Here is a 197,485-nt window from a genome sequence, read left to right on the forward strand (position 1 = left end):
TCAATCACCGGCGTCTTCTGGAGACCATAGGAAACATCCCTCCGGCTGAAGCGGAGGAACGATACTACGCCACGCAGGATCAACCGGCGGTGGCAGCATAACTTAAACCAAACAGCCTCCGGCAAACCCGGGGCGGTTCAGTCTTTTGTTGGAGATGCGAGCAAGTGTCATTCCTTGAGCGTCAGAAAACGCTCTTCACTTGCTTTCAGATGCTGTCGCATCGCAGATCTGGATCTCTCCGCGTCTTGATCCTGGATTGCATCGACGATGTCCCGGTGCTCTTTTTCAAGAGCAGTCAGTTTATCGAGCCTGCGCGATTGCTCGCCGCCATAGAGGGAGCGGGGGGCGTCCAGTGTCACCTGACGCGAGATGTAGTCCAGGAATTCGAGATAAAAACGGTTGTTGGTTGCCTCGGCAATACGATGATGCAGGTCAAAATCCTTGGCTGCTGAATCGTCGTCGTGTTTCAGGGCGCCGCAAAAGTCCTGAAAGGCTTCCTCAATACGTTCGTACTGCGCCGGAGACCTGCGAAGCGCAGCAAGGCCGGCGGCTTCAATTTCGACACCCTTTCGCAACTCAAGAAGCTCCAAGATGTCTGATCTCTTCTTCAGGCTGTCTGGTAAAAAGGGGATCTTTGCGTCGTGGATCGGCGGTGGGCAGACAAAGGCGCCGACGCCGTGGCGTATGTCAATCAGCCCCTCAGCACGCAATTGCGCAAGTGCTTCTCGGATGACTGTACGACTGACGTTAAACGATGCGACGAGGTCCTTTTCCCTGGGTAGCTTTTCACCTACCACAAACTCGCCGGATCTTATCTTTTCCCCAAGGTCTAACTGTATTTTTTCGGTTAGAGACATTTTTCTTTCAGGAGCTAACTCGCCTCTGCTCTGTGGGGGCTCCGCTGCAACGGTATCCTTCATTTGCATTGCTTGTCCTCCCAAGGCTGCGTCCCGAATTTTTATGTATTGTGGTCAGCATAGGCTCTGAGCGGATGGGATGGAAGCGTTTAAGTTTGATATTCAGATAGAGATATTATCTCTTGATATAATCGATTAAGTGAGATTATATCTCTCCAGCGCTTTGGAGGGCGCTAGATCCATTTTGGGAGGAATTTATGAAATCAATGGCATCTCTTGCCGGCTTGGCCCGCGTCAGCACGCTGGCTGTCGCCCTGGCTGTTCCGTTCGCCGCAGTATCCGCTGCGCAGGCTGTGGAATGGCGTGGTTGGAACATTCATGTCGATGACTATCCTGTATCGCACGGGATGGAATTGTTCATGAAGGAAGTCACCGAAAAGACGGACGGCCGTATCACTGGCAAAGTCTATCACTCAGGTGTTCTTGGATCTCAGCCGGATGCAATCGAGCAGGTTCGCTTGGGCATCATCAATTTTGGCGTCTTTAGTCTTGGGCCGATGGGGCAGGCTGTTCCAGAAGCGAACGTTGTCTCGCTGCCGTTCATCTTCAAGAGCGTTGATCAAATGTATCGCCTGATGGATGGCGAGGCAGGTGCAGCGATTGATGCAGGGCTTCAGAAAAAAGGCATTGTTGCACTTGGCTGGTACGATGCCGGTGCTCGCTCCTTCTACAATTCCAAGCAGCCGATCAATACGCCTGCTGATGTCGAGGGACTTAAGGTTCGCGTCATGAACAACGATCTGTTCGTTGGCATGATTGAATCCCTTGGCGGTAATGCAACGCCAATGGCGTTTGCCGAGGTTTACCAGTCGCTCAAGACAGGTGTTGTCGATGGTGCGGAAAACAACCCGCCGTCCTATGAATCCACGAACCACTATGAAGTGGCCCAGTACTATTCGATTTCAGAGCATTTGATCATTCCCGAGTGCCTTTGCATGAGCAAGGTCACATTTGATGCTCTGTCAGCCGAGGATCAGGCCATCGTGCGTGAGGCCGGAAAGGCAAGTACTGAACTCGAGCGTAAGCTTTGGGGCGAGCGCGAGAAGAAGAGCATGGAAACGGTTCTTGCTGGCGGCACGCAGGTCAACGAGATCGCTGACAAGGCTCCTTTCCAGAATGCAATGTCTCCGGTCTATGACAGCTTCCTGAAAGACAATCCGGAGCTGACTGATTTGGTAAATTTGATCCGCAACGCGGACTAATTCTCCCATCAACCAAATCGGCCGAGGTGACCTGTGGCGTTTGTTCGCGCCACGGGTCGTTTTCAAACACCCAGGGTGGGAAACGTGTCTGAAGAAACCCAATCCGTTGGTGCGCTGACCCGCACCTTGAATGTTCTTAGCAAGATTTGTCTTTTTGCCAGCTCATTCTCGCTCGTTCTGCTTGTTGTCATTTTTGGCTGGCTCGTCTTCGGACGATATGTCCTCAATGTTACGCCGACTTGGGTTGAGCAGCTTTCGTTGCTTCTCGTTGGGTATATCACCTTTGTTGGTAGTGCCACGGGGGTGCGTGAAAACAGTCACCTTGGTGTTACTCTTTTTCGAGAGATGCTTGGCAGTCCCTACTGCGAAATTGCAAGCGCTCTGGCGGACCTCATACTCGCCGCTTTCGGCGTCGTCATGATGGTGGCCTGTCTTGAACTCATGCAGTTCGGATGGTCGACGGATCTTCCGATGCTCAACATTCCCGAGAGCTTCCGTACATTGCCAGCCTTCTTGTGCGGCGCGTTCAGTTGTCTCTTTGCCGGAACACGTGGCGTTCTGCAGATCATCCAATTGTTTCATACCGCTGACGCCAGCGACGAACGGAGCCTTTAAGTCATGGGTCTCGCAATTTTGCTGGGAGCGTTCGGCGGCTGTCTGCTGCTTGGCGTGCCTGTTGCCTTCGCGATGGGGATTGCCGCGGCCTCCGCCTTCTTTTACGAGGGCTTTCCGCTTCTGATTACCTTTCAGAGAACCATTTCGGGCATCTCTGTTTTCTCGCTTCTGGCGATTCCCTTCTTCGTTTTCGCCGGCGAGATCATGCTTCACGGTGGTATCGCCGCGCGGTTGGTCCGGTTCGCTTCGGCCTTGGTCGGTCATGTTCGTGGCGGACTTGCTTCGGTGAACATCTTCTCGAGCATGCTTTTTGGCGGCATCTCTGGATCTGCAGTGGCTGATATTTCCGCTCTCGGCTCTCTCCTCATTCCGGTGATGAAGGAGAAAGGCTATAGTGGAGACTACGCGGTCAACGTGACGGTGACGTCTTCGATCGCGGGTATCGTTATTCCGCCAAGCCATAACATGATCATTTTCGCGGTTGCTGCTGGCGGTGGCATTTCGATCTCCAAGTTGTTCCTTGCCGGCGTCGTTCCTGGCATGTTGATGTGCATATGCCTTGCAATCGCAGCCTATGCTGTTGCGATCAAACGCAATTATCCTGCCGAGCCATTCCCCGGATGGCGTGCTGCACTGGTCGCGGCAGGAGCTGCAATCCCTGGTCTGATTACTGCAGTGATCATTGTGGGGGGCGTGTTGTCAGGTGTCTTTACGGTCACGGAATCTGGCGCATTCGGGGCGATTTATGCCCTGGCCCTGACCGTCTTTGCCTATCGTTCCTTGTCCTGGACGTCCTTTGTGACCGCAGTGACCTCGGCGGTGCGGACGACATCTATGGTCATGATCCTGATCGGCTTTGCAAGCGCCTTCGCCTATCTGCTTGCGCTCTATCAGGTGCCGACACTCTTGACCAACTTGCTGGTCACGATCTCGGACAATCCGATTATCATTCTTCTCATGATCAACGTCATGCTGTTGATGCTTGGGATGATCATGGATATGGCCGCCCTGATCCTTATCTGTACGCCCATCTTCTTACCGATTGCGCGCGAAATCGGGATGGACCCAATCCAGTTCGGTATCATGCTGCTTGTGAATCTCGGCCTCGGGCTTTGTACACCGCCGGTTGGAACGTGCCTTTTCGTGGGCTGTGCTGTGGGCAAGGTCAAGATCGAGCAGGCCTTGAGGACCATATGGCCCTTCTACTTGGCTTTGTTAGTTGCCCTGATCTTGGTCACTTATGTTCCCGCGATTTCGTTGACACTGCCAGCGATGTTCGATTGAGGCACGAGGAGAGACCACACAATGGTAGCCAACATAGAGAAACTGGACGCCGCCGTTCTCGAAGTCTTCAAGAACGCATCGACCCCTAGTATCGCAACACTGCTCTACAAGCGCGGGCTCAGGACGAATTTTGTTCAAGGGGTGTCACGGCTCGGCGGTGACCGGCCAAACATGGTGGGGCAAGCTTTTACCCTGCGCTACATTCCGGCACGGGAAGATCTCAATCAACTTGAGGTCTTCAAGGATCCGGAACACCCCCAGCGCGTCGCGGTTGAGACCGTGCCGGAGGGACATGTCCTGGTCATGGACTGCCGGTGTGATGCGTCAGCTGCCTCTGCTGGCGGTATCCTTGCCAAGCGCCTGGAATACCGTGGCTGTGCTGGTATTGTGACGGATGGTGGTCTGCGTGACACACGTGAGATCAGCACGCTGAAGCTTTCGGCTTACTGCGCTGCCTCGTCTGCGCCGACCAATCTTACCAAGCACCATGCCATCGACCTGAATGTACCGATCGGCTGTGGCTCAGCGCCCGTGTTTCCCGGGGACCTGGTCGTCGGCGATGCAGACGGTGTGATCATCATTCCGCTTCATATGGCGTCAGAAATAGCTGCAGAGATCCAGGATATGGAGGCTTTTGAAGCATTCGTACTGGACGAAGTTGCCAAAGGTGCAAGCATTATCGGGCTTTATCCGCCAAGTGCTGAAACCCGCGCACGCTTTGAGGCTAGTGCCAAGAAGTGATGGGTTTGGCGTCGTGCCGCCCTAGCGCCAGAGCCTGCGGCATGGCTTCATAATTCCAGGACGCTTACCGCGGATAACCGGGAGCCGCGATTACGGGTCTCTTCGCGATCAAATTTTATTGCAGCGCGTGTGAAATCGAGTGCCTGAATGTCGGTTTGAAGACTATTGCCAGCTTTGGTGATGAGTATCTTGGCCGCCAATTTTAGAGCAATTCGGAGTTTGAAAGATCTTCGAATGAGAGCTCTGCACAGGCTCTTTGAAGACGTGGAACAGCGCAATGACCAAGTACTGTCTGATCGTAAAATGCAAATCGACGCGGGGCATTGTTGGAGCCATCGGTAGCTACCTGGCGCAGCATGGATGCAACATTACCGACAGCGCTCAGTATGACGATACTGAATCAGACATGTTCTTCATGCGGATGAGCTTTGTCTCTGAAGAAGGGGCAGCGCTCGAGAGCCTTCGCGAGGGCTTTCTGGAAACGGCGGCGGCGTTCGCAATGGATTTTGATTTCCATGATGAGAGCCGGAAGATGAAAGTTGTCATTATGGTGTCGCGCTTCGGCCATTGCCTGAATGATCTGCTTTATCGCTGGCGGATCGGTGCATTGCCGATCGACATCGTTGCGGTCATTTCAAATCACTTGGAATATCAGAAAGTTGTCGTCAATCACGACCTGCCGTTCCACTACATCAAGGTCACAAAAGACAACAAGCCCGAGGCAGAAGCGGCCCAGATGCAGATTATCGAGGAGACCGGTGCCGAATTGATTGTCCTGGCGCGCTACATGCAAGTCCTGTCGGACGCCATGTGCCAGAAGATGTCCGGGCGGATCATCAATATACATCACTCTTTCCTGCCATCATTCAAGGGCGCTAACCCTTATAAGCAGGCCTATGAAAGAGGTGTGAAGTTGATCGGCGCGACGTCGCACTATGTGACTGCGGACCTTGATGAAGGGCCGATTATTGAGCAGGACATTATCCGTGTGACGCACGCCCAGTCGCAGAATGACTACGTTAGTCTCGGGCGCGACGTCGAGAGCCAGGTGCTCGCACGGGCTGTGCATGCTCATATTCATAAACGAGCATTTTTGAATGGCAACAAGACGGTTGTCTTCCCCGCCTCGCCCGGTTCGTTCGCCTCCGAGCGCATGGGCTAGGTCAGGCGGTCTGGTCGCCGCAACTCAGGCGCTCTTAGCGCTTAACGAGGTTCTCTGCGGCAATTGTCTTTGACACTTGCTGGAGGCCGTTGCGGAGATACTAGTCGTCTTTAGCTGAGCGATACAGCCTTTGTGGATAGACCGATTGTTATTGTCAGTGACCCCTCATTGATGAGCCAGCGTCGCAGCGAATATGTTCTTGCGCCGGACGCGTGCATTGGATCGGCGTCTGCGATCGCACGCGCTTCTGTCAGCGAAGCGGCCCGGTAGATGATCAGGCCTGCTCCCTCCACCATATCTCCTGCCGCGTTCGAAACCGGTCCTGCCAAAACCAACGTTCCCTTGCTTTCAAGCTCGCGTTGATACGCGAGGTGCTTCTCGAGGTTTTCAGGAACGGAGGCCGGGCCGCCGACAGGAACGGATTCTACAACAAATAGCTCCAGCGCAAGCGCACCTCGTTTCCTTGCGTCGTCTTTGTATGCGTCCCATGCGGGCATGTTGCTGACCTCAGATGGTTGCGTGAAAATAATATCGATATTATTTGACACGTGATTGAAAAATCGTCAATTAATGAGCAGTCAAATTTTGAGGAAATGGGCAAGGAGCCGAGATGAAACTGATCGTTGGCAATACAGGTGAGGGCAACGCGGTGTTTCTCGTTGAAGGGGAGCTTGCGACGAATCTCACAGAAGCTTTTCCGGAGGTCGGTTCCGACCTGATGGGGTTGATCGGGTCGCCTGACCTGGCGTCGCAGATCGCGAAGGCTGCTCCTGAAAAGGAAAAGTTCCCTGTTTCTTCGATTGAGCCGGCGCTGCCAGTCGAGCGACCAAGCAAGATCATCTGCCTTGGGCTGAACTATGTTGATCACATCAAGGAAGGCGGCTACGACGTGCCGGATTATCCGGCCCTGTTCATGCGTTCTCTCAATTCGCTGATGCCGGCGGGGCAGCCCATGGTTCGCCCAACCTGCTCTGAACGTCTCGACTATGAAGTTGAGCTGATGCTCGTCGTCGGCAAGGGTGGTCGGCACATCAAAGAGCAGGATGCTCTGTCACACGTGTTTGGGTACACGGTTTTTAACGACGGTTCGGTTCGCGATTATCAGCGCAAGACCCACCAGTGGACACCGGGCAAGAACTTTGATCAGACCGGGGCAGTCGGACCCTTTGTCGTGACGCCGGATGAACTGCCGGAAGGCGCGGTTGGTCTGAAGATCGAGAGTCGCGTTGGCGACGAAATCCTCCAAAGCGCAAATACCTCCGACATGATGTGGTCTGTTGCCCGAACCATCGCGACCATCTCGGAATATACGACACTCGAGGCAGGCGACCTGATTGCCATGGGAACGCCTCCTGGTGTCGGTCATGCCAAGACGCCTCCGCGGTGGCTGCGGCCAGGAGAGGTGGTCGAGGCAGAGGTCGAGGGAATTGGCATCTGTGCCAGCCCCATTGTCGATGAAGCCGACTTTGCCAGCAAGGCTGCAGCCGAATGAGTGCGTTGACTGGAGAAGCGCTGGAGTTGGCCCGCGCACATGCCCAGGCGGTCGTACGCGATTTGCGCGCAACGAAAACGCGGCTTGATGATCCCTCGATCGATCTGATCTTGAGAGAGGCGCGTTCACACTATGCGTGGCAAGACCGGGATGTGCCAGAAGCGCTTCTTCGCACGCTCTACGAGATCACGGCGACAGGGCCGACCAGCATGAACTGTTGCCCGGCTCGCTTTATCTTCGTGCGAAGCGATGCGGGCAAGGATCGCTTGGCCAAGTCACTGAAAGCCAAGAACATCGACAAGATGAAGGCCGCGCCCGTGACGGCCATCATTGCCTACGATCCGGAGTTTTGGCGCGAATTGCCCTATTTGTTTCCGCATGAAGACAGAAGGCCGCATTTCGAGGGCAAGCCGGAGCATTCCGAAGCAACCGCCTTTCGAAATTCAACTCTACAGGGCGCATACTTCATGATCGCAGCAAGAGCGCTTGGGCTCGATGTTGGAGCTATGTCCGGCTTTTCAAATGCGATTGTTGATGAGGAGTTCTTTGCTGAAAACGGCTGGAAATCGAATTTCCTCTGCAATCTCGGATACGCGGACGAGACTGCTTTGTTTCAGAAGCTGCCAAGGTTCACCTTCGAAAAGGTTTGCAGCTTTCTTTAAGGCCGGTGACGTCGATAGGGGTACACGAGACCTTTCGGTTTCTTGCGAATAGGAGAGGGCCTGGTTCTCAAACGGAGCTTTTTTGTGATCTTGTGTCGCCCATCGTTGGTTCGTCGGGATTGGCGTGTTCAAGTCAGCAGAGGCGGAAAACCGTGGCTTGATCTAGGTGGGTTGACGCTCATCGCTTAAAGTGAGTTCGATAGACTTGGGGTTGCTCTTGAGGAGGAGATCAACGTCCCGATCAAGTCTATCAGCCTGAAAGCGTCCAGGAGCGGGCCGCTTTCAATTGATGACCTGCGACGAGGTTCTGAAAGTGTCGCCAGGTTCTGCCCATTGTTGAGGTCGTTTCAGGAGGTGGGACGACATTGAGCATCGAGTGGGCGGCGAGTTGACGTGCATGCAGGGTGAAGCCTGCAAATCTGGGAGGAAGAGAAATGAAACATTTGTTCAAGCTGACTGCGGTCGGTCTGGCCATGTCTTGCGCGACGGCCATGCCGACATTTGCGCAAGAGACCATTCGTGCGGTCGTAATCGACGGCTACCCGGCGCGCGCGCTTTGGGTGAAAGAATTTTCTGAGTTTTTTATCCCTGAAGTTGACAAGCGACTTGCCGAGACCGGCAACTACAAGATGGACTGGCAGGAAAGTTACGGCGGCGCCATCGTGAAGCCTAAGGGGGTTCTGGAGGGGATCCAGCTTGGTCTCGGCGATATTGGTATCGTCACAACGATTTTCCATTCTTCGAAGCTACCAAGTCAGGCATTGGCTGCTGTGACTCCATTCGTTGCGCCTGACGCGCGCGTGGTCGCGAAGGCCGTCGATGAGATCGCGCAGGAATTCCCTGCCATGCAGAGTGAATTCGACAAGCAGAATCAGGTTTACCTGGCGACGGGCGTCGTTCTTGACAGCTATCAGGTCTTCAGCAGCGAGCCGATTTCGTCCCCGAAGGATCTGGACGGCACGAAGGTTGCCGGTGCCGGTATGAACCTTCGTTACCTAGAAGGTTTGAACAATGCCGCTGGTGTGCGCGGTGGTCTGACCGATTTCTACAACATGGTACAGACCGGGCTCGTCGGTTCCGCGATGCTTTGGCCGGAAGCAGCTGCAACCTTCAAAATCGCCGAGGTCGCGCCTTACATGCTGAAGGTTGATTTTGGCGCGGTGAACTCCAAGACGGTCACTGTCAACAAGGACTATTGGAACAAGCTCCCCGATGAAGTCAAAACCGTTCTGCGAGAAGTCGCCGTCGAGTATCGCGATCATATCGCCGAGATTTCCATGGATCGCGCGCGTGAAGCGCTCCTGAAATATATGGATGCCGGCGGCAGCATTGTTGAGGTCGACGATCTCGCTCGGGCGGAGTGGGCCGAAGCGATGCCAGACATCGCTGCAGAATGGGCTGCTGACCTGGACAGCAAGGGCCAGGACGGCTCCGGGATGCTGAAAGCCTATTTGGCCAAGCTTGAAGCCGGAGGATATTCCGGTGTGCGAGACTGGTCAGCCGGTCTTTCGAAGTAGTCTCCAATCAGAGCTCGAAGAGGCAATTTGTATGACGGGTGTCGTCTTTACCGCCCTTTCGAGCCTGTCGCTTGCGGCGAACCGCATTGCGACGGTAGCCAACGTCATTGGGACGCTCGTCGTTCTGGGATTGGTTGCCGTCGTGAATTTCGATGTCGTGGCGCGGGGGGCGTTCAATATGCCCTTTCGCGGCGCTATCGAAGTGGTTCAGTTCTCCATGGTTCTGATTGTCTTCTTTCAGCTTCCAGATGTGGTCCGCTCCAACAGGCTCACTCGTTCCGATGGTTTTTTGATCTTGATAGGCCTCACAAGGCCAAGGCTGGCCAGCGTGATGCGCCGGCTTATAGATCTCTTGTCCTGTGTGATTATGGTCCTGATCACCGTCGCCTTGTGGCCGGAGTTCGTGGAGATGTGGCACACGGATGACTACTTCGGCATTCCTGGTGTTTTCACTGCTCCGTGGTGGCCAATCAAGCTCACGATCGTCTGTAGCGCTGCTCTATGCGCAGTGCTTTTTGCAATCAAATCCTTGGGCATCGAGCCGGATGCGTCCGCCATCTCGAACAAAAGTGCGAAAGGGCGCGGGGAATGAGTCCTGTTGAAATCGGAACGGTTTCCGTTCTTGCAATCGTCGCCCTGATCTATCTAGGCGTTTATATACCTGTCGCTTTGACCGTCGTTTCTTTTGTGTCGATCTGGCTCATGCGTGACAACTTCGATCTCGCGATGAACCTTCTAAAGATCGCTGTCGGGGACAGCGTGATGGAATACACCTTCGCGACTGTTCCTCTCTTTACTTTCATGGGCCTGATCGTCTCCAAAGCTGGTTTGGGCAATGACATCTATGAAGTAATGAGCAGCGGCTTCCGACGTGTCAAAGGTGGTATCGGAATGGCGACCGTCGGCGCCAACGCCGTTTTTGCAGCCGTCACAGGATCATCCATTGCGTCGGCCTCGGTGTTTGCCAAGGTTTCCGTACCTCAGATGCTGCACTATGGTTACAATCCAAGGTTTGCTGTTGGTGTCGTGGCCGGATCTTCCGTACTTGGTATGATCATCCCGCCATCTGCGATGCTGATTATCTATTCGTTTGTTGCCGAGCAGTCGGTCGGCGAGATGTTCCTCGCCGGTGTCGTGCCTGGTTTGATGCTGGCGGTGGCATATGTCGCAAGCATCTGGACCATGGGGAAATTCTGGCCAAGCTTTGTCGGTGGTCGTCCTGCAGATGGTTATGAATGGCTTTCCTGGTCGGAAATCGCTTCGAAGACCCTTCCGACTCTGTCGTTGATCATGATCGTACTCGGCGGGATTTATACGGGCTGGATGACGCCCGTTGAGGCAGGGGCAGCCGGGTCACTGGCCGGTCTCTTGATCGCCATGTTGCGAGGCCGCATGAGCCTGAAAGGATTCTGGGAGGCTCTTGTTGAAACCGGGCATATCTCTGCAGCGATCCTTTTTCTGATCACGGCTGCGTCGATCTACAGCCGCATGCTCGGGCTGGCCGGTCTTCCGAACGAGCTTTCGGACATGCTTGTCGGCAACGATTATGGCTTTGTGACGATTATGATCGTCTACATCCTGTTGATGCTGGTGCTAGGGACCTTGCTCGACACCGCTTCTATCATCCTGATCGTCGTGCCGCTGTTCCTGCCGTTGATTGAGCCGATGGGGCTATCTCTCGTCTGGTTCGGCATCATCACTGTCGTTGGCGCCGAAATCGGTCTTCTCACGCCGCCTCTCGGCATCTCCTGTTTCGTCATCAAGGCGACGCTGAATGACAGCCGGATCTCACTCAAGGATGTCTTCATGGGTGCGCTGCCTTTCGCAGCCGTCATGCTGATTGTCCTGATTTTGCTGATCCGCTTTCCAGCGCTTAGCCTCGCCATTTTGAACTAAGGACACTTCCATGCGCAACGTCACCAAAGACAACATTACGGATGTCTTCATGGGGTACTTCGGGCCGGATACGGACCCACGCCTTCGCACGATCCTAGAAAGCCTGGTGCGTCATCTTCATGCTTTTGCCAAGGAAACCAACCTGACTCATGCCGAATGGCAAAAAGGTATCGAGTTTCTGGAATGGGCTGGCGACATTTCCGACAAGGAAAGACATGAGTTCGTTCTTCTGTCGGATGTTCTCGGCCTGTCCTCCCTGGTCGACATGATCAACACCGTTCCAGGCGGCACCTCTTCCAGTGTTTTGGGCCCATTCCATATTTCGGGCACCCCACCGCTCGCAATCGGCGGCGATCTCAAGGGAGACTTTGAAGGAACTGTCCTCATTTCAGAGGGGGTCGTGCGCGATCAGGATGGAAACCCGATTGAGGGAGCTGAAGTCGATATATGGCAAACTGCTCCGAACGGCCTCTATTCCAGTCAGGATCCCGAGCAGGACACGTACTCATTCCACGGAATACAAACGACAGGGCCCGATGGACGCTATGCTTTCACAAGCGTGAAGCCCGTCAGTTATACCGTCCCGAGCGATGGGCCGGTCGGAGGGATCCTGAATGCGACCGGACGTCACCCGTGGCGCCCGTCTCATCTCCACTTCATTGTCAAGGCGAAGGGCTTCCGGCCTCTGGTTACCGAAGTTTTCCCGGATGATGACCCCTATCTGGACGAGGACACTGTTTTCGGTGTTCGCGAGGATCTGGTGATGAGCTACGTCGATATGCCGGCAGGCACATTTCCGGCAGGCTTCGAGCTTAGCGGGAAGGTCGATGAGGCGTATCACACGGTCAACTTTGACCTGGTATTGACGCCAGAACAGACTTGAGTTGGCAGTGATGCGAGTGGCTGGATCCGTCGGTCAGAGATCGACGGGTTCCATGCGGCTGAAGACGCCGTTAAGAAAAGCACCGGTTTGGCGATAGTGATTGAGCAGCCGTTCAGCAGCGAGGTCGACATCCCGATCGACTGCCGCGGCGAGGATCGCCTGGTGCTCGGCAGCGATATCTCTTGACTGATAGTTGACGGTTTGACCCGCGATGTATCGATAGCGGATGTTGAGATCGTAGAGCTGACTGCAATAGCGGATCAGGATCGGTGAGCCGCAATTGTCCAGCAGTGTCATGTGAAACGTCTTGTGAAGCGCTTCGAATGCCTCGACGTCCTCGCGCCGCTGCCTGACCATCCTGTGGTGGCTCAGAACAAGTCGCTCCTCCCACTCGTTGGTCGCTCTGGCGATACTCTGTCTGAGTGCTCTGTCTTCCAGTGCGCAGCGAAGTCCCAGAATCTCCTCGAAGTTTTCCCGGCTGGTTTGGGCCGCGCGAAAACCACGATGGTCGATGCGCTCGACGAGCTGATCAGATGTCAGCAAACTGAGTGCTTCTCGAACCGGTGACGCGCCGGTCCCGAGCTTAGCAGTTAAGGTTCCGATCTTCAGCTTTTCTCCAGCCGAGATTTCGCCGACTACGATCATGCGCTGAATTGCAAGATAGGCCTTCTGCGTTGCAGATGCTGTCTGTGGGTCAAGCTCTGACGTTTGAATGTTCTTGTTCATTGCTGAAAGATGAGCCTTGGACGAAAAAATCGAGGATTCATATGTATCACGCCATCGGCGCATCATTGTTTGCTTCTGATCGTTTCCGCTGAAAATGAACAGAAAAGGCGAAAACTAACCTCCGGTCAGAGTTATAGAGCCGATCTTGTCCGTGACAAGCGATATCGGTCGAATTGCCTGCAGTTGGAAATATAGTATAAATATAAAAATAATTGCAAATAATCGATAAAAATGTTTCAAGCTCTGTAGGACGGTTTGACTGACCGGGCCCGAACGAGGGAGGAACTCGATGAAGAAAATCAAAACCCTGTTATGCACAGTAGCCGCGCTTGTCTCCGCATCCGCGACCGGTGCGCTTGGCGCGAATATCGATGGCCCAAAGGTCTTCTGGAAACTTTCCATGTGGGGAAATCCCCGCGCGCTCTCCGCCGGGATGGAGGAGCTGTCGGAGCTGGCAGCAAAGGAGACCGACGGAAATTTTCAGATCAAGATTTTTTATGGCGGTCAGCTTGCACAGGCACGTGAGAATCTTGACGGTCTGACGGTCAACGCCTTTGAGGGGGCGGCGATCTGTAATTTCTATCATCCCGGCCGTAATCCGGCGTGGATGGTTTTCTCACTTCCGTTCTTGCCGCTTGGAGATCCTAAGGTCGATCGGTATGTCCGCAGCAAGCTGTTCGAGCACCCTGCAATCGTAGCCGACATGGAACGCTGGAACGCCATTCCATATGTCTCCGGATTGCTGCCTCAGTATGAAGTGCTTGGCAAGGGCGAGGCTCCCAACGATCTGTCTGACTGGGAGGGACTGCGCGTGCGCGCTGGCGGCGGCCTTGGGTCCGCTATGGAAAAGCTCGGCGCTGTGAAGCAGACTTTGCCCGCTGGTGAAACCGCCATTGCATTTCAGCGTGGTGCTCTTGATGCAGCTGCCTTCCCATATACCTACGCGCACGTTGCCTTCAAAATTCATGAAGAAGCTGACTGGTTTACGTCGAACCTGGCGCCTGGCACTTCCGAGTGCGGCTGGGTTTTCAACAAGACTGCCTATGAAGCCTTGCCGCCGCAGTATCAGGAATTTCTGATGAACAATCGCGATTTGGTCATGCAGGTCGAACAGGACGCCTACGCAGTCCAGGACCAGAAGAACCTTCCGTTGTTCGAAGAAAGCCTGACAAAAGTGACCTACAGCGATGAGCAGCTTGCAGAGTTCCGCGAGCGCGCGGGCAAGCCTGTGTGGGATGAATGGATCAGCGCAAACAAGGGCAAGTTTGACGCTCAGGGGCTCTTTGACGCTGTCTGGCAATATGCCGAAGAAGCCAAAACCGCACAGTAACGACGATGCCAGATGCGAACCGGTCTGTCAGGAGGTAGGGCAGTCCGGTTCGCCGATTGGAAATTACCAAAATGATCAAATCCCAGGAAAACGCCGGGTGTCTCGGTGCGGCAGATCGTTTGCTCGCACCTGTCGAGGATGCCGCGAACCTTCTGGCTGCCTGCGCCATTTTCTTGTTGATGGTGCTCGGGGTTGCGCAGATCGTCAGTAGAACAGTCTTTAACGCGCCAATCGAGGGCTACATCGATTTGGTCGAGCTCTCAATGGCTGGCATGGCGTTTCTAGGAGCAGCCTATTGCCAACGCATTGGTGCTCACATCCGTATGGAGCTGCTGGTAGGCCGACTGCACGGCCGGGGCCTATGGGCCGCCGAGATTTTCGGCACGGTCGTGGGTTTGGTGATCATCGGCGTGCTGATTTGGTACGGAGGGGAGCATTTCTGGCGTTCCTACACGCTGGGCGATTCAACGATCGATGCCGAGCTCCCTGTCTGGCCGTCTAAGCTGCTTGTTCCTGTGGCATTTTCTATCTGGTTCCTGCGTCTTTCGGTGCAGCTTTTGGGCAGTATGAGAATGTTCCTGGACCCTCAGCGCGACCCTGTCGGGGTGATTTTCGTCAAGGGCGCGGCTGAGCAAGCCGAAGATGAGATGCACGATGCCATGGGCGGTGACATTGCCGAAGACAAAGCGCCCCAATCAGGAGACGGTAAATGATCCTCGGTATCGGGTTCGCAAATCCGCTTCTGGTCGGCATCATCGCACTGACGCTGTTGCTCGTCCTGGTGATCTTCGGCGTTCGGGTTGTCTTTGCCGCAGCGGTCGTCGGGTTGCTGGGGCTGATTGAGCTTCTTGGCTGGAGCGGTGCGGCCGGCATTGTCGGGACTGTGCCGCATTCCAAGTCGTCGACTTATGCCCTTAGCGTCTTGCCCATGTTCATCTTCATCGGATTTCTGGCATTTCATGCCGGAATGACGGGGCAATTGTTTACTGCTGCGCGCAAGTGGCTGGGTTGGCTTCCCGGTGGTCTCGCTGTGGCGACTGTATTCGCAACCGCCGGATTTGCTGCCGTCTCCGGAGCGTCAACAGCGACGTCTGCTGTCTTTGCGCGGGTCGCAATTCCAGAGATGCTGCGCTACGGCTACGACAAGAAACTTGCGGCGGGCGTTGTTGCGGCCGGCGGCACGCTGGCCACTTTGATCCCGCCCTCTGCGATCATCGTGATCTATGCGATCATCGTTGAGGAATCTGTCGGGCGCCTGTTGCTCGCAGGGTTCCTGCCTGGTCTGGTTTCCGCACTTATATATGCGGCCATTATCGTTTTTTGGGCGATGCTTCGCCCCGAACAGGCACCGGCGGTCGAACCATCAACCTGGAAAGAACGGTTTGCGTCTTTGCCCGGCGTCTCGCCAGTTTTTCTGGTGGTTTTGATCATCATCACCGCAATTTACGGGGGATGGGCGACACCAACGGAGGCTGGCGCTCTCGGAGCGGCCGTTGTTTTCGTGCTCGCCCTGCTGCGCGGTGCCGGTCTCAAGACGATCAAAAGCTCACTGATGGAAAGCGCAAAACTGACTGCCATGATCTTTGCGCTCATTTGGGGCGTTCTGATTTTCGTGCGCTTTCTTGGTTTCTCAGGTGTTCCGGAAGCCTTTACTGCATGGGTGGTCGGTCTCGACATGCCGCCGATGGTGATCATGATATGCATCCTCTTGGCCTACGCGATCCTCGGGATGTTTATGGATGCGATCGGTATGCTTTTGCTGACCCTGCCAGTTGTTTATCCGGCTGTGATTGCGCTCGGCTTTGATTCAATCTGGTTCGGTATCATCGTGGTGAAGATGGCTGAAGTCTGTTTGATTACGCCACCAATCGGTTTGAATTGTTTCGTGGTGAATGCTGTTCAACCGAGTATTTCCCTGCCTCAGGTGTTTCGCGGCATTGCCTTGTTCTTTATTGCCGACGTGCTGACCATTATCGCGCTGCTGGCATTCCCGGAAATCGTGACAATCCTGCCAGATTTGTTGAGCAATTGAGGAAATCGAGATGCATCTTCAAACCAGCCTGCCGCTTGCTTCTGCCGACGTGATTATTGATGAAGCACTGCGGCTCGGTCGCGTTGAGCAGCTTTTGCCGCTCACTGTGGTGGTTCTCGACGCAGGCGCAAAACTGGTGGCTGCCAAGAGCGAGGATGGCTCAGGTGTGCTGCGGTATGACATTGCTTTCGGCAAGGCCTGGGGGGCGCTGGGGATGGGAATTTCCAGCCGCCTTATCCGTGACAGACTGTCGGCGCGGCCGACTTTTCAAGCGGCGCTCGCGACAGCCTCTGACGGTCGCCTCATTCCTGTTCCGGGTGGTGTTCTCATCCGCGATGCCGACAAGGTTACAATCGGCGCGGTAGGGATCAGCGGTGATACGTCCGACAAGGATGAGTATTGTGCGATCGAGGCGATAAAGCTCGCCGGGCTGTTCTCAGAGCCGGCAGAGCCTGCCGAGGACTGGAGATCATCTTCGCTGTCGGACCACTATCCATCCTGAAGCGAGATTACCTCGTCGATGATGCGGTTTGTCGTCTGCAAACGTGGACGAAGGCGATCCTCGGCATCCAGTATGTTGATCGTCGGGCGTCCTTTGAATTCAGTCGGCAGTATCATCGCGCGAACGAAAAGCGTTTCGGGAATAGTGGTGTCCGCCGTCGCTTTGACTGGCGATTGGGCTGCTTCAAACCAGCTGTCGCCAATTTCCATGAGCTGTTCATGGTCGTCAGACTGAAGTGTTAGGCGACCCTTGGCGAGATAGCGGATTCCGGGCCCGGGATGGATGTGACGCCATGCGCAGGCACCCTCGGGAAAGCTGACGGTGTCCAAGCGTAAAAGATGCGCGGCGCTCTCCAGATCAACCACTTCGGACAATAGTATTTCACCCCCCAAGCTTTCGCCTGACATTTCTTCCGCCAGGCGAAAGCAAATCCATTGAGCAGGGCCGTTGTTGGTTTCGATCTGCGTGGGATGTTCCAGGTGCACGCCGTCGCCGGTTTTGAAAGGTGTACCTGAAATGCTCAAGGAACCTTCCAATACGTAGATTGCATGATGTCCATCTCTGATTTCCAGGACTTCTGCTTTGTTGGAGACGTGTCGAGTGAGCGACAAGCTGTAGCGTGGCATGTCTGATCCAGTTTGGTTTGCGTTTTCAGATACGTGGTCGATCGGGGAGGCATACGAAATTCTTATATGTCGATTTAATTACTCCTTTAAGTCAAAATATCGATAAAAATTCTTGAATGAGAAGTGATCTCGATTATCCTTGTTGAAAATTCGGGAGGAATGACATGTTGAGCTTGATGAAGAAGACCGCATTTGCGGCGGGCCTGCTGTTGGCGGCAACAGGAGCTGAAGCGGAAGAGCTTCGCATTGGTACGGCGAGCCTTGGAGGAGCCTTCTATCCAATGGGGCAGAGCATCGCGAACCTGGTCAACAAATACGCTGGCGATGACATTTCCATGGTTCCGGTCGTAACAGGAGGGTCGGTACAGAACCCGCGTCTCCTGGGCGCCGGTGAAGTTGAGATTGCCATCACGAACAACAACCTGGCCGTGCTCGCGATCAACGGGAAGGGACCCTACAAGTCCGGCGCAATTGATCTCGGCGCAGTCGCCGCCTTGCACCCCAGTGTGCTGCATATGATCGTTCTTGAAGACTCTGACATCAAGACCATCGAAGATCTAAAGGGCAAACGCGTCGCCGTTGGGCCTGCCGGTGGTGGTACACTCGGATTTCTCAATTTCCTTCTTCCGCTGCACGACATGCAGCTGGAGGACATGACCCCTAGTTTTCTCTCCTACTCTGATGGCTTCAGTCAGCTGAGTGACGGCAATGTCGATGCTGCCTTCGCGCTTTCCGGATACCCGGCCGGTGCGGTGATGCAGGCATCTGCGGGCAATAAACTGCGCTTTATCTCGTTCTCGGACGGGATGCTGGACAAGGCGCTTGCGAAAAACCGCGCCTACAAGAGCGTTGAGATTCCCGCGGACGTTTATGGCACCGCAGAGCCGGGAACTGTGATCGGCGTCAACAACATGCTGATCGCGCCGAATTCTCTGAGTGCCGATGTCGTCGAAAAGATCGTTGCATCCGTGTTCGATCATCTCGACGAGTTTCAGGCTGAAAACGCCAATGCCAAGCAAATTGATCCGGCTGCATCTCTGAGTCTTGCGATCCCATTGCATGCAGGCGCAGCGAGATACTTCGAAAAGTAAGCTTTCTGGCTATCGCGATTACGGCGCGCCGCAACTAGCGGCGCGCTTGTCTGACAGGTCGGAAGGCTCGAGAAATTGAATATCAGAAGTATTGTCGCCAGGGGCTCCAGCAAGCCCGCTCTTATCTCATTTGCCGCGTTTGGGCTCGGAGCCTTTCACCTTGCTGTGGTTTCCGGGATTTTCTCCCTGTCGACGATGCCAATGCGGTTGATACATGTCGCCTTGGCTTTTTCTCTTCTTTTCGTACTAAAACCAGCGTCTGCACGTCTTGCGGGCAGTCGATTGAATGGGCTCCTGACCTGGGGGCTGGTGCTTGCCGTCGTGGGGGCGAGCCTTTGGTTGATTGCGCGCTGGAAGGCCATCGCATTCAGCGGTGGATTGACCGAACCAGCAGATTTTTATGCTGGAGCTGTCATCCTGGTTCTCGTGTTTGAGGCGGCCCGTCGCGGAGTGGGCCTCGTTCTCGCGCTCATTACACTTACCTTCTTCTGCTATCCCTTTATCAGTCCTTTCCTGCCCGGCATCCTGAACGGAAGGGGATATGGGCTCGAGCGAATGGTCATCTTCCTGACGACAGACACACAGGGCGTCTACGGCATTCCGGTCGGAGTGGCCGCAACCTACATTATTGTCTTCACGATCTTTGGCGCGATGCTGTCACGTTTTGGTGCCGGTGACTTTTTCTTTGAGGTTTCGATCAGATTGACCCGAGGGATGCGTGCGGCAAGCGCGAAGTCCGCAGTGCTTTTCTCAACGCTCATCGGCATGGTATCGGGCTCGGCTGCAGGAAACGTTGCAGTTACGGGAACCGTTACGATCCCGATCATGAAACGCGAAGGCTATGCACCACACCAGGCGGCCGCCATTGAAGCAGTCGCCTCTACCGGTGGGCAGTTGATGCCACCAGTGATGGGGGCCGCAGCTTTCATTATGGCGGAAATCGTTGGCGTGCCCTACACATCGGTCATGCTGATTGCGCTGTTACCAGCGTTGCTGTTCTTTGGATCGGCGTTCTTCGTTGTGCATCTGCAGGCAGTGAAGTCAGATATCAAGCCGGTCAAGCATGATCAGACGGATGGCCGCTCGCTTTGGCAGGTTCTCGTTGATGGTGCGCCTTTTATCGGGGCCTTCAGTGTTCTTCTGGTGTTGATGCTTGTTGGCTTTTCGCCGTTTAAGGCTTCGCTCTGGGCGATGTTTGTTCTGCTTCTGCTTGATGTCGTGAGACATCGCCGCCTGGACGGCGCATTCTTCAAGAAGGTTGCCGGGAGCATCTCCGATGGTTCGCTCAATGTCGTGACCATCTCGGCAGCGTGTGCTGCGGCCGGAGTTATCTCAGGCACACTCGGTATTACCGGATTGGGCTCGAAGATCGCGCTGCTGATTGATGTAGCGTCCAATGGACAGCTTATTCTCGCACTCTTCTTCACCATGGTGACATCCATTGTGCTCGGGATGGGACTCCCCACAACTGCGGCCTATCTGATCCTTGCGACAGTCGTTGCTCCGGCGCTGGTCAAGTTCGGTGTGCCGGTCCTGACCGCCCATTTCTTCGTCTTCTACTATGGCTGTATCTCGACGATCACGCCGCCGGTCGCGCTGGCGTCTTATGTCGCGGGAGGTATTGCGGGTGCTGACATCAACAGGGTCGGGTGGACCGCGGCGGCTTATGCTACGACCAGCTTTATCTTGCCTTTTGCATTTGTGTTTGGCCCCAGCCTGCTCATGCAGGGCGACGTCGTGGCTAACGTAGTGGCGGTTGCGAGCGGCTTTGCCGGTATTGCATCGATTGCCGTCGGGGTCGTCGGCTGCCTCCATCGGCCACTGCATTGGCTCAGTCGGGCTGTTGCCCTGATTGCAGGCCTCTGCTTGCTCCTCCAATTCTGGCAGACCGTAGTTATTGGCGCCGCTCTGCTTGCGGGATTGCTCTTCACACAGAAGGCAAGCCGGAAGATCCCTGCCTAAATTCATGACTAGAAGGACAGATATGGCTCGTAAATTCAGACGCGTCGTGACGGGTCACGATGACAATGGCGTTGCAATTGTAGAGAGTGATCAGATTGCGACGCATCTCCTTCAAAGACCAAGTCGGCCGGGTGTGACACTGACCAATTTTTGGCTGACACATGGAACGCCTGCAGAATACGATGGTGCAGTGGAAACCTGCGAGGGAGACTTCATTCTACATCCGCCAAAGAATGGCAGTGTTTTTCGCGTTGTTGAATTCATGCCTGAGGATCCAGAGGTTATGGCAACTCTGGACGGCAAGGCGGCGTTTGCGGAAATGGGAGCGGGCGCCAACATCGTTGAGGGCGCACGCCATCCCTTCATGCATCGCACGGATAGCGTTGACTATGCGGTGGTCATGAGCGGAGAAATCTACATGCTCATGGATGAAGATGAAGTGCTTTTGAAAGCTGGCGACGTGGTGGTCCAGCGCGGTACAAATCACGCTTGGTCCAATCGGGGCACTGAACCTTGCTCAATAGCTTTTGTGCTTATTGACGGGGTTACCAAGACAGACGCTGCTCCTGAAAACCAAAAGGGAATTCCGCCGCGCTAAAGGTTGCAACCGTCCCACAGAAGTCCACGGATACGACAAAAAGGCCACGCCATAGAGTTCCATGGCGTGGCCTTTTTGGTGTCATGATCAAGAAAGAGCACGGCCAACCAGGTGGCCGTGCCAAGTTTGCCGCATCAGTTAGACAACGACGACTTCGATTTCTCCGACACCCTCTACCTTGCCAACCATTACATCACCTTTCTGGATGGCGCCGACGCCGGCTGGGGTGCCAGACATGATGAGATCGCCACCGGCAATTTCATAGTATTCAGACAGGTAGTTGACCATCTCAGGCACCTTCCAGATCATCTGGTTGAGATCGCCCTTCTGCCGTTCAACGCCATTGACCAGCAGAGACACCGCTCCCTGATCAAGGTATCCGGTCTTGGACACGGGAACGATTGGCCCCATTGGCGCAGAGTGCTCAAATGCCTTGCCGATTTCCCAGGGACGTCCCATTTTCTTCATCTGGCCTTGCAGGTCCCGTCGTGTCATGTCGAGGCCGACCGCGTATCCGAAGACATGATCCTGGGCGCTTTCAATCGGGATGTTGCGTCCTCCGCTTTTCAGCGCGACAACCATCTCCAGTTCATAGTGAACGTCACTCGTATGCGGCGGATAGGGGAATTTGCCGTCCTGAATGATATTGTTCGGGTTTTTCTGGAAGAAAAAGGGTGGTTCCCGGTCCGGATCATGCCCCATCTCGATTGCGTGATCCGCATAGTTGCGACCGATGCAGTAAATGCGGCGAACCGGGAACGTGTCATCTGTCCCTTCGATTGCAGCAGCTACTTGTTGAGGCAGGTCAATCACATAACCCATTTTGTGTTTCCTTTTTGTCTGTAGATATGATGGCAAATCAGGGAGCGCGGCTGGCGGCGTAGTAATCAACCTTGCGCTCCAGGTATCCCAGCCCTTCGGCAAGGGTGAATGCGGCAAAGAAGAGAACCAGAAGAAGCGCCCAGAAGTGCTCCATGAGGAAGTTGGCTGAGTAGAGTTCGAACAGGCGACCGAAGCCGACAACAGATACCAGCAGTTGTCCGATGATGACGCCTTTGACTGCTCGAATGAAGCCGATGCGAACGCCTGCAAGAATCTCCGGAAGAGCAGCCCAGATATAGATCTTGAAGAACGCCTGGAATGACGACGCACCAAAAGAGTGAGCCATTTCGACAAGTGAGCTGGAGATCTGCTTCACGCCGGCGCGGGTGTCCAAAACGATGATCCAGATCGCAAACAGGGCGGTCGTGATGATGACAGTCTGTTCGCCAATGCCGAAGAGCACCATCAAGACCGGCACCAACGCCGTCAGGGGAGCGCTCAGGAACATGTTGACCCAAGGCAGAAGCAAACGGTCAATCAGAACGCTCTTTCCCATCAAGACACCAACAGGAATGCCGATGGCGACGGCGAACCCGGTTCCGACCAGAAATGCCCTCGCTGTCACGCCGAATGCGCTCAGAAACGAGGTGGTCGGAACGATTTCGATCATCTTGGCGAGAATTGCGCTCAAGGGAGGCAGCAGGATCGTCATGTCGAGTTGCCCGACGATTTCCCACAGCACGGCCCAAATCAACAATGAGCTCATCATGGGAAGTTTGTAGCCGAATAGTTTCATTGCTCTGCTTCCTATTCAACGTACGACCGCAGGGAGGACCAGATGCGTTCGACCGTGTCCAGATAGACCGGGTCCCGGCGCAGGGCATCAGGCGAGATACTGCGATCGATGTCCGGCTTGATGATCTCCGAGACGCGGCTTGGACGGGCAAGAAGCAATGCAATCTGGTCTGAAACGTAGACGGCCTCCTCGATTGAGTGGGTCACGAAGATGAAGGTCTTCTTTTCGTTTTCGACCAGCGCAAGGAGGTCTTCCTGAAATTTACGGCGTGTTTGCTCGTCAACAGCCGAAAACGGCTCATCAAGCAAGAGAACATCTGCGTTCACCGAGAGCGCGCGGGCAAGACCGACGCGTTGGCGCATGCCGCCGGACAGTTCGTGCGGATACTGTTTCTCAAAGCCGGAGAGGCCAACCGCAGCAATGTATTTCTCCGCAACAGCCTCTCGTTCGGATTTTGCGACACCGCGAAGTTCCAGACCAAAAGCCACGTTCCGTATGACGGACGCCCATGGCATCAGGGCAAAATCCTGGAAAACGAAGGCGCGGTCCGGCCCCGGTCCATCAACCGGTTTGCCATTTACGAGAATTTCGCCGGAGGTCTGGTCAAGCAAACCGCCGATGATTTTCAACAACGTGGTCTTGCCGCAACCGGAGGGGCCAAGAAGTGACGTCAGCTGACCTCGCGGGAAGTCCAGCGTCATGTCATTCAGAGCATGAATAGCACCGCCGTAGATCTTGGAGACGTTGCGGACGGAGACCGCAATATCACTTTGGGGCGCATCCTGGGTGGTTTTGAGGGCTGTGTTGCCTTGGCTGGTCATGCGCTTACTCTTTTGTCTGGCCTGAACAGTGTCAGTTCGATTTTTTCAATGACGTCTAGGAAAACGACCGCAAGTACGATGATCGAGAATATTGCTGCGTACATTTTTGCGTACTCGGCGATTGCCTGATTGTAGGTGATGACATCACCAATGCCCGTCGGGGTGATGAGCAATTCTGACAGGATGGCGCCGATGAATCCGGCGGATACGCCAAGTCTCAGTCCAGCAAAGATCACGGGCGCTGCAGAGGGCAGAATGATCTTAAAGATGATTTCCATGGGAGATCCGAGGAAAGAACGCCCCATCTCCTTGATCGAGGTTGGCGTGTGGCGCACGGCGTTGGCCGAATTCAGCACAATGACAGGCATCGCCATGATGCAGACGACCATAACCTTGGACGTGAGGCCAATGCCGTAGGCCAGAACAAGAAGGGGTATCAAGGCTGCAAGTGGAGCAGATTGCATCACAACGAAGATCGGCGACGCGAACCATTCAACCTTGAAACTCAAACCGATGGCGACACCAATGGTGATGCCGAGGACCGCGGAGATGGCGACGCCAAGAATGAGTGGCTTCAGGGTTTCCGGATATGCCCGTAACAGAGAGCCGTCGATGGTGATTTCCCAAAGGCCCTGCATGGTTTCGAGGAAGGTTGGAAAGGCAGGACTGACAGGAATTCTTCCGGCATATTCCCAGGCGCAGAAGACAATAATGATCGATAAGACCTTGAGCGCGGGAGCGCTGGTCAGATGCTTATCCATTGGATGTATCTTTCAGGGTGCGAAATTCAGGTAAGGGGTCGGCGCCCGTCAAGGCGCCGACTGTTCTGGAGGTTTTCCGTCTTACTGTTTTGCCAGCGCTGCGTTCAGCGGCCCAAGATTCCAGAAATCCTCGACCTTCAAAGTGGCCGGGTCTCCGGCGAGCTGCCCTGCTTCACCGTAGAACTCAAAGTCAGCTCGGGCAGCATCCGCGCCACCACCGTTGGGGTCGTAAAGACCGCCGTCGACTGCTTCCTGGTAATAGGCGTCAACCTCGGAAAGGAGTTCTTCAGGCAGATCGGACAGCAGGTTGAAGCGTTTGCGTTCCCTGTCGACGATCGTTGGGTCTTCATTGACTTCCTGCCAGGTTTTCAGGAGAGCCTCCACGAGAATGGCAACGCTTTCCTGATTGTCGTCAATCCAGTTTTGGTTCGCGAAAAGAATCTCGTCGCTTGCGCGGCCGTCAAGACCAGGCAATGTATGGAATCTGCCTTCGGATTTGGACATCAGGATGTTCTTGTTCGAGATGTCTACGATCGATGCGTTGACCTGCCCCTTGAGCATTGCGACGATACGGTTTTCGGAACCTGGAACATAAGAGCGCTGGCCGAAGGTGATACCTTCCCGCTTTGCAATGATGTTGGCAATCGCGTCTGTGCCGCCGCCACGTGAATGCAGCGTGATCGGCTCACCGTCCATGTCTTGCCAGGTCTTGTATTTGACTTCCGCAACCGGGAAGAAAACCAGCTTTGAAAGCTGGAAGAAATTCCGGATCGGTGCCTTTGATTTCTGGATCACGGAGTAGGGGGAGCCGATCCCGAGATCCATCTGACCGCTGATGATTGCCTGGATTGCCAAGCCTTCCTTGCCGAATGTCGTCAGCTCGTAATCGAGGCCATTTTCCTTTGCGCGCTCGAGGGCAACGAGCAGCGAAAGTGTTTCTACCGATGCAACGTCACCAAGTGCGATGCGGACCTTTTCGGCGCTAGATGAAACAGTTGAGAACGCCAGAGCGGACACCGTGATCGCGGCAGCTCCAACTATGTTTTTTATTGAAAATCCCATGTTTTCCTCCCAGTAGCAGTTCGATACCAAGATCGAACCAATTGCTCAAACTCGGCTTATTTTGTGTTTATTTTTTAATTCAAAGCCTTTTATCGATATTATTCAATAGCGTTTTTGGCAGAGCATGCTTCATATCCTCATTGTGTTTTAGTGGGTGGCTGACGTCTGTATCCGTAAATCATTGTTGTAAAATAGATATTTTTTGCTGCTGCCATGTATGATTTCAGCAGTTCAAGGGCATGTTTTTTTGAATGGGGACTGCCTCAACAGAAAGGTTGAGAATTTAAAATAATCGATATATTGGTTTTACCAATCTTGAAATTGGTTTGAAGTGGAGGAGAGATGAACGCAGAGAATGGAGCGTTGGTGCAGTTAAAGGCCTATATCGGGCAAAGCAGTGCTGTGCCGGGGGATCGAATCCCCGCTGAACGTGTGTTGTGCAAGGAACTTGGCATCTCTCGAGGGGAGTTGAGGCGCGCGATTGCTGTCCTGGAAGCGGAGGGGCGGGTGTGGCGTCATGTCGGGCGAGGAACATTCGTCTCCGACGGCATGGGAATGGTCGAAGAGCCTTCGGTTTCTGAAATTGCAAAAAAGACAACGCTCAGGGATGTTATGAAAGCGCGGCTAGTACTTGAGCCGATGCTCGCAGGTCTGGCGGCAGAAGACGCGAACCTTGAGCAGATGGAAGCCATGAGCGCGAACATTCAGCAGTCCCGCAAAGCTGAGACCTGGCGTGAATATGAAGCGTCAGATAACCGGTTTCACCGGCTTCTGGCGCAAGCAACCCAGAATGTTCCGCTGTTGGCGATGTTCGACCAGCTCAATTCGTTGAGGCGAACCGTCGTCTGGGGGCGGCTGAGACAACGCGCAGGCCATCCTCCGGTAGATCATCACAGTTTTACGGAGCATGAGGCCATTGTCGACGCCATCCGTGATCGTAATGCAGCCAAGGCTCGCGCCGAGATGCATGCCCACCTTACCTCGGTTTCAAACAGGCTCTTCGAGGCATAGTTTCAGCCCCGAGGGCGCCTTGCTGGTCTAGGCTACTAGAACAGATAATCGAGGACTGACAGGTCACTGATTGATCCCAGTGCCACGTAGCTGGCTTCGAGTTGGACTTCATAGCTGGAGGCTTGGACAATCAGTTCGGCAACATCCGCAGTATTGAGTTCGCTGGCGAGCTCCTCGGCCTCCGCGATGTATTCCCCTTCGGATGAGATGAAGCTCTCCAAACTGGATGCTGTCGTTGACGTGATGCTCTGAAGGGCTATCACGCCATCTTGCGCCTCTACGAGAAGGTCTGAAAGTGCTTCGACATCATCTGTGGTCAGAGGATCTGCGCTTGCCGCATAAGACAGCGCTCTCATGGTCATTTCAATCGCTTCTGTATCTGCCGTAATGCCATAGTCGATTGATCGTTCAGAGCTCAGGCGCACGGTTTGAACATAAGTGTCGCCCGTGTAGTAGCTGCTATCCGTGGTGGTCAGATCGATAGCCTCATAGGCCGTGAGATCGACAGGCGACTCCTGGGTGTTGCTTCCAGCAAAGAGGTATCGTCCAGCAAGCTGCGTGTTGAGCAACGATGAAACATCTTCCAGATATGCTTCCGCAGTGATCTGGAAGGCAGCAAGGTCCTCGTCGGTGAGGACTGCTGTTACATCCGCGCGCATGGAGGTAAGAATGTCGCTTATGCCACCGAGCGCCGAATAAGTCATTTCAACACGAGAGAGAGCATCTTCTGCAACAGAAAGAGAAGCTTCGGACCTGGAAATGGACACTTCAAGATCCACAAGCGTAGCGGCGTCCGTTCCAAGGCCTGCATAGTCGGAGGAAATGATGCCGCTGGCCTGCTGTTCCTGATTGCTTGCAAGCTTGGCCTGCGTCTCCATTGCGCTTTGCAAAATCGTGGATGACAGGCTGAATGTGGCAACACGCATGACCATCGGTCTTTCTCCTATTGAACCGCAGTCAGCAGGTCATCGAACATTTCCTGAACAACACTGAGAAGCGTCGAGGCGATTGAATAGAGTTGTTCGAGCTCGGAGAGACGCGTCAGTTCTTCATCGACGTTGACGCCGTAGGTCGATGAAATCGTATCGGAAATAGTGCTGAGTTCTGTTTCAGCCAATTCAAGCCGTGTCTCTGCGGTGGTGGTTGCACTGACGAGGTTTGAAAGGATGCTGTTGGCGTAATCCGTAAATGACATTTCTTCTGCGGACAGTTCTCCGGCAGCATCAAAACTCACGCTCGCTTGCAGGATATCGAGTAGCTCATATGCGACTTCGGACGGTAACGTGTCGCCAAGCAACAGGCTTGGGTCGGTTTGAACTGTATCGCTAACTGCAATGTCGGAGGCGCTCGTGCCGGTAAGAAGCCCTGCGCTTATGGCGTTTAATTCATCGATGAAAGTGGTGGCCAGTTCGTCCAGCATATCTTGATAGGCTGGCAGTGTTTCGTCGCGAAGTTCGATCAGGGCGCCCAGATTGCCCGTGTCGAGATCGCTGGTGATGTCGGTGCCATTTGCGGAAATGCTCATGGTTCCGTCTGCTGCTGTTTCGGCGGTCAGAAGATGTGCATTGCTGTCGACGAGAACCTGACCATCGCTTGTGTATACTTTGACGGTCCCATCGTCGGCTTTGAAGGTTGCGATTTCCAGCTGCTCGGAGAGCGAAACAAGGCAGGCGTTCAACTCATCTTCGAGGTCGGCCGTACTGTCGCCGCGAGCCGCCGCAGCTTCGATTTGCTCGTTTAAGGCATCGATTGTTTCTATAGCCTCGTTGGTGGCCGTGATGCCATCAGCAATCTGCTCGTCGGCCTGATCTATTGTTTGCTGAACATCTGTTGCAAGGCTGTTGAGCTGGTAAGTAATATCCTCAAGTGCTGAAACGGCGGCGCTGGCCAGGCTCTCGCTTTCGGGAGTTCCGGCAAGCTCTGTCAATGCACTTTCGAAGGTGGCAATGGTATTGGCGATCGAGCTCCCATCGCCATCTTCTCCAGTTGTTGACCCAAAAGACTGCTGCAGTCCATCAAGGTAATCGGCGGTGACAGTCGTGTTGGCTGCGTTGGTTGTGGCTGTGAGCAGGTCGTCCAGTAGATATTGGCTAACACTTGAAGCTATGCCGGTAACCGCAACGCCAGAGCCATAGCTAGAAGTGGTTTGAGCCTCTGCCGATGCGGTCTTTGCCGTATATCCGTCGGTATCTGCGTTGGCGATGTTGGAGGAAGCGACCGACAACTGCACCTGCGCTGCAGTGAGCGCGCTGGCGGCAATATAGGAGGAGGTTGTCAGACTGGTCATCAACTGGGCTCCAGTTCGCGCTCAAGCTTGTTTCGTTACGCCTCGTATCGTCGGCCGATCGAGAGTGGATGCGGTGTGGCCTGACTGTATTGGCCGTTGACGCCATACTTTGCAGTCGACTGTTGCTTGTCCTGGATAGCCCGCATGATGGTTTTTACTCTTCTGCGGTTCGCGGTGAGGGCGCGCACCAGGTTTTGATTGTTGTGCGCGAGTGCCGCCGTCAGTTTTTCGTTTCTCAGCTGAAGTTCAGTAAATTTCCCGGGTGACGCGAGCAGGAAGATGTTGCTCTGTGCTTTGAATTTCTTCAGGAACACCTCAAGTTCAGAAGCCAGTTTTTGTTTTCTCTCGAGGAGATCTTCAATGGAGGTTGGACGGCCGCTTGTCAGCCTGCGGTTCTCTTCTTCGGTGACCGCAATAAGATCATCTGAAACGCAGATCGCATGATCGACGATCGCTTCCACCTTTGCGATGTCTTTCGGGGACAACACTACGTTCGGCTGTTTCTCTGATCGCGTCGTCATGTTCATCGTCCCTGTTTTTTCAAAGTGTCGACCGTGCGGCTGTAAGCGCCGATGACTTGTGTTGCAGTGGTGGAGCGGGACATCTTTTCTCCCGCTGCCTGCTGTTGTTGGCGCATGCGGCGCATCAGGTCTTGGAGGTCGCGTTTGCAAACCAGCAGCCTCAATTTTTGCGCCGGAGAACGCGGCGCAGCTTCAAGACGAAGGATTTCAGCCTTCAATCGCCGGTGTTCTTCCTTGCAAGCTTTGAGCTCTTCGGTCATCGCCGTCATCGGACAGCATCGAGGAGTGTGTCGAACATGTCGCTGGCTGTAGACATGATTTGCGATGCAGCGGAATAAGCCTGCTGAGCCGACATCATGTTTGAGAATTCTTCTCCGGTGTCTACGGTGCTGGCCTCCAGCCAGCCACCCTGTATGGTGCCAGCGCCCCCTTCGCCAGCCTCATGCAAGGTCGCGTTTCCCGAACTGGATGAGCGCGAATAGATGCCCTCGCTGTCTTCCTCGAGACCGTCCGGATTTCCAAATGTCGCAATTGGAATCTGGTAAATTGAGCGCTCTTCGCCGTTATCGAAGAAAGCAATGACTGAGCCATCGTCGGAGATCTCGATTGAACTCAGATTGCCGTAGGCTAAACCGTCTTGGTCGATGGACTGCACATCAATTGACGGATCACCATCATCGGAGGCGTATTGTGTGAGGCCGGTTGTGCTATCTGCGTCGCCAAGCCCAAGCGTTATCGAGCTGTCTGCGGCACCTGTAGTCCAATCTTCGATTGTCAACTCGGCCGGGTCCGGGTTTGTTGAGGCCAAGGTGCCATCGGCATTAAACGTTACTTCTACCGCTGAAGAGGTGACCGTTCCGATCGTCTCACCTGTAGAGGAGAGGGTGGGGTCCGAGTAAGCAATCTCCCAGGTGTTTTCTGCAGTCTTGCTATAGGTTGCAGTAACCGTGCTTGTAGTGCCCAGGGAGTCGTAGACCTCAAAGCTCGTGTCAAAGCTGTCACCAATCTCTGCATCTGCAGGAAGGTTGGCCTGAAATTCCACACTCGATGTGGCGTCGACAGAGCTTTGGACGGAATCGAGGTCAATCGCTTCCAGCGAGTTCTCGCTAGTGCCGCCGGTGACTTCCCCATCGGCGTCGGTTGTCCAGCCCAGGAGGTAGTAGCCGCCGTTGGTCAGATAACCGTCGCTGTCGACAGTGAACTCACCATCTCGGGTGTAGTAGGTCGATGTCGCGTCTGTTCCATCGGAGACGATGAAGAAGCCATCGCCTTCAATTGCGAGGTGGGTCGCATCTGTCGACTGGACCAAGAGGCCTTGCTGATCGACGTTGGAGACCATCGTTGCGGCGACGCCGCCACTCGAATTCGTTCCGCTTCCTGCAACAAGACTGGAAAAACTCGTCGACGATGCCTTGTAAGCTGTCGTTTGCGAGTTCGCCAGGTTATCCGAAATGACCGAGAGGGCGGTGCTCTGCGCGGACAGTGCGGAGATGGAAGCGTTGAGGGCTCCTTGCAAGCTCATGCCGGCCCCCTACTGCGTTGCAACGACGGCGAGAACGTCGTCGAGTAGGACAGAAGAGTCGCCAATGCCGAGAACTGCATTGTCGCCGGTCGTATCGACAGCCGTTACTTCGGCGACAATGGTGGTATAGCCAGAGATGTCGTTGCCATCTTCATCCAACGCCTCCACTTCGATCGTGTACAGGCCGCCGTCCTCTAGCTGTTCGCCGTCGGATGTCACACCATCCCAGGTTATCGAGTGGGAGCCGGCGTCTGTTTCACCCGTTTCACTGAAGACTGTGTTTCCGTCTTCATCGACGATGTTGACGGTGACGCTTTCGGCTTCGCTCTCAAGGGTGTAGGACCACTCGGCTTCTCCGTCTTGAAGTGATGTTGTGTTGCCAACAGCTTCAACAGTTTGCCCGAGGTAGCCAAGGCCCTGAGAGTTCATAAGGCTGGCCAGCGTATCGGTGATCGAAGAAAGCTGTTCAGAGATCTCCGATTGAGTCTCATAGCTGGCGTAGTCGACCATCTGACTGATGTATTCGCTTGTATCGGTCGGGTCGGTCGGATTTTGATTTTGAAGCTGCTCTACCATCAACGTCAGAAATTCATCGCTATCGATAGAGGTTCTGTCGTCGTCGGACGTCGTTGATGTCGTCGATGTTGATGTAGTGCTTGTTACGTCCGAGTAGTAATTTACGGTTGATATAGTCATATCGCCGCCCTCGCTCGATTAATACCTTTCGAGGGCAAGTGTGATTTGTTGAAATCGACGATTTACCCCGCATAGTATTGAAACGGGCGCAATAGTCATTTCAGGCGCAGTTTTTCGAATAATTTACTTGGGAATATTTTGCCTAGGGTGATTTAAACTTGATGGGAATAAATTGCCTATCTGTATTTTCGTAAATTTGGTGAAACTTCAGGCTCTGTGACGATCGTCGCACGATGCCTTGAGCGCGTATCGCATTTTGCGAAGATGGTGAGTAAAAAGCGCGAGTGAACGAACGTCTGGGCAGCGTCAGAAACAGACGGCAAGGAATTTCGATTCCTTACGGTTCTGTCCAGTCACCTTCAAGTGGTTACGTTAGGATATTTCGCGTGCTTTTTTGAGAATTTTCGCCGCAAGGCCTTCGGGGGCAAAACGGGGCTGATGGGAAGTAAGCAGTGCCTTCAAGGCTTGCTCCTCTTCCAGCCGATTTTTCGCAGCACTGCACATTTTCAGCAGCTCTCTAGCAGGCTCTTGTTCAGCAGAAGGCCACGCATTCAGGTCTGAGCCGTGTTTATCCAACAGCGCATCAAACGTCTCTATTCTCATTTGATGCTTCACTGTTGCCATAACCAAACCAGACAGAACCCGTGCATGACCAAAACGGTACATGCACGGATGTTGATTGTCTATGGCTTAGACGCATTCAGCAACAATTCGTTCGGCCTGTATATCCTCAAGAAGATTTTTCTCATTTCGGGCTGATAGCGTGGTCATATCGGCCCAGGCGTTGCGCAACTCGAGCAAGCCTGTTGCAATCGTGCAGAAACGGTCGCTCGCATCGTGCTTTGAAGCGGCGCTGTTCAGGGCGAAAATGTTGCGCGTGTACATATCGATCAGTTGCTTCGCGAGAGTTCTATCAACATCAAGATCTACGTTCTGGCGAAGTCCGCGCAGGATGCCAGTCGCGCGGGCGACTCGCAGATGGGCCTGCTCAAATTCTTTCTGCCGTAAATTTTCGGCGGCCAGAACGATTGCGTTCAAGACCTCGTCGAGCAGCAAGGTCATTGCCGCCGGGGGGGCGACGGTAGTCGCTGCAGTTCGGTAGGCCGCAATGGCTCGGTTCATGGCGTAGCTCATCACTTAATCTCCTGAACTGAGAAGAGCTTCAAGGTATTCAAGGTCGGACTCTGCCTCCTCGATCGCTGACTGGTAGGCCGCGTACAGTTCGGTCAGATAGTCTCTATAGTCGTCAGCATCGCTGATAATGCTGTCGTATTCTTCTTCGTAATCGGTGTTCTGATCGCTTAAGGTCGTGATGATTTCCGCCAGCGCGCCGTCGTCTTCGTCCGCGTACTGATTGACCACGTTGAAAAGGTTCTCGGCCAGACCTGAAGAGAAGCTCATATCAACTGTTTGGTTTTCGGTCCCGGTAAACACGAAACTGATGCCATCATAGATGCTGCCGTCGACCCCGACGATACGCGTGCCGCTGACTTCGAATAGCCCTTCGACTCCATCGACGTACACGTTTGAAACATTGCCATCCGTATCGACTTCGATTTCGAGCGAAAGCTCGTCGGGCATGGAAGTGTTGCGCGCGAGGAGTGCTAGATCGCTGGAGCTTGTCTCCATATCGAACAGCAAGAGACTTTCCATCGCATCAAGGTTATTTAGAAGCGCATCCGACAAGGTGTCGTCATCGACTTCCAAATAGTTGCTGCTGTCATAGGACAGGCCGAGCAGCGACATACCCTCACCATCGATCATCGTCGCCAGGCTGGAGGCGATGCTGGTATTGGCGAGGCGCATGGTGCTGTCACCGAACAGCACTGCGTCGTCGGATGCGCCGCCGGCAGATGATACTTCTTGCTGTGTCAGTGCCCACTCGCGGTAGGCATTATAGGTGTCAACGAGTGTGTAAATGGCATCTTGAATGGTGGTCAGCGATTGTGCGACTTCAACCGAGATATAGTCGTCGTCGCTGGTCTCCTGGTAGATCGAGAAAGTGAGACCATCAATAACATCATCAATTACGTTGCTGTCGCGTGCGACCTCTATGCCGTCGACAGTGATGATGGCATCCTGTGACGACTGTAGCTCGCTGGTAAAAGCTCCTGAACTGTCAGTCACGCCGAGGGACTGACCGATATCATCACCCGAAACCGAGGATATTACGATGTCCTGTCCGGTCTCTGTTGCGCTGAGAACAAGCTGGAATTCGGTATCCGAGACCTGGATCACAGATGCGGAGACACCACTCACATCAGATACAAGGTTTATTTCTTCGGCGATCTCATCGAGGGACATATCCTCGGTGATCGTAATCTCACTTGCGGTTTCATCTTCATCATACTCTGCTCCGTCCAGCTCGAGTGTGAAGGTGCCTGACAGTCCGACCTCTGCCGTGCTGTCGGCGTAAACGTCACCGGCCACTTTCTGACTGGTAGCAAGTTGAGAGATCTCTAGCTGGTATGTCGCAACGTCGACACCATCATCGGCGGTCACCACGACAGCGGATTCTGCCGTCACATCGCCGTAGCCGGTCAGATAAGCTTCGCGTACAGAAAAGACATCATCCGACTCCGTGAGGGTGTCGCCGGTTCCGCGAATTGTATCAAGTGCATCCTCCATATCCTGGAGGAGGGATTGCATCTCTTCATAAGCTGCAATCTCGGCTTCATTCTCTTCTATCTTGGTCTCGATAGTGTCTGCCGGAAGCTCCTTTTGCAGCACTGCGGCTTCGATCAATGCATCCCAGTCAATGTCGGAACTCGCGTTCGCCGTGGCGGTGTAGACGGTTTCAGTCGTGGTCACAGCAGTCGATGTTGTGTCGGTAACACTCATCACGAAGGTCCGGTTCTAGCGAGATTACAATGGCACCGGGCCGCCCATGACACCGCCGGAGCGAGGCATCAAGTGGGGTGTTCTAGGCGGCCCGGTAGCTGGGTGTTAGCGGATCAGGGAGAGCAGGTTCTCTGGCATTTCGTTTGCCTGCGTGGCCGCTGCAACCGCGGCCTGAACCTTCACACTTGCTGCAGACAAGGTTGCTTGTTCTTTTGCAATATCGACATCGGCGATGGCGGATTGTGCGGCATCCAAGTTTTCGATGCTGGTGTCGATCTGTGCAGACCGGAAATCAAACCGCGACATGGTCGCGCCCATTTCAGCTCGTGCGTTAGAGACTTCATCGATGGCCATGTCGAGCACCGAAAGAGCTTCGGCAGCTCCGTCCGCCGTTGAGATATCCATGTCAGAAATGCCGAGGGCTTCGGCGGTCAGTTCTGGCAGAGACAAATTGATTGTATCTGCAGAGGATGAGCCGACCACAACTGCAGCGCCTGTGGTGTCGACTTCTGTAGATGTGCCGGTCGTCGTACCTTCGGTCAGGCCAAGGGTGGCCAGGTTCAAGGTGCCTTCCACGTCTTCCAGTGTGATCGACGCGTCATCGCCCATGTCGAGCGAGGTCAGGGTCAGTGTACCGGACTCATTGGACGCGGTAATCGTATACTCACCCTCATTCTGTAGACCATCGTTGATCAGCGTTACCATTTCGTCCACGGTCATCGCCGTGTCGTCGGTGGTTAGCTCGATTTCGATATCGTTGATACTGATGGTGCCGCTTGTATCTGCGGTTACAGTGGCATCAGCAGAGGCGCCTGTTACGACTGCTGCGGTGTCAATTGTATCATCCGAGAAATCGCTGGATCCATCCAGCAAGCTTTGGCCATTGTAGCGCGTGCTTTCAGCGATACCGTCAATTTCCTCGAGAAGCTGTTCGAATTCAGCCTGGATGTAGGCGCGCTCCGTGTCTGTCACAGTGCCCGACGCCGATTGCGACGACAGCGTCTTCATACGTTCAAGGATATCACTGACGTTTGCTGCGCCACCGTCTGCTGTCTGCAGAACCGATATGCCGTGCGAGGCGTTGGTTGACGCCTGTTCGAGTGTTGCGACATCGGATGAAATCTTGGTCGCAATGGCCAGGCCGGCTGCATCATCGGAGGCTTTGGTGATGTTTGAGCCACTTGCAAGTTTCGCAAGGGATTCAGATTGGTCGGCGGCATTCGAATTCAGGTAGCGGACCGCTGTGTTGGCCGCGGTATTGGTCGAAATAACAGGCATCGTCTTCTCCTCATGTCACAGGATCCACGCTCGTCTGCGGCGCGGTCAGCACGATTGGTCGCGCTCTGACTGTTGAACGGAGGAGAAGTTCGAATTCAGGCGGTTTTTAATTTTGGTTGATTTAAGTAGAGTTAACTATTTGTAAATGCAGCCAAGATATCGGCGCCCTGATTTTTGAGTAATTGTCTTAATTTTTGGCGCCCGCGTTTCAGTAGGGACTCCACGGCCGACACTGTTGTGTCCATGATTTCTGCAATCTCACCATTGCTCATGTTCTCATTGTAGGAGAACACAATCGCAATGCGTTGCTGGTCGGGAAGTCTCATCATGGCGCTTTCCAGCAACTCGGTTACTTCCTGTCTTTCCAGGTCCTGCGTCTGGTTACAGCTGGTGTCTTCCAATTCAGGTAGTTCGTCTACAGTCTCGGTGCGTGGTTTGCGGAGGAGGTCAATACAGCGGTTGCTGACAACCCTGAACAGCCAGGTGGAGAATTTGGCCAGTCCGCTTTGCCACATCTGCCGACGTGTCCAGACTTGCAGGAAAGCATCTTGAACAACGTCTTCTGCATCCTGTCCGTTTTGAAGGATGCGATAGGCGACTGCATAACCTCTGTCGACGTGACGCTCGACCAAAGTCTGGAAGGCGTCCTCTCTATCTGAGGCAATGAGCGCCAGAAGCTCATCGTCAGATAGAAGCTTTAAATCCATCTCGGAGTGCGTCGTGATTGGATTTGCATGCATCCCTTGATCAGTCCCCATCTCGGTCCCTGAAGAGTCAATTCTTGATGTCGCAACGCCCATATTCATGTTCCAAAATCGGGTAAGCTGCCTCACGGTAGCCATGGTTACGAATCTATAACGTAGTAATAAGGGGATTCGGGCGGGGAAAAGTTAAGTTATGTAAGTTTTTACTAGGTATGTATTTCTTATTTACTAGGAAATATATACCTATTAATGGGAATAATTTTCCTAGTTATAATTTTGTTAAGTATAAATTATTTTGATAAAGGAATATCCAAATTTTTATTTCATTAATTTTCGCATTCCTTGTGATTGCGCAAGCCGAATTTGGGCGAAATCTAGTGAGTGTGCCGTATTTTAGCCGTCTTTGTTAAAGGCTGCATGATCCTATCAGTTCTGACGAGGTATTCGGTGTGGCCGATGTGAATTTGCGCATGGCCAAGTCAGGCCGAAAGTGCTTTAGCATGCCTTAAATTGTACGCAGTCGGCCTTGCCGTTGTGACAAGGTAGGCTGCGAACGCCACGGAAAGTAGGGTCAACCGAATGACGGCCTGATTGCCGAAGCTGTCGATGCGAGCAGCGGCTGGTTAAGCTGCATGTGAATCGACAGCCTCATTTTGTTTCGACGATCCGGGCGTGATTGGCAGTTTCACAATGAACGTGCTCCCCTTGCCGCTTTGCGATCGTACGCTGAGCTTTCCGCGATGTTTGATTTCTACGATTGATTTACAAATAGCCAGGCCCTGGCCTGTTCCTTTGCCAGGCGGCTTGGTGGTGTAGAACATGTCAAAGATTCGGTGCAGAGAGCTCTCGGGGATGCCAGGACCGTTGTCGGCCACAGAAATCGTGCAGTACTTCGTGTCCTTTTCAATGGCTACAAGGATCTCGCCTTTGCCACCAGCGTAGTCCTGCTTCTGAGAATGCTCCGCTATCGCATCAGCAGCATTGACGATCAAGTTAATGACGACCTGAGAGACGTCTCCCGGATAGCAAGCGACGATCGTTTCAGTTTCTGCCGGCTCAAAGACGAGGTCCGCGCCGTGCCGCCATTGCGATCGCGAAACCGTCACCGCGTTCTCAATGAGGTTGTTGAGGTCGGTCTCAGTTGTTTCGGTGTCGTCGGGATGTGCAAATTCCTTGATCGAACGGACGATCTTGCCGATGGAGTCAACGCCTTGTGCGGCCTCGGAAAGTGCTGCCGGAATTTCTTCTTTTAGGAAAGACCAGTCTATTTCTTCAAGCTGTTCAGATTGCGCAGGTGCTGCAGCGTTATCCAGGGTCGAGACAAAGCCATTTAGGTCCTCGAACGCCTCCCGCAGGAACTTCAGATTGTCGCCGATAAACTGCGTCGGCGTGTTGATTTCATGGGCTACGCCGCTTGCAAGTGTGCCCAGAGACTCCAGCTTGTGAGTTTCCATGAGCTCTAGCTCCAGGCGGCGATTTTTTTCATTCGCATCGAACAACTCAGTCACATCCGTGTCGACCATGACAAATCCGCCAGCTGCAATTGGTCGCTGAGTGTGCAGCAGGATGCGCTCACCCATCCATTTGCTTTGCCAGGTCTGGATCTGGTTCGCATTCAGGCGCTTCAAGCGGTCGTAAACTGCCTGAGTTTGTTCGTCTGATTTTGTTTCAGATCGCCACGTATAGGCCGATAGCAATATGTCATTGAACAGGGCTCCCGGAGCGCAGTCTTCCTTGTCTAGCTTGTAAAGATCACGAGCAGCTCGGTTGACGAAGCGCAGTTCGCCATTCTCTCCAACTATGAATATCGCTTGAGATACGCTGTTGATGGCGTTGTGCAGAAGTGTTTCCGCGAATTTACGCCCCGCTTCAGCTTCGTTCTTCTCGGTCTTCACGACCTTTGCATACTCCTCGAGCGCGGAGGACATCTGATTGAAGGACCGAGCGGTGCTGGCGAGCTCATCGTTGCCGACGACCGGCATGTGGAAGCCGAATTCACCCTTGGCGACGCGAGCGGCGCCGTCTCTCAGGTGGTTCAACTGTCTCGTCAGGATTGTGCCGAGAATATAGCCGAAGATGGCCACCAGTAGCACTTCCACGCCCGCTATGATCCACATTCTGCGAGATCCGGCCGCCACTACATCGTTTAGGAGGGAGGCGGATAATCCGATTTGGACCGTTCCAAACTGGGCGCCGGCAACATTGATCGGTGCGGTGACATTGAAATTGCCATCGCTTAGGTCCTGATCGTCGGTGGTGTCCTTCACCGACGACAGCCGTGCAGGAATGGTGCCGCCTTCCGCCAGAACCAAGTCGTTCGAGTTGCTGATCTGAACGAACAACAAGCCCTCGTTGGACAGTGCCTGTTCGACGAGCGAGTCGAGTGTCGCAAGATCCAGTGCGACAACCGCATCACTTGTCATTGTGGCAAGCAGTTTGGCCGACGTTTCGGCGCGTGTGCGCAATTCTCGCTCGTTCGATGACCTTAGGTCATGCAGGCTGGTCAGTACAAGGATAGCCAGAAGGATGATTTCGATCAGCGCGATGCCGAGGATAGTCTTCAATTTGAATGACATGTCTCTTCTCCCGCGGATGCAATTTCGGTCTGGTTTGCGGTAAGCTGCAATGCTCTGACGTCGTCCCAGTTCTCGTTGGAGGCGGCGACAAAGCCGGTCATCCCTAGGGGCTTGAGCAAGGATGCATCTTCTAATTCCATCATTGCCGCGATGACTCTACGTCGAACCTCCTCGGGCAGCGACGGAGAAGTGGTGAACGCATGTGGCGTGTAAGCGTCCGTCTGGTAAATAATCTTCAGCTGTGATTTCAGGTCGTCAGGGAGATTGTTGAAAGTCCTCATGACGCCGCCGCCAGCGGGGAATAGACCCAAAGCCACGGCGCGGTAGACAGAGTCGTGTGACTTTACGTAGACCGGATCGAAATCGATGTTCTGCGCAGTCAGTTCTGCCCGCGGGATCACGCTGGCGCCAAAGGCTGCAGGTGAAGGAAACGCGATGGCTTTTTGGTTGAGTTGCGCGAGATCTCCGGGCTGAGCGTCGGCTCGGGCGACGAGTATTCCCTTTAGCTTTTTATCAGCCTGATGCGCAAAGGCTTCATAGCCGGCGGTTTCGTGTACGACCGTGTAATGGTACGGGTTCATGTATGCGAAATCGTACGCTTTGCCTGCAAGGCATGTTTCAAACGTTGGTATGTCCTTGGCTGTCGTGAATTTTAACTTGTATCCGGTTTCTTTCTCAAGTTGGGCCAAGATCGGTACCCAGACCTGTGCAAGCCTGCTCGCAGATTGCTGGGGCACGATTCCAAAAGAGTAGACTTTCTCAGCCATTGCTGCCTGGCACAATGCACATAGAAAGATGACGCTGCTCAGAAGGAAGAGTTTTCCTTGCGCCTGCTGCCGGTCAACTGCGATGGTGGCGTTTCTGGTGTGTCGTTTGGTCATGGGCTGTTCCTTCCGTTTTGTGCACAATGCGGAGTTTCAGCGTTGGGAACGATCCCCATTTAGGGATCAATTCGCGACATCGGCTCTCGGATGGTTTTTTAAGATACGGCAGCGCCAAGCTCACCTTGTGAAGGTGCAAGCTTGTAGTCCCGCCATATGTCGATACGCATTTCCGGCTCCCTTAGGCAGTCTACGGAAGCAAGCCTTTTGATAGTGACCGAACTTAGTGGACTACCGGCGGCCAAAAGAAGGCGGCCATCCGGGTCGCGAATGTCCTCCGCGAGCGTATCTCCAGAGAGCAGTTGCAGAATGGAAACCGATTTCCGTTCTGCTTCGGCGCCACCCGCAAAAACCTGATCTCCGCCAAGGGACTGGCGCATAGCCTCCAGAATTCGGGGATCGTACCTGGGCGCGTTACGCTCCAACTCAGTCATGCAGCTTTCAAATGACTGAGAATTCCCGGTCGTGATTTCAGCGAGGTCAATCAGTGCACAGAGAACGCGTGCGGGTTCCGGCAAACTTTCGCCTTGTACATCGTCAAGAGGGAACCCGCTGCCATCATAGCCCTTCCTGCAATAATAAATGGCCTCGGCAATGCCTTCCATGCGCGGTATGTTCATCACAAGGTCCCGGGCCTGGGCGGCAGCTTCGTTAATGCTCCGCAGCTCATCCGGATTTAGCTCGCCGCCGCTGAAATAGCGTTCCGCAAGCTCGTCCGGCAGTGTCAGATAGCCAAGGGTGCAAAGCATCGCGGAAATGCCCTGCTCCAGCGAGGGCTTGGACTCGAGCGCCCTGTGAACCTTGCGGACCCAGCGCTGTATCAGGGATGATCTGAGATGAGCGCGAGGTTTGGATACCGCGATGATGTCGACGAGCATTTTGATGCTTCCGGACAGGGTCTGCTCAAGGAGCTCTCGCTCCGCAACGATTGTCCGGTGGTGGGTTATTCCCTCTTCAATTGTCTTCAGAAGGCTCTCTGAATCGCAGGGCTTTGTGATGAAACGAAAAATTCGTCCATCGTTCACCGCGTTCATCGCTGTCTTCTGGTCGTTATTGCCCGTCAACATTATCCGTGTGATGGAAGGCGCTTTTCGCGAGATCACACCGAGTAACTTGATGCCGTCCATGCCCGGCATGTTCTGATCGCTGACGACGACTGCAAACGGTTCAGAGGTCTGAAGTTTCTCCAGCGCCTCCTTGGGGCCGTTTGCTGTTGTGACTTCCACTGACTTTCGCAAGACTCGATTTGCCGCCTGAAGGACATGCATCTCGTCATCAACCAGCAGAACCCGTCGGTTCTCACTCATGCCGCTGCCTCCTCGTTTAGCAGCTGATCGTTTTGTTCAATCACTGCGTTCGCAATCAATTTCGGCCAGTGCTCAAAGGGCGCTGATGCGTTGGACTTCGCGAGAGACAAGAGTGATTTCGGCAAGATTTCCGGAAGGCCGAACAAAACTGTCAAAAATGCAGCGCGCTTCGCGACCTGACTAAGGGTTCCCGAGGTGTCGACCGCGCCGCACCGAAGCCCCAAGCCCAACACATAGGCTGCGGATAGGACATTCTGACTGTCAGTTTGCGCGGTACATTCATTTTTCGAGGCGCGCGCAAGCCAATAGGCTTCTTGCTGGACTTTGTCGTCCTCAACCTGGACCCTGCTGTCCTGCCCGAGGCGGCCAGCTTTGAGAAGTTCTCGAAAGCGATCAGCGCCTATGGTAGAAATGGCTTTTCTGATGTCGCACGTGTGAGAGGCTTGTTTGAAGTAAGCCGAATTGCAGATCTGAAGGGAACGCAGCGACAAGCTTGGATCCTGCTGAACGATGTTCGCTATTTCATCAATTCTGACTTCATCAGCGTCCAAGACTCCTTGAAGGGTATTGAAAATGCTTGCGGGGGTGCCGAGTCTATCCAGCATGGACATTTCAAAGACGCCGTTTTCGATTTGATCGTGCAACTGCGCATCTACGACATCCCGAATGACCGATATCGTCGCCTCGGGCGAAGATGGCTTCGCGAGAAAGCGATGGCTACGACCGACAATCCGATAAATCTCTTCGAGTTTTGCCTCGCCGGAAAGGACAATCCGAATGATTTCAGGGTGATTTTCTGAAATCCACTCGAGTAATTGAGAACCGTCGACTTCCGGCATTCTCATGTCGGTAACAATGATGTCTACATTTTCCCGAGTGATGACCTTCACAGCGTCCACGCCACCATAGGCAAAGTGGATATGCCATTCATCCTTGTAATGCCGAAGATGCCGGCGGACGGCCCGCAAGATGTTGGGCTCATCATCTACAAAGAGTACGCTTACTTTACGGGACATCGCTTTGCTCTCGCTTGGACGATTGATTGCCACAAATTATCATCCGGTAGGCGGGCGCCGTATCCCCATTTGGGGATCAGATTCAGGATGCTTCAGCGTTATTGGATGCTCGTGGAGAGCCTAACCACATGCAGGTCAGGCTGTTCTCGACTGGCATCGCACGAAGGTTGCCGGTGTCGTCAAAACCAGCTGCACCAAGTCAACCTGACGCCGAACGCCCATCTTTTGAAAGATGCGCTTGAGATAAGTTCGTGCCGTCTCCAGGGTAACCTTGCAGTTGATTGCCGCATCCTCAACCGTTCCTCCGCTTGCTATGGTTTGTGCAAGCGTTGCCTCGACGCGTGTCAGTCCGAAAAGTTCGACAAGACTGTCAAGAGAAGGCGGAGAGAAACGCCCCGGAACAGTGAACATGACCACAGCGCGTTGCTGGCCGACTGGCATTATAACAGCAGTCAGAGGCTCCAGATCTTCCGGGTCGGAAAGGGTGACAAATTTCGGCGGTGTGTTTATCTCGTCTGTGGCCTTTTTGACCGCCATCCTGAAGTCGCTGGCGCGTGCTGTGGTGACCGAGATGCTACCTTGACGATCGATCACGATACCTTTGTGTGTTCTGAGCACGTCTTCTGCGCTATCGTTGCAGTATGCAACTTTTCCGGCCTGATCTACAACGGCGACAGCAGGCGACATTGCCGACAAGGCTGCGGTCGCCATTCGTCCCGGACGCTCTTTAACTGCCTTGATTGTAGCAAGGGCGGATTCGATTGCGTCGACTAGACTCTGAGAACTGCACGGCTTTGTCAGGAAGCGGAATACTCCCGTCTTGTTGATCGCATCGATCGCAGATGCGAGGTCGGCGCTCCCGGTCAGTAAAATGTACTCTGAATGGCCTGGAGCTTGCTGTTTGATCTGCTCGATCAGCTCTATTCCGTTCATGCCCGGCATGCGTAAGTCACTGACGACAACGTCAGGTGGATGAGAGTTGATCAAGCTCAGCACCTGGCCGGGATCCCCTTCGAAGGTCATGTCCCACTTTTGCCGTAGCGGCCTCATGACGCGTTGCAGCGAGCTCAACATGTTCGGCTCGTCGTCTACGAAAAGGATATGTTTTCTAGAGTGTGACATAAGGGAATTTTAGGAGAATAAAGTAAAACAACAGTTTAGACTAAAATAAATAAATGATATTTTTCTCCATAGTTATAATTAACTATGAGTTTTTCCGTCTAATATTGAGATTCTATCGGCTTTTATGTTGGTGTTTTTGTCAGATTTAACCTTTTTTTCAGGTAATAAATTTCCTTACTTGATGACTGCCAGTAGAGGCGGGCGCGAGGTTGTCGCGAGGCCATCTTCCAACGGCCTGTGGGACTTGAACTGTTCCTTGAGGAAATCAACAAAGACCCGTAGGCTAGGCGCCATTCCCCTATGGGGGTGGAAAACAGCGTTGAAATCGACTGATGGTCCGCACCAGCTTGGTAGAACGGGGACTAAATTCCCCGAAGCAACATGCTCCCGGGCGAGCCAGGCAGGTAATAGCGAAACTCCCATTCCTTTGAGAGTAAGACTCAAGACGGCCTCATGATCGCGAACACCAATACGCGGCAGCAGGGTGACGGAGGACACTTCATTCTTTTCGCGCAAATCGACTTGCAGTGGCCCAAAGCCGGTTCGGCTGGCAATAAATGCATGGCCTGTGAGATCCGGCGGACTTTTGATCACTTGATGGTTTTGTAGATATCGCGGAGCTGCAAAGAGAAACTGGCGGGATTGTCCCAAAGAAACTGCACATAGCGTATCATCTTCAATCGCCCCCTTGCGAACAGCTACATCCATCCGTTCTTCGATAAGATCGACCTTTCTGTTGCAAAACGTCACATTGAGACGAATGTTCGGAAAATTCTCCAGAAACTCCGGCAAAAGCGGCAGAATAAACGAGCGTCCCAGTGTTTCGGGCAAGCTCACGTTCAACAATCCGGTCGGAGAAGATGTCATTGCCATCATCGCGGCATCTGCAGCTCGCCCTTCGGCAACCAGGCGGGCGCAATACTCATAGTAGACACGACCGCTTTCGGTGACACCGATTTTTCGGGTGGTTCGGTGAATGAGTTTGAGATTGAGCCGTTCTTCAAGAGCCGAAATTCTGCGGCTTACATTCGACTTTGACATGTTCAATGTCTTGGCGGCGTTGGTAAAGCCATTGTGCTCCACAATTGCCGCAAAAACCGCCATATCCGTCAGAAGTTCCGGATCCATATTATCCCGCCTGTGCAACAAACTGTTCTCTTTCACTATATTGTTTATCTCAAAAACGCAATTAAGCTCAGAAAATCGGTTGTCTCGCCCAAACTGGTATTTTTGCCGTTTTAGATAAAAATATCGATTTTTTTCAAGCGCGTTGACCGATGGCTATGGGAGGACGTCAATGAATAGAAAACTTGTAAAAACTCTCTTGGGTGGTGCGGCCATGATGATGGCAGCGACTATCGGAACCACGGCAGGAGCAAGCGCTGTTGAGCTGCCTTGCTCAACGGCGAAGTTGGTCGTGCCCTGGGGAGCCGGTGGCGGCACTGGTGTGATCTTTGGCATCTTCGAAAAAGCGATTGATGCGTCCGATGCACCGGTCAAGGTCAAGGTTGTTACAGTGCCGGGCCAGGGTGGTGCCAAGGGGGCAAAAGAAGCCCACGCTGCAAAGCCGGACGGATGTACGCTGTTTGCGATCCATCAGCATCTGGTCGTGAACTACATCAACGGCGTGACTGACTTCAGCTGGGAGGGGTTTGAACCGGTCGCAATGTTGACGGATACACCGGAAATCATTGGTGCCGGTGGTCATGTTGAGTTTGATGATCTTGAAGGAATGTTGGCGGCTGCCAAGGCAAAGCCGGGTGAAATCCCGACAGGTGTCTCGATGGGCGCGACCAGCCATTTTCTTTGGATCATGCTTGGTGCCAAAACCGGGACGGATTACCAGTATGTTCCGTTTCAGGGTGGCACAGCAGGCCGCATTACAGGACTGCTCAACGGATCCATCGATCTCGGCGGCATCAATATGGCGGCAGCACGCACTCAAAGGGGTGATGGCAATCTGAAGGCCTTTGCGATCGCCGCCGATGAAAGAAACCAGCTGATACCTGACGTTCCGACATTAAAGGAACTGGGCGTGGATATGACCTACTCCTTGACCAGAGGTGTCATGCTGCCGAAGGGAACTCCACCAGAGATCGTTGAGTATTGGGCTGACGTCTTCAAGGGACCGACCGAAGACAAGGAGTTTGTCGATGCTCAGGCTGCAAAAGGCACTGCTGTCGTCTATCTCGGCCCAGAAGACTATGCGGATTGGTGGAAGGGGACGGAGCAAGATTTTCTTGACGCCGCCAAGTCTCTGAAGGTTGGCCGTTTCCAGCAGTAGGACAGGCCTTCGAGATAGGCTTTTCCATCAGACCACATGGACTGGATCACGGCTTATGAAGGCCGTGATCCTTATCTTCTCGGAAATTAAGATGTCATTGAATCGAGACGCTCTGATAGCGGTGTTCTTGTTGCTGATATGTGCCGTGATGTTCGTCGCCTCGATGAACCTGCCTGCGGCCATGTTTGGCCAAATGTCGCCGGCACTATGGCCAAGGATCATTTTGGTCCCGCTCACGCTTTTGTCCGCACTGCTTCTTATCAAATCGCAAAGAATGCCGATTGAACCACTTGCGCATTCCAGCGAACCAACGTCTGGCTGGTGGGAGCAAAACAAAATCCCGATTATTTGTTTTGCGCTCTTCTTTTTGTTTCTCAGCACAATGCCGGTCGCCGGCATGTTGTTGGGTGGATTGCTCTACGTGTTTCTCACCCTTTGTGTCTTGGGCGGCTGGGAGAGGCGAAAACTGCTGCTACACGCTGCAATATCATTGGTCTTCGTCGTTGGCATGTGGGCGATCTTCACCCAGTTGCTTGGCGTTTTGTTGCCCGAGGGCGAACTCCTGAGGGTGTATTGATATCATGGGCTTGTTTGAAAACCTCGCAACTGCTGCGCCGGAGCTTTTCACCATCAAGACGATGATCTTGATGATGATTGGAACGATGGCTGGCCTTGTGGCCGGTGCAATTCCAGGATTCACGATTGCGATGGCGGTCGTGCTGGTTCTTCCGTTCACCTTCTCCATGTCACCCGTCGAAGGCTTGGCGACAATGATCGCCGTCTACGTTGGGGGCTTGTCCGGCGGCCTGATGTCGGGAATTCTGACGGGGATTCCCGGTACGCCGTCGTCCGTCGCGACGACCTTCGATGGCTACCCGATGGCGCGTAGCGGTAAACCCGGATTGGCGCTGGGTATTGGCGTTTGGTCGTCGTTCTTTGGCGGCGTTATCGCGTCTGTCGTGCTGATGGTGGTTGCACCACAGCTGGCCCTGATTGGCCTCGAATTTCAGCCCGTAGATTATTTCTCGCTGATCCTCTTTGCCTTGACCGTGACAGCTAGCATGGCTGGTGATCAAATTCTGAAGGGTTTGATCGCAGCTCTTCTTGGCCTGCTGATCTCCACCGTCGGCAGTGATGTCGTTTTTGGTCTGCCGCGGTTCACCTTCGGCGTAGATGCAGCGGCTCAAGGTTTCGCATTCCTACCCGTCCTTGTCGGACTGTTCGCTTTCAGCAGGTTGCTGGGGGATGTACGCACGTCAGAGAAAGCTCACCAGCGTCTTGGTGGTGATGAGGCCCATGCCGTCCATATCGATTACCTTGGATCGGCGCGGGAAGTGCTGCGCCGCTGGGGCAATGTGGTTCGCTCGTCTCTGATCGGTGTTTTTGTTGGTGTTCTTCCAGCAGCTGGAAGCACGATCTCGAATATTCTTGCCTACGACCAGGCAAAGAAGACCAGCAAAGAGTCTGACAAGTTTGGGAAAGGTGCGATCGACGGCATTATCGCTCCCGAGTCCGCAAATAATGCCACAGCAGGTGGGGCACTTATCGTGATGATGGCACTTGGCTTGCCAGGCGACATCATGACCGCAATCATGCTTGGCGCGTTGCTCATCCATGACGTGATCCCGAGCCCGTCCTTCATCACTGACGAACCACAGATTGCCTATTCGATATTTCTGGCATTCTTTGTGGCCAACTTCATGATGTTGTTCATGCAGTCTTTCACGTTGCGGGCCTTTGTCCATGTGACGAAAGTGAAGATGTACATGTTGACGGCCGTGATCCTGTTTTACTGCTCCGTCGGAATTTTCTCTCTAAACAACGTTACCTACGACATGTGGACCTTGTTCATCTTCGGGATCATCGGGTTTGTCATTCGAGCTCTCGGATTCCCAATCGTTCCGATGGTGCTCGGGGTGGTGCTTGGCGGAATTGCCGAAGCACGCCTCAGTCAGGTGTTCGCAAGGTCGGACGACGTCCTAGTCTTCATCAGTCGCCCCTGGTCCTTGTTTTTCCTGTTGCTCGGCTGCTTCTCACTACTGTTCCCCTACTATCAAAAGCATATGAAAACCGCCCCCTGGGCCAGGTTTTTCGTGCCCGCCTTGCTGATCGTCCAGTCGGTTCCGGTATTCATGATGCCTGGTGTTGTCCGGCCGTCTGTCGCCCTCATCATGGTCGTGACGGGGGGCGTGATGCTGGCCTACCGGTTGAAATATCGGAACGCAGCGCCGGCAAACGAATAGTCCAAACACGCAAATAAGAATTTCATCAGGAGTAGAACTCATGGATTTGGGTATCCGCGGTAAAACCGCATTGGTCCTCGGCGCCTCTCAGGGGCTTGGACGGGCCATTGCAGAGAAGCTTGCCGCCGAGGGAGCAGATCTTGTTTTGACTGCGCGGAATGCTGAGAAGTTGCAGGCGTTGGCCAGCGAGCTGACTGCAAAGTTTGGTGTCTCTGCGAAGCCTGTCGCTGTTGATCTGTCCGACGCCGATGCGGTTGCCCGTTTCTGCGACCAGGTACGCGACGAAATAAAGCCAGACATATTGCTGAATAACGCGGGCGGTCCTCCACCTTCGCCTTCACTGGGTGTTTCCGCAGATGTTTGGCAACGCTCAGCGCAAACGCTTCTGTTCAGCCTCTTTCAGATTACCGAAGCTGCGGTTGTTTCGATGAAAGAGCGTCAATGGGGCAGAATCCTGGCTATCGGATCTTCTGGCGTCATTCAGCCAATCCCGAATTTGGCCGTCTCAAACACCATCCGGGGCGCAATGGCGGGTTTTTGTAAAACCTTGTCGGCTGAGGTCGCGGGAGACGGCATTACCGTAAACATGATCCTGCCCGGAAAAATCGACACTGATCGCGTGGGTCAACTCGATACGGCTCGTGCAGGGCGCGAAGGTAAGTCGCTTGAGCAAGTCCGCACGGAGATTGCTGCGTCACTTCCGGCAAAACGATATGGCCGACCTGATGAATTCGCCAGCGTCGCCGCGTTTCTCATGAGCGATCCCGCAGGTTACGTCACCGGGCAAATGACCCGCGTCGACGGCGGTATGATCAAAAGCATCTAGAAATACAGGTAGCTTGAATGTCCAAAGCTTTAGAAACAAAAACTTCTGATCGAAGGGAAGTACCACTACGTGCCGGTGGGCAAATCCTCGCCGATCAGCTTGCACTGCTTGGTGCTGATAAAATCTTTTGCGTCCCCGGCGAGAGCTTTCTTGGATTGTTGGAGGGGCTCTATGCTCACCAGAACGATATCCAGGTGATCTCTTGTCGTCATGAGTCCGGCGCTGCCAATATGGCCGATGCATATGGCAAGATGACTGGAAAGCCCGGTATCGTTGCGGTTACACGCGGCCCCGGAGCCACCAACGCCTCAAATGGGGTTCACACGGCTTATCAGGATTCCACGCCAATGATCGTTCTCATTGGTCAGGTCGGTCGACAGATGGTGGACCGTGAAGCATTTCAGGAGATGGATTACCGTCGCATGTTTGGCGAAATGGCCAAATGGGTTGCGCAGATCGATGATGCCTCCAGAATTCCCGAGTATTTGTCACGAGCCTGGAAAGTTGCTCTGTCCGGGCGTCCAGGACCCGTGGTTCTGGCATTGCCGGAAGATATGCTCACCGACGAAGTGGTTTCGGCTGATTTGAAACCAACGCCGTTGCCCAAAGCGGCCCCTCAGCCATCTGCCATGGTGGAGCTGGCGCAGATGCTCAACGCTGCAGAGAAACCACTTCTGGTCGTTGGCGGACCAGGATGGAACGAGGCGTGTTGCAAGAAGGCGGTTGCAGTTTCCGAGAAGTTTGGGCTTCCTGTTGCCACGTCCTTCCGGTGCCAGGATTATTTCGACAATAGTCATGAAAACTATGTCGGAGTAATTGGTATCGCGCCATCTCCCAAGTTGCGAAAGCGTGTGATGGAAGAGGTCGACCTGATGATCGCGGTCGGCCCACGGTTTGGGGAAATGACCACTCAAGGCTATACCTTGCTGGACATCCCCACGCCGCAGATGAAGCTGGTTCATGTCCATCCGGGGGCAGAAGAGCTGGGTCAGGTTTATGCGCCGGACCTGTCAATTGTGTCTTCGCCTGAAGCGTTTCTGGACGCAGCCCTACAGGTGGAGCCTTCAGACAATTCCCATAAATGGAAGGACTGGCGCTCCGTCCAGAATGCAGACTACAAGGCCTTCCTGGAACCTACAGAGGTTCCAGGTGACGTGAATATGTCGGAGGTGATCAAACACATCACCAATACCATGCCGTCAGATACGATTATCTCGAACGGCGCAGGCAACTACACGGTCTGGGTTCATCGCTTCCACAAGCACACTGACTATCGGACGCAGCTGGCGCCCACGAGCGGATCCATGGGGTATAGCCAGCCGGCCGCAATTGCCGCAAAGCTGATTGATCCCTCTCGAGAGGTGATCAGCCTGGCAGGCGATGGCTGCTTCATGATGGCTGGTCAGGAATTGGCGACCGCCAAACAATATGGGGCCGACGTCATCTACATTGTCGTCAACAATGGAATGTTCGGGACGATCAGGATGCACCAGGAACGGAACCATCCGGGTCATGTCATCGCGACCGAATTGGTCAATCCGGACTTCGTGACCTTTGCCAAGGCCTTTGGCATTGACGGCGAAAGAGTAGATCGCACGGACGCATTCCCGAAGGCTCTGGAACGCGCGCGGAACGCCAAGGGCGGATACCTGATCGAAATTGTCGTTGATGCGGAAGCCCTGACACCAAACCAATCGCTCACCGCTGCGCGAGAGCAAGGTGAAGCGGCTTTGGCACGTTGAGACCTTCCAAGAGTGCGAAAAGGAAGTTTTTTTGATGATCGTCGAGCAACGGACTTATTCACTCCAGATCGGTTGCGTCCCGGAGTATTTGAAGCTCTACGAGGAGGAGGGTCTTGCGATTCAACGCCCTATCCTCGGCCGCATGGTTGGTTATTTCTCAACGGAAATTGGTGCTTTGCACCAGATCATCCATATGTGGGCCTACAAGGATTTGGCCGAACGCTCGGAACGGCGGGCCATTTTGACTGCGGATCCGCGCTGGAAAGAGTACGCCAAGAAAACGCGGCCGCTTCAAATAAGCCAGGAAAACAAGATCCTCATTCCCGCGCCATTCAGTCCTTGGGCACTCGATGACCCTGCTTTGGATTTGGCAACGCCCAAATCCTGATCCCCAAATATCAATGTAAAAGACGAGGAGAACTCTCGTGATCGATCTCTACACGTGGACGACGCCGAATGGCCGCAAAGTCTCGATCCTGCTTGAAGAACTGGGCGTCGAGTATACCGCCCATCCGATCAACATCAGTCAAGGCGATCAGAAAACGCCAGAATTCCTGGAAATCGGACCGAACAACAAGATCCCGGCGATCGTCGATCAGGACAGTGGTCTGAAGTTGATGGAGTCGGGCGCCATCATGATTCATTTGGCCGACAAATACGGGAAGTTCATTGCATCTGAAGGTGAGCAAAGGAGCCGCACGATCGAGTGGCTGATGTGGCAGATGGGCGGACTGGGTCCAATGCTCGGTCAGGCGCATCATTACCTGCATTTCAACCCGGGCAAAGCCGAGTATGCAGAAGAACGCTTCAGTGCAGAAGTCCGTCGTCTTTACGGCGTTCTGGACAAACGTCTCGAGGGCCGTGAGTACATCGTGGACGACTACTCCATTGCAGATATGGCGTGTTGGCCTTGGATATCTCGCTACGAGTGGCAGGGAATTGACCTCGCCGATTTTGCGAACGTACGCGCTTGGTATCAGCGTATTCTCGCGCGCCCTGCCGTCCAAAAAGGATATCATGTGCCGAAGGTGATGGGCGAGATACCTGCCGGTTGAGGCATGCTGCAAATTGGGAAAGAGATTTCATGTTGATTGGAAAACACCTGATTGCCGGCAATTGGGTTGCCGGCGAGACTACCTTCGAAAATACGCCGGTCGAAGGCGACGCAGATGTGTTCGCAACCGGTTCAGCAGAGCATGTGAATGCAGCTGTTGAGGCTGCCGAAGAGGCTTTTTGGAGTTTCGGTTACAGTTCCCGCGCCAGCCGTGCCAAATTTCTGCGCGCCATCGCAGATCAGATTGAGTCTCGTGGGGACGAAATCACGGCGATCGGCACAAAGGAAACTGGTCTTCCGGCCGCTCGACTCAACGGAGAGCGTGGCCGGACAGTTGGACAATTGAAGCTGTTCGCCGATCATATCGAAGCAGGCGAATACCTGGACCGCCGTCACGATGAGGCCTTGCCGGACCGTCAACCGCTGCCGCGCGCGGACCTCAAAATGGTTCAAAGGCCGATCGGGCCTGTTGCGGTCTTTGGTGCCTCAAACTTCCCGCTCGCCTTCTCGACTGCCGGTGGTGACACGGCGTCGGCATTGGCTGCGGGCTGTCCGGTTGTCGTCAAGGGTCACTCGGCGCATCCGGGGGTTGGTGACATTGTCGCACAAGCCATCTTGGCCGCGATCAAGCAATGCGACATTCATCCGGGCGTCTTTAGCCAGATCCAGGGGGGCAACCGTGCGGTGGGGTCAGCACTTGTGCAACACCCGTTGATCAAGGCTGTTGGCTTTACCGGATCGCTTGGTGGCGGCCGCGCATTGTTTGATCTTTGTGCAGGTCGCCCGGAGCCAATTCCGTTCTTCGGCGAACTAGGGTCAGTAAACCCGGTCTTTGTTCTGGATCATGCGCTGAAAAACCGCGGCTCTGACATTGCAGCTGGTTGGGCCGGGTCCTTGACGATGGGAGCAGGGCAGTTCTGTACCAATCCAGGTATCGTGGTGGTTCAAAGCGGAGCTGAAGCAGAAGCTTTCATCAAGACTGCGATTGAAAAGCTTAGTGAAATTGGACCGCAGGTGATGCTGACGGACGGGATCGCGTCGGCTTATCACGCAGGTGCCGCTGCCATGGCAGACGCGGCTACCAGCTTGTTGAGTCCAAATTGCTCCGGCCGCAGCGCGGAGCCTGTGCTCTTGCGTGCAACTGCCGATGAGTTTCTTGCAAAGAAGGGCCTGATGCACGAAGTCTTCGGTCCCCTCGGTCTGATTGTCACGGTGAAAGATGAACAAGAACGTCTGTCGATCGCCAGAGCACTTGAAGGCCAGTTGACCTGCACTTTGCTGATGGATGATGAAGACACGAAAAGTGGGCAGGCACTCGTTCCGGTGTTGGAGCGCAAGGCAGGTCGGCTTCTGGTCAACGGGTTCCCGACGGGTGTGGAGGTTTCCGACACAATGGTGCATGGCGGACCCTATCCGGCATCAACCAATTTCGGCGCAACTTCTGTCGGTACGCTTGCCATCCGACGCTTCCTAAGGCCTGTCTGTTACCAGAACATGCCGGAGTCCTTGTTGCCATCGGATCTGACATAGCGCCATGCAATACGTTGTCTTGGGCCGGACCGGATTGAATGTCAGCGTTGCCGGACTTGGGTGTGGCGGACATTCGCGTTTGGGTCAGTCTCAGGGACATGGCTTCGATCAATCGGTGGCTGTCGTGAGGGCAGCCATCGATGCCGGTGTAAATATCATCGATACAGCTGCAGCTTATGGTACCGAGGAAATTGTCGGGACCGCGATGCGCAGCTGCCGAGATAAGGTTGTCGTCTCTTCCAAGCACGGTATCGTTCAGCCTGGTACTTCTGTGTTTGGTCGCGAGTTTGTGTCGCCGGAGGGGTTCGTAAAGGGCGTGGAAGGCAGTCTCACTCGTCTTGCGACTGACTACATAGATATCTACCACCTTCACGGCGTTATGCCTGATCAGTATGAATATTGCAGAACTGAGTTGTTACCGGCGCTGTCAAAGCTGCGGGATCAGGGCAAGATTAGGTTTTTCGGCCTTACAGAGCGATTCATCTACGACACCAATCACCAGATGCTTCGTATGGCTTTGAGCGATGATCATTGGGATGTGGTCATGGCCGGGTTTAACATGATGAACCCTTCCGCTCGTCAAACGGTGTTCGAGAAAACGAGCAAACAAGGTGTTGGCACGATGAATATGTTTGCCGTTCGCCGAGCCTTATCCAATCGCCGCATAGCGGCTGAATTTGTTCGCTCTCTTGTTGCGCAAGGGCTGTTGGATCGAAGCCAGGTTGACGAGCTCGATCCACTTGGATTCATTTTCCATAACAAGACGGCTGACACACTTGTCGAAGCAGCTTACCGTTTTTGTAAGCACGAGCCTGGTGTCGATGTCGTTTTGACAGGGACTGGCTCTACTGCTCACCTGTCGGAGAACCTTGGCTCCATACTCAAACCAGAGCTTTCGAGCGCTGTGTTGGAAGAGCTTGAAAGAATATTTGGCAAAATTGATAGCATTTCGGGAAACTAGAGCCAGTCATCGGTGAAGACCGATACCCCAAGCCATGTTCGGGTGTGGGTTATGGACTTGGGATTTAGTTGCGGTGGAGCGCGCTTTGGTTTTACCAGAGCGCGCGCAAGATGTTTTGGGGCCGATATATTGCCAGCGATTATGTTCGTTGAACCGAGCATGGTCAGGCCAGCATTCATGGTTATCGGCCAGGGCCAGAGCTAGTTTCCTTGAGCCTTGAAAAAAGATGCCGGCGTGAGGATCGTATTGACTTGGCTGACGAGATACCCGGCATCAGAACTGATCTTTAAATACGCTTGCCAGTCAGGATCTGCTGCAAGGGCCGCTCTTTTTGCCGCGCGATCAGCGGCGTTTTCATAAACCCAGACATGTACATATGAGTTTACGTTGCCGGTTTCGACGGCTCCATACAAAACCGGCTGGCCCAAATGCTTGGACTGTACCGCCCAGCCGTTGTCCTCATAGAGTTTCATGTGTTTCTTGATCGTGCCGGGCCGACACGTATAGGTTCGATGATCAAAGATCATTTGTAAGTCTCCTTCGAAGATTTGAAACCGGACAAGAGCCGGATGAGGTCCGCGATCGAATAGATCAACATCACTCCGCCCGAGATCGGGATGACGACGTAGAACAGAGATGTTGGAAGCTTTAAGATCGGGGTGAGGGCCTTGGCTTTAAGTGTCAGGTCGAAACCATACTTCGTCATGACGCCAAGAAAGCAGATCGCAAGAACGCTGGTTACGATGCGAAGTCCACGGTTCGCCAATGGGGGGAGTGCGGCAGGCAACCAGTCAACCTGGAAATGATCCTTCTCGCGCCAAAGCGCTGCCGCTCCCACAAACACCATCCATGCAAACAGTCCCCGGACGATTTCGTCGAACCAGGAAAAGCCGGCCAACTGAAACGTTCGGGCAACGACGTTGACAAACAGAAATGCGAACAGAAGAGCCAGACAGGTGATCGGAATTGCGCGCAAGATCTGTCCGGAAATGCGGTCTAATTGTCCTATCATTGTCATTGTCCTAGCACCGCAGTCGGCAGCCAGGTTGAAATCGCTGGAAAGATAACAACCGCCAGAAGTACAGCAAAGAGGCCAATGAGGTAGGGCAGCAAAGCCTTGGACAGTCGCGCCACGCTCAACCTCGCTATGGATGAAACTGCGAATAGAACCATTCCGACCGGCGGTGTCAGCAGTCCAACCATGGAGCACATGATCATGATCACGCCAAACTGAACAGGATCAACTCCGATTTTGGCAATTACCGGCATAAACAGCGGAACGGTTAGGACGATGACTGCGATCCCCTCAAGAAACATGCCCAGGATCAGGAGGATTGCAACCACGATCGTCATGATGATAGCGGGGCTGTCTGAGAACCCGATGAGGGCACTCACAAGCTGGTTGGGAACGCGTTGATGAATGAGCAGCCAGCCGAAGAAACCGGCAGATGCGATCACGAACATGACGCGGATAGTGTGCTGTAGCGTTTCCCAGAGTATTTTCGGCAAGTCCCGAAACGTGATCTCACGATACACGAACATTGACAGCACAAGCGCGTATGCGCTGGCAGCGACGCCTGCTTCGGTTGGTGTGACAATGCCGCCGAAGATGCCTGCGATGATAATGACGGGTGTAAACAGGGAAAAAGCCGCGCTGGCAAAGCTCCGTCCGATCTCCAACCAGTCGATACCATGTTTTTTGGGCATCTTGGTGCGATGTGCAACGATCCACACAGCTCCCATCAGTGCGAGGGCCATGAGGACGCCAGGCACGACACCTGCCAGAAAGAGCTTGGCCACCGATACACCGGTAATGGACGAATAGAGGACAAACGGAATGGATGGCGGGAAGACGGGGCCGATAGTTGAAGAGGCGGCCGTGATCGCGGCCGAGAAGTCACGGTCATAGCCCTTGTCGTCCATGGCCTTGAGCTCGACCTGACCCAGTCCGGCAGCATCCGCGACGGCGGCGCCGGACATGCCGGAAAAGAACAGGGATGCCAGCACATTCACCTGGCCCAATCCGCCTCGAATGTGGCCGACGCAAGCATCAGCAAACCGGAATATGCGTTCGGTGATGCCCCCGGTATTCATCAGGTTGCCTGCCAGGATGAAGAATGGAATGGCGAGCAGCGTGAAACCTGTCGTTGCGGAAAACATTCGCTGCGGCACCATGGCCAGAATGCGAAAGTCCCCCTGCAGAACGTAAAAGCCGACGGCGGTCAACCCGAGGGAGATCGCGACAGGAAGTCCCATCGCAATCAGAACAACCAGCGCGGTTAGAATCAGAAAAGTTGTCATAGTCTGTCCCGAGATCACCGCCCTCCATGATCAGAGGGCGGTGTCCGTTTGATTAGTCGAGGAAGCTGAGGAACGTGTTCATGTTCTCAGCACCGCTATATTCCGCCACCCGGTCGCGGGCAGGGCCCATCTTGGCAGCAAACGGGGCTAGGTCGGGACGGGTCACTTTCATGCCCTTGGCTTCCAGGGCTTCGATTTCTTCCTGCTCTTGCGCAATGACGGCGGCACGCATCATGTCACCAGCAGCCTTGCTTTCTTCCCGCAGGATTGTCTGCTGTTCAGGTGTCAGGCCGTCAAATACGTCCTTGTTGATGACATGCACCATCGAGTTATAGACGTGCCGTGTAAGGGCAAGATTTTCCTGAAAGTCATTCAGCTTGTAGTGGTAAATTACACCGATGGGGTTTTCCTGACCGTCAACGACACCCTGGTTCAATGCGTTGGGGAGCTCAGGAAATGCAATCTGGGTCGTTGCCGCGCCCAAGCCTTCGAGAGCAGCCACAATCTGGAGCTCAGGCGGAGTGCGCAACTTCAGGCCTTCGACATCTTCCGGCTTTTCGATTGGCCGAACAGAGTTGGTGATGTTGCGGAAGCCGTATTCCCAGTTGGAGAGCATCACGAGACCTTGATCTTCCAGCTTGGGCGCTGCCCATTCCATGAAGGGTCCGTCCAGGATCTCATGAGCATTTTCATAGGAAGAGAAAGCAAACGGTGTCATGACCGTACCAAAGGCTTTCTCGTATTTGTCGAGCCCACCTTGAGTGGGGAGGTTCATCTCGATTGCGCCGAGAATTGTCTGCTCAAGCTGTTCTGGGGGAGAGCCGAGAGCATTCGCCGGAAAAAGTTCAATCTCAATCGCACCATCAGTACGCTTTTTTACATTCTCTGCGAACTGAATCGCCGCCAGATGACCTGGGTGGGACTCCGCTGCAAAGTGTGCAAGACGCATCGTAACGTCCTGCGCCAATGCACTCGATGTGAGTGCTAGCCCTGTGATGGTTGCAAGTAGAGTAGTTTTAAGCATCGTTGGTTCCTCCCTTATGATGCGCATAAACCCACTCGGGCACTCCTCCATGCCCTAAGGGTGAAATTCAGCTGCCGGGTTTTGGAGGCAGCGTTGCCTCAACTCCGGACAACTCTTCGTAAGGTTTGATGACTGCGGTGCAGCCTTCGTCCGCATGACCCATGATGGAGGCCAGCGCGTACGTTTGGTGGACGGAATCAGCCATAAAGCCGGGCATACCTGCCGACGCCAGCCATTCGGCGTAATACCGGACGTCTTTTTGAGCGTTTGCGAGTGACATATGCGGCGTGAAATCACGGCGTAAGGTCAATTCGCCATAGAGGTCCATCATGCCGGATTTGCCACCAGCAGCCGAGATGATGCCGATGACCTTGGTCATGTCGAGGCCTTCCTTTGCCGCGAGCGCAAAGCCCTCGCAGAAACTCGCGACATTGGCGAAGGCGATGTAGTTGTGAATGAGTTTCAGGCGGATGGCGTGACCTGCCGGTCCTACATGAAAAATGTTCTCGGCATAGGTGTCGAACATTGGACGCAGTCGTTCCAAAAGCTCATCGCTGCCGCCGAACAGTATGTTGACTTCACCACGGTCGGCGTGGGCCGGGGTCCGGGTCATGGGTGCTTCGGCGTAGAGTATTCCGCACTGTTCGCAAGCCTCACGCATCTTGTCGACGTGCGCCACCGATACGGTGGTGTGGTCAAGAAAAACGCTTCCCGGCTTCATTTCAGCCAGAATGCCGGTTGGCCCCAAAGCCAACGCCTGAACCGCTTCTGCGGTGGTAATGCAGACGGCAACTATGTCGGCATCACGCGCCATTTGCGCAGGTGTTTCGCCTTCTTTTGCCCCTTGTTCCTTTGCCTTGATAACAGCGGCTGTGTCCAGATCGGCGACGGTCAGGTCTAAACCGGACAGGAGCATGTTCTTGGCGAGACCACGGCCCATGCCGCCAAGCCCGATCAACGCAATTTTTTCTGCAGTCATTTCTGTTTCCTCATGTTGGATATACGAAAGCATATCGTCAGTTGTCTGACAACCTGTTTTCTGTTTAGATGTGCGAGGATTGGCCTTTGCATCAAATTGCAATAAGAGAAGCAAAGAGTCGTTGGAGCATCATGATGAGTGAACAAACGCCCTTGTTTGACCGGATCAGCCGTCCTCGCAGATTGCCAGATGAGGTGGCGGTATCGATTAGTGAGGCTATCGAGACCGGGCAGTTGCACCCGGGGGATCGCTTGCCAACCGAGGCCGAGTTGTCCCATCGTTTCGGAGTTGCGCGCACTGTCGTCCGAGAGGCCATATCCCTTCTGAGGTATAATGGGGTTGTCGAATCTCGCCGCGGCGTCGGGGCTTTCGTGGCTGATCCAAGTCAGCGTTCCGCCTTTAGAATTAGCCCTGCCTGTTTTGAAATCAGAAAACAGATTGTGCAGCTCCTGCAATTGAGAACCGGTGTGCAGGCAGGAGCTTCTGCGATCGCGGCGCAGACGCGTAGCGAAGAGCAAATGGCTGAAATCGAAGATATCTTTTCCCGGATGGCAAAAACGGATGCTCTGGGACCGGATGCTGCTCTTGAGGAACGTGTGGATCTGGAGCTTCTACTATACCGAACGATCGCCCAAGCGTCGGGCAATCCCTACTATGTCGACGTCGTGACGATGATCGAATCGAATATTCAAAACAATCTCAGGTCTGCATTTCTCAAGAATGCCGCGGCGACAGAGTTCGGTCCTGCGATCCTAGGCGAGCACCGTGCGGTGCTCGATGCCCTGGGTGCCAAAGACGCTGAGGCTGCCCGGTTAGCTACGCGAACACGCTTCGAACGTGCCGCAGAACGATTGGTCGCCCGCGAAGATTTTGCCTGACCTCATCGCATTTCGCCTGCATGCGGGGCGAGCAGGTTCGGTCATTCGGTGCAGCGGAGTGCTTTAAAAACCTGCCTTCTACCCAGCATTTCCTTCAGCGTCGCCACGTCGAGCATGTGCTCGGCCAGCATCTTCTTGAGCTTGGCGTTCTCCGCCTCCAGCGCCTTCAGCCGCTTGGCCTCGGGCACTTCCATCCCACCATGCTTCGAACGCCACTTGTAAAAGGTTTCATCGCTGATGCCGTGCTTCCGGCACAGCTTCTTGGCAGCCTCTCCGGCCTGGTGCTCCTTAAGGATGCCAATGATCTGCTCTTCACTGAAGCGACTCTTTCGCATTGTCTGTCTCCTCGCTTGGAGAGCGGGCTAACTTCAAACGGCGGACTTTTAAGGGGAGCAGGTCACCCAGAATGCAACCCCGGGCGTTCTATGCGCGGGCGCACTCGCAGCGTGCGAGATCTAGCTGACTGAAATTTTTAGGAAAATTTGGTAGCGGGAGAGGGACTTGAACCCCCGACACGCGGATTATGATTCCGCTGCTCTAACCAGCTGAGCTACCCCGCCACACACATTGCGCTTTCGCGAATGTGGGGTGCTTATAGTGACCGGGAGGGGGCTGTGTCAAGCGCCGCAAAGGGCTTTTTCAAAAGCCAATGCGACGCATGAAATTCCGTCTCTCAAACAGCTGAAACCTGCGGTTCCGGCTGTGGAGAATCCACCTGCCAATGCCCGGCGCGTTCTGTTCTTGCGATCCATCCGCCGCCCAGGACGCGCGCTTCTTCCGTGTCACTGTCGAAGAAGACGCATGCCTGTCCGGGGGCAACCCCGGCTTCCCCAGATGTGAGCTCAACGGACGTCGTGCCGTTCTCCACACGCACAATTGCAGGCGCGGGTGGCCTTGTGGAGCGGACCTTGGCGAATATTTCGATTTCTGCTCCGTCGTCGAGCAAGGTGTCGCCGATCCAGTTCACTTCACGCAGGAAGACCTTGCGCGTCGCAAGTGCTTCACGCGGCCCTACGATCACGCGCTTTGCGTCTGCATCCAGGCGCACAACATAGAGTGGCTCTGATGCGGCGACGCCGATGCCGCGGCGCTGACCGATGGTAAAATGAATGATACCTTCGTGTTGGCCCAGGATACGGCCGTCAATGTGCACGATATCGCCAGGTTCAACCGCGTTTGGGCGGAGCTTGCGGATCACTTCGGCGTAGTCCCCGTTGGGGACAAAGCAGATATCCTGGCTATCGGGCTTGTCCGCGATCGACAGCCCAAACTCATGAGCCAGTTCGCGGACCCTGGATTTCGGCATGCCACCGAGCGGGAAGCGCAGAAAATCAAGTTGTGCCTGGGTGGTCGCAAACAGGAAGTAGCTCTGGTCGCGGTCAAGATCCGTCGGTCGGTACATGGCGCGCTTGTTGCCGGATGCTGACGAGCGCACATAGTGTCCGGTCGCGAGGACGTCAGCGCCCAGATCCTTGGCCGTCTTGAGGAGGTCCTGGAACTTGACGGTCTGATTGCAGGAGACGCAGGGGATAGGTGTTTCTCCGGCGATATAGCTGTCGGCGAAACGATCCATGACGGCTTCCTTGAAGCGGCTTTCATAGTCGAGCACATAGTGCGGGATACCGATTTTTTCAGCGGCCCGGCGCGCATCGTGGATGTCCTGTCCGGCGCAGCATGATTTCGCGCGGTTGACCGCGACGCCATGGTCGTAAAGCTGCAGCGTCACGCCGACGACATCGTAGCCCTGCTGTTTCATCAGCGCGGCGACAACGGAGCTGTCGACTCCGCCGGACATTGCCACCACAACGCGGGTGTCTTCAGGGCGTCCCGGAAGATCCAGACTGTTATGCATTCAAATTCACCTAGGGTTCGCTCGTTGGCCGGACCTGATCAGCTTCTTGCTAGGTCAAGTCCTCGAAGCAAGCCGTCTTTGCGCTTGCGTATGAGCGTTCTGTTCAAAATTTCCGACACTATACAGAAGTAGGTGCGTCAAGCCAATTGGGCCAGATTCATACCCGGCAAGCTTTGCCGTGTCGGTAAAGGATTCCGGTGGGGGCGGGAATTGGAATGGTTCCCGGTTTTTTAAGTTGCTGGAAACAATAAGAAATTTATTCTGACTTATCTGGCGCGCGATTTGCTTTGAAAGGGTCAGTCTTTCAATGCCTTCAAAAAAGGCGAGTGCGTGGGGCGTAAATGCTGCCGATTGGGATGTTTACCGATGTTTCTGCTGGGGCGCTTGATAGCGCAGCCGGTGTTGTGCCGTTTTCAGGTTCTAAAGAGGTTGCTGGTGCGTTTCAGTCTTTTCTTGCTGAGGGGCAGAGTGACGGCTCTCCCGAGGCCCTGCCGGTCGATTTTTCTCTTGAAGGCCAGTCAATCCCTGTAGATGGGCAGTCTGCGGAGTTGCCAGGAGGTAAGCTTTTCGGCGATCAAATGTCGGGGCCTGAGCTTTCAGCCCTTCTGGGTGATGGTGATGTGCCAATTGGAAACGCGATGGATCCAGCGGCATTGCCGGAGGATGTCGCCCCTGATGAAATGGAAAGCGCGGAGATTGCATCGGAAGACCTCGTAGTTTCGCCGGATGTGCCTCAGATCGGTGAAGAGCTGTTGCACGGTCAGCCAGCTGCCGCATTGGGTGGCGCTTTGGTTTCCTCTGATGTGTCAGTTGCGGGAAGCGGAGGTGCTTCTGATCGCCGGGGCGTTGGTGACGTTGGAAATGCCGCGGCCGGGATGGGTGGCGAACAGCCATCTTCCGGAGGTGCGGATGCCAAACGTCCGGGTCTGGCGGCGTCTTCCGGCGAGGCCGGCTCTGGCGTCCCGGGGGAATCTGGAAAGGCTCCCGCTTTGCCAGCGCAGGCGGAGGCATCACATGTTTCTGCAGCAGCGGATCGCGGCTTGCCAAATGGGCTTGATGCGCGCGCGGACAGTGCCTTGCCAGACGCCGGGCTGAAAGATCCGATTGTTCGGCCAGGGAATGAAAATACGCGCCTTGGGATTGCAAGCGGCTTCTTGTCCTCGGTGGACAGCGAAATTGATCTGCCGACCGCAGCACGTGCATCGGTGTCTACTGCAAATGTACCTTCAGGTGATGAGGCGCCGATTGCGGGTAAGCCTGATGAAGTCCCGACAGCTGCTGCGGTGGCGACTGAGCCGACTGCGCGTCGCTGGAAAACAGATCTTCCTGAAATTGCGCGCGCTAGTACTGCGCCTCAGACCGTTTTGGTCCAGCCGAAATCGGCATCTTCCGCAGCTGTGTCCGACCCCGTCATGGTGCCAGGCCCTGAGACCGTGGACGGCTCGTTTGCCGAGTTGGATCAGCGCAGTTTGAGCGAGGTCTCGAAGACGCCGAGCCAGATCCAGTCAAATGCCAACGCGGCGATTTCTGCAGGGCGTGTCTCGCCGAACGGCCAAGGGATTGATGCTGGGGTCGTTGGTAACGCTGCTACATCAGCTGCTGATTCAGGCGAGGCCGCTCAGGGCCTTGATATCGAGGCTGCGTTCGACGAGGGCGAGCCCGGTTTTTCTGCCCGGCCGCAAGTTGGCGATGTCCGGGCAGATAGTGCAGTGCGTGCTAACGGCGCGCCGTCTCCTGCAGGTAATACTCCCGAGACAGGGGCCTCCGGTGCGACAGCGCAGTCTTCAGTGCCACTCGCTGCGGCTGTTACCGGTACACTTGGTTCGGAGCAAGATCTCGGCGGTGACGAGGAGCTTGACCTTGCTTTTGATGTCAAGAGTCTCGCCAAGGGTGAGCTGACCGGCAGTTCGCGCGCGGAAAGCGCACAGACAACGAGCCGGATGATGAATAACCCAGCCGCTGTACAGGTGGCCGGGGCGATCGCGCGCAACCTTCAGGATGGACATACGCGGTTTCAAATGCGCTTCGATCCACCGGAGCTCGGCCGTGTTGATGTGAACATGAAGATGGCTGCGGATGGCAGTGTCCAGGCTCATCTGATTGTTGAGCGTCCAGAGACATTGGACATGTTCATGCGTGATCAGCGAGCGCTTGAGCGAGCGCTTGAAGCCGCTGGCTTGAATACAGATTCTGAAAGCCTTCAGTTCTCTCTGAAGCAGGATGGTGAGCAGGGCTTCGCATCCTCTCAGGGCGACGATGGTGGTTTTGCCGAGGGGCGAGACAGCAATGAAGAGGTGGTGTCTGCTGAAGATGTGGCAAATGAGCAGGTGACCCAGATTTATCTCGCGAAAAACACATCGGGACTCGACATCCGAATCTAGGTCGATGGCGTCCTGAAAACAGGCGCGGTCAAGGAGTATAAGGTATGACTGAAGTTGGAAGCACCACGTCGACGTCGAGCACAACTGGCTCCGCGACTTCAAGCACTGGGCTTGCAGGAAATTACGAACTTTTCCTGTCGCTCCTGACGACGCAGATTCAGAATCAGGATCCTCTCGACCCTTTGGATTCTGCCGAATATACAAACCAGTTGGTTCAGTATTCTTCAGTTGAGCAGTCGATCCAGACAAATGCAAACCTGGAAGAGATGCTGGCGACCTTGAAGTCCAATGAGGCGTCTTCCTACGTGAGTTATCTCGGGTCCGAGGTCACGGCTGCTGGCGGTACGACAATGCTGTCGGATGGAGAGGCGACATGGTCCTATTCCATCACTGAAGCTGCAAGTGGAACGATCGAGGTTCGCAATGATTCCGGAGCAGTCGTTTACTCGGAAGAGGTGTCCCTCGAGGCGGGCTCGGGCAACTTTGAGTGGGATGGCGTTGGCGACTCTGGTTCAGCTTCCCCGGAAGGCGCTTATACGATCGGCTTCAATCTGAAAGACAGTTCGGGCAATGCTGAGGCAGCGTCAGTTGAAATCAGCGGTGTGGTTGATGGGGTCGACATGGCTACAGGGTCTACCTTCCTGAAGATTGGCGACGTGAGCGTGCCGGTTAGCGCGGTCAAAGAGGTCTATAGGGCAACTTAACACTACGATTTATCGCTGGCTCTCAAGCCATTGGTGTTTTTTGATAATTTGGCGCTGGAAACCTTATGGTAAGCAAATCGTAAATTTGTTGCACCCTGCGCGCAGGGTGCCATTTGGTTAATGTAATTACGTCTTTCGTTAAAATTTAATCTCGAATTCGAGGAATTTAATTAATATTCGTTTATGAATTCGCGTTTTTATAGTTAACAATACCTCTATGGCTGCTTAGGTAAATTTTAAACAGCTGTCTGTACTCTCAAACTCAGCCTTGGTCATGGTTTTAGTGTGAGAGTACAATGACCGAACAAATTCGTTCGCGTGTAAAATATGTCATCGGACCTGATGGCAGCCCTTTAACAATCGCGGATCTTCCGCCAACGTCGACAAAGCGTTGGGTGATCCGTCGAAAGGCCGAAGTGGTTGCAGCCGTTCGCGGTGGTCTCTTGTCCCTTGAGGAAGCCTGTCAGCGTTACACGCTGACTGTCGAAGAGTTTCTGTCCTGGCAGAGCTCGATCGAGAAGCATGGATTGGCGGGCCTACGTGCGACCCGGATCCAGCAATATCGAAACTAGGTTTTCTTAACCAGCGGCAAATATCGGCCCCGAAAGGCGTTTGGGGCTGTCGGAGTGGGGTGGCCGTCGGCCGCCCTTTTTTCGTTCGCGAGTCGCGGCCCAGGCGTTGGCGCCGAATAAGATTTCGAGCTTGGAGCTTTCGAAGTTCGCTGTTCTTCTCAAAGTCTTAACGAGATAGGCAGTTTTTCCCCATCTGAGTTGCATATTGCATAAATGAGAATGGCGGAAACCTGCCGTGCCGTTCATGCTTGTCTTCGCGTGTTAACTTCTTGTTAACCTTCTGAGCGGCAAATTTTGCCTATTGGTTAACAGGTGCGTTGCCAATGTGAATCCGAAATGTGGATTCTTTGAGGGGCTATCAATGCGGGCGGCAACGTGAACGGGCTTATCGAATTTATCAGGACGCTTGGTCCAACCAGGATTGCGGCGATGGGCGCAGTCGCTGCCATTCTGGTCGGCGTCTTTGCTTTCATTATCTTCCGCGTCACGGCTCCACAGATGACGCAGCTTTATTCCGATCTGACGCTTGAGGATTCCGGAGCAATCGTCAATCAGCTCGAATCGCTTGGTGTGCAGTACGAACTGAAACGAGATGGCAGCACCATTCTGGTGCCTGGTGAGCAGGTCGCTCGGTTGCGGATGAGGCTTGCCGAGGACGGTCTGCCGACGGGCGGGTCGATCGGTTACGAGATTTTCGACAGAACCGACACGCTTGGGGCGACAAGTTTCGTTCAGAATATCAACAAGCTTCGAGCCATCGAGGGCGAGCTTTCCCGTACCATTGCATCTATCGACCGGATCAATGCGGCCAGGGTGCATCTGGTTATTCCCGAGCGGCAGCTGTTTCAACGGGATCGTCGTCCGCCTTCCGCATCGATCGTCTTGAATGTTCGCGGTTCTCTCGGAACGGGCGAGATCAGGGCCGTCCAGCATCTTGTCGCGACCGCTGTTGACGGTCTTAGCCCCGAGCGTGTTTCGATCGTTGATGAAACGGGGCGCCTCCTCGCGTCAGGGGCGGACAGCGATGAAGACGGGGTGGTCTCAACCTCGCTGCAGGAGCGCGTCGTTGCAGTGGAGTCTCGTCTGCGCAATCAGATCGAGGAAATTCTAAACAGTGTCGTCGGCCCGGGACGTGCTCGTGTGCGTGTCGCTGCTGATGTGGATTTCAATCGCACCACGGAGACCACCGAAACTTTCGATCCTGAAGGACAGGTTGTTCGTTCGACGCAGACGAAGGAAGAGGCCTCCAGCAGTGTTAGCGGTCAGGACGAGGTGACCGTCGGCAATGAGTTGCCGAATGGCGGAGAAGGCAACGGCGAAAACGGCGACAGGGACGACTCCAGTTTGACCGAAGAGATCGTCAACTACGAGATCTCAAAGTCGACACGCACTGAAATCGTTGAAGCGGGCCGGATCAAGAGGTTGTCTGTAGCTGTTCTTGTGGATGGTCTCTACGAGCCAAATGAAGACGGTGACGTCACCTATTCCCCGCGCGCCCAGGAAACGCTCGACCGGATTGCGGTTCTTGTTCGCTCTGCAGTTGGCTTCGACGAGACTCGCGGCGATGTGGTCGAAGTCGTAAATCTCCAGTTCGCGATGGCTCCCCAGGGCGATCTGATGGCTGAAGGCGATGGTCTTTTCGAATTTACCCGACAAGACATTATGCGGTTCGCGGAGCTTGGGGTCTTGCTGCTTATTTCTCTGCTGTTGCTGCTCTTCGTCGTACGCCCGCTGCTCCGGCGGATCGTGACGCCGGAGGAAAAGACCCCGCAGGAGCTGGTGATTGGTCCGGACGGTATGTTGGTGGCTGAGACCGAAGTGCCTGCCGATGCGGCTGACGATGATGATGAGTTCCGGATCGAATGGCTTGAAGAGGCAAAAGCCGAAGGAGCGCTCCAGGCGAGCTCCATTCAGAAAGTCGGCGAGATGATTGAAGAGTATCCAACAGAAGCGGTCACCATTGTTCGCGGTTGGCTGGATGAGGCAGCTTAAGAATGGCGGGTGACTCCCTTCAGCAACATCTGGCCGTCAGCGCGGACTCTGAAGATCGCGATCTTAAAGGGGCCGAGCGTGCAGCTGTTCTTCTGCTGGCTTTGGGCGAGAAGCATGGCAAGCCGATCTGGGACAAACTTGATGAGATCGAAGTTCGTCAAGTGTCCGCCGCGATGGCAAATCTCGGGCCTGTTACACCGAGTATGCTGGAGGCCCTGTTCGTCGACTTCGTTCGGAAGATCACATCCAAGGGCTCTTTGACGGGCAATGTCGATGCGACGGAGAGGCTCTTGGGGTCCTTCCTGTCCGGCGACCGTGTCGACATCATCATGGAAGAAATCCGCGGCCCTGCTGGCCGCAATATGTGGGAGAAACTGTCGAACGTTCAGGAGAACGTTCTGGCCAACTATCTCAAGAACGAATACCCTCAAACCGTTGCGGTCGTATTGTCCAAGATCAATTCAGATCATGCTGCGCGCGTTCTGGGTATCTTGCCGGAAGAGCTGGCCCTTGAGGTTGTAAGCCGCATGCTCAGGATGGATGCCGTCCAGAAGGACGTTCTGGAGAAGGTCGAGCAGACGCTCCGTGTTGAATTCATGTCCAACCTGACCAACACCTCGCGGCGAGACAGTCACGAGATGATGGCCGACATCTTCAACAACTTCGACCGGCAGACCGAAGCCCGCTTCCTCGCGGCGCTTGAGGAAGAAAACCGCGAAGCAGCAGATCGCATCAAGACCTTGATGTTCACGTTCGACGATCTGTTGAAGCTGGATGCCGCGAGTTGTCAGACGTTGCTCCGCAGTGTCGAAAAAGATCGCCTCGCGATTGCTCTCAAGGGCTCCACGGACGCGGCGAGAGAGTTCTTCTTCGGCAACATGTCTTCGCGTGCAGCCAAGTTGCTGGAAGACGATATGGAGGCGCTTGGTCCGGTTCGCCTTCGTGATGTCGATGAAGCTCAAACCGGCATGGTGAATACGGCCAAGGATCTCGCGGCCAAGGGCGAGATCATGATCTCCAAGTCGAAGAGCGATGACGAGATCATCTACTAACGCAGGAAAGCAACACTTCAGAGTATGGGTAGAATGACGAACCCGGCGAAATTCCTGTTTGATGTCGATTTTTCGGAACCGGAGGAGCCAATTGTGGAAGCTCCTGTGGAGCCCGAAATCCCGATGATCCCTGTGGCCGAGCACGAGTCGTTGCTTGCGGCGGCGCGCAAGGTCGCGTTTGAAGAAGGACGTGCCGAGGCGCTCAAGGATCTGACAGGTACGCAGGAGAAGCTTCTGACGGACGAGGTTCAGCGCTTGGTGCAGGTCTGTACGAATGTGCTGACTCAGCTCGATGAGGAGCAGGCGAAACAGGAAAAGGACGCTGTGAGTCTTGCGTTTCTTGTCGCCAGACGGCTCTGCGCCCACCTGCTGGCACGGCAGCCGCTGGCGGAAACTGTGGCGCTTGTTTCGGAGTGTCTCGGGCCGCTTCGCCGGGCGCCGCATCTTGTGATCCGAGTCGCCGAAAAGGATGTCGAGGCGCTCAAGAAGAGAGTCGATCCAATCGTTCATGAAAAAGGTTTTGACGGTCGTCTCGTCATCTTGGGCGAGGCTGACATGCCAAGGGGTGACTGCCATATCGAATGGGCTGACGGTGGCATCTTGAGAGATCGCAAGGCGCTAGAGAAGCAAATCGATGGCAGCATTCGCAACTATCTTCAAGCTCGTTCAAACAAGGCGAGCAAGACGCAGGAAGCCTCTGACGTGGCGGCTGCAAAGGAAGCTGACGCATGAGTGACGAACAAGATACCGGCATTCCACTTGATGAACTCGAAGCTCCCGTTCGAGGCGAGACAGAAGGCAATGAGGGGCCCATTCCTCAGTCTGCAGGTGATCTGGAGGCTGTGTTTGATGTCCCGGTTCGAATTTCAGCTGTTCTCGGCCATTCGAAAATGCACGTTTCCGACCTTCTCAAGCTGGCTTCAGGCACTGTTCTGGAGCTTGACCGGAAAGTTGGTGAGGCGATTGATATCTACGTAAATGATCGGCTTGTTGCACGTGGTGAGGTTGTGCTTGTGGAAGACAAGCTCGGCGTGACCATGACAGAAATCATCAAGACTGATCGCTAAGGAATAGGAACGGGTCATGAGACTGCTGATTGTTGGCACCCTCGGAGGTCAGCTTACCGTTGCAAGCCAGATTGCGATGCAACGCGGTGCGAAGGTCATGCAGGCTGACGACATCGAAAGCGCCATGAAGGTGCTCCGTTCCGGCCAGGGCGCCGATCTGCTTATGGTCGATGTCGGGCTCGATATTGCCGGCATGCTGACAAAGCTTCAAAGTGAGCGGGTTCACGTCCCGATTGTTGCTTGTGGCGTGGAAACGGACGCGCAGGCGGCTGTCTCTGCCATTCGGGCTGGTGCCAAGGAGTATATTCCATTACCGCCGGATCCGGAGATGATTGCTGCTGTTCTGGCAGCCGTCGCCCAGGAGCGTGGAGATCTGATCTACCGCGATGACGCCATGGCATCCGTGGTTCGTCTGGCCGAGCAGGTGGCGCCATCAGACGCATCGGTTCTGATCACCGGCGAGTCCGGCACTGGTAAGGAAGTCATTGCGCGCCACGTCCACAAGTCGTCCAATCGCGCCAGCAAGCCGTTTATCTCGATCAACTGTGCGGCTATTCCGGAGCATCTGCTTGAGTCCGAGCTTTTTGGTCACGAAAAGGGTGCTTTCACCGGTGCCGTTGCACGACGGATAGGGAAGTTTGAAGAAGCCGATGGTGGTACACTTCTCCTTGACGAGATCTCGGAGATGGATGTCCGCCTTCAGGCGAAGCTCCTGCGTGCCATTCAGGAGCGTGTCATTGACCGGGTTGGTGGTACACGGCCTGTGCCAGTGGACATTCGGATCCTTGCGACCTCCAACCGGGACCTCGCCGAGAGCGTAAGACAAGGTTCTTTTCGGGAGGATTTGCTGTTTCGGTTGAATGTCGTGAATCTCAAGTTGCCGCCTTTGCGAGAGCGTCCAGCGGACATCTTTGAGTTGGCGAAATTCTTCGTCGATCACTACGCTCAGGCCAATGGTGTGCCCGCGAGGCCCTTGTCCGTAGAGGCTCGTCAGGCCCTTTCGGTCAATCCCTGGCCCGGGAACGTGCGTGAGCTGGAAAACACCATGCACCGTGCCGTCCTACTTGCGCAGGGCGAGGAAATCGGTGCGGAAGCGATCCGCATGCCGGACGGCAGTCCAATTTCGGTGAGCAAGGGACCTGCCGAGCGAGCTGCGTTCACAGCCGAGGCGGTTTCTCGAAATTTTGTCGGCCGGACGGTGTCTGATGTGGAGCGGGATTTGATCCTCGACACGCTGGATCATTGCCTTGGCAACAGAACACATGCTGCAAAGATCTTGGGAATTTCGATCCGGACGCTGCGCAACAAGCTGAATCAATATACGGATGAGGGGGTACGCGTTCCCGGACCGGGCGAAGCCCGTCCGGCAATGTGAGGGCGATAGGGCTGTTTGTGAAACGAGACGCCGCAAATGATAAACGCGGTCAGGGGCAATAGATGTCGGATACGGCGGCGGGGAATAATCAGCAGGTGAGTGAAGTGCCTGCCACGGGTGCGCCCGCTCAGGCGAGCACTGCGCCAGCCATGCCGTCGCTCGCAGAAATCATCTCAGTTCTGAAACGGGGTGACACGGGCCTTGCTGTTGGCGTGCTCGTAATTTTGACCCTCATGATCCTGCCAATGCCGCCGGTCATGCTGGATCTGTTCCTGGCAATCTCGATTATCTTTTCTGTTCTGGTCCTGATGACCAGCCTGTTCATTCAAAAGCCGCTTGAGTTCTCGTCTTTTCCTACGGTGCTATTGATCGCAACCATGTTGCGGCTCGGCCTGAACATTTCCTCCACCCGCCTGATCCTTGCCAACGGACACGAGGGGACATCAGCAGCCGGCAATGTCATCCAGTCCTTCGGCAATCTGGTCATGGGTGGTAACTTTGTCATCGGCATCATCGTGTTTGCGATCCTCGTGATCGTGAATTTCATCGTTATTACAAAAGGTTCTGGCCGTATCGCTGAAGTTGCGGCACGTTTCACTCTTGATGCGATGCCCGGCAAGCAAATGGCAATCGACGCCGACTTGTCCGCCGGTCTGATCGATGAGACCGAAGCCCGGACACGGCGCCGGACACTTGAAGATGAAAGTTCGTTTTTCGGCGCCATGGATGGTGCTTCCAAGTTCGTTCGCGGCGATGCAATTGCAGGCCTGCTGATCACCTTTATCAATATTCTGGGCGGGATCTTTATCGGCGTTGCGCAGATGGAACTCTCTTTCTCGGAGGCCGCAAACAACTACACTTTGCTGACGATCGGCGATGGACTGGTTTCCCAGATTCCGGCCCTGATCGTTTCCACAGCTGCGGGTTTGCTCGTGTCCAAAGCTGGGGTGCAGGGCGCTGCAGACAAGGCGCTGGCGAGCCAGTTCACCGGCTACCCCAAGGCGCTGGGCATGTCTGCCGCGGTGATGATCATTCTGTCTTTCATGCCAGGCATGCCTATGGTGCCATTTCTGGGGCTTGCCGGCGTGGCGGGATGGCTGGCCTACAGCACCACAACGAAGAAGAAGGCTGCGGCCGCCGTCGTCGAGAAGAAGAAGGCCGTTGAGGCTGCGCCAAAGCCACCGCCCGAGCCACCGATCACGGATGCGCTCAAGATGGACGAGCTGCGCATCGAGCTTGGTTATGCATTGTTGCCACTGATCAATGGCAAGGACCAAAGTGGCGGCGACCAGCTGACGGAGCAGATCAAGGCCTTGCGCCGACAGATCGCAGGCGACATGGGTGTGATCATGCCGCCGGTTCGAATTCTGGACAATATCCAGCTTGGGGCCAACGACTACGTCATCAAAGTGAAGGAAGTCGAGGCCGGGCGTGGGCTCCTATATCCCAACCACTTCATGGTCATGGACCCGTCTGGCGGACAGGTTAAGTTGCCGGGCACCCATACGACAGAGCCGACCTTCGGCCTTCCTGCCACCTGGGTGGAAAGCCAGTACCGTGAGGATGCGTCCTTGCGCGGGTATACCGTTGTTGATCCGGCGACGGTTCTTTCGACCCATTTGACGGAGACCATCAAGGGCAACGTCAGCGAGCTTCTCACCTACGGAGATGTTCAGAAGCTTCTCAAGGAACTGCAGGGTGAGCAGGCCAAGCTGGTCGATGACCTGATTCCATCTCAGGTTACGGTTTCCGGGATCCAGCGCGTGCTCCAGACGCTGCTCGGCGAGCGCGTTTCCGTGCGCGACCTCGGAACAATTCTGGAAGGTGTTTCCGAAGCGACCGGCATGACGCGAAACACCAACACGATCGCAGAGCACGTGCGCAGCCGGTTGGGCCGGCAAATCTGTGCAGCGAATCTGGCGCCCGGTGGCTATCTGCCTCTCGTCGCGCTTTCGCCCCAATGGGAACAAGCCTTTATTGAGGCGATTGTTGGCGAAGGTGATGAACGGCAACTCGCCATGCAGCCCAGCAAGCTACAGGAGTTCGTCGGCAAGGTGCGCGATGCATTTGAAGCCGCTGCCCAGCAGGGTGAAGTCCCCGTGCTCTTGACGTCGCCGCAAACGAGACCCTTCGTGCGATCCATTGTCGAACGTTTCCGCGCTCATACGACTGTCATGAGCCAGAGTGAGGTTCATCCAAGGGTCAAGCTGAAGACGATCGGATCTATCTGATCTCTGGGGTGAAGCCGCTACGAACGTGCATTTCAAATGAGCATATTGACCCGCGACATGACGGTCGTGGAGCTGGCATATGGACCTGCCGCGCCCTGATTTTGTAACGTTAAGGACGTGGCGGCTTGAGTTGCCTGAGTGTTGACTATGGTGAAGTTGTTGGCGATCGAGCGCAGTTGGCTGGCATGCTCTTTTGCTGCGGCTCTTTTGGCCTTCCAAGACTCATTGTAGTCGGACCAGGTCGATTTCCTGGTCGAACTCGAGTTGTAGTCACGTTGAACGTAGTTCCCAGTCTTGGGCATCGTTGCATCTCTCCTCGATACAATCCCGACCTTGACAAAACAGCGTTAACCAACCGTTAAGACGATGCTTTTTGCGAAAATGCTTGGTGCACAAAGGGCCAGCTGCTAAGGGCTGTTGGCGAGATCGGAAATGGAGAATTGTCATGTCGGAGCTGGTGCTTGACCTGAATGGCTACACGGACCTGCCGGCGGGGAAAATCGCCTATGTCGTGACTTTTCTCGAGATGACAAAGCCGGTGCCCGTGAACCTGTCTGCGCCCGCTGCGCATCCCAACGTGCAGCTTGAACGCTGGACAGCCCCCGACCCGGAAAGTTTCCGGGACCTGTTCAGAGAAATCGGTGAAGACTGGCTGTGGTTCTCGCGGTTGGTCATTCCCGAGAGCCAGCTCAAGTCCATGCTGAACGACCCTTTGCGTGAGATTTATGTTCCAGTTGTGGATGGCAAACGTTCCGGGCTGCTAGAGCTGAATTACCAGGATCCTGTAAGTCCGGAAATTTCCTATTTCGGTCTCGTGCCGACGGCGACGGGTGGTGGCATGGGGCGATGGCTGATGGCAAATGCAGTCAGCATGGCTTGGGCTCGCCCAGAAACCACACGCCTATGGCTTCATACCTGCACGGGAGACAGTCCGCAGGCGATCCACTTTTATCAGGCCTGTGGCTTCAAGCCCTACAAGCGGGCCATCGAAGTCTGTGACGATCCGCGGCGCACAGGCCATCTGTCGCGCGAAAAGGCCCGGCACGTCCCTGTTATCGAGTAGGCGAGCAAGCCTTCCTGTCGCGGCGTTTAGGCTGAAATCCTGTCCGGGAAAGCCGTCGCGATGGCTTTGCCATTTGCTTCAATAACACCTCGCTCCGTGATGAGGCCTGTGACCAGTCGTGCGGGGGTGACATCGAAGGCCGGATTTGCCACGTCGGAACCACTGGCGACAATCTCGATGGTTTCGACGCTTCCGGCGGATGTCCGCCCGGTCATTGTTCTGACCTCATCGCCGCTTCGTTCCTCGATCGGGATCTGTTGCAGTCCGTCTGTCAACGTGAAATCGATCGTTGGGGAGGGGAGCGCAACATAAAATGGAACGCCGCAGTCCTTGGCAGCCAGGGCTTTCAGATAGGTCCCGATCTTGTTGCAGACGTCGCCCGTTGCCGTGGTTCGGTCGGTTCCGACGATGACGAGATCGACCTCACCCTGCTGCATGAGATGGCCTCCGGCATTGTCGGCTATGACCGTATGGGGAACACCGTGTTTGCCAAGTTCCCAGGCCGTGAGAAATGCGCCTTGGTTCCTCGGGCGGGTTTCGTCAACCCAGACATGAAGGGGCACGCCGCCGTCGTGAGACATGTAGATGGGAGCAGTTGCGGTCCCCAGATCCACGGTTGCAAGCCATCCGGCATTGCAATGGGTCAGGATGTTGACTCGTTCTCCGGCTTTCTTCGTTCGGGCGATGTTGGCGATGATTTCCGCACCGTGAAGGCCGATGGCCATATTGGTCGCAATATCCTCATCGCAGACCTGGTTGGCCAGCGTATAGGCTGCTGCCGCCCGCTCTTCAGGATGGAGGGGCAAAAGCGCCTTGCGCATCAAGTCCAGTGCCCATCTGAGATTGACCGCAGTCGGACGGGTCTCAAGAAGGGTCGAACAGGCATCCATCAGCGCTGCGTCAGATGCATCTGCGCGGAGCGCGAGACAGATGCCGTAGGCAGCGGTTGCGCCAATCAGAGGCGCTCCGCGAACCTGCATGGAGCGAATGGCATGAGCTGCATCTTGCAGGCTTTCCAGCCTTGCTGTTTCGAATGAATGCGGAAAACGTGTCTGGTCGATGATTTCAACCGCCCAGCCATCTTCGGCGAGCCAGATTGTGCGGTATTTCTGACCATCTACATTCATTTCGTGGTGCCTCCCGTCTGGTGCCGACTTGCCAGGAACTCTTCCTGAGTAACGGAACCCTCCCGCTACGGCCAGTCTTGCATCTCTGGTATTAGAGACCAAAATAGCTTAATAATCGTTAACCATTTCCGCTGGAATGCCGGTGGATGAAGAAGGCGGGTCAACGCTGGGCGCTTTCGCCTTGGTAAGAATTGCTTAAGAATGTTCTCGATTGAGAGATTTTAATGGTTAGATGGAGCCGGACGGCCGATGTCTGAAGTGCAGGATAACGTGGTGCCCCACACTCGGGTGCGATCTCTTCGGGAGGCGATCCGCAAGGTTCAGCTTGGCGAAGTTGAACGTTCGGATGTGGTGATCGAGCTGCAGGATACCGAACGCGCCCGGCTGGAGCTTCTTGGCGAGGAAATGAAAGACGTCTTCAAGGAGATTCCGGAAGACGATGATCAATTCTCCCTGCAAATCGTTGCAGGTTCTACACCGCGGTTCTGGATTGATGTCACCAGTCACGTCGTTGTCGGATCTGACCGCAAGACCTACCGCTTCTTGAAAGACACCCGGCTTGGGCGCGTTGTCGTGCTTGAAACGGCTGAAATCGACGATATGGCGGACTGTCTGACCGAATATATCGCCGAGCGGATCCTGGAGCGCGAGAAGGCTTTGGAAGGGGATTGGCTGAACAACCGCCTGCGCCAGGTCGCTGTTGAGGGCATGACTTCGACAAAACCTCGGAAAACTTGGCATCCGATTCCGGTGTTTATTTTGGCATTTGCCATCGGACTATTTGCCGGAATCGGCAGTCTCGTTGCCTACGCCTGGTTTGCGAACCCGCTTTGAGGCATGCCTCACCAGCAACACTCCAGACGCTCTCTTAGCAGGCCGGGATAGACAGACTGCCTTCCGCGATTGTGGAAATGGGCTCGCCCTTTTCGGTGAAGCCCCGTTCTTCCAAATCGCACTGCCATTGCCCGCTCTTCCGTGAAATCGAAAAGAGATTGTAGCGAGCACCCGGTTTCTTGCCGCCAGGTGCGCTCGTTGCAGATGGTACTCCGATAACCGGGACGGGACCGCAGGGTCCCTCTATTTCTGCCCTGCTGTCGATGTGTGTGTGACCGTGGAGGACGAGTTCTGCACCTGCCTGCTTGACCACAGCGCGGACGCGGGATGCGTCCGAGAGGCGCTTGTGCCAGTGCGTTGCCTTCTGGAAGGGCGGGTGATGAATCATGATCACCCTGAACAACTCCCTGCGGCCCAGGTCTTCCAGGGTCGAGCGCAGACGTTTCGCTTGCGTGCTGCCAACGCGGCCTGTCGCGAACCATGGGGCTGTCGCTCTGGCGGTCGAAACGCCAACGAGTGCTACATTTTCGCGGATGCGGACGTAAGGAAAGCCTGCCTCATCATCTTTGGTTGAGGCAAGGTTGCTGTCATCGCCCACCATATAGTCAAGCCATTCGGCGCGCGCCTTCTTGAGCGCCCCGGGGACATAAGCGTCATGGTTGCCCGGAACCACCGAGACGTGGTCACCGTTGCCGAGCTCTTCAAGCCAGGTGCGGGCGCCGATGATTTCCAAGGGGAGGGCGATGTTGACCAAATCGCCGGTGACCGCGATGTGGTCCGGGGCGTGGGCCTTTATATCGGAGACCAAGCGTTCCAGATGGTTCCCGGTCATGGAGCCGGAGCGATTCCGTTTCCAGTTCAGATACCCGAGAATACGCTTGGAAAAGAGCTGTAGCAGCTTTGGATCTGGCAGAGGCCCAAGATGGGGGTCAGACAGATGGGCAAGTTTCAGCATCGTAGGGTATCTCCAAGACAAAAGGCGCTGCGTCAAGTGATAACGCTGCGCCCGTCAATTGGCGACACCCTCTGCATACGAATATGCGGGGTAGATCAGTTGCCTGCAAAAGTTGTCAGAGCAGCGGCAATACGCGGGTTGCTCAGATCAACAGCTGGCTTCCAATGGTAAGCAGCGCGACGACGACGACGGTTTGAAAAATAGGCACGAAGCATGATCTGTACTCTCGGTTGGCTTCCGTCGGCCTGTGGCTGGCGGCAATGCTGTTGCATCATTTTTGTTCACTGTGCGCAATACATATGCATTTTTCGAAATTTGAGTAGCGCGATTTTCGCCGGTGCTGCCTTGCGTGTGCCGCATACCTCTTGAAACGCCTTGTTAAACTCTTGTCATCTTGATCAGGTCGCTTTCTGCCGCGATAAGAAGAAATGCTGAAATTTTTCTCTTATTTGCCCAAGAGGCTGACCAAACGCCTCATTCAGGGTCAGGCCCTGTTGCGCAATCCTTATTGCCTTGGCGTCAGGGTGCTGGTTCGGAATACTGATGGTGCGGTTTTGCTTGTGCGCCACAGTTACCTGCCGGGCTGGTACCTGCCTGGTGGCGGCGTAGACAAGGGCGAGACAATGGCGACTGCGGCTGCGCGGGAGCTGGTGGAGGAAGTCGGGATTCGCTGTTCAGCTCCACCGAAGCTGTTGGGCATCTATCTCAACCGTGAAGCTTTTGGCCGCGATCACATCGGGTTCTATGAAGCATTGAGTTGGGTGGAGACCGCTGATTTCATGCAGCCGAACACAGAGATTCTGGAGGCAAGATTCTTTGCCCTGGATCAACTGCCTGAAGACGCCACAGCGGCCACCAGACGCCGTCTGTCCGAACTGGCCAGAGGCGTGCTTGGTGTCGCGGGAGAGGGAGCCTGGTAGTTCTCAGGCCAGCCCGAACAATTGGTTCCGGTTGTGCGGGCGATCAAAGTCCAGATCCGGCCCCACCGGCACTATGCGGGTAGGATTAACGGTCTCCTGTGAACCGTAGTAGTGCTTCTTGATCACATCCATCCTGACAGTCCCGGCGACGCTGGTTGTTTGATAAAGGTCACGCATGTAGTTGGACAGACACGGATAGTCCTCGATCCGGCGGATGTTGCACTTGAAGTGGCCAACATAGACCGCATCAAACCGGATAAGGGTGGTGAAAAGCCGCCAGTCAGCTTCAGTGGCCATGTCGCCAACAAGATACCGCGACTGTGCAAGGCGCTGCTCGAGCAAATCAAGCGTTTCAAACAGAGCCCTGACCGCTTCCTCGTAAGCGTCCTGACTGGTTGCGAAACCTGCCTTGTAGACGCCGTTGTTCACGGTGTCGTAGATCTGGTCATTGATCTCGTCGATCGCCTCACGAAGGTCCTTCGGATAGAAATCAGCCCGCGATCCGGTCAGCCCATCAAATGCGCTGTTGAACATGCGGATGATCTCTGAGGACTCGTTGGAAACGATGGTTTTCGCCTTCTTGTCCCACAAGATCGGGACTGTCGCCCGGCCGCTGTAGTCCGGATCGGCTGCGGTGTAGATCTGCCAGACATAGCTGGCGCCATTGAGAGGATCCGGCTCCGCGAAGGTCCAGCCGTTTTCCAGCATCAAGGGCTCGACCGCTGTGACGCCGATCAGGTCTTCGAGTCCTTTGAGTTGACGGAAAATGAGTGCCCTATGTGCCCAGGGGCAAGCATAGGACACATAGAGATGGTAGCGTCCAGCTTCTGCCATGAAGCCACCGTCACCGCTCGGTCCAGCGCTGCCATCAGGGGTGATCCAATTGCGAAACGAAGACTCATTGCGAACAAAACGGCCTCCGCTGGATTTGGTATCGTACCATTGATCCGTCCATTTGCCGTCGACCAAGAGACCCATGATTTTCTCCTTTGTGCTTCAACCAATCTAGGATGCAATCGGTTCCGAAACAGCGATGTCGCAATAGATACACTGTTCACCGACAATGGACGGTGGTCGGCGTGCGGGAGATGCATTTTTCTGACGAGGCCGAGAAAGTGGCTGGACCTTTCGCATCTTTGCGTGCTATCGGCAGTTTAGTGAGTTCAAAAGAACCGCACATTCAATGAGTAGCAGCTGATGCCAACCGGTTTGACATTGCGACGACGAAGCATCCGACGAGAAAGCTCTCGTCTGTTTTCGCGCGTCTGACCGGCCTTCCCATTGATTTTAAGGACCAGGGTGCCAGCGGACGCGAAGGTTCGTTCGCTCATCAGGTGCCATGGTCATGAAACCCTCCAATTGGTTTATTCGTCTCGAAGAAGCTGCCGACGCGGCTGACATCGAAAATCTGCAGGCCGAAGCTTTCGGTCCTGGCCGTTTCGCACGGACGGCTTTCAAGATTCGCGAAGGCATAGCCGGTGACCCGCGACTTTCTTTCGTCGGCATGAGCGGGGCTGATCTTGCAGGCTCGGTGCGGCTTACCCCGATCACGATCGGTAGCTCCCGCGGCATGCTATTGGGTCCGCTCACTGTTTCGCCCAGATTCAAGAACAGGGGGCTTGGAAAAGAGCTCCTGAGGACGTGTCTGAGCGCAGCCGCGAGCGTCGGCGAAACAGCAGTTCTTCTCGTCGGTGATGCGCCTTACTACGGCCCGCTGGGTTTTGAATTGGTGCCAATGGGGCAGATTATCCTGCCTGGACCGGTCGATCCGGCGCGCCTTCTGGTGGCCCGCCTTAATGGTGCTGAAATGCCATCTGGCCTGGTGCGCGGCGGAACTGACTGAGCGGTTCGCAGCGCTGATTGTTATTTTTCAACGCCCTTCGCGGAACCAGGTCAGAGACAGGAAGCCAAGCAGCAACGACAATCCAAGCAGGCCCATGAGCAGAGGATATCTGTCGACACCGTTCAGAACGCTGGCATCGGTGGTCTTCAGACCAATCCATCCACTTCCCGCGTACTGCGCTGCCCTCCGCAGAGGCACAACGCGCGGAACTGAAACCTCTCCGCCGACATCCGAGAGGCGCAGTGCTTGCCCGCCGGTTGCCGATGAAAGTCCCGCCAGCTTTTCCGGTGTCGACAAGACATCGGTGTACTCGCGTGGATTTTGTGGCCCCACATGAACGAGAGCGGTCTTGTCACTTTCCGTCACCGTGAAAAGGCCGGTCTCTGCGGTCGGCGAGGAGCCTTGCCACAGGCCCGGTTCCATTTCATTCATCGTGAGCCTGGACGTCTGACCGGAAGGGGATGTCACCGAGACATCGCTGATCTCGTCGGCAAGCGTCTGCCGCTCGACCATCAGCTCTGGTCCGCGCAGGGACACGCGGAGTGCTTCCTCGTCTAGATCAGGTTCCTGCATCAACCAGTGTCCGAGCCGTCTGAGCAATGGCACATGCGGACCGCCGCCTTCAAAGCCACGCGCCCAAAGCCACACATGATCTGAAAGAAGCATGGCGACACGGCCTTCGCCCTCGCGGTTCAAAACCAGTAGAGGCTTGTCCTCCGGGCCGGTCATCAGTGTCTGTCCGGCATCAAGCTCTGTTTCAACCAAGCGGAACCAACGGCTCCAACCGGGAGGGTCCAGACGCGCTCCCGGCAGGCCACGTGTGACGGGATGGCGTTCGCCTATACTGGCGAGTGTGGCGTGGAATGGCTGCTCGAGAATGGCCCCTGTCGGGCGCGCAGGCAGGATCGGAGCCAATGGGGTGCGGAACAGGCTGCCGGCCTCAGCATAGTCCGGGCCGCCCGCGAGAAGAACGGCACCGCCGTCGCGAACATACCGAGTGATATTGTCGAAATAGAGCATGGGCAGAACGCCGCGGCGCTCGTAGCGGTCGAAAATAATCAGGTCGAACTCATCAATCTTCACCGAGAACAGCTCACGGGTTGGAAAGGCGATCAAGGAAAGCTGGTTGATCGGTGTGCCGTCCTGTTTTTCAGGCGGGCGCAGGATCGTGAAGTGCACAAGATCGACCGAAGCGTCAGACTTGAGCAGATTGCGCCAGGTCCGTTCGCCTGCATGCGGAGAGCCCGAGACCAACAGAACCCTTAGATTCTCCCGAATTCCGTCGATCGTCACCACGGCGCGGTTGTTGAGTGTGGTAAGCTCTCCATCTAGAGGGGCAGCTTCGAACTCAAAGATATTGTCGCCGCCGTGTGCAATTTCGACAGGGATGTCGATGGTCTCGCCGACGCCTGCTTGGCGCTCGCTGATCAATGTTCCATCGCGGCGAACGCGAAGCGTGACACGGTTGCCTGGTCCCGTGCCGGGGCCTCGTTCGACAATGCGAATGGAAACGACCTGTTCCGAGCCGACAAGGCCAAATCTGGGTGCCTTGTGTAGAACCAACCGGCGATCACGTTCGTCCGGTTCGCCGGTGATCAGTCCGTGGACGGGTGCCTCGAATCCAAGTGCGTCAGCGGTTTCCGGAATGTCGTGAATTTGGCCGTCAGTGACGAGAATGGCACCGCCTATACGATCGGGGGGCACGTCTGACAGACCATTGAGAAGTGTCTGAAACAGTTCTGTCCCGTCGCCTGTACTGCTGCTGGTGTTTTCGAGAACTCGAACCTCGAAGCCCGGCAATGCCGCGAGACGCTCGTTGAGGGTCTGAACGGTTTCGTCGGTGACAGCCGAGCGGTCGGCGAGAAGTTGACTCTGGCTACGGTCCGCCACGACTGCGACGACGCTGCTGAGTTGTTCACGGTCCTCTCGTTCGATGGCGGGATTGGCAAGAGCCAGCGCGACCAGTGCCATGGTCAAGGCGCGAAGCACCCAGCCCCGCAGACGCATGAAACCTGTCACAAGCGCTATGACGAGGATCGCTACGCCGAGGAAGCCGAGAACCCAAAGCGGAACAAGCGGATCGAATGAGAGGGACCAGATCATCGTCGGTGTTCTCTCCTCATTGTCCGAGCCGTTCCAGCAAGGCGGGAATGTGCACCTGGTCAGCCTTATAGTTGCCGGTCAGGCTGTACATGACCATGTTGACGCCCGCGCGGAAGGCGTAGTCACGCTGCACCGGATCATCGGGTATCGTAGGGAAAAGAAAGCTGCCCGTAGAATCAATTGCCCAGGCGGCTGCAAAATCATTTCCCGTGATCATCACAGGTGATACGCCGTCTCCCGCCCGGACGGGCCGTTCTGACGTCGCGTCGCGTTGTTCAAGGCTTTCCACCCAGAGAGGGCTGGTGGAATAACGGCCCGGGAAGGTGTCGAGGATATAGAAAGCCTTCGTCAGGACATGATCGATCGGTACGGGCTCCAGCGGAGGGATGTCCAGATCTTCGAGAATTTCCCTTAGCTTCAGGGTCGCCGGCGTGGTGCCAAAACCTGTTGTCGCCGCGGAGATGTGATCGCGCGTGTCAAAGAGGATTGTTCCGCCATTGCGCATGAATGTGTCGATGCGCGCCATTGTCTTGTCGTCGGGCTTTTCGGCGGTTGGTTCGATTGGCCAGTAGAGCAGTGAGAAAAAGGCTAGTTCATCGCGAGCAATGTCGACGCCCATCGGCGCTCCCGGTTCGAGAGCCGTCCGTTCGGCAAGGAACTGGCTCAAGCCGAAAAGTCCTGCCGCACTTGTGTCATCGACATCCGGAGTTCCGGTCAGGACATAAGCGAGATGGGTCTCCTGTGAAGCTTCAAGTGCTCTAAGGTCGTCCGAGCTTGATTGCGCCTGTACGCGTTGCGTATGGAACACGGAGCCCAAAATCAGAAGGATGGTGGCGCCTGCAGTCACCTGGCGCATCCTCAAGCGGCTGAGACCTCCGGCAAGCAGGATCACAGCGATTGCATCCAGGAGAAGCAGGCCAAAGGCCGATGCAAAGAAAGCGGCTCTGAGATCCAGTGTGTCGTTGGTTGGATAGGGCTGAAGTGTGGCGATGTCTTCAAGCGGAGAAAAGTCCAGCCGTTCCAGCTCATCGTCGGGACGCATCAAGTTGAGTGCTCGAAATCCATCATCATTGCCATATAGCCCCGGTGGGCTTTTCCGTCCCGCACTGGCTTCCCGAAAGGCAAGATCCGTCATTGGCGGAACATCTGCTGCCGGCGACCCGAAGCGGCCGTAACCGTCGAGAAGCCGCAACGGGGGCAATATGCTCTGCGTGGCCGTTCCTGCCTCCGCATCAGTGCCTTGGGTCGAAGGCTCTGCCGTGTTGGATACGGCAAGAATTCTTCGCAGCATGTCGATGAAAATCCCTGAAAGTGGCAGGTTCGACCAGGCGGAGTCGGCAGTTACGTGAAAAAGAACAACCGTTCCGCGCCCAAGTCTGTCTGCCGTGACAAGAGGTGTTCCATCTTCAAGCATGGCCCAGGTAAGATCCGGAAGATCCGCGGTGGGGTCGGCAAGCACCTGCCGGTTGACCGTGACTTCTGGTGGCACCTTCAAACCGGCGAAAGGCGAGTTCGTGGAAAAGTCTGCCAGTTTTTGAGGCTGTTTCCACGACAGGCTGCCGCCAAGAGAGCGGTCTCCAGCTCTGAGCGTTACTGGTATCAAGTCATCGGTGCCGCCGGCAGTTCTAGGGCCTGCAAATCTCACCAGCATGCCTCCGCCTTCGATCCAGTCCGTCAGGGCCGCAACGGAGCTGTCAGGGAGCCGTCCGACATCGGCAAGAACGAGAACGGAAATCCCCTGGTCTAGCAATTCAGGCACCGCGACACCCAAGTCGCCGTTACGGGACAGGCGGATGTCTGAAAACGGACCGAGCGCTCGTTGCAGGTAGTAAAGTGGAGACAGCAGCGGCTGAGCGAGATCTCCGGACTGACCGGAAAGAAGTCCGACACTCCGGCGGCGCCAACTGTCGTCGACCAATTGGACAGCGCCTGCTGCGTTTTCACCGGCCACTTCAACGCGGGCGATATCGTTGCGCAGTTCGCTCGGCATTTCGAAGCGTGCTTCTGTCAGGTGGCTGCCAGCGTCGAAGATGACGTCCGTTTGTCCAAGCACCAATCCTCTTAGATCCAGGGCGCGAACGGTGAGTGCGTTACGATCATTGTCAGGGTGGCGAAGGACTGACACCGTAAGTGCGTCAGCATCGTTCGAAATTGCCTTCAAAGCGAAGGGCGTTTCGGTCCCTGAATAGACCGTCACGGGACTTCCAGCGGCGATGTTGGCCAGGTCCGTCTGAAAAGAGGTGCCTTCGGCAGATTGAGTTCCGTCTGACAACCAAACAACGGCACCAGGTCGAACTGTGGCTGCGCTCTTGCGTAGTGCCGTTGTCAATTCACTGCGCTTTGCGGCCCACGCGCGGGGCTCCAGCGCCCTCAGTCGTTCAAGAGCTGTCGTCGCGTCCGTTGGTGTGAGGGGTTGGCCCGGACCATCAGCGGTCGCAGCAAGGAGGACCGGCTGGCCAGCTGCTTCAGCGAGGGAGAGCAATCGTTCTGCCGTCTCGACCTGGGTGGTCCAGTCGCGCGCTGATGTCCATCCGTTGTCCATCAGCATCCACATCGTGCCGTCGCCGGTGGCAACCTCTTTCGCGGGTCGCCAGATTGGGCCAGCCAATGCCAAGATCAGCAGGGCTGCAAGAGTGAGCCTCAAAAGTGTCAACCACCAGGGGCTACGCTGATGTGTTTCCTCGTGTTTGTCGATGTCGAGAAGAAGCCGCGTTGGAGGGAAGTCGACTTCCTGGGGCCGAGGTGGTGTCAGCCGCAGCAGCCACCAGATGGCGGGCAGCAGCAGCAAGGCACCAAGCAGCCAGGGTGTTGCAAAGGCAAGAGGAAGGAAGCCAGCCATGGTCAAATGCCTCCCGTTCCAAGTGTTTCGGCCCCGCCCGACAACGCGCTATGTAGCACGAGCAACGGTTCTGCGGGCGATCTGTCCGTGTGATGGAGAGTATAGGTCCAGCCGGCACGTCGACAGATGTCACGAATTTCGGCCCGGTGACGCTCCATGCGGTTTTGATAGGCTTCGCGCCATGATTCCGCGCGGCCTGTGGTCAGCCGCGTGCCGCGTTCAGGATCATGAAACTCGACGCGTCCATCGAAAGGAAAAGTTTCTTCGATGGGGTCCAACACCTGAACGACGTGGCCTTTGGCGCCTGTTCCAGCGACCCTTGCAATCCAGTTGGCAATATCGTCAACCGGGTCCAGCAGGTCCGAAATCAGAACCACATCGGAAAAGCGTTGTACTGAGGCGGTGTCCGGCAAGGCGCGAGGCTTTGCCATGTGCGTCAGTGTGTCTGCGATACGCTCGGCCGCTTTTCTGTCTGAGAACGGGCGTGTGACCCCCGGCAAGCCAATACGCTCACCCGTGTAGGCAAGCATGTCTGCCAGGGCGAGCATCAACACGATTGCCCTGTCTCTCTTGGAGGCGTTGCCAAGCCGCGACTGAAACACCATCGAGGGTGAGAGATCTGCCCAGAGCCAGACCGTATGGGCCGCTTCCCACTCTCGCTCGCGAACATAAAGATGGTCGTCACGCGCGGAGCGCCGCCAATCGATCCGCTTTGCCGGCTCGCCCATGTTGAAAGGCCGAAATTGCCAGAAACTCTCGCCTGGCCCAGCACGCCGTCTGCCGTGCCAACCGGCGGTCACGGAACTTGCGATGTGGCTGGCCTCAACCAGCAGATCAGGAAGGGCGTCAGCCACCGAGCGTGCTTCGCCAATGACATTCGGCCAGGTTTTCTGGTCGATGTGTTCGCTTTGGGAGGTAACGTTCGGCGTCAGAGCCATATACTATGCCTTTCCCTCAGCTTCAGCCGATCTTTTCCTTTACCTGCTGAATGATGCCACGGATTGTGTGACCATCAGCCCGCGCCGCAAAGGTCAGCGCCATCCTGTGCTGCAGGATCGGTCCGGCAAGCGCCAGTACATCATCAACGGAAGGTGCAAGACGACCTTCAACGAGCGCTCGGGCTCTAACGGTCAACATCAATGCCTGACTGGCGCGAGGGCCGGGGCCCCAGGCAATCAGCTTCTTGATGTCATCGCCTGACCCGTCTTCTGCCGGTCGTGCCGCTCGCACGAGTTTCAAGATCGCATCCACGACAGATTCGCCGACGGGCATACGCCGCACGAGCTGTTGGTATCCGGCGAGCTCTTCTGCCGACATGGCGGTCTGCGCAACAGCCTGCTCGGCGCCTGTTGTTTCAAGCAGAATGCGGCGTTCGGCGTCCATGTCGGGATAGTGAACGTCGATCTGCATGAGAAAACGGTCAAGCTGTGCTTCTGGAAGCGGGTATGTGCCCTCCTGTTCAAGAGGGTTCTGGGTTGCGAGCACATGGAAGGGGCGCGGCAAATCATGAGGCTGCCCGGCGACGGTCACATGATATTCCTGCATCGCCTGAAGCAGGGCAGATTGTGTGCGCGGGCTCGCCCGGTTGATTTCGTCGGCCATCAGAAGCTGGGAGAAGACCGGGCCGGGAATAAAGCGGAAGGCTCTGCTGCCGTCAGCGGCCTGTTCCATCACCTCGGCTCCAAGAATGTCGGATGGCATGAGATCAGGCGTGAACTGGATGCGGCGGGCGTTGAGACCGAGAACCGTGCCGAGCGTCTCGACAAGCTTGGTCTTGGCCAGGCCGGGAACGCCCACGAGAAGTCCGTGACCTCCGGCAAGAATGGTGACCAGCGATTGCTCGACAACATTTTCCTGACCGAAGATGATCCGAGAAATATCGGTTTTTGCTGCGGTGATCCTTTCAAGCGCCTTTTCGGCAACGTCCGCGATTGAATCCGGGTCCGTTTCGGCTGTGCCTCCTGGAGGCGGGCTGATTACGCTCATGTTTCACCTTCGCTGTCTCGGGCTCTGATCTGCTGAGCCAGTTGGCAGGTGCAGCGCGGAAAGCCTATTTTGATGCGTCCGCTGCTCGTATTTGTCGCGACTCATTCAGTTTGGCACCATATTACCAGTTAGATAAGTCGCAATTTCTGTCGAGACAGAGGTAAGCGGTACTTTCTGTAGGGGCGAATTGGTCGTTTGGGGCTTCCTTTCGGGAAAACGGGAAGCCATATCAAGAGCATGGCTTTGGCCAAGTTTGGAGATAGGATTTGTCGCAATTCGACGCAAAGACCATGCCTTCGGGGCTCGCTGCCTTGATGGCGCGTGCTGGCGACCAGACGCGTGGTAAGCCCCCGGTAGAGGAGTGGAATCCGCCGTTCTGCGGGAATCTGGATATCCGGATCGCGAGTGACGGAAGCTGGTCTTACATGGCCAGTCCAATTGCCCGGGAGGCTTTGGTCAACTTGTTTGCTTCGGTCTTGCGCAAGGACGAGGATGGTCGTCACTATCTCGTGACACCTGTGGAAAAAATCGGCATTCAGGTCGAAGACGTTCCGTTTTTAGGTGTGGAGCTTCATGTGGAAGGCATCGGCCGGCAGCAAAAACTGGTCGTTCGCACCAACGTTGGCGATGTCGTGACGATCGATGAGGATCATCCAATTCGGTTTGATGCCGATCCGGCAAACGGTGGACTCAAACCTTATGTCCTGGTTCGAGGGCGACTTGAGGCGCGTTTGGCTCGACCGTTGCTTTATGAGCTTGCCGAGTTTTTTGACGAGCATGAAAGCGGTGAAGTTGGGCTTTGGAGCTCAGGTGGCTTCTTTCCCTTGGCTCCAGAGTTCCTATCTGAAACAACAACATGAATAATTGTGCGAAGTGGTGGTTGCGGGGAGGGTGCAGGTGCTGAAAGCGGACGTCGGGGACAATCTATTCGACGATTTCAAGGATCGGGTCATGCGTCTGTCTGACGATCGCCTTCTGCTTGATACTGGCGATCACGTCCTCAACCCCGACCTTGGCCCTTATGCGCGCTGGGAAGGTCCACCACGTGACGCGGCTGTTCTCATTCCTGTTATTCCGCGTGCCTTTGAGCCGAGTGTGATCCTGACACTTCGAACGGCGCACCTGTCCTCACACGCGGGGCAGATTGCATTTCCGGGTGGCAAGATCGACGTTGAGGATGATGGCGCGGTGCAGGCTGCGCTGCGTGAGGCAGAAGAAGAGATCGGCCTTGCGCGCCACGCGGTGACCCCCTTTGCAGAACTCGCTCCTTATCTCACTGGTTCGGGATACCGGGTCGTACCAGTCATTGCCGAGGTCGATCCAGATGCAAAGCTTGTGGCGAATCCTGCCGAAGTGGCCGATGTGTTCGAGGTGCCACTGTCCTTTCTGATGGACCCGGCAAATCACAAGACGCAGAGCCGTGTCTGGGAAGGCAAGGCGCGTTATTTTTATGAAATGCCATTCGGGGAGCGTTACATTTGGGGCGTCACCGCTGGTATTATTCGCTCCCTCTATGATGCGGTGTATGGCTGATGTTTCGTGTTGTTTTGTCTCATATGATCTTGTTCCTGCTGCCATTCGTTGGCTATGCGGTCTGGCTCTGGATCAAGAAGAAGTCTCAAACTTCCGAGAACTGGAAGAATGGTCCGATGGCGTGGTTGACCCTTGCCGGAATTCTTCTGGTGCTGGTCAGCCTGGTTATCTTTGCGACCTTCAAAAAGATGCCGGATGGAACCGAGTACCGGCCATCGCGCATGGAAAACGGTGTCTTCATTCCAGGCGGATACGAGTAGAATGACAGGATGCCGAATAACGGCTGAATGGCTGCAAAATAACGCAATTCAGGCCGTTTTCGATGCGATCGAACGTGATGGAGACGTGGCCCGTGTGGTCGGCGGAGCCGTCCGGAACTGCCTTCTGGACAAACCTGTCGCGGATATTGATATCGCAACCACCGCAGCACCACCCATCGTCGCAGAACGGGCGGAGCTTGCGGGCCTGAAAGTCATCCCGACGGGGGTCGACCACGGCACGGTGACTGTGATCAGCAACAGTGTTGCATATGAGATCACGACTCTACGCGAAGATGTCGAGACCTTCGGTCGTCAGGCGAAGGTGCGTTTTGGGCGCGACTGGAGTGAAGACGCGCGTCGGCGCGATTTTACCATGAATGCCTTGTACTGCGACCGCTCTGGCTCGATCCATGATCCGCTTGGTGGTTTGACCGATTGCCTCGAACGACGCGTGCGTTTTATCGGCAGTGCACGTGACCGGATCCGGGAAGACTATCTTCGCATCCTGCGCTTTTTCCGGATCCATGCTGCTTACGGCAACGGAGAGCCTGATCCGGAGGGATTGACCGCATGTGTTCAGGAGCGGGAGGGGCTCAGAAGCCTTTCCGCAGAACGCATAGGCATGGAAATGAAACGACTGGTTGTTGCGCCTCTGGCGCCTCAGTGCCTGTCGCTCATGGAGGACCATGGCCTCTTGGAAATCGTGACAGGTGGGGTTTCCCGAATAGCGGACTTTGCAGCTTTCAGAAGACTTGCGCCGGATGTACCCGAAGTCGATGACCCGGCCCTCGCTCTTGCAGCTCTTGTCGGGTTTGTGGATGAAGACGTGGATCGCCTCTCGGATCGCTTGAGATTGTCCAACTCGGAGCGCAAGCGCATGCATACAGCTCTGGCCGTCGGGTCAGAGCTGATCTCCGGAGGTATCGATCCGACGACGGCTGATACGCGCAAGTTGCTCTATCGGCACGGACGGCAAGCGTCGGTCGATGGTGTCGTGCTGGCATACTTGCGGCAGAGCGAGACGTTTCCGAAGCGCGACCTTCTGAAGTTCTTGGGATGTCTGCGAAGCGGTGAAATTCCGGAGTTTCCCGTCAAGGGGCGGGATCTGCTCGCCAACGGTATCGCTCCGGGCCCGGATGTGGGTCGTGCTCTCGAGCGTCTGGAAAGCAATTGGATCGAGAGCAATTTCGCGCTGACGCAGAAAGAGCTCATCGGCCGCATCTGATTCCGACTGAGCGTCGTCAAACTCAGTAAAAAGCCCTATGGATTTGGCCCAAAATCGGAGCTCTTTGCGAGAATATGGATTAGGTTGGCAATTCTTCCTTTACGTTGTGCCGATAGGTTTGAGGCTTGGGAAGATCAAATCCGGCGCAACAATGATGAAGAAAATTACACTCGTTGTAGGCAGCAAGGCCGCTTGCCCAGACCTTTTTTCAAAGCTATCGCGGTTTTACGCGGCACATTTGCTCGAACTCGACGAGGTGTCGTCCGAGCTGGTTCAGAACAGCTCACTTGTTATTGTCGACTTTGCCGATGGGTCCGGAGAGCAGCTTGGTCATTTGAAGCGTGCCCTGGAAAAAGTGCCTAATGTACTTCGCATTGGTTTTGTCACGATGACACGACGTCAAGAGGTGGTTCAGGCAAAAGCACTTGGTCTTTCGGAGCTTTGGGATCGCGAGTGCGATGTCGAGGATGCGGTCACCACGATCAAAACCCTGATCGGCGACTATGCTATGTCGGCTCTTTCAGATGAGACGCCGGGCGCAACCCGTGATGCTGTGAACGGCTTCTGCAGCACCATGGACGAGATGGCGATGGCTGTTGCCACTGACCGCCCGCTACCGATGAAAACGGCTGCAGAATCCGTTCAAGGTGTTGTCACAGCTCTCCAAACGGATGGTCTTGATGCCTGGCTTGCTGCCGTGCAGAGCCATCACAGCCATACATTCTGCCATTCCATGATGGTGACCGGTTTTGCGATTGCCTTCGCGAATGCCCTTGAACTTGACGCCCAGGACAGGGCGTTTTTGAGCGTAGGGGCGCTTGTTCACGATCTCGGCAAGGTCCGCATTCCTCTCTCCATTCTGGACAAGCCCGGAGAGTTGACCAGGGAAGAGTATGAGCAAATCAAATTGCACCCGGTCTTTTCGAAGGAAATCCTGGACCGTCGTCCGGAAATTGCGCCGCAGATCCGCGATATAGCCGTCCAGCATCATGAGTACCTCGACGGGACCGGCTATCCGGACGGGTTGGGTGCCGAGCAGATTTCCCGACTGGTCCGCATTTTGACGATTTGCGATATCTACTCCGCATTGACGGAAAAGAGATCTTACAAGGACAGCTATGGTCCGCGGCAGGCTTATTCGATCCTTCTCGATATGAAGGGCCGGATCGACCAGGACCTTTTGCGGCGATTCCGGCCGATCGCGTTTCAGGCCGACGTCGGTATGTTGAAAAAGGGCGTGGACAGCATGCGCATGATCACCGGAGGGCGTAGGGTTTCAGCGTAAGGCTGAAACAACCTGCTTCAGGGCCAGATCGAACCTGGCAGATTTGGATTTCCCAGTTTTCCTTGTCTGAAAAGGTGCTGGAACGTTAGGGCCATTTCACCACGGGCGGCATTGAAGACAGGATTGAGGTGACGTTGCCGCCTGTCTTGAGTCCGAAGATCGTACCGCGATCATAAAGAAGATTGTATTCGACGTAGCGCCCCCGGCGAACAAGCTGCTCTTCGCGCTCGGCTTCACTCCAGTGCTTGTTGAAGTTCTTGCGTACCAGTGCCGGATAGATGTCCAGGAATGCCTTGCCGACATCCTGTGTAAACATGAAATCGGCGTCCCAGTCTCCGGAATGAAGATAGTCGTAGAAGATGCCGCCAACGCCGCGCGGCTCGTTCCTGTGCTTGAGGTGGAAATAGTCCTCGCACCATTTCTTGTAGTGATCGTAGTCAGCGCACTCATGGCGGTCACAGGCCTGTTTCATGGCGGCGTGAAAAGACTGTGTGTCCGGATCATCCTGGGTTCGCCTGGCGTCGAGTACCGGGGTGAGATCCGCTCCGCCGCCAAACCACTGGCGGGTTGTCACGACCATGCGCGTGTTCATGTGAACAGCCGGCACATGGGGGTTTTGCGGATGCGCGATCAGGCTGATGCCGGACGCCCAAAAGCGGGGGTCCTGGTCGGCACCAGGAATTTGCCCTCGAAACTCTGGCGAGAACTCACCATGAACGGTCGACACATGTACGCCGACCTTCTCGAACACACGGCCGTGCATCATCGACATGACGCCGCCGCCACCTTTCGCGCCGGTTGAATCTGTCCGTTCCCATGGTGTGCGTTCGAAACGCCCTGCAGGCAGGTCCGCAAGCGGGCCATCCAGAGTGGCTATTTCATCTTCCAAAGCCTCGAAGCTTGCGCAAATCCTGTCTCTGAGGTTGGCGAACCAGGTGGGCGCGAGCGTCTTCTTCTCTTCAATCCCGTCCGGGTGCGGGCCGCCGCGCTGTTCTGGGGAAGGGGCGTTCATGGGAAGATCCTCAGTGTTGTCTGTGCCGTTTGTGTGAGCGCGTCTGCAGCCATATGCCAGATCTACGGCTTAGGAAAGCCATCGGTTTGCCGCAAGGCCTCACCCAAGACCATGCCGGCAGAAATCGCGACATTGAGCGAACGCATGCCGTCGGCCATCGGAATGGTCAGTCTGGTATCGGCGACGTCGTGCACTGCCTGCGGTGCGCCGGAAGATTCCCTGCCAAGTAGCAGTATGTCGCCGTGGCGGTAATCAAAGGCGTGGTAGGACTGCTCGGTTTTTGTCGTCAGCAGGAGAAGCCGCCTGCCGGCTTCCTGGCGCCAAGTCTCAAATGACGTCCAATCGAGGTGCCGGGTCAGGGCCGCCCGCTCAAGGTAGTCCATGCCGGCGCGTTTGAGTGCGCTGTCAGACAGAGGAAAGCCTGCCGGTTCGATCAGATGAACCTTGACGCCCATGCAGGCGGCAAGCCTCAGGATCGTGCCGGTGTTCTGAGGAATGTCCGGTTGGTAAAGAGCAATTTCTGGCATCGGACTCCGCTGCCTCGGAATGGCCTCCCCGGTCGCACGAACATGCGGCTGAGGCGTTTAAAGTCCGGGCTGTTTATCATTCGCGTTACAAGATGTCATGCGTGAGGGGATTACAATTCTGAGCCGTGGGCTCTAGTTTCTTGTACTCGCCCTGACCTGATTCCCATTGCAGCGGAGACGTGTGTTGGATCCGGTATTCCGACTGTTTGAAAAATGGATAGATCCATTTAAACCGGGGCCCAGTGCGGGTCCGCCGCAGCAGGGCGTGCTGGCCTTTCTTCTGTATTTTGTCCGGCAGGCCCGATGGCCGTTCATTGCCATGCTTGTTCTTGGTGGACTGACTGCAGGCATTGAAGCGTCAATCTACACCTTTATCGGCCAGATCGTGGACATCCTGCAGGCCGGTGAGAGGGAGAGCTTCTTCGAGACGCACGGCGCAACTCTTGTCGGTATGGCTTTTGTCGTGCTCGTTGTTCGGGCGCTTGTGGCGATTTTGACTGCACTCGTTGAGGAGCAATCTATCGTGCCCGGGTTCTTCAATCTGGTGCGCTGGCAGTCACATCAGCGGGTGATGAAACAGAGCCTTTCCTATTTCCAGGAAGATTTTTCGGGGCGCATATCCGCAAAGGTTTGGCAGGCAGGACAGGCGGCAGGCGACTTCATGAGTTCACTGCTGCAGACGGTCTGGTACATCGCCGTCTACGCACTGACGACCCTGCTTCTGATTGGCGAACTCGATTGGCGGCTGGGAGCTGCGGTCGGCATTTGGCTGATCGGGTTTTCCTTTGTCGCTCGCTATTTCATTCCCAAGGTACGCGCCGAGGCAAAGCGAGTCGCAAACGCTGGTTCTGGCGTGTCGGGCCGCCTCGTTGATACCTACACCAATATCCAGACAGTGAAGCTCTTCGGCACGCGTGAAGGCGAAGAGCAGGGCGTTCTGCGAACCTATGACGGGTTTCTGTCGCGGTTGCGGGTCTTCACGCGCACTCTGACGTCGGTTCGATCCGTCATGGTCAGCTTCAGTGGATTGATGATCGTGATCATCGCAGGGATGGCCCTGTCTTTCTGGCAACAGGGGCTTGTCAGCACCGGCGACGTCGCCTTCTGCCTCGGGCTGGTCTTGCGGTTGAATCTGTTGCTCAACCGCCTGATGGGGCAGCTCAACGGTCTGTTCCGGAACATAGGTACGCTTCAGGACAGCATGGAGCTGATCGTCAAGCCTATCGATGTCCTGGATGCGCCATCTGCCCTAGAGCTTGAGGTGTCGAGTGGAGCTGTTTCTTTCGAGAACATTCGTTTTCACTACGGCAAGGCCGAAGGCGTGATCGAGCAGCTGTCTCTCAGGATCAACCCTGGCGAGCGTATAGGCATCGTCGGACCTTCCGGTGCCGGCAAGACCACTCTCGTGAACCTGTTGCTGCGGTTCTATGATCTTGAGTCCGGCAGAGTACTGATCGATGGTCAGGACATTTCGCAGGTCAGTCAACAATCCCTGCGCAGTTCCATCGGCCTTGTCACCCAGGATACTTCGCTTCTGCATCGTTCGATCAAGGAGAACATTCTCTATGGACGGCCCGATGCCGGCGAAGAGGAAATGCGCAAAGCTGCCAAGCGCGCCCATGCGATGGATTTCATCGAGGGCCTGGAAGACAAGAAGGGGCGGCGCGGATTTGCGGCCCATGTGGGAGAGCGCGGTGTGAAGCTCTCGGGTGGTCAACGCCAGCGCATAGCAATCGCGCGGGTGTTACTGAAGGATGCTCCGATCCTGGTCCTGGACGAGGCCACCTCCGCGCTCGATTCCGAGATTGAGGCTGCCATTCAGGAGAATCTTGCCGAGCTGATGAGCGAGAAAACGGTCATTGCGATCGCGCATCGTCTGTCGACCATCGCTTCAATGGATCGGCTGATCGTCATGGACAAGGGCGAGATCGTTCAGCAGGGGACCCATAAGGAACTTCTGAATGAGGAAGAGGGACTTTATTTTCAGCTTTGGTCCCGCCAATCAGGGGGCTTTCTTTCCGACATCAATGATGTTTCGGGGCAAGACGCGCTTCATACTGCCTGAACCCTTACCAATGGTGTTTTGGGGCATTGGCTCTGGTCTTTGATCCGCTACAAGGTCAGCGGCGTAGAAAGGCCGAGAAATAACGGAGCCATCATGCTGCAATACATCGTTGCCTATGTCACAACTGCGGTCGTTTTCCTTGCCATCGACTTTGTCTGGCTGTCTCAGATTGCCACGCGTTTTTATTTCGACCGGATCGGGCATCTGTTGATGGACAAGCCGAACATGGTGGCCGCGGGCGGCTTTTACATCATGTATGTGGTCGGCATTGTCATTTTCGCCGTTGCCCCGGCCTTGAGGGCTGAAAGTGTTCTCACGGCGATTGGCTATGGCGCTCTGTTCGGCTTTTTCACTTACGCTACCTACGACATGACCAATTATGCCACGCTGCGCGGGTGGCCTTTCCTTATCGTTTTGATTGACGTTGCCTGGGGCACGATCTTGTCCGCCACAGCTGCAGTTTTCGGATTTCACCTGACGCGCATGATCATGCGCGCTATTGCGTAGCGCGCGCTGGCCAGGTGTCACCTGACATGCCGAGGTGTGACGCGTTTGCAACGCCGTGTCCTTGGCGAAACAATTCAGGCGTGCTTGTGATTGCAATTTTGTCGCAGGCGTGTAGCTTGCCCTCGTTGCTTTCGGCAGCATTGTTTCGAACCCAGTAGAAGGAGGGCGTTGATGAGTATCATGTGCGATATGTCTAGAATTTGCGCTCGTCCGACCGCGGTGTACCTACCGCATCTGGTTTAAGCGTTCGAACTCGGTTTTCCTTTTAGATCACAATCCTGCGTAAAGCCTTTTGCTTGAAGCAAACCGCTGTCTTGCGGCTGCGCAACCGTCCGGTTGCGTCTCGTCAGGGTGCTCGAAAGTTTCTTTTCGGAGACGATGCGATGTCGGCCCGTTATCCCTTCGACCCGTTCGCTGTGCCGAACGGTCCAGATATTGAATTCCCTGCTGCCCGAAAGCGCAGGTCTTTCGCGCAATTTCTTTTGCGTGCACTTTTGGCAATTGGCGGCTTCATCGCTGCCAGTTTTGTCCTGTCCGTGGTCTTGTTCGTTCCGATTTTAATCGGCGAGATCATCGCGATCGAAGCCGTCGTCGTTGGTGGTCATCAAGTCGAGGCCCTGGAGTTTGTGTCAAGGCTCGGCGCCTTGTTCCCCGGAACGCTGGTGATTGCTGTTGCCATTCTTTCCATCATAGCAAGCGCAGCGCTTGCCGCCGGCAAGGAAGGGCGGTGGGAGCATCCTGTCGACGACGAGGTCTGGCGTGAGCAGGGCGCTGCGAGATACGAGCAACTGAAACTGGAGGCAGGTCATGTTCGAGCGCTTTGAGCGGCTGATTGATCCTTACAAGGAAATGCCGCTTGATGTTCCGCCAAAGGGCTTCGCTGCCTTTTGTTGGTACTTTACCAAACCTGTCTGGCCGATTCTGGTCTGGGTGTCCGCTCTTGGCGCGGTCATCGCCATTTTGGAAGTGACCATCTTCACATTCCTGGGCGATCTGGTGAACTGGCTTTCAGAAGAAGATCGCAGTGATTTTCTGCTGAACAACTGGCCATCCCTTCTCGGGATGGCCTTTGTGCTGCTCGTGATCTATCCGATCGTTGAAGCGGCATGGCAGCTGATATTCCACCAGGGTCTGATGGCCACCTATCCGATGTCGGTGCGCTGGCGTGTGCATCGATATCTGCTGCGACAAAGCATCTCTTTCTATCAGGATGACTTTGCTGGGCGAATTGCCAACAAACTGATGCAGACGGCACTCGCTGTCCGCGAGGTCGTTACGCGGGTCGCGGATATTCTCGTCTACGTGGTGGTCTACTTCACGGCTGCGGTTTTTGTCGTGAGTACGGCTGATCCCGTTTTTGCAACGCCGTTTATCGGCTGGTTGGTGGCCTACCTTGTTGTCCTGCGGTTCTTTATTCCGAAGCTGCGCGAGACTTCAAAAAACCAGGCCGATGCCCGATCATTGATGACGGGGCATGTTGTTGACGCCTACACGAATATCGCGACCGTCAAGCTTTTCTCCCACGCGTCGCGGGAGGAGGATTATGCGCGCGGCTCGATGACGTCTTTCCTCGGAACAGTGTTCCGGCAAATGCGTCTCGTCACCATGTTGAACATAAGCCTGACGGTGATCAACATGTTGCTGCTGTTCTCGGTCGGCGGCCTGTCGATCGTCCTTTGGCAGTATCAAGTCGTTTCGATTGGTGATGTGGCAATTGCGGTCGGACTGGTTCTTCGTCTTCAGGGAATGTCCCAGTGGATCCTGTGGGAGGTCTCTGGCCTGTTCGAAAACGTCGGAACGGTTCAGGATGGCATCGCGACGATTTCCCGGGAGCGAGACGTTACAGACCTGCCGGACGCTGTGGCGCTCCACGTGCCGCGTGGCGCGATCGCCTTTGAGGGGGTTCGCTTCCATTATGGCAAGAAGAGCGGCGTGATCGATGACCTCAATCTCTCGCTTCAACCGGGCGAGAAGATCGGATTGATCGGACGTTCGGGTGCGGGCAAGTCAACGATGGTAAACCTGCTCTTGCGGTTCTACGATCTGGAAGGCGGTCGGATCCTGGTTGATGGTCAGGACATTGCCAAGGTTCGTCAGGACGACATCCGCGAGAACATCGGGGTGGTAAGTCAGGACACGTCCCTGTTGCACCGTTCGATCTTCGAGAACGTCTCCTACGGACGTCCGAACGTTGGCCAGGAGGAGGTCGAGACCGCGCTCAGGAAGGCGCACGCTTTCGATTTCGTTCAGGGCTTGTCGGATCCGTCGGGACGGATCGGGCTTGATGCCCATGTCGGTGAACGGGGGGTGAAGCTGTCCGGTGGTCAAAGGCAGCGCATTGCGATTGCCCGGGTTCTTCTCAAGAACGCTCCGATCCTGGTTCTGGATGAAGCGACGTCGGCGCTCGATTCTGAAGTCGAAAGCGCAATTCAGGACAGTCTGTTCGACTTGATGGAAGGCAAGACCGTCATTGCGATCGCCCATCGCCTTTCAACGATCGCGGCCATGGATCGGTTGATCGTCATGGACAAGGGGCGAATCATCGAGGAGGGCAGCCATGACGAGTTGCTGGCCAGGAACGGGCTTTATGCCCAACTCTGGGCACATCAGTCCGGCGGATTTCTCGATCCGGTGAAAATCGCATAGGTCAGACTACGCAAAAAGACGAGGTGAGAGGGGTTTTCCTCAAAGGCGGGTTGCGTCCTCCCTTAAAAAAAGGGCAGAAAAAGGACGTGGCTCGCTTTTTCCCTGCGACATATACGTTTTGCCGCGTTTGCCGATCTGGACAAGCCGCCGGAACGGTGCAAAAAGACGAGCCGCTTGGACTGGTGCGGGATCTTGCCGCACCCAGTCGCCGTTGAGCCCCGCCTCGATCTGCCTATCCTTCTGTCCAAGCAGGAGGTTCGCAGACGCGATGCGGGCTTTTCGGCACAGGTTGAACAGGTTTCGAGAGGACGCGACCTTGGCACATTCGGATACGGCGGAACCTACTCGCCGCGATTTCCTCTATATAGCGACCGGCGCCATGGGCGCGGTGGGCGCAGGCGCGCTGGCATGGCCGTTCATCGATCAGATGAACCCAGATGCCTCCGCTTTGGCTCTGGCCTCCATCGAGGTCGACGTTTCTGCCGTGGAAGAGGGGCAGTCAATCACAGTCAAGTGGCGCGGTAAGCCGGTTTTCATCCGCTACCGCACCGAGACCGAGATCAATGAGGCAACCAGCGTACCGATCGGCGATTTGCCGGATCAGCTGGCGCGAAACTCAAACCTGCCTGACGGCGCTGAGGCGACCGACGCGAACCGGGCAGCTGAGGGCAAGGAACAGTGGCTGGTTCAGGTCGGCATCTGTACCCACCTCGGTTGCGTGCCGCTCGGGTCTTCTGGTGATTTCGGCGGATGGTTCTGCCCTTGCCACGGGTCGCACTATGATACCGCCGGCCGTATCCGCAAGGGACCGGCTCCCGAGAATTTGCTCATTCCGCCGTTTGAATTCGTGTCCGACACGACGATCAAGATCGGCTAACGGCAGGAATTTGAGGAGACAGCCATGGCTGGACATTCTAACTACGTACCGCAGAGCGCTGCCGCAAAATGGCTCGAAAGCCGCTTGCCGGTTATTTCGCTCGTGCGTGGATCCTTTGTCGACTTTCCGACACCCAAGAATCTGAACTACTGGTGGACCTTCGGTGGGATCCTGGCCATCATGCTGATGGCTCAGATCATCACCGGCATCGTGCTGGTCATGCATTACACGCCAAGCACCGGGGCGGCCTTCGATAGCGTTGAGCACATCATGCGCGATGTGAACTTCGGCTGGATGCTGCGTTACCTGCATACGAATGGCGCATCGATGTTCTTCATCGCCGTGTACATTCATATTTTCCGTGGCCTCTACTACGGATCATACAAGGCACCACGTGAGATCTCCTGGATCCTGGGTGTGATCATCTTCCTCATCATGATGGGCACCGCCTTCATGGGCTATGTTCTGCCTTGGGGTCAGATGTCGTTCTGGGGTGCAACGGTTATCACCAACCTGTTCTCGGCCATTCCGTTGGTCGGTGAGGCAATCCGCACATGGCTGTGGGGTGGTTTCGCGGTCGACAATCCGACCCTGAACCGGTTCTTCTCCCTGCACTACCTGCTGCCGTTCATGATCCTGGGCGTTGTGATCCTTCACGTGTGGGCCTTCCACACCACGGGCAACAACAACCCGACGGGTGTTCAGCCGAAGTCCAAGAAGGACACGCTGCCGTTCCATCCGTACTACACGATCAAGGATCTGTTCGCGATTGTCGTGTTCCTGATCTTCTTCTCCTGGTTCGCATTCTATGTGCCGAACTACATGGGGCATCCGGACAACTACATCGAGGCGAACCCGCTGGTTACCCCGGCGCATATCGTTCCTGAATGGTACTTCCTGCCGTTCTACGCGATCCTGCGTGCGGTTCCGGACAAGCTTGGCGGCGTTTTGGCGATGTTTGGCGCCATTGCAATCCTCTTCGTTCTGCCCTGGCTGGATACGTCGAAGGTGCGCTCTGGAGCCTATCGTCCGCTGTTCAAGCAGTTCTTCTGGATCTTCGCAGTCAACGCTGTTGCGCTGGGCTATCTGGGTGCGATGCCGGCTGAAGGCGTCTACGTGATCCTTTCACAGATCTGCACGATCTATTACTTCGCGCATTTCCTGATCATCCTTCCGCTGCTTGGCTTTATGGAAAAGCCTCTGCCGCTGCCGGCTTCGATATCCGAGGCCGTTCTCAAGGGTGGCTCCGGATCACCGGCTGGTGCGGTTGCCGCGCCGGACACCAAGTGAACGCGAACAGGATCGGGAGTTTTTCGAAAATGAGCACCATGATCAAAATGGTTCGTGCACTGACTGCAGCAGCGGCGATTGCCGTTGCCGCACCGGCCTTCGCCGCCGGTGACGGTCCGCATATCGAACGTCAGCAATGGTCCTTTGCTGGTCCATTCGGGACGTTCGAACGCGGTCAGCTGCAGCGCGGTTTCAAGGTCTATCAGGAGGTTTGCGCCGCCTGTCACGGTCTTCGTCAGGTTGCGTTCCGCAACCTTGCCGAGGAGGGCGGTCCGTCCTTCTCGGAAGAGCAGGCCAAGGTGATTGCAGCTGAGTACACGGTTGTCGACGGTCCTAACGACGATGGCGACATGTACGACCGCCCGGCAATTCTGGCGGACAAGTTCCCGTCTCCGTTCCCGAACGAGCAGGCTGCTCGCGCGTCGAACGGTGGCGCTTATCCGCCTGACTTCTCGCTGTTGGCCAAGGCGCGTGCAGCGCACCGGGGCTTCCCCTGGTTCGTGTTTGACGCCTTCACCCAGTATCAGGAACAGGGGCCGGATTATATCTACGCACTCCTGACCGGGTACGAGGAAGACCCGGAAGGCATTGAAGTGCCAGTGGGCCAGTACTACAACCACAGCTTCCTTGCAGGTCAGTTCATCGGCATGGCTCCGCCGCTTTCCGATGAACTCGTCGAGTACACTGATGATACCCCGATGACGACCGAGCAGTATGCTCGTGACGTGTCCGCTTTCATGATGTGGGCCGCTGAGCCGCACCTTGAAGCGCGCAAGAAGATGGGCTTTCGGGTCATGATCTTCCTGATCGTTTTCGCAGGTCTGCTCTACTTCACCAAGAAGCATCTGTGGCGCAACGTCGAACACTAGGTTTGGCTGAACAAGTCTTGCAGAAAGGCCGCCGGGAAACCGGCGGCCTTTTTCGTTTTAAGTTCTGCTTGTGACCGGAAACCGGTTTGACAGAGCTGGCAAAAATGCGACTAATTCTCACGAAGATCGACAAGGGGAAATAGATGGCGAAATCGGTGCTCGGAGTGGTCGGCGGCTCAGGGATTTACGACCTGCCCGGGCTGGAGAATGCGGAATGGGTTGGCGTCGACAGCCCTTGGGGAGATCCCTCGGACAAGGTGCGCATCGGCTACATTGATGGCCTGAAGGTCGTTTTTCTTCCCCGTCATGGCCGCGGTCACGTCTACGCGCCATCCGACATCAACTACCGGGCCAACATTGATGTCCTGAAGCGCTGCGGCGTGACAGACCTCGTCTCCGTTTCGGCTTGCGGCTCCCTGAAGGAAGAGCTGGCTCCAGGCACATTTGTGCTCGTCGATCAGTTCATCGACCGGACCTTTGCACGCGCGAAGAGCTTTTTCGGTCAGGGTTGTGTTGCGCATGTGTCGATGGCTTACCCCGTGAGCCCGAAACTGGTCGATTGCGTCGAAATGGCGGCCCGAGCGGAAGACCTGAGCTATCGGCGCGGCGGAACCTACCTGGCTATGGAAGGCCCCCAGTTTTCATCTCTTGCCGAAAGCCACCTCTATCGGTCCTGGGGCTGTGATGTGATTGGCATGACCAACATGCCGGAGGCCAAACTCGCCCGCGAGGCCGAGATTTGCTACACGACGGTCGCCATGATCACCGACTACGACAGCTGGCATCCTGACCACGGCGAAGTTGATATCCAGGCCATACTGAAGGTCTTGCATGACAATGCCAGCAATGCGCAGCGACTTGTTGCGCGCATCGCAAGGGACCTGCCACGTGAGCACGAAGCCTGCCCGGTCGGATCGGATACGGCATTGGAGTTTGCGATCATGACGGCACCCGAAGCACGGGACCTGGAGCTTGTCTCTAAACTGGATGCCATTGCCGGCCGCGTCTTGAAGGGGTGATGCGCTACTGCCGTCAATAAGGACGAGCGGAATGCGCCCACGTGAAGTTTCCGCTGCTCGTGAGGCCGCCCGAAGTCTTCATCATGGCCGGTATGGCTGCCAGCGCAAACTTGATCATGATCATCACAAGGCGGATGAACGGAATATAGATGTCGACGAGCACAGTCCTGGTTGGTTGATCCATATGGGTTCTCCGTCAAAGCTTGCTATAAGCCCACAGGTGATTGCGCGACCGACCTCCAGCGTGACAGACAGAAATCAGATCTGAAAGAGACTATCCGATGAGCGACAAGAGTGTGCAGGACGAGCTGAAGGATGCCATCCGGACCATTCCGGACTATCCCAAGGAAGGGATCATATTTCGTGACATCACGACTCTTCTCGGCAACGCCCGCGCCTTCCGCCGAGCTGTCGACGCCCTTGTACAGCCCTGGGCAGGCTCCAAGGTTGAACAGATTGCCGGAATTGAAGCACGTGGCTTCATTCTCGGCGGAGCGGTTGCACATCAGCTTTCCGCAGGGTTTGTTCCGATCCGTAAGAAGGGCAAATTGCCTTATGAAACGGTGGAGATTGCCTATTCACTTGAATATGGCCTCGATGTCATGGAAATGCACAAGGATGCTATCAAACCGGGTGACAAGGTCATCGTTGTTGACGACCTGATCGCAACCGGTGGCACCGCAGAGGCCGCGTGCAAGCTGCTGCAATCCATGGGAGCTGATATCGTTGCCGCCTGCTTCATCGTTGACCTGCCCGATCTTGGCGGACGTGCGAAGCTTGAGGCACTGGATGTGCCGGTGCGGACGCTTGTTGATTTTCCCGGTCATTGACCGGTGACTGGCTTTTCGCCTGACCTGCCCCCTGTCTTTGATGCAGCCTTTCAAGATCGTTTCGAAGAACTGCTTGTGTGGCGGCGTGACGTAAGGCGTTTTCAGACGGAGCCGCTGCCTGAGGGTTTGATCGGGCGCCTGTTGTCTCTCGCTGATCACGCTCCTTCTGTCGGCAACAGCCAGCCCTGGCGGATCGTGTCGGTTGAAAGTGATGCAGCGCGCGGCCGCGTGCTCGAAAACTTCCGTGCAGAGAATGCAAGAGCGCTTGATTCCTACACGGATGAACAGGCGGAGATCTATGCGAAGCTCAAGCTGGCAGGCCTGCAGGAGGCCCCGGTTCATCTGGCTGTTTTCTGTGAGGTCGAGCCGGAACAGGGGCATGGACTTGGTCGAGGTACGATGCCCGAGACTCTCGTCTATTCGGTTGTCGGCATGATCCAGACCCTGTGGCTGGCGGCCCGCGCTCATGGCATCGGGCTTGGCTGGGTGTCTATTCTTGATCCGGTTCGGATTTGCCAGGATCTCCAGGCTCCGGCCAACTGGATATTTGTCGGATATCTCTGTCTTGGTTTTCCGGAAGAGGAGCACCTGGATCCGGAGCTTTCCAGGGCAGGATGGCAGGACAGAACGCAGCTGGAAGAGCGGTTGTTTCAACGCTAGCTGCCTGTGATTGAGCGGACTCCCCTCCGAGCCTGATCAGGAGGTGGAAACAAGCCGGGTGACATTTGCGCTTTTGCAACGCTTGTCTGGCTGGTTATGCTCCGCGACTGTGCGTTGTGAAGTGTCGATTCTCTGCTTCGACTACAAAGGTGAACAGCTATGAGCGTGGAAATCAGACCCATTGAGGATGAAGACCATGAATCGGTCCGCGGGCTTCTGACCGATCGCTGGACCAGTCCTGACATCATGCTGGACGATCAGATGGTGGATGCATCCAGGCTGCCGGGGTTCGTGGCAACCGCGGGCGAGGAAATGGCTGGACTGGTGACTGTCATAAAGCGTCCTGAAGAATGGGAAATTCTGACGCTGGACTCCTTGAGCCGCTGGGCAGGCACCGGGACGTTGCTTCTGGACGCTGTCGTCAAGGATGCACGGGACTCAGGCATCAAGCGGCTAACTGTCCGCACGTCCAACGACAATCTCGACGCTTTCCGGTTCTATCAGCGTCGTGGTTTTCGTCTGGAGCGGATTGCGCAGGGCGTGATTGATCGGGAACGCGAGCAGAAGCCCGAAATACCGACCCGGGGCGATTACGGCATTCCGATCCATGATGAAGTGCTGTTTGCACGAGCGCTCTAGCGGCGGTCGCGACGCTGCTGGAAGACGTTGCTTTTGAAGAAGAAGACCGACTCGCCGTTCTGGTTGATGCCATGGTTTTCACCATGGATCAGACCCCATTCGGGTCGGCTTTTGCTTTCCGTCTTCCCTGACACGATCCGCCTGTAGGATATGGTGTCGCCAACGAAAACGGGTTTGATCCATTTCAGATCCTCAAGCCCGGGAGATGGTCCGGTCAGGGCGACGGGATTTCCCTGCGCCTTGGCCTCGGCTTCCAGTGCCTGCTTCTTTTGAACCAGCAAACGCATAAAAATGCCGGCTGTTTGCCATCCGGATGCGCAAAGCTTGCCGAAATGGGTCCGGGCAGCAGCTGCGTCACTCAGATGATAGGGTTGAGGGTCGTATTTCTCGGCAAAGCGAATGATTTCCTCGCGGCTGAACGTATGGCTGCCAAGCTCCATCTCATCGCCAATGGCAATGTCTTCGAAATAGCGGATCATGTGTTGTTGCTCCGCATTCCGAAAAGGGCGGGGTTTTCATAGGTCATGACCATCGCGCCCGACTGGTTCATGGTTTCCAGACGCATGGTGATCATGCCAAGGCCGGGCTTCGAGCGGAGCGGCCGAACGGCCAGGATTTCCATTCGTGCCGTCAGGACGTCACCTGCATAGACAGGTTTGCGCCACAGCAGCTTCTCGATGCCTGGAGAGCCCTGGCAGGTACTGCTGTTCAGGACACCAAGGGCGAGCAGGCGCATGGTGATCGACGCCGTGTGCCAGCCAGAGGCGGCAAGGCCGCCCAGGATGGAGGCAGCGCCGGCTTCCTCGTCCAGATGAAAGGGTTGAGGGTCGAATTCGCTCGCAAACTCGATGATCTCTTCGCGGCTGACTTCATAACTTCCGAGCTCGAAAACCTGGCCCGGTGTGAAGTCTTCAAAGGCAAGTGGTGCAGTCATGCCGGCCAACCTAATTGAGCCGCAGAACTGGCGCTAGCCCCGTCTTTCGGGTTTGAAACGACTGGCTCGATCGCCAGTGCTTCATGCCTTCATCCTGTCAATTTTGCACTGCGGCAAGGCACGGCCTATGATGGCGGGGTCTATGGTTCCGTTTTTCCAAACGGGATTTTCTGTCCAATCTTTTTCCGGGAGTTCTTTTTCATGTCAGCTGTTACGCCGCTCGAAACGGCGGAAGCCATCTCCGACATTGCCTTTGCCTTTATGGGGTCCAAAGCCCTGTTCGCGGCTCTCCATGTTGATCTTTTTTCTGCACTGTCGGAACAAACACTGACCGCTGAAGAGCTTGCGGTTCGCACCGGGCTGGAGGTCGATCGCATTACAACGCTCCTTACCGCCCTGACGGTCCTGGGGCTGGTTCGGCGAGATGGCGAGGGATTTGCCAATTCTCCTGCGGCCGAGGGTTTCCTCGTGAAGGGCCGCAAGTATGACTTTGGTGACTATCTGCGTTTTCAGATCGACAAGCAGATGTATCCGTTTCTGACCCAGCTGAATGATGCCCTGACGGGCTCGTTGAAGGAGGATCAGGTGTCCTCCTATGCGGAGTGGTTCGAAGACCCTGAGCAGGCCCGGCTTTATTCCAAGTCCCAGCACGCCGGATCTCTGGGACCAGGTCGTGCGCTTTCAAAGATCGTGGATCTTTCAAAGGCGAGGTCGTTGCTGGATGTGGGCGGTGGCACCGGCGCTTTTTCCATTTCACTGTGCAAGGCCTATCCGGAGCTTAAGTCCACCATTCTTGATTTTCCCAATGTGGCTGCTGTCGGCGAGGGGTTCATTGCAGAAGCCGGTCTGGCCGGACGCATCACATATCAGCCGGGAAACGCCCTGGAAGATCAATGGCCCGAGCAGGCGGATGTCGTGTTGATGTCTTATCTCTTTTCCGGCGTGCCTGGTGATGCGATTGGCGGTCTCGTCCGCAAGGCCAAGGAAACACTGACACCTGGTGGCCGCTTCGTTGTCCATGACTTCATGGTGGATGAAGACAGGGAAGGGCCGAAGCTGGCTGCCCTCTGGCAGCTTCAGCACACTGCGTTCAATCCGAAGGCCCGCTCGATCACATCAAGCTATGTGAAGGATCTCATGGAGGCTGCGGGTTTCGAGGGTATCGAGGTGAGCGTGATGATCCCGGGCATGACGATGCTGGTTCACGGCGTCAAACCAGCCTGAGCCGACTTGAACGAATAGCGGGTCGGCCGGACCTTTGTTCGGCCGTTCTGCGTTTCCTTATGTCGTGACGTGTTTGCGCCAGTTGTGGTTCTCGCTGAAGCCGAGCACTTCCCTGATTTTTCGGTTTGAAAACAGCGCTTCGTTCTCGCCAAGTTCGCGGCTGACAGGCACGCCGGGGAAGAAGCGTGACAGGATTTCGGTGTTGGGAATGTCGACGGAATTTGTGTCGTTGCCGGCGTTGAAGATCTGATAGCCGAGGCCGTCCCTGGCAAGGCACAGGTCGACGATTTGGCCCAGATCCCTTGCATCTATGTAGCAAAAAATGTTGCGGCGTCGTTGTTCCGGGTTTGCGAAGAAGTCCGGGAAGCGATCATACTCATGTGGCTCGATCACATTGCCGATGCGCAGGGCATAGATGTCGAAGTCCGAGCGGCGCTGGAAAGCGCGCGCCGTCTGTTCGTTGACCACCTTCGAGAGGCCGTAACTGTCCATCGGGTTGACGTCATAATCTTCCTCGACCGGCAGCACTTCCGGATCTGCAACACCGTCGGCAAAGCAGACGCCGTAGGTGGTCTCCGAAGAGGCGATGATGATCTTGCGGATGCCAAGCTTCACGGCGGCCTCAATGACATTGTAGGTGCCGACCGTATTGACCGCGAAGGTCTTGTTGTCCGGGTGGATCAAAATGCGCGGCACAGCTGCGAAATGCACGACAGCGTCGAAAGCCGGTACACCATGACCCGGTTCCAGCTCATCGAAATTGGCGTAGCTGGTCATGACGTTGAACATCTCGCCCGACTGGGTGATGTCGGCTGTGAGGTTGTCGACGCCCGGATGGTCCAGTGGAGTGAGATCGACGTTCACGACCCTGTGGCCCTTTTCGAGGAGATAGGGCACGACGTGTCGTCCGGCCTTGCCGGAGCCGCCGGTAAAGAGGATGCGTTTTGCTTTGCTCTTGTGCTCGGTCGCCATCATTTGTCTCCCCGTTCTGACCCTCGCGCATCATCACCAAATTGAACCCGGATGCCAGAGGCACTGGGAGAATGGGCGTAGAAACAGCTGTGCTGTCAGGTAGACGGTCCATCTCCCTTGCAAGGTAAGCGCGGGTGATCACTGCTGCCCGTACCGAGCGCAAAGCACAGCAGTTTTAATCGCAGATCATCTTAATGCTGACTTTGGTTGTTTTTATGCATGGGGTGCAGCATGGCTCTGAAACTCGATGGCGCGGCAAATCCCGCCTAAAGCGGCCAGAAGATCAGGATGGCAGGCACCGAGACCAGAAGGACAAGCACTTCCAGGGGCAGGCCCATGCGCCAGTAGTCGCCAAAGCGATAGCCACCGGGTCCCATGATGATCGTGTTGTTCTTGTGGCCAATGGGCGTGAGGAAGGCGCATGATCCGGCAACGGCAACACCCATGAGGAATGGGTCCGGGCTGACTTCGAGCGCCCTGGCGATCTGAAGCCCGATAGGGGCCGCAATCAGGCATGTTGCGACGTTGTTCAGGAAGTCGGAAAGGGTCATGGTGACGGCCATGAGCACCGCGAGGGCGACCCAGACTGGATACCCCTCGGTCAGGACCACGATGCTTGACGCGATCAGCTGGGCGCTTCCCGAGGCTTCAAAGGCCTGTCCGAGGGGTATCAGAGACCCGAGCAGCACAATGACTTTCCATTCCACCGCTTCATAAACCTCCGTGCCGCTGATCAGACCCGCGACGCCATAGACGATGACACAGGCAGCCAGGGCGACCGGAAGATAGACAAGACCTGATACGGCTGCGGCGATGGCGAGAGCGAATGCGCCAATGGCCAGCGCAGCCTTGTTGCGTTGGACCACATCGGTTCTTTTGCCTTCGAGCGGCAGGACGCCAAGCCAGTTGATTGCAGCTTCAAGACGTTCGCTTGATCCGAGCAGGAGAAGCACATCTCCTGGCTCGACCTTCTGGTGACGGACACGAGCATGGACACGGCGGCCCTGACGGGACAGGCCGAGAAGCGTGACGCCGTGGCGATGGAGCAGGCTGAGGTTGAAGGCGCTTTCATGGGCAATGCGGGCATTGTCGGGAACGATCGCTTCGCGCAGGGATAGACTGCCGCCGGTGATGCCTGGCTTGTGCTTTTCCGAGCCTGCAAAATCCAGCTTGGCAGCCCCCATGAAAGCTTCGATGCCTTTCGGTTCGCCTTCAACGATCAGGAAGTCGCCCGGCATGATCTTTTCGCGGCGGGCGAAACCGCGCAGCCGCCGTCCGTGGCGGATCAGACCCAGAATGTTGATGTCCTTCTCGTCCGCCATCGGATAGAGGTCGTTGACGGTCACTTCGCTGTCCTTCGCCATCTCGCCGACCCTCAACTCGGCAATGTAAAGGCTTGAGGCCGGGTCATCGTCTTCCGGCATCTGCGCGATACGTGAGGGCAAAAGCCGCCAGCCGATGAGCGTGACGAAGAGAACGCCGGTGACAGCGACCGTCAGACCAACCGGTGCAAAGGAAAACATGGAGAAGGGGTCGCCAAGCGCGTCCTGACGGTACTGGGCAACGACGATGTTCGGCGGGGTGCCGATCAATGTGATCATGCCGCCCAGGATGGTGGCAAAGGAAAGGGGCATGAGGGAGAGGCCGACTGCCCTGCCGGCCTTCCGGGCGGCTTCAATATCAAGCGGCATCAAGAGCGCGAGGGCGGCAACATTGTTGATGATTGCCGAAAGGCCCGCGCCAATCACCGACATGACGCCGATGTGCCGGGACAGGCCTGCCGAGCTCGACAGGAGGTACCCGGCAACGAGTTCGACGGCGCCGGAATTCATCAATCCGCGCGAGACAATCAAAACCAGTGCGATGATGACGACTGCGGGGTGGCCGAAACCGGAAAAAACACTGTCGGTGGGGACCAGGCCGAGCACCGTCGCGATGACAAGGGCGGAAAAGGCGAGCAGGTCGTACCGGATGCGGCCCCAGATCAGGAGCGTGAAGAGCAACCCGAAAAGAGTGAAAAGCGCAATTTGATCGAATGTCACCTGCGAAGTCTCCAACCGGCCGAAACGTGATTCCTCAATGAAAGTGACAATAAGCGTGTTTGGACAATGGCGCTGCTATTGTTTTGCGTCTTTTTCTTTGCAACGCGCGAGCTGCTCCTCGTGCTTCGAGGGCTCTGGTCGAGCTTCGGAAAGGTTATGCGAAACTAAGTATTTTTTCACAAAAGCCAGATAATATTTACATGGATTATTTTTGCTATTTGACGAGGTTTCGATGTTTACCGAGCAATTGACTGCGCGTCGAACAAGTGACGAAGAACTGGGAAATGCAATTCCTGTTCTCGCATTGGATCTGGACAGCCTCAAATGCGTGGAAACGAAAGCTGTCAACTTCAGCGACTGGGGTTGCAAGCTCGTCGGGGATGGGCTTGGAGCCCTGAACAAGAATATTGCACTGAAACTGGAAGAAGAAGATGAGTTTCAACGGGGCAAGGTGACTGGCCACAAGGCGGACTATGTGACGGTCCTTTTCCAACGGGAGATGTCACCCTCCATGGAGAAGCGGGGCGAGCCGCGCTATCCCGTGACCGTAGCCGCCCGGATCAGAGATCTGGCACGCACGATCGAAATCTCCTGCATGATCACCGATGCAAGTCGCTCAGGCTGCCGTGTTGAAGGATCAGGCTTAGGCCGCCTTCCAGATGACCTTCTTGTCTATATCGAAGGTTTCGAACGTCCGGTGCGCGGGCAAGTCGCCTGGAAAGAAGACCTGACGGCGGGTCTGCGCCTCAATTGGCAAGGTGCCAGCGCTCTCAAATAGCTTTGGCGCGCCGCGGGCCTCATCAGAAGCCCGCAGCATCCACGTTCTACGTGTTGAACTTGAAGAGCAGGATGTCGCCGTCCTTGACGATGTATTCCTTACCTTCGTCACGGGCCTTGCCGGCTTCCTTGGCCGCCGTTTCACCGCCGAGAGAGACGTAATCGTCATAGGCGATGGTCTGCGCGCGGATGAAACCACGTTCAAAGTCTGTATGGATTACGCCAGCAGCGCCGGGAGCTTTGGTTCCCTCGGTGATCGTCCAGGCACGTGTTTCCTTTGGACCCGCGGTGAAATAGGTGATCAGGCCGAGCAACTCGTAGCCGGTGCGGATCAGGCGGTCGAGACCAGGCTCTTCCAAACCGATGGTCTCCAGGAACTCTTCCTGTTCTTCCTTGTCCAGCTGAGAGATTTCAGCTTCGATGGCCGCCGAGATCACGACGGACGCAGCGCCTTCGGCCTTGGCTTTTTCCTCAACCTTGGCGGAGAGGGAGTTGCCGGTGCCAGCTGATGCTTCCTCGACGTTGCAGACGTAGAGAACAGGCTTGGATGTCAAAAGGTTGAGACCCTCCAGGATCTTCTTTTCTTCCGGATCATCCAGCTGCAGCGTGCGAACAGGCTTGCCTTCCTGAAGCAGAGCGAGAGCCGCTTCCATGATCGGCACAGTCGCCTTGGCTTCCTTGTCGCCGGTGGTCGCCTTTTTCTTCAGCGGAGCAACCCGGCGCTCAAGGCTTTCCATGTCTGCGACCATCAGCTCTGTCTCGACGGTGTCGGCATCGGCGATCGGATCAATGGTACCCTCGACATGGGTGATGTCGTCGTCTTCAAAGCAGCGCAGAACGTGTGCGATGGCGTCGACTTCGCGGATGTTGGCCAGGAACTGGTTGCCCAGGCCTTCTCCCTTGGACGCGCCGCGGACAAGACCGGCGATGTCGACGAAGGTGATGCGGGTCGGGATCACTTCCTTGGAGCCGGCGACTTCGCGGATCGCATCGAGCCGCGGATCGGGAACGGCCACTTCACCGGTGTTCGGTTCGATCGTGCAGAAAGGATAGTTTGCCGCCTGTGCAGCTGCGGTCTTTGTGAGCGCGTTGAAGAGTGTGGACTTGCCGACATTGGGCAGTCCGACAATGCCGCACTGGAAACCCATGAGAGATCGCTTTCGGTTGTGGTGCTTGTAACGTTGCCGCTATGTGCCGGATGGGCGTGGCAAGGTCAAGAGATGCTGAGGCCGAAAGCAGGAAGACTGCCTTGAGGCAGTCTTCCAAACTTGAGCAAAAGGCGCGTCAGTTCGCCTTTTTCTGAATTTCCACCTGATGCGGGTATGGGATCGAAACCCCGCCGTCGTCAAAGGCTTCCTTGACCTTCTTGGTCATGTCGAACTTCACGTCCCAGTAGTCGGCAGCCGTGCACCACAGGCGTACGCCAAGATCCACGGAGCTGTCGCCGAGATTGGTCACCTTGACCCACGGGGCAGGGTCGGCATGAACGCGCTCGTCGGCCTCGGCCAGTTTCAAGATGATGCCCATCGCCTTGTCGATGTCATCGGAATAGTCGATGCCGAAGGTGAAATCGACGCGGCGTGTCGGGTGGGTCGAGTAGTTCGAGATGATCGCACCCCAGGCCTTGCCGTTGGGAAGGATGATCTGGACGTTGTCCGGGGTCGACAGCTCGGTCACGAAGAGGTTGATATCCTTGACCGTTCCCGAGGTGCCGTCAATGTCTACATATTGACCCAGCTTGTAGGGACGGAACAGGATCAGCATGACGCCGGCGGCCAGATTGCTCAGTGTTCCCTGGAGGGCGAGGCCGATGGCCAGGGATGCCGCGCCGAGGATTGCGACGAGGCTTGTTGCCTGAATGCCGAAGAGCTGAAGCACTGCGATGAGGGTGATCAGCAGGATCAGCCACTTCACGATCGAGGCAGCGAACGAGCCGAGCGTGTCGTCGATACGCGGGCTTGCGTTGACCCGCTTGCGGATCATCGAACTGATGAAGCCGGAGAGAATCCAGCCGATAATCAGGACGACAAGCGCCTTGGCGACGTTGATGAGGAGAGGGGTATAGACCCCGATCTGATCGATTGTACTGTCCATGAGACTTCCTTCGTGCACTCAACGAGCCAATATTGATCCGTCGAAATCTAATTGTGCTGACGTCATTTCTTGAGCTGACGCAGAGAATAGTTCTGGCGCTGGATATCGCAAGCAATAGAACCGTGCAAGCGGAAGAAGTTTATCAGATCTTTTTCATCCCCTGCGGAATCTTGGTCTGCAATTGAACTGTTCCGACGGCAGAAAGTCGCACTGTCGCCGGCGGATCATTCTCTGGTCGTATAAGTCTACTGATCACCGGCCGGATCTATGATGCCCCGGCTGCAGCCCATGCTGGTTGGTGCGGCGGCAAGCATCAACTCTCCCAGATCTGCGCTTGGGGAAATTTCGCCTTTGAGGCTGATCCAGAGCTCGTTTATCAGAACCCGGCCCCGGTCCGATGTGCATTTGATCAAGATACGCTCTCCCGTTCCAGCACCGAAGGCCTGATCAAAGGCTGCTCGGATGTCGCTGCTTTCCATCTGTTCGCCGACATTTGCCGCGAGCAAGTCCGCAACGCCAGAGGCATTGACGAGATCGGTCAGATGCAACGTATCGTCATAGTATTCGTCTGCTCCGTCCGCGCCGAAGAAGCAGGTACCGTGTTTGATCCACTCGTGATGGTGCAGATGGCTGGCAAAGCCCGGCATGGCGACCGCGAGATCTTCGGCAGTGTCGGCATCGATCTCTGGCGCTGGCAGCAGGTGCCAGGTGTCGGGGTTGTCGAGACGCTTCACGCTGGCGGGCACGCCGCAATAGTCGTTGCCCTTTGGCTGCGGCCATAGGCCATGGATCGAAAGCTGACGCGAGGTGTGCGGCAAAAGACCGTTGTTCAGGTCCACGCACTCGGATTTGCCCGGGCGGATTTCGCAAAAGGCGGGCTGCCAGCTGAGCGTCAGCAGGTTGTCGAGGGATTCCTCGCCTGCCGGCGGCGTGAAAGGTCCGGTCGGGTCGGTCGGCTCAACGGTGATTGTGCCCGCGCGGATCACGTGGACACCGCAGGTGGTGCTGACCCAACGAGCTTCGGTTACGGGAGCGTCGTCAATTCGGACATGAAAGTAGTCGCCACCGGCCTTGTTGATGCCGATCATTTCATAGGCCATGGATGGCGTGGTCTTCAGGTTTCCAGGATTGGTCTGCTTGTTCTTGGATTGATAGGCCTCGCAAGCCTTCTGCGCGATGAAGTAGCCCTCGAGCTTCTCAAAGGCATTGGCTCCCGTTGGCAAAGCCGCAAACAGAGACGCCAGCACAGCGGTAAAGGTGGACGTTGAGCGCATTTGAAATCCTCCCCGATCTTGTCAAAACACGGAAGGAAAGGATGAAGCAAGCCCGTGTCGAACTTGTGACGCGCGTTCGCGCCTGCTGCGCCTTTTGGTTGAGCAGTGCGCTTGCTTCGTCGTTGAAGAGCTTCGTCACTCGGCAAGTTCCGGCAGGCGAGCGAGCAGGGTACCCAAGGCAGCATGAATGGCTGTTTCATCCAGCGGCTCACTCTGGTTCCAGCTGGCCGAGAAACACCATCTGGTCCCGTCTGCTTGATCCAGAACATAGGTGTGATTGAGAACGCCGATCTCGCTTCCGCCCTTGAACGCGACGCTGTGCCAGTCGTCTTCCAAGGCAACACCGGGATTTGCGGTCACGGCGGGAAGGTGGGCGATGCGATCGAGGGCTGCGCACAAATCTTCCGGGCTGGCATACCATTCGACACCCGGCTGATAGGGGCGCGAGACGGCATCAACAGAAGGAAGCTCCGCCTTGCTGAGCCTTTCCAGCAGCTCACGGCGTGTCTCTTCGCTTGCGCTTGAGAACTCGGCGGCGAGGATCGGATCGGCTTTCAACTGGAAGAACTGGCGTGTGGACAGGCGCGCCTTGTTGCCGCCTGTCCGGTGCGATGGCAAATCAGTCAGATGATCCATGACAAGATCTGTTGCGGTGTTGTCCGATTGTGAAATCATCAAAAGCGCCGCGGTTTCGACGGTGAGCCTGTGTCCGTCCGGCCAGTTCTGAAGCGTTCCGCTTGGTAGAGACTTGTGGTGGCGGCGCAGGGTCAGGATGGTGTCCCAGTTCGTCAGCCCGGCATTTATGGCGTCTTCCAGTTGCTTAAGGACAAAGATCTTGAACCCCGAACCGATCGCCAAGTCGGCCTGTGGCGACGCTTGTGAGATCACTTTGCCGTTTCGCAGCAACAAATGGCCGTGGTCATGACCGAAGTCCGGCAGCCTGGACAGCAACTCCCTCGGCGAGGCACGTACCTGGATCTGCTTGATTAGAAGACTCGTGACGGTGCCATCGCTGCCTCGACCCATTGCGATCAAGACGTCGTGGGTAGCCGTTAGCAGCTTGAATTCACCAACATTTTTACCTCGGGCCACGGATGCAGCTTCGCCATAGTCTGCCTTGAGCTGCCGTGAAAGCTCTTGAAGCTGTTCAAGCGGAACGGCCCTGAGAAACGACGGCGACAGGTCGTTGGCTGTGACGGACTGTTCGTTCCAGAGGTTGCGAAGGAACGCGGCATCGGACATTGACTGATTGGCTCCAACGGAAAGGGTCGACAGGGTGTAAAGCACGATGGTGACGGGCAGAACGAGACAGCGTTTCATCATCTTCTGCTCAGCCCTTTCAAAGGTCAGCCCTTGTCACCGCCACCAAGAAGCTTTTTCAGCATGTCGGCCATTGGGCCGGATGTCGGAATGTCGGGTGTCTTTGCCTTGCGGGCCTGACGAATGTGGCTCTGCGCCTTCGGCTTTGCGTCGCTCTTCGGTGTACCGGTCTTGCGGGCCGGCGCTTTTTTGCCGGCATCATCGGCGCGGCGCGCCTTTTCCGGCTCCAGCGCAAGCGTCAATTTGTTCGCGAACTGACTGTCCTTGCCTTCCGCAAGCAACGGGCAGTGATCGGCGATCTCGCGCAGAAGGGGCTCAAGCCAGTCATTGTCGGCTTTCGAGAAGTCGCCGAGCACATAGTTCGAGACGAGTTTCTTGTCGCCGGGATGGCCGATCCCGAGCCTTAGGCGACGATAGTCCTGGCCGATATGGGCGGAAATGGATCGCAGGCCATTGTGGCCACCATGGCCGCCGCCCGTCTTCATGCGGAATTTTGCCGGAGGCAGATCCAGTTCGTCGTAGATCACCACAATGTCCTGCGGCTCAATCTTGAAAAAACGGATGGCTTCTCCGACCGCACGGCCAGATTCGTTCATATAGGTCGATGGCTTGAGCAGCAGGACCTTTTCCGAGCCAAGGCGTCCCTCGGAGACCTGGCCCTGAAAGCGGGAGCGCCATGGGCTGAATGACGAGTTCTGGCGGTGGATCTCGTCCAGAGCCATGAAGCCGATGTTGTGCCGGTTGTGATTGTATTTCGCGCCCGGGTTACCGAGGCCCACGATCAGCCGCATGGGAGTGTCCTAGCGTTGAATTTGGAGGCCAGTTGTTGCCGAGGCGGCGCCTGCCGTCAAGGGCCTGGCGCGGGGCATTGCGTCTGCGGAAAACATGCCTGGGGTCAACAGTTGAACGCCTGTTGCGGCGTGATGATCGAGGGGCGAATGGGGATCGCCCCTCGAGACCGGAAGATTACTCTTCGGTTGCTTCTTCTTCGGACGCTTCTTCTTCGTCCTGAGCACCGCCCGGTGCTGCGATCGTGGCAACCGTGAAGTCACGGTCGGTGATCGTCGGCTGTGCGCCCTTCGGCAGGGTGGTTGCCGAAATATGCAAGGCGTCGCCGAGATCCGCTTTGGCCAGATCGAAGACCAGGGATTCCGGGATGGCGTTGGCAGGAACGATCATTTCCACAGTGTGGCGAACAACGTTCAGCATGCCGCCGCGCTTGAGGCCCGGGCAGGTTTCTTCGTTGATGAAGACAACCGGGATATCAACGGTCAGCGAGGTGTTTGCGGATACGCGCAGGAAATCGACGTGCATCAGTTCGTCGCGAACCGGATGCAGCTGATAGTCCTTGGCAATAACCTGATGCTTCTTGCCGTCAACTTCAACGGTACCGATGTGTGTCAGGAAGCCGCCCTTGTGCAGGGTCAGTGTGGTTTCCTTCATCGGAATGGTGATCGGCAGTGCAGGTTGTTTGTCACCGTAGATTACGGCAGGTAGAAGGCCTTCGCGACGCAGTGACCGTGCAGCCCCCTTGCCCACCCGGTCCCGTGCCGACGCCTTCAGCTCATAGCTGGCAGCCATGGCAAAACTCCTTCGGATGTATAGAAAAGGGCCGGCGTATCGTCTGCGAGATGCTTCAAATCCGGAATCGGCCCAAATGCGCCTCCTCCAGGGGTGCAGGCGCGCCGTTGCTATAGTCGAAACCCGGGCAAGGTGCAAGCGAGTGCGCGGTCTCTGGCGATATTCATTTGCCGGAGAACCGGTAAAAGCCAAAAAAGCCGACTTGTGGGCCGGCTTTTCGCGTCAACTTATCAGCCTGATCAGACAAACAGGCTTGAAACAGACTTTTCGAGCGCGGTGCGATTGATCGCTTCGCCAAGAAGCGGCGCAATCGAGATAGCGCGTATGTTCGATGCTGCGGTGATTGCCGCAGTTGGTTCAATGGAGTTGGTGATCACCAGTTCCTTGAGCCGGGAAGACGAGACACGTGCAACAGCCCCGCCCGACAGAACACCGTGCGTGATGTAGGCGGTAACGGACTTGGCGCCCTGCGCGAGCAGCGCGTCGGCTGCGTTGCAAAGCGTGCCGCCGCTGTCAACGATGTCATCCACCAAGATACAGTCGAAGCCATCGACATCACCGATGATGTTCATGACTTCGGATTCTCCAGGCTTGTCACGGCGCTTGTCGACGATGGAAAGAGGCGCTTCGATGCGCTTGGCGAGCGCACGGGCGCGAACCACGCCGCCCACATCAGGCGAGACCACCATGACGTTGTCGGTCGCATAGCGCTCCTTGATGTCGCGGGTCATTACCGGCGCGGCAAAAAGGTTGTCAGTGGGAATGTCGAAGAAGCCCTGGATCTGACCGGCATGGAGATCGAGGGTCAAAATTCGGTCGGCGCCAGCTTCGGTGATCAGATTGGCAACGAGCTTGGCGGAGATGGGTGTTCGACCTGATGCCCGGCGGTCCTGGCGGGCGTAGCCGAAGTAAGGCAGCACCGCTGTGATGCGGCGGGCTGAGGATCTGCGCAACGCATCAATGATGATGAGCAGTTCCATCAGGTGGTCGTTGGCCGGGTAGCTGGTCGGCTGAACGATGAAGACGTCTTCACCGCGCACGTTTTCCTGGATCTCGACGAAGATTTCCTGATCTGCAAACCGGCGAACCAGGCATTTTGCCAAGGGGACGTCCAGATATTTCGAGATCTCTTCAGCCAGGGCGCGATTGGAATTGCCCGCGACGATTTTCATTGGCCGCCAGTCCTTCTGGTGCGACATCGGAGCCGTTCTTGCAGTCCTGCAGCTGCGCGAGCGTTCCGGAATAGGGTCCTGTATCGAATGGTGCCGACGATCTGCTCGCCCGGCAGCCCTTAGCAGGCGGCGGCGTTGTAACAATCGCTCGGGCATCCGACAACCGGACGTATATGCAGTTTTCGCCCTTTTTTGAATTTAATTAACGGCCCAGCGGTATTTCGCTGGCGAAGAGGTCACTGACGGTTGAGCCAGGCCACCATTTCTACCACTGAGCGGTTGGCAATTCGCTCAAGCGTGTCCGAATTGACCGCTTCCCAGGGGTCTCCGCTGGTGCCGGAAATAGTTTCAGTGCCTGAGATTCTTTTCAGTCTGCGCCCGCCATTGTCGACGATGTCAAAGACGTAAAAGACCGTGGCTGTCGAGGTCTGGCCTGTCGCGGACAGATATCCGTTCACCCGATAGGTGGCTGGCGCGCCGACACGGCGTACGAGAATGAGACCCTGCCGGCTTGCCTCGGTGCCGATGGACTTCGACAGGTCATCAGCGATGTTGCCCGGTGCGCCGGTGAAAGGTTCAAAGGCGAAGGTGGTCTTGCCTGCCTCGGTTTTGGGCGTAATTCCGGGCGCCTGTGCGATCGGTGCGGGTATCCCGACAGATCCGCTGGGTTCAGGAGTGGCCTGACAGGCTGCGAGGCCAAGTGCAACGACAGCGGCGAGGGACCATCGGCAGAAATTTACTATCGGCATATGCATCGGCTCATGATTGGCATGCTTCGGGCTGGTTGAACGGACAATTCATTTTGACGATCAGAATCGACTGTTCAGACAACTGTTTGGACAAGGTTTAGCCCGACTTGACCGGCAGGTCGAGTGGCAGGCTGGAAAGGCTTTCCGGTTCGCCCTCTGTGGTCAGGTAGGTGCGCCCGAGCGTCATTGCCGTTTCTGTCACCGAATCCATCAGGATCATGTGCTGGAAGATGACCATGTTAGGCTCGATGACCGCAGGATTGTCCTTGAACGCCATTGGCGGATCCATCCAGCTCGGGGTGAATCTTGCGCCAAGGGAGTAGCCGCAGGCGTTGAGTCGGTGGGCCATCATGTCGTGGCGGTCCATGGCAGAAGAATGGGCGTCAAAGAGATCGCCGAAGGTGTTGCCGGGCCGCAGCTTTTCCTCCACTGCCGTCAGTGCATCGCGGGTGGCGGCATACATCTCTTCGTGGCGGCTGGTCGGCCTGCCGACGATGACCGTGCGCATGAGGGCCGCGTGGTAGTGGCGATAGCTGCCTGCCCACTCGAGCGTGATCTGATCGTCGGTGTCCAGTGTCCTGCGCCCGGACTTGTAGCGGCACAAAAGGGCATCGCGGCCAGAGCCGATGACGAACTCGTTGCCGGGATAGTCGCCGCCGCCTTCGAAAATGGCACCCTGCATGGCCGCAAGAATTCGGCCTTCGTCTGCACCTGGTCGAATTTCTTCCATGGCGGCGCCAAAAGCGCGGTCAGCTAAATCCGCGGCCTGGCGCGCATAGGCAATCTCCTCGGGGCTCTTTACCGCTCGCAACATTGGTATGAGAGGCGAGCTGTCCTTTAGATCGGCGAAGCTCGTGAGCTGTTCGTTCAGTTCGAGGCCGATGGCGCCGGTCATCCCCTGGGTGTCATATTCAACACCGATCCTGGCACCCAGCAGATCCATCTCAAACAGAAGTTCCTTCAGCTGGCTGACCGGGTTGGCCTCGCCCCTGTCCATCCAGATGCGAATGTCGGACAGGTTCGACGTATGGCGGGCCTGACGTTGGTCTGCAGACCGGGTCAGAAGAAGCTTCCTGCCATCTGCGGTCACGACCAGGCACTGAAAGAAGCAAAAGCCGAAGGTGTCGTAACCGGTCAGCCAATACATGCTCTCTTGCGCAAACAGCAGCATGGCGTCGAGCTTTTCCTCTGCCATGCGTGCCGTCAGTCTGTTCATGCGCGCGGCATATTCGTCCGATGTGAAATGCAGAGCCAATGTCAGTCTCCCGTCAGCACGATTGCAGAGATCAGTCGGCCGTAATCCGGCTCGCCGCGATGGGTGGTGCGCCGGTAGGAATAGAAGCTGTCCTCGTCCGCGTAGGTGCACAGGCCGAGGTCTTGAACAGTGCCAACACCGGCATCGCTCAGCCGGTCAACAATGAAGCCCGGAAGGTCGAACATATGATGGTCTGGCTTTTCGGAGGGGATGAAATAGCGCGCACTGGTTGCCTTTTCGGCGATAAACCTGTCGCGGAATTCCGGCCCGACCTCATAGGCGTTCTGGGAAATCGTCGGCCCGAGCACGGCAATCACGTTCGAACGCTTGGAGCCGAGTTGCTCCATGGCCGTGAGGGTGTTCTCAAGGATGCCGCCGACCGCGCCTTTCCAACCTGAATGGGCTGCGCCGATAACACCTGCCTGCGTATCGGCAAAGAGTACGGGCCCGCAATCTGCCGTGGCGATGCCGATGGCAAGGCCGTGCTGGTTCGTAACCAGTGCATCGGCTTTTCGATCGACATCCGCCGCCCAAGGGCCATGAACCGTTATGACATTCGGGGAGTGTATTTGATGTGGTGTCACAAGCCGGTCGGCCTCGACATCAAGCCTCGAAGCGACTCGATTGCGATTTTCGAGTACCTTTTCGCGATCGTCGTCCGACCCAAGGCCGATGTTTAGGCTGTCGTATATGCCCGAAGATACACCGCCGTTTCGGGTAAAGAATCCGTGCCGGAAGCCGGCGCTGCTCAGATCGTCAGACTGGATCACTGCTTATCTCCCTGAAGGCTCATCAAACGGTGACAGTTGTGCCGGTGTGTTGCTGAGGGCCAGAACCTTGAAAAGTTGACCCATCTGGTTTGGAGCTGCAAGGCGTTCGACTGCATCGCGAATGCCCTCCTGCTGAAGATGGGATTTTCCCGCCCCAAGCGCGCCCGCACGTTCGAGAAGGCCAAGACGGAGCAGGAACTCGCCTTGCTCCAGTGGGGGAAAAGCGACAGCGCCGGCTCTGGTGGCTGCAGCTGCGAGCGCGCCAAAGTTTACATGGGCCGTAAGGTCCGCTTCGCCCGGGCGCGCGAACACGTCGTCATAGCTATGCTTGTACAGGGCCTGAAGCGTGTCACCCGGGGCAGCCTCTAGATAGCCGTAGTCAACAAACAGGGCGCAGCCACCATGTTTCGCGATGCGTGCTCCGACCTCCTCAGCCACCGCATTTGCGGCGGGCTGTGTCTCAAGAATTGAGCCGTCCGGCGCGGTGTCCGCAGATTTAGGCAAGTCACGGTCAGTGAGGCGGGCCGTGCCAATGCCAAAACACAGGTCGCCGGCATCATCCAATCCTACCAACCGTTCCATCCAGCCGCTGGCAGTCTTGATGAACTGATGGATCGGAAGGGCGTCGAAAAACTCATTTGCAACGAGAATCAACGGTCCGCTTTCCACTTGATCCAGACGTTCTGCAAAACGCGGTTGCAGGCCACTTGTTTCAAGCTTCTTCGCTTGTTGCTTGCGGAGTTTGGGGCTTATCTCGACGAGGGTCAGTTCTGCCGCCTCAAGAAACGCCGGCCGCAGGGCTGCGGTTCGCAAAAGGTCTGACATCAAGGTACCCCGGCCCGGGCCAAGCTCCACCAGCTGGAACGATTTGGGTGACCCCATGCGTTCCCACACTTGAAGACAGAAGGCGCCGATCAGCTCGCCAAACATCTGGCTCACTTCGGGGGCGGTGGTGAAATCGCCCCCGCGTCCGAAAACCTGTCTGGTGGTGTAGTAGCCTGCTTGCGGGTCGCCGAGGCAGGTCGCCATGTAATCGGCGATTGTTATCGGCCCCTGTGCGGCGATGCGCTGCTTGATCCGGGTTTTCAGGTCACTTGTCGTCATGCCGACACGGACGTCTTTCGCAAAGACCAGATCATGACTGCGGTACCGACCAGGATCATCGGCAGAGACAGTATCATGCCCATCGTGACAAAGCTGGAGAGGTAACCGATGTGGGCGTCGGGCACACGATAGAGTTCCGCGATGCAGCGGGCGATGCCGTAGCCAAACGCAAAGGCACCGGCAACAAACCCCGGACGCTGAAGCATCTGGAAGCGGTGGGTAAGAACGCGGATCACGATGAATAGAATGATGCCCTCAAGGGCGGCTTCATAAAGCTGGCTCGGGTGTCTCGGTTCAGGGCCCGCGCCGGGGAAGACGAAGGCCCAGGGCACATCGGCAGGCCGGCCCCAGAGTTCGGCATTGATGAAATTGGCGATCCGTCCAAAGAAAAGCCCTATGGGGGCCGCAGTTCCTGCGAGGTCGAACAAGCGCCAGATCGAGAGATTTTTGCGCCAGGCGAAGAGGATCATGGCGATCACTGTGCCTGCGAAACCGCCGTGGAACGACATGCCGCCGGTCCAGACAGCCAGGGCTTCGGCCGGATTGGCGAGGTAATAAGCGGGGTTATAGAACAGCACATATCCGAGGCGACCGCCCAGAATGATGCCGAATGTTCCCCAGACAACGAAGTCATCCAGATCCAGCGGTGTGGGACGCGGGCTGTTGCCCCAAAGCCTGTCGTTCAGAGCGAGCTGTCGCATGTAGCGCCAGGCCAGAAGGATGCCGACAATGTAGGCCAGCGCGTACCAGCGCAGCGCGAGAGGCCCGATCTGGAACAGGACCGGGTCGATGGCCGGGAAGGGCAGGACAAGAAGTGGCATCGGCCAAATGTCTCCGGGCGGCTGCGTTTTCGGCAGCTTTGAGTGCAGGGTTCCAGCGCCGTAAAACTCGATCCGGCGGGTCGGCGCCACGCTGTCCCATTCGCACGGTCCGCGTCAAGTCGCTCCGGGCGCGCAGTGCCGGTCTCTGTCTGCCTTGCAAGTTTGACGAAGAAGTGTCCTTGAAGTTCAGGGCAATCCCTCATAGGTGTGTGAGAGGATCTTTGGTACTTCAGGAGTTCGCCATGACCCAGGGCCCCAATCGCATGTTTGACGATTTCGCCAAGTTGATGACCGATGCTGCAGGTGTCGCCCAGGGCGCGCGCCGCGAGGTCGAAACAGCCTTTCGGGCGCAGGCGGAGCGGTTCTTGTCCGATATGGACCTCGTTTCCCGCGATGAGCACGAGGCCGTCAAGGAAATTGCCGTTCGTGCGCTCGACAAGGTCGAGGAGCTTGAAGCGCGCCTTGAGGCTCTTGAGAAAAAGCCTGCTTCGAGAGCCAAAACCGCCACGAAGTCGGCGCCTAAGGCAAGTGACACCTAACTAAATTTTGCAGAGCACAAAGACATGAGCCCGCAATTTTCTGCGGGCTTTTTGCGTTTTGAAGCTTCACCGTCCACAAGTTTCGGTGACGTCACGACAGTCTGACCGTATCTCTTAAGTCCTTCTTGATTCTATACTGAATCATAATATGGATTCGTCGGAACGGTATGTAGCCCGCCCAACGTGGCAGTCGTTTCGAAAAAGCTTGGGACAAGCCCGGCGGCTGGGATATTACGCACCTGCGGTATCATTCGCTCCGGGACCGAGAAGGGAGAGGACGATGAGCCTCATAGAGTTCGAATTCGAGCGACCTGACAATCCCGTCGACACCATTGAAACCGTTGCCGCCCTGAACGACTGGATGTTCGAGCGATCTGCCGAGGATGAGATCACGATCTCGGTGGGTGGGACATGGTGCGACTACCACATTTCCTTCTCCTGGATGGAGGAGGTCGAAGCACTGCATTTGGCATGTGCCTTCGATCTCAAGGTCATTGAGCCAAGAAAGACCGAAGTTGTCAGACTTCTGGCACTCGCGAACGAGCAGCTCTGGATGGGACATTTCGACCTTTGGAATCAGGAAGGCGTGGTGATGTTCCGTCAGTCGTTGCTGCTGGCCGGTGGCGCGGACGCCACACCGCCTCAGATTGAAGCGATGCTCGCAAATGCGCTCGACAGCTGTGAACGGTATTACCAGGCCTTTCAGTTCGTGGTCTGGGCGGGTAAAAGCGCCACGGAAGCCGTTGCGACGGCATTGTTCGAGACTGCAGGCGAAGCATGATTTTCAGTAAAGAGCGTCCGTTCCTTCTCGTTGGCGCGGGACGGATGGGTGGTGCCATGTTGTCCGGCTGGATGGCCGATGGGGTCGATCCGTCAACTATCGTTGTGTGCGATCCGGGACCGGCTCCCGAAATGGTATCTCTGCTCGAGACGCATGGTATTCGGCACGTCTCAGAGACACCTGCAGATCTCAGTCCGTCGATCGTGCTTGTTGCCGTCAAGCCGCAGATGATGGATGTGGTTTTGCCGGGCGTCGCGCCCGCGGTGCTTCCTGACACGCTGATCCTCTCGGTTGCTGCCGGTACGCCGATTGCCAGGTTCGAAGCCGCATTTGGCCAGGTGCCCGTCGCACGGGCCATGCCGAACACGCCGGCGATGGTCGGACGCGGCATCACGGCGGTTTATCCGAACGCGGGCGTGTCCTCAGTTCAGAAAGAGACAATTGCATCGCTGCTCGGCGCGGTTGGCAAGGTGGTCTGGCTTGAACATGAGGACCAGATCGATCAGGTGACAGCCGTCAGTGGATCCGGCCCCGCCTATGTATTCTGGCTGGCCGAGTGTCTGGCTGAAGCCGGGCGCGAATTGGGGTTGCCGGAAGAGCTGGCGAGAGAGCTGGCCGATGCGACTGTTACAGGCGCCGGGGAGTTGATGCACCAGTCGGATGATGTGCCGTCAACCCTGCGCAAGAATGTGACGTCTCCAAACGGAACCACAGCCGCTGCGCTCGACGTGCTTATGGCTCCGGATGGATTGCAGCCGTTGATGACGCGCGCAGTGGCTGCCGCTGCTCGCAGGGCCAGAGAATTGGCCAGCTAACGCGCTTTCTCAAGGTGGTCTTCCAGACTGTGTCGGAAGGTCACCCTTCCCCCTGCGTATTGATCTGCCTATCTTCCTTCTGCGTAACGACTTCCGGAGTTTGGAGATCCATCATGGCAAACGCGAAGACGCAGCAGAAAATTCTCAAGACGTTTTTGAAGTTGTTGGCCTCTCATCCCTACGAGGATGTCAGCCTGCCTTTGCTTGCACGCGAAGCGGATGTGAAGCTTTCGGAGTTGCGGACGTGTTTTTCCTCCAAACGCGCGCTTGTGGAAGCCTTTGCGGAGCAGATCGACAAGGCCGTTCTGGATGATCAGGATGAGGATATGGCCGATCAACCGGCCAGGGACCGTCTCTTTGATGTGCTGATGACCCGCATCGATCAGCTTGCGCCCTACAAGGATGCCCTACGTGCGCTTTATCAGGCCGTGCGCAAGGACCCGGGCCTGGCGCTGGAATTCAATTCCGTTGCCGTCCGGTCTCAAAAATGGATGCTGGTTGCCGCCGGTATCGAAATCCCCGCGTTGAAAGGTCGTTTTGTCACACAGGGTCTCGCTGTTGCGTTTGCACGTGTCGTTGACACCTGGCTTGACGAGGATGACGAGGGGATGCCGCGCACCATGGCACGGCTGGACAAGGAACTCGACCAGGGTGAAAGCTGGTTGCAGCGTCTGGAAAAGGCGGACAGGATCGCCAGTTCCCTTAGACGCATGGCTGGCGGTGTGCGACGGCGCAGGCGCAATGCAGGGCGGGGTGACTGGGCGTCGGAGGGCGATGACCTCGGCGAACAGGGCGGAGCCACTCCTTAAGCCGTTTACAGGCTCCAACCGGCGCAGTTGGACTTGTCCATGATGGTTGCAACCGGCACACTCTCCTGATTCTTGACGAGACGGATGAGTGCTGTGAGCGATACAATTTCAATTGATGACTTCATGAAAGTGGATGTGCGGGTCGGCCGCGTGGTTGAGGCCGAGGTTTTTGCCGAAGCCCGCAAGCCCGCATACAAGATGAAGATCGACTTTGGACCAGAGATCGGCATCAAGAAAACGTCTGCCCAGATCACCAAGCACTATCAGCCCGAAGAGCTTGTTGGCCGTCTCGTCATGGCTGTCGTCAATTTTCCGCCTCGCCAGATCGGTCCGATGCGCTCCGAGGTGCTGACGCTCGGTGTGCCTGACGAAAGTGGTGAGGTGGTTTTGATCTCGCCCGACAGCGATGTGCCGATTGGCGGCCGACTTTACTAGCGCCAGTTTTCCGCAGCTATCGTTCCGGCACCTAGACGGGGAGGCGCACGCGGGCCCGCAAACCGCCAAGCGGGCTGTCTTCCAGGTAAAGGTCGCCGCCGTGGCTCCGGGCAATGTCTCTCGCAATGGCCAGGCCGAGGCCGCTGCCAGGCTCATCCTGATTGCGCGCACTGTCGAGACGGTGGAACGCTCGGAAAGCGCTTTCTCGCTCGTTTGCCGGTATGCCGGGGCCATCATCATCGACGCAGATTGTCAGCCATCGGTCTTCCAGGCGTCCTGATATCTTGACCTGCTCCCCGTATTTCGCGCCGTTGGTGACAAGGTTGGAGAGGCAGCGCTTCATGGCCAGTCGGCGCAAGGAGACGTCAGGTGGCCCCTCGAATGATGCGCTGACGTTAAGCCCGGAAATTTCAGCCTCTTCTTCCAGTTCCTCCAGCATCAGGGCCACGTCCGTGTCCTGCACGGCCTCGTCCCCGTCGCCGCGTGCGAAGGCGAGATAGTCCTCAAGCATATGCGTCATTTCATCGACGTCCTTGCGCATGGCGTCACTCTCGGGACTGTCACCGAAGAGGGCCAATTGCAGCTTGAAGCGTGTAAGAATGGTGCGCAGATCATGGCTGACCCCGGCAAGCATGGTCGTGCGTTGTTCGATTTGCCGCTCGATGCGCCGACGCATCTCGATGAAGGCCTGTGCCGCCCGGCGGACTTCCCGGGCACCGCTCGGTCGGAATGTTTCCACCGGTCGCCCTTTGCCGAAGCTCTCGGCAGCGTCGGCCAGCCGTATGACTGGCCTGACCTGATTGCGGAGGAAAAGCATCGCGATGATGATCAGGACGAGGGAGGTCGAGAACATCCAGACCAGGAAGAAGTGAGAGTTGGACGCAAAGGTTTGGCTGCGCCTCGCAAACACACGAAGGATGGAATCTTCCAGCTGGATCCGGATTTCTACAAACCGCGAGCGTCCAACGGTGTCGATCCAGAAAGGCTTTTTGATGGATTGACCGATCGCGCGGCTGAGCGCCTGGTCGATAATGTCAAAATAGGGCTTGGGGGCAGGGGGCGGCAGAGGCTCCAGCGGCATCACCGTGACCGACATGCCCAAAACGTCTGCCGCAAGGGCCTCGACCTTCTCGATTCCTTCCTCGTCGGGATAGTTTTCAAGCACATAGACCAGCGCCGCGATCTCACGCACGACGGCTTCGGACATGCGGCGTGAGACCAGATCGTAGTGCCTCTCCATGAAGACGAATACGAGCACCGACTGCAGGATGACGATCGGCATCACGATGATCAGAAGGGCGCGCGTATAAAGCCCCTTCGGCATGATCCGGTAGGCGAGGCGGCTGACACGCCGATAGGCAATAAAGAGCGGCTTCAAGGGAAAGGGGAGCCGGAGCGCATCAAGATAACGGTTCAGATTGGCCATTTAGGTCCCATGTCGGCGGGCTTCACGTCGAGGGCATTCCGGTGAAGCATGCTCAGTCGCAGGCCAGACGATAGCCGATGCCGCGAACCGTTTGAAGGTAGGCGGGATTGCCCGGGTCCGTTTCGATCTTGCGGCGCAAGCGATTGATCTGGACATCCACCGTGCGTTCACCAAGACCGCTGTCATCTCCGACGATCTTGTGGCGGGGAACCGTGGCGCCGGGCTGTTCTGCGAAGATGCCGAGGATCTGCTTCTCCCGGTCCGTTAGCCGGACGAGAGCGTCGCCTTCCTTCAACTCACCGCGTGCGGCATTGAATGTGAAGGGGCCGAAGTGGATTTCCGGAGAGGCCTCAGCCCGCTTTGGACCGCCGCGGCGCAGGATCGCCGAGATCCGCAGCATGAGTTCGCGTGGCTCAAAGGGCTTGGCCAGGTAGTCGTCCGCGCCTGCTTCCAGTCCTGCGATCCGGTCTGGTGCTTCTGATCGGGCCGTGAGCATCAGGATCGGCACAGTCGACTGCTCTCGTAGCCAGGCCGCAAGCTCCAGGCCGGTTTCCCCGGGCATCATGATGTCCAGGATCAGGAGATCGAAGGAAAGACCGGACAGGAATTTGCGGGCGTCGCCGGCATTGGCCGCCGATGTGACCCGGAAGCCGTTGTCGACGAGGACGCGGCTCAACAGTTCGCGGATGCGGTTGTCGTCATCGACCAGGAGAATGTGGCTGGCATTGTCGTCTGGAGTGGTCACATTGTTTTCCCGTCACCTAACCGGAGGCACGCCCGGCTGTGCTGCTCCCGGTTTGTATTTCTTGTTCACCAGTTTGGCGACATCAGTCCGCATGTCCTCGTCGATCATCTGGAAGAGGAATTGACGAATTGTGTCAGCGCCACTATCTGGCAGGCCGTTTATGGCGCGTTCAAGGCGCTGTGCCTGCAGGGCGGCCAGTCGGATCGCGAGATCGTGCCCTTTTGACGTGGTGTGCAGGAGCCGTTGACGCCGGTCGATTGGTCCGGCCTGCTGCTCGATGAAGTCCTGATCCACAAGCTGCTTCAGGACCCGCCCAAGGCTTTGCTTGGTGATGCGCAAAATGCTGAGCAGGTCCGTCACCATGATGCCGGGGTTGCGATCCACGAAGTGAAGTACCCTGTGGTGAGCCCGTCCAAACCCGAACTCGGCCAACTGGTCGTCCGGATCAGCCGTAAAATCGCGATAAGCGAAAAAAAGCAGCTCGATCAGGTCATATGGCAGGGTTTCTTCCGCACTGGGGGGGGGCTGATCCACCGTGCTACCATCCTTGCTGATCACGTCATCTGTAAGATTTTTGAAATTTACGTCAGTCATATTGACTTATTTCGTGCCGATTGTTACCTAACGAGCGTTCTGAACGAAATCTTTGACCGGTTTGGCGTTGTTTTGAGCATGGTTTCAAAACGAATCCGCCCACCTCGATTTCCATCAGACAACGATACCGATAGTTTCGGCGGGGTGCAAAACACGGGTGAACGGGTGGGCGCAAGTTCGATCCCCGTCGCACCAGCCGATGATAGAAAACGAACAAGATAAACAGGCCTGAAACAGGGTCTCGGGAGCAAAACCATGGCGGGACTGCCTTTTGATCAGCGCGACGGTGAAATCTGGTATGATGGCGCGTTCGTGCCTTGGGCGGATGCCAAGTTGCATGTGCTCAGCCACGGTCTCCACTATGCCAGTTGCGTGTTCGAAGGTGAGCGGGCCTATGGCGGGCAGATCTTCAAGTCCGGTGAGCACACCGCGCGTCTGCATGCTTCCGCCGAGGTGATGGGCTTCGAAATTCCCTGGTCCGAAGACGTGATCAACGCAGCCAAGGAGGAACTGCTGACGCGGATGAACCTCGTGGACGCCTATTTGCGGCCGGTTGCCTGGCGCGGCAGCGAGATGATGGGCGTGTCGGCTCAGGACAACACCATCCACCTGGCGATCGCAGCCTGGGAATGGCCAAGCTACTTCAAGCCGGAAGAGCGCCTCAAGGGCATCCGGCTGGATATGGCGAAGTATCGCCGCCCGGATCCGCAGACCGCGCCGTACAAGTCCAAGGCGGCAGGTCTCTACATGATCTGCACGCTTTCCAAACATGAAGCCGAACGCAAGGGCTATGCCGATGCCATGATGCTGGACTGGCGCGGACAGGTTGCCGAGGCAACCGGTGCAAATGTGTTCTTCATCAAGGACGGCAAGATCCATACGCCGACCCCGGATTGCTTCCTGAACGGTATTACGCGCCGGACCGTCATCGGCCTGGCCAGGGATCGGGGGATTGAGGTCGTCGAGCGCGTCATCATGCCGGAGGAAATGGAAGGCTTCGAGCAGTGTTTTCTGACAGGAACGGCTGCTGAAGTGACGCCTGTCTCCGAGATCGGTCCCTACAGCTTTGAAGTGGGCGAGATTACCAAGACGCTCATGGAAGACTATGACGCTGCGGTACGGCCTGCCGCTTCGACGCTGAAGGTTGCGAGCGCCTAACCGCTCTCCGCATCCAGAGTTTCAGTTTGAAAAAAAAGCGTGTCGCCACAGGCGGCACGCTTTTTTGTTGTTAAGGCAGCGGCGGCTTCAGTTGCTGTGCAGCGCCCGAAACATGTTGCCTTTTTCCGCGATCAGGATGCTTGCAAGAGCACCAAGGCCATAGACCGCGAAGGCAAAGCCAAGCGGCTGGGTTGTGCCGTTGAAGTACTGTCCCATGATGTAGCCGAGGATCGCGCCGCCAAGGGTCGTTACAAATCCGATGACCGATGAAGCGGTTCCTGCGATGTCCCCAAGCGGTTCCATTGCCATGGAGTTGAAGTTCGCGCCGATGAAGCCGAAGCAAGCCATGAGTGTGGCAGACAGGATGGTGAAGACGATCAGGTTTTCAATCCCGGCGCTGGCAAGGGCAAAGACCAGAATGCCGCTTCCCGTGAAGACCAGTGTGGCGGTGTGAGAGAGGCGCCGCATGCCGACAGCCTCGACCAGGCGAGAGTTCAGGAAAGAGGCCAGAGACATGGCAACGGCGATGCCGGCAAAGACGATCGGGAAATAGACGCCAAGCCCATAGATATCGACGAAAATCTGCTGCGACATCGTTATGAAAGAGAACAGACCGCCGAAGACGAAGGTCATTGCAAGCATGTAGCCGAGGCTGACGCGTGTTTTGACCGTCGTAACGTAGGCTCTGAGGATCGTCTGTACGTTCAGAGGCTGACGGTATTCTTTCGGCAGTGTCTCGGGCAGGCGGATCCAGCACCAGATCAGCATCACGGTTCCGGCGAAAAGCAGCAGTGAGAAAATCCAGTGCCAATTGGACATGAGAAGGACTGCCTGGCCGATTGAGGGAGCGATGATCGGCACGGCCATGAAAACCATCATGACGAGTGACATCACCTTGCCCATCTGGCGCCCGGTGTAGCAGTCGCGAACGACCGAAACCGCAATCACGCGGGTTGCTGCGCATCCAATACCCTGAACGAAACGGGCCAGCAGCAGTTGGTCGAGCGTGTTCGACATGAGTGAAGCAACGCTGGCAGCTGCGTAGAGCGCCAGGCCGCCCAGCAGGATCGCACGCCGACCATAAGAATCGGAAATCGGACCATAAAAGAGCTGGGCTCCCCCAAATCCGAGGAGATAGGCAATGAGGACCTGCTGCCTGTCGTTTTCGTTCTCGATGCCCAAGGCTGCGCCGATGTCGGGCAACGCAGGCAACATGACATCCATAGCCAAGGCGTTCAGCGCCATGAGAGCCGCGATCATAACCACGAATTCAATGAAGGGCATGCCGGGACTTGCATGAGTACCGCTCGGCGACTTTGGCGTATGATCGGGCATCAGCCCTCCTTGAAAGCGGAGCTGCCAGCAGTCAGTGTGCAGCAGAACGGGTAGGATAGTATTTTACAGCCAGATTGACCCGATCTTTGACCGGCTGGTCAAGTTAAATCTATCTTCCAACAGGTGTAATCAGGAAATAGTGCATTTTATATCTTTGGCAACTTTAGGTTTAGTTTTTATTACCAGCGTTTGGCGTCAGTGTCATCTTTATCGCTGGCCTCGACCCAACCCTGGCTTTCTCCCGAGAGGAGGTGTTCTTTTTTCCAGAAGGGCGCTCGCGTCTTCAGAAAATCCATCATGAAGTCGGCGGCTTCGAATGCTGCGCGTCTGTGGGAAGACGCGGCCACGACCAGAACGATGTTGCCACCGGGAGCGATCTTGCCGAAACGGTGAATGACGGTCAGGCCGGTGAGCGGCCATCTGCTGCACGCCTGTTCGGCAATTCGAGTGATTTCAGCTTCTGCCATGCCCGGGTAGTGTTCGAGTTCAAGTGCTGAAAGGCGCCCTCCCTCATCACGGCAGAGCCCAGTGAAGGTCACAAGTGCGCCAACGTCCTTGCGGCCTTTCGCAAGGAGCTCTGCCTCGCGGGTTGCGTCAAAGTCTTCCGACTGTACGCGGATTGTTGCAATGACAGGCACAGGGTTTGCCATCGGTCAGCCGCCCGTCATTGGCGGGAAAAAGGCAACTTCCTGCACATTGCCCAGCGGCTCGTCGTGCTCGACGTGCATCTGGTCCAATGCAACGCGAATGGCATCCTGCTCTTCAAAAGCCGTGGCGTAGCGTTCGTCGCGGGCTTTGAGAAACTCGATGAGATGAGTGACCGAGGTTACGCTCCCGGGCAGGTCGAGTGTTTCCTTGTCGACGCCGACTTTCTCGCGAACCCAGGCAAAATAGCGGATCTTCACAGGAGCTACTCCTTCAAGAAACGGGAATTAGGTCTCATTCTTCTATCAGATGGCCGATTCCGGCGCGAAAATAATCATAGCCGGTGTAGAGCGTCAGCAGGGCTGCCAGCCAAAGGGCGACCAGTCCGGCCAGGACGGTTCCCGGCAGAAGGGTTTCACCAGCCGGGCCCACCAGCAGCAACGCGATCGCGATCATCTGAACAGTGGTTTTCCACTTGGCCAACTGGGTCACAGGTACGCTGACCTGTAGTTCCGCGAGGAACTCGCGCAGGCCCGAGACCAGGATTTCGCGGCACAGGATGATGAGCGCTGCAATCAGAGACCATTCGCCGATGGTTCCCACATAGACCAGGGCCATGAGTGAAACGGAGACGAGCAGCTTGTCGGCGATCGGATCCAGCATGCGGCCGAGAGCAGACTGCTGCTGCCACGCGCGGGCGAGATAACCGTCGAAAAAGTCGGTGATCGCGGCGACGATGAAGATGCCGAGCGCAATCCAGCGTGGAGTGCTGCCTTCGAAGTAAAAGCAAGCGGCTACGGCCGGAACGGCAGCGATACGCCCATAAGTCAGGATGTTCGGCAGGCTGAGGGCGACATTTCGTTTCATGGGGCTTTCAAGCTCTGCGGCATCAGGGCACCTTTGGGCGGACACAAGCATGACGCTGTTGGGGTGTCAACGTGGCCATAAGCCGGGTTTCAAGGCGTGTCGTTGTCTACAGCGGCCTAGCCGAACAGGGTAGGGCCCTGTTGATCGATCAGAATCTTCGCCTTGCGTACGGTATGCTCCGCTGCTTCCTCGGATGTCGGCATGGTATCCGCGCGTACAAAGACATGCACCTTGCGTTCGCCGTCGATCTCTTTTTCGATCTGGCCTGCGACCTGCCACTGGCCGCCGGAAGGCCGGGGGGCCGCAATGATCTCAAATCCGTCGTACAGAACGGGAGGCGAGGCCTTTGTTTTCGGTTCCGAGGCTGACGACGAGCCGAACAGGCCCTTGATAACTTTGCCGAACATATTGCTATCCCTTAGCTGCGACCAGCGCGATCCATCTGTTTAAGGGTTTATCGCGTCAGGGTCCCCGGCTTCAAGCCGCAGCTGCGGCGTTAGACTGTTTTTCCGCCTTGAAGAGCGTCGCCAAGATGATGATCGTTGTCGGGTTGGCCCACCGAAACGCTCTCGGCCGGCTTCAGAAGCTTGGGTTGCTTGCGTACTTCCTCCGGGGCCAGCGGTCCAAGTGCTTCAAAGAGATCCGGCAGGAGATCCTTGTGCCGTTTCCAGCGGCCAATGGACGAGCGAAAAATCGGACGCCTGACCTGCAGGTCAGAGAAGGTCGTGACCGGGCTGTCGCCGTTGTAGAACTCCATGCAGACGGCTTGCCAGTCGAGACCTGAGGCTTCGACCAGGGCTTTGCTCTGACCTTCCTGATCATAGACCAGGTCCTCATAGGTGAGCGTGTGAATGTTGACTGGAAGAACCTCTTTCCAGTGCTCCATCAGGTTCGCATAGGATTGGAAATAGGTGCCGACACTCTTCTGGGTCCGGCAATAGTTATGCGCCGGGGAAAGCGCATGCGACAGCAGCGAGACACAGGTGTCGGCGGGCGAGCGAACGCAATGAACGAAGGTCGCTTTCGGATAGAGGAGCGACATCAGCCAGAGCATCTCGAAATTGTGAGGCATCTTGTCTGTCACCCGCATGGCCCGCTTGTCTACGGCGTCCAGCTCCTTCAGGTAAGCACGGGCGATGCGTGCATACTCCGAAGGGCCGAGTGACCTGATGCGGGTTTCCAGAGCCGGACTGGGAGGTCCCATCAGACCAAGTTCCTGCTGTGTTTGACGGAAAAAGCCCAATTCGCCGCCACTTGCAACGGCTGAGTGACGTGCAACGATCTGTTCGGCGAGGGTCGTTCCGGAGCGCGGCATGCCGAAGATGAACAGAGGCTTTTCAAACTCGCTTGCAGCTCCACTTCTCTCGGCGAAAAAACCCTCGGTGAAAAGGTCCTTCATGAACGCCAGACGCTCATCGTAGGCTTTTTGATCGAAAGGGTCATATCGGATGCGCCGAGCTGTCCGATAGTGTTCCGCGGCATGTGGCGTGTCACCGAGATCGAAATAGACTTTGCCCGCCGCCCAGTGCAGCTCGGATTTTTCCGGTCTGGCGAGAGGTGCGTCATCAGAGACAAGTTGCTCGATCTTGTCGAGGAATCCCGGGCGTTCAGCATGACTTCGGGTGAAGGCGAGGCGATGCAATGCTGCGGGAAGCTCCTTGCCGAGGGCTATGGCTTTTTCAAACCAGCTTTCCGCTTCTTCGACGTTGCCAAGGGAAACTTCAAGTTGACCCAGCCCCACCAGCCCGTAGCCGTTTTCAGGATCCAGCTTCAATGCACGTTCGAGGCTTTGGCGCGCCAGTACGGGTTTGCGCTGCAGGCGATAAAGATCTCCCAGCTGGGCGTGGAGGTCGGCATTCCTGGGGGCAAGAGAAACTGCCTTTTGCAGAGAATTACGGGCGGCGATCAGGTCTCCGGCATTCAGAAGTGCCAAGCCGAGCAGCTGGTGTACCTGCGGGTGCTTGCGGACCTTGCTTGCAGCAGCTTGCAAGTGGACGATAGCGGTCTGGATGTCGCCGGCCTGATAGGCACCAATGCCGAGGGAAAAATGGGCCTGGGGATTGCGCGGCTCGTGACGCAGAACTTCTGAAAACATCGCCAATGCCGTCTCAATGCGGCCGGCATGTTGATGCGCAAGCGCATCCTGCGCGAGGCGGGTCACGTTCGGTGTCATCTTATAGCCATTTAACGATGGGCGCCGAGGAAGAAGGTGGCTGGCCCGAAGAATAATATGTAAACTATGTAGTTTTTAATGTGGCGGAAATTCGTCTTAAATAAGGCTAAATTATGGCTAGTTGTAACCAGCCTGCGTGCATCAGCGTTGTTTGCTGGCTAAGATATTGTTTTTTAATCTTAATTCGACTTCCTTAGCCATCTGGCTTGCGACAATTTTGGGCGGTGCACAATTTTGTGATCTACCATGCCGAAGCCGCAGCGTCAGTTCGTACCGATGGCGTGTCAGTCGGCCTTTAACTGGCGCTCAGACCAGTGATTGCGGCAGAGGGAAACATAGGTTTCATCGCCGCCAATCACCACCTGATCGCCTTCTTCGACCACTTGGCCGGAGGCATCCATGCGGGCCACCATGGTCGCCTTGCGGCCGCACCAGCAGATGGTCTTGATCTCTCTGAGATTGTCGGCAAGGGCGAGCAGAGCGGCCGAACCTGGAAAGAGCTTGCCCTGAAAGTCCGTGCGCAGTCCAAAGCACATGACCGGGATACGCATGGTGTCAGCAACGCGGGCCAGCTGCCAAACCTGTTCTTCGCTCAGAAACTGAGCCTCGTCGACGAAAATGGCGTGAATGTCCCGCTTGGATCGCGCTTGTTCGACATGGGCGAACAGATCGTCGTCGTTGGAAAAGATATCCGCGTCAGCGCCGAGTCCGATGCGTGATGCGATTTTGCCCTTGCCGGCGCGGTCATCGAGCGCTGCGATCAGCAGCAGGGTGTTCATACCCCGTTCTTCGTAGTTGTAGGAGGCTTGGAGCAGCACGGTCGACTTGCCGGCGTTCATCGAGGAATAGTTGAAATAGAGCTTTGCCATCGTCTTCTTTTTGCCAATCGGGAATCGCCGCAAGCGTTGCGGCGATTGTTCATGGCGGAAAGGATCGGCTCAATCGATAATCGGCACTTATGCAGCGGTTAATCGGCGTTGGCCCGATTCTGAATCGCGACGTCCACGATCAGCGGAAGGTGATCGGATCCGATGTCCGGTCCTAGCTCCACCTTCTGGATGTCAATATCCGGCGTGACCGCAAAATGGTCGACGACAGCCCCAAGCAACCAGTGGAGGCGGTAGTCGAAGAAAAAGCGTGTGGTCTGCGGAATGCCACCAGGGAAAGCGGTCCTGAGGTTGTTGTCGGTCAACATTTTCAGGAAATGACCGGACCAGGGTGACAGGTTCCAGTCTCCGATGACCAGCGTTGGGTCGGTCGTATCCTTGGCGCTGCTCTGGATCTGGCTGTTCAATGCTGTCAGATAAGCTTGGCGATCCAGCCACCTCGGCTTTGTTCTCGGGCTCGCAGGATGGAGCGCCAGCAGTTTGAGAGCCGCGCCATCCACATCGAGCGTTAAAGACAGGATCTCTCGATCGGCTTCATCGTGGGTTTCAGCATTGCCAATGACGTCGATTGTCTCGCTGGCGCTGATCGGAAAGCGGGAAAAGACCACAAGGTCTCCAAGACGTCCGGCAAAGAGGTGCTCCGGCAGCGCGCCATGGCCGGCAATCGACGTCGCACCGATGCGTCTTTGCCATCGGTGGCGTTGCCACCCCCAAGCGGTTTCCTCCAGGACGAGAACATCCGGTTTGGTCTGCTGCAAGAATGCCGAGAGGGTTTCGTCGGCGAGAAACAACCTCTCCAGATTGATCGAGACAACGCGTAAGGATGTAGACGTCGCCGTCGGCGCATTGACCGTAGAGGAGGTAACGACATCGACCCTGGCAGCCATCAGGCCAAATACCGTGATCAGCAGTACGGCAAGCACGAGAACAGCCTTGCCGTAAAGGCGTGGCTGCCTGTGGGCGACCGTGAGGCCGGATGCGCCCGCCAGAAACCCGCAAAGTCCGGCGCCGAAGAATTGGCGCAGGAAAAAGCTCATGTTGTCGGTGAACCAGTATCCCGGTGCTATGAAGGCTGAAATCGACAGCAGGCACACCGCGATGCCACCTGCTATGCCCATCCAGCCAACCAGGGACGTCCAACGGGACAAAAAACTGCGCCCAACGGCCCCTGAGGGCGGAGGCAGGTCGTTGTTGTCCTGCTGTTTGTCGATTTTGGTCAGCATGAATGAACGGGTCCGAGGGATCTAACGGCTATTGTGCTCTGCAGCACTGACTAGCAGTTCATGGCCGGACTGTCTGCCTACTCGTGAAAATGATCGTAAACGAGCTTTGCGATGGCCTCGGAGATGCCAGGTACGGAAGACAGGTCGTCCATGCCGGCCTTGGAAACGGCCTTGGCTGTGCCAAAGTGACGGAGCAGGGCGCGTTTACGTGTTGGTCCGACGCCTGCAATGTCGTCCAATGGGTTCTTGGTGATGTCTCTCTTGCGGCGAGCCCTGTGAGAGCCGATGGCGAACCGGTGGGCCTCGTCGCGCAGACGCTGAACGAAATAGAGCACCGGGTCACGCTCGGGCAGCATGAACGATGGTTTCCCCGTCACGAAAAATTTTTCCCGCCCGGCATCCCGGTCCGGTCCCTTGGCAATGCCGACGAGAGGCACATCGGTGAGACCAAGCTCCTCAAGGGTCTCACGCGCGGCTGTCAGCTGTCCCTGGCCGCCATCAATCAGGACAAGGTCGGGCCATGCAGGCATGTCAGTGGAGGAGGATGCCGTTTCTTCCGAGGCGTCTTGTGCTGCATCCTCTGTGACCTCTGCCGACAGCGTCGCCTTCGCGTCGTCGCGCTGGTGTTCCTTGATCAGCCTGGAAAATCGTCGGGTCAGAACCTCGCGCATCATGCCGTAATCATCACCGGGGACCAGATCTTCGGACTTGATGTTGAATTTGCGGTACTGACCTTTGGAAAATCCCTCTTCACCTGCGACGATCATGCCTCCGACGGCATTGGTGCCCATGATGTGGGAATTGTCGTAGACCTCGATACGGCGTGGCTGAGCAGGCAATTCGAAGGCTTCGGCGACACCTTTCAGCAGACGTGCCTGGCTGGAGCTTTCAGCAAGTCTACGGCCAAGCGCCTCGCGCGCGTTGGTGAGTGCGTGATCGGTCAGTTCCTTCTTCTCTCCGCGCTTTGGCGTCAAGACCTCGACCTTGCGTTCGGCCCGCTCGCTCAAGGCTTCCGCCAGCAGGGATTGCTCCGGAATTTCGTCGGACAGCAGGAGCAGCCGGGGCGCGGGCTTGTCGTCGTAGAACTGCGCCAGAAAGCTCTCCAGAATAGATGTTTCGTCTAGCGTCTTGTCCGCCTTGGGGAAGTAGGCACGGTTTCCCCAGTTTTGCCCGGTCCGGAAGAAGAAGACCTGCACACAGGTCTGCCCGCCTTCCTGGTGGATCGCGAAAACATCGGCTTCCTCGACCGTCTGCGGATTTATGCCCTGATGAGCCTGTGTATGCGACAAGGCTGCAAGGCGGTCACGGCAGATGGCTGCGCGTTCAAAGTCCAGTGCCTCGGAGGCAGCTTCCATCTGCTGGGCAAGCTCTTTTTTCACCAGCTGGCTTCGGCCGGAGAGGAAGGCCTTGGCTTCTGCAACAAGGCCGGCATAGTCCTCTTGATCGACTTCGCCGGTGCAGGGGCCAGAGCAACGCTTGATCTGGAAAAGCAGACAAGGCCGGGACCTGTTTTCATAATAGCTGTCCGAGCAATTCCGGATCAAAAAGGCTTTCTGCAGTGCGTTGATAGTTCGATCGACTGCGCCCGCCGAGGCGAAAGGGCCGAAATAATCGCCCTTTCTCTTTCTCGCACCCCGGTGTTTGGTGATCGCCGGAGAGGCGTGGTCGCCGGTGATCAGGATGTATGGAAAGGACTTGTCGTCGCGCAAAAGCACGTTGAAACGCGGGCGCAGGCGCTTGATCAGATTTGCTTCCAGAAGAAGCGCTTCTGCTTCGGTGTTGGTGACAACGAATTCCATGGCTGCCGTCAACATGATCATGCGCATGATCCGGTTCGACTGACCTTGAAGTCGCGTGTAACTGGTCACCCGCTTTTTGAGACTGCGCGCCTTGCCGACATAAAGCACGTCGCCGTTCTCATCGAACATGCGATAGACGCCCGGTCCCATGGGCAGACGCTTGACCTGATCGGCGATGACCTCAACGCCCTTTCGGACCTCGGGCTTCGCTACGGCGTCGTCATTCCCTTCGGAGATGGTCTGTGTTGTGGAGCTGTCTTGCATGCGTCATTCCGGCTGGCAGCCGTGCTTTTCCTTTGGGCCAGGTCGCGTGCTGCCAACCTAACAGATTCTTTGCTTCGTCACCTGCAAGGTCACTCGCCGACGTCGACCACATCGGGTGTCTGCCAGGCCAGGTGCTGTCCACCATCAAGGGCAATCATTTGCCCGGTGATGGAGGGGCTGTCCCACAGGAACCGGACGGTTCTCCCGAAGGCCTCCGCGTCGGGGCCGCGTTTCAGAAGAACGGCTCCCGCCTGCTTTTCAAATTCGGCCTCGCTCTGGCGTTCATTTTTGAAACTCGGGCCGGGTCCGATCGCATTGACGCGAATGTTGGGTGCGAGTGCCTGAGCCAGAACTTGCGTTGCGGTCCAGAGAGCCGATTTCGACAGGGAGTAACTAAGCGCTTGCGGCGTGAGTTTCCAGACCCTCTGGTCGATCATACTGACAATGAGCCCCTTCCGGTCCTTCGGCAGGCGCGCTGCGAAGGCATCGGCGAGGAACAGAGGGGCCTTGGTGTGGATCGCAAAATGCTGGTCAAAGAGATCAGGATCGAGATGGCCGATGCCGTCATCTTCGAAGATCGAAGCATTGTTGATCAGGATATCCGGCAGCCCGAACGGCTCCGATGCCTTGTCCATGAAGGTCGCAAGCCCGGTCGCTTCGGTAAGGTCTGCGGTGAACACATGCGGTTGGCCGGTGGCATCTTCGAGTTCGTCCGCCAAGGCCTCAGCCTTGTGGACATTGGCATTTGCATGCAGGACAAGACGCCAGCCATGACTGGCAAGATCCCTGGCCAGGGCACCGCCAATTCTGCTCGAAGCGCCGGTAATCACGGCTGTCGGGAGTTCGCCTGTCATCTCACCATCCTGTCTTACTCAAGTGATGACAGCAATACGCTTGGCGAAGCTGCTCAGATCGCCGCGCTGAGACAATAGACAGTGAAGATATAAAGAACGTACGCCGCAGTCAGGATAAAGCCTGAAATCCGGCCGAGACAGATCTTCCTGGCCGCAAGCACGAGAAGCAACACGGCACAAGCAAGCATCACCCAGATGTCGAGCTTGAGGATCTCGGCAGGAACCTCCACGGGCACAATCGCGGTGGTGATGCCGATGATCGCGAGAAGATTGAAGACGTTTGATCCAATGACATTGCCGATGGCGACTGCGCCGTGTTGGCGGATCGCGGCCATGACTGTGGTTGCGAGTTCCGGAAGGGAGGTTCCCAGGGCGATCACCGTCAAGGCAATCACGGCGTCACTTACGCCCCAGTCCTGGGCCACCGAAGTGGCGCCGCTGATGGTAAAGTGCGCGCCCAAAGGCAGGCCGATCAGGCCGAGTACAATGTAGACACCGGCGATAGCGGCTGCGTCCGGAACTCCCTCAACGTCTTCCAATTCATCATCGTCGTCCTGCGCTTCGACAGCCGTAGCAGCGGCGGCTTTGCGTTCCTTGCGGTGCTGTAGTGCAGCTCGGGCGGAATCGCCCAGGAAGACGGCAAGAAGTGCCAGCAGGATGAGGCTGCCGATCAGGCCAATGGGGGAAAAGAAGCACAGGATCGTGAAGACGACCGAGATCGCCACCATGAAAATCGCGTTCTTCGTCGCACCAGATTCGCCGCAGGGTGTCGCCGCGATCAGTGCCGGCATGCCCAGCACCAGCAGAACGTTTGCGATGTTCGAGCCCACCACGTTGCCGATGGCGATGCCGCCTGACCCGGCCAGAGCGGCCTTGAGTGAAATCACGAGCTCGGGCGCCGAGGTTCCGAATGCGACGATGGTCAGACCGATGACGAGATTTGGAATGCCGAGACGCTGTGCAATGCCGACAGACCCTCTGACCAGGATGTCGCCAGCAATAATCAGCACGACGAGGCCGCCTGCGAGGCTTACATAGTCAAACAGCATCTAAGGGTTCCGGTCGGGGTCAGGTTGAATGGAGCGATGGCACTTTGATCGTTCGCGCCATTTTGTCTGGCGCGTTATACGCAATAGATTGGTGCGGGGAAAGCATGCTGCAAGCTTTGATTTTGTCGCATCCTTGCAAAATGCGGTTTGTTTACCCTTCATTCACGCTGCCGAAGAATGACCTTAATTCGCCTAGAAAACTCCTAAATTGCCCTCCTGAACCGCCACAAACGATCCCCATATCTTTAGCTGGGTGAGGATGGGGACCGGCGGGATGGCCGTCCACATTTCATTCTGGACAAGTTCATCTGGAGTAACATGATATGAAGCGTCTTGCATTTGCAGGTTTGACAGCGGCCGCCTTTGCCGGCCTGGCAACGCCCGTGCTTGCGGCTGACCTTCCGCAGCCGGTGGACCCGGCACCGGCTTTCTATGACGACCAGGTTCCGGCCGCCCGTTTTGACTGGGGTGGTGCCTATGTCGGTGGTAACCTCGGCTGGGGCTGGGGCAATTTCGACAATCGAAACGCGCCCGACACGGATGGTGATGGCATTCAAGGCGGCATTCATGCCGGCTACAACTACATCATCTCTCCGAATGTGTTGATCGGTGCGGAAGCCGATTTCCAGTTTTCCGATCTGGAAGACACGGCAACCGCCGGCGGCGTAACGGCCGAAACAGGTTCATCCTGGAACTCCAGCATTCGCGGCCGGTTGGGTTACACCTTTGACCGTTTCCTCGTTTACGGAACCGGTGGTCTTGCCATTGCCGATCTCGACTTCAAGGCGAATGGCGCGAAGGACAGCACGACGGCAGTCGGTTGGACAGCAGGTGCCGGTGTTGAAGGTGCGGTGACACAGAACGTCACAGCGCGTCTCGAGTACATTCACCAGGACTTCGGTTCCGAGAGCTTTACGGTCGGCGGCAACAGCTACAAGTCCGATCTTGATAACAATCTCGTGCGGTTCGGCTTGAGCTACAAGTTCTAAACAGCCGGAAATACCTGTAGAAACAAAGAGCCCGGTGCATTGCGCCGGGCTTTTTCGTTACAGCTCGATACATGTTTTTCAGCACTTTTTCGCAATGCAATGATAGAAAATTACCGACGTGTTTCGCGCACGCCGGATCAAGGTCTGCAAAATGCCGGATGATGGGGCTTTCCGCACCCGATGCAGGCGTCCTGATTTTTATGAGCGGTTGATTTGAGGGAGAGTTGAATGCGGTTCCTGACAAGGGGTCTGATCGGTCTTGTGCTGTTGGCGGTCATGGCGTCAATGATCGGTTATGGCGTCTACCGCATCTCCACGGCGATGAACCAGGAAGACGCCAGGCGGCGTCCTCCTGTCCGAGAGCGCTCCTATGCCGTGAATGTTTCCTCCCTCACGTCTGAGACTGTCGCGCCGATCACGACCGCCTATGGTCAGGTCGAGAGTTGGCGCAGTCTTGAAATCCGCGCGAGCTCTGAAGGCCAACTTGTCGGGGTCGCTGCCAAATTCCGCGATGGCGCTGCAGTTAAAGGCGGCGAGCTGCTGGTGCGGATCGATCCGGCAGATGCCCAGTCCGAGCTTCTTGATGCCCAGGCCGCTCAGGCGGATGCTGAGGCACACAAGGCAGAGGCGGAAGAGGCCATCGTTGTTGCCGAACAGGAACTTGTCGCGGCCGAGAAACAGCTGGAGCTTCGACGTCAGGCGCTCGACCGCCAGACCCAGCTGCGTGAAAAGGGTTATTCCACCATGGTGCAGGTGGAGCAGGAGCAGCTTTCCGTAGCGGCGCTTGAGCAGGCCCTGTCGAACCGTCTGCAGTCTGTTATTACCTCGCGCAAGAATGTCGAGCGCATGGATCTGGGTGTCGCGCGGGCGCGGATCGCGGTGCAGGACGCTGAACGGACCCTTGAAGAAACGACGATCACCGCGCCGTTCTCCGGTACGCTGGATCAGGTCAACGCCACGCTCGGGCGGCGTGTGAGTTCGAGTGAGACCCTGGCTGTCCTGATCGATCCGACCGCGCTCGAAGTGAAATTTTCCGTCTCGACCCAGCAGTTTTCTCGCTTTCTGGATGATGCCGGCCGTTTGATCCAGGTGCCCGTCGAAGCGCAGCTAGATCTGGGCGACCGCGTCGTTTCAGTACCGGGAACACTGGACCGGGCGGCGGCGGTGGTCGCGACGGGTGAGGCGGGTCGCACGCTTTTTGCCTCGCTCGATGTCGATGCGGACACGCCGCTCCGTCCGGGTGATTTCCTCACCGTCAAGCTTGAAGAACCGGCCCTTGAGAATGTGGCCGTGATCCCGGCCTCTGCCGCCAGCGAAGATGGCCGCATCCTTGTTGTCGACGAAGAGCAGCGGCTTGGCACGGAGCAGGCACGGGTTTTGCGCCGGATGGGCGACCAGCTTGTGGTGACCGATGTGCCGTTCGGACAGCTTTATGTGCGTGAGCGCCTGCCACACCTGAGTGCCGGGCTGAAGGTCACGCCGCGGGTAGTCGGAACGCCCGGCGAAGCGCCTGAAGCAGCGGAAACGTCTCAGGGAGGCCCGAAACCGGCCTCGGGACCTGCCGCGCCAGAGGATCTGGTGACCCTGGAGCCGGAACGCAGGGATGCGCTGATCGCCAGATTGAGCGAAAGCCGGATGCCTGAGGAGCGCAAGGCGCGTCTGATCAACATTCTGAATCAGCCAAAGGTGCCGAGCGAGGTGCTGGAGCGCATAGAAACCGGTCGCGGCCGAGGTGAACGGAGCTAGTCATGAAGTCATCGATCAGGTCCGAATTTTCGTCTTTCTTCGACTATATGGTCCGTCACAAGACGGCCGCCAACCTGATCCTTGCGTTCATGCTGCTCGGCGGCATCGCGGCGGGTCTCAAGATCCGCACCCAGTATTTCCCTGACATAATCAACGAACGCGTGACGGTCACGGTCGAGTGGTCGGGCGCTGGCCCCGACGACATGGACCGAGCCGTTGTCGAGCTGCTGGGTCCTCAGCTTCTGGCGATTGAAGGCGTCGAGGAGGCGTCCTCGGTGGCCCGCGAGGGCCGTGCCACGATGACTCTGGAGTTCGAGACCGGCTGGGACATGGGTCAGGCTGTCGACGACGCCAAGGCAGCCGTTGATCAGGCGCGCTCCAGCTTGCCTGAAGATGTTGACGAGCCGACGGTCGTGCGCAGCGCGTTTCGCGACCGTGTGACCAATGTCGTGATTTATGGGCCGATCGATGCAGATCAGCTGTCGCGCTATGCAGAGGACCTCCAGACGGCTCTGTTTCGCGAGGGGGTGACGCGGATCAGCATTGACGGCGTGTCGAACCCGGTCATGCGGATCAACACGTCCGAGGCCATGCTGATCCGCCATGACCTGTCTCTTGAAGAGATTGCGGATGTGGTTGCCACCGAAATGGAGACCACGCCGGCGGGCGATGTGGCAAGCGGCAGCGCCCGTCTGCGAACGGGGCAGACCCGGCGCTCCGAGAAGGAGCTTGGTGAAATCGTCCTGCGCTCGCCTGCCGAGGGTGAGAAACTCCAGCTAAGATCTGTGGCGGAAATTGTCACGGAGGGACCGGAGAGCGGCAAGGCCTATTCGCACAAGGGACTGCCGGCGGTGGTTCTGAGGGTCGACCGTGATGCGATCGGCGATACCATCAAGATCCAGCGGCAGGTCGAACAGATCGTTGCGGATTTCCAGGATGGCCTGCCGCGCGGTGTTGTTGCCCAGCTGACAGAAACCCGTGCGCAGAACATTGTCGACCGGTTGAATATTCTGGTCGAGAATGGCTTGTTCGGCCTGGTTCTTGTTGTCGGCTTTTTGTTCCTCTTCCTGTCATCGCGCACAGCTTTCTGGGTGGCGGCCGGCATACCGGCGGCCATGGCTGCGACCATCGCCATGATGTTCGCCTTTGGCGTCACCTTGAACATGTTCTCGCTGTTCGCCCTGATCATCTGCCTGGGCATTGTCGTGGATGATGCCATCGTCGTTGGAGAGCACGCAGACTTCCTGGCGCGCAAGGGGCATAGCCCTGCCGAGGCTGCGGTTATGGCGGCCAAGCGTATGGCCGCGCCGGTCTTTTCCGCCTCCATCACAACGATCATTGCCTTCGCGGGTCTGCTTGCCATTGGTGGCCGCTTCGGGGAACTTATCGCCGATATTCCGCTTACGGTGGGGATCGTATTGATCGCAAGCCTGGTTGAGTCCTTTCTCATCCTGCCGGCCCACATGCGGCATGCCTTGTCGGCCAGTGGCAAGGAACATTGGTACGACTGGCCAAACCGGACCTTCAACAAAGGCTTTAATGCTTTCAGGAAGAAGGCGTTTGAGCCCTTGATGAGAGCGGTGATTGTCTTCCGCTATCCGGTCATGGGCCTTGCCGTCATGACGCTCTTGATCGCATCGAGCATGTATTTCGATGGCACGGTGCGTTGGCGGTTCTTCAATGCGCCTGAGCGCAATGTGATCAATGCCAATATCGCGATGATGCCGGGAGCCGATCGGGACGACACAAAGGCGATGCTGGCCGAGATGGACCGTGCTCTTGATGTGGTCGATCAACGCTACGCCGAGGAATATGGCCGCGCGCCGGTTTCCTTTACGCTGGCGACCGTTGGCGCGAACGCCGGCCGAAGGGCCCTGAATGGTGCGGATACGAAAGATGAGGACTTGCTCGGCGGTCTTGCGATCGAGCTGATCGACCCGGATCTGCGTCCCTATTCGGCCTTCAGCTTCATCGGTGACTGGCGCAAGGAAATCCGCAAGGGGCCGCTTCTTGAAACGCTGGCCGTGCGTGGAGAGCGTTCAGGCCCTGGCGGAGATGCCATCGATGTGAGGCTCTATGGACCTTCGACAGAGATCCTGAAAGAAGCTGCAGAGTATCTTAAGCAGGCGCTGGGTGCCATGCCGGGGGTGAGCGCCCTGGAAGATACGTTGTCCTTTGACAAGGCAGAGCTAGCTCTGAGCCTGACGCCGAAGGGCGAGGCGCTTGGTTTCACGACCGATAGCGTCGCCAACGTTTTGCGCAATCGCCTGGAGGGCATCAAGGTTGCAGAATTCCCGGTTGGCCGGCGAACCGCGACAGTGCGTGTCAGCCTGCCTGATGAGGAAACAGGGGCTGCTTTTGTCTACGAGACACAGCTGAAGTCGCCTGCGGGGCCCTATGTTGCCTTGAGCGAAATAGTCGAGGTGGAAAGCACCTTCGGATTTGCGTCGGTCAGACGCGAGAACGGACTGCAGACCCTTCGGGTCAGCGGCGATATCTCCGAGGATGATCCGGAGGCGGCCGTGGCCGTCATGGCCATGCTGAGCGATACTTTGCTTCCGGAACTGGCGGCCAGATATGATGTGCAGAGCGAATTGTCCGGGCTGGCGGAGCAGGAGAAGGAATTTCTGTCTGATGCGGTGCTTGCGCTCGGGTTCTGTCTGTCCGGGATCTATCTGACCCTGTGCTGGATTTTCGCATCCTGGACCCGGCCACTGGTGATCATGCTGGTCATCCCCTTCGGCTGTATCGGCATGATCTGGGGACACTACTGGCATCACCTTCCGCTGAGCATGTTCTCCCTCATTGGCTTTATCGGGATGGCGGGGATCATCATCAATGACAGCATTGTTCTGGTCACGACAATTGATGAGTATGCGCGCGACCGGCCGTTCAGGCAGGCCCTGATCGAGGGTGTTTCAGACCGATTGCGGCCAGTTGTTCTCACCAGTGCGACGACCGTGTTCGGACTTGCGCCGCTGTTGTTCGAGACCAGCCGTCAGGCGCAATTCCTGATGCCGACGGTGATCACGCTGGCTTACGGCCTCGGCTTTGGTTTGTTTGTGGTCATCTTGGTGACACCGGCAATGCTGGCCATTCAGAGTGACTTTGGCCGCTTTCTGAAGTCCGGCCACCGTCTGGCGCGTCATGGTGCAAAACCTCGGAAGTCTCTTGGCGGTGCCCGCGCTCGTTAGAAACCGTTAGCATCAGGCTGGCAGATATGAAAAAGGCGGGGCCGTGAGGCTCCGCCTTTTTGCATTCACTTTCACTCGCTCAGATCAGCGGAGCGGTTCTTCCTTTGCAGGAATGGGCGCCGGGCCAACCTTGCTTGCTGCAAAGCTGGGCACGGCGGCCTCGAAGCTGTCGAGCCAGGCGACAAGCTTTGGATAGCTCTTGCGCCATTCGCCGGCGAAGCGAACGTCCTGATAGCCAAGGGCGCAGGCGAGTGCGATTGTCCCGGCATCCGCATCGCTGAGCTGTGTCAGATGGGTCGGGCAGGCGGCTTCGAGACTGTCCATAGCGCGAGTGACCTTGGCCGCCTGATAGGTTTTCCAGTCCTCGAAACGATATTCGGCAGGGCGGAACCGGCTTTCGTAAACCTGGAGGATACCGGCATCCATAATGCCGTCGGCCAGGGCCTGCAGGCGCAGTACCGGAAACCTCGCTTCGCCGATCGGCAGGATTTTGCCGCCGCCCGCGAGGTGGTCGAGATATTCGACGATCACCCGGCTGTCGTAGAGGACATTGCCATCTTCCAGGATCAGTGCGGGGATCTTGCCGAGCGGATTTTGCTGGCGAATGCTGTCGTCCGGATTGTTCGTCTGGGTTTCCTCCAGATTGATCAGGCTTTTGAGGTTCAAGACCTCGGCCGCGATCTTGACCTTGCGGCCGAAGGGCGAGGCGGGTGAAGAGCGGAGAACGAGCATGTCGGAAACCTTTGCCATTTGGGGAGCGGGTACAGTCGAAGGACTGTACGCAAAGTTGCCCGCCACTGTGCATGACAGGGGCCGGAGAACAAGGCCTGTTGCGGCAAAAGACGTTGTCCTGCGGGTGGACTATCGGCGGAGCGGCGGAGAAACAGAAATCTTGCTGGCCCGGCAACCGGAGCGATCAACGGCGCGGCAACTCCGGAACTCCAGATCCTTGGTCAGACAGATCTTGACCTCCTGCAACGCGCCTCTGGAGCATGTCACCGCCATGGCTGCATCGCGCAAACCGGGGTTCGCAAGGCGAAATGCCTTTTCCACGCCGTCAGGTGCAATTCGGCCGGTGCGTTCCAGGGTGCGGAAGGCGGCCGGAATGCGGATCTTGTCGTAGGCTGCGCGAATGGTGTCGAAATACGCCTCCGGATCCAGGCCGGAGCATGTGCCGTGCTTGCGCCACTGATGGGAGACGAGCCCGCGGCTCGGCATGATGTCCAGGATACCGGAGACGGTATGTCTGCTCGGTCGGTCGTTCCGGGTGCGGCAGAAATCCGGCCAGCCACGTTCATATTGCGGCCAGAGGCCATGGACGATGAAGCGATGCGGCTTGGATGCCTGGCACTGAAGCGGCTCGGCGTTGCGGCCCTTACGGGCGCAATAGGTCGGTGACCAGGACAAGGCGAGAACGTAGTAGTCGAAGTCGCCTGAGGAACCACCTGCACGTGCGCCCTGGACTGCGCTGCCAAGCAGCAGAAGAAGCGCAAGAACCAGGTGCATCAGGTGTTGTTCAAGCGGTCCGCTGAAGCGCCGGGCCATGCTTGTCTGCTGCTCTTCGAAGATCAACGCGGGCGGGTGGTGCTGCAATGGGCGCCGTAGACATGCCACTTGTCGAGAGCGCTCATGCAGGCCTCGACCTTCCAGCCGAGACCGACGAAGCCGCTATGTTCAACAAGCTTGTAATGTACCTGGCGCGTGGACCCGTCCGTCAGGGTCGCCGTGCCGCTGCAAAAGCGGCGTGCCAGAGGGCTGACATCATGCTCGCGGTAGGCAACTTCGCGGATCTGATCAATGCCGGTGATCGCGCGGCCGTCCACATAGGAGTTCTGTGCCCGGGCCACACTGCCCGCAACAGCCGAGCGGACCGACGCAGAAGTGCAGTCGGGCAACCTGGGGTCCCTGTTCGGGGAGAAATAGGCGCGGTGTTCTCCGGCGAGAGCCTGGCCGGACAAGACCGTGGTCGCGGCGACAATGATTGAAAAGGCAAGATTTACAAAGCGGAACTGGGTCACGGCGGCACTTCTCCGGGCCATTTACTCAATGGCCAGACGATGAGGGAGTGCGTCCGCCACGTCAAGCCAGCAAGGGAGCGTTTCGTCTATTCGGCGATGAGTTGATCGACAGACCAGCTGGCCTCGGACCCCTTGCGCAGGCAATCACGCAGCCATGGCAGGACGGTGCGCATTTCTTCTGCGAGAGTGTAAGGCGGATTGATGATCGTCATTCCGGACCCAAGCATGGCCGTATCCGGGCCGCTCTTTCCCACATTGAGTTCCAGGGTCAGGACATCCTTGACGCCAGCATCCTTCAAGGCGTCGTCGAAGCGGCGAAGGCCATACCGGTCCTTGAGCGGATACCAGCAGGCGTAGGTGCCCGTCGAGAATTTCCGCCACCCCTTGATCACGGCACTTGCCATGCGATCGAACTCGTCAATTTCCTCAAAGGCGGGGTCGATGATGATGAGGCCGCGCTTTTCCTTCGGTGGCAGAAAGCTGCCAAGCGCAAGCCAGCCGTCAAGGTGGATGGTCTTGACCTGATGATCGCCAGCAAAGCGCTTGGAAAGCGTGTCGAAGTCGGCGGGGTGCAGCTCTGTCAGGGTCAGACGGTCGACTGGCCGCATCAGTTCTCGGGCCAGCGCGGGCGATCCGGGATAGAGCTTCAGGTCTTTGCCGGGATTGTCGGCGCGCACGACATCGAGCCAGGGCGCGAGCAATGTGGCGACATCGTCCGGCATGGGCTTGGAGATGACCTTTGCAATTCCATCCAGCCATTCGCCAGTCTTTTGCGTTTCTTCGGAGGTCAGGTCATAGGCGCCGATCCCGGCATGGGTGTCGATGATCCGGAACGCCTTGTCCTTGCGCTGAAGATAGACAATGAGGCGTGCGAGGACGGCGTGCTTCAGCACGTCGCCAATGTTGCCGGCGTGGTAGGCGTGACGATAGTTCATGCGCTTTTCACATCTTCGGCTGGATCGCGTTTCAGGTATACAACAGCTTTTTCGCCGTGGTCCTGTGTGCCGATCTCGGCAAAACCCAGACGCTTGTGGAAGCGCAAGGATCCCGGGTTGTCGGGCCGCGTATTGACCTCGCAGACCAGAGGGCGGTTGCCGACGCCTGGCACCCTTCCCAGAGCTTCATAAAGCGCTTCGCCGATGCGTTGCCCGCGCGCGGTCTCGGCGACGCAGATGCGGTCTGTGTAGGCAAAGCGGCCCACATGCTCGCTGAGCCATGCGTAGTTACGGCTGTCATAGTCGAGGCCCTCGGTCAGGCACAAAAGCATGCCCGCTGGCTGACCGTCCAACTCTGCCACCAGACAGACCAAGGCTTCTGCGACAAGGTCGGAAAGCTCAGATAGGGCGAGTTCATTTACCGCCGGGACAGCGGCATTGTTCATTTCCAGAAGGTGAGGGAGATCAGCCTTTTGAGCAGGGCGAACAAGAGCGGATGGGGACGTGTCGGCTGTGCTTGTCATGTTTTTCAGCGTCTTTGATTTTTGGTGTGTTTGAAGTTTGGAAATGCGGGATCGCGCGCAGTGTCTTTGCTTAAACATCCAGATCGGAGCGCCTTTACGATGGCCCGATCCGGGCGTGCGGGCGATCTAGCATCAGAATGAAGAGGCTGCTGCGAAAGATAAAACGACGGCCAGATGGCCGCCGTTTCAAAAGATCTTTGCGAGAAAGCTTAAGCAACAAACACCCGGATGGCGTTCGCTGACTTAGCCTTCCGCAGGCGCGTCAGCGCCGCCTTCAGCAAGTTCCTGAAGATCGACTGCTTTCGGGCCCTTGCCACGACGATCGGGCTCGGTCTCGAAAGAAATACGCTGACCACTGTCGAGCGTTGTCATGCCGGAGCGTTCAACTGCGGAGATGTGCACGAATACATCAGCTTCGCCGTTGTCTGGAGTGATGAAGCCAAAGCCCTTGTCACTCTTGAAGAACTTGACGGTGCCTTCCTGGCGCGGACCGCGCTCGGCCGGGCCATCGAATTCCGGACGCGGAGGGCGTGGTTGCCGGAAGCCTTCGCCACCTTCGCGGTTGCCGCCGCCATAACCGCCGCGGCCACCGCCGCCGCCGCCATAACCACCGCCGCCTTCACGATTGCCGCCGCCGTAGCCGCCGCCGCCTTCGCGATTGCCGTATCCGCCATCGCGCCCGCCGCCATAGCCGCCGCGACCACCACCGTCGCGTCCGCCATCACGGTTGCCGCCATAACCGCCGTCCCGGCCGCCGCCATAGCCGCCGTCGCGACCGCCGTCGAAGCCGCCCCCAAAATCACCGCCGCCGAAATCGCTGCCGAAGTCCTGCGGACCGCCGAACTCGCGCTTGCCGCCGCGACGTCCACGCTTGTGCCGGTCCGAATCGCCATCGTGCATTACTTAATCACCTTAATTGTGTGCCGGCCTCAGGCAGCACATAACCCACTAAATTCACTCGCAAAAATATCGCGAGATGCTCCCGTGAGGCGCAAAGAATTACGCCCATCAACACTTTCAGGATTGGGTTGAAACAAGGATGCCGCATCCCCATCCAGTCCGCTGCACAATCATCATAAGGCTGTGACCAGGAAAATCGCAAGTAAATCCTTGGCGAAAGCGCTATTTGCTTGTTGCGGGAACTGTCCAGGTGGTGGGCCAATCTGAGATTGGGACTTCCTGTCCGTCACACGTCTGGCGGGTAGCTTCCTCCTGCAGGACGAAGGTCGTGCCGGTCCAGAGCCAACGGCTCCAGGTGCCACAATCGCCGACCCCGGAGCCCTTGAAAAGGCCATCAAGCTCGAGGTCACGCGCGTTCCAGCGGGCATTGTAAACCAGGTCCGTGGCCAGCGGTCCAAGCTCCGACATCCTGGCGACATGGAGCTGGCGGACCTTGCCGTCATCCTGGGCCCGGATGAGAACATAGGGCGTGTTGTAGGCACTGGGAGCGCCGCATGGCAGCAGATAAAGCGTTGCCTTGTCGTCCCCGGCGGGGATGGCGACAGCGTTTAGGCTGGCAAAGATCGCAGGGTCGATGTCGGAGCAAAAGCGATTGGCGTCCCATGTTGCGAGCACGGCCGGCGGCAGGGTTTCGGGCGACAGGATCGGCTTGGCCGAGGGGGCGTCTTCGGCCGGTTCCGTACCGATGTCTGCAATTGCTGAGACCGTTCCGCTCCGGTTCTGCCGGTCGTCCAGCCAGCTGACGGCGGAGGCGAGGCCGTTCAGAGGCAGCTTCATCTCGATGGTCTGATCGCCGATCGGCAGCGACACGGTCAGAACCTTGCCAGACGCCATCGCCTTCAGGATCGCGCTGGTCGCTGGGCCGGTCGGGTACCAAAAGCCCTCGCCGCCAAGGGGGCGGAAGCCAGCCGGAGTTGCGACCGAAGCCTGAATTTCCCGCAGTTGCGCCACAGGCAGGGTTTCGATCGAAGTGCCATCGACGTCAAAACGGATAGTGCCCTCGTTGTTGAGGGCAGCATTGGCGGTGATCCGAAGCAGCGGAGCGGCGTTCGCGGGCGTATCCCGGACAATGCGCAGATCAAGCCAGGTCGATTGCTCGCGGATGAAAGTTGATGTGAAGCACAGGCCAGAGTTGCCGCAGCCGACAGACCATTTGTCCCAAACCGGATCGGTCCTGGGCTGTTTTGCAGACGCGCCAGCGGGCAGCGCGCAGCAGAGCGCGACCAAGGTCAGTGTCTGGAGCAGTGTCTGCTTCATGCGTGTCGACAACCTGTTTGTCCCTGCCACTGTTCAGCAGGTGCATCTTCTTGTACGAAAAGCAGAACGGAAGGTGAAGCGGTCCAATGCGATAAAGCGCGCGGCAAACCGACTTTGCCCAGCATTTGTCTCTTCCCCCGCTCATCGGGGCAACCTGGAGCCCATTCTTGTCCGATCCCGATACTTCCCAGAGCCAGGACGCGCTGCCGCCCATTCAGATCCTGATTATTCCGGTTACGTCGTTCCAGCAAAATTGCTCGCTGGTGTGGAACCCGGAAACGAAAAAAGGCGCCGTCGTCGACCCTGGCGGCGATGTGCCGTTGATCCTCAAGGCGATTGAAGAGCATGGCGTCGATGTCGAGAAAATCGTTCTGACGCATGGTCATATCGATCATGTCGGCGGGGCCGCGGATCTGGCCGAGGCGCTCAAGGTTCCTGTTGAGGGCCCCCATGAGGCCGATCGCGTCCTGATCGAGCGGGTCAAGGACCAAGCTCGGCAGTTCGGCTTGAGCGACGTCAAGCCGGTCGAGCCCGACCGCTGGCTCGTTGAGGGCGACACGATGGAGATGGCTGGCCGCAGTTTTGAGGTGTTCCATTGTCCTGGCCATGCGCCCGGCCATGTGGTCTTCTTCGATCGGGAGTTACGCCTGGCAATCTCCGGCGATGTTCTCTTCGCCGGATCTGTCGGACGAACCGACCTGCCGGGCGGCGACCACGATACGTTGATTGCCTCGATCAAGACCAAGCTCTTGCCACTTGGCGATGATGTTTCATTTTTGCCCGGTCACGGGCCTGCCTCGACGATCGGTCACGAGCGCGAGAACAATCCGTTCTTGCGGTAGCCTTTGAAGGTTGAAGCCGTTCAAGAGGCTGTGAGCGGCCTTTCCGCAGCGGTAATGGGTGCCATATTCGATGTGGTGGGCCGAGGAACCGTTGTCGGAAAAGAGGAGTTACGGCATGGGACGAATTACAGGACGTGTTTTTGGTGTTGCAGCCCTGTCAGGATTTGCCGCCCTTGGCCTGGTGGCCAGCGGGTCGGTCCAGCAGGCTGGCGCAAGCGATTTCTTCGATCGGCTGTCGCGGTCAGAACAAATTCGTGAAAACGAAGCTGCGGGTGGCCCGAAGGTGAAGGGAGCGAACTCTCCCTACATGCAGCGGGTGCAGGTCTGCAAATCCTTGCCGACCGAGATCAGGGACAAGGCAACGGGCCAGGTCCATACCGAGATGCGCGAGAGATGCTGGTTCGAATAGGCGCTAGAGAACGGACTTGATGTCTTCGAGCCGGTCGTTGACCAGCCAGCCGTAGTAATTCTCTCTGGGCCAGGTGGCGCCGCTGCGGCGGAATTTCGCTGCCCGGCCCCAGGGGTCTCCCAGATTGTAGAGGGTTGCCGTCAGGCCGGGATTCTTCGAAATGTCGACCTTGCCGACGTTCTTGTACGCCTCGATGGCATCCTGAATGACCGCAGCCATATAGTGCAGCGAGATATTCGGATCCATGGTCGCCTGATAGACCTTTTCGGCGTTCTTCGGATCAAGCTTGCGGTTGCCGCTCTGACGAGCGACCCGGTCGGTCATCTTCAGGACGGTAAGAGGGCTTAGCTGGCCGAGGCCAAAGCTCTGGCCGGAAAAAAGCGGCTGGAAGAACGTCTCGTTGAAGTTCGTTTTTGGAAAGCGGGTGCCGTCAACTCTCTTGCCGCGGAACGAGCTGTTCCAAACGCGTTCGTAACAGGACCAGCGGCTGTCGCTGTTGTTGGCCTTTTTGCCTTTCCGGCACCGGTCGAACTGGGAGCGTTCGACGAAGGTTTCGACGTGTTCGCCGTCGTATTTGAAGCTGATGTCGATCCCTGCGTAGGCCAGTGCCTTGATATAGTAGGACTGTGCACTGTCCAGTGTGTCGTAGTTGTAGGTGTGCTCGCCAATGATGGCGCCAATCATGTGGATCGGATCAATGTTGTAGCGCCCAGCGACACGCTTGATCGAGGAAATCAGCCGTCGGTCGCGCTTGAGAACGGCCAGAACCTTCTCGAATTTTGCATCGTAACTGGATTTGGACGCTGCGGTCCTGCGGGCCGAGGCATAGGGGATCCGGGGCTGGCTGCGATAGCGGTTTCCCTCGGGAACGGCCCGGACGCCTGCGGCAAGAGCCTGGCCAGATACCTGAAATTCAAAGGCTCCGTCGATCTTCGGGACAGACGGCACAGTGCACATGAGCGCAAAGAGCGCACAGACTGATTTTTTGTATATTGCTTTTGTCAGCATTTATCCGAACTCCACGCCTGCTTTCTTATCACGCGGGCTGCAGGTCTAACGATCAAATTATCTTAATCAGCCAAGGCCGTAAGAATGGTTCGGCCAGCATCTGAGCGATCTCGCGCAAAATGCGCCGAATCCCTTGTCAAATGCGTGGCTAAAAGAACATCCCCCAACGGTACATGCAAGGCGGCGTTTGCCGTTGCCCGGCATTGTTCCAAAGCACTTGGGGATTTCAACCAGCAGGCCGAAACGAGATGCTTTCACGTCCTAGCATTGATGCGAGTAGGTGAAGACCAGTGTATCGGTCTTGTATTGACCGGTTGGCTGACACTGGCGGAAAACCTGCCGGGTACCGCGAACGGTTACTTGCAGCTGATCGCCGCGAACAGGACCCTCCACGGCATAGGTGAGCGGGTTGCCGGGACAGTATTTCGAGAAAACGCGCGCTGTGCCGCTGTACCAGTCGCCGGTCTTGTAACCATCGAACAGAAGCGTGCCGCGTCGGACGCCTGCAGCGCGAAGCTGCTGACGCGGCCGTTCGTAGCTGAGCCAGCGCTGGTTGCCCTGGGCCTGAAGCCGCATGAGCGAACCGTTGTGTGTCCAGCAGCTGTCTGCCAGAGCCGGTCCGGAAACTGCCATCGCCGAGATGGTCGTTGCCAAGGCGATCACGATCTTTGGAAATCTGCTTTTGCGTTGCCTAAAAAACGCTGTCTTGGTGTTCATCAGTTTCTGCCCCCTGAAAGACATTCAAGCACTCTATGACCCGAAGTTAACATCAGATACCGATGCGTGGTCTGTGATGTGCAGCACGATTTTCGCAGTCGCTGTTTGCCTTGCCGGCTGTCGGTTCACTTTTGCTTTCCTTTCGCTTTCAGGTGTTCCGGAACGGGACCAGCACCAAGACGGACAGCGGCGGGAACCTTCATGTGATCGAAGAATGCCTTGTGCCGGAGGAAGCCGCAGAGTTCTCGCTGGATGGTGACATGCCAGAGCGCTTCTCCAGCTTCGGCGATCCTGAGAGCTCGTTTGTGCTGCTCGTCCTCGCTGGCGTTCTCGACTGCATCGGGGATACGGGCAAGGGCCTGCTCCAGTTTCGTGTTCAACCTGGCGAGCGTTCCGGCTTTCTCTGCCAGAACTTCCTGCTCCAGCGCAGCGGTGACCGGGTCATCTGTAATCTGCTTTCGGTAGGCTTGAGGCGGACGCACGGTCATCTGATCGATCAGCCTTGTTGATGTTTTCGATGGCCGATCATGCCTTCACACACGCGGTTTGGGCAATATGGTTCGCCTGGCTCAAAAGCCAGACCAGTGTGATCGTTTTCAAAGCACAGGGCAGGGCCGCATAAGACAGGCTGAGAGACAGGTTGAGCTCTGCGGTCATGGGGATGCCCGGCTGGTATCCGGCAAGCCCCAGGAGAGGCAACGCAAGGCCCGTTGCCAGAGCCAGAGAGGCCTTTGATAGAAGCGTCATCAAGGAAAACATGCGGCTGGCTTCAGCCTGGCTTTTCCGTGCAGCAATGTGATCGGCAAGGATCGATGGCGGCAGCGCAAGGTCGGCGCCAAGTGCGAGGCCGGAGAGGGCGCAGACGAGGGCATATGCCTCGACCTGTCCGTTCTGGAGAAAAACCGCCCAGAGGAAGGTTATGATCGACAGGGTCATCGAAACGGCCCAGGCCCTGATCTTGCCGACACGTCTCGAGAGCCACTGCCAGAGAGGCATCGCAAGCGCCCCGAAAAGGAAATAGACAAGCAGAAAAACGCCGGAGTATTCGGCTGCGTCCAAGCGATCCCTGATGAAGAAGAGCACAAGTACGGCCGGGATCGCACTCGCAAGTGTGTTGAGCGCGAAGAGCGCAAAGAACGTACGCCGCCAAGGGTTGCCGATGAGGTCGCGCCAGCTACTGCGTGTTTTACCAGAAGGATTGAATGCCTCCTGTGGCCGTGTCAAAGGGGCGGTCTTCATCCAGACCAGAAGTGCCCATGTGGCGATGGCAAGCAACGGCAGATAGGCGATGGTCAGCCGATGAAATGCCGTGCCGGGATCGGAATTGGCGCCAAGAAGGGCTGGTCCCATGGCTGCTGTCAGCAGACCGAGAAGCCCGAGCGCCTCGCGCCAGCTGGTGACGCGCGTGCGTTGGTGTTCGCTGACCTGCCAGATACCGCCGAGGGTCTGCAGGTTGATCGAGACAATGGAAAACCCTGTGGTGCAAATGAACACAGCTGCTGCGAACCAGATAAGCGGTGCGGACAAACCTGGATGAAACAGCATCCAGAAGCCGCCGCCCAGCATGATGACGCCGAGGACAAGGATCAGCGCCCGATGCTGATGATAGCGGTCGCTCAGGCTTCCGATCAGCGGATCCTGAATGGCATCCACCGCACGCAAGGCCAGCAGAAGAACGCCGAGTGACGTCAGAGATTGTCCCAGCGTTCCGGCATAAAAGTCGGGTGCGTGGAGATAAATCGGCAGCCCGGCAAAGGCGAGCGGAAGCGCCATCAGCCCATAACTGAAGAGGTCCTTGCGTCCGAGTTGCCGGGTCATCCGCTGGCCGGGCGCTATGAACTGGCGCCGATCAGGCGGCTGCGCAGGGCGGGATCATTCGTGTTGCCGCCGAGCCAGATCGCGAAGAAGCGCTTGGTGAAGTCCTTGTCCTTGATGCTGCCTATGCGCCGCCCGCCGGAGTAGAACAGCGTGTGACCCTTGCTGTCGCGTACGCCAATGATGGCTTCGCCGGGGCTGACGTTTGGGAAGATGCTTGTCATGTCCCGGGTCCAGCCGTTGAGGGTCGCGCCCTTGGGCATACCCTGACGGAGCATTTCCTTTTCCGTCCGCTTGGCGATTGCCTCGCCCTTGAAAGACCTCAGATAGGTCAGTTTCAGCGCGAATGGCTTGGCCGGGTCATAGGTTCCGGAAGGTGCGTAAAGCTCTGCGTCGAAAATGCGAAAACCGAGGAAGGTCATCCGGCCTTCGCCGACCAGACTGGCTGCGGGCACGAGCTTGGCAGCAGGTCCGATGTCGGCACGTGACGTCGCTGGCATGAACGCGAGAAGGGAGAGCAGCGCCAGTGCCGCTAGCGTTATGCGCAGGATTGGGTTGCGGCCGTCCGGCCCGGCGTGCGCTTGCGTGGCGCTGCGGGAGCGGCTTGTCAGCGTGAGCTGAGGGGGTGTCGTCATGCTGTCCTCCATGCCTGTGATCGACAGGAGGGATACGCAGTGGGAGGCGCGGCGGATCTTCGAAAGTGGCTGAGGCTCCGGTTTGCCGGAAACGGCCCTCAAAGAAAAAGCACAGGACCGGAGTGTGCCGATCCTGTGCTCTTGTCGCTTCCGGCCGATGCCGAGGTCAGTCGCGCAGGCGCACGATGGTCGCGTCGGTTTCGCCGGTGGTTTCTTTGACCGTCTCACTGGCCACCACGTCCTCGATCAGGCCGACCTCCTCGGCGGGATCATAGTTGCGGGTGAGGCCAAGGTCTTCTGCAGGTCCGCGGCCTTCCATGGCGCGTTGGTAGTTGTTGATCACGCCCTTGAGCTGCGCGATCTGCTCGTTGCTGGTGTCGACCTGGATGCGGTATTTCTGCAGCTTCTTGTTTTCCTCGATCACCTCTTCCAGACGCTCGGCATATTTCTGGTTCTGGTTGCGCTCGTGGTTGAGGTCGGTGAGCGTGGAATTGTAGCGCAGGTTCAACTCGCGCAATTTGCCATTGGTCGTGACCAGTTCGTTGCGGTCACGCTCGTGGCTCTTCTGGGCATTTTCCAGCAGGTGCTCGATTTCCTGCATCCGCTGAACCAGATCACGCTTGCGTTCCTTCATGACCTGGTTGTCGCGGGTCATTTCCTGCAACGACTGGGCACCGATCCGGCGCTGCGAAGAGAGGTTCTCGATCTCGGCGTTGAGGGCATAGACCTCGTTGTCGTGCTTGCGCTGCTCTTCTTCCATGCGGGACTTTGAATAGGCCAGCTCCTGGTTGACGACGTCGATCTGGGACTTCAGGTCGATGTTGTCATTGCGGAAGTCGATCATCTGGCGCTTGGTGGCTTCAAGCTCACCGGTGGCCACATTGTTCTTGCGGATTTCTTCCTCAAGCAGGGCGGCGCTTTCGGATAGGTTTTGCTGCAGTTCCTTCTCGCGCTTGCTGACTTCGTCCAGATTGGACTGCAGTGCGTCCGAATGATCCTCGAGGGTGCGGAACTTCGCCTTCAGGTCATCGAGTTCGCCGTCCAGTTCGGTGACGCGCGTGTTGGCCAGGACCAACTCGCCGCTCTGGCCGCGGAAGTCCTCGTTGATCTTCTTGTTGTTGTCGCGGATCGAGATCAGCTCGTTGCGTGCGGTTTCCAGCGCCGTGCGGGTCTCCGTCAGGCGCTTGCGCAGGGAGTGCGTCTCTGCCTGGCTTTCCTCCAGCTGGTTGCTCATGTTGCCCAGCTTGTGGTTGGCATCCAGCAGGTCGGTGGAAATCTTGGCGTTTTCCGATTTTAGCCGGATCTCGGCTTCAACCTGGACCCGCGAAGCCTCGACGAACTCCTGCAGGAGCTGCAGGGAATTGCGCGATTCCGTCGCCATTGCCTGCATCTGTTCGAAGCCCTGGCCAAGGCCGCCGAGGCGGGACTTCAGCCCGTCGAGCTGATGCATCTTTTCCTGCATCTGCAGGGCGAAGGGAGACAGATGCTTGACGTTGGAGGTCTCGGCCGGGGCCGCTTCAACGGTGGGCATCGGATCGGTTGTTGTCACGTCGGCGGCCTCCGGTGCGGCGGCCTGTTCCATTCCGGACCGCGATGTCTTCGAAAAAAGTCCCATTTCCCAGCTCCTGCCTTACTCAACATCGGCCGCTGTTCTCGACCGTCAGTCTGAACGTTAATACATTTTTAACCTTTTGCAGGGGGCTCATGACAAAAAGCGATCATTCAAGGCGGAAATTCACAGAAAACCGGCTGAAACCGGTCACTCTTCTGTCACATAGGCGCATTTCCGTCTGGATCTATGCATGCATTGCCGGATCTTCTGTGCGGCGGATGGCGGCGAAGGATATGCCTCGCGATTTGCGTGCAGGCAGGTTGTGGCGCGCCACTCTTGCGAGTGCGGGCTGTATCTGAACGGATATCATCAGGAAAATTGACGCGGGACCAGCAGCAGGAGCGCCGCAAGGCATTTGCCTTCGGCGTTTCGGGGTCTCTCTGCTGTCTCGATCGCTTGAAAGAGACGGGATGGCAGGCGCTACGGCCTTGCCGCGCGCATGGGGTTTTAGGTGTTTGGTTTGACAAGGCCTTGCGCCTGCCCGGGGTTCCGTCCCTTGGTGCCGGGGCGATTGAGCTGCGTCTGGCCGTCCGCCTTTTCTGCGCCCCGGAGGTGGTGTGAGGCCACCGGCTTGCCAGTTGTGACGACGCTGCGGAGCGTGCCCGGCGCCTGAACCCGCCTGCCGCTCCGCTTCTGCAGCTCACCGGCCAGAGCCTTTCGGCCTGACCTGGAACTCCGGTCTCCCGCCCCGGGTTCAGCCTTTCCATGGTTCGGCCGAGCTCGGTCCCGTTCGCAGGAGACACGATCATTCTACGCCAGTCCCGGCGGACGGGGATAAGAAACGGTGGTTTTCCGCTTTGGGCAATCGGATCAATGCGTTGAGTGGAGCCAGTTTTGCGGTTTTGAGGGATAGGGGTGTTTCGCACCATCGTCGCCGCACCCACAGCCGACATTCCCGCTCCACTAGGTCGCAATGTGTGGGATTCAGTGATCGCGAGCGGTCGAGCATGAGCGATGAAGCTGCGCGGATCTGGAAATCTGAGTAGAATTATGAGTAGAGGGGATGACGTTTGATGGCAGGCTGCGTGTACATTCTTGCTTCGGAGCGAAACGGAACGCTTTACATCGGCGTGACCAGTAACCTGCCTCGTCGCATGTACGAACACCGCGAGGGATTGATCGAGGGCTTCTCAAAGACCTATCGCGTCACAAGGCTCGTCCATGCTGAGGCGTTCTCCCGCATAGATGACGCGATTGCTCGCGAAAAGCAGCTCAAGGGCTGGAATCGCGCCTGGAAGATCGCTCTCATTGAGGAAAGCAACCCGGAGTGGCGGGATCTTTCGGAGACCGGATTGTTCTGACCAGAAGCCTCCGCTCGGTGCGCCTGATATTGCGGGCAAATGCAGAGGGGTCGCGCGTTGACTTGGAAACCGCGCCATCCGTGGCCTCCCGTCATTCCAGACGGCCTGCGGCAACGCCGCATGGGAGATCTGGAATCCAGAGATCATTCGCGCTCGCGCGTCCATGGCTTTTGAAAGCTGTGCTCGCGCTGCTCGCCCTGACACGCTGGATTCCAGATCGGCGTGCAGCTGCGCTGCACTTGTCTGGAATGATGGAGTGAGACGAGAGGCCTCGCCACGGGTCCTCTCCACCCTTCGCGGGGGAGATGTCGCCGTTGGGCGGCAGAGGGGGGGCAAGTGGCTCTGCGCAACCACACCCACGGTCGTCATCCTCGCCCTACGAAGTGGACATATGCGAGACCATTGGCTGCGAGCGTTCGAACATGAGCGATGAAGCTGCAGCGTACTGGGTCCCGGATCTCCGCTTGCGCTCCGTCCGGGAAGGCAGTCGGGGGTAGGGCGCGGCGTCGCCGCACGCCTCTGGCCGATGCGGCTATGTGGATTGGATCCCCGCACAGGGCGGGGATGACCGCTGTGCTTTTGGCAAAGACTATCCTCCCCCCTGTCGTCATCCTCGGGCTTGACCCGGGGATCCATACCGTTTCCTATCTCAGGATGCAGAAGCGCTTCTGGGTCTACATCCTGACGACGCGCAGAGGCGGCACGCTTTATACTGGCGTGACGAACAATCTTCCCAGACGGCTGCTTGAACATACTTCCGGCACCGGATCGCAGTTCACCAGGCGCTATTCGGTCAAACGCTTGGTCTGGTACGAGCTACATCCATCCGCGCCTCAAGCCATTGCCCGCGAAAAGGCCATCAAACACTGGCCGCGCGCATGGAAAGTCGAGCTGATCGAGGTCATGAACCCGGACTGGTTCGATCTCGGCGGGAATCTGAACTGCTGACTTCCGTTTCTTGACTTTGAAGCTTTCCTAGGCGGAGACTTCACGGAGTGGATCCTCGGGTCGAGCCCGAGGATGACGGAGTGAGATGAGAGGTGTCGTCGCAAATTTAAACGGTTGCTCGGGGATCCTGTCCTGCCTTTGGGTGCTTCCTTCGCGGCGAGGAAAGGCACAGTCTCGCCTTTCCAGCTGTCGTCATCCCCGACTTGATCGGGAAGCCATTGGTATCTGTGTCGTTCGAAGGGGGTGAGGTACGGCGTCGCCGCACGCCTCTGGCCGATGCGGCTATGTGGATTGGATCCCCGCACAGGGCGGGGATGACCGTTGTGTTCTTGGCAAGGACAATCCTCCCCCTGTCGTCATCCCCGGGCCTGACCCGGGGATCCATACCGTGACCTCGCTCCCCGCTTACGCGGTGCCGAATGGATAGGGTGCGGTATGGATTGCCGGATCAGGTCCGGCAATGACGGAGTGAGAGGAGAGGCCGCACCACGGGTCCTCTCCCCCCTTGAGGGGGAGATGTCGCCGTTGGGCGACAGAGGGGGGGCTTGCAAGCGGCACCGCGCTGCTACACCCACGGTCGTCATCCTCGCCCTACGAAGTGGACATATGCGAGACCATTGGCTGCGAGCGTTCGAGTATGAGCGGGAAGGTTGCGGCGTACTGGGTCCCGGATCTGCGCTTGCGCTGCGTCCGGGAAGGCAGTCGGGGGAAGGGTACGGCGTTGCCATACTCTCTGGCTGATGCGGCTGTGTGGATTGGATCCCCGCACAGGGCGGGGATGACCGCTGTGCTTTTGGCAAGGACTATCGTCCCCTCTGTTGTCATCCTCGGGCTTGACCCGGGGCCTGCCCCGGACCCCGATCCGGGGATCCACTCCGTGACCTCACCCCACATTGAAGCAGTGCCTCGTGGATACGAAGCGGCATGGATTGCCGGATAGAGTCCGGCAATGACGGAGTGAGAGGGGAGGCCTCGCCACGGGTCCTCTCCCCCCTCGAGGGGGAGATGTCGCCACAAGGCGACAGAGGGGGGCTTGCCAGCGGCACCGCGCTGCCACGCCCACTGCCGTCATCCCCGCCCCACGAGGTGGACATGTGCGGGGATCCACTGGCTGCGAGCGGTCGAGCATGAGCCGTACGACTGCGGCGTACTGGGTCCCGGATCTGCGCTTGCGCTGCGTCCGGGAAGGCCGTCGGGGGTAGGGTAGGGCACCAATTGCGGTCAATTCAAAGCCTTGAAAAGATATGGCAACCAGAATTCTAATTGGCCAAATGTGATTGGCCATAATATCATATCAACTAAAGATTGTGCTTTTGTGGTGGGAAGACGTTTTGCATTCTGTACTTTCTCGGGCTCAGCTCAGGACTGGCGCATCAGGCTTTGAAGAAATTGCTCGCTGGTTTGCGTTGCTTGAGGGCTTTGAAAATCAAAATCTCGCTTTAGATTTTTCGCAAGTACAGTGGATTGATGCCAATTTGGCGTCCGCTGTAATATGTGTGATTGAGAAACTGCAATCGAAGGATAATAGTGTTGTGTTTTCAGGCGCTTCGCCCCGAATTCAAGATATATTAAAGCGAAATGGTCTGTTTTTTTCTGAAAGTATTTCAGCAGGCGGTACGGTTGTGCCACTAAAAAATTTTAGTAAAGATGATGGCGTGAAATACTCAAATTACATGCGGCAATATTTGGCGAAATTCAATTTGCCAAAGATGACGGAGCCCCTAAGGGCAAAAATCTATGAGGGCTTGGATGAGGTTTTTGTAAATTCTTCTATTCACTCGCACATCGAGACCCTAGTTTATGCATGCGGACAATTTTATCCGAGGTTGGAGCGGTTAGATTTTAGCGTTGCTGATGGCGGAATTGGTATGCATGGTGCGTATAAAAAAGCGTTCGGAAAGGATATTACCGCTGAGGACGCTATCGAGTGGGCTTTGAAGGACACTAATACCACCAGGGTCGGAGATATTCCGGGCGGGTTAGGCCTCAAAATTCTTCGAGGATTTGTAAAGCTTAATGGGGGGAAATTCGTCGTCGTCTCTGGTGATGGATACTGGATGGAAAAAGAAGAAAATGTTATAAAAAAAACGCTTCCGTGGTCGTACCCTGGTACAGTTGTGACTGTTGAGGTCAATACGAATGATGAAAATTCCTATGAGCTTACCACCCAAGCTGATCGCTACAATGTCTGGTGACCAGAATGGCTGACATAACTATTCGGATTACTGAAATTACAGGCTCGGGTGTTTGCGTTACAAGCGCTCTGGGAGCGGAAGTATACAATAAAATCTACGCTAATATAAAAAAGGGAAATCGCATCGCGCTGTCCTTTTCAGGGATTACTCGGATGACGACCGCTTTTTTGAATTCTGCGGTCGGACAGCTTTATGGTGAATTTACTGAAGCTGAAATTAAATCCTTTATGCTTCCGCCTAGAGATACCGAAGCTTGGCACCTTTCACGTCTTAAGATGGTGAATGATCGTGCGAAGCAGTATTTTTCTGATCGAAAAAGATATGGCGAAGTGGTTGAGCGCACACTTGGTGATGTTTGATGTCAGTGATTGATATTGATGTTTGCTCTGAAATTCGTGGGAAAGAAATATTGGTTGATGCCAACATTTTACTTTTTATTGATGGTCCTGTTCAAGGAGATCATAGAGTAAAGGGTTACTCAAATGCTTACTATTCTCTTTTTGAGAATAATAAGCTATTTGTAACCGAGAAGTGCTTGGATGAGTATTTTAGTAGATCTGTAAAAATTCATTATAATTTGGAAAAAGAAGATGATCCTAAAATAGATAACTTGAAAAAACATCGGAAGACAGATTCATTTAGGCACATTCTTGAAATAATAACCGAATCTGTCTCTAATTTTTCTGACGAGCTTGAGGTTATTAAAAACTACGATTTTATTGATGTTGTGAAGACCTTCGAGATGGCTCGCCTTGGGCGCGCTGATTATGCTGATCTTATCTGTGCGGAAATATGTAAAAAAAATGGTATGTATTTCTTCACAGACGACAGTGATATTTTTTATTGCGACGGTGTTGAATTCATAACTGGAAATCCTTGGTGCCTCCGAAATATGCACCATCGGACTCGTTTCTGCCGCGAGGCTGGAACAGCCTAAGCTTCACTCCACTCACCGCCCCGGACGCCCGCTTTTCTTCGGTCGTCCCCGCCGGCGTTTTTCATCGGTCGGGTCCTCGTAGGAGCCTGCGCCGATCTTGCCGCGGATGAGGGGTTTGGCATCATCCGCCGGATCGAGGGGCTTGGTCGGCAGCGGGCCTTTGGCGAGCGGCACTTCCGTGCGGCCGACGGTCATTTCGTCCAGGGTGTTCTTGCGGACTTTGCTTGAAGCGCTCACGGAGGTTTGGGTATCGCTCGCGGCTGAGCGCGCTGACGCGCCAGCCTCCGCGGGGGCGCCCTGACCGGGCGACGGGCGCTTGCCCTTGCCGGCTTCGCCGGTCGTCTCGCTCACGGACGAGTGGTCGCTTTCGCTCTCTGTCCTCCGCGAGGGCGCGCCATCAGGCGCGGCGGCCGGTCGGCCTTGCGAGCCTTCGGCTCGGGGCGCTGTTTCCCCTGACAGGTTTGTGCTGGCTCCGCCCTTGGCCTTTGCCGCTTTCGCGCGGTCCTTGGCGGTTTCCTTTTTCTTGCCACTGGCGCCGTCGAGGGAGCCGCCGGCGCCAAATTTCTTGGTGCCGCGGTAGCCGCCGGACTTGTCTTCCACCGCTTCCTGACGGGCGAGGGGATCGTCCGCCACGGCCAGTTCGGTTTCCCTCAGACGTTTCACCTCGTCGCGCAGGCGGGCAGCGGTCTCGAAGTCGAGATCGGCGGCAGCTTCGCGCATCTTCTTTTCCAGATCGTCGATGTGGCCCTTGAGATTGTGGCCGACCAGGTTGCCCTCTTCGGCAAAGCCCGCCTCGACGGTGACATGGTCCTGCTCGTAAACGCTTTCCAGAATGTCGCCGATGGAGCGCTTGACGCTCTCGGGGGTGATGCCGTGCTCGGCGTTGTAGGCGAGCTGCTTTTCCCGGCGGCGGTTGGTCTCGGCAATCGCCCGCTCCATGGAGCCGGTCATGCGGTCCGCATAGAGCACAACCTTGCCGTCGACGTTACGCGCCGCACGGCCGATGGTCTGGATCAGGGAGGTTTCGGAGCGCAGGAAGCCCTCCTTGTCCGCATCCAGAATGGCGACCAGGGCACATTCGGGAATGTCGAGGCCCTCGCGCAGAAGGTTGATGCCGATCAGCACGTCGAAAGCGCCCAGGCGCAGGTCGCGCAGGATCTCGATCCGCTCCAGCGTGTCGATGTCGGAATGCATGTAGCGCACGCGCACGCCGTTTTCGTGGAGATATTCGGTCAGATCCTCGGCCATGCGCTTGGTCAGGGTGGTGACCAGGGTGCGGTAGCCTTTCTGGGCGGTCTCGCGCACTTCGCCCAGCAGATCGTCGACCTGGGACGTGGCGGGGCGGATCTCCACCGGCGGATCGATCAGGCCGGTGGGGCGGATGACCTGTTCGGCAAAGACGCCGCCGGCTTCCTCCATTTCCCACTTGCCCGGCGTCGCCGATACGCAGATGGACTGGGGCCGCATGGCGTTCCATTCCTCAAAGCGCAGCGGCCGGTTGTCCATGCACGACGGCAGGCGGAAGCCATATTCGGCCAAGGTCGCCTTGCGGCGGAAATCGCCCCGGTACATGGCGCCGATCTGGGGAATGGTGACATGGCTCTCGTCGGCAAAGACAAGGGCGTTGTCAGGCAGATATTCAAACAGGGTGGGCGGCGGTTCGCCCGGCGCGCGGCCAGTCAGATAGCGCGAGTAGTTCTCGATGCCGGCGCAGGAGCCGGTCGCCTCCAGCATTTCCAGATCGAACATGGTGCGCTGTTCCAGCCGCTGGGCTTCCAGCAGGCGGCCGTGGGCGTTCAGCTCCTCCAGCCGTTGCTTCAGCTCCGCCTTGATCGACTTGGTGGCCTGGTTCAGGGTCGGCTTCGGCGTGACATAGTGGGAGTTGGCGTAGATCTTGACCGACTTCAGATCGCCGGACTTCTGGCCAGTGAGCGGATCGAACTCGGTGATCTGCTCGATCTCGTCGCCGAAGAGGGAAATGCGCCAGGCTGTGTCCTCATAGTGGGCAGGGAACAGCTCGATGGTGTCGCCACGCACCCGGAAGGTGCCGCGCTGGAAGGCGGCGTCATTGCGCTTGTATTGCAGGGCCACCAGATCGGCAATCAGCTGGCGCTGGTCGATGCGTTCGCCGACCTCGATGGCGAAGGTCATGGCCGTATAGGTCTCGACCGAGCCGATACCATAGATGCAGGAGACCGAGGCGACGATGATGACATCGTCGCGCTCCAGCAGAGCGCGCGTGGCCGAGTGGCGCATGCGGTCGATCTGCTCGTTGATCGAGGATTCCTTCTCGATGTAGGTGTCAGTCCGCGGAACGTAGGCTTCGGGCTGATAGTAGTCGTAGTAGGAGACGAAATACTCGACGGCATTGTCGGGAAAGAACGACTTGAACTCGCCGTAGAGCTGGGCGGCCAGGGTCTTGTTCGGCGCCAGGATCAGGGCGGGGCGCTGGGTGCGCTGGATCACCTGGGCCATGGTGTAGGTCTTGCCCGAACCGGTGACGCCGAGAAGAACCTGGGTCTGATCCTCGGTCGCGATGCCGCTGACGAGATCCGCAATGGCGGTTGGCTGATCGCCGGCGGGCTCATAATCCGACACCAGGGTGATCGGCACCCCGCCTTCGGATTTCGCCGGCCGTTCCGGGCGGTGCGGCACCCATTCCTCACCATGCTTGATCAGCGGGTCCCCGCTTTCGATCAGCGCCGCCAGCGCTTCAACGGTGGCCGTTGCGCCCTGATTGCCACCAAGGTCTCCATAGCGGCCGTCGGCGGCGGACTTCTTCTTGTTGTCCTTCTTGTGCTGCTTGAGCTTTTCCTCGAGCTGTTCCGCCTCCTCCAGGGACATGTCCAGTCCGGCGACCGGGTTCAGGCCGCCAGAGGCTCGTTCACGTGCACTGTCCGCCTTGCCCATGGAGGTGCCGCGGGCCGAGCGGGCTGTGGTGGATTTGGCGGACTTGTTTTTCCTTGCGCTCACGCCAGATGCGCCTTGCGCATCGGCTGCGCGGGCGCGCCCTGACCGGGCGGCTGCCGTTCGGCCTTGCGGGCGTTCGGCCTGATCCTCTGTGTCCTCATGTGCGCCGGAGCTCTTGGCCTTCGGAACAGGCTTCGCCGCTTCCTCTTCAATTTCCTTCGCCCAGTCGGAGATGCTGCCGGACAGGGGCGCGCCCTCTAACGCGGCTTGCGGCGCTTCACCGAAGCCTTCTTTTTCAGGCGTTTCCGGAGCCTTGTCGGTGGGGGAGGCGGTCTTTTTGCTCATGCCTGCAATATGGGCCGAGTCAGCATCCGAGAAAAGGGGCCGCACCGCATTGGCAACGCAGATATGCACCTTCCTGACAGAAGGGTGTCAGGATATGGGGTGTAGTTGATTGTGTAAAATGCATGTGCAATCTAGTAAGGCATGTTTGATACCCCTGTTTATAAAATACTTGCGCCAAATGACACTGGTGCAGCCCGAGGTCACCAAGCTGGTATCGTCATTCCCGCCGCAATAGAAGACTTCTTTCCGGACGTAGTCGGCACAATTACATCCGAGAGTCCCACGGCTGATGTTCCGGTAGCAGCCGAGCTGGTGGTTGATGGGCATTCTGTAGCGAGGGTGGAAACCCGATACCAATATCAAACGTGGGGCGGAAAAAGATCTCCGGAGCGCCGTCTGACCAACAGTCTTGGCCCGCTAAGAAATGCTGCTAATCCGCAAGACATGGTTCTTTTTTCCAGGGATCCGGAAAAGCCGGATCTCATGATGCTTACGTTGTTGCGAGCTGGTTCTGCTGAATACGAGGAAATAATTGATAAAAACCCGACGGAAAGATGGGGGGTCGTTCCCGGCCTGCCCCAGCCCGTAAGCAATAGGGATATTAGAAGTGCACAAGATGCTATTGAAGCTTTGAGTGCTGGGGAGTTTGCCCTCTTCGACAATGAACGACCGGTGCTGGAGACGCCAATGAGGAAAAAAGCGCGGAATTCTGCTTTTCGAAAAAACCTCATTCGGGCTTACGGAACATCTTGCATGGCTTCGGGTGAATTGTTGGAAACACCCGATGGTCTAGTCAACTTGGACGCTGCTCATATTGTGCCGGTGGAGTCAGGTGGTTCGGATGATGTTCGAAACGGCCTCCTTTTGGGAAAGGATGTACATTGGGCTTTTGATAAAGGCCTTTTTTCAATCGATGATGACTTCGAGATAATCGTGTCCACTTTCGCCACTAGGTCGGTAAACTGTGAACTTGTAAAGCGATTGGAAGGCAACACGTTAGTGAGTCCGGTCGGTCCATTGATTGCTCATTCCGATGCCCTTAGATGGCATCGTGACAACCGATTTTTGGGATGAGTTTCCCCAAGGTATCTAAATGATTTTCTTTTCGAAGTTCGCATTCCCAAATTGTTAAAACGTTCCAGCCGGTGTTCTCTAACTGTTTCGAAGAAGCCCGATCCCTTCTGACGTTCGCCTCGATCTTCTCTTTCCAGAAGTCAGGTCTTGTTTTGGGCCATTTAAAATACTTGCAATCGTGTTTGTGCCAAAAGCAACCGTGCACGAAAATCACTGTCTTGTACTTCGGCAGGACAATGTCCGGCTTACCGGGCAGATCCTTGACATGCAGTCGATAGCGGAACCCTGCCTTGTGCAGGGCGCGGCGTACAATCATTTCCGGTTTTGTGTCCTTGCCCTTGATCCCGGACATCATCCGGGATCTTGTGGCCTTGTCGACAATATCGGCCAAATCAGGCTGCCTGTTCGGTTTTCCGGTGGATGGCTTTGATATGGGGTTCCATGTGCTTCGCAACCGCCTCTACAACGGGAACGCAGACCGAATTTCCGAACTGACGATAGGCTTGGGTATCTGACACCGGTATTTTGAAATCCTGTGTTCTCGGCCCTTCGAATCCCATCAGGCGTGCGCACTCACGCGGTGTCAGTCGACGCGGGTTTCCGTTCTTGCGCTTCACAAGAATTTCCGAGCCATCCTTGTAATAACGCGCGGAAAGTGTTCGCGCGACGTCTTCGGGACCGACGAGGCCGAAGCCGAAACCGTTGCCCTTGGCCTTGTGCTTGGCGGCATAGTTCTGCAGGTACGCCCAGAGCTTGTCAGTCAGGGTGTACTTGTCCGAGACATTGCCGATGTTGCCACCGGTAAAATGGTGGTCGGGAGCTTCTTCCCCATCTTCGGGGTGAAGGATCGTTCCGAGTCTTGGGCCAGTGGTTACATCCGGCACATCGAAATCACTAAACGAGAACCCGCAGTTTTCTCTGAAACCGACAATAAAAATGCGCTCGCGATGCTGGGGAAGCCAAGCCTTTGCATCAATGACTTTCCAGTCGATATGGTAGCCCAGCTCGTCCTTCAGAACCGACTTGATGACCTGGAAGGTTCGTCCCTTGTCGTGGCTAACCAGGTTCTTGACATTCTCCAGCAGGAAGGCCTTCGGGCGATGGTGAGCGATAATACGCTGGACGTCGAAGAACAGTGTCCCTTGCGTGTCGCAATCGAAGCCGTGAGCACGGCCGAGGGCATTTTTCTTCGAAACACCGGCAATGGAAAAAGGTTGGCAGGGAAAGCCTGCGAGCAGGACGTCGTGTGCCGGAATGTCTGACGCTTCAATTTCTGTAATGTCGCCCGAAATTTCATGATCGTCTTCAGGAAAATTGGCCCGGTAGGTCTTCTGGCTGTACTTGTCCCATTCGCTGGTAAAGACGCACTTTCCGCCTACTGCTTCGAAACCCCTTCGTAAACCGCCAATGCCGGCGAAAAGGTCAATGAACCTGAACGCCGGTGTCTGATTGCTTTCGGTGAATGTCGTTGGGACCATTGCCAAGCCGCGCAGCACATTCAAATCTCGCGTCTTGGGAGAAGTTTCTCCTTCAGTGTAGCGACGAACCGTGCGCTCACAAACCCCTAACTCTTCGCCGATTTGCTTTTGACTTAGGCCAGATTTTGCCGCGAGGTCAGCAAATTCAGTCATGGGGAATTACTCCGTCGCTGGGAATCATTTTGACATTCTGTCAGTTTGAGTCCCTTTGGTAAACAAGTGGTTCCCTCTTTGTTCCTTTTGTTGCGAAGTCTTTCACAGTTAGTTTTCGAAAGTGGGGGACCTGGCACAAAACAGGCCGCCAGCCGGACAGGCTGGCGGCGTTGACCTTTAAGCAGCTGCGACGTCGTTCAGGAAGGTTTCGATCCTGTTGGTCAGTTCATCGAGCTGCTGGGTTGCGTCCTCGGTGACCTGTTCGACCTGAACCGCCGACTGGTTGGTCTCGCTGGACTGCTGCGAGACCTGACGCATGTTGCTGGTGACGTTGGAGGTGCGTTCCGCCGCCTGTCCGATGCTGTTGGAAATTTCGGCGGTGGCCGAGCTTTGCTGCTCGACGGAGCCGGCCATGGCCGAGGCGGTCTCGTTCACCCTGGTCATCATGGACATGATGCCCGTGATCGCGTCCGCCGCGCTTCGGGTCGAGTCCTGGATCTCGGAAATATGCGACGAGATCTCGTCCGTGGCACTGGCCGTCTGTTCGGCCAACTGCTTCACTTCCGAGGCAACAACCGCAAAGCCCTTGCCGGCTTCGCCTGCCCGTGCGGCCTCGATGGTCGCATTCAGTGCGAGGAGATTGGTTTGCTTGGCGATGTCCTGGATCAGCGAGACAACGTCGCCAATGCGCTGGGCGGCTTCGGACAGGCCGAGCACCTGTTCGGTGGAGGTGCGTGTCGCAGCCGCTGCTTCCTCAACCTGTTCCAGTGTGTCATTGACCTGGCGTCCCACCTCGCCGACAGAGGCGGTCAGTTCCTCGGTCGCAGCCGCCACGGTCTGAACGTTGTCCGTGGCTTCGCGGGAGGCCTGCGAGACTTCCTCACTGCGGGTGCTGGTGTTGCCGGCGATGCTGGTCAGCAGTTCAGCGGTGTCTTCCAGCTGTTTCATGTTGCTGGAGACGCTGGACAGGCCGAGCTCGATGTCCTTTCGGAATGCGCTTACTAGTTCGTCCACGCGCTGCTGGCGCTGCCGCGTCGTTTCGGCGTTTGCCTGCTGCTCGGCCTCGAGCTGGTGGCGCTCCTGCTCACGCTCACAGAAGGTTCCGACGGCGCGGGCCATATCGCCAATCTCGTCCCTGCGATTTTCGGCCGGGATTTCAAGGTCGGTGTTTCCCTCGCGCAGTCGACCCATGGCAACTGTGAGACCACGTAGCGGTGTGATGATGCTGCGCGACAGCATGTAGGCCAGAAATCCGCTGATCAGGACGGCCGCCACGAGCGCAAGCGTGATTTCAATCTGGGCCGTCTGACCGGACGCAACGGCCAGCTCGCCGGAGCGGGAGCTGATGACACGGGCCGTTTGCGCCAGGTCGGTGACCGCGGCGATGAAGGCTGTGTCGGCTGCCTTCAGTTCGGTTTCGACTTCAGCGACCCTTGCGAAGACATTGGCCAGCTGTTCGGCCACGGCGTCTGCCGTGTTCAGGAGCGGTGTGACAGCGCCCTTGAGCGTGCCTTCAACTTCAGCGTCATGGGTGACGACCAGGGCTTCAGACTTGGTTTTCGCCATTTTTTCGCTGACCGTGAGGATCAGCGACGCTTCTTCGGCCAGAAGCCCGGCTGTGGTCTCGTCCGGCTGCTTCAGGTAGTTGGCGTAAAGGCTTTTCATGGCAAAGGCGCTGCGGGCAAGCGTCTGCGTGTTGGTCGAGAGGAAGGCAAGGGCCGTGCTTTCCTCCGAAAAGGCCTTGAGGTCGAGGGTCATCGCCTTCATCGGACGGTCGACCGCCTCGGCCAGCTGATCGATCTGTTTTGAAAGGGTCGAAAGCCGCGGACCAAAAGGATCGATGCCAAAGGCAACCGCGCCGCCGTTGGCATGATCCTTCACGGCCTTGGTCAGGGCCTTGGTGTTCTTTTGCAGATCCTTGACGAGAGCCTTGGTTTCATCGGTCTTCACAGCACGGCGGACGGCCTTGGCGTCCTTTTCGAGCTTGCTGATCTGGTCCAGCACAGACTTGACGATTTTCGGCTCCGGCACGCGGGCGACGGTGGGCAGATCTTTCTGCAGCACAACCACGCCGACACGAATGCTGCTCATGCGGGGCACGACACCGGACAATTTGTGCAATGTGCCTTCATTGACCATCGCCACGGCAGCGCGTCGTTCCAAAAGGGCGCCGATGCCGTCAAAGGCGACATTGGCCTTGTCGACCAGCTCGCTAGTGAGCTGATCCAGCTCGGCGACGGCGTCATCGCGCTCCTGCCGCGTGACGGCAAGACCTTCGAAAGAGGTGTTCAGATCGGTCGCCATGCCAGCAAGGTCAGACGCCTGATCGGGCGCGATGATCGCGAGGCTGTCGGTCCGGCTGGTGATGGTGGAAATGTTGGAGCGGACCGCGGATGCGGCCTCGGGGGATCCTGTCAGCTCGAATTCGCTGACGCCCTTCAGGAGGCCGGGCAGCTGTCCCTGGATTTCGCTGGCTTCCTTGGCGGTGCGCACGGTGGTCTGCACTTGCCAGGCAGCGAAGAGACCGCTCGCGCCAACGCCCAGTGCACAGACAAGCATGACGGCCAGGCCGCCGAGAAACTGCGTCTTCACGGAAACCTGCAGGGAGAAGCGCGACTTCTTCTCGGTGGCTTCCTGTCCGGGTTCTGAGACCGGTTCCGGACGTTTGCTTGCACGCTTCAACAACACTTTCGCTACTCCACACAAATGGTTGGATCCCGATGTCCTCCCAACCCCAAATTGGGCTGGAAGACTAAAGGAAGTCCAAACACCTGTGAAAAATGCGGAGGTTTATTGCCTCGATTTTGTGCGAAAGAGATTAGATCTGCCGAAATATTAGCAGTCCAAGCAAAACTGACCACTTAAAATCGAGGGGCGCGTGGTGGTTGTTGATCACCGGGCCGAAGCTTACAGCAGATCTTCTATGATCTCCGCGCCAGTTTTACACGCACTGGGGATCTGACGACGGCTAAACGTCGTCGCCAGAGGTATTCGATTGGCGGACTTTGAGGTTTATTCCTCGTCTTCGCCAACACCGACCGTGATGTGCTTCGAGATGTAGGTTTTCTCGCCAATCCGGTCGAGCAGGTCGAGCTGCAGTTCCAGCCACGACATGTGACCTTCCTCATCCAGCGCGATCTTTTCGAAAAGTACGCGGGAGCCGATATCCCCGGCTGCAGCGGCGTCCTGGGAGGCCTTGGTGTAGAACTCGATCGCCTCGCGCTCATCCGCCAGGTCTGCCTCGAACATGTCCTTGAGCGTTTGGGCACGCTGAGGCGCCTTGGCCATCTTGAGCTCGGGAGAGCCCTTCAGGAACATGATCCGTTCAATATACTCGTTCGAGTGACCGAGTTCTTCCTGCATTTCCTCACGCATCTGGTCCGCGAGTTTGTCCATGCCCCAGTCGTCAAGCACATGGGCGTGCAACTGGTACTGATGGGCAGCCGAGAGCTCCATGGCCAATGCGGTCTGAAGATTTTCGAGTGTCTTGCTTTTATTGGTCATGCCTTGGCTCCTGAAATCCAGTTCGTCTGAAATAGTGTTCCGTTGAGGTTCCGCGGAGATCTCACGCTTTGCCCTCACACGCCTTGATATATGTCGTTGGGCATCATTTTAACGTAGATGCGACAATTTGAATATATGCGGTCCCTCATTGTGCTCGATTGGCTTTCAGTGCGTCAGTGGCAAGCATGAGAAAGCGCTTGACCTGGAGCGCACTCCAACTTGTAGATGAAGCAAATCGTCCTGTTCGGAGACAGTCATGTTGATCGGTGATCTGGCGCAAAAATGCGGGCTCAGTGTTGATACGCTGCGCTATTACGAGAAGATCGGCCTCATTCCCAAGCCCTTGCGGGATCGGGGTGGTCGGCGGATCTATGATCAGACCATCCTGAGGTGGGTGGATTTTCTGGACCGGCTCAAGGCGACCGGCATGGGGATCAAGGATCGGCTTCGCTATGCGGACTTGCGCACAAGGGGAGCGGCGTCGCTGACCGAGCGGCGCCAGATGCTGGAAGAGCACCGGGACAAGGCCCGGTCTGATCTGGAGCGGTTGACCGAGATGCTGGATGTTCTGGACGATAAAATCATCTTGTACCGGAAGATGGAGGCTGGAGAAGCCGTCGATCCGTCTTTCGAAAACTGCGCCCTGACCGAACACGGCGCTCAGTGATTCCTATAAGGGACATCTTCAATGAGCACTGCCGCCACGAATACCGCGTTGGAACGCGGCCGGGATCTGACCCAGCAGCTGAACCCGAACCTGGAGGCTATTCTGGCCGAACGGTATGATGATCTGCTTCCCGGGTTCTCCGAAAGCCTGATCGAGTGGGCTTATGGTCGGCACTATGCCCGGCCCGGTCTGGATCTCAAGACCCGCCAATTGTGTACCATCGCGGCCCTGACGGCCCTGGGTGGGCAGACCGCACCACAGCTGAAGATCAACATCGAGCACACACTGGCGAGTGGAGCCTCCCGGACCGAGATCGTCGAGGCAATCTGGCAAATGGCCGTCTACGGCGGATTGCCGGCAGCGATCAACGGCCTGAACGCCGCGCGGGAGGTCTTTGAGGCAGCAGACGAGTAATTCAGCCCTCGCTCTTGTGACCGTCTGAATGGCCGAGCTCCATGTCTGGCCAGACATGGTCGCGCAGGCGTTGCTTCAGGATCTTGGCTTCCGGGAAGCCGCCGTCCTGCTTGCGCTCCCAGATCGGCTTGCCGTCGCAAGTGATGGTGAAAACGCCACCTGTTCCGGGGATCAGCGTGACAGCGCCCAGTTCCTCGGAAAAGGTAGTCAGGACTTCCTGGGCCATCCAGGCGGAGCGCAGAAGCCACCCGCATTGGCGGCAATAGGTGATGATGATATGGGGACCGTTCAAAGGTTCCATCGGTGGTTCCATTCTGATGAAAGGCGGCGCGGCCGCCGGAGAAGATTTTGGAATATTTGGCATATCCATATCTGCCTGTCTCCCCGGTCGTGTGCCTGTGAGTGAAGGCGCCGCAAAAGAGACTGCCCTTGCCTGGTGCGGTGAGGCCATTGAACGGCATCCGCAACTCGCCGCGATCACCGGCGAGCTGATCGCCGCAATGCGCTTGCCCGGCCTCACCAACCGGGTCTACTGGATTGAGTGTGCAAATGGGGATTTCGTGCTCCGGCTGCCGCGCGCGGAGACGGCCATGCTGATCGACCGGCAGGCAGAGCGTGCCAATCTGCTGGCTGCGGCAGAGCAAGGGGTCGCGCTTGCACCATTGTTCGTTGATGCCGAGACCGGCATTCTGCTCAGCCCAGCCTTGGAGGAACTGTCCGACCTGGTGTCGCCCGCAGCGCTGGGCAGTCTCGTCGGCCGGCTTCACGGACAAGTCGCAGGTTTTGAGGGTGCGCTTGATCTCAAGATGCTTTTGCAGGTGCCGCCCCATTTGGACGGTGCTCTTCGTAGCCGCTTTGCGCCGCTTGAACGCGCACTGGCGAAACAACCTGTCAAAACGCATGGGCAACTCGTCGCCAGTCACTGCGACCTGTCTCCCGGCAATATCTTGATGACAGCATCGGGCCCGACCTTGATCGATTTCGAGTATTCCGGCATGGCGCCTCCCGCCTGGGATCTTGCCTATGCGGTGCTCGAACATGGCTATGATCAGAGCGGCGAAAGGGGCTTCCTTGAAGCCTATGCCGCTGCGGGCGGCGGCGTGCCGGCACCCGAGGGGCTTCAAGGCATGAAAATGCATTGCGACGCTGTTTCTGCGCTTTGGGCGCTCGGTCAGGCTGCAAGCGGTAACGACGCGGAGGACTTTCTGGCTTTCGCAGAGCGCCGGATTGCCCGCGCCCTTATTATCGCCGACGAGCTTGCCCGCTAGTCTTCAGCCGTTGGCGCTGATGGTGTCTCTCGCAAACAGATCCGATAGGTCTCGTTAAGCTGGAAGCGTAGGTCCGGATCCTGCGGGTTGGACACGAGGTTTTCCCATATGCCTTGGCTCTGAAGTCTTTCAAGCGTACAGCTGCAGGATGCGCGGCATACGGCTTCGTCGCCGAAGGAGATGGCACAGTTTTTCGTGCAATCGCGCAAAAAGACATTCGCGCTTCGATCCGGAGCAAGACCGATTGCCGAAACTGACCAGACCAGGCCATAGAGAATTGGTTGGTGGACCAGGTAGATGATTAGTGACCGGCGGCCCAGAATGTTGAGGATACGGCCACCCATTCCGGGGATTTTGAAGCGAGAGACGCTTTCAAGGCCCCGCCTTTCGGTGAGGGCGCGGGTCAGGCCGACGCCGAGCAGCGTCAGTCCGGCCCAGGGCGCGAGCGGGACATAGTCGACCGCACCAAGGTCAGGTGTACCCAGGCCGGTCCATAACAACGGTTGGCCGTCGAAAACATGACTCGTTGCCCACAGAGGGAGGCTTGCGACCAGCGCCGCTCCAACAAGAGAAAGCCAGGCCGACGCGCGAAGGAAGGGGAGAGCAACCAGACTGCTCGCGGCAATGGCATGCAGGATGCCAAAGCGGACAAATGCATCGCCAAACGTGACGTAGGTGGCGAGCGAGACACCCGCGGCGGCCAAGGCAATGACTGCTTCACGCGTCCAGAATGCGCGCCAACGCATGCCGTCCTGATGTGCAAGGGTCAGGCTCACGCCGGCGAGGAATAGAAACGTTCCGGCGATGCCGGCGGCAAATGCCCGCCATTGCGGCGCGCTGCTGACCTGCCAGTCGACGTGGCCGAACCAGGACAGGTCCCAGCACAGGTGGTAGGCGATCATCGCGAGGATGGCGACGCCTCGCAGGGCATCTATGGCATCAATCCGAGACGGTTTCACAAGCGGCCCCGGAGCTTAACTTGCCTGGTTGCCGCGACTTCAGGCGCCAAATGCAACGAGAAGCGTGCTGCAAAGGGCGGAAAGGGCCAGGAAGCCCGCAACAAATGGCCAGGGTGAGGGCCGGTCCATGGAAAAGGCATCGCGCTTGGAATGATCGTTGAACATAGGTTCGACAGCTCCTCGCTTGGTTCAATTCCCTGGATGAGGGATGTCCAAACGTGGCCGAGGCGAGGGGCGTAGGGAAGATGGTAAATCAGGCGTTAACAGTGTTTTCCAGAGAAAACCGCTCCGGAATGCCGGAGCGGGGATAACTTTGCAAAACTTTTGCGATGCGTCTTGAACAAGGCCTAGAGTTTGAGGGCGTCGAGGCCTGCCTCAAGATAATCTGCAAGCATGGGCATGCCGAGAAGGTATTTCGCAGTGGACCCGACGGCGCGCTCCCGTGCTTCCTGTGTGGCCTGTTCGAAATCTGCAGCTTCGAAGTCACCACGGCCGATCCAGGCAATCGAGACGAGCTCAGCCGCTTCATCGACATTGAGATCCTCAATCAACTCCCGAAGCTCTTCGTCCGACATGTTGTCGTTTTCTTCCTCCGCCAGACCGTCGTGGTGATGAGCGTCTGTCAGTGTTTCGGAGTCGAATTCGACATCATTTTCATGTCCATCCTCAAAGCTGTCGTTGAGGGCGGTCGAGACGGCACGCGCCTTCTGGGCGAGCATGCGGATCGTGTCGGCGGACAGTGTCAGGTTGATGTCCATGTCAGGGTCCCCACTTGTTTCCCGTTATTTATCTCTGACCAAGGCGTGCGACGCAATGGCTTTGCATTTCTTTCGATAGAGGAAAGATGCAGGTCCCGGCCTTTCCCTGAAATCCAGAGGCCAGGGCACACCGTGCGCGGGCTGATGCATCCGTTCTTTCATTCCTTTACTCTCGGACTTGTATGACAGGGGCACGGCTGCTTAACTTTGATCAAGAGCAAGTGATTGCAAACAGATTACCGGGGGCGGACCGGGCGTGCGAGAGCTGAAGAGGGACCACTGTCCTTCTTCAGCTCTTCTCATCTAGGGGGCGGTGTTTTCAGGAGATTGCCGACGCCTAACGGGGACCATTGGGTCCGTCAGGGGGCCTGTCGGTGAGAATGTGGGGCACGTTCGTTGATCTTGCAGGTTCGGAGGAAGCGCCACCGCGTTTGGCAAAGGATTCAGGTGCCCAGGAGGCTGCGATCGTCAGGGCGACTGCGAAGGTCAGCCCGAGAGCGATGGCACCCAGAAGAGCACGCGCATCTGAAAGATCACGATTTTTCCTCCGAGGCGGCAAAATTGCATCCGCTTCTGCCTGCCGGCTTTTTCTGAGCCTGTGCCAAAACATCCAGCGTTCTGAAGACATGGGGTTTCTCATGATTTGCCGACAATCTGGTTGGAAGGCGCAACCTTTAGAGCGATGGGCGCAGCGTCCGGGGTTTCGAAACCTTGTATGAGGCGTTCTGCCAGACAGGCCGTGGCTGCAATCATTGCGGTGAAAGCGGCACAGAGCGTTGGAAGTGCGATGTCGATCCCGATAACGAAGCCAGCCATCGCACCAGCGAGGGAGAGCACCGCGAAAGCTGCTGCGGCAATGCCCGCCTGGTCCCTGTTGGTCAGTGTCGCGGGGCGGGGTGTGGTGTTTGTGCCAAAACCGTTCTTCTGCATTTTGCCATTTCTCCAAAGGGACTGGCGCGCCAGGAGGTGCAGGCGCGAAGGTCCAGATTTTGCGACTGAGCAACATCAGGTGGGGTCAGTCGATGGAGCGAAACTGTCTGAGGAGTTGGCCTTGCAAGGGACAGCTTTCAGGCTGTTCCGGTGTCATTTTGTGACCGGAATGTGGTGACGCGATTTTCTCTCAGCAGCCCCAATCGTGCGGAATTGGGTCGAGTTTTATACGTTAATGATTGGTTTACCCAAGCTTCCCGGATGTGAATGTCGAGACGATTGAATCGTTAATATTCATAACTTTTTTGCTTTTCTTGCGGATTGTGTTTCGGGTGTGGGGCGTGTTGCCAAATGGCGGGTATTGCGGACGATGAATGTACAATCAGCTCAATTGCGCGCTGTAAAAACTGACGAAAACGCTGAAGATCAGGACGGTCAGACACCGGAGGTCAAAGATGAATCTCCGGCGCTTAATCTTGCTGGCCTGCAGTTCTTCTTCGCTGATATCAAGCGCAAGACAATCGTCTGGAACGAGAGTGGATCGCAGAGCTTCGACAGCGAGATCCGGGGTCTGTGCGAAGCGCCCTCCAACGAAGCTCTCCGCCTGATGACGCAGGAAGATCGCAAGAACATTCTGCGTCTGATCCAGGGCGCCATTCGCGACGGCAAGGCTGGCCCCTTTGACGTGGGCGGTGGAGCTGATCATCGCATACCCGGCATTCCGCTCATGGCCTATCGCTACGAGCTTCAGGATGGCCGGCTGATCGTGATCTGTTTCCCGTCTCTTGGCGAGGACAGCGGCAATCCGGGCAACATCGCCCTTGGTCTTGCGCCGATCCTTCAGCACTTTGTCGCAAACTCGAACCGTTGCGTTTGTCTCGTCGACAATTTCGGCTACGTCCGTTTTGCGAGTGAAGGCTTCCTGAGCAGCTTCGGAATTCCCGACGCCAAGTTGATCATGGGCCGAAACATCGCCCATATCCAGAAACGCGTCGGTCGTACGCTTGTATCGCTTATTCTCGAATCCCTGACCCGGCGCGCGAGCGCGACCGGTCGCGGAAAATTCCTGGTGGGATCAGGGTCGGCGGTGGAGCTGACCCACAACACGATGTATTTCCGGATTTCGGGCAGCTTTGGCGGTGTGCTCTTCTCGGCTGGCCAGGCCAGCGGCGACGTGGATTTTGCCAAGATCTTCAATCTGTGCAGTGCGCCCATGGTTGTGGTGAATACGAAAAATCGCATGATCCTGGCCGCAAACAAGGCCGCGATGAAAGCGTATCAGCTCACGCCCGAAATCATGGACGAGAAGCCGATTACGGAAACGCTGCTCCATCCGAAAAGCTATGGCACCTTGTTGCAGGCTGCCGAGCAGGAGAGCGATGTGCCGCAGCCGACTGTCATCAATGCCCTGAGCGGGCAGTCCAAGAAGAAGCGGATCAAGGCAACCTTGCTGGCAGACGACAGGGCACCCAAGCTGGTTCTCGAAGCCAGGTCCTGACCCGCAGCTGATGACTTGCCATTCGAGCATCTGCTTTCTGGCATTTTTTGCCGGTTCAGCTTCTGTTGCACTTGCGAAGCCCTGACTTGAGGACTACGGTCCGCGCGCTTGGATTTTCCCCTTTGCCATGGAGGGCACAATGGGCTTTATCGCCGACGCGCTGGCGCGCGTAAAACCATCCGCAACGATCGCAGTCACCAACAAGGCTCGTGAGCTCAAAGCCGCAGGCCGTGACGTCATCGGCCTCGGAGCCGGTGAACCGGATTTTGATACCCCGGACAACATCAAGGCGGCGGCGATTGCGGCCATCAACGAAGGCAAGACCAAATACACTGCCGTCGACGGCATTCCCGAGTTGAAGGACGCGATCATTGCGAAATTCAAGCGGGAAAACGGTCTGTCCTACGAGCGCAACGAGATCTCGGTTGGCACCGGTGGCAAACAGGTGCTCTACAACGCGCTGGTCGCGACCATCAATCCGGGCGACGAAGTGATCATCCCGACGCCTTACTGGGTGAGCTATCCGGACATGGTTCTGCTTGCTGGTGGCGAACCGGTGATCGTCGAGGCGGACAAGTCTACCTTCAAGATCACTGCGGAAGCCCTGGAAGCAGCGATTACGCCGCGCACCAAATGGTTCATGTTCAACTCTCCGTCGAACCCGTCGGGTGCAGCTTACACGCGCGCTGAGCTCAAGGCGCTGACCGATGTTCTGGTCAAGCACCCGCATGTCTGGGTCATGTCCGACGATATGTATGAGCATCTGGTCTACGACGATTTCGAGTTCACCACGCCGGCACAGGTTGAGCCTTCGCTTCATGAACGCACGCTGACCGTCAATGGTGTTTCGAAGGCCTATGCGATGACCGGTTGGCGTATCGGCTATGCTGGTGGCCCGGCAGAGTTGATCAAGGCGATGGCCAAGGTCCAGTCGCAGTCGACCTCCAACCCGAGTTCGATTGCACAGTGGGCCGCCGTGGAAGCGCTCAACGGCGCCCAGGATTTCATTCCGAAGAACAATGAGGTCTTCAAGGGACGCAGGGATCTGGTGGTCTCCATGCTCAATCAGGCCAACGGCCTTTCCTGCCCGAACCCGGAAGGTGCATTTTACGTGTTTCCGTCTTGCGCAGGAACGATTGGGAAGACAGCGCCTTCGGGCAAGGTGATTGGAACTGACGAAGACTTCGTCACCGAACTTCTTGAAACCGAAGGCGTTGCGGTGGTGCAGGGATCGGCGTTTGGCCTCGGCCCGAACTTCCGTATCTCCTACGCAACCTCGACCGAGGCGCTTGAAGAAGCCTGCACGCGCATCCAGCGTTTCTGCGGGAATCTGAAGTAAACACACGGAACCATCGGTTTCGATCCAAGGGCGGCGTGAGCCGCCCTTTTTTGTGCCTGAACGCAGCGATTATGGAAGTGTTCAGACCCTATCTGCGTCCGCAAGCCGCAGCAGTGGTCACGTCTGCATCCCCCATTTCGACATGATTGGATGGAACCTTTCCGGCGTGGAGCGATTTGCTCCCTGTTCGTGGATGACGCCGACAGACAGCGCCGAGTGTCATCCCTGTGAAGGTTCCGGGTGTGGTTGATTTCCGGTCCCTTCAAAGTGCCCAGTATCAACCTTTATGATTCAGGAGACTCTTATGTCCCGTCGTGCAACGCTTGCTTTGCTTCTCGTGTCCGGCTCCCTGCTGGCTTCCCCTGTCATGGCTCAGGACAAGGCGCCTGGGGTACAGGTTGGCAAGCTCACCTGCACCGTCGAAGGTGAGAGCAATTTCATCGTTGGTTCCAGCGCCACGCTCGGCTGTAACTACAAGCCGGTTGGAAATGGCGCTGTTGAATACTACAGCGGTACGGTCAAGGACTATGGCCTCGACATCGGCACGACCGACCAGGCCACACTGATCTGGGGCGTCCTTGCTCCCAGCGCTGACATGGAGCCGGGCGCTTTGGCCGGAACCTATGGCGGCGTCACAGCCGGTGCCAGCCTCGGGGCTGGTCTCAAGGCCAATGCTCTTGTCGGCGGTCTGGACAAGTCGATCGCCCTCAATCCTTTCAGCGTCGAGAGCCAGACCGGCACCAATGTGACGCTGGGTGTCAGCAAGCTCACGCTGAAACCGATCAACTGACAAAAACTTCCTCCCCCGAAAACTTGGGTCGGCCTTGCGCCGACCTTTTTTTTGCCTCGTGCCCGTCACTCGGCGTTTCGTTTTGGAGTGCAGTCGCTGGAGCGAGCGCCTTGACAGGCAGTGCTTTGATCCTGAATGCGCTGCAAGTTCTGTCTGCGCTCGCTTTCATTGTTCAATGTGCGATTGGACAGGCTGCCGCGCTGGTTGTTCTGTTGGCGATCCAGCAGCTGGCCAGCAGAGGGGAGGTTCGCCCTCGGATCGGAATCCAGTCCGCGCAAGGGTGTCGACTGGGCCAGGGGCGCTGTCTGATGTCCGGCGACGGCGACGAAGACAATCAATGCGGCAGTTGTAGCAAGATACTTCAAGATATCTGACCTCGGCATTTCGCCTTGAGTTTGGACTTTCGAACTCGAGCATTGTTTATCCACCGGCTCAAGTGGGAAACCTCGACAGGGCATTTTATTGGTGCGCCGCCGCATAAGTTTCCCTTGCGTCAGAGGCGTAAACGGCGCGACGATACTCGTCCGCTCTCCGGTTCAAAAGGACTTCTTATCGGCGGGTGTGGCGCGGACAGGCCGTGCCTTCCGGGTCGGCCTCGTGATCGCGCTGGGATATCCAACGGGAGGCGACGCATGGCTCAAGTTTCATCGGGAGGCAACGATCACACGGACAGAGCGGCTGGCGCCGGCGCTTCTGGAGCACGATGCATAGCGCTTGTGGGGCCATTCGGGAGCGGCAAGACAACCCTTCTGGAAGCCATCTTGAAGCGTACCGGCGCCATCGCACGGCAGGGCAGTGCCGGGGAAGGCAATATGGTTGGCGATGCGGGTCCCGAAGCCCGTAGCCATGGCATGAGCGTCGAGACGAATTTCGCCGAAACGGACTTCATGGGAGATCGCTTCAGCTTCGCCGATTGTCCCGGCTCGGTCGAGTTTCTGGCGGAAATGGAGCATGTTCTGCCTGGGGTCGATCTGGCGGTGGTCGTGGCCGAGGACGATCCTCGCAAGCTGCCTGCCTTGCAGCTGATCCTGAAACGCCTTGAAACCCGCGCCATCCCGCGGGTTTTGTTTTTGAACAAGATCGACAAGGGCAGCCGGGGTGTGCGTGAGGTTCTGGAAAGCCTGCAGCCTGCCTCTTCCGTGCCGTTGGTCCTGCGGCAATTGCCAATCTGGGAAGATGGAAAGGCGACCGGGTTCATTGATCTGGCCCTTGAGAGGGCGCATGTCTATCACGAGCGCGAAGCAAGCACGCAGGTCAACATGACGGATACGGACCGTGCACGTGAGCTGGCAGCCAGGTTCACCATGCTTGAGACCCTTGCCGACCACGATGACGTGCTCATGGAGGCGCTGCTGGAGGACATTGCGCCTGATCCTGAGCTGGTGTTTGGCGATCTGGTGCGCGACGTGCGCGAGGGGCAAATTTGCCCCGTGTTCTTCGGCTCTGCCGAGCATGGCAATGGCATCGGCCGGTTGTTGAAGGCGCTCAGGCACGAGGCCCCTCATGTTGACCGCGTTCGCTCGCGGCTCGAGTCGCCCGGTGACGGGGCACAGCTCAAAGTCATGAAGACACTCCACACGCTACATGGCGGAAAGCTGTCGGTCGCGCGTGTGCTGTCGGGTTCGGTTTCGGACGGAGATGTGTTGCACCATGGCCTCGGTGAAGCGCGTGTTTCGGGTGTCTACTGTCTCTTTGGTCAGCAGGCGATCAAAAAGGCGCCTGCGGCAGCTGGAGACCTTGTCGGTCTTGGCCGCCTGGATCAGGTTCAGACCTCCGAGGCGTTGGCGGATGACAAAAGCCTCCTGCCTGAACTGTCTCAAGCGAATGCAGCTGACCAACCTTTCGAGCCTGTGCTGTCAATCGCGGTGACAGCAACCCGGAGCCAGGACGAGGTCCGTCTGTCATCGGCGCTTGCCAAGCTGGTGGAAGAAGATCCTTCGCTGCTCTTGGAGCAAAGTCAGAACAGTGGCGAGACCCGTCTGGGCGGGCAGGGGGAAATGCATCTGCGAGTCGCCCAGGAACGGCTCGCCGGAAAATATGGTCTGACCATCAATGTCGACGCGCCTCAGGTTCCCTATGCGGAGACGATCCGGCAGGAAACCTCAGTGCGTGGCCGCCACAAGAAGCAGTCTGGCGGTCACGGGCAATTTGGCGATGTCGCGCTCACCATCCGGCCGTTGCCAAGAGGCGAGGGTGTTGCCTTCAGCGATCAGATCACAGGCGGTGTCGTCCCCAAACAGTATATCCCGTCCGTGCGCGACGGCGTGCTTGAAGCGCTGCAATGCGGTCCGCTCGGCTTCCCTGTGGTGGATCTGGCGGTATGTCTGACCGACGGCTCCTACCATTCGGTCGACAGTTCTGATCAGGCCTTCCGCATGGCGGCCATCATGGCCATGCGTGAGGGGCTGGAAAGTTGCAAGCCGGTGCTGCTTGAACCTGTCCGAAAGGTGACGCTTTTCTGCCCGAGCGATACGACGGCGCGCATCAATGCGATCGTTGCTTCTAGGCGGGGTCAGATCCTCGGGTACGATGCCCGGCCCGGCTGGGCTGGATGGGATGAGGTCGACGCCCTGATCCCTGAGGTGGAGATTGGCGACCTGATTGTCGAGCTGAGATCGGCAACGGCGGGGGTTGCCAGTTATCGAAGTGTTTTCGACCATATGGCCGAGCTGAGCGGCAAGGCTGCGGACCTCGCGCTGAGGCGCGCTGGCAAGAAGGCGGCGTAAGCTGCCTGAACGAGCTTCCTCCCGGGAGCCCCTTCCGTTGTCCGCGTCTTGGTCCGATCGAGAGGCGGCGGCGGGAGGGGAGCCGCGAAGTCACTGCCGCGTTATTTGCACTTGAACGTCAGTTCGGGTTTTCTGGCAGGTAACGAGGAGCAAAGCCATGAATGTCATTCACAAGAAACCCTGGGCCATCGCAGAGCGAGAGGCAACGCCGGAAGCGGTGTTCTGGAACCGCCGCAAGTTTCTTGCGGGCGTCGCAGGGGGATCTCTCGGACTTGGTGCTCTTGCTGCAAATCCGGGCCGGGCCCTGGCCGAAGAGGACCCCAGTGCCGGTCTCTATCCGGTGCAGCGCAATGAAACCTTTGTTCTGGACCGCGACCTAACCCAGGAAAGCGTCGCGTCGACCTACAACAATTTCTATGAGTTTGGCACTCACAAGGAAATTTCGCGCGCAGCGCAGGCCCTGCCGATCCGCCCCTGGACGGTGCAGATCGATGGCTTCGTGGACAACCCGCAGACCATCGACATCGACACGCTTCTGGCAAAAATGCCGCTCGAGGAGCGCCTCTATCGATTCCGCTGTGTGGAAGCCTGGTCGATGGCGGTTCCCTGGTCCGGATTTGCCCTGGCCGAACTGGTCAAGTTGGCCGGGCCAACCTCCGACGCGAAGTATCTGAGGTTCGAAACGTTCCACAATCCCGAGGTCGCGCCGGGGCAGAAACAGGGCTGGTATCCCTGGCCCTATGTGGAGGGTCTGAGCCTGGCCGAAGCGACAAATGATCTGGCCTTCATGGCGACAGGCGTTTACGGCAAGCCGTTGGCGAAGCAATTCGGTGCCCCGCTGCGTCTTGCGGTGCCCTGGAAGTACGGCTTCAAGTCGATCAAGTCGATTGTCCGTATCTCTTTTGTCAAGGAACGTCCTGTTGGCCTCTGGGAAGCCATTCAGTCCAAGGAATACGGGTTCTGGGCAAATGTGAACCCGGGCGTGCCGCATCCGCGCTGGAGCCAGTCAAGCGAGCGGGTGCTTGGCACCAGCGAACGTCGGAATACTCTGATGTTCAATGGCTACGGCGAACAGGTTGCGGAGCTCTACAAGGACATGAAGGGCGAAGCGCTCTACATGTGATCCTGCAGCATTTCAAAAAAGAAGGGCCGGCGTCTTCTGACGACCGGCCCTTTTTTCGAGAGGCGCCGGGGGAAGCGCGTCTCTGTCGGGGAGGGGCGCGGATTGTTCATCCGCACACCTGATGTGGTGAGGCGCCCTGTGTTTCGCCAGACGTCCGGAGAAGAATTTCGCAAATGTGAACGAAGTTTAATGTTCCGCTGGCGAGGGCATTTCGCGCGCTGTGAAAAGGGCAAAAAAACGCCGGATCCAGAGGATCCGGCAGTTTGTTTGATTCACTGCCGAAGCAGGAGAATCACCTTCCAGAGGGGAACAGCTGGAAAACGACGTCGCTGGGAGGAAGGTGCGACGTCAGAAGACCAACAGTGATGCTTATATGCAGTGCACAAGCTGCTGAAACAAGAGGCAGTCCTGCAGGGCTGCTATGCAAAAAGTTAATAGCTCTTGTTTGAATGCTTCAAAAGCGTCGGATTTCCGGCCTTTTTTTGCTTAAGGGTGTGTGCGGAGGTCGCCTAAAGAATGAGGCGTGGGGGTTGTTTTTGCAGATGATGTGCGTCCTGCGCGAAAATATTGCATGCTTATTATGCGTGCACCAAAAATAGCTTGATGCACCGCAGAACGCCACGGTGGACTAAAACGCCCAGTTTTCCGCGTTTGTAACGAGAAAGTCGCGGAAGGCCGTGATGCGGGCCGTGTTCTTGAGCTCGGACGGATAGACAAAGAAGGTATCGAAGGAAGGCACCTTGTCCTCGAGCTCACTGAGAACCTGCACCAGGTTGGTGTCTTTCTCGATGATGTAGTCGGGAAGAATGGCTATGCCGACACCGGCCTGCACTGCCCGCTTGATCGCAACCAGATTGTTGACCTTCAGCGCAGACTTGCGCGGATCGAGCGCGGGGCGCCCCGCGGTCTGTAGCCAGTTCATGTCGCGCAAGTAGGCTGGTGCCTGCTCTCCGAACGTGATCACCCGGTGTTTGTCGATCTCCTCGATCGCCGTGGGTGTGCCAAACCGTTTCAGGTAGGTGGGGGAGGCAAACACGTGGAAGTGAACCGTGAACAGCTTGCGCTGGATCAGATCGGGCTGTGTCGGTTGCCGCAAGCGGATTGCCACGTCGGCCTCGCGCATGCCCAGGTCCAGCTCATCGTCATCGAAGATGAGTTGAAGTTCGACGTCGGGATAGAGGTCGATGAAGTCGTTGATGCGCGATGTCAGCCATGTCGAGCCAAGGCCGACCGTGGTTGTGACCTTGAGCGTGCCGGATGGTTTCTCCTTGCTGTCGGTCAAACGCCCCCTGACGGCCTCCAGCTTGAGCAGGACATCACGGGCGGTGCGGTAGAGCAGCTCTCCCTGCTCGGTCAGCAGCAGGCCGCGTGCATGGCGGTGAAACAGCGGAACACCGAGATCATGCTCAAGGGAGCTCACCTGTCGGCTCACCGCGGATTGGCTCATGTTCAGCGTGTCGCCCGCGTGCGTGAAGCTCCCCGCCTGAGCGGCAGCGTGAAAAATGCGCAGTTTGTCCCAGTCCATATTTCACGCCTCCGTGCCGCCCGTCCGGCGATTTCCCTGGCGGTTATTCAGCCGCCTGGGATTCTGTTACGTCATGTTCGGCCAGAAAGCGTTCTGCTTCAAGCGCGGCCATGCACCCCATTCCAGCGGCGGTCACTGCCTGACGGTAGATATCGTCCGTGACGTCGCCCGCGGCGAAGACGCCAGGGATGGATGTTTTGGTGGAATCCGGTTCGGTTACCAGATAATCGCCGGCTTTCAGCTCCAGCTGGCCGCGGAAGAGCTCAACCGAAGGCGCGTGGCCAATTGCGATGAAGACGCCGTCGGCGGAGATTTCCTGGGTTTCGCCAGATTTTGCATTCTTCAGGCGAACCCCTGTCACGGCTTTCGGCATGCCGCCGCCTAGGATCTCGTCGACGGCATGGTCCCAGATCACGTCGATCTTCGGGTGCTTGAACAGGCGGTCCTGGAGGATCCGTTCTGCGCGCAGGCTGTCGCGCCTATGAACCAGGGTGACCTTTGAGGCCAGGTTGGCGAGGTACAGGGCTTCTTCGACGGCCGTATTGCCGCCACCGACAACGACGACTTCCTTGTTGCGATAGAAAAAACCGTCGCAGGTTGCACAGGCAGAAACACCTGCGCCCATGAATTCTTCTTCAGAGGGAAGGCCGAGCCAACGCGCCTGGGCGCCGGTGCATATGATGACGGAATCTGCAGTGTAAACCGTGCCGCTGTCGGCTTCCATGCGGAAAAGACGGACAGAAAGATCGGCCTTGGTGATCGTGTCATAGACGATCTTGGTACCGACATTTTCCGCCTGCTTCTGCATCTGCTCCATGAGCCAAGGGCCCTGGATCGGATCTGCAAAACCGGGGTAGTTTTCGACCTCGGTGGTAATGGTCAACTGACCGCCTGGCTGAATCCCGGCGACAAGGGTGGGCTCCATCATGGCGCGTGCCGCATAGACTGCTGCTGTGTATCCGGCGGGGCCGGAGCCGATGATGAGAAGCTTTGTGTGCTCGGTTGTCATGTGCTTTGCGCCTTCAATCCTGTCGTCACGTCGCCAATGCGCCCGCTCGATCTGCAGTCATCGCCGTTCGGATTGCGTCTGCGATCATGGGCGTCGGGTTCTGCGGCTCGTAGGTAGTTGTTTTCAGCGGCCCGGGGAAGGGGTGAATGATGCCTAGTGTGTTCAAAGACGCCAAAAAGCGTTCAATTTTCTTGTGACCACCGGTCGGGTGGAAAACATGGATGGGCTTTCCCGTACTTGCAGCTTCTCCGATCATGTTCGTGGAATCAGCTGTTGCGACGATTCCATCGGCTTTTGCCAGAATTGCGCCCAAGGGGTTTTCACCAGTGCCGTGCCAGAAAAAATGATCCCCGGCCTCTGCAAGCCTCGCCAGGCGTTCGGCCAGTGCCGTGGGTGTGCGCCGCGAGGTGGTGATCATCAGGCTCGCGGAATGGTCCGTTGCGAGAGCTTCAAGGCCCGCCGCCAACCGTCCGCAGTCATCTTGGGAAAATGTGTGGTGGCGGCTGTCGCCTCCGACCAGAACTGCAATGCGTGGCGGGCCAAGCGTGTCGAGCTCAGGGTAAGGCGTTTCACGAAGCTGCTGCAACAGCGTTGGCGAATATCTGTGTGGAGCGGTGGCAGACGTCAGGACATTTGGGCCGCGCAGGGCATCGTGGTCGGGAACCCAGATGAGATCGGCTGCCTTTGAGCCCGTGCGCGGATCCTTGAGGCAAACGGTGAAGGTTTTGCCCCCACTCGCATTCTTGATGTGGCGCAGATAGGCGATCGCGCGGCGCCCGGAAGCAATCGCCAGATCGGGAAAGGGGGGCGCGATCGGACTGTCTTGAGCCGAAGGGCGTTCGCGAGGATCAATTGGGCCATGGGGCATGAGCCAGGAAAAGGGGGGCTTGGGCCGCACCTGGCGCAGTTCAAAGGGGACTTCGAGCGCTTCAGCGACGCCTATGCACTGAACTTCATCACCGGCCTTGCCATCTGTCAGGATCCAGCAGCTTTCTAGACGGGCCATCAACACCTTATTGCCCGCCAGCCGAGCTTCCCTATCGAAATCTTTCTGATTCATGCGCGAATTTGTTATAGTCTTGCACGGACGCGCAAAAAATCATAATTCGACGTGAAACAAAATGTCGTCGGTTTGCGGCGAAAATAGGAGACTGCATTGAAAGCGCGTCTTGACGCCATTGATTGGCATATCTTGAAAGAACTGCAAGAAGACGGGCGCATGACCAATGTCGAGCTTGCCCGCCGGGTCGGAATCTCCGCGCCGCCCTGTTTGCGCCGGGTTCGTGCGCTCGAAGAGGCGGGCCTGATCCGCGGCTATCGCACGCTCCTTGACGAAAAGCAGCTTGGCTATGATGTCACGGCCTTTGCCATGGTCGGGCTGCACAGTCAGACAGAAGCTGACTTGATGGCTTTTGAAGAGACGGTGAAGAGCTGGACCATCGTTCGGGAAAGCTACATGCTGTCCGGCGAAGTCGATTTCCTGTTGAAATGCGTGTCGCCCGATCTGCAGACGTTTCAGAACTTCGTCATCCGCGAACTCACAGCCGCGCAGAACGTGGACAGCGTACGCACTGCATTGACAATCCGTCGTACAAAAGATGAGCCGATTGTTCCGATCGAAGAGGACTAACGCCTGACGTTGTGGTGATGATGATCACACGAGTGAAAGGCGCTGACGCAAGCGGGCGAGCTTTTGCCGCAAGCGGCGGATCAGCCGAATATCCCGCAAGGCCGTCATAACCAGTGTGAAGCTGACCGACAGCAAAAGCACGGTCAGAAGCATCATGATCGGCATGATCTGATTATAGAGCATCATGTCGATATAGGGGTCGATGCTGTCGAAGCCCGAGTAGAAGCGCTGGTGGAAGGCGTCGCGAAAGGTCAGGTAGCGGATCTTGCCATGTTTTAAATAGGCGAGAACGTAGAGCAGCGCGAAAACGCAGCCTGCAAGAACCACGAGAAATCCGAAGATCCGTGTGCCAAACGCAATGGCATTTTCCTGTCGGGCGATAAGCCTGCGAAGGATTGAGCGCTCACGCGCTGGCAGCCTGTAAGCAGCAAAAATACGATAGGCCCACAGAGGAACTGCAAGCACGATCAGGAAGAAACTTATTGTTGTGAAGATGTCCATCCCGTTCCCCGGCAGAGATGCGCTACATCGGACAGTCTAGCCCGAAGTTTCGCGAGGTCAAACCGGAGAAGGGGAGGGTGGTCAGCGTCAGATAAACTTGACGTTGACAATCTCGTAAGAGCGGGCTCCGCCAGGAGCTGCAACTTCAACGCTGTCGCCAACCGTCTTGCCGATGAGCGCGCGGGCAATCGGAGAGGAGATCGAGATCTTGCTCTGCTTCACATCGGACTCAACGTCACCGACGATCATGTATTGCTTTTCTTCCTCGGTGTCTTCGTCGATCAGTGACACGGTCGCACCAAATTTGACGACATCACCCGACAGCTTGGTCACATCGATGACCTCAGCACGCGAGAGCTTGTCTTCCAACTCGGCGATTCGGCCCTCGTTGTGGCTCTGCGCTTCCTTGGCGGCATGGTATTCGGCGTTTTCCGAAAGGTCGCCATGGGCGCGTGCCTCAGCGATCGCATCAACGATACGCGGGCGCTCGACCGACGTGCGCTCTTTCAGTTCAACCTGAAGCATCGCGTAGCCGGCGGAGGTCATCGGAACTTTTTCCATTGGTCTCAGACCTTCAGCTTATTGGGTCCCCCCTCGTGAGGACCGTCTGTCATAAAAACAACCCGACCGGGAAAGGAGCCCTTTCCCGGTCGGAACAGAATGATACTAACCTCAGGCGAAGTAGGATTGCAAAGGCCTCACTTCAAGACTGCCGGACTTGTAGGCAACGATGCCCTTTGCCGCGGCCACAGAACCAGCAAGAGTTGTGTAGTAAGGAACCTTGTTCAACAGGGCTGCGCGGCGCATGGAACGGCTGTCAGCCAAGGCCTGGGCCCCTTCCGTCGTATTGAAAACCAGCTGAACGTCGCCGTTCTTGATCGCGTCGACGATGTGGGGGCGACCTTCGAGAACCTTGTTGATCTTGGAACAGGCAATGCCTTGTTCTTCAAGGAACTTTTGCGTTCCTGACGTGGCGATGATCTTGAAACCAGACTCTTCCAGGGAGCGGACGGCTTCCAGAACCGCGCTTTTGTCCTGATCACGCATGGAAACGAAAACGGTTCCTTCTTCCGGAACACCGGTGCCGCAGCCAATTTGCGATTTGGCGAAAGCAGTGGAAAAAGCGCCATTCAGGCCCATGACCTCACCGGTCGAGCGCATTTCAGGGCCGAGGATCGTGTCGACTCCCGGGAAGCGCGCAAACGGGAAGACGGCTTCCTTCACCGCTACATGCTGGAGTTTTTTCTCGCTCAGGCCGAAGGAGGCGAGGCTTTCACCCGCCATGATGCGGCTTGCGATCTTGGCGACCGGATCACCGATTGTCTTGGCAACAAAGGGTACGGTCCGTGATGCCCGCGGGTTGACCTCAAGCACGTAGATCTCGCCATCCTTGATAGCGTACTGAACATTCATCAGGCCGCCGACCTCAAGCGCGAGCGCCATGGCTTTGGTCTGACGCTTGAGTTCCTCGATCAGCTCGTCGGACAGGGAGAAAGGTGGCAGCGAGCAGGCACTGTCGCCTGAGTGGATGCCGGCTTCCTCGATGTGTTCCATGATGCCGCAGACAAAGACGTCCTTTCCATCGCAAAGGGCGTCGACGTCCACCTCGATAGCGCCTTCCAGATAGCGGTCAAAGAGAAGCGGGTTTGTGCCCAAAACGGTGTTGATCTGGCCCGTCTTGTCGTTCGGGTACTTGGCGCGGACTTCAGCCGGGACCAGCTCTGGCAGAGTGCCGAGCAGATAGGAGTTGAGCGCTTCCTCGTCGCGAATAATCTGCATGGCGCGGCCACCCAGAACGTAGGACGGACGAACAACCAGGGGCAGGCCAAGCTGGCCTGCGATCAGGCGGCCCTGCTCGACAGAATAGGCGATGCCATTCTCCGGCTGCTTGAGATCAAGCTTGATCAGCAGCTTCTGGAAGCGGTCGCGATCCTCTGCGAGATCGATCATGTCCGGAGAGGTGCCGAGGATCGGGACACCGGCTTGCACCAGGGTTTGTGCGAGCTTCAGCGGTGTCTGCCCGCCGAACTGGACGATGACGCCGTGCAGCGTGCCGTTTTCCTGCTCCTTGCGGATGATCTCCAGAACGTCTTCCGCGGTGAGCGGTTCAAAATAGAGACGGTCGGAGGTGTCATAGTCGGTCGAAACGGTCTCGGGATTGCAGTTGACCATGATCGTTTCATAGCCGGCGTCGTTCAACGCAAAGGCGGCGTGACAGCAGCAGTAATCGAACTCAATGCCCTGACCGATCCGGTTGGGGCCACCACCGAGGATGATGACTTTCTTGGCATCGCTCGGATTGGCCTCACAGGCCGGCGATCCCATGAACGGCGCTTCATAGGTGGAGTACATGTAGGCCGTTGGCGACGCGAATTCGGCCGCGCAGGTGTCGATGCGCTTGTAGACCGGATGGACATTCAGGCTCGCACGAAGCTTTGCGATGTCCTTCTGATCGCTGTCTGACAGTGTTGCCAGGCGCGTGTCCGAGAAGCCCATGGACTTCAGCTTGCGCAGCATTTCGGTGGTCTGGGGCAGGCCGTGTTCGCGGACCTTGGCTTCCATCTCGACGATCTGATGCATCTGCTCGAGGAACCAGGGATTGATCGCACAGGCGCTGTAGATATCAGCAAGGCTCATGCCAAGGCGCATGGCCTGAGCGACATGGAGCAGGCGTTCTGGTGTTGGCGTCGAGATCGCCGCACGTATGGCGTTCGTGTCGTCGCCCTGGCCGAGACCCGGAATTTCGGTCTCATCGAGACCATTGAGACCCGTTTCCAGACCGCGGAGGGCCTTCTGCAAGCTTTCCTGGAAGTTCCGGCCGATGGCCATGACTTCACCGACGGATTTCATCGCAGTCGTCAGGGTCGGCTCGGAGCCGGGGAATTTTTCGAAGGCAAAACGCGGGATTTTGGTGACGACGTAGTCGATGGAAGGTTCGAACGAGGCCGGCGTCGCGCCGCCGGTGATATCGTTCTCCAGTTCATCCAGCGTGTACCCGACAGCCAGTTTTGCAGCGATCTTGGCAATCGGGAAGCCGGTTGCCTTGGATGCCAGCGCCGAGGAGCGCGATACACGCGGGTTCATTTCGATCACGACAAGCCGGCCATCGTCCGGATTGACGGCGAATTGCACGTTTGAACCGCCGGTTTCCACACCGATCTCGCGCAGCACAGCGATCGAGGCGTCGCGCATGATCTGGTATTCCTTGTCGGTCAGCGTCAGCGCCGGTGCGACAGTGATGGAATCTCCGGTGTGGACGCCCATTGGGTCCACGTTCTCGATCGAGCAGATGATGATGCAGTTGTCCGCCTTGTCGCGGACGACTTCCATCTCGTATTCCTTCCAGCCGAGCAGGCTTTCATCGATCAGGATCTGACCATTGGGCGAGGCATCGAGGCCTGAACGCGCGATGGTTTCAAATTCTTCTCGGTTGTAGGCTACGCCGCCGCCGGTGCCGCCCATCGTGAAGGCCGGACGAATGATTGCGGGCAGACCGATGTCGTCGAGCGCCTTCATGGCCTCCATGAAGCCCGTTGCCCGATCGTATCCCGTGATCTTGCCCTGTTCATTGCGAATGGCTGGAGAGGAGGCAATTGCGGCGCGCGGGTTTTCCAAACCGATGGCGTCCATCGCTGCGCGGAACTTTTCGCGATCTTCGGCCTTCTCGATCACCTCAGCGCGCGCGCCGATCATCTCAACGCCGTATTTCTCCAAAACGCCCATCTCTTCCAGATCGAGCGCGCAGTTCAGCGCCGTCTGGCCGCCCATGGTCGGCAGGAGTGCGTCAGGACGTTCCTTCTCGATGATCTTGGCGACGATTTCCGGCGTGATCGGTTCGATGTAGGTTGCATCGGCCAGGTCTGGATCGGTCATGATCGTCGCCGGATTCGAGTTCACCAGAACAATGCGGAAGCCTTCTTCTCGAAGCGCCTTGCACGCCTGTGTCCCCGAGTAGTCGAACTCACAGGCCTGACCGATCACAATCGGTCCGGCGCCAATGATGAGAATGGAGGAGATGTCAGTACGTTTTGGCATCGGGGCTCGCAGCGGCCGCTTCCGCTCAGGGGCTACCTGTCGGGTGGGCTCGTTCCTTGATGAATGTCAATGTCGGCTGAGCGCGTCTTATAGGCAAAAGCTGATCATGAGGAAACCCCGCGCATCAGCTTATTTGCCTGTTTTAGCCCGCGTTCGGGCATCCAGGTGAAAATAATCATCGAAACTTCCCTCAGGAGGTTTCTTTTCCATGCATCTGGGGAAGGACTTCTTCTCCGTTGAAGTCGTCAATGCCGGATGAAAGCGCATAGCAGGCCAGGCGAATCGATTTTGGAATTTCGACCGCGCGCCCGTCCCGATTGCCCTTTTCATAGTACTGGATCATACGCTTCTTCAGCCCGAGTTGCTCGGCGGCGTCTTTTTGTTTCAGTCCAAGAGACCGACGCCAGTCCCTGAATTGGTCGGGGCTCATTACGGGGCCTTTTGTTTTGGAATTTCGGTCTGTCATTTTCAGAGCGCGTTCATTTTCACTATTTAGGCATCTAACTTCAGTTCGCCCGGATTTGCCAGTTTTGGCGCCAGCTTTTCATGCAGGCCTTTGTCGCCGTCCCTTCGGTCGAGGCCGCGCAAGAACAATCTTGAACCGCCTTGATTGTCAATCTTTACGTGCACCTAGTGCCACAATTGCTGATGCCTGTTGAATATATAAATAGTTAAAATTTACAATAAAGCTTATTACTCAAGTGTTTGAGTGATAACCATAGGTTCAAATGACTGGCAGGTTTTGTGTGTTGCGCCTCACGTCGTCGCCACAATTGGGGTATAACGCGGCCCGCTTGCCCGGCAATGCCGCTCGCGAGGAGTTCTGAGCCGACACCTTTAGAGAGCGGTTTTGACCTGAAAATTAGGTCATCAGGCTGAACCAAGAAATGCAGTGCAGCGCCCGCACAGGATATGGAATTGAGCGGAAATCTAGAGAACATTCGGATACATGGGAGCGTCGTTGGGGGATTGGAGAAATACCTGGCGTCGCTGGGCTATGATCTCCAGGCGCTCGCGCTTGAGTATGGACTGACGCTCGGTCCGCCAGAAGAATGGTCAACGCGCTATATTTCCCTCGTCGAATACTCACAGTTCCTGGAACGCGTTTCCAGTCTGCTCAATGATCCGTATTTCTCGCTGAACTGGACCAGTGTGGATCCGGCCGGTGGCATGAAACAGATGGTGTTGGCCGCGCGATTTGCGCCGTCGCCACTTGAAGCTTTGAAGATCATGTCGAGGTTTGCCCGTATCGCAATCAACTTGAGCGTTTGCGACGTGGTGATTGAAAAAGACACTGTTTCCTATTGCTGGGACTATTCCCCGCTTGTGGTCAAACCCGAGCAGCTCACCGACCGGTTCGCGAGCATTGTCGCGCAAAGGTTCCTGACTGGCTTTGCCGGTGCATCGTCATCGCCTCTGGAAGCCAGCCTCCGGAGGGAGCAGCCGAAGAATTCATCGCTTTATCGCCAGATGTTGGGTGGGCCGGTGAAATTCGGTTCGGACATCAACAAGCTCGTCTTTTCGCGTGAGCAGCTCACACAGTCCAACCCCGGATATGATGGGGAGATGTTTGAGGCGCTGATCGAACTCTGTGAGCGCAGGCTTGCAGACACGCGCAAGCAGGGCGATCTGGCCGCTCTGGTTCAGGATGTGGTCGTTCATAGAATTGCGTCTGCCGATCTCAGTCTCGAGCTGGTCGCACGTGACCTCGGCATGAGCGGCAGGGTGCTTCAGCGCCGGCTTGCAGAGAACGGAACCACCTTTCAGGAAATTCACGATCGGATGCGTCGGGACCTCGCGAGCGAGCTGCTGCGCAACACCGGCGCGCCGATATCGGAGATCGCCTATCGTGTTGGTTTTTCCGCGACAGGTAATTTCACGCGGGCGGCGAAACGATGGTTCGGCCTGCCGCCCAAACAATGGCGACAGCAAGAAGCCGTGGTGCCGGAGTTCCTGCGTTCAACGATGAAGAAATCCTAGTTCTGTTCTCATTACTTGTGATTAATGTCAGTATACATTTTTAAACCGTATAACTACGAGTAATGATTAAATTCGGAATAGAAAATTCAAGAATTAAATATCTCGAATTCATCGGTTTCATCTCGAATATTCACGACCGGAAATTCGGTAGAATCGATGTTTAGATTATCGATAATTAATACAAAGTGTTGTTCCGGTAAGTTGCTTTGTATTAAAAAAGGTTGTGAGAAGCTATTATCTAACTCTATGATTTGATCTGGGGAAGAGAATATTATGATCTCACGTGGAGTTTTTTGACTTTTCGAACGAAAAGCACAAAAAATGGCGCGGATTGAGAACCACAACGTGCGTTCTTGATGGCATACTAAAAGATGTGTGAAGACGGGTTTCGGCCAGATTCACTTTTTTAGACCGCTCAAGGTCGAAAGGGTGGAGCTGGTTTTGTGTTGCAAGCTTAGTGGGTACCTGTGCGGCGAAGGTGGGTCGTCGTGTCAGGGTGTTTGTGACATGCCGACGAACACCGAACAAAACTAAAAATCGGGCAAGAAATAATGAATAGTGTAGCAACGAACATGGTCGTCGTGCCTGACATAGCAGGACCTGTTCAGGACGAAAATTCAGAAAGCCAGGTTCTGGCTATTTCTGAAATGTCAGATCTTTTTGAGGTGACGCTTCGTACGCTTCGCTTCTATGAAGAAAAAGGATTGCTCAACCCGGTTCGAAAAGGGGCGCGCCGCTTTTATGGTGCGCGTGACGTCGGCCGGATGCGAGTGATCCTTCAAGCCAAGAAAATTGGATTGACGCTTGCGGAAATCCGAAGGGTCATCAAGCTCGTTGAAAGCAGTGCCCCGCGCTTGGAGCAATTCGCCGAACTGCAATCCATCTGTCAGGGACAGCAGCAAATTCTGCGCGAACAGAAGGCGATGCTGGATGAACAGGTGGCCGAGGTTGAAGGCGTGCTCAGGGCCCTGGACACATTGGTTGTTACTGGCTGATCAAACGCTGGCCTAAAGTTAGGCATTCGGGCACTTTCAGGTTGTCCGGATCTTGTCATGGGAAGACGCCGGAAGACCGCCGATCGCAGGCTTTCGCAGCCGTCTCAGCACAACGAAAAAG

At 56.7% G+C, this 197,485-nt stretch carries 193 protein-coding genes, 1 tRNA gene and 1 pseudogene; 89 read left to right on the forward strand and 106 right to left on the reverse strand.

The annotated features are described in order from the left end of the window. Positions 1 to 167: 167 nt before the first annotated feature. Positions 168 to 926, reverse strand: coding sequence for a FadR/GntR family transcriptional regulator (locus ABJZ52_RS08305; protein WP_348192008.1), 759 nt, complete (start codon positions 924 to 926; stop codon positions 168 to 170). 188 nt (positions 927 to 1,114) lie between these two features. Here ABJZ52_RS08305 and ABJZ52_RS08310 point away from each other — a divergent pair, with 188 nt between their 5' ends. From ABJZ52_RS08310 to purU, 5 genes are all read left to right on the forward strand, one after another. Further along, positions 1,115 to 2,119, forward strand: coding sequence for a TRAP transporter substrate-binding protein (locus ABJZ52_RS08310; RefSeq protein ID WP_348192011.1), 1,005 nt, complete (start codon positions 1,115 to 1,117; stop codon positions 2,117 to 2,119). An 84-nt stretch (positions 2,120 to 2,203) separates the two neighbouring features. After that, the gene (locus ABJZ52_RS08315) at positions 2,204 to 2,734 is read left to right on the forward strand and encodes a TRAP transporter small permease (RefSeq protein WP_348192014.1); all 531 of its coding nucleotides are present in this window, start codon (positions 2,204 to 2,206) and stop codon (positions 2,732 to 2,734) included. A gap of 3 nt (positions 2,735 to 2,737) precedes the next feature. After that, a complete protein-coding gene (locus tag ABJZ52_RS08320) occupies positions 2,738 to 4,018 on the forward strand; it encodes a TRAP transporter large permease (RefSeq protein ID WP_348192017.1) in 1,281 nt (426 codons plus the stop codon). Positions 4,019 to 4,039: 21 nt separating this feature from the next. Beyond that, a complete protein-coding gene (locus tag ABJZ52_RS08325; RefSeq protein ID WP_348192020.1) occupies positions 4,040 to 4,759 on the forward strand; it encodes a ribonuclease activity regulator RraA in 720 nt (239 codons plus the stop codon). Between the two features lie 277 nt (positions 4,760 to 5,036). Continuing rightward, positions 5,037 to 5,921, forward strand: coding sequence for a formyltetrahydrofolate deformylase (gene purU, locus ABJZ52_RS08330; RefSeq protein ID WP_348192023.1), 885 nt, complete (start codon positions 5,037 to 5,039; stop codon positions 5,919 to 5,921). 110 nt (positions 5,922 to 6,031) lie between these two features. Here purU and ABJZ52_RS08335 read toward each other — a convergent pair whose 3' ends face one another. Continuing rightward, positions 6,032 to 6,469: a YciI family protein gene (locus tag ABJZ52_RS08335; RefSeq protein ID WP_348322521.1), complete on the reverse strand. Its 438-nt coding sequence runs from the start codon at positions 6,467 to 6,469 to the stop codon at positions 6,032 to 6,034. Positions 6,470 to 6,531: 62 nt separating this feature from the next. Between ABJZ52_RS08335 and ABJZ52_RS08340 the strand changes: the two genes are divergently transcribed. The 6 genes from ABJZ52_RS08340 to ABJZ52_RS08365 all read left to right on the forward strand — a co-directional run bounded on the left by ABJZ52_RS08340 (position 6,532) and on the right by ABJZ52_RS08365 (position 12,371). Then, the gene (locus tag ABJZ52_RS08340; RefSeq protein WP_348192028.1) at positions 6,532 to 7,413 is read left to right on the forward strand and encodes a fumarylacetoacetate hydrolase family protein; all 882 of its coding nucleotides are present in this window, start codon (positions 6,532 to 6,534) and stop codon (positions 7,411 to 7,413) included. Next, complete coding sequence (locus ABJZ52_RS08345) at positions 7,410 to 8,075, forward strand: malonic semialdehyde reductase (protein ID WP_348192031.1); 666 nt, start codon at positions 7,410 to 7,412, stop codon at positions 8,073 to 8,075. The genes ABJZ52_RS08340 and ABJZ52_RS08345 overlap by 4 nt, the downstream gene beginning before the upstream one ends. Positions 8,076 to 8,509: 434 nt before the next feature. Further along, positions 8,510 to 9,592: a C4-dicarboxylate TRAP transporter substrate-binding protein gene (locus ABJZ52_RS08350; protein WP_348192034.1), complete on the forward strand. Its 1,083-nt coding sequence runs from the start codon at positions 8,510 to 8,512 to the stop codon at positions 9,590 to 9,592. A gap of 31 nt (positions 9,593 to 9,623) precedes the next feature. Further along, positions 9,624 to 10,184: a TRAP transporter small permease gene (locus ABJZ52_RS08355; protein ID WP_348192036.1), complete on the forward strand. Its 561-nt coding sequence runs from the start codon at positions 9,624 to 9,626 to the stop codon at positions 10,182 to 10,184. Further along, a complete protein-coding gene (locus tag ABJZ52_RS08360) occupies positions 10,181 to 11,488 on the forward strand; it encodes a TRAP transporter large permease (protein WP_348192039.1) in 1,308 nt (435 codons plus the stop codon). The genes ABJZ52_RS08355 and ABJZ52_RS08360 overlap by 4 nt, the downstream gene beginning before the upstream one ends. A 10-nt stretch (positions 11,489 to 11,498) precedes the next feature. Next, the gene (locus tag ABJZ52_RS08365) at positions 11,499 to 12,371 is read left to right on the forward strand and encodes a dioxygenase (RefSeq protein ID WP_348192042.1); all 873 of its coding nucleotides are present in this window, start codon (positions 11,499 to 11,501) and stop codon (positions 12,369 to 12,371) included. Positions 12,372 to 12,404: 33 nt separating this feature from the next. Here ABJZ52_RS08365 and ABJZ52_RS08370 read toward each other — a convergent pair whose 3' ends face one another. Continuing rightward, entirely contained in the window at positions 12,405 to 13,097 is a 693-nt protein-coding gene (locus tag ABJZ52_RS08370) for a GntR family transcriptional regulator (protein ID WP_348192043.1), read from the reverse strand. Between the two features lie 289 nt (positions 13,098 to 13,386). Between ABJZ52_RS08370 and ABJZ52_RS08375 the strand changes: the two genes are divergently transcribed. The 4 genes from ABJZ52_RS08375 (at position 13,387) to ABJZ52_RS08390 (ending at position 16,961) form a co-directional block, all read left to right on the forward strand. Further along, positions 13,387 to 14,427 carry a C4-dicarboxylate ABC transporter substrate-binding protein gene (locus tag ABJZ52_RS08375; protein WP_348192046.1) on the forward strand — a complete coding sequence of 347 codons (1,041 nt, stop codon included), beginning with the start codon at positions 13,387 to 13,389 and terminating at the stop codon, positions 14,425 to 14,427. 71 nt (positions 14,428 to 14,498) lie between these two features. Then, complete coding sequence (locus ABJZ52_RS08380) at positions 14,499 to 15,140, forward strand: TRAP transporter small permease (protein ID WP_348192048.1); 642 nt, start codon at positions 14,499 to 14,501, stop codon at positions 15,138 to 15,140. Further along, entirely contained in the window at positions 15,137 to 16,459 is a 1,323-nt protein-coding gene (locus ABJZ52_RS08385) for a TRAP transporter large permease (protein WP_348192051.1), read from the forward strand. Before ABJZ52_RS08380 ends, ABJZ52_RS08385 begins: the two co-directional genes overlap by 4 nt. Before the next feature lie 10 nt (positions 16,460 to 16,469). Beyond that, positions 16,470 to 16,961, forward strand: a complete 492-nt coding sequence (locus ABJZ52_RS08390) for a heme-binding protein (protein ID WP_348192054.1) — start codon at positions 16,470 to 16,472, stop codon at positions 16,959 to 16,961. On the opposite strand, the gene ABJZ52_RS08395 is transcribed toward ABJZ52_RS08390, so the two are convergent. Beyond that, positions 16,949 to 17,587: a hypothetical protein gene (locus ABJZ52_RS08395; RefSeq protein WP_348192056.1), complete on the reverse strand. Its 639-nt coding sequence runs from the start codon at positions 17,585 to 17,587 to the stop codon at positions 16,949 to 16,951. The two genes, ABJZ52_RS08390 and ABJZ52_RS08395, sit on opposite strands and share 13 nt — an antisense overlap. A gap of 164 nt (positions 17,588 to 17,751) precedes the next feature. On the opposite strand from ABJZ52_RS08395, the gene ABJZ52_RS08400 reads away from it, so the two are divergent. The 3 genes from ABJZ52_RS08400 (at position 17,752) to ABJZ52_RS08410 (ending at position 21,238) form a co-directional block, all read left to right on the forward strand. Further along, positions 17,752 to 18,678, forward strand: coding sequence for a TAXI family TRAP transporter solute-binding subunit (locus tag ABJZ52_RS08400; RefSeq protein ID WP_348192058.1), 927 nt, complete (start codon positions 17,752 to 17,754; stop codon positions 18,676 to 18,678). A gap of 75 nt (positions 18,679 to 18,753) precedes the next feature. Beyond that, a complete protein-coding gene (locus tag ABJZ52_RS08405) occupies positions 18,754 to 20,640 on the forward strand; it encodes a TRAP transporter fused permease subunit (RefSeq protein WP_348192060.1) in 1,887 nt (628 codons plus the stop codon). A gap of 22 nt (positions 20,641 to 20,662) precedes the next feature. Next, positions 20,663 to 21,238, forward strand: coding sequence for a cupin domain-containing protein (locus ABJZ52_RS08410; protein WP_348192063.1), 576 nt, complete (start codon positions 20,663 to 20,665; stop codon positions 21,236 to 21,238). 138 nt (positions 21,239 to 21,376) lie between these two features. Here the strand turns inward: ABJZ52_RS08410 and ABJZ52_RS08415 are convergent, their stop codons facing one another. The 5 genes from ABJZ52_RS08415 to ABJZ52_RS08435 all read right to left on the reverse strand — a co-directional run bounded on the left by ABJZ52_RS08415 (position 21,377) and on the right by ABJZ52_RS08435 (position 25,500). Then, entirely contained in the window at positions 21,377 to 22,060 is a 684-nt protein-coding gene (locus tag ABJZ52_RS08415; protein ID WP_348192065.1) for a fumarylacetoacetate hydrolase family protein, read from the reverse strand. A gap of 37 nt (positions 22,061 to 22,097) precedes the next feature. Then, positions 22,098 to 22,856 carry an ABC transporter permease subunit gene (locus ABJZ52_RS08420; RefSeq protein WP_348192068.1) on the reverse strand — a complete coding sequence of 253 codons (759 nt, stop codon included), beginning with the start codon at positions 22,854 to 22,856 and terminating at the stop codon, positions 22,098 to 22,100. Between the two features lie 11 nt (positions 22,857 to 22,867). Beyond that, positions 22,868 to 23,677: an ABC transporter ATP-binding protein gene (locus ABJZ52_RS08425; RefSeq protein ID WP_348192070.1), complete on the reverse strand. Its 810-nt coding sequence runs from the start codon at positions 23,675 to 23,677 to the stop codon at positions 22,868 to 22,870. After that, positions 23,674 to 24,438, reverse strand: coding sequence for an ABC transporter permease subunit (locus ABJZ52_RS08430; RefSeq protein WP_348192073.1), 765 nt, complete (start codon positions 24,436 to 24,438; stop codon positions 23,674 to 23,676). Before ABJZ52_RS08430 ends, ABJZ52_RS08425 begins: the two co-directional genes overlap by 4 nt. A gap of 81 nt (positions 24,439 to 24,519) precedes the next feature. Then, the gene (locus tag ABJZ52_RS08435) at positions 24,520 to 25,500 is read right to left on the reverse strand and encodes an ABC transporter substrate-binding protein (RefSeq protein ID WP_348184464.1); all 981 of its coding nucleotides are present in this window, start codon (positions 25,498 to 25,500) and stop codon (positions 24,520 to 24,522) included. Between the two features lie 342 nt (positions 25,501 to 25,842). On the opposite strand from ABJZ52_RS08435, the gene ABJZ52_RS08440 reads away from it, so the two are divergent. Continuing rightward, entirely contained in the window at positions 25,843 to 26,511 is a 669-nt protein-coding gene (locus ABJZ52_RS08440) for an FCD domain-containing protein (RefSeq protein WP_348192075.1), read from the forward strand. Positions 26,512 to 26,546: 35 nt separating this feature from the next. Here the strand turns inward: ABJZ52_RS08440 and ABJZ52_RS08445 are convergent, their stop codons facing one another. The 17 genes from ABJZ52_RS08445 to ABJZ52_RS08525 form a co-directional block, all read right to left on the reverse strand. Continuing rightward, positions 26,547 to 27,443 carry a flagellin gene (locus ABJZ52_RS08445; RefSeq protein ID WP_348192076.1) on the reverse strand — a complete coding sequence of 299 codons (897 nt, stop codon included), beginning with the start codon at positions 27,441 to 27,443 and terminating at the stop codon, positions 26,547 to 26,549. An 11-nt stretch (positions 27,444 to 27,454) separates the two neighbouring features. Continuing rightward, positions 27,455 to 28,798, reverse strand: coding sequence for a flagellar hook-associated protein FlgK (gene flgK, locus ABJZ52_RS08450; protein ID WP_348192079.1), 1,344 nt, complete (start codon positions 28,796 to 28,798; stop codon positions 27,455 to 27,457). A 35-nt stretch (positions 28,799 to 28,833) separates the two neighbouring features. Then, entirely contained in the window at positions 28,834 to 29,259 is a 426-nt protein-coding gene (locus ABJZ52_RS08455) for a hypothetical protein (protein ID WP_348192082.1), read from the reverse strand. 62 nt (positions 29,260 to 29,321) lie between these two features. Then, positions 29,322 to 29,537 (reverse strand): hypothetical protein, encoded by a 216-nt coding sequence (locus ABJZ52_RS08460; RefSeq protein WP_348207948.1) that lies wholly within the window; start codon positions 29,535 to 29,537, stop codon positions 29,322 to 29,324. 47 nt (positions 29,538 to 29,584) lie between these two features. After that, positions 29,585 to 30,841 carry a flagellar hook protein FlgE gene (gene flgE, locus ABJZ52_RS08465; protein WP_348192088.1) on the reverse strand — a complete coding sequence of 419 codons (1,257 nt, stop codon included), beginning with the start codon at positions 30,839 to 30,841 and terminating at the stop codon, positions 29,585 to 29,587. A gap of 9 nt (positions 30,842 to 30,850) precedes the next feature. Continuing rightward, a complete protein-coding gene (locus ABJZ52_RS08470; RefSeq protein WP_348192091.1) occupies positions 30,851 to 31,537 on the reverse strand; it encodes a flagellar hook capping FlgD N-terminal domain-containing protein in 687 nt (228 codons plus the stop codon). A 372-nt stretch (positions 31,538 to 31,909) separates the two neighbouring features. Then, positions 31,910 to 32,161 carry a hypothetical protein gene (locus ABJZ52_RS08475; RefSeq protein WP_348192094.1) on the reverse strand — a complete coding sequence of 84 codons (252 nt, stop codon included), beginning with the start codon at positions 32,159 to 32,161 and terminating at the stop codon, positions 31,910 to 31,912. Positions 32,162 to 32,227: 66 nt separating this feature from the next. Continuing rightward, a complete protein-coding gene (locus ABJZ52_RS08480) occupies positions 32,228 to 32,671 on the reverse strand; it encodes a flagellar protein FliS (RefSeq protein ID WP_348192097.1) in 444 nt (147 codons plus the stop codon). A 3-nt stretch (positions 32,672 to 32,674) separates the two neighbouring features. Further along, positions 32,675 to 34,378, reverse strand: coding sequence for a flagellar filament capping protein FliD (fliD, locus tag ABJZ52_RS08485; protein ID WP_348192100.1), 1,704 nt, complete (start codon positions 34,376 to 34,378; stop codon positions 32,675 to 32,677). Between the two features lie 105 nt (positions 34,379 to 34,483). Then, the gene (locus ABJZ52_RS08490; protein ID WP_348192103.1) at positions 34,484 to 35,656 is read right to left on the reverse strand and encodes a flagellin; all 1,173 of its coding nucleotides are present in this window, start codon (positions 35,654 to 35,656) and stop codon (positions 34,484 to 34,486) included. Positions 35,657 to 35,787: 131 nt separating this feature from the next. Then, on the reverse strand, positions 35,788 to 36,396 hold the full coding sequence (locus ABJZ52_RS08495) for an RNA polymerase sigma factor (RefSeq protein ID WP_348192186.1): 609 nt from the start codon (positions 36,394 to 36,396) through the stop codon (positions 35,788 to 35,790). A 587-nt stretch (positions 36,397 to 36,983) separates the two neighbouring features. After that, positions 36,984 to 38,936, reverse strand: coding sequence for an ATP-binding protein (locus ABJZ52_RS08500; RefSeq protein WP_348192106.1), 1,953 nt, complete (start codon positions 38,934 to 38,936; stop codon positions 36,984 to 36,986). Further along, complete coding sequence (locus ABJZ52_RS08505; RefSeq protein WP_348192109.1) at positions 38,921 to 39,817, reverse strand: phosphate/phosphite/phosphonate ABC transporter substrate-binding protein; 897 nt, start codon at positions 39,815 to 39,817, stop codon at positions 38,921 to 38,923. The genes ABJZ52_RS08500 and ABJZ52_RS08505 overlap by 16 nt, the downstream gene beginning before the upstream one ends. Positions 39,818 to 39,915: 98 nt before the next feature. Continuing rightward, positions 39,916 to 41,124 (reverse strand): HD domain-containing phosphohydrolase, encoded by a 1,209-nt coding sequence (locus ABJZ52_RS08510; RefSeq protein WP_348192112.1) that lies wholly within the window; start codon positions 41,122 to 41,124, stop codon positions 39,916 to 39,918. Further along, the gene (locus ABJZ52_RS08515) at positions 41,121 to 42,140 is read right to left on the reverse strand and encodes a response regulator (protein ID WP_348208910.1); all 1,020 of its coding nucleotides are present in this window, start codon (positions 42,138 to 42,140) and stop codon (positions 41,121 to 41,123) included. The genes ABJZ52_RS08510 and ABJZ52_RS08515 overlap by 4 nt, the downstream gene beginning before the upstream one ends. Positions 42,141 to 42,275: 135 nt before the next feature. Further along, positions 42,276 to 43,262 (reverse strand): response regulator, encoded by a 987-nt coding sequence (locus ABJZ52_RS08520; RefSeq protein ID WP_348188169.1) that lies wholly within the window; start codon positions 43,260 to 43,262, stop codon positions 42,276 to 42,278. A gap of 174 nt (positions 43,263 to 43,436) precedes the next feature. Continuing rightward, positions 43,437 to 44,366 carry a LysR family transcriptional regulator gene (locus tag ABJZ52_RS08525; RefSeq protein ID WP_348192119.1) on the reverse strand — a complete coding sequence of 310 codons (930 nt, stop codon included), beginning with the start codon at positions 44,364 to 44,366 and terminating at the stop codon, positions 43,437 to 43,439. 193 nt (positions 44,367 to 44,559) lie between these two features. Between ABJZ52_RS08525 and ABJZ52_RS08530 the strand changes: the two genes are divergently transcribed. Genes ABJZ52_RS08530 through ABJZ52_RS08570 form a run of 9 tightly spaced genes read left to right on the forward strand, consistent with a single transcriptional unit; the run spans position 44,560 to position 53,902 of the window. After that, complete coding sequence (locus ABJZ52_RS08530; protein WP_348192122.1) at positions 44,560 to 45,546, forward strand: tripartite tricarboxylate transporter substrate binding protein; 987 nt, start codon at positions 44,560 to 44,562, stop codon at positions 45,544 to 45,546. 55 nt (positions 45,547 to 45,601) lie between these two features. Beyond that, positions 45,602 to 46,123, forward strand: coding sequence for a tripartite tricarboxylate transporter TctB family protein (locus ABJZ52_RS08535; RefSeq protein WP_348192125.1), 522 nt, complete (start codon positions 45,602 to 45,604; stop codon positions 46,121 to 46,123). Positions 46,124 to 46,127: 4 nt separating this feature from the next. Then, the gene (locus ABJZ52_RS08540) at positions 46,128 to 47,789 is read left to right on the forward strand and encodes a tripartite tricarboxylate transporter permease (RefSeq protein WP_348192128.1); all 1,662 of its coding nucleotides are present in this window, start codon (positions 46,128 to 46,130) and stop codon (positions 47,787 to 47,789) included. A gap of 40 nt (positions 47,790 to 47,829) precedes the next feature. Further along, complete coding sequence (locus ABJZ52_RS08545) at positions 47,830 to 48,615, forward strand: SDR family oxidoreductase (protein WP_348192131.1); 786 nt, start codon at positions 47,830 to 47,832, stop codon at positions 48,613 to 48,615. A 17-nt stretch (positions 48,616 to 48,632) separates the two neighbouring features. After that, positions 48,633 to 50,357 carry a thiamine pyrophosphate-binding protein gene (locus ABJZ52_RS08550; protein WP_348192134.1) on the forward strand — a complete coding sequence of 575 codons (1,725 nt, stop codon included), beginning with the start codon at positions 48,633 to 48,635 and terminating at the stop codon, positions 50,355 to 50,357. Positions 50,358 to 50,391: 34 nt separating this feature from the next. Continuing rightward, complete coding sequence (locus ABJZ52_RS08555; protein WP_348192137.1) at positions 50,392 to 50,745, forward strand: NIPSNAP family protein; 354 nt, start codon at positions 50,392 to 50,394, stop codon at positions 50,743 to 50,745. 37 nt (positions 50,746 to 50,782) lie between these two features. Continuing rightward, positions 50,783 to 51,412, forward strand: a complete 630-nt coding sequence (locus ABJZ52_RS08560; RefSeq protein ID WP_348192139.1) for a glutathione S-transferase N-terminal domain-containing protein — start codon at positions 50,783 to 50,785, stop codon at positions 51,410 to 51,412. A 29-nt stretch (positions 51,413 to 51,441) separates the two neighbouring features. After that, positions 51,442 to 52,941, forward strand: a complete 1,500-nt coding sequence (locus ABJZ52_RS08565; RefSeq protein WP_348192142.1) for an aldehyde dehydrogenase (NADP(+)) — start codon at positions 51,442 to 51,444, stop codon at positions 52,939 to 52,941. Positions 52,942 to 52,945: 4 nt separating this feature from the next. Next, complete coding sequence (locus ABJZ52_RS08570; RefSeq protein ID WP_348192145.1) at positions 52,946 to 53,902, forward strand: aldo/keto reductase; 957 nt, start codon at positions 52,946 to 52,948, stop codon at positions 53,900 to 53,902. Between the two features lie 200 nt (positions 53,903 to 54,102). Here ABJZ52_RS08570 and ABJZ52_RS08575 read toward each other — a convergent pair whose 3' ends face one another. The 5 genes from ABJZ52_RS08575 to ABJZ52_RS08595 form a co-directional block, all read right to left on the reverse strand. After that, positions 54,103 to 54,429: an NIPSNAP family protein gene (locus ABJZ52_RS08575; protein ID WP_348192148.1), complete on the reverse strand. Its 327-nt coding sequence runs from the start codon at positions 54,427 to 54,429 to the stop codon at positions 54,103 to 54,105. Continuing rightward, on the reverse strand, positions 54,426 to 54,914 hold the full coding sequence (locus tag ABJZ52_RS08580) for a TRAP transporter small permease (RefSeq protein ID WP_348192150.1): 489 nt from the start codon (positions 54,912 to 54,914) through the stop codon (positions 54,426 to 54,428). Before ABJZ52_RS08580 ends, ABJZ52_RS08575 begins: the two co-directional genes overlap by 4 nt. 2 nt (positions 54,915 to 54,916) lie before the next feature. Continuing rightward, positions 54,917 to 56,203 (reverse strand): TRAP transporter large permease, encoded by a 1,287-nt coding sequence (locus ABJZ52_RS08585; protein ID WP_348192153.1) that lies wholly within the window; start codon positions 56,201 to 56,203, stop codon positions 54,917 to 54,919. A 52-nt stretch (positions 56,204 to 56,255) separates the two neighbouring features. Continuing rightward, on the reverse strand, positions 56,256 to 57,227 hold the full coding sequence (locus ABJZ52_RS08590; protein WP_348192156.1) for a TRAP transporter substrate-binding protein: 972 nt from the start codon (positions 57,225 to 57,227) through the stop codon (positions 56,256 to 56,258). A gap of 67 nt (positions 57,228 to 57,294) precedes the next feature. Then, entirely contained in the window at positions 57,295 to 58,239 is a 945-nt protein-coding gene (locus tag ABJZ52_RS08595; RefSeq protein WP_348192159.1) for an NAD(P)-dependent oxidoreductase, read from the reverse strand. Between the two features lie 101 nt (positions 58,240 to 58,340). Here ABJZ52_RS08595 and ABJZ52_RS08600 point away from each other — a divergent pair, with 101 nt between their 5' ends. Beyond that, positions 58,341 to 59,084: a FadR/GntR family transcriptional regulator gene (locus ABJZ52_RS08600; RefSeq protein ID WP_348192162.1), complete on the forward strand. Its 744-nt coding sequence runs from the start codon at positions 58,341 to 58,343 to the stop codon at positions 59,082 to 59,084. A 74-nt stretch (positions 59,085 to 59,158) separates the two neighbouring features. On the opposite strand, the pseudogene ABJZ52_RS08605 reads toward ABJZ52_RS08600, so the two are convergent. From ABJZ52_RS08605 to mnmA, 3 genes and pseudogenes are all read right to left on the reverse strand, one after another. Further along, positions 59,159 to 59,419 (reverse strand): annotated as a pseudogene (locus ABJZ52_RS08605) (transposase); the annotation flags it as partial. Positions 59,420 to 59,567: 148 nt separating this feature from the next. Beyond that, positions 59,568 to 59,644 (reverse strand) — tRNA-Met (locus tag ABJZ52_RS08610). A 113-nt stretch (positions 59,645 to 59,757) separates the two neighbouring features. Beyond that, complete coding sequence (gene mnmA / locus ABJZ52_RS08615) at positions 59,758 to 60,936, reverse strand: tRNA 2-thiouridine(34) synthase MnmA (RefSeq protein WP_348192165.1); 1,179 nt, start codon at positions 60,934 to 60,936, stop codon at positions 59,758 to 59,760. Positions 60,937 to 61,277: 341 nt separating this feature from the next. Between mnmA and ABJZ52_RS08620 the strand changes: the two genes are divergently transcribed. From ABJZ52_RS08620 to flhA, 9 genes are all read left to right on the forward strand, one after another. After that, positions 61,278 to 63,317, forward strand: coding sequence for a flagellar hook-length control protein FliK (locus ABJZ52_RS08620; RefSeq protein ID WP_348192167.1), 2,040 nt, complete (start codon positions 61,278 to 61,280; stop codon positions 63,315 to 63,317). 44 nt (positions 63,318 to 63,361) lie between these two features. Next, positions 63,362 to 64,021 (forward strand): flagellar hook capping FlgD N-terminal domain-containing protein, encoded by a 660-nt coding sequence (locus ABJZ52_RS08625; RefSeq protein WP_348192170.1) that lies wholly within the window; start codon positions 63,362 to 63,364, stop codon positions 64,019 to 64,021. 296 nt (positions 64,022 to 64,317) lie between these two features. Further along, the gene (locus tag ABJZ52_RS08630; protein ID WP_008194991.1) at positions 64,318 to 64,593 is read left to right on the forward strand and encodes a DUF1153 domain-containing protein; all 276 of its coding nucleotides are present in this window, start codon (positions 64,318 to 64,320) and stop codon (positions 64,591 to 64,593) included. Positions 64,594 to 65,022: 429 nt separating this feature from the next. Further along, positions 65,023 to 66,585, forward strand: a complete 1,563-nt coding sequence (gene fliF, locus ABJZ52_RS08635) for a flagellar basal-body MS-ring/collar protein FliF (protein WP_348192174.1) — start codon at positions 65,023 to 65,025, stop codon at positions 66,583 to 66,585. Positions 66,586 to 66,587: 2 nt separating this feature from the next. After that, positions 66,588 to 67,637 carry a flagellar motor switch protein FliG gene (gene fliG, locus ABJZ52_RS08640; RefSeq protein ID WP_348192177.1) on the forward strand — a complete coding sequence of 350 codons (1,050 nt, stop codon included), beginning with the start codon at positions 66,588 to 66,590 and terminating at the stop codon, positions 67,635 to 67,637. Positions 67,638 to 67,661: 24 nt separating this feature from the next. Then, positions 67,662 to 68,369 (forward strand): FliH/SctL family protein, encoded by a 708-nt coding sequence (locus tag ABJZ52_RS08645; protein ID WP_348200133.1) that lies wholly within the window; start codon positions 67,662 to 67,664, stop codon positions 68,367 to 68,369. Beyond that, entirely contained in the window at positions 68,366 to 68,704 is a 339-nt protein-coding gene (gene fliN / locus ABJZ52_RS08650) for a flagellar motor switch protein FliN (RefSeq protein WP_348200134.1), read from the forward strand. Before ABJZ52_RS08645 ends, fliN begins: the two co-directional genes overlap by 4 nt. Before the next feature lie 16 nt (positions 68,705 to 68,720). Next, positions 68,721 to 70,079 carry a sigma-54 dependent transcriptional regulator gene (locus ABJZ52_RS08655; protein ID WP_348191999.1) on the forward strand — a complete coding sequence of 453 codons (1,359 nt, stop codon included), beginning with the start codon at positions 68,721 to 68,723 and terminating at the stop codon, positions 70,077 to 70,079. Between the two features lie 149 nt (positions 70,080 to 70,228). Further along, a complete protein-coding gene (gene flhA, locus ABJZ52_RS08660) occupies positions 70,229 to 72,310 on the forward strand; it encodes a flagellar biosynthesis protein FlhA (protein ID WP_348192005.1) in 2,082 nt (693 codons plus the stop codon). A 32-nt stretch (positions 72,311 to 72,342) separates the two neighbouring features. Here the strand turns inward: flhA and ABJZ52_RS08665 are convergent, their stop codons facing one another. Then, positions 72,343 to 72,612 carry a flagellar biosynthesis protein gene (locus tag ABJZ52_RS08665; RefSeq protein ID WP_348191996.1) on the reverse strand — a complete coding sequence of 90 codons (270 nt, stop codon included), beginning with the start codon at positions 72,610 to 72,612 and terminating at the stop codon, positions 72,343 to 72,345. 143 nt (positions 72,613 to 72,755) lie between these two features. Between ABJZ52_RS08665 and ABJZ52_RS08670 the strand changes: the two genes are divergently transcribed. Next, a complete protein-coding gene (locus ABJZ52_RS08670) occupies positions 72,756 to 73,373 on the forward strand; it encodes a GNAT family N-acetyltransferase (protein ID WP_348191993.1) in 618 nt (205 codons plus the stop codon). A gap of 26 nt (positions 73,374 to 73,399) precedes the next feature. Here ABJZ52_RS08670 and mtnA read toward each other — a convergent pair whose 3' ends face one another. Then, a complete protein-coding gene (mtnA, locus tag ABJZ52_RS08675; protein WP_348191990.1) occupies positions 73,400 to 74,500 on the reverse strand; it encodes an S-methyl-5-thioribose-1-phosphate isomerase in 1,101 nt (366 codons plus the stop codon). A gap of 249 nt (positions 74,501 to 74,749) precedes the next feature. On the opposite strand from mtnA, the gene ABJZ52_RS08680 reads away from it, so the two are divergent. Further along, the gene (locus tag ABJZ52_RS08680; protein ID WP_348188812.1) at positions 74,750 to 75,334 is read left to right on the forward strand and encodes a hypothetical protein; all 585 of its coding nucleotides are present in this window, start codon (positions 74,750 to 74,752) and stop codon (positions 75,332 to 75,334) included. A gap of 34 nt (positions 75,335 to 75,368) precedes the next feature. On the opposite strand, the gene ABJZ52_RS08685 is transcribed toward ABJZ52_RS08680, so the two are convergent. Then, entirely contained in the window at positions 75,369 to 76,289 is a 921-nt protein-coding gene (locus ABJZ52_RS08685) for a metallophosphoesterase (RefSeq protein ID WP_348188814.1), read from the reverse strand. Between the two features lie 428 nt (positions 76,290 to 76,717). Between ABJZ52_RS08685 and ABJZ52_RS08690 the strand changes: the two genes are divergently transcribed. Further along, positions 76,718 to 77,209 carry an NUDIX domain-containing protein gene (locus ABJZ52_RS08690; protein WP_348188816.1) on the forward strand — a complete coding sequence of 164 codons (492 nt, stop codon included), beginning with the start codon at positions 76,718 to 76,720 and terminating at the stop codon, positions 77,207 to 77,209. A gap of 3 nt (positions 77,210 to 77,212) precedes the next feature. On the opposite strand, the gene ABJZ52_RS08695 is transcribed toward ABJZ52_RS08690, so the two are convergent. Beyond that, a complete protein-coding gene (locus ABJZ52_RS08695) occupies positions 77,213 to 78,187 on the reverse strand; it encodes a glutathione S-transferase family protein (protein WP_348191985.1) in 975 nt (324 codons plus the stop codon). A 367-nt stretch (positions 78,188 to 78,554) separates the two neighbouring features. Here ABJZ52_RS08695 and ABJZ52_RS08700 point away from each other — a divergent pair, with 367 nt between their 5' ends. Beyond that, the gene (locus ABJZ52_RS08700) at positions 78,555 to 79,052 is read left to right on the forward strand and encodes an N-acetyltransferase (RefSeq protein WP_348188820.1); all 498 of its coding nucleotides are present in this window, start codon (positions 78,555 to 78,557) and stop codon (positions 79,050 to 79,052) included. A gap of 27 nt (positions 79,053 to 79,079) precedes the next feature. Here the strand turns inward: ABJZ52_RS08700 and ABJZ52_RS08705 are convergent, their stop codons facing one another. From ABJZ52_RS08705 to ABJZ52_RS08720, 4 genes are read right to left on the reverse strand one after another with little or no spacing between them, the layout of a single operon-like run. Beyond that, positions 79,080 to 81,155: a hypothetical protein gene (locus tag ABJZ52_RS08705; RefSeq protein WP_348191981.1), complete on the reverse strand. Its 2,076-nt coding sequence runs from the start codon at positions 81,153 to 81,155 to the stop codon at positions 79,080 to 79,082. 16 nt (positions 81,156 to 81,171) lie between these two features. After that, positions 81,172 to 83,994: a DUF4159 domain-containing protein gene (locus ABJZ52_RS08710; RefSeq protein WP_348191978.1), complete on the reverse strand. Its 2,823-nt coding sequence runs from the start codon at positions 83,992 to 83,994 to the stop codon at positions 81,172 to 81,174. 2 nt (positions 83,995 to 83,996) lie between these two features. Then, on the reverse strand, positions 83,997 to 84,932 hold the full coding sequence (locus tag ABJZ52_RS08715) for a DUF58 domain-containing protein (protein WP_348191976.1): 936 nt from the start codon (positions 84,930 to 84,932) through the stop codon (positions 83,997 to 83,999). A gap of 22 nt (positions 84,933 to 84,954) precedes the next feature. After that, positions 84,955 to 85,980 carry a MoxR family ATPase gene (locus tag ABJZ52_RS08720; RefSeq protein ID WP_348191973.1) on the reverse strand — a complete coding sequence of 342 codons (1,026 nt, stop codon included), beginning with the start codon at positions 85,978 to 85,980 and terminating at the stop codon, positions 84,955 to 84,957. A gap of 290 nt (positions 85,981 to 86,270) precedes the next feature. Here ABJZ52_RS08720 and ABJZ52_RS08725 point away from each other — a divergent pair, with 290 nt between their 5' ends. The 5 genes from ABJZ52_RS08725 to ABJZ52_RS08745 all read left to right on the forward strand — a co-directional run bounded on the left by ABJZ52_RS08725 (position 86,271) and on the right by ABJZ52_RS08745 (position 90,283). Next, positions 86,271 to 86,840: a DUF1285 domain-containing protein gene (locus tag ABJZ52_RS08725; RefSeq protein ID WP_348192002.1), complete on the forward strand. Its 570-nt coding sequence runs from the start codon at positions 86,271 to 86,273 to the stop codon at positions 86,838 to 86,840. Positions 86,841 to 86,877: 37 nt separating this feature from the next. Beyond that, positions 86,878 to 87,513 carry a CoA pyrophosphatase gene (locus ABJZ52_RS08730; RefSeq protein WP_348191970.1) on the forward strand — a complete coding sequence of 212 codons (636 nt, stop codon included), beginning with the start codon at positions 86,878 to 86,880 and terminating at the stop codon, positions 87,511 to 87,513. Beyond that, the gene (locus ABJZ52_RS08735) at positions 87,513 to 87,773 is read left to right on the forward strand and encodes a DUF6111 family protein (RefSeq protein WP_348191967.1); all 261 of its coding nucleotides are present in this window, start codon (positions 87,513 to 87,515) and stop codon (positions 87,771 to 87,773) included. Before ABJZ52_RS08730 ends, ABJZ52_RS08735 begins: the two co-directional genes overlap by 1 nt. 1 nt (position 87,774) lies before the next feature. Next, positions 87,775 to 88,998, forward strand: a complete 1,224-nt coding sequence (locus ABJZ52_RS08740; RefSeq protein WP_348200135.1) for a CCA tRNA nucleotidyltransferase — start codon at positions 87,775 to 87,777, stop codon at positions 88,996 to 88,998. A 151-nt stretch (positions 88,999 to 89,149) separates the two neighbouring features. Next, the gene (locus ABJZ52_RS08745) at positions 89,150 to 90,283 is read left to right on the forward strand and encodes an HD domain-containing phosphohydrolase (RefSeq protein ID WP_348185493.1); all 1,134 of its coding nucleotides are present in this window, start codon (positions 89,150 to 89,152) and stop codon (positions 90,281 to 90,283) included. Positions 90,284 to 90,368: 85 nt separating this feature from the next. On the opposite strand, the gene hemF is transcribed toward ABJZ52_RS08745, so the two are convergent. After that, positions 90,369 to 91,295, reverse strand: coding sequence for an oxygen-dependent coproporphyrinogen oxidase (gene hemF, locus ABJZ52_RS08750; protein WP_348185495.1), 927 nt, complete (start codon positions 91,293 to 91,295; stop codon positions 90,369 to 90,371). A 62-nt stretch (positions 91,296 to 91,357) separates the two neighbouring features. After that, a complete protein-coding gene (locus tag ABJZ52_RS08755; protein ID WP_348185497.1) occupies positions 91,358 to 91,822 on the reverse strand; it encodes a tRNA (cytidine(34)-2'-O)-methyltransferase in 465 nt (154 codons plus the stop codon). 265 nt (positions 91,823 to 92,087) lie between these two features. Here ABJZ52_RS08755 and ABJZ52_RS08760 point away from each other — a divergent pair, with 265 nt between their 5' ends. The 8 genes from ABJZ52_RS08760 to ABJZ52_RS08795 all read left to right on the forward strand — a co-directional run bounded on the left by ABJZ52_RS08760 (position 92,088) and on the right by ABJZ52_RS08795 (position 101,095). Then, entirely contained in the window at positions 92,088 to 93,887 is a 1,800-nt protein-coding gene (locus ABJZ52_RS08760; RefSeq protein ID WP_348185500.1) for an ABC transporter ATP-binding protein, read from the forward strand. 93 nt (positions 93,888 to 93,980) lie between these two features. Continuing rightward, positions 93,981 to 94,394 carry a DUF2177 family protein gene (locus tag ABJZ52_RS08765; protein WP_348185502.1) on the forward strand — a complete coding sequence of 138 codons (414 nt, stop codon included), beginning with the start codon at positions 93,981 to 93,983 and terminating at the stop codon, positions 94,392 to 94,394. 383 nt (positions 94,395 to 94,777) lie between these two features. Continuing rightward, a complete protein-coding gene (locus ABJZ52_RS08770; RefSeq protein WP_348185505.1) occupies positions 94,778 to 95,218 on the forward strand; it encodes a hypothetical protein in 441 nt (146 codons plus the stop codon). Next, complete coding sequence (locus tag ABJZ52_RS08775; protein ID WP_348185508.1) at positions 95,202 to 97,040, forward strand: ABC transporter ATP-binding protein; 1,839 nt, start codon at positions 95,202 to 95,204, stop codon at positions 97,038 to 97,040. The genes ABJZ52_RS08770 and ABJZ52_RS08775 overlap by 17 nt, the downstream gene beginning before the upstream one ends. 316 nt (positions 97,041 to 97,356) lie before the next feature. Then, positions 97,357 to 97,917, forward strand: coding sequence for a ubiquinol-cytochrome c reductase iron-sulfur subunit (petA, locus tag ABJZ52_RS08780; protein WP_348185511.1), 561 nt, complete (start codon positions 97,357 to 97,359; stop codon positions 97,915 to 97,917). Between the two features lie 24 nt (positions 97,918 to 97,941). After that, positions 97,942 to 99,207 (forward strand): cytochrome b/b6, encoded by a 1,266-nt coding sequence (locus ABJZ52_RS08785; protein WP_348185513.1) that lies wholly within the window; start codon positions 97,942 to 97,944, stop codon positions 99,205 to 99,207. Positions 99,208 to 99,236: 29 nt separating this feature from the next. Then, a complete protein-coding gene (locus ABJZ52_RS08790; RefSeq protein ID WP_348185516.1) occupies positions 99,237 to 100,076 on the forward strand; it encodes a cytochrome c1 in 840 nt (279 codons plus the stop codon). A 143-nt stretch (positions 100,077 to 100,219) separates the two neighbouring features. After that, positions 100,220 to 101,095, forward strand: a complete 876-nt coding sequence (locus ABJZ52_RS08795; protein WP_348185519.1) for an S-methyl-5'-thioadenosine phosphorylase — start codon at positions 100,220 to 100,222, stop codon at positions 101,093 to 101,095. Positions 101,096 to 101,108: 13 nt separating this feature from the next. Here the strand turns inward: ABJZ52_RS08795 and ABJZ52_RS08800 are convergent, their stop codons facing one another. Next, positions 101,109 to 101,279, reverse strand: a complete 171-nt coding sequence (locus ABJZ52_RS08800) for a hypothetical protein (protein ID WP_348185521.1) — start codon at positions 101,277 to 101,279, stop codon at positions 101,109 to 101,111. Between the two features lie 97 nt (positions 101,280 to 101,376). Here ABJZ52_RS08800 and ABJZ52_RS08805 point away from each other — a divergent pair, with 97 nt between their 5' ends. From ABJZ52_RS08805 to ABJZ52_RS08815, 3 genes are all read left to right on the forward strand, one after another. Beyond that, complete coding sequence (locus tag ABJZ52_RS08805) at positions 101,377 to 101,925, forward strand: adenine phosphoribosyltransferase (RefSeq protein WP_348185523.1); 549 nt, start codon at positions 101,377 to 101,379, stop codon at positions 101,923 to 101,925. A 3-nt stretch (positions 101,926 to 101,928) separates the two neighbouring features. Continuing rightward, the gene (gene bluB, locus ABJZ52_RS08810) at positions 101,929 to 102,585 is read left to right on the forward strand and encodes a 5,6-dimethylbenzimidazole synthase (RefSeq protein WP_348185526.1); all 657 of its coding nucleotides are present in this window, start codon (positions 101,929 to 101,931) and stop codon (positions 102,583 to 102,585) included. Between the two features lie 159 nt (positions 102,586 to 102,744). Continuing rightward, complete coding sequence (locus ABJZ52_RS08815) at positions 102,745 to 103,224, forward strand: GNAT family N-acetyltransferase (RefSeq protein WP_348185529.1); 480 nt, start codon at positions 102,745 to 102,747, stop codon at positions 103,222 to 103,224. Here the strand turns inward: ABJZ52_RS08815 and ABJZ52_RS08820 are convergent. Together ABJZ52_RS08820 and ABJZ52_RS08825 are read right to left on the reverse strand one after the other, a co-directional pair. Continuing rightward, complete coding sequence (locus ABJZ52_RS08820) at positions 103,221 to 103,703, reverse strand: MaoC family dehydratase (protein WP_348185532.1); 483 nt, start codon at positions 103,701 to 103,703, stop codon at positions 103,221 to 103,223. The genes ABJZ52_RS08815 and ABJZ52_RS08820 overlap by 4 nt on opposite strands. Next, positions 103,700 to 104,158 (reverse strand): MaoC family dehydratase, encoded by a 459-nt coding sequence (locus ABJZ52_RS08825; RefSeq protein ID WP_348185535.1) that lies wholly within the window; start codon positions 104,156 to 104,158, stop codon positions 103,700 to 103,702. The genes ABJZ52_RS08820 and ABJZ52_RS08825 overlap by 4 nt, the downstream gene beginning before the upstream one ends. A gap of 201 nt (positions 104,159 to 104,359) precedes the next feature. On the opposite strand from ABJZ52_RS08825, the gene ABJZ52_RS08830 reads away from it, so the two are divergent. Further along, positions 104,360 to 105,382 carry a methyltransferase gene (locus tag ABJZ52_RS08830; RefSeq protein WP_348185537.1) on the forward strand — a complete coding sequence of 341 codons (1,023 nt, stop codon included), beginning with the start codon at positions 104,360 to 104,362 and terminating at the stop codon, positions 105,380 to 105,382. Positions 105,383 to 105,439: 57 nt separating this feature from the next. On the opposite strand, the gene ABJZ52_RS08835 is transcribed toward ABJZ52_RS08830, so the two are convergent. Both ABJZ52_RS08835 and ABJZ52_RS08840 read right to left on the reverse strand, forming a co-directional pair. Beyond that, the gene (locus tag ABJZ52_RS08835; RefSeq protein WP_348185539.1) at positions 105,440 to 106,357 is read right to left on the reverse strand and encodes an NAD(P)-dependent oxidoreductase; all 918 of its coding nucleotides are present in this window, start codon (positions 106,355 to 106,357) and stop codon (positions 105,440 to 105,442) included. Positions 106,358 to 106,620: 263 nt separating this feature from the next. After that, entirely contained in the window at positions 106,621 to 108,396 is a 1,776-nt protein-coding gene (locus ABJZ52_RS08840; RefSeq protein WP_348185541.1) for an SLC13 family permease, read from the reverse strand. 232 nt (positions 108,397 to 108,628) lie between these two features. On the opposite strand from ABJZ52_RS08840, the gene ABJZ52_RS08845 reads away from it, so the two are divergent. Further along, positions 108,629 to 109,174: a PilZ domain-containing protein gene (locus ABJZ52_RS08845; RefSeq protein ID WP_348185544.1), complete on the forward strand. Its 546-nt coding sequence runs from the start codon at positions 108,629 to 108,631 to the stop codon at positions 109,172 to 109,174. A gap of 46 nt (positions 109,175 to 109,220) precedes the next feature. Here the strand turns inward: ABJZ52_RS08845 and ychF are convergent, their stop codons facing one another. From ychF to lgt, 12 genes are all read right to left on the reverse strand, one after another. Next, positions 109,221 to 110,321, reverse strand: a complete 1,101-nt coding sequence (gene ychF, locus ABJZ52_RS08850; protein ID WP_348185547.1) for a redox-regulated ATPase YchF — start codon at positions 110,319 to 110,321, stop codon at positions 109,221 to 109,223. Positions 110,322 to 110,457: 136 nt separating this feature from the next. Beyond that, positions 110,458 to 111,267: a mechanosensitive ion channel domain-containing protein gene (locus ABJZ52_RS08855; RefSeq protein ID WP_348185549.1), complete on the reverse strand. Its 810-nt coding sequence runs from the start codon at positions 111,265 to 111,267 to the stop codon at positions 110,458 to 110,460. 245 nt (positions 111,268 to 111,512) lie between these two features. After that, complete coding sequence (locus tag ABJZ52_RS08860; protein WP_348185552.1) at positions 111,513 to 112,541, reverse strand: ribonuclease T; 1,029 nt, start codon at positions 112,539 to 112,541, stop codon at positions 111,513 to 111,515. 135 nt (positions 112,542 to 112,676) lie between these two features. Continuing rightward, positions 112,677 to 113,864, reverse strand: coding sequence for a serine hydrolase (locus ABJZ52_RS08865; protein WP_348399425.1), 1,188 nt, complete (start codon positions 113,862 to 113,864; stop codon positions 112,677 to 112,679). A gap of 23 nt (positions 113,865 to 113,887) precedes the next feature. Beyond that, positions 113,888 to 114,652, reverse strand: a complete 765-nt coding sequence (pth, locus tag ABJZ52_RS08870; protein ID WP_348185556.1) for an aminoacyl-tRNA hydrolase — start codon at positions 114,650 to 114,652, stop codon at positions 113,888 to 113,890. A 175-nt stretch (positions 114,653 to 114,827) separates the two neighbouring features. Continuing rightward, the gene (locus ABJZ52_RS08875; protein ID WP_348185559.1) at positions 114,828 to 115,442 is read right to left on the reverse strand and encodes a 50S ribosomal protein L25/general stress protein Ctc; all 615 of its coding nucleotides are present in this window, start codon (positions 115,440 to 115,442) and stop codon (positions 114,828 to 114,830) included. A 239-nt stretch (positions 115,443 to 115,681) separates the two neighbouring features. Continuing rightward, complete coding sequence (locus ABJZ52_RS08880) at positions 115,682 to 116,614, reverse strand: ribose-phosphate pyrophosphokinase (protein ID WP_153768063.1); 933 nt, start codon at positions 116,612 to 116,614, stop codon at positions 115,682 to 115,684. Positions 116,615 to 116,850: 236 nt separating this feature from the next. Next, a complete protein-coding gene (locus tag ABJZ52_RS08885; protein WP_348185562.1) occupies positions 116,851 to 117,363 on the reverse strand; it encodes a hypothetical protein in 513 nt (170 codons plus the stop codon). A gap of 97 nt (positions 117,364 to 117,460) precedes the next feature. After that, positions 117,461 to 118,618 carry a Xaa-Pro peptidase family protein gene (locus ABJZ52_RS08890; RefSeq protein ID WP_348185564.1) on the reverse strand — a complete coding sequence of 386 codons (1,158 nt, stop codon included), beginning with the start codon at positions 118,616 to 118,618 and terminating at the stop codon, positions 117,461 to 117,463. Between the two features lie 2 nt (positions 118,619 to 118,620). Continuing rightward, positions 118,621 to 119,388, reverse strand: coding sequence for a peptidoglycan editing factor PgeF (gene pgeF / locus ABJZ52_RS08895; RefSeq protein WP_348185567.1), 768 nt, complete (start codon positions 119,386 to 119,388; stop codon positions 118,621 to 118,623). Positions 119,389 to 119,391: 3 nt separating this feature from the next. After that, positions 119,392 to 120,492: a class I SAM-dependent methyltransferase gene (locus ABJZ52_RS08900; RefSeq protein ID WP_348185569.1), complete on the reverse strand. Its 1,101-nt coding sequence runs from the start codon at positions 120,490 to 120,492 to the stop codon at positions 119,392 to 119,394. Then, complete coding sequence (gene lgt, locus ABJZ52_RS08905; RefSeq protein ID WP_348185572.1) at positions 120,489 to 121,313, reverse strand: prolipoprotein diacylglyceryl transferase; 825 nt, start codon at positions 121,311 to 121,313, stop codon at positions 120,489 to 120,491. Before lgt ends, ABJZ52_RS08900 begins: the two co-directional genes overlap by 4 nt. A gap of 242 nt (positions 121,314 to 121,555) precedes the next feature. Between lgt and ABJZ52_RS08910 the strand changes: the two genes are divergently transcribed. The 5 genes from ABJZ52_RS08910 (at position 121,556) to ABJZ52_RS08930 (ending at position 124,692) form a co-directional block, all read left to right on the forward strand. After that, positions 121,556 to 121,852, forward strand: coding sequence for an accessory factor UbiK family protein (locus tag ABJZ52_RS08910; protein ID WP_348185575.1), 297 nt, complete (start codon positions 121,556 to 121,558; stop codon positions 121,850 to 121,852). A gap of 280 nt (positions 121,853 to 122,132) precedes the next feature. After that, entirely contained in the window at positions 122,133 to 122,633 is a 501-nt protein-coding gene (locus ABJZ52_RS08915) for a YbjN domain-containing protein (protein ID WP_348185578.1), read from the forward strand. Further along, positions 122,630 to 123,448: a pyrroline-5-carboxylate reductase gene (gene proC, locus ABJZ52_RS08920; RefSeq protein ID WP_348185580.1), complete on the forward strand. Its 819-nt coding sequence runs from the start codon at positions 122,630 to 122,632 to the stop codon at positions 123,446 to 123,448. Before ABJZ52_RS08915 ends, proC begins: the two co-directional genes overlap by 4 nt. A gap of 113 nt (positions 123,449 to 123,561) precedes the next feature. Continuing rightward, positions 123,562 to 124,257, forward strand: a complete 696-nt coding sequence (locus tag ABJZ52_RS08925) for a TetR/AcrR family transcriptional regulator (RefSeq protein ID WP_348185583.1) — start codon at positions 123,562 to 123,564, stop codon at positions 124,255 to 124,257. An 84-nt stretch (positions 124,258 to 124,341) separates the two neighbouring features. Then, positions 124,342 to 124,692 carry a tRNA-binding protein gene (locus ABJZ52_RS08930; protein ID WP_193568021.1) on the forward strand — a complete coding sequence of 117 codons (351 nt, stop codon included), beginning with the start codon at positions 124,342 to 124,344 and terminating at the stop codon, positions 124,690 to 124,692. 31 nt (positions 124,693 to 124,723) lie between these two features. Here ABJZ52_RS08930 and ABJZ52_RS08935 read toward each other — a convergent pair whose 3' ends face one another. The 3 genes from ABJZ52_RS08935 to ABJZ52_RS08945 form a co-directional block, all read right to left on the reverse strand. After that, positions 124,724 to 126,016 carry an ATP-binding protein gene (locus tag ABJZ52_RS08935; protein ID WP_348185634.1) on the reverse strand — a complete coding sequence of 431 codons (1,293 nt, stop codon included), beginning with the start codon at positions 126,014 to 126,016 and terminating at the stop codon, positions 124,724 to 124,726. Between the two features lie 154 nt (positions 126,017 to 126,170). Continuing rightward, complete coding sequence (locus ABJZ52_RS08940; RefSeq protein ID WP_348185586.1) at positions 126,171 to 126,863, reverse strand: response regulator transcription factor; 693 nt, start codon at positions 126,861 to 126,863, stop codon at positions 126,171 to 126,173. Positions 126,864 to 126,875: 12 nt separating this feature from the next. Next, positions 126,876 to 127,457 (reverse strand): MarR family winged helix-turn-helix transcriptional regulator, encoded by a 582-nt coding sequence (locus ABJZ52_RS08945; protein WP_348185588.1) that lies wholly within the window; start codon positions 127,455 to 127,457, stop codon positions 126,876 to 126,878. Positions 127,458 to 127,712: 255 nt separating this feature from the next. Here ABJZ52_RS08945 and ABJZ52_RS08950 point away from each other — a divergent pair, with 255 nt between their 5' ends. Next, positions 127,713 to 128,615 (forward strand): branched-chain amino acid aminotransferase, encoded by a 903-nt coding sequence (locus tag ABJZ52_RS08950; protein WP_348185590.1) that lies wholly within the window; start codon positions 127,713 to 127,715, stop codon positions 128,613 to 128,615. Positions 128,616 to 128,702: 87 nt separating this feature from the next. On the opposite strand, the gene ABJZ52_RS08955 is transcribed toward ABJZ52_RS08950, so the two are convergent. The 11 genes from ABJZ52_RS08955 to ABJZ52_RS09005 form a co-directional block, all read right to left on the reverse strand. Further along, complete coding sequence (locus ABJZ52_RS08955) at positions 128,703 to 129,899, reverse strand: multidrug effflux MFS transporter (RefSeq protein WP_348185637.1); 1,197 nt, start codon at positions 129,897 to 129,899, stop codon at positions 128,703 to 128,705. Between the two features lie 230 nt (positions 129,900 to 130,129). Further along, complete coding sequence (locus ABJZ52_RS08960) at positions 130,130 to 130,600, reverse strand: molybdenum cofactor biosynthesis protein MoaE (RefSeq protein WP_348185593.1); 471 nt, start codon at positions 130,598 to 130,600, stop codon at positions 130,130 to 130,132. A 3-nt stretch (positions 130,601 to 130,603) separates the two neighbouring features. Next, positions 130,604 to 130,855, reverse strand: a complete 252-nt coding sequence (gene moaD / locus ABJZ52_RS08965) for a molybdopterin converting factor subunit 1 (RefSeq protein ID WP_348185595.1) — start codon at positions 130,853 to 130,855, stop codon at positions 130,604 to 130,606. A gap of 34 nt (positions 130,856 to 130,889) precedes the next feature. Continuing rightward, complete coding sequence (gene pgsA / locus ABJZ52_RS08970; RefSeq protein ID WP_348185598.1) at positions 130,890 to 131,462, reverse strand: CDP-diacylglycerol--glycerol-3-phosphate 3-phosphatidyltransferase; 573 nt, start codon at positions 131,460 to 131,462, stop codon at positions 130,890 to 130,892. Positions 131,463 to 131,578: 116 nt separating this feature from the next. Next, a complete protein-coding gene (locus ABJZ52_RS08975; RefSeq protein ID WP_348185600.1) occupies positions 131,579 to 131,869 on the reverse strand; it encodes an HlyU family transcriptional regulator in 291 nt (96 codons plus the stop codon). 89 nt (positions 131,870 to 131,958) lie between these two features. Next, positions 131,959 to 133,635, reverse strand: coding sequence for a sulfotransferase (locus ABJZ52_RS08980; RefSeq protein WP_348185602.1), 1,677 nt, complete (start codon positions 133,633 to 133,635; stop codon positions 131,959 to 131,961). A gap of 284 nt (positions 133,636 to 133,919) precedes the next feature. Next, positions 133,920 to 134,504, reverse strand: a complete 585-nt coding sequence (locus ABJZ52_RS08985; protein ID WP_348185604.1) for a thymidine kinase — start codon at positions 134,502 to 134,504, stop codon at positions 133,920 to 133,922. Positions 134,505 to 134,602: 98 nt separating this feature from the next. After that, on the reverse strand, positions 134,603 to 135,745 hold the full coding sequence (locus ABJZ52_RS08990; RefSeq protein ID WP_348185607.1) for an endonuclease/exonuclease/phosphatase family protein: 1,143 nt from the start codon (positions 135,743 to 135,745) through the stop codon (positions 134,603 to 134,605). A 77-nt stretch (positions 135,746 to 135,822) separates the two neighbouring features. After that, positions 135,823 to 137,808, reverse strand: coding sequence for an excinuclease ABC subunit UvrC (uvrC, locus tag ABJZ52_RS08995; RefSeq protein ID WP_348185609.1), 1,986 nt, complete (start codon positions 137,806 to 137,808; stop codon positions 135,823 to 135,825). 89 nt (positions 137,809 to 137,897) lie between these two features. Continuing rightward, a complete protein-coding gene (locus ABJZ52_RS09000; protein WP_348185612.1) occupies positions 137,898 to 138,662 on the reverse strand; it encodes an SDR family oxidoreductase in 765 nt (254 codons plus the stop codon). 53 nt (positions 138,663 to 138,715) lie between these two features. Continuing rightward, positions 138,716 to 139,711 carry a calcium/sodium antiporter gene (locus tag ABJZ52_RS09005; protein ID WP_348185615.1) on the reverse strand — a complete coding sequence of 332 codons (996 nt, stop codon included), beginning with the start codon at positions 139,709 to 139,711 and terminating at the stop codon, positions 138,716 to 138,718. A 323-nt stretch (positions 139,712 to 140,034) separates the two neighbouring features. Here ABJZ52_RS09005 and ABJZ52_RS09010 point away from each other — a divergent pair, with 323 nt between their 5' ends. The 3 genes from ABJZ52_RS09010 (at position 140,035) to ABJZ52_RS09020 (ending at position 145,640) form a co-directional block, all read left to right on the forward strand. Continuing rightward, positions 140,035 to 140,700, forward strand: a complete 666-nt coding sequence (locus tag ABJZ52_RS09010) for an outer membrane protein (RefSeq protein ID WP_192108611.1) — start codon at positions 140,035 to 140,037, stop codon at positions 140,698 to 140,700. A 228-nt stretch (positions 140,701 to 140,928) separates the two neighbouring features. Next, positions 140,929 to 142,446 (forward strand): HlyD family efflux transporter periplasmic adaptor subunit, encoded by a 1,518-nt coding sequence (locus ABJZ52_RS09015; protein ID WP_348185617.1) that lies wholly within the window; start codon positions 140,929 to 140,931, stop codon positions 142,444 to 142,446. Between the two features lie 2 nt (positions 142,447 to 142,448). Further along, positions 142,449 to 145,640 (forward strand): efflux RND transporter permease subunit, encoded by a 3,192-nt coding sequence (locus tag ABJZ52_RS09020; protein WP_348185619.1) that lies wholly within the window; start codon positions 142,449 to 142,451, stop codon positions 145,638 to 145,640. Between the two features lie 84 nt (positions 145,641 to 145,724). Here the strand turns inward: ABJZ52_RS09020 and ABJZ52_RS09025 are convergent, their stop codons facing one another. From ABJZ52_RS09025 to ABJZ52_RS09055, 7 genes are all read right to left on the reverse strand, one after another. Continuing rightward, entirely contained in the window at positions 145,725 to 146,372 is a 648-nt protein-coding gene (locus ABJZ52_RS09025; protein WP_348185622.1) for a glutathione S-transferase family protein, read from the reverse strand. 129 nt (positions 146,373 to 146,501) lie between these two features. Beyond that, on the reverse strand, positions 146,502 to 147,185 hold the full coding sequence (locus tag ABJZ52_RS09030) for a ribonuclease T2 (protein ID WP_348185624.1): 684 nt from the start codon (positions 147,183 to 147,185) through the stop codon (positions 146,502 to 146,504). 23 nt (positions 147,186 to 147,208) lie between these two features. Then, positions 147,209 to 147,658 (reverse strand): cytoplasmic protein, encoded by a 450-nt coding sequence (locus tag ABJZ52_RS09035; protein ID WP_348185626.1) that lies wholly within the window; start codon positions 147,656 to 147,658, stop codon positions 147,209 to 147,211. Positions 147,659 to 147,744: 86 nt separating this feature from the next. Beyond that, on the reverse strand, positions 147,745 to 148,593 hold the full coding sequence (rlmJ, locus tag ABJZ52_RS09040) for a 23S rRNA (adenine(2030)-N(6))-methyltransferase RlmJ (protein WP_348185629.1): 849 nt from the start codon (positions 148,591 to 148,593) through the stop codon (positions 147,745 to 147,747). Next, positions 148,590 to 149,117 (reverse strand): GNAT family N-acetyltransferase, encoded by a 528-nt coding sequence (locus ABJZ52_RS09045; protein ID WP_153768095.1) that lies wholly within the window; start codon positions 149,115 to 149,117, stop codon positions 148,590 to 148,592. The genes rlmJ and ABJZ52_RS09045 overlap by 4 nt, the downstream gene beginning before the upstream one ends. A gap of 243 nt (positions 149,118 to 149,360) precedes the next feature. Further along, positions 149,361 to 150,017, reverse strand: a complete 657-nt coding sequence (locus tag ABJZ52_RS09050; RefSeq protein WP_348414285.1) for a cold-shock protein — start codon at positions 150,015 to 150,017, stop codon at positions 149,361 to 149,363. 222 nt (positions 150,018 to 150,239) lie between these two features. Continuing rightward, on the reverse strand, positions 150,240 to 151,334 hold the full coding sequence (locus tag ABJZ52_RS09055) for a DUF1176 domain-containing protein (protein ID WP_213216026.1): 1,095 nt from the start codon (positions 151,332 to 151,334) through the stop codon (positions 150,240 to 150,242). A 167-nt stretch (positions 151,335 to 151,501) separates the two neighbouring features. Between ABJZ52_RS09055 and ABJZ52_RS09060 the strand changes: the two genes are divergently transcribed. Together ABJZ52_RS09060 and ABJZ52_RS09065 are read left to right on the forward strand one after the other, a co-directional pair. Next, positions 151,502 to 152,176 (forward strand): MBL fold metallo-hydrolase, encoded by a 675-nt coding sequence (locus tag ABJZ52_RS09060; protein WP_348191745.1) that lies wholly within the window; start codon positions 151,502 to 151,504, stop codon positions 152,174 to 152,176. A gap of 115 nt (positions 152,177 to 152,291) precedes the next feature. Then, positions 152,292 to 152,585 carry a hypothetical protein gene (locus ABJZ52_RS09065; RefSeq protein WP_348191742.1) on the forward strand — a complete coding sequence of 98 codons (294 nt, stop codon included), beginning with the start codon at positions 152,292 to 152,294 and terminating at the stop codon, positions 152,583 to 152,585. A 3-nt stretch (positions 152,586 to 152,588) separates the two neighbouring features. Here the strand turns inward: ABJZ52_RS09065 and ABJZ52_RS09070 are convergent, their stop codons facing one another. The 6 genes from ABJZ52_RS09070 to ABJZ52_RS09095 all read right to left on the reverse strand — a co-directional run bounded on the left by ABJZ52_RS09070 (position 152,589) and on the right by ABJZ52_RS09095 (position 158,375). Next, positions 152,589 to 153,542 (reverse strand): DUF1402 family protein, encoded by a 954-nt coding sequence (locus ABJZ52_RS09070; protein ID WP_348191755.1) that lies wholly within the window; start codon positions 153,540 to 153,542, stop codon positions 152,589 to 152,591. 312 nt (positions 153,543 to 153,854) lie between these two features. Then, on the reverse strand, positions 153,855 to 154,310 hold the full coding sequence (locus ABJZ52_RS09075; RefSeq protein WP_348191739.1) for a hypothetical protein: 456 nt from the start codon (positions 154,308 to 154,310) through the stop codon (positions 153,855 to 153,857). 125 nt (positions 154,311 to 154,435) lie between these two features. Further along, positions 154,436 to 154,798, reverse strand: coding sequence for a DUF6665 family protein (locus ABJZ52_RS09080; protein ID WP_348191736.1), 363 nt, complete (start codon positions 154,796 to 154,798; stop codon positions 154,436 to 154,438). Positions 154,799 to 154,835: 37 nt separating this feature from the next. Beyond that, the gene (locus ABJZ52_RS09085; RefSeq protein ID WP_348191733.1) at positions 154,836 to 156,128 is read right to left on the reverse strand and encodes an MFS transporter; all 1,293 of its coding nucleotides are present in this window, start codon (positions 156,126 to 156,128) and stop codon (positions 154,836 to 154,838) included. A gap of 14 nt (positions 156,129 to 156,142) precedes the next feature. After that, the gene (locus ABJZ52_RS09090) at positions 156,143 to 156,760 is read right to left on the reverse strand and encodes a chalcone isomerase family protein (protein ID WP_348191730.1); all 618 of its coding nucleotides are present in this window, start codon (positions 156,758 to 156,760) and stop codon (positions 156,143 to 156,145) included. Between the two features lie 166 nt (positions 156,761 to 156,926). Next, the gene (locus tag ABJZ52_RS09095; RefSeq protein WP_348191728.1) at positions 156,927 to 158,375 is read right to left on the reverse strand and encodes a hypothetical protein; all 1,449 of its coding nucleotides are present in this window, start codon (positions 158,373 to 158,375) and stop codon (positions 156,927 to 156,929) included. A 315-nt stretch (positions 158,376 to 158,690) separates the two neighbouring features. Here ABJZ52_RS09095 and ABJZ52_RS09100 point away from each other — a divergent pair, with 315 nt between their 5' ends. The 6 genes from ABJZ52_RS09100 (at position 158,691) to ABJZ52_RS09125 (ending at position 163,753) form a co-directional block, all read left to right on the forward strand. Further along, positions 158,691 to 158,933, forward strand: coding sequence for a hypothetical protein (locus ABJZ52_RS09100; protein WP_348208657.1), 243 nt, complete (start codon positions 158,691 to 158,693; stop codon positions 158,931 to 158,933). 452 nt (positions 158,934 to 159,385) lie between these two features. Next, positions 159,386 to 159,673 carry a GIY-YIG nuclease family protein gene (locus ABJZ52_RS09105; protein WP_348191725.1) on the forward strand — a complete coding sequence of 96 codons (288 nt, stop codon included), beginning with the start codon at positions 159,386 to 159,388 and terminating at the stop codon, positions 159,671 to 159,673. 564 nt (positions 159,674 to 160,237) lie between these two features. Continuing rightward, positions 160,238 to 160,621, forward strand: coding sequence for a GIY-YIG nuclease family protein (locus ABJZ52_RS09110; protein ID WP_348191723.1), 384 nt, complete (start codon positions 160,238 to 160,240; stop codon positions 160,619 to 160,621). Between the two features lie 1,331 nt (positions 160,622 to 161,952). Further along, complete coding sequence (locus ABJZ52_RS09115) at positions 161,953 to 162,816, forward strand: STAS domain-containing protein (protein WP_348191720.1); 864 nt, start codon at positions 161,953 to 161,955, stop codon at positions 162,814 to 162,816. A gap of 5 nt (positions 162,817 to 162,821) precedes the next feature. Next, complete coding sequence (locus ABJZ52_RS09120) at positions 162,822 to 163,175, forward strand: STAS-like domain-containing protein (RefSeq protein ID WP_348191717.1); 354 nt, start codon at positions 162,822 to 162,824, stop codon at positions 163,173 to 163,175. After that, positions 163,175 to 163,753, forward strand: coding sequence for a hypothetical protein (locus ABJZ52_RS09125; RefSeq protein WP_348191714.1), 579 nt, complete (start codon positions 163,175 to 163,177; stop codon positions 163,751 to 163,753). The genes ABJZ52_RS09120 and ABJZ52_RS09125 overlap by 1 nt, the downstream gene beginning before the upstream one ends. A 12-nt stretch (positions 163,754 to 163,765) precedes the next feature. Here the strand turns inward: ABJZ52_RS09125 and uvrB are convergent, their stop codons facing one another. Continuing rightward, the gene (gene uvrB, locus ABJZ52_RS09130) at positions 163,766 to 167,008 is read right to left on the reverse strand and encodes an excinuclease ABC subunit UvrB (RefSeq protein WP_348191711.1); all 3,243 of its coding nucleotides are present in this window, start codon (positions 167,006 to 167,008) and stop codon (positions 163,766 to 163,768) included. A 141-nt stretch (positions 167,009 to 167,149) separates the two neighbouring features. Between uvrB and ABJZ52_RS09135 the strand changes: the two genes are divergently transcribed. After that, on the forward strand, positions 167,150 to 168,082 hold the full coding sequence (locus tag ABJZ52_RS09135) for an HNH endonuclease (protein WP_348191708.1): 933 nt from the start codon (positions 167,150 to 167,152) through the stop codon (positions 168,080 to 168,082). On the opposite strand, the gene ABJZ52_RS09140 is transcribed toward ABJZ52_RS09135, so the two are convergent. The 4 genes from ABJZ52_RS09140 to ABJZ52_RS09155 all read right to left on the reverse strand — a co-directional run bounded on the left by ABJZ52_RS09140 (position 168,048) and on the right by ABJZ52_RS09155 (position 173,217). After that, a complete protein-coding gene (locus tag ABJZ52_RS09140; RefSeq protein WP_348191706.1) occupies positions 168,048 to 168,473 on the reverse strand; it encodes a very short patch repair endonuclease in 426 nt (141 codons plus the stop codon). The two genes, ABJZ52_RS09135 and ABJZ52_RS09140, sit on opposite strands and share 35 nt — an antisense overlap. Position 168,474: 1 nt before the next feature. Further along, complete coding sequence (gene dcm, locus ABJZ52_RS09145) at positions 168,475 to 169,713, reverse strand: DNA (cytosine-5-)-methyltransferase (protein ID WP_348191703.1); 1,239 nt, start codon at positions 169,711 to 169,713, stop codon at positions 168,475 to 168,477. Positions 169,714 to 169,890: 177 nt separating this feature from the next. After that, positions 169,891 to 172,401 carry a methyl-accepting chemotaxis protein gene (locus ABJZ52_RS09150; protein WP_348191700.1) on the reverse strand — a complete coding sequence of 837 codons (2,511 nt, stop codon included), beginning with the start codon at positions 172,399 to 172,401 and terminating at the stop codon, positions 169,891 to 169,893. Positions 172,402 to 172,725: 324 nt separating this feature from the next. After that, positions 172,726 to 173,217: a bacterioferritin gene (locus ABJZ52_RS09155; protein ID WP_192108631.1), complete on the reverse strand. Its 492-nt coding sequence runs from the start codon at positions 173,215 to 173,217 to the stop codon at positions 172,726 to 172,728. 256 nt (positions 173,218 to 173,473) lie between these two features. Between ABJZ52_RS09155 and ABJZ52_RS09160 the strand changes: the two genes are divergently transcribed. Then, the gene (locus ABJZ52_RS09160) at positions 173,474 to 173,884 is read left to right on the forward strand and encodes a MerR family transcriptional regulator (RefSeq protein ID WP_348191697.1); all 411 of its coding nucleotides are present in this window, start codon (positions 173,474 to 173,476) and stop codon (positions 173,882 to 173,884) included. Between the two features lie 21 nt (positions 173,885 to 173,905). Beyond that, a complete protein-coding gene (locus tag ABJZ52_RS09165) occupies positions 173,906 to 174,298 on the forward strand; it encodes a carboxymuconolactone decarboxylase family protein (RefSeq protein ID WP_348191694.1) in 393 nt (130 codons plus the stop codon). Position 174,299: 1 nt separating this feature from the next. Here ABJZ52_RS09165 and ABJZ52_RS09170 read toward each other — a convergent pair whose 3' ends face one another. Continuing rightward, entirely contained in the window at positions 174,300 to 174,599 is a 300-nt protein-coding gene (locus ABJZ52_RS09170; RefSeq protein ID WP_213216011.1) for a SelT/SelW/SelH family protein, read from the reverse strand. 97 nt (positions 174,600 to 174,696) lie between these two features. Between ABJZ52_RS09170 and ABJZ52_RS09175 the strand changes: the two genes are divergently transcribed. Then, on the forward strand, positions 174,697 to 175,566 hold the full coding sequence (locus ABJZ52_RS09175) for a choline kinase family protein (RefSeq protein WP_348191691.1): 870 nt from the start codon (positions 174,697 to 174,699) through the stop codon (positions 175,564 to 175,566). Here the strand turns inward: ABJZ52_RS09175 and ABJZ52_RS09180 are convergent. The 4 genes from ABJZ52_RS09180 to ABJZ52_RS09195 form a co-directional block, all read right to left on the reverse strand. Further along, on the reverse strand, positions 175,563 to 176,525 hold the full coding sequence (locus ABJZ52_RS09180; RefSeq protein WP_348191688.1) for a heparan-alpha-glucosaminide N-acetyltransferase: 963 nt from the start codon (positions 176,523 to 176,525) through the stop codon (positions 175,563 to 175,565). The two genes, ABJZ52_RS09175 and ABJZ52_RS09180, sit on opposite strands and share 4 nt — an antisense overlap. 39 nt (positions 176,526 to 176,564) lie before the next feature. After that, complete coding sequence (locus tag ABJZ52_RS09185; protein WP_274611770.1) at positions 176,565 to 176,690, reverse strand: hypothetical protein; 126 nt, start codon at positions 176,688 to 176,690, stop codon at positions 176,565 to 176,567. Between the two features lie 182 nt (positions 176,691 to 176,872). Further along, the gene (locus tag ABJZ52_RS09190; RefSeq protein ID WP_348191684.1) at positions 176,873 to 177,283 is read right to left on the reverse strand and encodes a DUF3775 domain-containing protein; all 411 of its coding nucleotides are present in this window, start codon (positions 177,281 to 177,283) and stop codon (positions 176,873 to 176,875) included. A 636-nt stretch (positions 177,284 to 177,919) separates the two neighbouring features. Further along, positions 177,920 to 178,213, reverse strand: a complete 294-nt coding sequence (locus ABJZ52_RS09195; protein WP_348191678.1) for a hypothetical protein — start codon at positions 178,211 to 178,213, stop codon at positions 177,920 to 177,922. A gap of 370 nt (positions 178,214 to 178,583) precedes the next feature. On the opposite strand from ABJZ52_RS09195, the gene ABJZ52_RS09200 reads away from it, so the two are divergent. The 3 genes from ABJZ52_RS09200 to ABJZ52_RS09210 all read left to right on the forward strand — a co-directional run bounded on the left by ABJZ52_RS09200 (position 178,584) and on the right by ABJZ52_RS09210 (position 181,840). Then, positions 178,584 to 179,711, forward strand: a complete 1,128-nt coding sequence (locus tag ABJZ52_RS09200) for a PAS domain-containing protein (RefSeq protein ID WP_348191675.1) — start codon at positions 178,584 to 178,586, stop codon at positions 179,709 to 179,711. Between the two features lie 139 nt (positions 179,712 to 179,850). Next, on the forward strand, positions 179,851 to 181,050 hold the full coding sequence (locus tag ABJZ52_RS09205; RefSeq protein WP_348191673.1) for a pyridoxal phosphate-dependent aminotransferase: 1,200 nt from the start codon (positions 179,851 to 179,853) through the stop codon (positions 181,048 to 181,050). Positions 181,051 to 181,354: 304 nt separating this feature from the next. Then, positions 181,355 to 181,840 carry a DUF992 domain-containing protein gene (locus tag ABJZ52_RS09210; protein ID WP_192108642.1) on the forward strand — a complete coding sequence of 162 codons (486 nt, stop codon included), beginning with the start codon at positions 181,355 to 181,357 and terminating at the stop codon, positions 181,838 to 181,840. Positions 181,841 to 181,905: 65 nt separating this feature from the next. On the opposite strand, the gene ABJZ52_RS09215 is transcribed toward ABJZ52_RS09210, so the two are convergent. Then, entirely contained in the window at positions 181,906 to 182,205 is a 300-nt protein-coding gene (locus tag ABJZ52_RS09215) for a hypothetical protein (RefSeq protein ID WP_348200055.1), read from the reverse strand. 267 nt (positions 182,206 to 182,472) lie between these two features. Between ABJZ52_RS09215 and ABJZ52_RS09220 the strand changes: the two genes are divergently transcribed. Further along, complete coding sequence (locus ABJZ52_RS09220) at positions 182,473 to 184,566, forward strand: elongation factor G (RefSeq protein WP_348191668.1); 2,094 nt, start codon at positions 182,473 to 182,475, stop codon at positions 184,564 to 184,566. A gap of 157 nt (positions 184,567 to 184,723) precedes the next feature. Beyond that, positions 184,724 to 185,689, forward strand: a complete 966-nt coding sequence (gene msrP / locus ABJZ52_RS09225; protein ID WP_348191665.1) for a protein-methionine-sulfoxide reductase catalytic subunit MsrP — start codon at positions 184,724 to 184,726, stop codon at positions 185,687 to 185,689. 628 nt (positions 185,690 to 186,317) lie between these two features. Here the strand turns inward: msrP and ABJZ52_RS09230 are convergent. Genes ABJZ52_RS09230 through ABJZ52_RS09240 form a run of 3 tightly spaced genes read right to left on the reverse strand, consistent with a single transcriptional unit; the run spans position 186,318 to position 189,283 of the window. Beyond that, positions 186,318 to 187,214 carry a LysR family transcriptional regulator gene (locus ABJZ52_RS09230; protein WP_192108645.1) on the reverse strand — a complete coding sequence of 299 codons (897 nt, stop codon included), beginning with the start codon at positions 187,212 to 187,214 and terminating at the stop codon, positions 186,318 to 186,320. Positions 187,215 to 187,257: 43 nt separating this feature from the next. Next, the gene (gene trxB / locus ABJZ52_RS09235) at positions 187,258 to 188,223 is read right to left on the reverse strand and encodes a thioredoxin-disulfide reductase (protein WP_348191662.1); all 966 of its coding nucleotides are present in this window, start codon (positions 188,221 to 188,223) and stop codon (positions 187,258 to 187,260) included. A gap of 25 nt (positions 188,224 to 188,248) precedes the next feature. Continuing rightward, positions 188,249 to 189,283, reverse strand: coding sequence for a mitochondrial fission ELM1 family protein (locus ABJZ52_RS09240; protein WP_348208345.1), 1,035 nt, complete (start codon positions 189,281 to 189,283; stop codon positions 188,249 to 188,251). Between the two features lie 96 nt (positions 189,284 to 189,379). Between ABJZ52_RS09240 and ABJZ52_RS09245 the strand changes: the two genes are divergently transcribed. Then, positions 189,380 to 189,853, forward strand: coding sequence for an Lrp/AsnC family transcriptional regulator (locus tag ABJZ52_RS09245; protein ID WP_348191656.1), 474 nt, complete (start codon positions 189,380 to 189,382; stop codon positions 189,851 to 189,853). 24 nt (positions 189,854 to 189,877) lie between these two features. On the opposite strand, the gene ABJZ52_RS09250 is transcribed toward ABJZ52_RS09245, so the two are convergent. The 4 genes from ABJZ52_RS09250 to ABJZ52_RS09265 all read right to left on the reverse strand — a co-directional run bounded on the left by ABJZ52_RS09250 (position 189,878) and on the right by ABJZ52_RS09265 (position 194,819). Next, positions 189,878 to 190,354, reverse strand: a complete 477-nt coding sequence (locus ABJZ52_RS09250) for a hypothetical protein (protein ID WP_348191653.1) — start codon at positions 190,352 to 190,354, stop codon at positions 189,878 to 189,880. A gap of 87 nt (positions 190,355 to 190,441) precedes the next feature. After that, positions 190,442 to 190,915 (reverse strand): transcription elongation factor GreA, encoded by a 474-nt coding sequence (gene greA / locus ABJZ52_RS09255; RefSeq protein ID WP_348191651.1) that lies wholly within the window; start codon positions 190,913 to 190,915, stop codon positions 190,442 to 190,444. Positions 190,916 to 191,026: 111 nt separating this feature from the next. Then, a complete protein-coding gene (gene carB / locus ABJZ52_RS09260; protein ID WP_348191648.1) occupies positions 191,027 to 194,389 on the reverse strand; it encodes a carbamoyl-phosphate synthase large subunit in 3,363 nt (1,120 codons plus the stop codon). 190 nt (positions 194,390 to 194,579) lie between these two features. Further along, positions 194,580 to 194,819 carry a helix-turn-helix transcriptional regulator gene (locus ABJZ52_RS09265; RefSeq protein WP_348191646.1) on the reverse strand — a complete coding sequence of 80 codons (240 nt, stop codon included), beginning with the start codon at positions 194,817 to 194,819 and terminating at the stop codon, positions 194,580 to 194,582. Positions 194,820 to 195,307: 488 nt separating this feature from the next. Here ABJZ52_RS09265 and ABJZ52_RS09270 point away from each other — a divergent pair, with 488 nt between their 5' ends. Together ABJZ52_RS09270 and ABJZ52_RS09275 are read left to right on the forward strand one after the other, a co-directional pair. After that, complete coding sequence (locus ABJZ52_RS09270; RefSeq protein WP_348191643.1) at positions 195,308 to 196,369, forward strand: helix-turn-helix domain-containing protein; 1,062 nt, start codon at positions 195,308 to 195,310, stop codon at positions 196,367 to 196,369. 551 nt (positions 196,370 to 196,920) lie between these two features. Then, complete coding sequence (locus tag ABJZ52_RS09275; RefSeq protein WP_348191640.1) at positions 196,921 to 197,364, forward strand: MerR family transcriptional regulator; 444 nt, start codon at positions 196,921 to 196,923, stop codon at positions 197,362 to 197,364. Positions 197,365 to 197,485: the final 121 nt, after the last annotated feature.

The sequence above is a fragment of the Roseibium sp. genome (assembly GCF_039982295.1).
GTDB lineage: Bacteria > Pseudomonadota > Alphaproteobacteria > Rhizobiales > Stappiaceae > Roseibium.

Coding starts and splice junctions, on each gene's coding strand:
- ABJZ52_RS08320 (WP_348192017.1), top strand. CDS start 2,738: ATGGGTCTCGCAATTTTGCTGGGAGCGTTCGGCGGCTGTCTGCTGCTT.
- ABJZ52_RS08365 (WP_348192042.1), top strand. CDS start 11,499: ATGCGCAACGTCACCAAAGACAACATTACGGATGTCTTCATGGGGTAC.
- ABJZ52_RS08805 (WP_348185523.1), top strand. CDS start 101,377: ATGAGCGACAAGAGTGTGCAGGACGAGCTGAAGGATGCCATCCGGACC.
- ABJZ52_RS09250 (WP_348191653.1), bottom strand. CDS start 190,354: ATGGACATCTTCACAACAATAAGTTTCTTCCTGATCGTGCTTGCAGTT.
- ABJZ52_RS08745 (WP_348185493.1), top strand. CDS start 89,150: ATGATGAAGAAAATTACACTCGTTGTAGGCAGCAAGGCCGCTTGCCCA.
- ABJZ52_RS08400 (WP_348192058.1), top strand. CDS start 17,752: ATGTTGAGCTTGATGAAGAAGACCGCATTTGCGGCGGGCCTGCTGTTG.
- ABJZ52_RS08980 (WP_348185602.1), bottom strand. CDS start 133,635: ATGACACCGAACGTGACCCGCCTCGCGCAGGATGCGCTTGCGCATCAA.
- ABJZ52_RS09105 (WP_348191725.1), top strand. CDS start 159,386: ATGGCAGGCTGCGTGTACATTCTTGCTTCGGAGCGAAACGGAACGCTT.
- ABJZ52_RS09110 (WP_348191723.1), top strand. CDS start 160,238: ATGACCGCTGTGCTTTTGGCAAAGACTATCCTCCCCCCTGTCGTCATC.
- ABJZ52_RS08795 (WP_348185519.1), top strand. CDS start 100,220: ATGGCGAAATCGGTGCTCGGAGTGGTCGGCGGCTCAGGGATTTACGAC.
- ABJZ52_RS08545 (WP_348192131.1), top strand. CDS start 47,830: ATGGATTTGGGTATCCGCGGTAAAACCGCATTGGTCCTCGGCGCCTCT.
- ABJZ52_RS09030 (WP_348185624.1), bottom strand. CDS start 147,185: ATGGCCCGGCGCTTCAGCGGACCGCTTGAACAACACCTGATGCACCTG.
- ABJZ52_RS09135 (WP_348191708.1), top strand. CDS start 167,150: ATGTTTGATACCCCTGTTTATAAAATACTTGCGCCAAATGACACTGGT.
- ABJZ52_RS08910 (WP_348185575.1), top strand. CDS start 121,556: ATGACCCAGGGCCCCAATCGCATGTTTGACGATTTCGCCAAGTTGATG.
- ABJZ52_RS08370 (WP_348192043.1), bottom strand. CDS start 13,097: ATGAACAAGAACATTCAAACGTCAGAGCTTGACCCACAGACAGCATCT.
- ABJZ52_RS08915 (WP_348185578.1), top strand. CDS start 122,133: ATGAGCCTCATAGAGTTCGAATTCGAGCGACCTGACAATCCCGTCGAC.
- ABJZ52_RS08530 (WP_348192122.1), top strand. CDS start 44,560: ATGAATAGAAAACTTGTAAAAACTCTCTTGGGTGGTGCGGCCATGATG.
- ABJZ52_RS08305 (WP_348192008.1), bottom strand. CDS start 926: ATGCAAATGAAGGATACCGTTGCAGCGGAGCCCCCACAGAGCAGAGGC.
- ABJZ52_RS08720 (WP_348191973.1), bottom strand. CDS start 85,980: ATGAGCGTAATCAGCCCGCCTCCAGGAGGCACAGCCGAAACGGACCCG.
- ABJZ52_RS08700 (WP_348188820.1), top strand. CDS start 78,555: ATGAAACCCTCCAATTGGTTTATTCGTCTCGAAGAAGCTGCCGACGCG.
- ABJZ52_RS08800 (WP_348185521.1), bottom strand. CDS start 101,279: ATGGATCAACCAACCAGGACTGTGCTCGTCGACATCTATATTCCGTTC.
- ABJZ52_RS09015 (WP_348185617.1), top strand. CDS start 140,929: ATGCGGTTCCTGACAAGGGGTCTGATCGGTCTTGTGCTGTTGGCGGTC.
- ABJZ52_RS08510 (WP_348192112.1), bottom strand. CDS start 41,124: ATGAGTGAGAACCGACGGGTTCTGCTGGTTGATGACGAGATGCATGTC.
- ABJZ52_RS08665 (WP_348191996.1), bottom strand. CDS start 72,612: ATGCCCAAGACTGGGAACTACGTTCAACGTGACTACAACTCGAGTTCG.
- ABJZ52_RS08855 (WP_348185549.1), bottom strand. CDS start 111,267: ATGGACAGTACAATCGATCAGATCGGGGTCTATACCCCTCTCCTCATC.
- flgK (WP_348192079.1), bottom strand. CDS start 28,798: ATGACCAGTCTGACAACCTCCTCCTATATTGCCGCCAGCGCGCTCACT.
- ABJZ52_RS08740 (WP_348200135.1), top strand. CDS start 87,775: ATGACAGGATGCCGAATAACGGCTGAATGGCTGCAAAATAACGCAATT.
- ABJZ52_RS08845 (WP_348185544.1), top strand. CDS start 108,629: ATGTTTACCGAGCAATTGACTGCGCGTCGAACAAGTGACGAAGAACTG.
- carB (WP_348191648.1), bottom strand. CDS start 194,389: ATGCCAAAACGTACTGACATCTCCTCCATTCTCATCATTGGCGCCGGA.
- ABJZ52_RS08420 (WP_348192068.1), bottom strand. CDS start 22,856: ATGAAACTATTCGGCTACAAACTTCCCATGATGAGCTCATTGTTGATT.
- ABJZ52_RS08375 (WP_348192046.1), top strand. CDS start 13,387: ATGAAGAAAATCAAAACCCTGTTATGCACAGTAGCCGCGCTTGTCTCC.
- ABJZ52_RS08550 (WP_348192134.1), top strand. CDS start 48,633: ATGTCCAAAGCTTTAGAAACAAAAACTTCTGATCGAAGGGAAGTACCA.
- ABJZ52_RS08340 (WP_348192028.1), top strand. CDS start 6,532: ATGAAACTGATCGTTGGCAATACAGGTGAGGGCAACGCGGTGTTTCTC.
- ABJZ52_RS09090 (WP_348191730.1), bottom strand. CDS start 156,760: ATGACGACACCCCCTCAGCTCACGCTGACAAGCCGCTCCCGCAGCGCC.
- ABJZ52_RS08735 (WP_348191967.1), top strand. CDS start 87,513: ATGTTTCGTGTTGTTTTGTCTCATATGATCTTGTTCCTGCTGCCATTC.
- ABJZ52_RS09155 (WP_192108631.1), bottom strand. CDS start 173,217: ATGACCAATAAAAGCAAGACACTCGAAAATCTTCAGACCGCATTGGCC.
- ABJZ52_RS09005 (WP_348185615.1), bottom strand. CDS start 139,711: ATGCTGTTTGACTATGTAAGCCTCGCAGGCGGCCTCGTCGTGCTGATT.
- ABJZ52_RS08480 (WP_348192097.1), bottom strand. CDS start 32,671: ATGAGCTACGCCATGAACCGAGCCATTGCGGCCTACCGAACTGCAGCG.
- purU (WP_348192023.1), top strand. CDS start 5,037: ATGACCAAGTACTGTCTGATCGTAAAATGCAAATCGACGCGGGGCATT.
- pgsA (WP_348185598.1), bottom strand. CDS start 131,462: ATGAAACGAAATGTCGCCCTCAGCCTGCCGAACATCCTGACTTATGGG.
- flhA (WP_348192005.1), top strand. CDS start 70,229: ATGCCGTCGCTCGCAGAAATCATCTCAGTTCTGAAACGGGGTGACACG.
- fliG (WP_348192177.1), top strand. CDS start 66,588: ATGGCGGGTGACTCCCTTCAGCAACATCTGGCCGTCAGCGCGGACTCT.
- ABJZ52_RS08935 (WP_348185634.1), bottom strand. CDS start 126,016: ATGCCGAAGGGGCTTTATACGCGCGCCCTTCTGATCATCGTGATGCCG.
- ABJZ52_RS09275 (WP_348191640.1), top strand. CDS start 196,921: ATGAATAGTGTAGCAACGAACATGGTCGTCGTGCCTGACATAGCAGGA.
- ABJZ52_RS08690 (WP_348188816.1), top strand. CDS start 76,718: ATGCTGAAATTTTTCTCTTATTTGCCCAAGAGGCTGACCAAACGCCTC.
- ABJZ52_RS08390 (WP_348192054.1), top strand. CDS start 16,470: ATGCATCTTCAAACCAGCCTGCCGCTTGCTTCTGCCGACGTGATTATT.
- ABJZ52_RS09125 (WP_348191714.1), top strand. CDS start 163,175: ATGTCAGTGATTGATATTGATGTTTGCTCTGAAATTCGTGGGAAAGAA.
- ABJZ52_RS08475 (WP_348192094.1), bottom strand. CDS start 32,161: ATGGCAACAGTGAAGCATCAAATGAGAATAGAGACGTTTGATGCGCTG.
- ABJZ52_RS09075 (WP_348191739.1), bottom strand. CDS start 154,310: ATGAACACCAAGACAGCGTTTTTTAGGCAACGCAAAAGCAGATTTCCA.
- ABJZ52_RS08685 (WP_348188814.1), bottom strand. CDS start 76,289: ATGCTGAAACTTGCCCATCTGTCTGACCCCCATCTTGGGCCTCTGCCA.
- greA (WP_348191651.1), bottom strand. CDS start 190,915: ATGGAAAAAGTTCCGATGACCTCCGCCGGCTACGCGATGCTTCAGGTT.
- fliD (WP_348192100.1), bottom strand. CDS start 34,378: ATGAGTGTTACCGACACAACATCGACTGCTGTGACCACGACTGAAACC.
- ABJZ52_RS09265 (WP_348191646.1), bottom strand. CDS start 194,819: ATGAGCCCCGACCAATTCAGGGACTGGCGTCGGTCTCTTGGACTGAAA.
- ABJZ52_RS09000 (WP_348185612.1), bottom strand. CDS start 138,662: ATGACAGGCGAACTCCCGACAGCCGTGATTACCGGCGCTTCGAGCAGA.
- ABJZ52_RS08570 (WP_348192145.1), top strand. CDS start 52,946: ATGCAATACGTTGTCTTGGGCCGGACCGGATTGAATGTCAGCGTTGCC.
- ABJZ52_RS09045 (WP_153768095.1), bottom strand. CDS start 149,117: ATGACAAGCACAGCCGACACGTCCCCATCCGCTCTTGTTCGCCCTGCT.
- ABJZ52_RS08410 (WP_348192063.1), top strand. CDS start 20,663: ATGGCTCGTAAATTCAGACGCGTCGTGACGGGTCACGATGACAATGGC.
- ABJZ52_RS08815 (WP_348185529.1), top strand. CDS start 102,745: ATGAGCGTGGAAATCAGACCCATTGAGGATGAAGACCATGAATCGGTC.
- dcm (WP_348191703.1), bottom strand. CDS start 169,713: ATGACTGAATTTGCTGACCTCGCGGCAAAATCTGGCCTAAGTCAAAAG.
- ABJZ52_RS08885 (WP_348185562.1), bottom strand. CDS start 117,363: ATGCCGATAGTAAATTTCTGCCGATGGTCCCTCGCCGCTGTCGTTGCA.
- rlmJ (WP_348185629.1), bottom strand. CDS start 148,593: ATGAACTATCGTCACGCCTACCACGCCGGCAACATTGGCGACGTGCTG.
- mnmA (WP_348192165.1), bottom strand. CDS start 60,936: ATGCATAACAGTCTGGATCTTCCGGGACGCCCTGAAGACACCCGCGTT.
- ABJZ52_RS09055 (WP_213216026.1), bottom strand. CDS start 151,334: ATGAAGCAGACACTGCTCCAGACACTGACCTTGGTCGCGCTCTGCTGC.
- ABJZ52_RS09200 (WP_348191675.1), top strand. CDS start 178,584: ATGAATGTACAATCAGCTCAATTGCGCGCTGTAAAAACTGACGAAAAC.
- hemF (WP_348185495.1), bottom strand. CDS start 91,295: ATGAACGCCCCTTCCCCAGAACAGCGCGGCGGCCCGCACCCGGACGGG.
- ABJZ52_RS08500 (WP_348192106.1), bottom strand. CDS start 38,936: ATGTCATTCAAATTGAAGACTATCCTCGGCATCGCGCTGATCGAAATC.
- mtnA (WP_348191990.1), bottom strand. CDS start 74,500: ATGAATGTAGATGGTCAGAAATACCGCACAATCTGGCTCGCCGAAGAT.
- ABJZ52_RS08435 (WP_348184464.1), bottom strand. CDS start 25,500: ATGGGATTTTCAATAAAAAACATAGTTGGAGCTGCCGCGATCACGGTG.
- ABJZ52_RS08425 (WP_348192070.1), bottom strand. CDS start 23,677: ATGACCAGCCAAGGCAACACAGCCCTCAAAACCACCCAGGATGCGCCC.
- flgE (WP_348192088.1), bottom strand. CDS start 30,841: ATGAGCTTGCAAGGAGCCCTCAACGCTTCCATCTCCGCACTGTCCGCG.
- ABJZ52_RS08355 (WP_348192036.1), top strand. CDS start 9,624: ATGACGGGTGTCGTCTTTACCGCCCTTTCGAGCCTGTCGCTTGCGGCG.
- ABJZ52_RS08710 (WP_348191978.1), bottom strand. CDS start 83,994: ATGGCTGGCTTCCTTCCTCTTGCCTTTGCAACACCCTGGCTGCTTGGT.
- ABJZ52_RS08775 (WP_348185508.1), top strand. CDS start 95,202: ATGTTCGAGCGCTTTGAGCGGCTGATTGATCCTTACAAGGAAATGCCG.
- ABJZ52_RS08595 (WP_348192159.1), bottom strand. CDS start 58,239: ATGCTTTCGTATATCCAACATGAGGAAACAGAAATGACTGCAGAAAAA.
- ABJZ52_RS09230 (WP_192108645.1), bottom strand. CDS start 187,214: ATGGACTGGGACAAACTGCGCATTTTTCACGCTGCCGCTCAGGCGGGG.
- ABJZ52_RS08960 (WP_348185593.1), bottom strand. CDS start 130,600: ATGGCAAACCCTGTGCCTGTCATTGCAACAATCCGCGTACAGTCGGAA.
- ABJZ52_RS09210 (WP_192108642.1), top strand. CDS start 181,355: ATGTCCCGTCGTGCAACGCTTGCTTTGCTTCTCGTGTCCGGCTCCCTG.
- ABJZ52_RS09095 (WP_348191728.1), bottom strand. CDS start 158,375: ATGGGACTTTTTTCGAAGACATCGCGGTCCGGAATGGAACAGGCCGCC.
- ABJZ52_RS09205 (WP_348191673.1), top strand. CDS start 179,851: ATGGGCTTTATCGCCGACGCGCTGGCGCGCGTAAAACCATCCGCAACG.
- ABJZ52_RS08585 (WP_348192153.1), bottom strand. CDS start 56,203: ATGACAACTTTTCTGATTCTAACCGCGCTGGTTGTTCTGATTGCGATG.
- ABJZ52_RS08575 (WP_348192148.1), bottom strand. CDS start 54,429: ATGATCTTTGATCATCGAACCTATACGTGTCGGCCCGGCACGATCAAG.
- ABJZ52_RS09050 (WP_348414285.1), bottom strand. CDS start 150,017: ATGCACGATGGCGATTCGGACCGGCACAAGCGTGGACGTCGCGGCGGC.
- uvrC (WP_348185609.1), bottom strand. CDS start 137,808: ATGCAAGACAGCTCCACAACACAGACCATCTCCGAAGGGAATGACGAC.
- ABJZ52_RS08770 (WP_348185505.1), top strand. CDS start 94,778: ATGTCGGCCCGTTATCCCTTCGACCCGTTCGCTGTGCCGAACGGTCCA.
- ABJZ52_RS09220 (WP_348191668.1), top strand. CDS start 182,473: ATGGCTCAAGTTTCATCGGGAGGCAACGATCACACGGACAGAGCGGCT.
- ABJZ52_RS08645 (WP_348200133.1), top strand. CDS start 67,662: ATGGGTAGAATGACGAACCCGGCGAAATTCCTGTTTGATGTCGATTTT.
- ABJZ52_RS08950 (WP_348185590.1), top strand. CDS start 127,713: ATGGCGGGACTGCCTTTTGATCAGCGCGACGGTGAAATCTGGTATGAT.
- ABJZ52_RS08765 (WP_348185502.1), top strand. CDS start 93,981: ATGCTGCAATACATCGTTGCCTATGTCACAACTGCGGTCGTTTTCCTT.
- ABJZ52_RS09240 (WP_348208345.1), bottom strand. CDS start 189,283: ATGAATCAGAAAGATTTCGATAGGGAAGCTCGGCTGGCGGGCAATAAG.
- ABJZ52_RS08395 (WP_348192056.1), bottom strand. CDS start 17,587: ATGCCACGCTACAGCTTGTCGCTCACTCGACACGTCTCCAACAAAGCA.
- ABJZ52_RS08520 (WP_348188169.1), bottom strand. CDS start 43,262: ATGTCACACTCTAGAAAACATATCCTTTTCGTAGACGACGAGCCGAAC.
- ABJZ52_RS08345 (WP_348192031.1), top strand. CDS start 7,410: ATGAGTGCGTTGACTGGAGAAGCGCTGGAGTTGGCCCGCGCACATGCC.
- ABJZ52_RS08755 (WP_348185497.1), bottom strand. CDS start 91,822: ATGCCAGAAATTGCTCTTTACCAACCGGACATTCCTCAGAACACCGGC.
- ABJZ52_RS09195 (WP_348191678.1), bottom strand. CDS start 178,213: ATGCAGAAGAACGGTTTTGGCACAAACACCACACCCCGCCCCGCGACA.
- ABJZ52_RS08470 (WP_348192091.1), bottom strand. CDS start 31,537: ATGACTATATCAACCGTAAATTACTACTCGGACGTAACAAGCACTACA.
- ABJZ52_RS08785 (WP_348185513.1), top strand. CDS start 97,942: ATGGCTGGACATTCTAACTACGTACCGCAGAGCGCTGCCGCAAAATGG.
- ABJZ52_RS08975 (WP_348185600.1), bottom strand. CDS start 131,869: ATGTTCGGCAAAGTTATCAAGGGCCTGTTCGGCTCGTCGTCAGCCTCG.
- ABJZ52_RS08440 (WP_348192075.1), top strand. CDS start 25,843: ATGAACGCAGAGAATGGAGCGTTGGTGCAGTTAAAGGCCTATATCGGG.
- ABJZ52_RS08880 (WP_153768063.1), bottom strand. CDS start 116,614: ATGAAAATCGTCGCGGGCAATTCCAATCGCGCCCTGGCTGAAGAGATC.
- ABJZ52_RS09020 (WP_348185619.1), top strand. CDS start 142,449: ATGAAGTCATCGATCAGGTCCGAATTTTCGTCTTTCTTCGACTATATG.
- ABJZ52_RS08350 (WP_348192034.1), top strand. CDS start 8,510: ATGAAACATTTGTTCAAGCTGACTGCGGTCGGTCTGGCCATGTCTTGC.
- ABJZ52_RS09170 (WP_213216011.1), bottom strand. CDS start 174,599: ATGGAACCTTTGAACGGTCCCCATATCATCATCACCTATTGCCGCCAA.
- ABJZ52_RS08630 (WP_008194991.1), top strand. CDS start 64,318: ATGACCGAACAAATTCGTTCGCGTGTAAAATATGTCATCGGACCTGAT.
- ABJZ52_RS08565 (WP_348192142.1), top strand. CDS start 51,442: ATGTTGATTGGAAAACACCTGATTGCCGGCAATTGGGTTGCCGGCGAG.
- ABJZ52_RS08515 (WP_348208910.1), bottom strand. CDS start 42,140: ATGTCCCGTAAAGTAAGCGTACTCTTTGTAGATGATGAGCCCAACATC.
- ABJZ52_RS08600 (WP_348192162.1), top strand. CDS start 58,341: ATGAGTGAACAAACGCCCTTGTTTGACCGGATCAGCCGTCCTCGCAGA.
- ABJZ52_RS08925 (WP_348185583.1), top strand. CDS start 123,562: ATGGCAAACGCGAAGACGCAGCAGAAAATTCTCAAGACGTTTTTGAAG.
- ABJZ52_RS09185 (WP_274611770.1), bottom strand. CDS start 176,690: ATGTTCAACGATCATTCCAAGCGCGATGCCTTTTCCATGGACCGGCCC.
- ABJZ52_RS08725 (WP_348192002.1), top strand. CDS start 86,271: ATGCCTTCGGGGCTCGCTGCCTTGATGGCGCGTGCTGGCGACCAGACG.
- ABJZ52_RS08680 (WP_348188812.1), top strand. CDS start 74,750: ATGTCTGAAGTGCAGGATAACGTGGTGCCCCACACTCGGGTGCGATCT.
- fliF (WP_348192174.1), top strand. CDS start 65,023: ATGGGCGCAGTCGCTGCCATTCTGGTCGGCGTCTTTGCTTTCATTATC.
- ABJZ52_RS09160 (WP_348191697.1), top strand. CDS start 173,474: ATGTTGATCGGTGATCTGGCGCAAAAATGCGGGCTCAGTGTTGATACG.
- ABJZ52_RS08620 (WP_348192167.1), top strand. CDS start 61,278: ATGCTGCCGATTGGGATGTTTACCGATGTTTCTGCTGGGGCGCTTGAT.
- ABJZ52_RS08865 (WP_348399425.1), bottom strand. CDS start 113,864: ATGATGAAACGCTGTCTCGTTCTGCCCGTCACCATCGTGCTTTACACC.
- ABJZ52_RS08835 (WP_348185539.1), bottom strand. CDS start 106,357: ATGATGGCGACCGAGCACAAGAGCAAAGCAAAACGCATCCTCTTTACC.
- ABJZ52_RS08430 (WP_348192073.1), bottom strand. CDS start 24,438: ATGGATAAGCATCTGACCAGCGCTCCCGCGCTCAAGGTCTTATCGATC.
- ABJZ52_RS08525 (WP_348192119.1), bottom strand. CDS start 44,366: ATGGCGGTTTTTGCGGCAATTGTGGAGCACAATGGCTTTACCAACGCC.
- proC (WP_348185580.1), top strand. CDS start 122,630: ATGATTTTCAGTAAAGAGCGTCCGTTCCTTCTCGTTGGCGCGGGACGG.
- msrP (WP_348191665.1), top strand. CDS start 184,724: ATGAATGTCATTCACAAGAAACCCTGGGCCATCGCAGAGCGAGAGGCA.
- ABJZ52_RS09085 (WP_348191733.1), bottom strand. CDS start 156,128: ATGACCCGGCAACTCGGACGCAAGGACCTCTTCAGTTATGGGCTGATG.
- pth (WP_348185556.1), bottom strand. CDS start 114,652: ATGCGGCTGATCGTGGGCCTCGGTAACCCGGGCGCGAAATACAATCAC.
- ABJZ52_RS09025 (WP_348185622.1), bottom strand. CDS start 146,372: ATGCTCGTTCTCCGCTCTTCACCCGCCTCGCCCTTCGGCCGCAAGGTC.
- ABJZ52_RS08985 (WP_348185604.1), bottom strand. CDS start 134,504: ATGGCAAAGCTCTATTTCAACTATTCCTCGATGAACGCCGGCAAGTCG.
- ABJZ52_RS08955 (WP_348185637.1), bottom strand. CDS start 129,899: ATGCCCTTCATTGAATTCGTGGTTATGATCGCGGCTCTCATGGCGCTG.
- ABJZ52_RS08415 (WP_348192065.1), bottom strand. CDS start 22,060: ATGGGTTATGTGATTGACCTGCCTCAACAAGTAGCTGCTGCAATCGAA.
- uvrB (WP_348191711.1), bottom strand. CDS start 167,008: ATGAGCAAAAAGACCGCCTCCCCCACCGACAAGGCTCCGGAAACGCCT.
- ABJZ52_RS08875 (WP_348185559.1), bottom strand. CDS start 115,442: ATGGCTGCCAGCTATGAGCTGAAGGCGTCGGCACGGGACCGGGTGGGC.
- ABJZ52_RS08670 (WP_348191993.1), top strand. CDS start 72,756: ATGTCGGAGCTGGTGCTTGACCTGAATGGCTACACGGACCTGCCGGCG.
- ABJZ52_RS08820 (WP_348185532.1), bottom strand. CDS start 103,703: ATGATCCGCTATTTCGAAGACATTGCCATTGGCGATGAGATGGAGCTT.
- ABJZ52_RS08535 (WP_348192125.1), top strand. CDS start 45,602: ATGAAGGCCGTGATCCTTATCTTCTCGGAAATTAAGATGTCATTGAAT.
- ABJZ52_RS08990 (WP_348185607.1), bottom strand. CDS start 135,745: ATGCTGACCAAAATCGACAAACAGCAGGACAACAACGACCTGCCTCCG.
- ABJZ52_RS08380 (WP_348192048.1), top strand. CDS start 14,499: ATGATCAAATCCCAGGAAAACGCCGGGTGTCTCGGTGCGGCAGATCGT.
- ABJZ52_RS08715 (WP_348191976.1), bottom strand. CDS start 84,932: ATGGCTCTGACGCCGAACGTTACCTCCCAAAGCGAACACATCGACCAG.
- ABJZ52_RS08830 (WP_348185537.1), top strand. CDS start 104,360: ATGTCAGCTGTTACGCCGCTCGAAACGGCGGAAGCCATCTCCGACATT.
- ABJZ52_RS09080 (WP_348191736.1), bottom strand. CDS start 154,798: ATGACCGTGCGTCCGCCTCAAGCCTACCGAAAGCAGATTACAGATGAC.
- ABJZ52_RS08505 (WP_348192109.1), bottom strand. CDS start 39,817: ATGACCAAACGACACACCAGAAACGCCACCATCGCAGTTGACCGGCAG.
- ABJZ52_RS08695 (WP_348191985.1), bottom strand. CDS start 78,187: ATGGGTCTCTTGGTCGACGGCAAATGGACGGATCAATGGTACGATACC.
- ABJZ52_RS08445 (WP_348192076.1), bottom strand. CDS start 27,443: ATGGTCATGCGTGTTGCCACATTCAGCCTGTCATCCACGATTTTGCAA.
- ABJZ52_RS09065 (WP_348191742.1), top strand. CDS start 152,292: ATGGGACGAATTACAGGACGTGTTTTTGGTGTTGCAGCCCTGTCAGGA.
- ABJZ52_RS08900 (WP_348185569.1), bottom strand. CDS start 120,492: ATGACGACAAGTGACCTGAAAACCCGGATCAAGCAGCGCATCGCCGCA.
- ABJZ52_RS08490 (WP_348192103.1), bottom strand. CDS start 35,656: ATGCCTGTTATTTCGACCAATACCGCGGCCAACACAGCGGTCCGCTAC.
- ABJZ52_RS09165 (WP_348191694.1), top strand. CDS start 173,906: ATGAGCACTGCCGCCACGAATACCGCGTTGGAACGCGGCCGGGATCTG.
- ABJZ52_RS08310 (WP_348192011.1), top strand. CDS start 1,115: ATGAAATCAATGGCATCTCTTGCCGGCTTGGCCCGCGTCAGCACGCTG.
- ABJZ52_RS08590 (WP_348192156.1), bottom strand. CDS start 57,227: ATGCTTAAAACTACTCTACTTGCAACCATCACAGGGCTAGCACTCACA.
- ABJZ52_RS08360 (WP_348192039.1), top strand. CDS start 10,181: ATGAGTCCTGTTGAAATCGGAACGGTTTCCGTTCTTGCAATCGTCGCC.
- ABJZ52_RS08860 (WP_348185552.1), bottom strand. CDS start 112,541: ATGCGCTCAACGTCCACCTTTACCGCTGTGCTGGCGTCTCTGTTTGCG.
- fliN (WP_348200134.1), top strand. CDS start 68,366: ATGAGTGACGAACAAGATACCGGCATTCCACTTGATGAACTCGAAGCT.
- ABJZ52_RS08495 (WP_348192186.1), bottom strand. CDS start 36,396: ATGCATGCAAATCCAATCACGACGCACTCCGAGATGGATTTAAAGCTT.
- lgt (WP_348185572.1), bottom strand. CDS start 121,313: ATGCCACTTCTTGTCCTGCCCTTCCCGGCCATCGACCCGGTCCTGTTC.
- ABJZ52_RS09120 (WP_348191717.1), top strand. CDS start 162,822: ATGGCTGACATAACTATTCGGATTACTGAAATTACAGGCTCGGGTGTT.
- ychF (WP_348185547.1), bottom strand. CDS start 110,321: ATGGGTTTCCAGTGCGGCATTGTCGGACTGCCCAATGTCGGCAAGTCC.
- ABJZ52_RS08385 (WP_348192051.1), top strand. CDS start 15,137: ATGATCCTCGGTATCGGGTTCGCAAATCCGCTTCTGGTCGGCATCATC.
- ABJZ52_RS08705 (WP_348191981.1), bottom strand. CDS start 81,155: ATGATCTGGTCCCTCTCATTCGATCCGCTTGTTCCGCTTTGGGTTCTC.
- trxB (WP_348191662.1), bottom strand. CDS start 188,223: ATGACAACCGAGCACACAAAGCTTCTCATCATCGGCTCCGGCCCCGCC.
- ABJZ52_RS08790 (WP_348185516.1), top strand. CDS start 99,237: ATGAGCACCATGATCAAAATGGTTCGTGCACTGACTGCAGCAGCGGCG.
- ABJZ52_RS08930 (WP_193568021.1), top strand. CDS start 124,342: ATGAGTGCTGTGAGCGATACAATTTCAATTGATGACTTCATGAAAGTG.
- ABJZ52_RS08945 (WP_348185588.1), bottom strand. CDS start 127,457: ATGACTGACGTAAATTTCAAAAATCTTACAGATGACGTGATCAGCAAG.
- ABJZ52_RS09010 (WP_192108611.1), top strand. CDS start 140,035: ATGAAGCGTCTTGCATTTGCAGGTTTGACAGCGGCCGCCTTTGCCGGC.
- ABJZ52_RS08555 (WP_348192137.1), top strand. CDS start 50,392: ATGATCGTCGAGCAACGGACTTATTCACTCCAGATCGGTTGCGTCCCG.
- ABJZ52_RS08325 (WP_348192020.1), top strand. CDS start 4,040: ATGGTAGCCAACATAGAGAAACTGGACGCCGCCGTTCTCGAAGTCTTC.
- ABJZ52_RS08580 (WP_348192150.1), bottom strand. CDS start 54,914: ATGATAGGACAATTAGACCGCATTTCCGGACAGATCTTGCGCGCAATT.
- ABJZ52_RS08655 (WP_348191999.1), top strand. CDS start 68,721: ATGAGACTGCTGATTGTTGGCACCCTCGGAGGTCAGCTTACCGTTGCA.
- ABJZ52_RS09070 (WP_348191755.1), bottom strand. CDS start 153,542: ATGTGCACTGTGCCGTCTGTCCCGAAGATCGACGGAGCCTTTGAATTT.
- ABJZ52_RS09190 (WP_348191684.1), bottom strand. CDS start 177,283: ATGGACATCAACCTGACACTGTCCGCCGACACGATCCGCATGCTCGCC.
- ABJZ52_RS08540 (WP_348192128.1), top strand. CDS start 46,128: ATGGGCTTGTTTGAAAACCTCGCAACTGCTGCGCCGGAGCTTTTCACC.
- ABJZ52_RS08625 (WP_348192170.1), top strand. CDS start 63,362: ATGACTGAAGTTGGAAGCACCACGTCGACGTCGAGCACAACTGGCTCC.
- ABJZ52_RS08825 (WP_348185535.1), bottom strand. CDS start 104,158: ATGACTGCACCACTTGCCTTTGAAGACTTCACACCGGGCCAGGTTTTC.